Here is a 229,795-nt window from a genome sequence, read left to right as displayed (position 1 = left end):
TGGTGTGCGGAACCGCTGGTCGAATCCCATTAACCCCCCTCCCCGCGTGGGGGTCGGGGAGGGGGTGTTCCCGCAGCGTGTTACCGATCTCCCCCCCTCTCCTCGAGGGGGTTGGATCGCAGGTCGCATCGCAAGTGCTCGACCCCTCTGCGGGCGGTGTTCGCGCAGCGTGCGATCCAAGTGAAGGGCCTCCGCGGCGGGTGTTCCCGCAGCGTCTTCCACATCTCCCCCCGGCCGTTTCCCGGGCCCGCTCGAGGACTGCACAACCCTTTACGCCCAAGGGGTCCGGGCCAGTGCGTACCCCTCGAGGACCCGCTTCCTGTAAGGGCGGGACGCGCTTCCGAGCGGGCTCTCACGGCTGGGGTGCGTCGGTCACGTAGGAGCCCTTGCCGCGCACGGTGACGACCAGGCCCCGTTCGATGAGCAGCCGCACCGCGGCCCGCGCGGTCGGCCGGGACACGCCGAACTCCTCGACGATCCCCGCCTCGGACGGGATGCGCCGGCGGGGCGGGTAGGTGCCGTCGGCGATCCGGGCAGCGAGGACCGCGGCGATCTGCTCATACAGGGGTTCGGGCCCGTCGAGATCTACGGTCATGTATCGACCGTAGGAGTCATACGTCGATGCTTCTCGTTGGGTGACGTCACCTGACAACACCTGACAGGTGGGCCTACGCTGCGGAAACGGAAGGCCCCCGCAGCCTGGCCGGGCCCGGGGGTGTGGACGACTGGTGAGGAGTCGACATGGACGAGAGTACGCAGACCGAGACTGCCGCGGGCACCCCCACGGGCTACGGCTTCTGCAGCTGGCATGAGCGCTTCGCCGCCGACGTCCGGCTCATCGACGTCATCGAGCAGGGCTCCGGGCCGGGTGGCGTGCAGTACGCCTGCCCGCCCTGCATCGCCGCTCACCGGCTCGTGCCGTTCGCCGACCGGCCGTAAGGACCCTGCCCCGACCCTGCGTTTCCGCAGGACGGACCCTGCCAGAACCCTGCCGGGACCCTGCCCCGGCCGGGCAGGGTCGACGACGACCCTGCCGCTCTCTGGCAGGGTCGGGGGCAGGGTCGACCTGCGGCGCGGCAGGGTCGGGGCAAGGTTCTGGCAGGGTGGTTTGACCGGTATATCACCGTGATTCGTCCGTGAGGGACCGTGATTCTCGGGCCCGGCACCGTGACGTCGTACCGGTGCGTACCGGTGGAATCACGGTCGTCGTCACGGTGGGTTCGCCCCGGTATGCACCCTGGACAGGCCTCTGACAGTCCTGGACAACCGCAGGTCACGGCGTCGGGGAGGTTGGACAGAGGTTGGACAACCCTGGACAGATGATCATGGTTCTGTCCTCGACTGTCCAACCTCTGTCCAACCTGCGACCTGCGCATCCCTTGATCATGTCCAACGTCTGTCCGACTGAAATGCCCCGGTATGCGAGGTGCTACAGCGCTGCTACTCGACTACTAAGCCCCTGGTCGCAGCCGCTACGGGAAGTGCTACGCCGACTGCTACGCATGATCAGTTAGCAGGGGCGTAGCACCTTCCGTAGCACCCGGCTTGCCCCGGTATGGGCTACTGCTCAAGCACTGCTCAGCACTGCTCGACCGCAGGTCACAGCCGCTCAAGGAGGTGCTCAAGCACTGCTCAGAGATTCCGTTGAGCAGTCGTTGAGCAGTTGACTGAGCAGCCCTGACCTGCGGTCGAGCACCCGTGAGCAGTAGCTGAGCACCCCGTCGAGCACCCGGAATGCCCAGCTATCACCCACCTTCCTTGACGGCCCGTCAGGACGCGTTCAGCACCTGGATGAGCTGCTGCTGATGGTCCTGCACCCGCACGTCGATGAACTGGCCCAACTCGCCCTCACGGGCGTGGAGCTCGACAACCACCGGCTGCTGCTGGCTGCCGCGGGCGAGCGCGTTGAACTGTGCCCCGGTCAGGACAGGCTCCGGCCGGCCGGTGCCGTTGTAGGCGAGGTTGAACCCCGGCTGCAGCATGCCGCCCTGGTCGTACTTGCCGGGCTGGAAGCCGTACCAGTCGGTGTACAGGCTGCTCTTGTACGAGCGGGCCCGGGAGCCGACGACCACACCGTCTCCGCCCCGGCTCTCCACGTTGGTCTTGCCGAGGGTGCCCGACGTGTGGCCCACGCCGGCGTTGGTGATGCCGATGCGGTACGGGCTGTTGCCGTTCTTGACCCAGCCGGGTGGAGCGGTCCGGCCGGAGAAGGCGCCCGTCGCCCACCTACGGTGCGGCTTCTGGCCTCGGATCACCGACTCGATCGCCGAGACGAACCCGCTGCAGTCCCAGCTGGGGTTGCCGTTGCCGCCCCACTGGTACGGCTTGCCGTGCTGCGTCTTCGCCCACTTCAGACCAGCCTGGATCCGCGGCCCGCCGATACCTCCGGCGCCCCGCTTGTCTGCCTCCTTGCTGTAGCCGAACAGCCGGTCAATGACCTTGCCGGGGATACGGCGAATCAGCTTCCCGAAGCCGGTATCCATGCCCGGGAACCGCTTCAGCAGCGGGTCGACCACGTTCTTCATGCCCGCCCGCGCCGACGCCTCGAGACCGTCCGTCAGCCACGACGCCGCCTCCTTCACCTTGTTCCACGCCGCCGAGCCGGCGCCCAGCCCGGCCTTCGCCGCGGACTTGATCCAGCCGAAGATGCCGCCATCGGCGAACCGCTGCACCACACCGCCCGAGGAGTACTTGAGGCTGCGGTCCGTCGGCATCGACGGGTTCCCGCCCAGCATCGGAGCCAGAGCAGCCTTCACGCCCTGCGCGCCGCCCGTCCTGGCGATCGCGTTCATCGAGTGGACGAACCCGGAGCCGACAGCGCGCGTGAACTCCGGCCGCATGATGGCCTCACCGCCACTGAGCTCGAGGCCGCCGCCCGTCGGCGACACGAACCGGTGCACGTCCCGGCCCGGCGTGTAGCCGGGCAGTACGCCACCCGAGGCGAAGCCGGTGAACTCCGGCAGCGGGTCACCGCCGAACGCCTTGGTGACGTACCCCCACACCTTCCGGATGCCCTTGTTGTAGACCGTGTTCGCCACGAACTCGACGGGCTTCTTCGCGATCCCCGAGATCTTGTCCCACGCCTTCTTGATGGCCTTCCGGGCAGCCTCGAAGGCTTCGCCGACCAGCCGGACGCCGGACTTCACCGAGCCGAACGCGGGCTTGATGCCCTTCTCCCACACGGCGCTGATGACCGACGAGACCTTGTCCCACGCCGGCTTGATGGCCTTGCTGTACGCCGTCTGGAACGCCTCGCCCAGCGTCTTCACCGCACCCCGGACCATCCGGAAGTAGCGCTGAACGATGTTCTTCCACCACCAGGAGATGACCTCCCCGATGCCGCGGAACACCGGGGCGAGGACGTTCTTCCACAGCCACATGGCCACCTTGGCGACCATCTTCCAGTAGCTGATGACGAACCCGATGTACGGCTTGATGATCTTCTGCCAGAGCCAGACGACGATGTCACCGATCCACGTGAACACCGGCTTGAGGACCGTCTCCCACAGCCACAGCGACGCCGTCTTCAACCAGTCCCACACCACCTGGACGCCCTCGCGGAACCACGAGAAGCGCTTGTACAGGTAGGTGACGGCCAGCACGACGGCCGTGATGCCGAGGATGATCCAGCCCCACGGGCCGGCCTTCGAGACCAGGTTGAACGCCCTGAGCGCCAGCGTCGCCAGCTTCTGCACCGCGGTCCACGCCATCACCCCGAGCCGCCACGCGCTCATCGCGACGACGATCCCGTAGATCCCCTGGACCACCCATGGCGCGGTGTCGGCGACCCACTGGATGCCCTCACCCAGCCAGGTGATGACCTGGAGCACGATGCTGCTGATCGGAGCCATCGCCTGCCCGATCGCCAGGGCCGCACCCGAGACGCTGCGCAGCGCCTCCCAGATCTTCGGCGCCATCTCCGAGGAGTACGACAGGAACCGCTCGAACTCCGGGGAGCCCTTCAGGCTCGAGCCCCAGTCGGCGAACTTCTTGGTGATGTCCTGCATCCGGCCGGAGATGGAATCCATGTGCGGCAGGAAGGCGGAGATCACCCCGGCCATGCCCTTGAACACGTTGCCGAACGCGACGCCGAACCCCTCGATGGCGGGCTTCACCGCCCCGGCCAGGTCGTCGCGGAAGTCCTTCCAGAACGGCTTCTTCAGCTCTGCCGACGCCCGGTCCATCAGGCCCTGGATCGCGTCCGCGGCCTCGGTCACGAACGGCGTCAGACCAGGCAGCGCCCGCTTCATGGCGTTCAGGGCGCGCGTGAAGATGGGCATCACCGCGGGCTGCAGGCTCTTGGACCAGGCGCCGAACGCATCCCGCAGGCCGGTGTACGCGGCCATCGTCTCCCGCGCGGCCGGCGTCAGCTTCGCCAACTCAGCCTGATACCTCTGCTGCGCCAGAGCCGCCTGGTCGACCGAAGCGGCGCCCGACTGCTGCGCCTGCGCCATCTGCCGCTGTGCCGATGAGATCGAGTCCGCAGCCGACTGCTGCGCCTGCGCCAACTGCTCCTGCGCCCGCGCAACCGACCGGGCCCCGTCCTCCTGAGTCCTAGTGACGTTCCTCTGCGCCTCAGCCACGCGCTCCTGCGCTTCGGCAATGTCCCGCTGCGACCGCACCGCCTGCCGGGCCGCATCCTCACGCGCCTTCGACAGCGCCTTCTGCTGCCTGGCAACCCCTGCCTCGGCCTGCCGCAGACGCTCCTGCGCATCCAGCACCCGATCCGAACCGTCGACGCCGGCCCTGTCCGCAGCCTCCTTCTCCGCCGACAACCGCTTCGTCTCGGACTGCTGGTCCTTGAGCCGCTGCACCGCCTGGTCGTAGGAGAGCTGGATACGCTGCTGGTCCCGCAGCGAGACCGCGTCACCGGCCTCCCGCATGCGAGTCAGCTTCTCCTGCGCCTCCTGTACCGCCAGGACAGCGTCCCGCTCGGACAGGGACGCGTTCGCGAGCCGGGACTCGAGGTCTTCGAGTTGCCGCGCGGCGTCCTTGCGGGCGTCGGTGAGGTCTTCCTGCGCCTGCCGGGCCGTCCGCTGCGCGTCCGCGAGGGACTCCTCCGCACTGCGGATCTGCTCGGCCGACTGCCGCTGCCGGTCCGCGGCCTGCTGTACCGCATCCGCCAGACCCTGCTTAGCCTGCTTCACCTGGTCGGCGGCCCGCTCGGTGGACTCCGCCGAATCCCTCGCCGCGTCGGCGACACCCTGCTCCGCCTGCCGGATCTGACGGGCCGCGTTCCGGTGCGCGGTCGCCAACGACTGCTGCGCCGACGCCATCTGCATGGACCGCTGCGCCGCCTGCGCCGCCGCCTGGCCACCCTGCCCCGTCGACTGCGTCGCAGCGTCCTGAGCGGCCTTCTGCGCCTGCAGAACCGTCCCAATCTGCTTGAACGCAGGCACCGCGACCAGAGCGATACCGCCGACACCCGCCGCAGCAGCAGCACCCGCCGCAGCAATCGCACCCAACCCCGCGGCAACCACCGGCAAGACCGGAAGGATCGCCGGCCCGAACGCCATCGCCGACGCGGCCAGCAGATTCAGGCTCGCCGCACCGGAGCGCGTGTCGACGTCCACCCGCGCCGTGCGGCCGTCGACCCGGGACACCTGCGCATTGAACGCCGCCAGTTGCGTGCTCGCCGCCGCGGCGTCCACCCGGATCTGCACGTCCGCGTCCGACGCCGACAGGCGGTCGAGGCGGGCCTGCAGCTGCGTCATCGCCGCGGACGCCGTCGCCGCGTCGACGTCGATACCGATCCGCACATCCCGCAGCGCCATCATCTGGGCGCGGATGTCGTACAGCTCCCGCTGCGCATCCGAGGAGTCCGCGCGAAGGCGAACCTCCGGCAGGTTCGCCAGAGCCGCCTGCAGCTGGCCCTTGAACGAGCGGGCGAACGTCGACCCGGTCGACTGGCCCTGCCTCGCGGCCGGCGCCTGAGCCTGACGGCCGCCAGCCGTCACGCCCGCTCGCACCGCGTCCGCGATACCCGCCGTGATGTACCGGCCCATCACCCGGCTGAGCTCGTTACCCACCTCCTCAGCGGCGGGCAAGAGTTGCCGCTGCATCCGCTGCCGGATGCCTGTCGCATTAGGTAGAACGTCGACTTCAACCGAGCCGACCGAGATTGCTGGCACCGCGCCGCCCTCCTAAGGCGTCGTGGCGCGGGCCCTTGAGGACAAAAGTAGATCAATCAGACCAGGGGCAGGATCCTGCCCGCGGTCACTCACGTACCGGGATCGTGTTGACGCTCCCCCCCGTGTACGGGTCTGGGACTTTTGATCTTCGGCTCAGGGCTGCCGCCAGCCGCCCACTCCTGCTGAGCGTCCTTCCAGCGGAAGCGGCCGAAGTAGTACCGCTCGATGTCGTCGTCCGGATCGTCCGACCACAGCTCCGGCCGGTACACGGCGAGCCAGTCGGGCATCTCGGCATCCGGCCGCAGAGGCTTCCGCCGCCGCCGGCTCACGACGCATCACCCCGGAACGCATTCCGGTAGTCGTCCAGCACCGCCGGAGACGACGACCACGTCTGCCTGTCCGGCACCGCACGGCCGCCATTCCACCGCGACAGAGCCGCCCTACGGCCCCGCTCCGACGGCGTCGACCGCTCCCCGGACTCCTCGCCCGGCCTGGTCGCCCCCAACTGCCGCAGCAGCCGCGACAGGGCCAGACGATGCCCCCGGATCTCCCGGATCAGCGGATTGGCGACCGGCTGCCCACGCGAACCCCTCGAGATGAGCTCACCGGCATCGAGGGCGGCGGCGATCCTGTCGATCTCATCCGCCAGCCGGGCCGCCTCCTCGAGAAGCAGCAGCTCATCCGGGTCGAGTTCCAGCTCCTCGAGGGTGTCCGTCCACAGCTTCAGGCCCCGCTCCCCGAGCCCATCCGGGGCCGGCGGAGGGGTGTACTCGTCATCAGCCACGATCGGCCTCCCTGGTAAATCCAACGTTCCTGCGTCGCATCGACGGTCAGGTGCATTGCGACCCCGATGCGGGAGAGATCGCCTAGGGGCCCCCGTCCCCGGGTGATCTATCCCGTTTTGGGCGCGGTCCGGCCGGCCTGGAGCTCGACCGGACCGCGGGGTCGACGCTGGAGAGCAGTCATGGCTAAGACCCTGCTCACCATGGGTGCGTTGCGGGATTCGTCGGACCGCTTCGCTGCCGTTGACGTCGACGATCATTGGGCTCAGCCTCGCAGTGCCTGTGCGACCGCGTGCTCGGCCTGCTGCCGTGTCAGGCCTGACGTCATGATGACCTGAATGGCGTTGTGCCAGCGGTCCATGGTCGCCTGCCGCTGCTCGACCTCTCCTGGTGTGGCCAGCTCGAGGGTGAAGTGTGGTGAGCGGGCGAGGTGGAGCCACCGTGACACGGGCTGGTGTCGGAGGTCGCGCCACTCGCGGAGCGCTGGCCCGACGTGGTCGCGCATCTTGTGCGCGAACACGTCCTCGACTGTCGGCTCCTCGGTGAGCTTGGCGACGGCGAACAGTTGGGCGTCGCGTCCGAGATCCTGTCCGACCGCGCGCGCCATGTCCTGCCTGTCGGCGACGAGCTGATCGAGCTGGACGGATGCGCTCTCCGCCTTCTCCCACGCGGCCGCGATGCGGCTGTCCCGCCAGTCGAGCATGTGCCGGTCGAGGAGCGCGGGGAGCTTTCCCGACTGGGTGGCCAGTGCTTTGGTCAGGGCGAGGAATTGGGGCTGGAGTCCAAGAATCCAGCCGGGGGCCTGATCGCGCACGAGCTTGTTGAAGCGGCGGGCGACGGGCTCCATGTAGTCCATGGCCACGTACCGGTGCGCTTCGGCGACCCGGTGGGCGCGGGCCCGCTCCTCGATGGCCGTCCGGAGTTCGTCGGCGGTCGAGGGCACGTCGTCGACCGTGGGCCGCTCGGGCACCGTCTTGTGGGCGGCTTCCATGACGACGTCCCACAGGCTGGCCGCGTCGTAGATCTCCTGCGGTATGGGGAGGCTGCGGCGTTCGGCTGCCTGGACGGCGTTGTGCGCCTTGCCAGTGTCGTGGCCGAAGTCGATGGCGGTGGTCACGCTGCCTCCGGTCCGTCGTTGCCGTACACCGTCATGGGGGAGTCGGCGAGCATGGTGACCTGCTGGGGGCTCATCCTGCCGAGCTCGGACGGCACGGCCGGCGTCATGTAGCTGGTGTCGTCGTAGGTGCCGGGCTCGCGCAGGGAGCGGAGCTCCTCGAGGTTGGCGGTGTAGCCGGGGGTGTTCTCGGCGTGCTGCTCGACGAGGGGCCGCCAGGCGTCGCCGAGGATGGGCAGGGTGGCCTGGTCGGCGGCCCACGAGCCGAGGGCGCGCATCATGTCGCGGTCGCCGTCGCGCTGGGCCCGCCGGTACGCGGCGAGCGCTTCGTCGGGGTGCGTGTAGCCGGCGGCCCGCTCCCGGGCGTCCCGCGCGGACAGGGCGTCGGTGCCGGAGAGTTCCCGGTTGCCGAACAGCCGCTTCTCCAGGGTGCTGCGCCGCTCCTCGTACTGCTGCCGGTCAGCCGTCCGGATGGCGTCGAGCTTGGCCGCGGCGTCCTGGTGGGCGCGCGCCATGGCGACCTGCTTCGCCTGCGGGGTGATGTCCTCGCGGGCGCGGATCTTCTCCACCTTGGCGTTGAACGCCTGACGGACCTGGTCGGGGGTCATGAGGGGTTCCCTTCGGTTGCGGCCGTCTGTGCGAGCTGCTGGGCGTCGCGGACGGCGCGGGCTACGGCTTCGGGGGTGATGGCTTCGCGGACGAGTTCGGCCATGGCGAGGACGGCGCCCTGACACGCGGCGGCAGCCTGGTCGGGCGGCAGGGTGGCGAGGAGCAGCCGCACGGCCTGGTCGTCGTCCCGCAGGGCGGCGGCGGTCACCAGGGCGGCCGTGCGCAGGTACGTGTTCACGACGCCTCCGGCCGGTGCTGCGATGGCAGATCTGCCATAGTCGCCTTACGCTCCGTGACCTGCGCGGACGGCCGGTGCTCGCACTGCTTCAGGTGCGTGTTGCCGCAGCCGGCCCGCCTCCGGCAGAGCGCCGTACCGCAGCCGAGCGGGCAACGCAGGTAGCTGCCCTTCCGCTGCAAGCGGGCGCACGTCCCGCAGAACACCCGGCGCAGCTTCGAGCGCTTCCGCGCGACGAGACCCGCAGCGCGCCGCTCGGCGAAAGCGTCACGCTCCTCTCGCTGCTGCTGCGTCTTTGCGGCGACAGCCGCGATACGGCGCTGTATCTGCTCCTCGACGTGGGATGCCACGGTGACTCCTTGTCTGTGGTGACCGCCGGAAAAGACGGCAGCAACAGGGGATGAGTGGGGGGCTGGGGTCGGGGCTGTCCGACCTGTCCGCTCCCTAAAGGAGGGGAGCGGAGCGGACAGGTCGTCCGGCATGCCCTGTCCGCTACCTGTCCCCGACCTGTCCGGGACAGGTATGACCTGCGGTTTCGTTGGAAACTGTCCGCTGAGTCCGGACAGGTGAGATGTCCTATTCATCCTGTCCTGTCCCTTCGGGGTCAGCGGACAGGTTTGCGGACAGGTTTTCCGCCCGGTTCCGGCGGTGCTCGATGACGTCCGAGAGCAGCTTGTTTTCCGCCTGGATGCCCAGGGCGGTAGCCCTGCGCCGGACCCTGTCGCGTCCCCAAGTCAGGGGCACGTCCGCGGCGTCGAGGGCGGCGGCGATCTCCTCGACGCGCCCCTGGTGCCCGGTGCGGGCCTGCGGCTGCGCGACGGGGTCGAGCGGCACCAGGACGACGGACGTGAGCGGGCTGCCGTCCTCCTTCGCCTCGCCGTCGAGGGCGACCTGGTGCAGCCCGAAGACGACGTCGCCGAGTTCTTCGTCGTCCTTCTGCTTGCCTGTCTTGAGGGTGACGGTGGTGTCGAGCAGGCTGCTGCCTTTGCGCTCGACGCCCAGCTCGGTCTGCAGCGCGCCCTTCACGGCGGTCGCTCCTCGGCCGCGGTCCCCGTCGTGTCCGGTGTGGTGGACGAGGAGTACGCAGGCTTCGGAGGCGGCCCGCAGTTGCTCCATGCGGTCGACGACGCGTCCCATCTCCGTGTTGCTGTTCTCCTCGATGCCGACGGTGACGCGGGCCTGCGTGTCGATGACGACGAGGGCGGGCCGCCATCTGCGGCACAACTCGATGAGCACCAGCCATTCGGTGTCCATGGCCTGTACGGGGCGGGGCAGGAAGTGGACGCCGGTCATCTTCCGCTGGTGGTGCTGCTCCCAGGCGCGGACCCGCTTGCGGATGCCGCGGATGCCTTCGGCGACGAGGTAGATGACCGGGCCCTGCGTGACCTCTTGGCCGTGCCAGGGCATGCCAGTGCCGACGCAGCCGGCGAAGTCGAGCGTCATGAACGACTTGAAGGTGCCGGACGCCCCGTACACGCGGGCAAGGGTGTCCCGGTACAGGACGTCCGCGATGACGGGCTCAAGCGGTTGGATGCTGTCGAGGGCTGCCGAGTCCAACAGCTCGGATTCGAGGACGTCGACGCAGGCGTTGAGGTAGTCCTGCGAGCTGGTGCCGATGGGGCGCGGGCCGGTCGTCTCGGCCGGGAAGTCTGCCCATAGGTCCTCGTCGGGCGGCTCGTTCCCGGGGAGGTAGGCGACGGGCTCGCTCATGCGGCCTCCCTTCGCTGCTGTTGGGCGGCCATCTGCCGGGCGACGGTGGTGAATGCCTCGGGGGTGGCGCGCTGCCAGAGCGGTTCGGGGTGGGTGAGTTGCCGGTTGAGGTCGTCGGCGATCTCGGGGTTGTACTTCCGCCACATCTCGGCGAAGGCGACGAGGCCGGCCATCTTGCGGGGGTCCTCGAGGGGGAGCGCGCACCAGTCGTCGCTGCCGTAGTCGACGTAGTCGCCGCGCTTGTAGCGGGCCTTCGCCGCGGCCCAGTAGTCCCGGAGGATGGCGTCCGGTTCCGTCTCCGGCTTCGCCTGCGCTACGGTGGGAGCGGACTTACCGCCCGCTGCGGAGTCTTCCTGAGAAGGGCCTGTGTGGAGCAGGCCCTTCTTTGCGTTCCTGGTCATGCTGCTCGCTGCCCCCGGCCTGCCTGTTCGGCGTCGTGGGCGTCGATGTCGTCCCAGCGGGCCCGCAGGTACTTACCGACCGGGAACATCAGCCGTCCGGGTCCGGTCTGCGTCTGGTGCCAGTAGTAGATGGTCTTCCGGGGGACCCCGTAGTGCTCGGCGAGATCCTCGGCAGTGGCGAGCGGTCGCCTGTCGGCGCTGCGCGGGAGGGTTGCCCGTGCCATTCCTGCTCCTCCTGAGGTGAATGCGGAGCGCAATGTTCTTTGAAAGCACATTGCGTCACGTGAGTGCCCTATCAGTGCCGATGATGCCCCATGGTTGCTTGTACCGCAACAACCTCATACTGTTCCCTCATGGAACAAGCTGAGGCGATGACCCCTGTTGAGGCCATCACGCGCCGTGTCAGGGAGGCGCGCAATCGGAAGGGCATGACGGCTCAGGAGTTGGCCGACAGGTTGAAGGCCAGCGGAGTCCCTTGGGATCGGGGCACCGTGACCAAGCTGGAGACGGGCCGGCGGCAGAACGTCACGGTGGTCGAGCTGCTTGCGCTGTCACGGGCGCTCGACATTGCGCCGATCCACCTGCTTGTACCGCTCGAGGACGGGGTTCCGTACCTGGTCACCCCGAATGAGCCGGTGGCGACGGAGCGAGTGCGCTACTGGATTCGCGGAATCGTGCCCCTGGGCGGCACGGATCAGCGAATCTTCAGGACCGAAGTGCCCATTCCGGAGTTGCGTGCCTGGGACCGCGATGAAGCGGACGGGCGCGAACGTGAGCAGCGGAGAGCCGATGGCCAGCAAGAGCATCAAGAAGCGCCCGAACGGTAAGTGGCGGGCCCGGTACCGAGATCTCGCCGGCAAGGAGCATGCCCGGCACTTCGACCGGAAGGTCGACGGGGAGCGGTGGCTCGACGAGGTCACGGCCGCGCTGGTGACTAACACCTACGTCGACCCGCGGGACAAGAAGCTGACGGTCGACGAATGGTGCGACTTGTGGATCGAGTCCTATGCGAAGCGTGAGTCGACCGTGCGGCAGGCCAAGGTGCACCTGGCGCAGATCCGGCAGGAGTTCGGGGCGCTACCGCTGATGGCCGTGGACGAGATGGCGGTGAAGCGGTGGATGGCCCGGCTGCTGCGAGAGGGCGCCTCCGACTCGTACAGGTACGCCCTGCATAACCGGCTGTCTCAGGTGATGAGGGCCGCGGTCCGCGCGAAGAAGATCACGGCGAACCCGTGCTCACGGGAGACGTCGCCGGGTGAGGGGAAGCAGCGGCCCTACGTCTGTACGGATGCACAGCTGTGGAAGCTGTACGAGGCCGCGGAGGAGAAGTACCGGCCCGCGATCCTGCTCGGGGCGTTCGTCGGCCTGCGTACCGCGGAGGCGTGCGGGCTGCGCCTGGTCGACGTCGACCTCGACGCGCGCACGGTGACACCAGCGGTGCAGTACCCGGACAAGCCGCTGAAGACGGAGTCGAGCATGGCGGCCGTGCCGATCCCGGACGTGTTCGTCGGGGAGCTGAAGCGGCTACTGGACGGCCGCACGGACGGGTGGGTGCTGCTGGACGATGACGGCGCCCAGCTCGGGCCGTGGAAGGTGGAGCGGCACATGCGCCGGATCCGCAAACAGGTCCCGGGCCTGTCCCCGGTGTTCCGGTTCCACGACCTCCGGCACTACTACGCGAGCATGCTCATCGCGAGTGGCGCGGACGTGAAGGTCGTTCAGCAGCGGCTGCGGCACGCGTCGGCTGCGGTCACGCTGCGTACCTACATCCACCTGTGGCCCGACTCGGACCAGACGACGCGGGCCGCTGTCGAGCGCGCGATGGGTCCCTTGATCAATAACGTTGCGGACCCTGTGCGGACTGACGATGAGTCCGCACAGGGTCCGCACAGCGTATAGCCCTGTTGATCTCTACACGTCGAAGTACAGCTCGAACTCGTGCGGGTGCGGGCGGAGGGCCAGGGGGGCGATCTCGCTGGTGCGCTTCAGGTCGATCCAGGTCTCGATCAGGTCGGACGTGAAGACGTCGCCCTGGAGGAGGAACTCGTGGTCGGCCTCGAGGTGGTCGAGGACGGCGGTGAGGGAGGTCGGGACCTGGGCCACGTTGGCGTGCTCCTCGGGAGCCAGCTCGTAGAGGTCCTTGTCGATCGGCTCGGCCGGCTCGATCTTGTTCTTGATGCCGTCCAGGCCCGCGAGCAGCAGGGCCGAGAACGCCAGGTAGGGGTTGCCGGAGGCGTCCGGGGCGCGGAACTCGACGCGCTTGGCCTTCGGGTTCGAGCCGGTGATCGGGATGCGCATCGCGGCGGAACGGTTGCGCTGCGAGTACACCAGGTTCACCGGGGCCTCGAAGCCCGGCACCAGGCGGTGGTACGAGTTCACCGTCGGGTTGGTGAAGGCCAGCAGCGACGGGGCGTGCCTGAGGATGCCGCCGATGTAGTAGCGGGCCATGTCCGAGAGGCCGGCGTAGCCCTGCTCGTCGTAGAACAGCGGTTCGCCACCGGCCCACAGCGACTGGTGGACGTGCATGCCCGAGCCGTTGTCACCGAAGATCGGCTTCGGCATGAAGGTCGCGGTCTTGCCGTTGCGCCAGGCGACGTTCTTCACGATGTACTTGAAGAGCTGCAGGTCGTCGGCGGCGGCGAGCAGGGTGTTGAACTTGTAGTTGATCTCGGCCTGGCCGGCGGTGCCCACCTCGTGGTGCTGGCGCTCGACCTTCAGGCCGGACCGGGCCAGCTCCAGCGAGATCTCGGCGCGCAGGTCGGCGAAGTGGTCGACCGGAGGGACCGGGAAGTAGCCGCCCTTGTAGCGGACCTTGTAGCCGCGGTTGTCCTCCAGCGCGCCGGTGTTCCAGGCGCCCGCCTCGGAGTCGATGTGGTAGAAGGACTCGTTCTCGGACGTCTTGAAGCGCACGCTGTCGAAGACGTAGAACTCGGCCTCGGGGCCGAAGAACGCGGTGTCCGCGATGCCGGTGGAGGCCAGGTACGCCTCGGCCTTCCGGGCCACGTTGCGCGGGTCGCGGGAGTACTGCTCGCCCGTGATCGGGTCGTGGATGAAGAAGTTGATGTTCAGCGTCTTGTCGCGGCGGAACGCGTCGAGCCTCGCGGTCGAGAGGTCCGCGCGCAACGACATGTCGGACTCGTGGATGGCCTGGAAACCACGGATCGAGGATCCGTCGAAGGCCAGCTCCTCGTCCGGGTCGAACGCTTCGGCGGGCACCGTGACGTGCTGCATCACACCCGGGAGGTCGCAGAAACGGACGTCGATGAACTTGACGTCCTCGTCCGCGATGAACTTCTTGGCCTCGTCGGCGTTCTGGAACATCCAGCTCCTCCTACTCCCGACCGTCCCGCCGGGGTGGTAGATCGTCGTGCGGCCGGTGCAGGCGGCCCGCGCTGTACCCGACCCTAGGGACGGGGCATTTCTCCGGCGTGACCCATTTGTTTCGCACAAGTTAACCAGCACATCCCTCACGGGGGTCCGGACACGCGTCGCCGTCCTGCCTCGTCCCGCACCCCGCCGTCCCCCGGCCGTATTCGGGCGCAGTACCGTGTAGGGGTGGACAACAGGCAGGTAATCGGTTCGTGGCTCTCCGGGCCGCGCGCGGCCCTGGAAGAGGCCGGCGCCGACCTCGGATACCGGGGGCAGCAGCTCGGGCTGCCGGAGGACGGGCCGGGCTCCCTCGCTCGTCCGGGCCGGAGGCTGGGCGCCCTGGCCGTCGACTGGGGCCTGTGCGCGCTGGTCGCGTCCGGCCTGATCACCGACGGCTTCAACGGGCAGACGACCAGCAACTGGACGCTGCTGGTGTTCTTCGTGCTGAGCGTCCTCACCGTCGGCACGGTCGGGTTCACTCCCGGCAAGCGCCTGTTCGGCCTGCGCGTCGTCGCCGTGGACAGCGGGCGGGTGCAGCCGCTGCGCGGCCTGATCCGCTCCGCGCTGCTCTGCCTCGCGATCCCCGCCCTGATCTGGGACCGCGACGGCCGCGGTCTGCACGACCGACTGGCCCGCACGGTCGAGGTCCGGATCTGAACCGGTCCCGAAGGGCCCGCCCGAGGGACACCGGAGGATCTCCGAGGACCCCGAGGGATTCTGACCGTCGTACACGACGAGGGGCGCCCGGAGACATCTCCGGGCGCCCCTCGTCGTGAGCCGTGTACGGCGGGCCTCAGCGGGACTTCGGGCCGCCGCCCTTCGGGAGCTTCATGCCCTTGGGCATGGGGCCCTTCGGGAGCGGCATGTTGCTCATCAGGTCGCCCAGCGCGCGCAGCCGGTCGTTGGTCACGGTGACCTGCGGGCCGGTGAGGACGCGGGGCAGCTTGAGCATGGTCGTGCGCAGCTTCTTCAGTTCGACCTGGCCCTCGCCCGTGCCCACGATCATGTCGTGCACCGGGACGTCCGCGACGATGCGGTTCATCCGCTTCTTCTCGGCGGCGAGCAGGCTCTTCACCCGGTTCGGGTTACCCTCGGCGATCAGCACGATGCCGGCCTTGCCGACCGCGCGGTGCACCACGTCCTGGTTGCGGTTCATCGCGACCGCGGGGGTCGTCGACCAGCCCCGGCCGACGTTGTCCAGCACGGCCGCGGCGGCGCCCGGCTGCCCCTCCATCTGCCCGAAGGCCGCCCGCTCGGCCCTGCGCCCGAACACGATCGCCGTCGCGAGGAAGGCGAGCAGGAAGCCCAGGATGCCGAGATAAACGGGGTGACCGATCAAGAAGCCGATCGCGAGGAAGACACCGAAGGTGACGATTCCGACAGCCGCGAGTACAAGGCCGATCTTCTTGTCGACCCTGCGGGTCATCTTGTAAGTCAGAGCGATCTGTTTCAGTCGCCCGGGGTTCGCAGCGTCCGCTGCGGTTTCCTTCCTCGCCATGCCACGAAGTCTACGTGTCCCCGGCAGCGGGGACGACGGCAGTGTCTTCGGAGGCTCAGAGACCGGTGCCGGTCGGGAACTGGCCGAGTACGCGCTCCGCCTCCACCCGGTCCTTGGCGCGGCGGCGGTCCTCCAGGACGGAGGTCCAGGCGTTGCGACGGGCGGTGCGCTGGCCGCTGCTCATCAGCAGCGACTCGACGGCGCGCAGCGCGGTGCCGAAGGACGGGATGGCGGTGGCGCGGACCGGTGCGGCCTGCATCGTGGAGGTCCCTCCTCGAAGCGTCTTCGGGTACGGGTACGAATGCGAGTACGACGGTGGGTGCGGCTGTGAGCGCGGGTGCACGTGCCGTGAATCCAGGGTCACTGATTGGTGTTACCAGGGCGTGACCCCCCGGTCAAACGCACGTGAAGCCCCGGTTCGAGCCGCGTGGACGCCGACGCGGTCCCGGCGTACGCCCTCATCTGCGAGGACGACCGGGACCGCGTCGTATCGGCCATTACCGGCCAGTAGTTTCTTGTGCGCGAGTTCACACGTGTGCCGTACGGCACACGGCGGGAACGCCGTGTCAGACGGCCTGGGCGGCGATGTACGCACCGCGCTTCTCGACCGCCATCCGGTAGAGGCGGCCGGCCCGGTACGAGGAACGGACCAGCGGGCCGGACATCACACCGGAGAAGCCGATCTGCTCGGCCTCCTCCTTCAGCTCCACGAACTCGTGCGGCTTCACCCAGCGCTCGACGGGGTGGTGGCGCACCGAGGGGCGCAGGTACTGCGTGATGGTGACCAGCTCGCAGCCGGCGTCGTGCAGCTGCCGGAGCGCGTCGCTGATCTCCTCGCGGGTCTCGCCCATGCCGAGGATCAGGTTCGACTTGGTGACCAGGCCGTAGTCCCGGGCGGCGGTGATGACCTCCAGGGAGCGGTCGTAGCGGAAGCCGGGGCGGATCCGCTTGAAGATGCGGGGCACCGTCTCGACGTTGTGCGCGAACACCTCGGGGCGGGAGGAGAAGACCTCCTCCAGCTGCTCGGGGACCGCGTTGAAGTCGGGGGCCAGCAGCTCGACCTTGGTGCGGCCGTCCGCGCGCCCGGCGGTCTGCGCGTGGATCTGGCGCACGGTCTCGGCGTACAGCCAGGCGCCGCCGTCCTCCAGGTCGTCGCGGGCGACGCCGGTGATGGTGGCGTAGTTCAGGTCCATGGTGACCACGGACTCGCCCACGCGGCGCGGCTCGTCACGGTCGAGCGCCTCGGGCTTGCCGGTGTCGATCTGGCAGAAATCGCAGCGCCGGGTGCACTGGTCGCCGCCGATGAGGAAGGTCGCCTCGCGGTCCTCCCAGCACTCGTAGATGTTCGGGCAGCCGGCTTCCTGGCAGACCGTGTGCAGGCCCTCGCTCTTGACGAGGTTCTGCATCTTCGTGTACTCGGGCCCCATCTTCGCCCGGGTCTTGATCCACTCGGGCTTGCGCTCGATCGGGGTCTGGCTGTTGCGGACCTCCAGGCGCAGCATCTTGCGTCCGTCCGGTGCGACTGCGGACACGTCGGCTCCCTAGCTTCGATTCTTCGGCGTACACCAGGGTACGCCCGTGTTTGGCGGGCTTGACGGTCAGGCCAACCTCCGAGACCCGGGGCCCATTCCCGCCGCGCCGGACGGTCGTGGCCGCCGGCTCAGGCGGTGGCGCGGACGATCTCCCGCGGTTTGAGGTCGGCGTTCTGCAGGATGTCGCGCAGATGCCGCTCCACCACGGGCAGCACCTCCTCGATCGTGATGTCGCGGCCCAGTTCGCTCGCGAGGGAGGCGACGCCGGCGTCGCGGATGCCGCACGGGATGATCCGGTCGAACCACTTGTTGTCGGGCTGCACGTTGAGCGCGAAGCCGTGCATCGTGACGCCCTTGGCCACCCGGATGCCGATCGCGGCGATCTTGCGGTCCTCCCGGCGCTGGCCGGCGTTGGAGGGGGCGTACTGGGGGCCGTTCAGCCGCGGGTCGAACTCCTCGTCGTGCAGGCGGGGGTCGAAGTCCAGGGAGAGCCCGCCGAGCGCCGGGCGCTGCTCGAGCGGGTCGCCGAGCACCCACACACCGCTGCGTCCCTCGATCCGGGTGGTCTCCACGCCGAACTCCGCGCAGGTGCGGATCAGGGCCTCCTCCAGGCGCCGGACGTGCGCCACCACGTCCACCGGCCGGGGAAGCTTCTGGATCGGGTAGCCCACCAGCTGGCCGGGGCCGTGCCAGGTGATCTTGCCGCCGCGGTCCACGTCGACGACCGGGGTGCCGTCGAGGGGGCGCTCACTGTCCTGGGTGCGCCGGCCGGCCGTGTAGACCGGGGGGTGCTCCAGCAGGATGACGGTGTCGGGCACCTCGTCGGCGAACCGCGCCGCGTGCACCCGGCGCTGCTCGTCCCAGGCCACCTGGTAGTCGACGGCCTCGGCCCCGAAGCCCATTCGGACGAACCGCAACTCACTCACGGCGAGCGCCTCCCGGAAGGTAGTAAGGCAGGACGAACATGGAACACAGAACGCGGTAAGGCACGAAAGGTGCCCAAGCCACTGTACGACCGTACGACCGGCTCTCCTTTCGGCGGCGGGTTCAGGGGGAGGTTCCGGGGGCGGCTCCGGTGGTATTTCCGGCGCGCGTCCGGCGCCCGTGCCGGTCGCTGTCCGTCAGCCTCGGGGGAAATCCTCACACGATCGGATGAATGCGGATCGAAATATGCCACCAGGCGTTTACTCTCCGCTACATTCGCGCCGTCCAGAAGGCCATAAGGGCTGCTCACAGGTGATCCGGGCATCAACGTTCGCCGGAAGGCAGGAGACCGCACCACAGATGACGGAACGACCCGCGCAGCGCACCCCCAACCGCCAACTTGCCGCGCTCATCGCAGAAGCGGGGTTCTCCAACGCGGGACTCGCCCGTCGTGTGGACCAGCTGGGTCTCGAGCACGGGCTCGACCTGAGATACGACAAGACCTCCGTCACCCGCTGGCTGCGCGGGCAGCAGCCCAGGGGGACCACACCCGCGCTGATCGCCGAGGTCTTCACCCGGCGCCTCGGCCGCCGGCTCACCGCCCAGGACCTCGGCCTGGACGCCTGCGCGCCCGTCTACGCGGGCCTGGAGTTCGCCGCCTCCCCGGAGGAGGCCGTCGACATCGTCAGCGGGCTGTGGCGCAAGGACTCCGGCAGCCACGCCGAGCTGCGCAAGATCGCCTTCACCTCGGCCGGGCTCGTCGTGCCCAGCCGGGACTGGCTCATCGGCCGCGCCGACGAGAGGGTGGCCCGCCTCGAGCCGCCGGTCCGCGTCCCCGCACAGGCCCGCCCGGCCGGCCGCCCCACCGGACCGCCCGAGTTCGGCGCCCGCCGCCGGGCGGCCGAGCGCGGCCCCGGCCAGCGGGTCACCGGCGGCGACATCGCCGCGCTGCGCTCGGTCGGCGAGCTGTTCCGCACCCTCGACGACGCCTACGGCGGCGGCCACGCCCGCCAGGCCCTGGTGCGCTACCTGGAGCACGAGTGCGAGCCGATGCTGCGCGGCACCTACGGCGAGCAGACCGGCCGCCGGCTGTTCGCCGCCGTCGCCGACCTGACCCGGCTGGCCGGCTGGACGTCGTACGACATCGGCGCGCACGGACTCGCCCAGCGCTACTTCGTGCAGGCGCTCCGCCTCGCGCAGGCCGCCGGGGACCGGACCTACGGCGCGTACGTGCTGGTCACCATGAGCCGGCAGGCCGTCTACCTCGGCCACGGGCGGGAGGCGGTGCAGCTCGCGCGAGTGGCCCAGCAGGGCGCGGGAAACTCCGCCCCGCCCGCCGTGCAGGCCCTGCTGCACGCGGTCGAGGCGCGCGGGCACGGGGTGCTCGGCGAGGTCCGGGCCTGCACCGCGGCCCTGGTGCGCGCCGAACGCGCCCTGGAGAACGCCCGGCCCGGCGACGAGGTGCCGCACTGGGTGCGGTTCTTCGACGAGGCCCAGCTCGCCGACGAGTTCGGCCACTGCCACCGTGACCTCCAGCAGTTCCGCGCCGCGGCCCAGCACGCGGAGCGCTCGCTGCAGCTGCGCGCCCCCGGCTACGCCCGCAGCCGCCTGTTCTGCCGGGTCGTCCTCGCCACCGCGCGCCTCGGCCTCGGCGAACTCGACCAGGCCTGCCTGCTCGCCGCCGAGGCGGCCGGCCAGGCGTCCGAGATGCGCTCGGTACGGGCCGTGGAGTACGTCCGGGACTTCGAGCGCAGGCTGGAGCCCTACCGCGACACGGCACCGGTACGCGTCTACCGCGACAGGATCGCGGCGTACTGCTGAGCCGCCGCGGCCGCCCCGCCGGCGGCTGCACCGCCCCACCGCGGCCGCACCGTCGCGGTGGGGCGTGGTTGGGGCCACCGCGTCCCTCCGGGGCTGGTCACCGGAGGGACGCGGGGCGGCTGGGGGAGCGGCCGGTCAGGCCGCTCGGGCCGTGGGCAGGGGGTCCGCCCTGTGCATCGGACGGCCCACGCCGAGGTCCGTGAGGATCGCGGCCGAGGCGCGGTGGCCCGAGTGCAGGGCGCCCTGCACGGTGCTGCTGTCCCGGTGGTCGCCGCACACGTACAGGCCCGCCAGCAGCCGCACCGGCCGCCGCAGATCGTGCGGCGGCCGCATGGACGGGACGGCCTCGGCGGTGTGGTAGACCCCGAGCGTCTCCCAGCGCGCCGTCGACGTGCCGTACAGCCTGGCCAGATGCATGCGCACACCGGTGTCGATCTGGGCGCCGGGCGGTCCCAGGACCGTGGACGAGACCAGCGCGCGGTCGGCCGGGGCCCGGGACGGGTCGACCCGGCTGACCACCGCCGTGTGCGCCACCGGACCGCCCCGGTCGGCGTCCAGGAGCAGCGAGGCGCCGGTCTCCGGGGGGTCGTCGGTGGCGTGGTGCACCACCGTCACCGGGTGGAAGTCCGGCACCCGCAGTCCCGGCAGCAGCCGGGCGGCGGCCCGCGCGTCCGTCGCGACCAGCACCGCGCGGCAGCGGAACTCGCCGTGCTCGGCGGTGGTCACCGACGTCGTGGAGACGGAGGTGACCCGGACGCCCGTGTGCACCGTGCCCGGCGGCAGCCCCCGCGCCAGCAGTTCCGGCAGCGTCTCCGCGCCGCCCTCCGGCACACACAGCGGTCCGGCCGCGAAGGCGCGCAGCGCGAGGTCCGCGCACCGGCTCGACGTGGTGAGGTCCGGGTCGCACAGCAGGGCGGCGAGCAGCGGGCGGAGGAATCCGTCGACGGTGCGGGCCGGCAGGCCCCGGGCGGTGAGCGCCTCGGCGGCGGTCGACTCGGGGCGGGCCAGCAGCCGTTCCACCGGAGTGCCGGCCAGCCGGGTGAACGCGGCACTCAGGCGGGCCTGGTCGACGGCCGTCCCCAGGGGGGCGCCGGTCCGGCCCCGGGGCGTGGACACCTGCCGTCCGGGAACGGCCGCCGGCCTCCTGGGCGCGGCCCCCGCCCGGGGGGCGCCCGCAAGGGCGCGCACCGTGTGGAGTGCGCCCCTCGCGCCTCTCGCGCCGATCGGTACGCCGGCCCGGTGGTGGCGTCCGTCGCTGTGCAGCAGGACACCGGGGGCGAACGGGCGCAGGGCCAGCCCGTCCCGGTCGACGGCCGGCCGCAGTTCGGGATAGGCCGTGGACAGCAACTGCCCGATCCTGTCGAGCCGGAAGCCGTCGACCTTGTCGGTCGCCATCCGGCCGCCCACGGTATGGGCGGCCTCAAGGACCACGGTGGTGACTCCAGCGCTGGTCAGGCGTCGCGCCGCGGAGAGTCCGGCTACGCCGGCCCCCACGACGACGACGTCCGCCTGGTACGTGGGCTCAAGCACGTGCCCCTCCTCGAGGTTGCGCGGACGCTGGAGACGTGATGCCCCCAACAGGCCCCAGGAATACCCGAGTTCTGGTCGAGGTTAGGTCCGTGACGGACCGCCTGGCGTCGCGCACCGACAGGGGCACGGGCGCACGGCGGTCGCACACACCCGCCGGGCGGCCACCGCACGGCCCTCCGGGGCGCACCGGCTTCGACCACCGGCCCTCCACGCCCCCGGCCACCCGCCCCTCGCGGCGGGAGGACCGCGGTTCAGGGGGGCTGACGGGGGATCACAGCGCCGCGCGGATCGCGCCGTCGATCTCCGGGAAGGCGAAACGGAACCCCGACTCCAGCAGCCGGGCCGGCAGCACCCGGGCACTGCCCAGAACGTCCCCGGCCATCTCGCCGAGCACGGTCCGCAACACCGGCGCGGGCACCGGGAACACCGCCGGCCGGTGCAGCACGCGCGCCATCGCCTTGGTGATCTCACGGTTGGTCACCGGATGCGGCGCGGTCAGGTTGAACGGCCCCGACAGCCCGTCGGTGTCGAGGAGATGACGCAGGGCGGCCACCTCGTCGTGCAGCGCCACGAACGACCAGTACTGGCGCCCGTCACCCAGCCGCCCGCCCAGTCCGGCCCGGAAAAGCGGGAAGAGCCTGGCCCACGCCCCGCCCTCGCGGGCCACCACAAGACCGGTCCGGGCGAACGCCGTCCGCACGCCCGCCTCCCGCGCCGGCGCCGCCGCGGCCTCCCACTCGACGCACAGCTCCGGCAGGAAGCCCGAGCCCGGCGGCGCGCTCTCGTCGACGGCCCGCTCACCGGTCTCGCCGTAGTAGCCGATCGCGCTGCCGTTGACGAACACCCGGGGCCGTACGTCCGGCGCGAGCCCGGCGACGGCCTCGGCGAGCGCCGCCGTGCCCCGCACCCGGCCGGTGCGGATCCGCTCCTTGTACGCGGGCGTCCAGCGCCGGTCGCCCACCCCGGCCCCGGCGAGATTGACCACGGCGTCGCACCCGGCGAGACCGGCCGCGTCCACGGTGCCGCGCTCCGGGTCCCACCGGACCTCGTCCACCGCACGCGGCTCGGCCCGCACCAGGCGCACCACCGTGTGCCCGTCGGCGGTCAGGGACCGTACGAGCGCGCCGCCGATGAGACCGGACGCACCGGCCACCGCGACGCGGGAAGACCCGGAAGGCCGGGAGGAGCCGGAAGGCCGGGAGGAGCCGGAGGAATCGGAGGACGCGGAGGAGTCGGAACTCATGGCGCCCATCCTGCCCGCAGCCCGGGCGGCACCGCGGGCGCACCGCGCGGGCGGCCGTAAAGTGACCCGCATGTCCGAGCCGTCGATACGCGCCGCCCGCTCCGCCGACGAGGGGGAGCTGGCCCTGCTGGACCGGGAGACCTGGTCCGTCCTGCACGCCGTCACCCCGCCGCCGCAGCCGCCGTACGATTCCTTCTTCAGCGAGCGCTCCGGCCCCCGCGACCACCTCGTCGCCGAGCACGCGGGCCGCGTCGTCGGCTATGTGCGCCTCGGCTTCCCCACGGAACTGCCCTCGAACGCGCACGTCCAGCAGATCCGCGGCCTCGCCGTCGCCGAAGCGGCCCGCCGCTCCGGCGTGGGCCGGGCCCTGGTGCGGGCGGCCGTCCGGGAGGCCCGGGAGCGCGGCGCGCGCCGCATCACCCTGCGCGTCCTCGGCCACAACCTCGCCGCCCGCGCGCTCTACGCGTCCGAGGGCTTCGTCGTCGAGGGCGTCCAGCCGGAGGAGTTCTGCCTCGACGGCGCCTACGTCGACGACGTGCTGATGGGGCAGTCCCTGCTCTGACCCCCGGCCCCGCCCGGACGCGGTCCTACGCCGCCGTCGGCTCGCCCGTGTCCACCGGCGCCGTGGCGTCCGCCGCGCGCCGCGCGTCGTCGGCGACCTCGTCCGCCGTCAGCACGTAGCCGGTCTCCGTGTCCGAGGTGGAGCGGGCGAACACCACGCCGTACACCCGGCCGTCGGTGGTCAGCAGCGGGCCGCCGGAGTTGCCGGGGCGCACGAGGGAACGGATCGAGTAGATCTCGCGGACGACCGTCCGGTCGCCGTAGATGTTCTGCCCCTTCGCCTGCACCCGGCCGGCGACCGTCGCCGCCCGCAGGTCCAGATCCCCGTCCTGCGGGTAGCCCGCGACGACCGCCGAGTCGCCGCGGACGGCGTCGTCGTCGAACCGGAGGACGGGCGCCCGCAGTTCGGGGACGTACAGCACGGCCACGTCCTTCTGCGGGTCGAACAGCACCACCCGGGCCTCGTACGCCCGCCCGACACCGCCGATCCGCACGGTCGGCCGGTCGATCCCGGCCACCACATGGGCGTTGGTCATCACGCGCTCCGTCGCGTACACGAAGCCGCTGCCCTCGCGGCCCTGGAGGCCCACGACGCCCTCGACCTTCACCGTGCTCCGCTGGGCGGCCCGGACGGCGGCCGCGGTGACGCTGTCTCCGGAGGGCTCGGCGACCTCGGCGGTCGACTCGTTCTCGAACGGGTTGAAGACCTGCGGGAAGCCCGCCTCGGTCAGCTCCGAGGTGGCCCGCGAGAACCAGGCCGGCGTGGTGTCCGGCATCACCTCGTTGACCGCGCCGAGCAGCCGCGAGTCGCGGATCGCGGAGGTGACCAGCGGGGACGAGGAGGCGCCCAGCACGGACGCGATCACCCAGGCCACGATCAGCACGGCCACCGAGTTGGCCGCGGCCCCGCCGATCCCGTCCGCCACCCGCAGCGGCCCCCGGTCCAGCTCCCGCCGCAACCGCAGCGCCAGCCGGCCCGCCAGTTCATGGCCCACCGCGGCCGGCAGCAGCACCGTGAGCACGGCCGTCACCGTCGCCGCGGTCGTCCCCGGGTCCACCGGCTCCATCACCCAGGGCAGGAGCCACACGCCGACGACCGCACCGCCCACGAAACCGGCCAGCGAGACACAGCCGGCCAGCAGACCGCGCCGGTAGCCGGACGCCGCGTAGGCCAGGACGAGCAGCAGCAGCAGAATGTCGAGCAGGTCCACGCACACCGCCTTTCTCTCGGACCCCCTCATACGTGGGGGAGGGGCCCGGTGATCAGCCGCACGCGCGTGGGACCGGCGACTTCACGGAAGCGGTCCCACGCGCGTGCACTCGGAAGAACGCGGCGGACCAGGGAGATGGTTCCACCGGTCGGCACAGCACACGTCGCGGACGGGGTGGATCCCGCCGACAGTGGAACCATGCGTGTCCTCAGGAGGCCGCGGGAGGCGTGGCGGCGCCCTGCTTCCCGGACACCCCGTGCCCCGGGCCCCACGGGCCTGCCCAGAGGCGTCAAGGTGCTGCTCGGCTGTGTGCCGGGCCTTGCCGCGGCCGTCGCCCTGGTGCTGTGCGCCTACGGTGTCGAACAGGCCGCGGAGTCCTCGGGCGCCCCCATCGCCCCCCGCGAGACGGCCGCGTACACGGCGCCCAAGCCGCCCATCGTGTCCAGAGCGGCCTGGACGGCCGGCACCGCCCACGACCAGCCGCCCCCGCGCTACGACGACGAGGTCGTCGCCGTCTTCATCCACCACACCGACTCGCCCAACGACTACGACTGCGCCGAGGCCCCGGCCGGCATCCGCAACGTCTACGAGGGCCAGACCTCCGGCCGGGACTGGGACGACATCGGCTACAACTTCGTCGTCGACCGCTGCGGCACCATCTACGAGGGCCGCGCGGGCGGGACCGACCGGCCCGTCACCGGTGCCCACACCCAGGGCTTCAACCACCGCACCGCGGGGATCGCCGCCCTCGGCACCTTCACCGCCGGGGTGCCGGTGCCGCCCGCGATGGAACGCGCGATCGCCGAGCTGGCCGCCTGGAAGCTCGGCCTGTCCGGCACCGACCCGCGCTCCGACGTCCGGCTGGTCTCCAGCAACGGCGCCAGCCGGTACGCGGCGGGCACCATGGCCGTGCTGCCCGCCCTCGCGGGCCACAGCGACGGCTACATGACCAGCTGCCCGGGCGCCGCCCTGCAGGCCCGCCTCCCGGCGATCAGGCAACGGGCCGCGGAACTGCAGGGCCGCCGGCCGGGCGCCCGGCAGCAGGAGGACAGCCGGGTCGCGGGGTCCTCCGGGGGACGGGCCGAGGGACAGGACGGGGGACGGAGCGGGAAACAGCACGGGGAGCCGGGCGGGGAGCAGCACGGGAATCAGGACCGGAACCGTTCCCAGAGCCGGGGGTAGCTCTCGGCGAGCAGGGACTCGTTCTCGAAGTCGACCGGGGTGCCCTCGGGTTCCGCGGGGGCCGGCGGGAGGTCCAGATCGGGCGCCACCGCGCCGGTGAGCTGCTCGTACGCCTCGTCCGCCGCGTAGCCGAGGTCCTCGGCGTCGCCGTCGACCTCCTCGTCGAACTCCTCCAGCAGGCCGGCCAGGGCGTCCGGATCGTGCAGCGCGCCCTCGAAGACCTCACGGCCCTGGCCGATCAGCCAGCACCGGAAGAAGTCGAAGGCGTCGTCGCTCGCCCCGTCCAGCAGCACCCAGGCGGCGCCCCACAGGTCCCAGCGGTAGGCGCGGTGATAGCGGGACTCGAAGTGCCGGGCGAAGTCCAGGACCGACTCCGGGTCCAGCCGCGCGAGCCGCTCCACGAGCAGGTCGGCCTGCTCCTCCGGGTCGCCTCCGGCGTCCTCGCGGGCGGTGTCGACCAGCTCCCAGAACTCCGTCTCGTCCATCACGCGTCAAGCATCGGCCCTGGGACCGGGGGACGCACCCCGGAGTGTCACCCGGATCGCTCAGGGCCGGCGTCGGGGGTGTCCCTCCCGTACAGCCGGGCCAGCCGTACCGCCTGGGCGGCGAACCGCTCCCGCAACGACGCGGGCGCCAGCACCTCCACCTCGGGCCCCAGCGCCGTCAGCTGGGTGTGGGCGACCTCCTCGGACTCCACCGGCAGGGTCACCGTCACCCACCCGCCGCCGTCCCCTCCGCGCTCCCCGGCCGCCTCGGCTGCCTCGGTCAGTGCCTCCCGCGCGGCCGCCGCGGCCGACGCCTCGACGGAGTGCGGCAGCACGCGCACCCCCTCGGGCGACAGCCGCACCACCACCTCCGTGCGCAGGATCGAGCGGGCGAACTGCTCCGCCCGCTCCTCCCAGAACGCGGGCAGCTCGAACTCCCGGTCGCGTTCGAAGCGCGCGGGGCGCGCCGGGTCCGGGCCGGCCGGCTCCACCGCCGTGAACCGGTCGACCCGGTACACCCGGAACGCCTCCTGCCCCGCCACCCGCGCGCACAGGTACCAGACGCCCGCCTTGAGCACGAGCCCGTAGGGCTCCAGCTCCCGCACGACCTCCCGCCGGTGCTCCCCCGCCCCGCGCAGATAGCGGGCGGTGACCCGGCGGTCGTCCCACACCGCGTCCGCCACGGCCGGCAGCAGCTCGGGCGTCTTCGGCTCACGGAACCAGCCCGGGGCGTCCAGGTGGAAGCGCTGCGCCGCCGTTTGCGACGCGTCCCGCAGGGAGGGCAGCAGCGCCGCCGACACCTTCAGCCGGGCCGCGGAGGCCGCGTCCTCGAGCCCCATCTCCCGCAGCGCCCCCGGCACCCCGGACAGGAACAGCGCCTCCGCCTCGCCCCGGGCCAGCCCGGTCAGCCGCGTACGGTAGCCGCCGACCAGCCGGTAGCCGCCGATCCGCCCCCGGTCCGCGTACACCGGCACGCCGGCCTCGGACAGCGCCTGCGCGTCCCGGGTGACCGTCCGCTCCGACACCTCCAGCTCCCGCGCCAGCTCGGCGGCGGTCATGGAGGGCCGGGACTGGAGCAGCAGCACCATCTTGATCAGCCGGGCAGCACGCATACGGCCCATCATGCAGCAGGAGGCCCCCGCCGCAGCGGGGGCCTCCTGCCTCGGACCGATGACGTCCGGGTGCCTACAGACCGTACTTCTCGCGCGCTTCCTTCACGGCCGTCACCTGCACCTCGCCGCGCCGGGCGAGCTGCGCCAGGGCCGCGACGACGATGGACTCGGCGTCGACACCGAAGTAGCGGCGGGCCGCCTCACGGGTCTCCGACAGGCCGAAACCGTCGGTGCCCAGCGAGGTGTAGTCCTGCTTGACCCACTGCGCGATCTGGTCGGGAACCTGGCGCATGTAGTCCGAGACCGCCAGCACCGGACCCTCGGCGCCCTGGAGCGCCTGCCGGACGAACGGCACCCGCTCCTCGCCGCGCAGCAGCGCCTCGTCCGCCTCCAGGGCGTCCCGGCGCAGCTCGGTCCAGGACGTCGCCGACCACACGTCGGCCGCCACGCCCCACTCCTCGGCGAGCAGCTGCTGCGCCTTCAGCGCCCAGTGGATCGCCGTACCCGAGCCGAGCAGCTGGATCCGCGGGGCGTTGGCGGGCGCCGTCAGCCCCGCCGACTCCGCCGTGTTGAAGCGGTACAGGCCCTTGAGGATGCCCTCGTCGACCCCGGCACCGGCCGGCTTGGCGGGCTGCCGCAGCGGCTCGTTGTAGACCGTCAGGTAGTAGAAGACGTCCTGGTCCTCGTCCGGGGCGGCCGCGCCGTACATCCGGCGCAGACCCTCCTTGACGATGACGGCGATCTCGTACGCGAACGCCGGGTCGTACGTCAGCGCGGCCGGGTTGGTCGCGGCGATGACCGGGGAGTGGCCGTCGGCGTGCTGCAGGCCCTCACCGGTGAGCGTGGTGCGGCCGGCGGTGGCGCCGACGAGGAAGCCGCGGCCGAGCTGGTCGCCGAGCTGCCACATCTGGTCGGCCGTGCGCTGCCAGCCGAACATCGAGTAGTAGATGTAGAACGGGATGACCGGCTCGCCGTGCGTCGCGTACGACGTCGAGGCGGCGATGAACTCGGCCATGGAACCGGCCTCGGTGATCCCCTCGTTGAGGATCTGGCCGTTCTTGGCCTCCTTGTAGTACATCAGCTGGTCGCGGTCGACCGGCTCGTACGTCTGGCCCTTGGGCGAGTAGATGCCGAGCGACGGGAAGAGCGACTCCATGCCGAAGGTGCGCGCCTCGTCGGGGACGATCGGCACCCAGCGCCTGCCGGTCTCCTTGTCGCGGACCAGGTCCTTGACCAGGCGGACGAACGCCATGGTGGTCGCCACGTTCTGCGAACCCGAACCCTTGTCGAAGGCGCTGAACGCCTTGTCGGCCGGGGCCGGCAGCGGGGCGACGGGGTGGACGCGGCGGGCCGGGGCCGGACCGCCGAGAGCGGCGCGGCGCTCCTGGAGGTAGCGGACCTCGGGGGAGTCGGCGCCCGGGTGGCCGTAGGGGACCTCGCCGTCGACGAAGTCGCTGTCCCTGATCGGCAGGTCGAGGCGGTCGCGCATCGCCTTGAACTCGTCCACCGAGAGCTTCTTCATCTGGTGGTTGGCGTTCTTCGAGGCGAAGCCCTCGCCGAGGGTGTGGCCCTTGACCGTCTGGGCCAGGATCACGGTCGGCGCGCCCTTGTGGGCCAGGGCCGCCCTGTACGCGGCGTAGACCTTGCGGGACTCGTGGCCGCCGCGCGAGAGGTGGAAGCACTCGAGGATCTTGTCGTCGCTCAGCAGCTTCGCCATCTCGACGAGCGCCGGGTCCTTGCCGAAGAAGTCCTCGCGGATGTAGGCCGCGTCGCGGGTCTGGTACGTCTGGACCTGCGCGTCGGGCACCTCGCGCAGGCGGCGGACGAGCGCGCCGGTGGTGTCCAGCTGGAACAGCTCGTCCCAGGCGGTGCCCCACAGGCTCTTGACCACGTTCCAGCCGGAGCCGCGGAACAGGGCCTCCAGCTCCTGCACGATCTTGAAGTTGGCGCGGACCGGACCGTCGAGGCGCTGCAGGTTGCAGTTGACGACGAAGGTCAGGTTGTCCAGGCCCTCGCGGGAGGCGAGCGTCAGGGCGGCGGTGGACTCCGGCTCGTCCATCTCGCCGTCGCCGAGGAACGCCCACACGTGGGAGTTCGTCAGGTCCTTGATGCCGCGGCTGGTCAGATAGCGGTTGAACCGCGCCTGGTAGACCGCGGAGATCGGGCCGAGGCCCATCGACACCGTGGGGAACTCCCACAGCCAGGGCAGCCGCCGCGGGTGCGGGTACGAGGGGAGGCCGTCGCCGCCCGCCTCACGGCGGAAGTTGTCCAGGTGCCGCTCGCCGATCCGGCCGTCGAGGAAGGCGCGGGCGTAGATGCCGGGGGAGGCGTGGCCCTGGATGTAGAGCTGGTCGCCGGAGCCGTCGGCCTCCTTGCCGCGGAAGAAGTGGTTGAAGCCCGTCTCGTAGAGCCAGGCCGCGGAGGCGAAGGTGGCGATGTGGCCGCCGACGCCGTACTTGCTGCCGCGGGTCACCATCGCGGCCGCGTTCCAGCGGTTCCACGCGGTGATGCGGGACTCCATCGCCTCGTCGCCGTCCACCGCGGGCTCGGCGGAGGTGGGGATGGTGTTGATGTAGTCGGTCTCGAGGAGCTGCGGCAGTGCGACGCCGGCCTCCTCGGCGCGCTCCAGCGTGCGGCGCATCAGGTATGCGGCACGGTGCGGTCCTGCGGCCTCGGTGACGGCGTCGAGGGAGGCCTGCCACTCGGCGGTCTCCTCGGGGTCGCGGTCCGGGAGCTGATCCAGCTCGCTCGGCTGGATGGCCTTGGGGTCGGTCATGTCGCCGCCTTCCTCAGTCGAAGGGGGTTCCCTCATCGGTAAGGGTTCGGGGGTGCCCTTGGTCTATGGCAGGACAGGGCTGGGGCTCTGGTGGAGACCCCGCTGGCGACAATAACCCGCTGATCGATGATCGATCAAAGGTAGTGGGCCGAAAAAGTCTCGATATCAAGAAATTGGCATCCTGTGCCGGAGAACCCGGCACGCGGTGCCGCGTTTTCCCTGCTCATCCGAGGGGTGACCGGCCGATTCGGGCGGGGTGCGGGCCGGTTCGGGCGCGCTGCACGCGGGCGGGGCCGAGCGTCCCGGGGCATCCGGGCGTTCGGCCCCGTCGAGGTCCGGGCGGGACCGTCAGGCGGTCGCCTGCCGCGGTGGCGTCGCGGTCTCCGTCCGCTCGGCGTGTTCGTGTCCCTGGCGCTGCCGTGCCGCCTGCTCACGGGTGATCACCTCGGTGGCGGCGCCGACGGCGACCGCGACCGGCCAGCCGATGGCCCCGGCGGCGGTCATGCCGCCGAGGACGCCGTAGAGGACCAGCTTGCGGGGCGAGGGGAGCAGGGACGTGGCCTTGGACGCGGGTGCGGCCTTGCGGACGTTGGGGAACTTGTCCCCCGGGGTCACGTAGGGGATCGGAACCCGGGCGGTGCGCAGGTGCAGCAGCTTGCCGCCCGTCTGCTTCCCCTCCGGGTGTTCCGCCGAGGCCTGCTGTTGCGGTGGCTGGGTCTGTGCTTCTGGGGAAGTCATCTCCGTCCTCTCCTGCCATGAGGCGTGAGTGGCGAGGGGTCTTCCTGGCCGCATTCCATCAATGCACGCGAATAAACCCGTCCGAACGGACGATCCGGGCAAGCCGGTTCGGGTGATGCGGTTCGGGAGGGGAGCCGCTCAGGCGTGTGCGGCCGCCGGGTGTCCGCCCGTGCCGAAGGCCTTCCAGAGATGGACGGCCAGCCGGACCACTGCGGCCTCGAGCAGGGCGACCGCCACCTGGGTCAGGATCGTGGTGAAGATGTGCGGCATGGTCCGCCGCCTTTCGTGTGTGTCGTGCCGGGTACGACTCCTTTGTCGGCCCCGATGTCATCCGGCAGGCTGCACCCGGGTGTTCTGCAGGTGAACTTTTCTCGGCGTCCCGGCGGCGCCCCGCGCCGCGAGGGGCACCAGCACCGACCCCGCCGCCGACGCCAGTGCGATCGTCCAGGCCGCGGGGCCCAGGGGCCGGCTGCCGAAGAAGTGGCTGAGCCCCGGCACGCTCACCACCACGCCCAGCACCACCAGGGACCCCACCGCGGCCACGGCCACCACCGGATCACGGCCCGCGTCCTGGAGCGTCTGGAACAGCTGGGAGGTCACCAGGGCGACCAGGGCGACCGTGTCGGCGCGTCCCCGGGTGCCGGTGGCCCGGGCGACGATCCAGGCGGCCGCGGCCGCCGCCGTGGTGACGGCGGCACGCAGCCGGATGTGACGGATCAGGGCCTTGCCGAGCGAGGCCTCCGGGCCCTCCGCGAGCAGCCGGTCGGGGTGGTCGGCGGGCGGCCGGGCGGCGATGGCCATGGCAGGCAGCATGTCCGTGAGCAGGTTGACCAGGAGCAGCTGGCGGGCGTTGAGCGCGCTGCGCCCGGTGAACAGCGTGGTCGCCAGCGTGAAGGCGATCTCCCCCAGATTGCCGCCGAGCAGGATGCCCAGCGCCCTGCGCACCGAGCCCCACATGGCCCGGCCCTCGACGAAGGCGTCGACGATGGTCTCGATCCGGTCGTCGGTGACGACCACGTCGGCGGCGGCGCGGGCCGCCGACGTGGCCCGGGAGCCGAGGGCGATGCCGACGTCGGCGATCCGGATGGCGGGCGCGTCGTTGGCGCCGTCGCCCGTGACGGCGACGGTACGGCCGGCCGAACGCAGCGCGGTGACGATACGGACCTTGTGCGCCGGGGTGACCCGGGCGAACACCGTGATGTCCGGCAGCCTCCCGGCGAGCGCCGCGTCGTCGAGGGCGTCCAGCTCCGCCCCGGTCATCAGGCGCGGCTCCTCCCCGGGCCGCAGCTCCCGGGCGATCGCGGCGGCGGTGCTGGGGTGGTCGCCGGTGAGCATGACGATGCGCACCCCGGCCCGCGACAGCCGGTCCACGCTCTGCGCGGCGGTGGACCGCACCGGGTCCGCGAGGCCCAGCAGGCCCAGCAGGCACAGCCCGTCGACCGCCTCGTCGCCGAGGTCCCCCGGACCGGCGGGGGCGGCGCCGTCCCGCGGCGCACCCGCGGGCAGGACCCGCTCGGCGACCGCGAGCACCCTGAGGCCGCGCCGGGCCAGCCGGTCGATCTCCGCCTCCGTCTCCGCGCGCAGCCGCTCGCCGAACGGCTCGGTGGCGCCGTCCCGGCGGACCCGGTCGCAGCGGGCCAGGACGATCTCCGGCGCGCCCTTGACCACGATCCGCGCCTCGCTGTCGGACCGCCCCAGCACGGCGTGGTAGCCGCGCCCCGGCTCGAACGGCAGCTCGGCCAGCCGCTCCCAGACGTCCGTACCGAGCCCCGCGGCCCGGGCCGGGGCGGCGCCGAGCGACCCGGCCCCGTCGGCGATGGCCCGGTCGGTGGGATGGGCGAGCGTCGCGGCCTCGCCCGGCGGACCGGCCAGGACGGCCGTGGCGACGATCCGGCGCAGCGCCGGGGTGAGCCGGCCGGGACCCTCGCGCCGCAGGCCGTCGGAGACCTGCCGGAGGCTGATCCGGCCCTCGGTGAGCGTGCCGGTCTTGTCGAAGCACAGCACGTCGGTGCGGCCCAGCGCCTCGATGGTGGAGGCGCTGCGGACCAGGGTGTCGCGCGCGGACAGCCGGCGGGCCGCGGCCAGCTCCGCGACCGTGGCGACGAACGGCAGCCCTTCCGGTACGGCCGCCACGCACAGGCTGACCGCGGCCCCCAGGGCGGCCCCCGGGGGGCGCCTGCGCAGCAGATCGACGCCGAAGAGGACCGCTCCCGCGGCGACGGACAGCGGCAGGAACCACCGGCCCAGCGCCTTCAGCCGCCGTTCCACCCCGCTCTCCGGCGGCCCGCCCTCCGGGCCCGCCTCGGCCGCGCTGCCCGCCTCGGTGGCGGTCCCGGTGGCGACGACCACGCCCAGCGCGTGGCCGGCCGCCACCGTCGTGCCCTCGTAGAGCATCGAGGTGCGGTCCGCGACCGCCCGGGCCGCGGTCGGCGCGGCGCTCTTCACGACGGGCAGCGACTCGCCGGTGAGGCTGGACTCGTCCACCTCCAGGCCCTGTGCCCGCACCACCCGACAGTCCGCCGGGACCGAGTCACCGGCCCGCAGTTCGATCAGGTCCCCGCGCACCAGGTGCTCGCCGGCCGTCTCCACCGGTTCCGCCCGGCCGGGGCGGCGCACCCGCACCCGCACCGAGGTCGCCTCGACCAGCCGCTCGGCCGCGCTGTCGGCTTGCTGCCGCTGCACCCCGCCGACCAGCGCGTCCACCCCGAGCACCCCGCCGATCAGCACGGCGTCCAGCACGGAGCCGAGCGCCGCCGAGACACCGCCGCCGATCGCCAGGACGGGCGTGAGCGGATTGGCCAGTTCCTCCACGACCCGGCCGATCAGGGAGCCGGTCCCCTCGTGCCGGTCACGGCCCGCGAACTGCCTGCGCCGGGCGGCCTCGGCCTCGTCCAGTCCCTGGGACGAGGTGCCGACCCGGGACATCACCTGGCGTACCGCCATGGCGTGCCAGGGGGTGTGCCCGGCGGCCGCCGGGGCCGGACGTCCGTGCAGCCGCCACCCCGCCCAGAAGCCCGCGGCGACCGAGGCGATGCCCACCCCGTCGGTCACCAGACGGGCCCGCGCCCAGGCCCCCGGGCGGGCCACGAGCAGGGTGAGAGCCGAACCGGCCACCGCGCCGGCGCCCTCCAGCCGGACGCACAGACGGCCGATCCGCCGGGCTTCCGGCAGGGCGGTCAGCAGCAGGTGGACCACATCGGGCGGGGCGGTGACGTCGGCGTCCCACGGCACGTGCCGCGGGACGGCCACCGACCCGATGCCCAGGTCCGCGCGGGCCAGGGCACGCCGGGTCCGTGCCGAGACCACCGCGACCCCGTGCCCCTTTGCCTGGAGGGAGCGCACCAGGGCGACGGTACGCCGGTGTCCGGTGGACACGGCCTCCTCGAGCCCGAACCGGAGGTGCAGCCCGGGCGGTCCGCCCACCAGCAGCACCTCACCGCACGCCCGGGCGGCGCGCACCAAGTGGTGTGCGAGCGGGTGCAGTCGGGGGACCAGCGCGGCCACGGCCACCGGCGTGCCCGCCCGCAGGACGAGCACGAGCCGCGCCCCCTCCTCGGCCCACCGCCGGGCCCGCGCGGTCTTCTCCGCGGCGGCCGTCCCGGTGAGGAGGAGGCCGCCGAGGGCGTCCTCGGAACCGGTCTTCGGGCCGGGCAACGGCCGTAGCTCCCAGCCTCCGGACCGCGATCTGCACGCCTCTTGGGGTCCGCCGGAGGCCGGGCGCACCCGACCGCGGCGCCGTCCCGGCCGACGCGAGCGCCGCCGGGACGGCGGTCAGACCCCGCGCGAGGGAGCGCGCCGCCGAGACCGCCGCGGTCATGGCGCCGCGCGTCAAGGACAGCTGTGGCCGGATCACACGGCCTCCACCACCGGCCGACGGGGACGTTGCTCGCCGCCCTGGGGAACGACACGGTTCTCACCAGTATCGGCAGGTTCCGGCGGCTTCGCCCGGTGTGGCGGGCACGACGGACCGGGCGGACGGCGCCGGGACCGGAAGGGGCGGGTACGGAAGGGGCGGGTACGGGAGATCAGGCGGGGGCGTCGGCGGCGTGCGGGGCGCAGCCCAGCACATGCTCCTTCACCAGACGGCCGATGTCCGGATCCTTCCGCCGGAACGCCGCGACCAGCTCCTCGTGCTCCTCGGCGTAGGACTGCTGGACCGTGCCCAGCCAGCGGATGGACAGGGCCGTGAAGACCTCGATGCCCAGGCCCTCCCAGGTGTGCAGCAGCACCGAGTTGCCGGCCGCGCGGACCAGCTCACGGTGGAAGGCGACCGTGTGCCGCACCTGGGCCGTGCCGTCGGCCGTGCGGTCGGCCTCGTACAGCGCGGCGACATGCGGCTCCAGCGCCGAGCAGTCCTCCGCCAGCCGCTCCGCCGCCAGCTCCGCGGCGATCGCCTCGAGACCCGCCCGCACGGGGTAGCTCTCCTCCAGGTCGGCGGCCGAGAGGTTCCGCACCCGCACGCCTTTGTTGGGCGCCGACTCGATCAGCCGCAGCGACTCCAGCTCGCGCAGCGCCTCCCGCACCGGTGTCTGGCTGACCTCCAGCTCGGTCGCGATCCGCCGCTCCACGATCCGCTCGCCCGGCTGCCAGCGCCCGCTGATGATCCCTTCCAGGATGTGCTCGCGGATCTGTTCGCGCAGCGAGTGGACGACGGGCGCGGTCATGAGTGCTCCTTGGACAGGGCTCGTGAATCCGGGGCAGCCGCCCGAAAGGCCCCGTCGAGGGGCGGCGGACGGACGACGGACAGGACCCTTGAGGGCGATCGACCCTTAGACAATACGGCTGACACACCGTCCGGGAGGGGCGCAAGGGGCGCTTTCGCCCAGGTGAGACGAGGCTTACACGGCGCGTACGACGCGGCTCACGCCGTGCTCACGACGGTGCCCCCGCCCGGGAGCCTGGGAAGCTCCGGACGGGGGCACCGGTGACCGGGATCAGCGGCCGTGGATCACAGGCCGAGCTCGACCTCGAACTCGCCCGCCTCCAGGGTCGCCTTGACCGAGTTCAGGTAACGGGCCGCGTCGGCGCCGTCCACCAGGCGGTGGTCGTAGGAGAGGGTCAGGTAGGTCATGTCGCGGACGCCGATGACCGTGCCCTCCTCCGTCTCGATGACGGCCGGACGCTTGACCGTGGCACCGATGCCGAGGATCGCGACCTGGCCCGGAGGCACGATGATCGTGTCGAACAGCGCGCCGCGCGAACCGGTGTTGCTGATCGTGAAGGTCCCGCCGGACAGCTCGTCCGGGGTGATCTTGCCGGCCCGGACCTTGCCCGCCAGCTCGGCCGTGGCCTTGGAGATACCGGCGATGTTGAGGTCACCGGCGTTCTTGATGACCGGGGTCATCAGGCCCTTCTCGGAGTCCACCGCGATACCGATGTGCTCGGTGTCGAAGTAGGTGATGGTCCCCTCGGCCTCGTTGATCCGGGCGTTGACGGCCGGGTGGGCCTTCAGCGCCTGGGCGGCGGCCTTGACGAAGAACGGCATCGGGGAGAGCTTGACGCCCTCACGGGCCGCGAACGCGTCCTTGGCCCGCGCCCGCAGCTTCATCAGCCGGGTGACGTCGACCTCGACGACCGAGGACAGCTGCGCCTGCTCACGCAGCGCCTTGACCATGTTGTCGCCGATGACCTTGCGGATCCGCGGCATCTTCACGGTCTGACCGCGCAGCGGCGAGGCCTCGAGGACCGGGGCCCGCTTCGCCGCGGCCGGAGCGGCGGCCGGAGCCGCGGCGGGGGCTGCCTTCGCGGCCTCGGCGGCGGCGACGACGTCCTGCTTGCGGATACGGCCACCGACGCCGGTGCCCTTGACGGCGGCCAGGTCGACGCCGTGCTCGGCGGCGAGCTTGCGCACCAGCGGGGTCACGTAGGCGCCCTCGTCGGTCGGCCGGGCGGCGGCCGGAACGGCAGCCGGAGCCGGAGCGGCCTGCGGGGCGGGGGCCGGAGCGGCGGCCGGAGCCGGAGCGGCCTGCGGGGCGGGCGCCGGGGCCGGGGTCGGCGTGGGAGCCGGAGCCGGGGCGGCCGGAGCGGGAGCCGGGGCGGCCTGCTGCGGGGCCGGGGCGGGCTCGGGCTGCGCCGGGGCGGGGGCCGGGGCCGCCGGGGCCGGGGCGGCCGCCGGGGCGGCACCCGGAGCGCCGATGACGGCGAGCTTCGCGCCCACCTCGGCGGTCTCGTCCTCGCCGACCGTGATCTCCAGCAGCACACCGGCGGTGGGCGCCGGGATCTCGGTGTCGACCTTGTCGGTGGAGACCTCGAGCAGCGGCTCGTCGGCCTCGACGCTCTCGCCGACCGACTTCAGCCAGCGGGTGACGGTGCCCTCGGTGACGGACTCGCCGAGCGCGGGCAGGACCACGTCCGTGCCCTCGGCGGAGCCGCCGCCGGCGGCGGCCTCGGCGGTGGGAGCGGGCGCCGGGGCGGCCTGCTCGGTGGAGGGGGCCGCGGCGGCCGGCTCGGGAGCCGGGGCGGCGGGCTGCTCGGCGGCCGGGGCCGGAGCCTCGGCCGGGACACCGCTGCCGTCGTCGATCAGGGCCAGCTCGGCACCGACCTCGACGGTCTCGTCCTCGGCGACCTTGATGGAGGACAGCACGCCGGAGGCCGGAGCGGGGATCTCGGTGTCGACCTTGTCGGTGGAGACCTCGAGCAGCGGCTCGTCGGCCTCGACGCGCTCGCCCTCGGCCTTCAGCCAGCGGGTGACAGTGCCCTCGGTGACGCTCTCACCGAGCGCCGGAAGGGTTACGGAAACCGCCATGGTTTCGGTTGCTCCTTAGAAGTGCGGAAGTCTGTGTCGTCGTGCCCGTGACCGAAGGCGTCAGTCGTGGGAGTGGAGGGGCTTGCCCGCGAGGGCCAGGTGGGCCTCGCCGAGCGCCTCGTTCTGCGTCGGGTGGGCGTGGATCAGCTGCGCGACCTCGGCCGGCAGCGCCTCCCAGTTGTAGATCAGCTGGGCTTCGCCGACCTGCTCGCCCATACGGTCACCGACCATGTGGACGCCGACCACGGCGCCGTCCTTGACCTGGACGAGCTTGATCTCGCCGGCCGTCTTGAGGATCTTGCTCTTGCCGTTGCCCGCCAGGTTGTACTTCAGGGCGACGACCTTGTCCGCACCGTAGATCTCCTTGGCCTTGGCCTCGGTGATGCCGACGGAGGCGACCTCCGGGTGGCAGTACGTCACCCGCGGCACGCCGTCGTAGTCGACCGGGACGGCCTTCAGACCGGCCAGCCGCTCCGCCACCAGGATGCCCTCGGCGAAGCCGACGTGCGCCAGCTGGAGCGTCGGGACGAGGTCGCCGACGGCGGAGATCGTCGGGACGTTGGTGCGCATGTACTCGTCGACGAGGACGTAGCCGCGGTCCATGGCGACCCCGGCCTCCTCGTAGCCCAGGCCCTGCGAGACCGGGCCGCGGCCGATGGCGACGAGGAGGACCTCGGCCTCGAACTCCTTGCCGTCGGCGAGGGTGACCTTGACGCCGTCCTGGGTGTACTCGGCCTTCTGGAAGAAGGTGCCCAGGTTGAACTTGATGCCCCGCTTGCGGAAGGCGCGCTCCAGCAGCTTCGAGCTGTTCTCGTCCTCGACCGGGACGAGGTGCTTGAGGCCCTCGACGATCGTGACGTCGGTGCCGAAGGACTTCCACACGGAGGCGAACTCGACGCCGATGACGCCGCCGCCCAGCACGATCGCGGACTTCGGCACGCGGTCCAGGACGAGGGCGTGGTCCGAGGAGATGATCCGGTTGCCGTCGATCTCCAGGCCCGGCAGCGACTTCGGCACGGAACCGGTCGCCAGCAGGACGTGGCGGCCCTGGATCCGCTGACCGTTCACATCGACGGAGGTCGGCGACGACAGCCGGCCCTCACCCTCGATGTAGGTCACCTTGCGCGAGGCGATCAGACCCTGCAGGCCCTTGTACAGGCCCGAGATCACGTCGTCCTTGTACTTGTTGACGGCGGCCATGTCGATGCCCTCGAAGGTGGCCTTCACGCCGAACTGCTCGCTCTCGCGGGCCTGGTCGGCGATCTCGCCCGCGTGCAGCAGGGCCTTGGTGGGGATGCAGCCGTTGTGCAGGCAGGTACCGCCGACCTTGTCCTTCTCGATCAGGGCGACGTCCAGGCCCAGCTGCGCCCCGCGCAGCGCCGCGGCGTAACCACCGCTGCCACCGCCGAGGATCACTAGGTCGAAAACAGTGCTGGCGTCGTTCGCCACGTCACGTCCTCCATGCATGTGCGCCACGCCGGTCTCCAGTGACCGGTCGGCGGCTGGTGTGCGGCCGCTCTTGCCTTCGGCCCTTCGGTGGGGCCCTGTCCTGCCGAGCCCTATCCTCGCACTTGTCCGCACCGAACGAGACGTGGGGCAGGGGTGTGACGCGTCCCACGTCCGAACGTCCGCCCGTCACGCGCGCGAGGACTTCCGGGCCCGCGTGCCCCGGCACACGCGCCGGAACCCGCGGCGGATCCGCGGGACGGGCCGGCCGGCGGGGCCCCGTCCTACCCGCGTACGGGGCCCCGCCGGCGACCGGTCGGCTCAGCCCAGGTCGCCGGCCGCGGTCTGCTCCGCGAGGCGGACCAGCGTCCGTACCGCCGAACCGGTACCGCCCTTGGGCGTGTACCCGAAGGGGCTGCCCTCGTTGAAGGCCGGACCGGCGATGTCGAGGTGGGCCCAGGTGATGCCCTCGCCGACGAACTCGCGCAGGAAGAGCCCGGCGACGAGCCCACCGCCCATCCGCTCGCCCATGTTCGCGATGTCGGCGGTGGCCGAATCCATGCCCTTGCGCAGGTGCTCCGGCAGCGGCATCGGCCAGGCGGGCTCGCCGACCTCCTCGGCGGCCTCGTGCACCGCCGTGCGGAAGGCGTCGTCGTTGGCCATGATGCCGAAGGTGCGGTTGCCCAGCGCCAGCATCATCGCGCCGGTCAGGGTCGCGACGTCCACGATCGCGTCCGGCTTCTCCTCCGAGGCGGCCCACAGCGCGTCGGCGAGGACGAGGCGGCCCTCGGCGTCGGTGTTGAGCACCTCCACCGTCTTGCCGCTGTACATGCGCAGCACGTCACCCGGGCGGGTGGCGGAACCGGAGGGCATGTTCTCGGCCAGGGCCAGCCAGCCGGTGATGTTGACCTCGAGACCGAGGCGGGCGGCGGCGACGACCGCGGCGAACACGGCGGCGGCACCGCTCATGTCGCACTTCATCGTCTCGTTGTGCCCGGCCGGCTTCAGCGAGATGCCGCCCGAGTCGTAGGTGATGCCCTTGCCGACGAAGGCGAGGTGCTTCTTCGCCTTGGCGGAGGTGTACGACAGCTTCACCAGCCGCGGGCCCGACGCCGAGCCGGCGCCGACGCCGAGGATGCCGCCGTGACCGCCCTTGGCCAGCGCCTTCTCGTCGAGCACCTGCACCTTGATGCCGTGCTCCTTGGCCGCGGCCTGGGCGACGGCGGCGAACGCCTCGGGGTCGAGGTCGTTGGGCGGGGTGTTGATCAGGTCGCGGGCGCGGTTGAGCTCCTCGGACACCGTGACGGCACGCTCCACGGCCGCCTTGTACGCCTTGTCGCGGGACTTGTCGCAGAGCAGCACGGCCTCGGCGAGGGGCGCCTTCGCGTCCTTCTTGTCCTTGCCGCCCTCGCCCTTGTTCTTGTGGGCGTTCTTGTAGGCGTCGAAGGAGTAGGCACCGAGCAGCACGCCCTCGGCGACCGCGCCGGCGTCGGCCGCGTCGGTCAGGGGGAGGGCGAACGCGGCCTTCTTGGACCCGGTGAGGGCGCGGGCGGCCACACCGGCCGCCTTGCGCAGTGCCTCGGGGTCGGGCGCGGAGTCCTTCTCGGGCTGGGTGCCCAGACCCACCGCGACCAGGAGCGGCGTCTTGAAGCCGGCCGGCGCGGGGAGCTTCGTCACCTCACCCTCGGCGCCGGACGCGCCGAGGGTCTCCAGGATGCCGGTGAGCCTGCCGTCGTAAGCCTTGTCCACGGCTTCGGCGCCCGGTGCGACGACCGGACCCCCGGCCCCGGACGCGGTGCCCTTGGCGACACCGATCACGATCGCGTCGGCCTTCAGACCGGGGATCGCGGAGGTGCTGAGAGTGAGAGCAGTCACGGTGGTGAATTCTCGCTTCCGATGTGAAGTTGCTGTGGCCGAAAAGCGTGGGTCGACCGGGCCCGGCGCCGACCCTAACGACGACCTGGCGGTACGGTCTCGGCGGGGCCTGCCCCGGTACGGCGCACACTGCGGACGAGCCTACGCGCGTCTGCGCGTGCGCTCCCTCGCGCGGTCTTCACCGTCCGGCGACGTGACGGACACCTTCCGGGCCCCGCCGGCCTGGAGGACGACCTCGTCCGGGCCCCGCGCCTGCCGAGGTGACGGCACGGGTCAGCCCAGTACCGCGACGACGAGCGCGGTCGTCGCCGCGGTCTCCGCGAGCGAGCCGAACACGTCGCCGGTGACCCCGCCGAAGCGGCGGACGCAGTGCCGCAGGAGCAACTCCGCGGCCGCGACGGACAGCAGCACCGCAAGGACGGCATGGACGGCACGGACGGCACCGCCCGCCCCGAGCAGGGCGCCCCCGGCGGCCGCCGCCCCGGCCACCGCGAGGGCGGCGCCCACCGCACCCGCCGGCGGGACGGCCCCGGCGACGGCGGCCCCCAGCCCCCCGGGCCGGGCGGGCGGCACCCCGGCGCGGGCGGCGAGGGTGAGGACGAGCCGGGCCGTGACCGCCGCGACCACGGCGGCGAGCGCGCCCCGGGCCCAGGAGTCGCCGTACGCCTGGGCCAGCGCGGCCACCTGCGCCAACAGCACGAGAACGAGGGTGAGCACGCCGAACGGCCCGATGTCCGACTGCTTCATGATCCGCAGCGCGTCCTCGGCCGGCTTCCCGCTGCCGAGCCCGTCCGCGACGTCGGCGAGCCCGTCGAGATGCAGCCCGCGGGTGAGCGCGGCGGGCACGGCGACGGTGGCGACGGCGGCGAGCGGCGCGCCCGCCCCGAGGGACAGCAGCAGCAGTCCGCAGGCTGCGGCCACGGCGCCGACCGCCAGCCCGGCCAGCGGGGCGCACAGCATGCCGCCGCGTGCGGCAGGGCGATCCCAGCGGGTCACCTCGACGGGGAACACGGTGAGGGTGCCGAAGGCGAAGCGGAGGCCGTCGGCCAGGGAGATCGGGGAGGGCGCGGACACCGGCGCAGATTACCCGGCGGTCGGCAGGGCGCCCCCGACGGCCGTGGATAAAGTGCGCTTATGGGACATTGGTTGCAGCGGAACATCGTCGAACCGGGCAAGCTGCCGCTGCTCCTCGCCCTCACCGCCTTCGTCCTCACCTTCGTGATCACCCGGGGCGTCACCCGGCTGATCCGGGCCGGCAAGGGCCCCTTCGGCAACGTCGAGGCGGGCGGTGTGCACATCCACCACGTCGTGCCCGGAGTGATCCTCACCGTCGTCGGCGGCTTCGGCGCGGTGGCGAGCGGCCGGCACGGCCTCGGTGCGGCGATCGGCGCGGTCGTCTTCGGCATCGGCGCCGGCCTGGTCCTGGACGAGTTCGCGCTGATCCTGCACCTCCAGGACGTCTACTGGACCGAGGCCGGCCGCCAGAGCGTCGAGGTGGTCGTCATCACCGCCGCCCTGGTCGGACTGCTGCTGGCCGGGTTCTCGCCGTTCGGCGTCGACGACGTCACCCAGGACGAACTCCAGGACCGCGCGAGCGTCGTCCTGAACGTGGCGCTCAACTTCCTCTTCTCCCTGATCGCCCTGAGCAAGGGCAAGGCCAGGATCGCCGTCTTCGGTGTGATCGTGCCCGTCGTCGCCCTGGTCGGTTCGCTGCGCCTGGCCCGTCCCGGCTCCCCGTGGGCCAGGCGCTTCTACCGGCGCCGGCACCGCGCCCGGGCCAAGGCCCTCCTGCGGGCCTACCGCCACGACCGCCGCTGGTCCGGCCCCCGGCGGGCCTTCGAGGACTGGCTCGGCGGCAAACCGGACCCACCCCGTCCCTGAGAGGGGCGCGGGGAACTGCGCGAACGGGGGCCCGGGGGCTCCGCCCCCGGGGACGGGAAGGGAAGGGAAGGGGCGGCGGGGGCGAGAAAAAGGTCAGGCGCCCCCGGTCACTCCGACTCCTCCGACTTCTCCGGCCCCTCCGGCCTCTCCGGAAGCTCCGCCGCCAGCGCCGCAGCCGCCTGCACCAGAGGAAGGGCCAGCAGGCCACCCGTGCCCTCGCCCACGGTCACCCCGTGGGAGAGGAGCGGCTCCAGCGCCATCCGGTCCAGCGCCTTCGCCTGCCCCGGCTCTCCGCTGTCGTGCGCGGCCAGCCACCAGTCCGGCGCCCGGAACGCGATCCGCTGCCCCACCAGCGCGCACGCCGCCGTCACCACACCGTCGAGCACGACCGGCATCTTCCGCACGGCGGCCTGCAGCAGGAAGCCCGTCATCGCGGTGAGATCGGCCCCGCCCACCGTCGCCAGCAGCTGCAACTGGTCGCCGAGCACGGGCCGGGCCCGCCGCAGCGCGTCGCGGATCGCCGCGCACTTGCGCATCCAGGCCAGGTCGTCGATGGCCACCCCGCCGCGCCCGGTGACCACGGACGCGTCCGTTCCGCACAGCGCGCCCACCAGCACGCCCGCCGCCGTGGTGCCGCCCACGCTCACATCGCCGAGCACCACCAGGTCCGTACCGGAGTCGGCCTCCTCGTCGGCCACCGCGACCCCGGCCCGGAACGCCGCCTCGGCCTCCTCGAGGGTCAGCGCGTCCTCGACGTCCACGCGTCCGCTCCCGCGCCGCACCCTGTGCCGTACGACGTCCTCGGGCAGGGTCTTCGGATCGCAGTCCAGGGACATGTCGACCACCCGCACCGGCACCCCGAGCCGCCGGGCCAGCACGGAGACCGGACGGCCGCCCTCCAGCACCTCGCGCACCAGCTCCCCGGCGCTGCCCGCCGCCCGCGCCGAGACGCCCAGTTCGGCGATCCCGTGGTCACCGGCGAAGAGGACGACCCGCGGCCGTTCGACCGGCCGCACCGGCACCGCGGACTGCGCGGCGGCCAGCCACTCGCCCAGTTCGTCCAGGCGGCCCAGCGACCCGGGCGGTACGACCCGGCGCTCGCGGTGCGCTTCCGCGTCACGGCGCACCCCGCCGTCCGGGCGCTCGATCAGATCGGTGAAGTCGTCGAGATTAAGCGAGCTCATTCGCCGAACAGTACCGGCCCTGATCGAACGCCACGGAGCCCCACGTCCCGTCGTCGACCTCCCGCCCGCCGGACGACGCCACCCCGACGTCGTTACGCCTCGGACGGCCATCCGATCCGTAACGTTTTGCCGTGGAATGTCATCCGCACGTGCCGGCGTTCCGTCCGCCCGCCCCTGAGTCCCTCCGCCCGCCCGTCCGACCCACCGGGAGCCGCCCATGTCCGTGCCCGACGCGCCCCTCGCCTCCCCGTCGGCCGCCGTGCCCGGCGCCGGCGCCGTTGCCGTACCCGCCCAGCAGGCCTCCGCGCGGGTGCACGAGCCGCGCCGCGCCGACTGCCCCTGGTGCGGCTCGGCACGGCTGCGCAACCGGCTGCGCACCGGCGACCTGCGGCGCCACCGGCCGGGCCGGTTCACCGTCGACGCCTGCCGGGACTGCGGGCACACCTTCCAGAACCCCCGCCTCACCGCGGAGGGCCTCGCCTTCCACCGGCGGGTGCTGCGCGGAGCCCCCCGGGACGCCGTCACCGACGCCGTCCTCGCGCTGCGCGACGCCCCGCGCCGCCGCCGCGCCACGGCCCGCACGATGCTGCGCTTCGGCGAACCGGAGAGCTGGCTGGACGTCGGCACCGGCCACGCCCGCTTCCCGGAGACCGCGCGGGAGTTCTTCCCGTACACCGCGTTCGACGGCACCGACCTCACCCCGCGCGTCGAGCGCGCCCGCGCCCTCGGCCGGGTCGAGGAGGCCCACATCGGCCCGCTGACCTCCGCACGGCTGCGGGCCAGGGTGGCGGGCCGCTACGACGTGGTCAGCATGCTGCACCACCTGGAACACACCACCGACCCGAGGGCGGAACTCCACGCCGCCCTCGACGCCCTGCGCCCCGGCGGCCATCTGCTCGTCGAGACCCTGGACCCCCGCAGCGCGTTCGCCGCCCTGTTCGGCCGGTGGTGGCTCTCCTACGACCAGCCCCGCCGGCTGCACCTGCTCCCGCCGCGCAACCTCCGCGCCGAACTGGAGCGGCTCGGCTGCGAGATCGTCACCACCCGGCCCAGGATCCCGTTCGGATCAGGCCCCGGGCACCGCGCGGTGCACGTTCCGTACGACCTGGCCGGTGCCACCGCGCTGGCCCTCTCCCACGCCCTGCCCGCCCCGGACGCCCCCTGGCGCGCCATCCCGCCGACCCCGTTCCAGCGGCATGCGCGCACCGTCCTGCTGCGCGCGGGCACCCCGGTGGTGGTCGCCGCGGCGCTCACGGACCTCGCCCTGGCCCCGCTGCTGCGGCACACCCCGTTCGCCAACGCGTACCGGATCATCGCGCGAAAGCCGAGGGGCTGACCCGGCCCGCCCGCTCACCCCTTCAGCACCAGCGCCTGTCCCGCCACCACCAGCAGCACCTGCTCGCACTCCTGCGCGAACGCCGCGTTCAGCCGCCCGAGTTCGTCCCGGTAACGGCGGCCGGAGGCGGTGGCGGGCACGATGCCCGAGCCCACCTCGTTGGAGACCGCGACCACGGTCCGCCGGGTCGCGCGCACCGCGTCCGTCAGCTCACGCACCCGTTCCCGGAGCGCCCGTTCGCCGCCGTCGGCCCACTGGGCGTCGTCCCACGCCCCGACGGCGTCCATGGCATCCGTCAGCCACAACGACAGGCAGTCCACCAGCAGCGGCGGCCCGTCGTCCTCCAGCAGCGGCACCAGGTCGCAGGTCTCGACGGTCCGCCACGACCCGGGCCGCCGCTCCTGATGGGCCGACACCCGGGCCGCCCACTCGGTGTCCCCGTTGCGGGACCCGCCGGTCGCCACGTACAGCACCTCCGGGAGCGTCTCCAGCCGGCGCTCGGCCTCCACCGACTTGCCCGACCGGGCCCCTCCCAGCACCAGCGTCCGCCGCGGCAGATCGGGCACGTCCTCGTAGGCGCCCACCTCCAGCGTGGTCCCGTCCGGCACGGCGCGCGCCCCGGCCGCCGCGAGCCGACGGCGCACCTCCGCGCCGGGCGGCACGTCGTGGTCCAGGTGCACGGCGACGACATCCGTCGTCGGCCCGACCGCGCCCACCGCCCGCAACCGCGCCAGCGCGTCCGGGCGCCCCACGACGTCCAGCAGCACCATGGCGTACGGTTCGGCCGGCTCCTCCAGACCGGCCGGCGCCGCGCCCGGCGGCAGGTACAGCAGCCGCTGCCCGTCCGGGCCGGTCACCGCGTACCCGGTGCCCGGCGAGTCCAGCGCCACCGCCCGCACCCGGTGGCCCGTCAGCAGCGCCAGCTCCCGCCCGTCCGGCACCCGGCCGGGCTGCGGCAGACCGGCCGGCACCTCGACTGCGGGCCCGTCGTGCGGATGGGAGAGCAGCACCTGGCGCACGCCGCCGAGCGAGTGCCCCGCGCGGGCCGCCGCGAACGCCACGCCCGGCATGAGGTCGAGCAGCAGCGAGCCGTCCACCAGCAGCGCGGTCGCCGCGCGCGCGTGCGGGCCGGCGGCGGAGGCGCAGGCGGCGCAGGGGCAGTCGGGGCGGGGCAGTCCCGCCGGGGTACCGGTACCGAGCAGAGTGAGTTCCACGGACCCGATTTTCACCCGTCCCCACGGCTCCTGCGCGCCCGACCGGGCAGCCACCCCGCATGATCCACCGCACAGACCCCATGTCCTGGCCTAGTCTCTTGCAAGGAGCCGGACCAAGATCCGGCTCCTGTTGTGCAGTGTGCTGACACCCACGGAGGCGTACATGGCGGCATGGACGTGGCGGTTCGAGAAGGCCGACGGGACGCAGGTCGAGCCCGCGGTGCAGCCGGAGGAGTTCACCACGCAGGGGGACGCCGAGTCCTGGATCGGGGAGAACTGGAAGGCCCTGCTGGAGGGCGGCGCCGACCAGGTGCGGCTGCTGGAGGACACCACGGAGATCTACGGGCCGATGAGTCTCCACGCGGACCAGGCGAGCACCGAGGCCTGAGGTCCGAAACCTGAGGTCCGAAACCTGAGGTCCGAAACCTGAGGCCCGGGAGCTGAGTTCACGGGCGAGGGCTCCGGCCCTCGCCCCCTCCGGGTCCGGCTGTGTCTGTCGCGTCTGTCCGCGTCAGCCCCGTACGCCGCACAGGTGCAGCAGCGACGCCACCCCGCGGTAGGGGTCCGTCCGCCCGGCCCGCTCCTCGACCTCCAGGAGGGTCTCCAGGTCGTCCGGGACGCCGGGGGCGCGCGTGTCGTCCGTCGCCGTGTCCGTGAAGACCCGCACGCCGTACCAGGTGTGCAGCGGCGCCCCGAGCCCGGCGAGCGTCGCCGTCAGCTTCTGCAGCCGGTCGGCCCGTATCTCGAGCCCCGACTCCTCGTCCACGTGGCAGGTCGCGTCGAACGCGGCCAGCGCGCCGGCCCAGTCGCCGCGCAGGCCGGACCGCATCGCGGGCGCGTCACCGTTGCGCACCAGCAGCGACAGCAGTCCGCGCGGGGCGAGCATCCGGGCCAGCCCCGCCACCAGCGGGTCCGGCTCCGCCACGTGCATGAGCACGCCGTGGCAGAGCACCACGTCGAAGCTGCCCGGCAGGAAGTGCACACCGGTGTCCCGGCCGTCGCCCTCGACGATCTCCATCCGCTCCCGGATGCCCTCCGGCTCCCGGGCGAGCGCCGCACGCGCGGCGGCGAGCAGCTCGGCGTCCCGTTCGAGACCGGTCACCGAGTGACCGGCCCGCGCCAGCCGCAGCGCCTGCGAGCCCCGGCCCATGCCGACGTCGAGCACGCGCAGCCGCCGCCCGACCGGGAACCGCCCCACTATCTGCTCGTCCAGCTGGCGGGCCACCAGCTCCAGCCGTACGACCTCCCGCACACCGTCCGGCCCGTCCGGCCCGCCGGTCCCGACCGGCGAGGCCGGTGCGGGCACCACGGGTCGTTCCGGGCTCACCACCGGGCCCGCCGAGGGCGGTCGGCCCTCGGCGAACGGCAGGGTGCTCAGGGCTGCTCTCCGCGCTTGACCTGGGGCTTGGGCAGCCGCAGCCGGCGCATCTGGAGCGAACGCATCAGGGCGTAGGCGACGGCGCCGCGCCGGTTGTCGGTGGGGAAGCGCTCGGCCAGCCGCTTCTTCAGCCGGAAGCCGGTCACGATGGAGTCGAGCACGATCGTCACGATCACGAGCAGCCACAGCAGCAGCGCGATGTTCTGCAGCTGGGGGACCCGGACCATGCTCAGCACCAGGATGACCACGGCCATCGGGAGGAAGTACTCCGCGATGTGGAACCGCGAGTCGACGAAGTCGCGCGCGAAACGGCGCACCGGGCCCTTGTCACGGGCGGGCAGGTAACGCTCGTCGCCACTGGCCAGCGCCTGGCGCTGACGCTCCATCGCGGCTCGGCGCTCGTCTCGCTGCCGCTTGGCGGCCTCCTTGCGCGTCATCGACGTGTTGGCCACGCTGCGACGCTGGGTCTGGGCCACGCTGCGCTTGGGCGTGGGACGGCCCTTGGGGGCCTCCGGGTGGCGGGTCTGCTTGGAGTCGGTCACCGCCGCCTTGTCGGCGTGGGCCTTCTCTTCCTTGGCACGGCTACGGAACACAGAACCCAAGGGTACGGGGTCCGCGGGGTTGGACCCCGGTTCCGGGGGGAACGATCCGGCAACACCAGTCGTCTGTAGAAGGACAGACAGGGGACGTTGCGCACGACTTGGGGTGTGTTGTCCCGTCCGCCCCGGGGTTCACCTACTCCTTGGGCCGGATCGGGCGGCCGCTCAGTCGTCCTTGGGGATGAGCGCATCCGTCCCCGAACAGTGCGGTAATGGATGCAGGGCCCGTACTGTGGGTTCTGTCGCAGAGCTGTGAGCCGGAGTCCGTCAGAAGGGGGCGCGCGAAGCCCATGAGCGGTGTCATGAAGCGTATGGGGATGATCTTCCGCGCGAAGGCGAACAAGGCCCTTGACCGGGCCGAGGATCCGCGCGAGACCCTCGATTACTCGTACCAGAAGCAGTTGGAGCTGCTCCAGAAGGTCCGGCGCGGTGTCGCCGACGTGGCGACCAGCCGCAAGCGCCTGGAGCTCCAGCTCAACCAGCTCCAGTCCCAGTCGGGCAAGTTGGAGGACCAGGGGCGCAAGGCGCTCGCGCTGGGCCGGGAGGACCTGGCCCGTGAGGCGCTCTCCCGCCGCGCCGCCCTCCAGCAGCAGGTGACCGATCTGGAGACGCAGCACGCGACGCTCCAGGGCGAGGAGGAGAAGCTGACCCTCGCGGCCCAGCGGCTCCAGGCCAAGGTCGACGCCTTCCGCACCAAGAAGGAGACCATCAAGGCCACGTACACGGCGGCCCAGGCGCAGACCCGGATCGGCGAGGCCTTCACCGGCATCTCCGAGGAGATGGGCGACGTCGGGCTGGCGATCCAGCGCGCCGAGGACAAGACCGCCCAGCTCCAGGCGCGGGCCGGCGCCATCGACGAACTGCTCGCCTCCGGCGCCCTGGACGACCCGTCCGGCACGCACAAGGACGACATCCAGGCCGAGCTGGACCGGCTCTCGGGCGGTACGGACGTGGAACTGGAGCTGCAGCGTATGAAGGCCGAGCTGGCGGGAGGCCCCTCCGCCGGGCAGCAGGCCATCGAGGGCGGCGAGCAGTCCCAGGACCGGCAGCAGCCGCAGGACACCCCGCGGTTCGACAAGCAGTGACCGCCGCACGGGAAGCCGTGCCGACGACCGAGGTCCTCGCCGGACCCAGGAGGCCGACATGATCGTACGGATCATGGGGGAGGGGCAGGTGGCTCTGGCCGAGAGCCACCTCGCCGAGTTGAACAAACTGGACGAGGAACTCCTCACCGAGATGGAGAGCGGCGACGGCCCGGGTTTCCGCCGTACCCTCACCGCCCTGCTCTCCAGGGTCCACGAGCTCGGCGAACCGCTGCCGGACGACGCGCTGGAACCCTCCGACCTCATCCTGCCCTCCCCGGACGCCACCATCGAGGAGGTCCGGGAGCTGCTCAGCGAGGACGGACTGATCCCGGGCCCGTGAACCGCGGGCCCGTGGGGAGACCCGGCCCCGCCGGGTCCCTCACGGGCGGTCCACGACCGGTCCGCGCACCGGACGTCACGGCGGCACCGGGCGGCACGGCGGTGCCGCGGACGCCGTACGGTGAACGGTCGTGAGCACCCTCCAGCGCGCCCGGTGCCGGCTGCGCGCCCATCCCTTGGCCCTGGACGCCGCCCTGGCCGCGGGCGTCCTGGTGTGCATGGTGGCGGGGTCCTTCGTGGACCCGCACGGCCCGCACGGCGTCACCTGGGAACTGCGCACCCCCGACCCGCTCAGCCTGGCCCTCATGGCCCTCGGCGCCGCCGCGCTGGTCCTCCGGCGCCGGGCGCCCCGCGCGGTCCTCGCCCTCACCGGCGCCGTCTCCGTGGCCGAGTCCGTCACCGGCGACCCCCGCGCCCCGGTCGCCATGTGCGTGGTCGTCGCGCTCTACACCGTCGCCTCCACCACCGAGCGCCCCACCACCTGGCGGGTCGGCCTGCTCACCATGACCGTCCTCACCGGCGCCGCCATGATCGCCGGCCCGCTGCCGTGGTACGCCCAGGAGAACCTGGGGCTCCTCGCCTGGACCGGGATCGGCGCCACCGCCGGGGACGCCGTCCGCAGCCACCGCGCCTTCGTCCAGGCCATCCGGGAACGCGCCGAGCGGGCCGAACGCACCCGTGAGGAGGAGGCCCGCCGCCGGGTCGCCGAGGAACGCCTGCGCATCGCCCGCGACCTGCACGACGTGGTCGCCCACCACATCGCCCTGGTCAACGTCCAGGCCGGGGTCGCCGCCCACGTCATGGACAGGCGGCCGGACCAGGCCAAGGAGGCCCTCGGCCACGTACGGGAGGCCAGCCGCTCGGCGCTGGAGGAACTGCGCGCCACCGTCGGCCTGCTGCGTCAGTCCGACGACCCCGAGGCGCCCACCGAGCCCACCTCCGGCCTGGACCGCCTCGACGAACTCGCCGGTACCTTCCGCAGCGCCGGACTGAGAGTCCTGGTCGCCCGGGAGGACCAGGGCCCCGCGCTGCCCGCCGCAGTCGACCTGGCCGCCTACCGGGTCATCCAGGAGGCCCTCACCAACGTCCAGAAGCACGCGGGCAGCGAGGCGAAGGCTGAGGTCAGCGTCGTCAGGGTGGGTCCCCGCATCGAGATCACCGTCCTCGACGACGGCGCCGGCGACGGCGGGCAGGGCGCCGGCCACGGCGGCGGGCACGGCCTGCTCGGCATGCGGGAGCGCGTCACCGCCCTGCGCGGCACCCTCACCACCGGCCCCCGCTTCGGCGGCGGGTTCCGCGTCCATGCGATCCTGCCCCTCGAGCCCGGCACGTCCACAGCCCAGGGCGGCCCGTGACCAGCGCCCCCGGGGGAGAGCCCGTATGACGATCCGAGTCCTGCTCGCCGACGACCAGGCGCTGCTGCGCAGCGCCTTCCGCGTCCTCGTCGACTCCGAGCCGGACATGGAGGTGGTGGGCGAGGCGTCCGACGGCGCCGAGGCGGTCCGCCTCGCCCGTGAGCGGCGTGCCGACGTCGTCCTCATGGACATCCGGATGCCCGGCACCGACGGCCTCGCGGCCACCCGGCTGATCAGTGCCGACCCCGAGCTCGACGGGGTCCGCGTGGTCATACTGACGACCTTCGAGGTCGACGACTACGTGGTGCGGTCGCTGCGGGCCGGCGCCTCCGGCTTCCTCGGCAAGGGCTCCGAGCCCGAGGAGCTGCTGAACGCCATCCGGATCGCCGCCGAGGGGGAGGCACTGCTGTCCCCGGCCGCCACCAAGAGCCTGATCGCCCGCTTCCTCGCCCAGGGAGGCACCGCCGAGGACGCCGACCGCGACCCGGCCCGCGCGCAGCGGCTCGACTCGCTGACCGGACGGGAGCGCGAGGTGCTGGTCCTGGTCGCCGGCGGCCACTCGAACGACGAGATCGCCGAACGCCTGGAGGTCAGCCCGCTGACCGTGAAGACCCACGTCAACCGGGCCATGGCCAAGCTCGGCGCCCGCGACCGGGCCCAGCTGGTGGTGACCGCCTACGAGTCGGGGCTGGTCCGCCCGAGGGTGGAGTGAACGCCACCGCGCGTACTGCGGGGGGAGTAGCCGCCGCCCGAGGAACAGGACCTCGGGCCTACGGATCGGCCCTCCCCGATGCCCCAGTGTGGAGAACGGACGCCCCTCCGCGCCCGCCTCTCCCCCCAGGTACGTCCCGTACCCCTGACCGTCCACAGAAGAGAGACCTGTAACCCATGTCCTGGCTGGCCAGATTCAGCCTCGCGCAACGGGCGCTGATCGGACTGATGTCGATCATCGCGCTCGTGTTCGGGGCGATCGCGATACCTCAGCTCAAGCAGCAGCTGCTGCCCACCATCGAACTGCCCATGGTCTCCGTGATCGCCCCGTACCAGGGCGCGTCCCCCGACGTGGTGGAGAAGCAGGTCGTCGAGCCCATCGAGGCCAACCTGGAGGCCGTCGACGGCATCTCCGGCGTCACCTCGAAGGCCGGCGAGGGCAACGCCGTGATCATGGCGTCCTTCGACTTCGGCAACGACACCGATCAGCTCGTCGCCGACGTCCAGCAGGCCGTCAACCGGGCCCGCGCGATGCTGCCCGACTCCGTGGACCCGCAGGTCGTCGCCGGTTCCACCGACGACATCCCGGCCGTGGTCCTCGCCGTCACCTCCGACAAGGACCAGCAGGCCCTCGCCGACCAGCTCGACCGGACCGTGGTGCCCGCGCTGAAGGACATCGACGGCGTCGGCCAGGTCATGGTGGACGGCGTGCGGGAGCTCCAGGTCACCGTCACCCCCGACGACGCGAAGCTGGCCAAGGCCGGTCTCACGCCCCAGGCGCTGGCCCAGGCCCTGCAGGCGGGCGGCGTGACCGTCCCGGCCGGCTCCTTCGACGAGGACGGCGCCAACCGCACCGTCCAGGTGGGCGGCGGCTACACCTCGATCCAGCAGATCGAGGACCTGAGGGTCGCCGGCGGGCCCGGCGAGGGCAAGCCGGTCCGCCTCGGTTCGGTGGCCGCCGTGGAGCAGCGGGAGGCCACGGCCACCTCCCTCACCCGCACCAACGGCAGCCCCAGCCTCGCCGTGGTGGTCACCATGGACCACGACGGCAGCGCGGTCACCATCTCGAACGCCGTCGCCGACCTGCTGCCCGACCTGCGAGAGGACCTCGGCTCGGGCGCCGAGCTCACCGTCGTCAGCGACCAGGGCCCGGCGGTCTCCCAGGCCATCGCGGGCCTGACCACCGAGGGCGCGCTCGGTCTGGTCTTCGCGGTCCTGGTGATCCTGGTCTTCCTCGCGTCGATCCGCTCGACGCTGGTCACGGCGGTCTCCATCCCGCTGTCCGTGGTCCTCGCCCTGATCGTGCTGTGGACGCGCGACCTGTCGCTGAACATGCTGACCCTGGGCGCGCTGACCATCGCGATCGGCCGGGTCGTGGACGACTCCATCGTCGTCCTGGAGAACATCAAGCGGCACCTCGGCTACGGCGAGGAACGCCACGAGGCGATCATGAAGGCGGTGCGCGAGGTGGCCGGCGCGGTGACCTCCGCGACCCTCACCACCGTCGCCGTCTTCCTGCCGATCGGCCTGGTCGGCGGCATGGTGGGCGAGCTGTTCGGCTCCTTCAGCCTCACCGTCACCGCCGCGCTGCTGGCGTCCCTGCTGGTGTCGCTGACGGTCGTCCCCGTCCTGTCGTACTGGTTCCTGCGGCCCCCCAAGGGCACCCCCGAGGACGCCGAGGAGGCCCGTCGGCTGGCCGAGGAGAAGGAGGCGAAGAGCCGCCTCCAGCGCGGCTACATCTCCGTGCTGCGCTTCGCCACCCGGCGCAGGCTGGCCAGCCTGGCCATCGCGGTCGTCGTCCTGATCGCCACGTTCGCCATGACGCCGCTGCTCAAGACCAACTTCTTCGACCAGGGCGAGCAGAAGGTCCTCACCCTCCGTCAGGAGCTGGAGCCGGGCACCAGCCTCGCGGCGACCGACGCCCAGGCCGAGAAGGTCGAGAAGCTGCTCGGCGAGACCGAGGGCGTCAAGGACCACCAGGTCACCATCGGCTCGTCCGGCTTCATGGCGGCCTTCGGCGGCGGTACGGACGCCAACCAGGCGACGTACCAGGTGATGCTGGAGGACTCCGCCTCCCATGAGGAGGTGCGGGCCGACCTCGAGAAGGGTCTCGCCGACCTCGACGGCATCGGCACCACCACCGTCGCGGCCGGCGACGGCTTCGGCAACCAGAACCTGAGCGTCGTCGTCAAGGCGGCCGACCCGAAGGTGCTGCGCGAGGCGGCCGACCAGGTGCAGAAGGCCGTGGCCTCCCTGGACGACGTCACCGACGTCACCAGCGACCTGTCGCAGAGCGTGCCGCGCATCTCGGTCAAGGCCAACTCCCGTGCCGCCGCAGCCGGGTTCGACGACCAGACGCTCGGCGCGGCCGTCGCCCAGGCGGTACGGGGCACCCCGGCCGCCAAGGTGGTGCTGGACGACACCGAGCGGGACGTCGTCATCCGCTCGGAGCGGTCGGCCACCACCCTGGCCGAGCTGAAGAAGCTGCCGCTCGGCCCGGTGAAGCTGGGTGACATCGCCACCGTCGAGCTGGTGGACGGCCCGGTCTCCATGACCCGGATCGACGGCCAGCGCTCGGCCACCGTCACCGCCCGGCCGACCGGCGACAACACCGGCGCGGTCAGCGCGGAACTCCAGACCGAGATCAACGCGCTGAAGCTCCCGGCGGGCGCGACGGCCGAGATCGGCGGCGTGACCGCCGACCAGGACGAGGCCTTCGGCAACCTGCTCCTGGCGATGCTGGCCGCGATCGCGATCGTCTTCATGCTGCTGGTCGGCACCTTCCGGTCGCTCGCCCAGCCGCTGATCCTGCTGGTCTCCATCCCGTTCGCGGCGACCGGCGCGCTCGGCCTGCTGCTCGTCACCGGCACCCCGATGGGCGTCCCGGCGATGATCGGCATGCTGATGCTGATCGGCATCGTGGTGACCAACGCGATCGTGCTGATCGACCTGATCAACCAGTACCGCGACCGCGGCCACGGCATCGTCGAGGCCGTGATCGAGGGCGGCCGTCACCGGCTCCGCCCGATCCTGATGACGGCCCTGGCGACGATCTTCGCCCTGCTCCCGATGGCGCTCGGCGTCACCGGCGAGGGCGGCTTCATCGCCCAGCCGCTCGCCGTGGTGGTCATCGGCGGCCTGGTCACGTCGACCCTGCTCACCCTGCTCCTGGTCCCGACCCTCTACGCCATGCTGGAACTCCGCAAGGAGCGCCGTGCGAAGAAGCGGGCGGCGAAGAAGGGCGTGCCCGCGCAGCCGGAGACCTCGGAGGAGCCGGAACCGGCCCAGGTCTGACACCCCGTCCGCACACCGAGGGGGCGCCCCGTGAAGCCGTCACGGGGCGCCCCTCCCGTTGTCCGGGCACGGACGACCCGCACGGCCGACTCTCCTGCCAGGCCGACGCGTTGGAGGCCGACCCGCTCGACCCGCTCGACCCGCTCGACCCGCTCGACCCGGCCGGGACGGTCCTGGCCCGTGCCAGGGCCGCTGCTCGTCGACGGGCGCGCGGGGGAACGGGAGTCGCGCTGCGCGGGGACACGCCTCGCCGGAGCCCGCACGGACGCACTCCGGATCGCGGCAGCCGTCAGGCGTTGAGCTCCTCGAGCGTCCTGCCCTTGGTTTCCACCGCGAAGCAGGCGACGACCGCGCCCACCGCGGCGACGCCCGCCAGTTGGACGAAGACGACGTCGAGGCCGGCTCCGGAGGCGATGATCGCGCCGACCGTGATCGGGCCGAGGATCACACCGAGGCGGTTCCACACACCACCGAACGCGGCGCCCTTGGCGCGGTTGCGCGTCGGGTACAGCTCCGGCGCGTAGAGGTAGAGCGAGGCGTTGATGACGAAGACGAAGAAGGTGGTGCAGGAGGCGAAGAGCGCGACCCGGCCGCCGGAGGTGGCGCCGGCCACGGCGAGCGCGGCCAGCGTGGCCGTGGTGCCGAGCAGTGCGGTGAGCAGCAGCGGCTTGCGGCCGATGCGGTCGACCACCAGCGCGGCGATCACCGTGCCCAGCAGGCCGGTGGCGTTGCTGACCAGGGAGTAGGTCAGCGCGGTGGTGAGGTCCAGCCCGAACTGCCCGGTGTAGAGCGACGGCAGCCAGGTGATGATGCCGTGGTTCACGTAGTAGGCCGCGAACCACAGGGTCGACAGGATGACGGTACGACGCAGATAGCGGCCCTGGAAGATCTCGCGCAGGCGGCCGCGGGACTCCTCGGCCGGGATGTCCGGGGAGGGCTGGGGCAGCGGCCCCTCGACCGAGGCCTGGACCTCGGCCTCGATCTTGGCGATGACCTCCTCGGCCTCCTCCAGGCGTCCCTGGGAGGCCAGCCAGCGGGGCGACTCGGGCACCTTGCGGACCAGGAGCAGCGCCAGCAGCACCGGAAGGCCGCCGATCAGGAACATCGCCTGCCAGCCGAGGTGGGGGACGACCCAGACGGCGGTCAGGGAGGCCGCCGAGAGCCCGGCGGGGAAGATCAACTCGTAGAGCAGCACCAGCTTGCCGCGGTTGTCGGAGCGGGCGATCTCGTTGATGTAGGTGGCGGCGATGGGCACCACGCCGCCGATGCCGATGCCCTGGACGAAGCGGAAGCCGGCGAACATCTCGATACCGGACGAGCAGGCCACCAGGATGCTGGCGAGGCCGGTGATCAGCACGCCGAGGGCGACGGTGCGCACCCGGCCGATCCGGTCGCCGAGCCAGCCCGCGCCGAACGCGCCGAACAGCATGCCGACCGAGGCGGCGGTGACGGCGAAGGTCGCCTGACCGGTGGAGAGGTTCCACTGCCCGGTCAGGACGGGCAGCGCGGAGGCGGCGAGCAGGAGGTCGAACCCCTCGAAGAAGGTGACGGCGCCGATCAGGAAGCGGACCTTGACGTGCCACCGCGAGTGCGGCAGCCGTTCGAGCCTCGCGGCGACGGAGCCCAGGCCCAGGCCTTCTTCTGTGGCCACGGTCGACATGGGGATCCTTCCGCGCGCGGTGCGGGAGCCGGCGGAGTCGCCGCGCCCCCCGGGGCGTTGCCAAGCGGTCGACAATCTAGCGCTCGGCCGCGATGCGTCAGCAGGTTTCGGCCGCATCGGCGGAAAGGCCCCGAAGGTACCGGGCAGGGGTCCGAGACGGGTGTCCTGCGGGGGATCTTCGGGGCCTTCGCGTGGGGGAGTTCCTCGTGCCGGGGAACGGTCCGGTTACGGCAGGGCCAGCATGCGTTCCAGGGCCAGCTTGGCGTACTCCTCGGTCTCCTTGTCGACCTCGATGCGGTTGACCAGGTTGCCCTCGGCGAGGGACTCCAGGGCCCAGACCAGGTGGGGGAGGTCGATGCGGTTCATGGTGGAGCAGAAGCAGACCGTCTTGTCGAGGAAGACGACCTCCTTGCCCTCGGGGGCGAAACGGTTCGCCAGGCGGCGGACCAGGTTCAGCTCCGTGCCGATGGCCCACTTGGAGCCGGCCGGGGCCGCCTCCAGCGCCTTGATGATGTACTCGGTCGACCCGACGTAATCCGCCGCGGCCACGACCTCGTGCCGGCACTCGGGGTGGACCAGGACGTTGACGCCCGGGATGCGCTCGCGCACGTCGTTGACCGAGTCCAGGCTGAAGCGGCCGTGCACCGAGCAGTGGCCCCGCCACAGGATCATCTTCGCGGCCCGCAGCTCGTCCGCCGTCAGCCCGCCGTTCGGCTTGTGCGGGTTGTAGACGACGCAGTCCTCCAGGGACATCCCCATGTCCCGCACCGCGGTGTTGCGGCCGAGGTGCTGGTCCGGGAGGAAGAGGACCTGCTCCCCCTGCTCGAAGGCCCAGTCGAGGGCGCGCTTGGCGTTGGAGGAGGTGCAGATGGTGCCGCCGTGCCTGCCGGTGAAGGCCTTGATGTCGGCGGAGGAGTTCATGTACGAGACGGGTACGACCCGGTCGGCTATGCCGGCCTCGGTCAGCACGTCCCAGCACTCCGCGACCTGCTCGGCGGTGGCCATGTCCGCCATGGAGCAGCCGGCCGCGAGGTCCGGCAGGACGACCTTCTGGTCGTCACCGGTGAGGATGTCGGCGGACTCGGCCATGAAGTGCACGCCGCAGAACACGATGTACTCGGCCTGCGGGCGCGCGGCGGCCTCCCGCGCCAGCTTGAACGAGTCGCCCGTGACGTCGGCGAACTGGATGACCTCGTCGCGCTGGTAGTGGTGGCCGAGCACGAAGACCTTGTCGCCGAGCTTCTCCTTGGCGGCACGGGCGCGTTCCACCAGGTCCGGGTCGGACGGAGAGGGCAGGTCGCCGGGACACTCCACGCCGCGCTCGCTCCTCGGGTCGGCCTCTCGGCCGAGGAGCAGCAGGGCGAGGGGCGTCGGCTGTACGTCGAGCTCCTGGGTCTGGGCGGTGGTCACGACACGCACCCTTTCTGTTCTGCGGCTCGCCGGGCCGTGAGGAACGGCCCGGCGGGACAAGCGGGACACCGGTTCGACGGCTTCTCGTCGAATTGACGCTATCTATCATATCCGGTTCACGTCACTTTGACGACGGCCATCGCGTCCATGTGACGTGAATCCCGGTGCCCCGCTGTTCATTCCCGAAGCCCCGCCGGGAACGATCCGGAACGATTCCGAAGGGCGCCGCACGGACCGTTTTCCGCCCGCCGGGGCGTGTGCGAGCATGAAGGCGGAGCCGAGAGGAAAGAGCTCCCGGCCCGGAATGAATCCGCGGCCCCGCCGGTTGCAACCGTCGGCAAGCAGTCTCCGTACAACCCGGGAGAGATGTAGATGTCCGTATCGGACGAGACCACCACCGCCACCGACGGCATCATCGTGACCGACGCCGCCGCGGCGAAGGTCAAGGCGCTGCTCGACCAGGAAGGCCGTGACGACCTCGCCCTGCGCGTCGCCGTCCAGCCCGGCGGCTGCTCCGGCCTGCGCTACCAGCTCTTCTTCGACGAGCGTTCCCTCGACGGCGACGTGGAGAAGGACTTCGACGGGGTGAAGGTCGTCACCGACCGGATGAGCGCCCCGTACCTGGGCGGCGCCACCATCGACTTCGTCGACACCATCGAGAAGCAGGGCTTCACCATCGACAACCCGAACGCCACCGGCTCCTGCGCCTGCGGCGACTCCTTCAGCTGAGCCGGCCCCTTCCCGTCCGGGCCTCCTCCCGGACGGCACGGCGCGGCGCATGACGAAGGCGGCGGCCCCCCTTTCGGCGGGGCCGCCGCCTTCGTGCCGTACGGACGTCCTCAGCGCTTCAGCGCGTCCTGCCGGAGGAGGGCGCCGTGGGCAGCCGCGCGCCGTCCTTGTGCAGCGGCACCGGCTCGCCGTCGGCGTCCACCACCTCACGGGTGCCCAGCGGTGCGTCGAGCCGTACCGTCTGCTGGTACTGCTTGGCGATCAGGATGCACACCTTGCCCGGCCAGGGCGTCTCGGTCACGGTGACGGTGACCCGGTCCCCGTGCTCGCTCGCCGCCGCCTCGTAGTCGGCGCACACCCCGCCCGTGAAGGTGACCGTCAGCTCGCTGCCCTCGGCGGTGTAGCCCTCGACCTCGACCTCGCGCGGGGACGGAGCCGAGGTCGGCTCGTCGCCGTCGCCCGGCTCGGTGGGCCGCCCGGTGCCGGACTCCCCGGGCCACGCCCCGGAGGCGAGGTACTCGGGGGCGACCGCCGGATAGGTGACCGTGCCGCCGTCCTGCGAGGCCGTCGGACCCGTCTCGAACAGCCAGGACGGTACGAGCGCCTGCCGCCCGTCCACCGCGTGCGCGGCCAGCCCGAACACCGCCTTGTCGACGGTGACCGTGTCCGTGGCCGGCAGGGGCGTCGCCGCGACACACGGCTCCGACTGCTCCTGCTGCTCGCCCTCCAGCGGCACGGGAGTGGCGCAGCCGCCGATCTCGGCACTGCCGCCGGCGCCCGGAGCCGTGTTCAGCAGCTCCAGCGCCTTCTCGGCGCTCACCACGGGGTACGTGTCGCCCTTCACCGGGGTCGACAGCCGGCCGCTGCCGCCGACCACCTCGCCCCCGGCGCCGACGACCACACCGGTCGTCCAGCCGTGCGTGGGCAGCCCGCCGACCTCGGGTTCCGCGTTCACCACCCGCTTGACGCCCATGACCTGGCCCGCGTCGAGCTTCGCGGCGTCCTGGCCGAGCGCCTTCAGCACGGGCGCGGCGGCCTTCCGCGCGGCCTCCTCGGTCACTGCCGGGGCGTCGTCGGCCGAGGGCGTCCGGCAGGTCTCGCCCTTGCAGTCGTCGGTGCCCGGCGCGTACCGGCTGAACGTCCAGGTGCCGGGGGCCTCCCGGTCCACCCGCAGGGTGGGCCCGCTGCCGTCCTTGCCGCCGATCCGCCAGGAGTCGCCCTCCATCACCGGCTTGCCGTCGACGTCGAGCGCCTTCGCCAGGCCGGTCACCTGCGCCTCGGTGATCTGTCCCCGGGCGCGGTAGACCGGCGCCGAGTCGGGGCCGTCGGGGAGAGCGCCGGCGGCGCGGTAGGCGGTGCCGTACGGGTTGGGCTCGCCGGGCGCGATGCCGTGCGGTCCGCCCTCGGCGTAGGCGTCGAGGGTGAGCGGCGGGGGAGTGGCCTCCCCGTTCACCCCCGGAGTCGTACCGTCGCCCGGCCCGCCGACGGCACCGGCAGCGAGGTAGGCTCCGCCGCCCCCGACCAGCAGCACGGCGGCGGCCACCGACGCGATCAGCACCGGCGACCGCCGCCGTCCGGCTCCGCCGCGCTCCCCGTCCCGCTCGGCACCCCTCCCGGACTCCGGGCCGACGGCCACCTGCGGGGCGCCGGGCTCGGACGCCCCCGTGTCCCCCTCCGGCACCTCGGCCCCGCCGCCCACGGCCTCCGGCCGCCCGTCCCGGTCCGGACGGGCCTCACCGGGTTCGCTCCCGGATGCCTCGGGTTCGCCTTCCGGGGCTTTCGCGTCCACGGGTTCCGCCGCCGACGGCTCGGCGGCCTCGGTCCGACCGCTGTCCGCCTCCGCGGCCGTGGTTTCCGGTGCCGGGCCGTCCGTTTCGTCCGCCGAGGGTGCCTCGGGCTCGTCCTCCGGGGTTTTCGCGTCCACGGGTTCCGGCGGCGAGGGCTCGGCGGCCTCGGCCTTCGCGCCACCTGTTTCCGCAGCCCCGGGCTGCGGGTTCTCGTCCCGATCCGGGTCGGCCGTCGAGGGCTCGCTCTTCGGGGCCTGGTCCTCGCCGCTGTCCGCCTCCGCGGCCGTGGTTTCCGGTGCCGGGCCGTCCGTTTCGTCCGCCGAGGGTGCCTCGGGCTCGCCTCGCTCGGGCTTCGTGTCCTCGGGCTCGGGGCTCCGCGGCTCGGCGGCGTCGGCCTTCGCGTCGTCGGAGTCCGGGCTTTCGGACTCCGACTGTCCGGCCCGGGGCCGGTGGGCCTTCGCGGGGCCGGACTCCGGGCCCTCGCCGGCGTCGGTCTGCGGGGTGTCCGCCGAGGGCTCCGGCGCCTTTCCGGGGTCGGCCTCGACGTCTGCCTCGGGCGTGGCGGAGCCGGATGCGGGGGTTCGGTCCGGGGCCTGCGGCTCCGGGGCGTCCTGCGTCGGACCGTCGGCCGAAGCGCCCCCGGTGTCGCGCGCGCTGCCGGAGGCCCTCGCCTCGGCGTCGTCGTTGTCGGGCCGCTCGGTGTTCACCGCATCGCTCCTTCGGCTGCACAGCTGTCCCGGAAGACCCTTCCCGGTCGCACCGGGACTGCTGGTGGGTCGTATCCCGTATCCCCTTTACGGGGGACGGCGATGGGACGCAGCGGGGGAGCGCACGGTTCCCCTCCGGTTTCCCCGGGAGCCGTGAGCCCGGCCGGCGAAGGCCCGGCTCAGTCGCCGTAATCCGACATGGCGTCCAGCAGCCGCGCCGAGGAGGACGGCACGGACACGCCGTGGATCAGGGACGGAGGCACCGGCCGGGTGTGGACGTGATCCGGCGCCGCCCAGCGGGAGGCCATCCGGGCACAGTCGCCGCGCAGCGACTCCAGATCGCCTTCGAGGTCGGCCTGCGTGGGGGCGTGGACCTTGAGGTTCGTCATAGCGGCACCGTACGCATGTCGAAGGTCACGAAGAAAGATCTACTATCGGGTAGTTTCATCGGCTTCAAGTAGACGGCCCGTACCCGGTAGCGTGGGGTGTCAATCCCCCCTCCCCCAGGAGAGTCCACGCCGTGCGCATCGCAGTCACCGGCTCCATCGCCACCGACCACCTCATGACGTTCCCCGGGCGCTTCTCCGACCAACTCGTCGCGGACCAGCTGCACACGGTCTCGCTGTCCTTCCTGGTCGACCAGCTCGACGTGCGCCGGGGCGGTGTGGGCGCGAACATCGCCTTCGGCATGGGCCAGCTCGGCACCCGGCCGATCCTGGTCGGCGCCGCGGGCCCCGACTTCGACGAGTACCGGGCCTGGCTGGACCGGCACGGCGTCGACACCGAGTCCGTCCGCATCTCGGAGACGCTGCACACCGCCCGCTTCGTGTGCACCACGGACGCCGAGCACAACCAGATCGGCTCCTTCTACACGGGCGCGATGAGCGAGGCCCGGCTGATCGAGCTGAAGACCGTCGCCGACCGGGTGGGCGGGCTCGACCTGGTCTCCATCGGCGCCGACGACCCGGAGGCCATGCTCCGGCACACCGAGGAGTGCCGCTCGCGGGGCATCCCGTTCGCCGCCGACTTCTCCCAGCAGATCGCCCGGATGAACGGGGAGGAGATCCGCATACTGCTGGACGGGGCGACCTACCTCTTCTCCAACGAGTACGAGAAGGGGCTCATCGAGACCAAGACGGGCTGGACCGACGCCGAGATCCTCGCCAGGGTCGGCCACCGCGTCACCACCCTCGGCGCCCGGGGCGTACGCATCGAACGCGCCGGTGAGGACCCCGTCGAGGTCGGCTGCGCCCAGGAGGAGCGCAAGACGGACCCGACCGGCGTGGGCGACGCCTTCCGCGCCGGGTTCCTGTCCGGACTGGCCTGGGGCGTCTCACTGGAGCGCGCCGCGCAGGTCGGCTGCATGCTCGCCACCCTGGTCATCGAGACCGTCGGCACCCAGGAGTACCAGCTGCGCCGCGCCCACTTCATGGAGCGCTTCGCGCAGGCCTACGGCGACGAGCCCGCGGCCGAGGTGCAGAAGCACCTGGCCTGACACCCCGACGGGCCCCCGCCACGACGGGCTCCCCGCCCCGAAGCAGGCGCCCGCTCAGGAGAGCCGGCGGACCACATAGGCCGAGCCGTGGTCCGCCGGCTCCTCGCCCACGTACTCCTGCCCGCGCATCTCGCACCACGCCGGGATGTCCAGCCGGGCCGCCTCGTCGTCCGCGAGGACCCGGACCGTGCCGCCCACCGGCACGTCGCCGATCACCTTGGCCAGCTCGATCACCGGGATCGGGCAGCGCCGGCCCAGCGCGTCCACCACCAGGACCCCGCTCCCCCCGGCGGTGCCCCCCGCGGCCCCCGCCGCCACCGGGGCCCCCAGCTTCTCCCGCACCTCCGCCACCACCCGGGGCAGGACGGTCAGGAACCGCTCGACCTCCTCGGCCTCCGTCCCCGGCGGCAGCGAGACCCGGACGTTGCCCTCGCTGAGCACCCCCATCGCCCTCAGCACATGGCTCGGGGTGAGCGTGCTGCTCGTGCACGAGGAACCGGACGACACGGAGAAGCCCGCGCGGTCCAGCTCGTGCAGCACCGTCTCCCCGTCGACGAAGAGACACGAGAAGGTGACGATCCCCGGCAGCCGCCGCCGCGGATCGCCGACCACCTCCACGTCCGGCACCGAGGCCGGCACCCGCGTCCGGATCCGCTCCGTCAGTTCCCGCAGCCGGGCCGCCTCCTCGGCCGCCTCGGCGCGCACCGCCCGCAGCGACGCCGCCGCGGCCACCACCGCCGGGATGTTCTCGAACCCGGCCGCCCGCCCCGACTCCCGCTCGTCCGACGGCCCCTGGGGAGCGAACCGCACCCCCTTGCGCACCACGAGCAGCCCGACCCCCGAGGGGCCGCCCCACTTGTGGGCGCTCGCCGTGAGCAGCGACCAGTCACCCGCCACCGGCCCCCAGCCCAGCGACTGGGCCGCGTCCACCAGCAGCGGCACGCCGGCCGCCCGGCACGCCTCGGCCACCTCGGCCACCGGCTGTACGGTCCCCACCTCGTGGTTGGCCGACTGGAGGCAGGCCAGCGCGGTGTCCGGCCGCAGGGCCCGGGCGTACGCCGCGGGATCCACGGCGCCGGTCCGGTCCACCGCGACCTCGGTGACCGAACCGCCCCCGGACGTGTGAACTTCCCCCGCATGGAGGACCGACGAGTGTTCGACCGCAGACACGATCAGGTGCGATCCGACGCGTCGCCGCCCGGCCAGCGCCCCCTCGACGCCGACGTGCACCGCCCGGGTGCCGGACGGGGTGAACACCAGCTCGTCCGGGCGGCATCCCACCGCCTCGGCGGCCGCCTCACGCGCCGCGTCCAGCAGCAGCCGGGCCCGCCTGCCCTCCCGGTACAGTCGTGCGGGATCCGCCCACCCCTCGTCCAGTGCGGCCAGCAGGGCCTGACGGCCGACGGGATGGAGCGGGGCGGCGGACGCGGCGTCAAAGTAGGCCATACGGCAACGTTAAGGCGTGGCCCGGACGCCGGGCGGCGAGGGGGCCGTACCCTTCGGAGGTCCCGCCGCGGGAAAGGGTGGACGACCGGGCGCTTCCTACCCACCGAGCCCTCACCGCACACCCGCCGGACCACCGGGTCCCCCGTGCGAGCGGTACTTTCGGGCGAGAGGATGCCCCCTTTCCCGCCCTTCGGGGTGACGGGCGGCGCGTATGCCCCCCTCCCCGCGACCCTCCGGAAGGCGTCGGCTAGGGTTTGGTCCGCATAAACATCCAAACCCCTGCCCGACGCAGGGCGGCGACCGACCGGTGAGAAGGACAGGCCGCAGCCGTACAGCGCGGGCGAGACTCTCGGGAAGGCGCTACGTGAGTCCCAACGGCTCCGACCTCCCCCACGGCCTGAAGGGCGTGGGTGGTACCCCCAAGCCGCGGCGCCCGAGGCAGCGGAAGCTGCTGCAGGCACTGACCGCGGGCCTGGTCCTGGCGACCGCCACCGGTTGCACGTGGGAGGACTTCCCTCGCCTTGGTATGCCCACCCCCACCTCAGAACAGGCGGAGCGAATCCTCTCCCTGTGGCAGGGGTCGTGGGCGGCCGCGCTCGCCATCGGCGGGCTCGTGTGGGGCCTGATCCTGTGGAGTGCTTTCTTCCACCGGCGCAGCCGCACCAAGGTCGAGGTACCTCCGCAGACCCGGTACAACATGCCCATCGAGGCGCTGTACACCGTGGTTCCGCTCATCATCGTGTCGGTCTTCTTCTACTTCACGGCCCGGGACGAGTCCGAGCTGATGAAGCTCGACAAGCCCGACGTCACCGTGAACGTCGTCGGCTTCCAGTGGAGCTGGTGCTTCAACTACATCGAGAACGTCCAGGGTTCCACCGGCGACGCCAAGACCGCCAAGGAACTCGAGAGCGTTCCCGAGCTCTACAAGAAGGACTTCCCGGCCAACGCCGGTGGCGTCAACGACTGCGGCACCCCCTCCACGCGGAACCCGCAGACGAACAACCCGGGCCCCACCCTGTGGCTGCCCGAGGGCAAGCGGGTCCGGTTCGTCCTGACCTCGCGCGACGTCATCCACTCCTTCTGGGTGGTGCCGTTCATGATGAAGCAGGACCTCATCCCGGGTCACCCCAACGCCTTCGAAGTGGTCCCCAACCGTGAGGGCACCTTCCTGGGCAAGTGCGCCGAGCTCTGCGGCGTCGACCACGCCCGGATGCTGTTCAACGTGAAGGTCGTCTCCCCCGAGCGCTACGAGCAGCACCTCCAGGAGCTCGCGGAGAAGGGTCAGACCGGTTACGTGCCCGCCGGCATCGACCAGACGGAACACGAGAGGAACAAGGAGGCGAACGTTCTGTGAGCATCCTCAACGAATCCAAGGGTGCCGCAACGGCTGTGGCCTCCTCCGGGAACGAACTGCCGGTACGGCGCAAGCAGCCCGGCAGCATCGTGGTCAAGTGGATGACGACCACGGACCACAAGACGATCGGCACCATGTACCTGGTGACGTCGTTCGTCTTCTTCTGCGTCGGTGGCGTCCTGGCGCTGGTGATGCGCGCGGAGCTCGCCCGACCCGGTCTGCAGATCATGTCGAACGAGCAGTTCAACCAGGCGTTCACGATGCACGGCACGATCATGCTGCTGATGTTCGCGACGCCGCTGTTCGTCGGCTTCGCGAACTGGATCATGCCGCTGCAGATCGGCGCGCCCGATGTGGCGTTCCCCCGGCTGAACATGTTCGCCTACTGGCTCTACCTGTTCGGCTCGCTGATCGCGATCGGCGGTTTCCTCACCCCGGACGGGGCCGCCAGCTTCGGCTGGACCGGCTACGCCCCGCTCTCGGACGCGGTCCGCTCGGTGGGCGCCGGCTCCGACATGTGGATCATGGGTCTGACCCTCCAGGGCTTCGGCACCATCCTGGGGTCGGTCAACTTCATCACCACGATCATCTGCATGCGCGCCCCGGGCATGACGATGTTCCGCCTGCCGATCTTCACCTGGAACGTGCTGCTGACCGGTGTCCTGGTCCTGCTCGCCTTCCCGGTGCTGGCCGCCGCGCTGTTCGCGCTGGAGTACGACCGGAAGTTCGGCGCGCACATCTTCGACGCCACCAACGGCGGAGCGCTGCTGTGGCAGCACCTGTTCTGGTTCTTCGGGCACCCCGAGGTGTACATCATCGCGCTGCCGTTCTTCGGCATCGTGAGTGAGATCGTCCCGGTCTTCTCCCGCAAGCCGATCTTCGGCTACATGGGTCTGGTCGGCGCGACCATCGCCATCGCGGGTCTGTCGGTGACGGTGTGGGCGCACCACATGTACGCCACCGGCGGTGTGCTGCTGCCGTTCTTCTCCTTCATGACCTTCCTGATCGCGGTTCCGACCGGCGTGAAGTTCTTCAACTGGGTCGGCACCATGTGGAAGGGATCGCTGAGCTTCGAGACCCCGATGCTCTGGTCCATCGGCTTCCTGGTGACCTTCCTGTTCGGTGGTCTGACCGGTGTCATCCTGGCCTCGCCGCCGCTGGACTTCCACGTGACCGACTCGTACTTCGTGGTGGCGCACTTCCACTACGTGGTGTTCGGCACCGTCGTCTTCGCGATGTTCGCCGGCTTCCACTTCTGGTGGCCGAAGTTCACCGGCAAGATGCTCGACGAGCGGCTCGGCAAGATCACCTTCTGGACGCTGTTCATCGGCTTCCACGGCACCTTCCTGGTCCAGCACTGGCTGGGCGCCGAGGGCATGCCCCGCCGCTACTCGGACTACCTGGCGGCCGACGGCTTCACCGCGCTGAACACGGTCTCCACGATCGCCTCGTTCCTGCTCGGCATGTCGCTGCTGCCGTTCTTCTACAACGTGTGGAAGACGGCCAAGTACGGCGAGAAGATCGAGGTCGACGACCCGTGGGGCTACGGCCGCTCCCTGGAGTGGGCCACCTCGTGCCCGCCCCCGCGGCACAACTTCCTCACCCTGCCGCGGATCCGCAGCGAATCCCCGGCCTTCGACCTGCACCACCCGGAGATCGCCGCTCTCGACCAGCTCGAGAACGCCGGTCACGGTGAGAAGGTCCTCTCCGGCGGAAAGGAGGCCGGCAAGTGAAGATCCAGGGCAAGATGTTCATGTGGCTGAGCCTCTTCCTGCTCGTCGTGGCGATCGTCTACGGCGTGTGGTCGAAGGAGCCGGCCGGTACCACGGCCCTCTTCCTGGCCTTCGGCCTGAGCATCATGGTCGGCTTCTACCTGGGCTTCACCGCCCGGCGGGTCGACGTGGGCGCGCAGGACAACAAGGAGGCGGACGTCGCCGACGACGCCGGCGAGGTCGGGTTCTTCAGCCCGCACAGCTGGCAGCCCCTCGGTCTGGGGCTCGGCGGTGCCGTCGCCTTCCTGGCCATCGCCGTCGGCTGGTGGCTGATGTACTTCGCGCTGCCGCTGATCCTGCTCAGCATCCTGGGCTGGGTCCTCGAGTACTACCACGGTGAGAACCGCACCCAGTAGCACACGCCGCGCGCCGCAGGGCCCGGACACTCCGTCAGGAGCGTCCGGGCCCTGCGTCTGCCACGTCATATGTCACTCGTTCGAGTCTTCCGGCGCGCCGGACTTGACGTGGCTTCCTAGCGTGAGGCCATGAGACCTGATCCGCACCACCGCACCGTCGTCGGCCGCACGCTGCTGGTGATCGCCCTGGGTGCGGGCGTCGCCGGTTGCTCAGCCGTCGGCGACCCGCTGTCCGCCGAGCCCTACGACGCGGCGGACCAGATATCCTTCAACGGCCCCACCGCCGAGGGCGGTGCCGCCGATCCGGACACGCCCCTGGAGATCCTCGCCGAGGACTCCGACGGGCGCATCACCGACGTCACGGCCGTGGACACCAAGGGCCGCCACGTGGCGGGCGAACTCGCCGCCGACGGGAGCCGCTGGCACAGCACCTCCCCGCTCGTCGCCGACGCGAGCTACACGATCCGGGTGAGCACCGAGGGCGTGAACGGAGCCCCCGGCCGCAAGGTCCTCGCCCTCACCACCGGCAAGCCCGCCGGCAAGAGCAAGAACCTGGGCGTCGTCTTCGGCCCCGAGGCGGGCACCTACGGGGTCGGCCAGCCGCTCACCGCCGAGCTGACCGAGCCGGTGGGGGACCCCGCGCAGCGCGCCGTCGTGGAGCGCGGCCTGAAGGTGTCCTCCACGCCCTCGGTGGGGGGCGCCTGGCACTGGGTGGACGACAAGAAGCTCCACTTCCGCCCGAAGGACTACTGGCCCGAGAACGCCACCGTCCGGGTGCGCAGCACCCTGGAGGGCGTCAGGATCAACGACCGGCTGCGGGGCGCCCGGACCGAACCCCTGACGATCAGGACCGGCGACCGGGTCGTGGCCGTCACCGACGTCGCGGCGCACCGGCTGACGGTCTACAAGGGCGACAAGCAGATCAGGACGATCCCCGTCACCGCCGGCAAACCCGGGTTCGAGACGCGCAACGGCATCAAGGTGGTCCTCGGCAAGGAGCGCACCGTGCAGATGCGCAGCAGCTCCATAGGCATAGCCGAGGGCTCCGCCGAGTCCTACGACATGCCCGTCCACTTCGCCGCGCGGGTGACCTGGAGCGGCGAGTACGTGCACGCCGCCCCCTGGTCCGTCGGCTCCCAGGGGTACGCCAACGTCAGCCACGGCTGCGTCGGCATGAGCACCGGTGAGGCCGAATGGTTCTACGGCACCGTCCGCAGGGGCGACCTGGTGACGGTCGTGAACTCGGGCGGCACCGACATGGAGCCGTTCGGCAACGGCTTCGGCGACTGGAACCTCAGCTGGACCGAGTGGCGCGCCGGCAGCGCCCTGCCGGGCGGCGCGGCGGGCCCCGTCCCGGAGGAGAGGGCACGCCTGCGCCCGCAGCCGGCCTGACCGCGCACGACGAGCCGGGGCCACCGCGGGCGCCGCGCCGGTACGGACCGTGCGGTCAGACGCCCAGGGCGCTCTTCTGCCGCAGCAGGGAGGCCAGGGCCGAGGCGAACTCCACCGGCTCCACCGGCAGCGTCACAGCCGCCTCCGCACGGCTCCAGGTGGCCAGCCAGGCGTCCTGGGGGCGGCCGATGAGCAGCAGCACCGGCGGGCACTCGAAGATCTCGTCCTTGATCTGCCGGCACAGGCCCATGCCGCCCATGGGCGTGGCCTCGCCGTCCAGGACGCAGACGTCGACGCCGCCCCGCTCCAGCTCCTCGAGGACGGCCGGGACGGTCGCGCACTCCAGGAACTCCACGACGGGCACGTCCGGGGCGGGCCGCCGGCCGGTGGCGAGCCGCACCTGCTCCCGGGTGTTGGCGTTGTCGCTGTAGACCAGCACCGTGGCGGTCGCCTGCATTGTTCCTCCACGCTTCTGAGGGGGCTCGGCATCGGCGGTACCGCGCGTGCCGATGGCGCGGATGCTACCCCTTCGGGCAGCTTGTCAACACTGGTTCGCCACCGGTTCGGGCGTCGCTTCGATGGGCCATCCGGGCACTACAGGAGGTGCGAACACACCGAACGGCACCCCCCGGGGTGAGGGCGGGATAAGCGACCGACATAATGTCGGCGTGGCGACAGCAACGACAGTAGACACCGGGCACGCGCTCCCGTCGGTCAACCGACCGAACCTCACCAGCGTCGGAACCATCATCTGGCTGAGTTCCGAGCTGATGTTCTTCGCGGCCCTCTTCGCGATGTACTTCACCCTGCGATCGGTGACCGGACCCGACTTCTGGTCGGAGAAGGCCGACACCCTGAACTTCCCGTTCTCGGCGACGAACACCACGATCCTGGTGCTCTCCTCCCTCACCTGCCAGCTCGGCGTGTTCGCGGCCGAGCGCGGTGACGTGAAGAAGCTCCGGACGTGGTTCATCGTCACGTTCATCATGGGATCGGTCTTCATCGGCGGTCAGGTCCTGGAATACACCGAGTTGGTCAAGCACTACGGTCTGACCATCTCCTCCGACCCGTACGGATCGGTCTTCTACCTGACCACCGGCTTCCACGGCCTGCACGTTCTGGGCGGCCTGTTCGCCTTCCTGCTGGTCCTCGGTCGGACCTACGCGGCTCGGAGGTTCACTCATGACCAGGCGACGGCGGCCATCGTCGTGTCCTACTACTGGCATTTCGTCGATGTCGTCTGGATCGGCCTCTTCGCCACGATCTACATGATCAAGTAGGCGGGCCGAATCCGCGCGCTCGAAGAGCGCATCCATCCAGAAGCATCGACGCAGAAGATCCTGACACCGGGGTAATCCGTGAAAAAGCTCTCCGCACGACGACGCCACCCGTTGGCGGCGCTCGTCGTTCTGCTCCTCGCGCTGGCATGCACCGGGGGGCTGTACGCCGTGTTCGCACCCGCGAGCAAGGCGCAGGCCGACGAAACCGCCCAGTCCCTCGCCATCGAGGAGGGCAAGAAGCTCTACGCCGTCGGCTGCGCCAGCTGCCACGGCACCGGCGGTCAGGGCACCACCGACGGCCCCAGCCTGGTGGGCGTGGGCGCTGCGGCCGTCGACTTCCAGGTGGCCACCGGCCGGATGCCGGCCGCCACCTCGCAGAGCGCGCAGCTCCCGCGGAAGAAGGCCGTCTACAACCAGGCCGAGATCGACCAGCTGGCGGCGTACATCGCCTCCCTGGGCGCCGGCCCGGCCATTCCCACCGAGGAGCAGTACGGCCCCGAGGGCGCCGACATCGCCAAGGGCGGTGAGCTGTTCCGCAACAACTGCGCGCAGTGCCACAACTTCACCGGCCAGGGCGGTGCGCTCACGCACGGCAAGTACGCCCCGAGCCTCGAGGACGTGGACCCCAAGCACATCTACGAGGCCATGCTGACCGGCCCGCAGAACATGCCCTCCTTCCCCGACGGCTCGCTGTCGGAGCAGAACAAGAAGGACGTCATCGCCTACGTGAACGCGGTCAACGGCAAGGAGACCTCGAGCCCCGGCGGCCTGACGCTCGGCGGACTCGGCCCGGTCTCCGAGGGTCTGTTCGCGTGGATCTTCGGACTCGGCGGGCTGATCGTGACCGCCGTCTGGGTCGCCGCTCGGACCGCAAAGGCCAGGAAGTCATGAGTAGCCAAGAGACCCCCGACGAGAAGCTGTCCGTGCAGCAGGGCGGCACGCACGGCGCGGTCCGCGTCGCGGACGAGAAGAACCCGTTCGCCGACCCCGGGCTGCCTCCGCACGAGCCCCGGATCCAGGACATCGACGAGCGGGCCGCCAAGCGGTCCGAGCGTACGGTCGCCCTCCTGTTCACGTTGTCGATGCTGGCCACCGTCGGCTTCATCGTCTCGTTCGTGGCGATCCCGATCGACAAGTCCGTCTACATCTTCCCGCTCGGTCAGATCGGCGCGATGAACTTCGCGCTCGGTATGACCCTCGGTGTCGCCCTGTTCGCCATCGGCGCCGGCGCGGTCCACTGGGCCCGCACGCTGATGTCGGACCACGAGCTCACCGACGAGCGGCACCCGATCGCGGCCCCGCCCGAGGTCCGCGAGAAGGTCATGGACGACTTCCGCCAGGGCGCCAAGGAGTCGGCGCTCGGACGGCGCAAGCTGATCCGCAACACGATGTTCGGCGCGCTCGCCCTGTTCCCGCTCTCCGGAGTGGTGCTGCTGCGTGACCTCGGGCCGCTGCCCGAGGACAAGCTGCGCCACACCCTGTGGGCCAAGGGCAAGCTGCTCATCAACATGAACACGAACGAGCCGATGCGGGCGTCCGACATCGCCGTGGGCTCGCTGACCTTCGCCAAGCCCGAGGGCCTGGAGGAGGACGAGCACGGGTTCATGAACGAGATCGCCAAGGCCGCCCTGATGCTCGTCCGCATCCAGCCGGACGACATCAAGGACAAGCAGTCGCTCGAGTGGTCGCACCAGGGTATTCTGGCGTACTCGAAAATCTGTACCCATGTCGGTTGCCCGATCTCCCTGTACGAGCAGCAGACGCACCACGCCCTGTGCCCCTGCCACCAGTCCACCTTCGACCTCGCCGACGGAGCCCGGGTCATCTTCGGTCCCGCCGGACACGCCCTGCCGCAGCTGCGCATCGGTGTGAACGACGAGGGCTACCTCGAAGCGCTCGGCGACTTCGACGAGCCCGTCGGTCCCTCATTCTGGGAGCGCGGATGAGTACCACGACCAGCAGCACGAACCCGTCGGGCGCGGGCCGCTCCCGCGGGAAGGCGCCGGCCGGCGAACGGGTCGCCGACTGGGCGGACAGCCGGCTGGGGATCTACTCCCTGGCCAAGGCCAACATGCGCAAGATCTTCCCCGACCACTGGTCGTTCATGCTCGGTGAGGTCTGCCTCTACAGCTTCATCATCATCATCCTCACGGGTGTGTACCTGACGCTGTTCTTCCACCCCTCGATGAACGAGGTGGTGTACCACGGCAGCTACGTCCCGATGCAGGGACAGCTGATGAGTGAGGCCTACAAGTCGACGCTGGACATCAGCTTCGACGTCCGCGGCGGTCTGCTGATCCGGCAGATCCACCACTGGGCCGCGCTGATCTTCGTGGCCGGCATGTTCGTGCACATGATGCGCGTGTTCTTCACCGGCGCGTTCCGCAAGCCGCGTGAGGTCAACTGGGTCTTCGGCTTCCTGCTGCTCGTCCTGGGCATGTTCACCGGTTTCACCGGCTACTCGCTCCCGGACGACCTGCTCTCCGGCACCGGCATCCGCTTCACGCAGGGCGCGATCCTGTCCGTGCCGATCGTCGGCACGTACATCTCGATGTTCCTCTTCGGCGGGGAGTTCCCGGGGGACGACTTCGTCGCCCGGTTCTACTCGATCCACATCCTGCTGCTGCCGGGCATCATGCTCGGCCTCGTGGTGGCGCACCTGATCCTGGTCTTCTACCACAAGCACACGCAGTTCGCGGGTCCCGGCAAGAGCAACAAGAACGTCGTGGGCATGCCGCTGCTGCCGGTGTACATCGCCAAGGCCGGAGGCTTCTTCTTCCTGGTCTTCGGTGTGCTGTGCGTCGTCTCGGCGGTCGCGACGATCAACCCGGTCTGGAACATCGGCCCCTACCGGCCGGACATGGTCTCCACCGGAGCCCAGCCCGACTGGTACATGGGCTTCTCCGAGGGCCTGGTCCGTGTGATGCCGGGCTGGGAGATCAACTTCTGGGGCCACACGCTCGCCCTGGGCGTGTTCATCCCGCTGATGGTCTTCGGACTGGTCCTGGTGTCCATCGCGGTCTACCCGTTCATCGAGTCCTGGGTCACCGGGGACAAGCGCGAGCACCACATCCTGGACCGCCCGCGCAACGCCCCGACGCGCACCGCCTTCGGCGTCGCGTGGATCACCCTGTACTTCATCTCCCTCGTGGGCGGCGGCAACGACCTGTGGGCCACCCACTTCAACCTGTCGATCAACGCGATCACCTGGTTCGTCCGGATCGGGTTCTTCGCCGGGCCCGTGGTGGCGTTCATCGTCACCAAGCGGATCTGCCTCGGCCTGCAGCGCCGGGACAAGGAGAAGGTGCTGCACGGCCGCGAGTCGGGCATCATCAAGCGCCTGCCGCACGGTGAGTTCATCGAGGTCCACGAGCCGCTCAGCCAGGAGCAGCTGCACACCCTCACGGCGCACGAGCAGTACAAGCCGGTCGAGATCGGCCCGCTGGTCGACGAGAACGGCGTCGAGCGCAAGGTGAAGCCGACCGAGAGGCTGCGCGCCAAGCTCAGCAAGGGCTACTACGGCGAGGGGTCCCAGATCACCAAGCCGACCGTCGAGGAGTACAAGGAGATCACGAGCGGCCACGGCCACCACTGATCACCTGAAACCCGTACGACACCCAAGTCGCCACACGACGGCGAAGGGCCCCCGTCCGCAGACCGGACGGGGGCCCTTCGCCGTGCTCCGGGCTGGATAAGGTGGGGATGAAACCCCCCTCACCCCCGTCTACGACCCAGGAGCGGCAGATGAGCGCTGTGACCCCCGCAGGAGGCGACACCGCGGCGGACCGCTCCTGGCCCGTCCTGCTGAACGGACTGCTCGACGGGCGCGACCTGTCCGCCGACGACACCGCCTGGGCGATGGACCTGATCATGCGGGGTGAGGCCACCGACGCGCAGATCGCCGGGTTCGCCGTGTCGCTGCGGGCCAAGGGCGAGACGGTCGACGAGATCGTCGGCTGCGTCCGGGCGATGTACGAGCACGCCGTCGCGATCGAGGTGCCGGGGGAGACCGTCGACATCGTCGGCACCGGCGGCGACGGCGCCAAGACGGTGAACATCTCCACGATGTCCTCGATCGTCATCGCGGGCACCGGGGCGAAGGTCGTCAAGCACGGGAGCCGGGCCGCCTCCTCCGCGTCCGGCGCCTCCGACGTCCTGGAGAAGCTCGGCGTCAACCTGGAGCTGACCCCGCAGCGGGTCGCCGAGGTCGCGGAGGAGGCCGGGATCACCTTCTGCTTCGCGGTGAAGTTCCACCCGGCACTGCGCCATGTGGCCGCCGCGCGAGGACAGCTGGGCATCCGCACGGTGTTCAACTTCCTGGGCCCGCTGGCCAACCCGGCCCGGGTCCGGGCCCAGGCCGTCGGGGTCGCCGACCCGCGGATGGCGCCGATCATGGCCGGCGTGTTCGCCGACCGGGGCCACTCCTCGCTGGTGTTCCGCGGCGACGACGGCCTCGACGAGCTGACGACCACCGGCACCTCGCGGGTGTGGGTGGTCCGGGACGGCAAGGTGACCGAGGAGCACTTCGACCCGCGGGACGTCGGCATCGAGCCCGTGCCGCTGGAGGCGCTGCGCGGCGCCGACGCCGCGTACAACGCCGAGGTCGCCCGGCGGCTGCTGGACGGCGAGCGGGGCCCGGTGCGGGACGCGGTGCTGCTGAACTCGGCGGCGGCACTGGTGGCGCTGAAGCCGGGCACCGGGAGCCTGGCGGAACAGCTCCGGGCGAAGATGGCCGAGGCCGCCGAATCCATCGACTCGGGGGCCGCCAAGCGGGTCCTGGAGCACTGGGTGGCGGTCAGCAACGCGTGAACCGTCGCGGCGGTCGGCCCCCGTCCGGCCGCCGCGACGGCGGTTCCGGCGTCCCCCTCCTCGATGCCCCGGACAGCCCGGAGCAGGCCGTGCGGCCTCTGGAAGCCCGCCCTCGTCGACCGTGAGCCCCGCAAGGCCCCGGCCCCGGGAGGACGCGGTTCGCCGGACGTCCGGCGGCACGACGGCGCGGCCCGCACGAGGGGCCTGGCCCGCCCGACGTCGTCGGAGCCCACGCCATCGCCTCGGCCCGCGCGGCGCCCGGCGAGGCCGGGGGCGACGCGCCGGCCCGCCCGCGAGGAGCGGCTGATCCCCACGGTCCGGGACGGGCTCGCGGACGCGCCCGAGGTGCGGTTCCTGCCCCTGTCCCCCGTTCGGGGACGACGCGCCGCGCGTCGGCGCGCACTCCTTCGTCGTCGGCCGGCACGGCTCCCGCCTCGCCGCGGCTCCGTCCGCCGAGTGCGGCATCGGCGTACGGGACGGGCTCCTCCGCGCCCACCCGCTGCCACGCGCCCTGCTCGGCGGTGACCCGCGGACCCCGGACGGGTGCGGTGCCCCGGGGCGGCGTCCGGCGCGAGGCCCTCCGGCGCGATCCGGGTCAGCCTCGGGGCGAGCCCCCGGACGAACAGGTGGAGCGCTTCGTCCGCGCCGTCGGGCAACCCGCGAGGGACGGTGCCCGGTGGAGCCACCGCGCGGTCGACGGCCGCGGCGGCCGTCTCAGCTGTCCAGGCCGATCGCGAACGCGGCCTCCAGGTCGTGCTGCGAGTACGCGCGGAACGCCACGTGCGTGTCGGTCCCCTCCACGCCCGGGATCTTGCTGATCCGGCCCGGGATGACCTCCGCCAGGTCCTCGTGCTGCTTGACCCGCACCATGGCGATCAGGTCGTAGGTGCCGGTGACGGAGAAGACCTCGCTGACGCTGTCCAGTGCGGCGATCTGCTCCGCGATCTCGGGGATCCGGTCCACGCTGGTCTTGATGAGGACGATCGCGGTGATCACGGCTGGTTCTCTCCCTCGGGGGCCGGAGCTGGGGCGGTCCTCACTGTAGTCGCCCCCCGGAAGCGCGCCCACGCGCAGCAGAAGCCCAGCCCGAAGCCCACCAGGTGCGCCAGGTACGCCACCCCGGGGCCGTCGGAGGCGGGCAGCGCCGCCAGCCACTGCAGCACCACCCAGAACGGCAGCACGACCCACGCCGGGAAGCGCACCGGCAGGAAGAACAGGAACGGCAGCAGACTGGTCACCCGCGCCCGGGGGAACAGGAAGAGGAACGCGCCGAGGACCGCCGAGATCGCTCCCGAGGCCCCCACCACGGACTGCTCGGAGTCCATGCGGACGGCGGCGTACCCGAGCAGGGCCAGGTATCCGCAGCCGACGTGGAACAGCAGGAACTGCAGGCGGCCCATCCGCGCCTCGGCCATCGTCCCGAAGACGTGGAGGAAGAGCATGTTGCCGAGCAGATGCACCCAGCCGCCGTGGACGAACAGGGCCGTGGCGGGGGTGAGAGCGGCACCGGGGGAGCCTTCGAACAGTTCTGCGGGGACCACGCCCCAGTGGCGGAAGTAGCTCCGCTGCGCGGCCAGCAGCTCCTCCCCGGACCCGTACGCCGGATCGAGCCCGGAGGCCGGGCTCATGAGGAAGACCGCGCAGCACAGGACGATGAGGGTGTGGGTCACCGGCGCCGACGGGCGCCGCAGCGCTCCGGCGGCCGATGCCCGCCAGTCACGGATCATGAACACAGAGCATGACGTAAGGGGACGCAACCGCACAGACCGCCTCGCCGCCGTGGACGGACGGGCGGCGAGGACCCGCCAGGCCGTAGGGTTACGTGCCACACGCGCCGGGGTGCCCGGTGCGTCACGGACACTGGAAGAAAGGCGAAGAGCCACGATGACGGTCCCCCAGCCGACTGCCTCGACGCGGTGGCGCTGCACCCTCTGCGGCAATCTCACCCGGTTCGACGTGACCCGCTCGTCCAAGGTCGTCGAGTACGTCCACCTCGATCTGGCGGGGGAGCCCAAGGTCGAGGAGCGCGAGGTCCTCGGTGAGACGATCGAGTCGGTGCGGTGCCGCTGGTGCAACGCCGTGGACCAGGTGGAACTCGTCGACAGGCCGGGTGCCGGCTCCTGAGTGGAGCGGGCCCCGCTCGGAAGACCCCGCACGCGGGGTCGCGCACAGGCATTGGGGTGTGACGGATGGTGGAGACCGCGGGCGGGGGGCCGGAGGACGGCGCCGCTGAGGTGCTCGACCGTCCGCTGCCCGACGGTGTGCGCCGCCGGGTCGTCCAGATCGTCTCCGACGGCTTCGGCGGACTGACGGTCGCCGAGCTGCCCGTCCAGCTCAGGCAGTACGCCCGGTTCACCCCGAGCCGCCGCGCCAAGTTCGCCGGCAACGCCATGGCCGCCGCGCTGGAGAGCGAACCGCTGTTCCGCCAGCGCATCGCGGAGCGGCTGAAGGAGGCCCAGCCGGAACTGTCCGGCGCCCTCGACGCAGGCGCTCCGCCCCCGGCCGCCGACCCGCTGGACGTGGCGGCCGCGGCCTACGTCATGCGGCCGCCCGGCTGGGTGAAGCTGGTGACCGCCGCGGGCGAGGAGGCCCAGCGGGCCGACGCCGAGCGCGCCGACGAGGAGAGCCGGGCCGAGGCGGAGCGGCTGCGCGCCGAACTCGCCCGCGCCCGTGAGCACGCCAGGTCCGAGACCGAGCGGCTGCGCGGCGACCTGGACTCGGCCAGGAAAGAAGTGGACTCCCTGCACCGCAAGCTGCGGTCCGCGCTCAGTGACGTCAAGCGCGGCGAGGCCGCGCTGCGCAAACTGCAGGGGGAGCTGGACTCCGTCCGCGCCGACGGGCAGGCGCAGGTGTCCGCCGCCGAGAGCGAGAGCCGGCGGCTCAAGGCGCGCCTCGGCGAGTCGGAGGCCGCCCTGGAGGCCGCCCGCCGGGCCGCCCGGGAGGGCCGCAGCGTCGAGGACATGCGGGTGCGGCTGCTCCTGGACACCGTGCTGGACGCCGCCCAGGGGCTCCGGCGCGAACTCGCGCTGCCCCCCGTGTCCGTCCGGCCCGCCGAGACCGTGGACGCCGTCGAGCCGGGGCGCATGTCGCCCAAAGACATCGCGGCCCGGGCGCTGTCCGAGGACGACCCGGCCGTCCTCGACCAGTTGCTGGCGCTGCCGCAGGCGCATCTCGTCGTCGACGGCTACAACGTCACCAAGACCGGCTATCCCCAGATGCCGCTGGAGAAGCAGCGCCTGCGGCTGCTCGGCCAGCTCGCCCAGCTCGGCGCACAGTCCGGCGCCGAGGTGACCTGTGTCTTCGACGGGGCCGAACTGGCCGCTCCCGTACTGCTGGCGCCGCCTCGCGGGGTGCGGGTGCTGTTCTCCAAGCCCGGCGTCACCGCCGACGAGCTGATCCGCCAGCTGGTCCGGGCCGAGCCGCCGGGACGGCCGGTCATCGTCGTCTCCACCGACCGCGAGGTCGCCGACGGAGTCGCCCGCGCGGGCGCCCGCCCGGTCGCCTCGGCGGTCCTGCTGAAGCGCTTCTCCCGGGCGTAGGGCACAGGGCGCGGGGCGCGGTGACGAGGGCTGTGCGGTACGTCCCATCCGGAACGTAAGACCCAACCGCAACGTACCTGCCGATTGACCGAATTGGCGCGATATTCACGCAACGTAGTGTCAGTCCGATATCACTGCACGTGAGTTGAAGGCAAAGAAACGCACTGTGACATAGATTTTGCGCCCAAGGATTTGAACTGATCACAAGAGAATCACTAGGGTCAGGCCTCGAACCTCCGCTCGGGTGATCGTTCACATGGGGTGGCGACGGCGGAGGTCCCGCCCGCCGGCGTGTCGGTAGGCGGCTGGAGGAAGAAGGAGCTCGCCTCCGTGGCGTCCCACCGTCGTCCCAAGCAGCCGAACCGGGCACGTGTCACTGTGCTCACCACCGCTGCCGCAGCTGCCGTCGTCCTGAGCTCGCAGGCCGCCAACGCGGCCCCCAGCGAGAAGCCGAGCAAGGACGAGGTGAAGGCCAAGGTCGACAAGCTCTACCAGCAGGCGGAGCAGGCCACCGAGAAGTACAACGGCGCCAAGGAGAAGCAGGAGAAGCTCCAGAAGGAGATCTCCACCATCCAGGACAACGTCGCCAAGGGCCAGCAGGAGCTCAACGAGCTGCGCGACGGCCTCGGTTCGATGGCCAGCGCCCAGTACCGCAGCGGCGGCCTGGACCCCTCGCTCCAGCTCTTCCTCTCCGCCGACCCGGACGACTACCTCGACAAGGCGGCCACCCTCGACCAGCTCAGCACCCAGCAGGTCGACGCGCTGAAGAAGATCCAGGAGAAGCAGCGCGAGCTCGCCCAGCAGCGCTCCGAGGCCTCCGGCAAGCTCGAGGACCTCGACTCCACCCGCACCGAACTGGGCAAGAAGAAGAAGGAAGTCCAGAGCAAGCTGGGCGCCGCGCAGAAGCTGCTCAACAGCCTGACTGCGGAGGAGAAGGCGCAGCTCGCCCAGGAGGAGGAGCGCGCCACCCGCGCCAGCGAGCGGGAGGTCCTCAAGGCCTCCGGCTCCGGTTCGGGTTCCGGTACCGACGCGGGCACCGCCGCCGGCACCGGCAGCTCCGCCCCGGTCTCCAGCGGCTCCGGCCGCGCCGGCGCCGCCTTCGCCGCCGCCCAGAGCAAGCTCGGCACCCCTTACGTCTACGGCGCCACCGGCCCGTCCTCCTTCGACTGCTCGGGCCTCACCTCCTGGGCGTACGCCCAGGCCGGCGTCGGCCTCCCGCGCACCTCCGAGGCGCAGACCGGCGCGGGCACCAAGATCTACTCGGCCAGCCAGCTCCAGGTCGGCGACCTGGTCTTCTTCTTCAACGACCTGCACCACGTGGGTCTTTACGCGGGCAACGGCCAGATCATCCACGCCCCGCGCAGCGGCACCGTCGTCCGCTACGAGTCGATGAACACCATCGGCGGCCCGTTCATGTTCGGCGTCCGCGTCTAGAAGCCGACGGACCCGCGTGCCTCCGTTCGGGGGAATCGTGGTCCGCCGCTCGACTCCACGCCCCGCCTGTGACCTGCGGTCAGAGGCGGGGCGTCACCATGTGTGACCACCCGGGTCATTGGTCGGTCGCCCGCCCCGGGGTTACTGTCTGCCGCGTTTCCCCGTCCGTCAGCGGAAGGAGCGCGGTCCCCGTGGGGTCCCATCGACGCCTTGCACCCTCTCCCGGTCTCGACCGGGGCGCCACCGTCGCCGTAGGCATCCTGTCCGCGGCGGCGGCCGCCCTGGGCGCCGTACCGGCGACGGCCGTCCCGCACGACGATCCGACGGCCGACGTGGACCGCCTCTACGAGGAGGCCGAGCGGGCGACCGAGGCGTACAACGAGGCCGACTCCCGCGCAGACGCCCTGCGGGGCCGGGTCAACACCGTCCAGGACGAGATCGCCCGGCAGCAGGAGCGTGTCAACACCCTGCGGGAGGAACTCGGTTCGCTGGCCGGAGCGCAGTACCGCTCCGGCGGGCTGGCCCCCTCCCTCACCCTGTTCCTCTCCGACGACCCGGAGGAGTACCTCGAGCGGGCCTCGGTGCTCGACCGGCTCACCGCCCGCCAGGCCGGCCGGCTGAAGGAACTCCAGGAGGCCGGGCGCTTCCTGGACCAGAACCGCGCGAAGGCGTCCCACAGGCTGAAAGAGCTGGAGCGGAGCCGCAGGGCGGCCGCCGCCCACAAGAAGACCGTGGAGCGCAAACTCGCCGAGGCCCGGCGGCTGCTCGGCGCGCTCCCCGAGGCCGAACGCGCCGCCTACGAGCAGGCCGCCCGGTCCGGCCGCTCCGGCCCGCCCGGCCCGTTCGGCGCCGCGGCCGCTTCCGGCCGTGCGGCCGCCGCCGTCGCCGCCGCCCGCTCCGCCCTCGGCTCGCCCTACGTCTGGGGCGCCAACGGGCCCTTCGGCTTCGACTGTTCCGGTCTGATGCAGTGGTCGTACGCGCAGGCCGGGGTGGCCCTGCCGCGCACCTCGCAGGCCCAGCGGCACGCCGGCCGGCAGGTCCCGCTCTCCCAGGCCAGGCCCGGCGACCTGGTGCTCTACCGGTCCGACGCCAGCCATGTGGGGATGTACGCGGGCAACGGCCAGGTGATCCACGCGCCCTACCCCGGCGCCCCCGTGCGCTACGACCCGGTCGGGATGATGCCGGTCTCGTCCGTCACCAGGGTCTGACCGGAGCGGCCCGGCGCCCGTACCCTCACAAGGGTGGCTGGTCGAAGGAGGATCCCGGGGGCGTCGGTGACGGCGCTGTGTCTGCTGCTGGTCTCCCTGGTCGGCTGCGGCGGCCGGCCGGTCACCGACGGCGCCCACGCCGAGGTGCAGGCCCTGCTCGACCGGCGGGCCGGGGCCGTCCTCGGCCACGACGCCGCCGCCTACGCCCGTACCGGCACCCGGGCCGGGTACGACACCCTGCGGGAGGTGCCGCTGGCCGACTGGACCTACCGCGTGACCGCGGTGCGCCGCACGGGCGACAGAGCCACCGTCGACGCCGACCTCGGCTACCGCGTCGCGGGTTACGACCGGGCCCCGGTCACCACCGCCCGCACCCTGCGCCTGACCCGGCACGACGACGGCCGGTGGTCCGTCGACTCCGACCGTCCCGCCGGGAAGACCGGCCGACAGCTCTGGGACCAGGGCGCGGTGCGTGCCGTGCACGGGGAACGGAGCCTGGTGCTCGGTGTCGGACAGCCCGACGGGAAACTGCGCGACTACGCCGAACTGGCCGACCGCGCGGTGCCGTCGGTGTCGGACGCGTGGGGCCCGCGCTGGGAACGGCGCGTCGTGGTCCTGGTCCCGGGCTCCCTGGAGGAGATGGCGGGGCTGCTGGGTGCGCCCGCCTCCTCCTACCGGGGGATCGCGGCCGTCACCACCGGCGAGACCGGCGCCGGTGCCGAGTCGCCCGCGGACCGGGTCATCGTCAACCCGGACGCCTTCGGAGTGCTCGGCGACTCGGGCCGGCAGGTGGTGGTCACCCACGAGACCACCCATGTCGCCACCCGCTCCCACACCACCGCCTCGACCCCGCTGTGGCTGTCCGAGGGCTTCGCCGACTGGGTCGGCTACCGGGGCAGGGACCGCCTCCCGGCCGACGCGGCACCGGAACTCGCCCGTGCGGTGAGGCACGGGGAGGTGCCCTCCGGGCTGCCGGACGACGGCGACTTCGGCTTCTCGGGCGACACCGACGGCCTCGCCCGCGCCTACGAGAGCGGCTGGATGGCCTGCCGTCTCATCGCAGAGCGCTGGGGAGAGGAACGCCTCGGCGCGTTCTACCGCGCCGTGGGCGCGCACGCGGGGCGGGAGGGCGCGGTCGAGGACGCGATGCGCCGGGTCCTCGGCACCACACCGGAGGCCTTCACCGTCGCCTGGCAGAACTACCTGCGCGAGCAACTCCACTGACCCGGCCGGGGTGTCCGCCGCACCGGGAGACCGGGAGACCGGGAGACCGGGAGACCGCGAGACCGGGCCGGAGTCAGGAGGAGACCGGTGCTCTCGCGGGGCTTCGGGGGCGGTCCGCGGGGTCCGCGGGCGGGAGCGTCCGGGGGACCGTCCCGCGCCACAGGGTGCGGGCGGCGAGGAAGGTGGCGGCCACCAGCAGGCCGTTGCGGAGGAAGAGCAGGGCGACGCCGAGCGGGTCACTGGCCACGACGTGCGCGAACCACAGCGGGAACTCCAGCACCGTCACGAACGAGGCGACCAGCACCAGGGCCACCGGCAGCCGCATCCGGCTCCCCCGGTGGCACAGGCAGACCGCGGCGAGCCCGACCAGCCACACCATGTACTGCGGGCTGATCACCCGGCTGGTGGTGGTGAACATCAGCACGGCCACGAACGCGGCGTCGGCGAGGGTGTGCGGCTCGAAGCGGGTGGCCAGCAGCCGCCACAGCACCAGCCAGGCCAGGGCCGCCCCGGTCAGCACCATGGCGCCCGTGCTCACCCAGGTCACGTACGGGCCGAGGAACTCCACCGAGCCGTAGTTGAGCAGCACCCGGCCGTCCCAGCCGTGGTGCCGGGCGACATGGAAGACCAGCGCCCCCAGCGACTCCACCTCCGTGCCCCGGTCGCGCTGGAAGCCCAGGAACGCGAACGCGCCCGGCACGAACACCGCGAACGCGCCCGCCACCGCGACACCGGTCACCGCCGCCGACACCCACGCGGAACGCCGGCGGACACCGAGCAGCAGCATCGCCGGCCACACCTTCAGCAACGCGCCGAAGGCCGCCAGTGCCCCCAGCAGCCGGGGACGCCGGGCGCCGGCCAGCAGCGCGGCCACCGCCACCGCGGTCACCATCACGTCGTAGCGGGCGTACACCGTCGGACCGAGCAGCGGCACCCCCGCCACCCACACCCAGGCGCCGCGACGGCTTCGGCCCGGCCGCCCGCCCGCGTACAGCAGCAGTGCCAGGGTGGCCAGATCGGCGAGGAGCACCAGGACGAAGAAGGCCGTGGCGTACTCCAGGAACGGCAGCAGACCGGGGGAGAGGATCGCCAGCGCCGCCGCGGGCGGGTACTGCCAGGTCACGTCGTCCAGCGGGAAGGTCCCGGTGCGCAGGACCTCGTACCAGCCCCGGTAGATCCCGGACACGTCGCTGGTGACGTCCGGGCCGGGGAAGACGACCACCTTCAGGACCCACAGCAGCAGGACGGTCCTCGTCAGACCCCAGAGTGCGAGCAGCCGAGCCGGGAACCCGCGCGAGCCCATCGTGTCCACGTGATTCCTGCCCGTCGGTGTGCGGTCCTGGGGGGCCATGATGTCGCGGATCCCGGTGCGCGTGCCACAGCGGCCCCCTCCGGGCCCGGGGCCGGCCGGTCCTCCCGGCGGCCGGTTCGATGCCGGGTGCCGGCGGTTCGGTAGGGTCGGCGACGATGCACAAGACCCTGATCGTGACCAACGACTTCCCGCCCCGGCCCGGCGGCATCCAGGCGTTCCTGCACAACATGGCGCTGCGGCTCGACCCCGATCGCCTCGTCGTCCACGCCTCCACCTGGAAGCACACCCGGGAGGGAGCCCTGGCGACCGCCGCCTTCGACGCCGAGCAGCCCTTCACCGTCGTACGCGCCCGTACGACGATGCTGCTGCCGACCCCGCAGGCTACCCGGCGGGCCGTCGCCCTGCTGCGCGAACACGGGTGCACCTCGGTGTGGTTCGGGGCGGCGGCGCCGCTCGGGCTGATGGCGCCGGCGCTGCGCCGGGCGGGCGCCGAACGGATCGTGGCCACCACCCACGGCCACGAGGCGGGCTGGGCCCAGCTGCCCGCCGCCCGGCAACTGCTGCGCCGGATCGGCGAGTCCACGGACACGATCACCTACCTCGGCGAGTACACGCGCTCGCGGATCGCCGGCGCGCTCACGCCCGGGGCGGCCACGCGGATGGTGCAACTGCCGCCCGGGGTCGACGAGAAGACCTTCCACCCCGGCTCCGGCGGCGACGAGGTCCGGGCCCGGCTCGGACTGACCGACCGCCCGGTGGTCGTCTGCGTCTCCCGGCTGGTGCCGCGCAAGGGGCAGGACACACTGATCCGCGCCATGCCCGCGATCCTGGCCGCCGAGCCGGACGCCGTGCTGCTGATCGTCGGCGGCGGACCCTACGAGAAGGACCTGCGCCGGCTCGCCCGGGACACCGGGGTGGCCGGCTCCGTCCGCTTCACCGGCGCCGTGCCCTGGTCCGAGCTGCCCGCCCACTACGGCGCCGGGGACGTCTTCGCGATGCCCTGCCGCACCCGGCGCGGCGGACTGGACGTGGAAGGGCTCGGCATCGTCTACCTGGAGGCCTCCGCGACCGGCCTGCCCGTCGTCGCCGGCGACTCGGGCGGCGCCCCCGACGCGGTCCTCGACGGCGAGACCGGCTGGGTCGTCCGGGGCGACACCCCCGCCGAGTCCGCCGACCGCATCATCACCCTCCTCGCCGACCCCGGACTCCGCCGCCGCATGGGCGAGCGGGGCCGGGAATGGGTCGAGGAGAAGTGGCGCTGGGACCTGCTGGCCGAATCCCTGAAGAACCTGCTCTGACGTGCTCCGCCGTGGCGGGCACCCCGGGGACGGCGGCGCCCGCCACGCTCCCCGGAGGGAACGGGCGGGCGCCGCCGGACGGGCGGGAAGGTGTCACATGATCGGGTCGGGCTGGCGGGCCAGGTCCGCCGCGCCCACCAGGCCGGCCTTGTTGCCGAGTTCGGCGGCGCGCACCTCGGCCACCGGGCGCCAGTTGCCGCCGACCAGCCAGCGCTTGTAGGACTTGCGGATCGGGTCGAGGACCAGCTCGCCCTCCTCGGAGAGACCGCCGCCGACGATGAACGCGGACGGGTCGAAGAGGGAGGCCAGGTCCGCGAGGCCCGCGCCGACCCAGCGGGCCAGCTCGCGGTAGGAGTCGACGGCCACCGGGTCGCCCTGGCGGGCGGCCATGGAGACGTGCTTGCCCTCGATGCCCTCGGGGGTGCCGTCGCCCAGGGAGAGCAGGACCTCCGCGTTCTCGGGGGTCGCGTTGGCGCGTTGGGTGGCGTACCGGACCAGGGCGCGGCCGGAGGCGTACTGCTCCCAGCAGCCCTGCGAGCCGCAGCCGCACAGCAGGCCGTCCGGCACCATCCGGATGTGCCCGAACTCGGCGGCCACGCCGAAGTGGCCCCGGCGCAGCTTGTTGCCGATGATGACGCCGCCTCCCAGACCGGTGCCGAGCGTGATGCAGATGACGTTGCGGTGGCCCTTGCCGGCGCCGAACTTGTACTCGCCCCAGGCCGCGGCGTTGGCGTCGTTCTCCACCACGACGGGAAGACCCGTGCGGGCCTCGACCTTCTCCTTGAGCGGCTCGTTGCGCCAGTAGATGTTGGGGGCGAAGTACACCGTCGAGCGCTGGCGGTTGACGTATCCGGCCGCACCGATGCCCACGCCGACGATCTCGTGGCCCGCGCGTGCCCCCTCCACCGCGGAGGCGATCGCGTCCACGATGCCGTCGGGCGTGTCCGGGGTCGGCACCTTGTGGGTCGAAAGGATGGTGCCTTCCTCGTCGACCACGCCGGCCGCGATCTTGGTGCCGCCGATGTCGACGCCGATGGTGAGTCCCATGAATCCCTCAGTTCCGGTCGAGCCCCGCTACCGCCCACGGTACCCGAGGCGCTGCCGCCGGGTTCCCGGCACCGGCGGGACCGCCCGTCGGCCCCGGGCCGTCAGTCCAGGTCGATGCGTTCCCCGCCGGGGCCCGGCTCGTCGCCCCGGTCCCGGCCCGGGCCGTCCTCGCCGCCCTCGTCCCGGACCTCGTCGGGGTTCCAGGCACGGGTCTCTCCGGTCGTCCAGCGGCGTTCCTGGCCCTGGACCGCGGAGCGGTAGGCGGCGAGCAGCTCGTTGCCCGCGGCGGCGAGGTGGTCGAAGACGTCCGGGTTGCGTTCGACGACCGGTTCCACGGCCGCCTTGGCCTGCTGGACGACCTGGCGCACCACCTGCTGCGCGGCCGGCCCGGCGACCGCGCCGAACAGGGGCGCCGGGAGGCCACCGGTGAGCTGGTCGAACTTCTCGGCGACCGCGTCGACGAGCTTGCGCAGTTCCTCGGCGGCCGAGCCGGGCGGCGGTCCGTACCGGGCGCGACGGCGGGCCTTCTCCGCCTCGAGGTCCTCGGCGCACGCCGTCGCCCAGGCGTCCGTGTCGAAGGCGGTGCGCGCCTCGTCCACGGTGCGCGCCTCGTCCACGGCGCGTACGTCGTCCGCCACGGCGCGTACGTCGTCCACGGGTTCGTCCCCGGCGGCGTCGGGCGGAGGGAGCTGATCGCTCATGGTGGACTCCTGACTGTGATGGGCCCCTCCGACGTTACCCGAACGGCCGTAGCGGCTTCACGGAGTGCGCGGCCACAGCCGCGGATCCGGCCGGAACCGGATGCGCAGCTCGCCCTCGCGCAGGGCCGCGCCGTCCACGGTGCAGCGGCGCAGCGCGGAGGGCAGTGGGACGGTCCGCCGGAACGGCCCGGCGGTCACGGCGAGTTCGTCGCCGCGCCGGATCAGGTCCAGTTCCTCGCGCCGGGCGCCGGGCAGGGGGATGTGCCAGACCAGTACGCCGTCGTCGGCGGTGGCGGGCTCCCCGTCCGGGGGGAGCCGGAAGCCGGGAGGGCCGGTGACGGGCCACTCGACCCCGGCGGGCGCCCCCTCGGCGGCCGGCACGCCGGGTACGGCGAGCGCGGCGAGGTCGTCCGGGCCCCGCGGGTCGCGCCCCAGGTGGGCGACCGGGTGGACCTCGTACGTCTCGCGCCACTCGTCCAGGGTCTTGCGCTGCTGGGCGACCAGGCCGGCGAGCCGGCCGTCCTCGACGTTCTCGGGCAGCAGGCGCCCGGCGACCAGCGCCTCGGTGCGCAGTCCGCGCAGGGCGAGGCCCAGCCCCGCGGTGCGCACCGCGTCGGCGCCGGCCGGCCCGGGGTCGGCGACCAGCCGTACGGTGGTGTTCCGGTCGGCGAGGACGGCCTCGACCGCGGCCAGTTCGGTGTCCCAGCGGGCGGCCGTCCCGTACAGCCACTCCGCGGGCATCGGGACCCCGGCGAGGCGGCCGAGTACGGGGCGCAGGGCGCGGGCGGCCTGGCGTTCCGGCGGGAGCAGGCGGCGCAGGCAGCGGCGGAGGTCCTCGGGGAGGGCGAGGAGGGCGAGGGCCTGCGGGGTGGGCGGAAGATCGACGACGAGCAGGTCGTAGGCCTGTGACAGCGCCGCGTCCCGCAGGGCGCGCAGCACGGAGAGCTCCTCGGCGCCGGGCAGCGGGCCGAGGTCCTCGGGGTCGAGCCGGGACGCGCCGAGCAGGTCGAGCACGGTGGCGGCCCGGTCCTGGAGGGCGGCCAGGTCGGCGTGGAAGTCCGCGCCGGCGTCGATGCGCCGGGCGGTGAGCCCCTGCTCGACCTCGACGGGCCCGCTGCCCAGGGGCGTCCCCAGTACGGCGCCCAGCGTGTCCACCCGGTCGGTGCCCAGCACCAGGACCCGGGCGCCTCCGCGGGCGGCGGCGAGCGCGGTGGCCGCCGCGACGGTGGTACGTCCGTTGCCGCCGGGGCCCGTGATCAGGAGGGTACGCATGAGGGTGAACGGTACCCGGGCCCGTGCCCGACCGGCGCCGTTGCCTCCCGGCCGGCGCTACTCCGCCGCAGGCTTCCCGTCGGAGCCGTCGGCGGGCTCCTCGCCCGAGCCGTCGGCGGGCTCCTCGCCCGACTCCACCCGCTTCTTCAGTCCCGCCAGGGCCCGGTCGATGATGACCTTCTCGGCCTTGCGCTTGATCATGCCGAGCATCGGGATCTTGACGTCGACGGTGAGCCGGTAGGTGACCTCGGTGGTGCCCGCGCCGGTCGGCTTCAGGAGGTAGGAGCCGTCCAGGGAGCGCAGCATCTGGGACTTCACCAGCGTCCAGGAGACCTCGTGCTCACCGGTCCAGGTGTACGCGAGGATCTGGTCGTCCTTGATCGCGCCGGCGTCCATGACGAGGCGCACCTGCTCGGCCCGGCCCCGGTCGTCGGAGGTGAGGACCTCGGCCTCCTTCACCTCGCCGGTCCAGTCCGGATAGCGGGCGAAGTCGGCGATCACCCCCATGACATCGGCCGGTGCCGCCTCGATCGTGATGCTCGAGCTGGTGTGTTCCGCCATCGCCGTGGCTCCTCCAGGTGCGGGCCGGTGGTTCGGATCGCCGTGCGCGGCCCCCGCGCACGCCCGTGCAGCGGAAGGCTATCGCGCACCCGGTGGGCGCCCCTCATCCGACCACGACTCGTCCGACAGCGACTCCTCCGACCGCGACTCGTCGGAGGTTCTCACCACTCGAGGACCCAGGGCCGGCCGCCGGCCGCGAAGTGCCCCACGTTCACGCATTCGGTGGCCCCGATCCGCATGCGCCGGACCAGCGGCTGGTGCACGTGTCCGAACAGCGCGTACCGCGGCCTGGTGCGGTGGATGGCGTCCAGCAGGGCCCGGCTGCCGCGCTCGAAGCGGCGCGCGACGGTGTCGTACACCAGCTCCGGGACCTCCGGCGGGATGTGCGTGCACAGCACGTCGACCTCGCCGACGGCCTCGATCTTCGCCGCGTACTCCTCGTCGCTGATCTCGTACGGCGTTCTCATGGGCGTGCGCAGCCCGCCGCCGACGAAGCCGAACACCCGGCCGCCGATCTCCACCCGTTCGCCGTCGAGGACGGTGGTGCCGGGGCCGGCGTACTCCTGCCACAGGGGCGGTATGTCGACATTGCCGTAGGTGGCGTACGTGGGGACCGGAAAGGCGGCGAACAGCTCGGCGTACTGCCTGCGCACCGCCTTCTCGATCGCCGCGGCGCGGTCGGCTCCGATGCCCGCCCACAGCCGGGACTGGAACGCGCGCGCCTCCTCGAAACGGCGGGCGGTGCGCAGTTCCACGATCCGGTCGGCGTTCTCCACGCCGAACAGGTCGGGGAAGATGCCGCGGGAGTGGTCGGCGTAGTCGAGGAAGAGCACCAGGTCGCCCAGGCAGATCAGGGCGTCCGCGTCGTCACCGGCGCGGGCCAGGTCACGGGCGTTGCCGTGCACGTCGCTGACCACGTGGACGCGCGTGCGCCGGTTCCCGTCTGGTGTGGAGGCCATGGCGATCAAGGGTAGGCGTGTCCGTCCCGGGTGAACAGTGGCGTACGGACCTGCGGTAACTGGCTCGAGGAGGAGGCGGTGGAATACTGTGCGCGATGGAGCAGCCAGCTGTGTGACGCAGCGAACATCTCACCGGGTCCCCCTGTCGTAGCATCCGTACCGACGGGTAACGTCCGGGCAGTCCACTGGTGCTCGGGTTTTCAACGGCTGAATCCTCGAGCACCCGACCGAGCCTTGGACCGCGCCGTCGCCGCAGCGCACAACGTCGTGGCGCCGACGCCCTAAGAGGAGCAGCAGTCTTGCGCGAGTTCAGCCTTCCGGCTTTGTACGAGGTCCCCGCGGACGGCAATCTGACCGACATCGTCCGCAGAAACGCCGCGCAGCATCCCGATGTCGCCGTCATGGCCCGCAAGGTCGGCGGCGTGTGGCAGGACGTGACGGCGACCGTCTTCCTCGCCGAGGTGCGCGCTGCCGCCAAGGGGCTCATCGCCTCCGGTGTCCGGCCCGGCGACCGGGTGGGGCTGATGTCCCGCACCCGCTACGAGTGGACCCTGCTGGACTTCGCGATCTGGAGCGCCGGCGCGGTCACCGTGCCGGTGTACGAGACCAGTTCGCCGGAGCAGGTGGCCTGGATCCTCAGCGACTCCGGCGCCACCGCCTGCGTGGTGGAGAGCGACGGCCACGCGGCCGTGGTGGAGTCGCTGCGCGACCGGCTGCCCGCGCTGAAGCACGTGTGGCAGATCGACGGCGCGCTCGACGGCGGTGCGATCGCCGAGCTGGGACGGCTCGGCCGGGACGTCACCGACGAGACGGTCGAGGAGCGCAGCTCCGTCGCCAGGGCCGACGACCCGGCGACCATCGTCTACACTTCCGGCACCACCGGCCGCCCCAAGGGCTGTGTGCTCACCCATCGCAGCTTCTTCGCCGAGTGCGGCAACATCGTGGAGCGACTGCGCCCGCTGTTCCGCACCGGCGAGTGCTCGGTCCTGCTCTTCCTCCCGCTCGCGCACGTCTTCGGCCGACTGGTGCAGATCGCGCCGATGATGGCGCCGATCAAGCTGGGCTGCGTCCCGGACATCAAGCAGCTCACCGACGAACTGGCCGCGTTCCGGCCGACGTTGATCCTGGGTGTGCCGCGGGTCTTCGAGAAGGTCTACAACTCGGCGCGGGCCAAGGCGCAGGCCGACGGCAAGGGCCGGATCTTCGACCAGGCGGCGGACACCGCCATCGCGTACAGCAAGGCACTGGACACGCCCTCGGGTCCGTCCCTCGCCCTGCGGGTCAAGCACAAGGTCTTCGACCGGCTGGTGTACGGCAAGCTGCGCGCGGTGCTCGGCGGGCGCGGCGAGGCCGCCATCTCCGGCGGCGCGCCGCTGGGCGAGCGCCTCGGCCACTTCTTCCGCGGCATCGGCTTCACGGTGCTGGAGGGGTACGGGCTCACCGAGTCCTGCGCGGCCACCACCTTCAACCCCTGGGACCGGCCGAAGATCGGCACGGTCGGACAGCCGCTGCCCGGCTCGGTGGTCCGCATAGCCGATGACGGCGAGGTGCTGCTGCACGGCGAGCACCTGTTCAAGGAGTACTGGAACAATCCGGGCGCGACGGAGGAGGCGCTGGCCGACGGCTGGTTCCACACCGGCGACATCGGCACCCTCGACGAGGACGGGTACCTGAGCATCACCGGGCGCAAGAAGGAGATCCTCGTGACCGCGGGCGGCAAGAACGTGGCGCCGGCCGTGATCGAGGACCGTATCCGCGCGCACGCGCTGGTCGCGGAGTGCATGGTGGTCGGCGACGGGCGGCCGTTCGTGGGCGCGCTGGTCACCGTCGACGAGGAGTTCCTGGTCCGCTGGGCGGCGGAGCACGGCAAGCCGGAGGGGGCCACGGCGGCGTCGCTGAGCGGGGACCCCGATCTGATCGCCGCGATCCAGACGGCGATCGACGACGGGAACGCGGCGGTCTCCAAGGCGGAGTCGGTGCGGAAGTTCCGGGTGCTGCCGGCTCAGTTCACGGAGGAGTCGGGGCACTTGACTCCCTCGTTGAAGCTGAAGCGGAACGTGGTGGCGAAGGACTACGCGCACGAGATCGAGGCGATCTACGCGAAGTAGGCGGTTTCGCCCTGCGGTCGCCCCGCGCCCGTCGGAGTCCAGGACAGGAACCGACCTGTTCCCGGCTGCTTTCGCCGTAGTCCGTCACCCTCGGCGGGGGAACCACCGCCATGTCCCGGCAGGTCGGCGCCGCCCCGGAGGGCCGCACCACCGTCTCCCCCTGGGTCGTCACCGACGACACGGGGCCCTTCCTCGACTTCCTCCCCCGGGTGTTCGGGGGCGAGGAACTCGCCAGGGTGCGGACCGAGGACGGCTCCGTCGGACACGGCGAGGTCCGGGTCGGGGACACCGTCGTGTCGGCCTTCGACCGGCGCCCGGGTCGTCACTCCGATCGCCGACGACGCCTTCGGGCAGCGGGGAGGGCGGATCAGGGACCCCTTCGGCGCCATCTGGCGGGTGCCCGGTCACATCGAGGACCTCTCCGAGGACGAGACGGGGAAGCGGCTGCAGCACCCCGGCCACGCCGAGGGGATGCGGGTGGCCCAGGAGAGGCTCGACGCCGAGCTCAGCGGCCGGCGCCAGGGGCGCGCCGGCGCCCCGGTCAGGAGGCCGACGCCCGGATGACCCGCGGCGGGCTCACGGCCGGCACACGGCGGCCCGTACGGGCCGTGGCCCGGGCTTCACGGGCAACCCCGCCCGGCCGCCGGGGTGTTGTACGACCGCGCGGTGTGCCGTCGGCGCGACGAGGGGGCCGTCGTCCAGGGCGAACGGCAGCATGCCTGAGCCGTCCGGCGGTCTCGAGGTCTTCGGGGCAGCCCTGAAGACGTTCCGGGAACGTGCCCTGTTCACCCAGGAGCAGCACGCCGGCCCGTGTGACCCTCCCGGCCGGGCGGGGCGGCGTATCTTGATCCGTATGGCGACGACTCCGCTGCTGCCCGACTCCCGTACCGAGCCGGACGGTTCGGCCGTGGTCAGGGTGCTGAGTTACAACGTCCGTTCGCTGCGGGACGACACCGGTGCGCTCGCCCGGGTGATCACCGCCTGCGCGCCCGACCTGGTGCTGATCCAGGAGGCGCCGCGGTTCTTCCGGTGGCGCAAGAAGCTGGCGCGGCTCGCCTCCGCCTCCGGACTGGTCACGCTGTCCGGGGGCGCCACGGCCGCCGGGCCCGCCGTCCTGTGCTCCCTGCGGGCGACCGTCGAGCGCACCGAGGACGTGCTGCTGCCGCTCACCCCGGGGCTGCACCGGCGCGGCTTCGCCACCGCCGTCGTACGGTTCGGCGGCGCCCGGCTCGGGGTGCTGAGCTGCCATCTGTCGCTGGCGAAGGACGAGCGGTACGAGCAGGGCGGCATGCTCCTGGACCGGCTCGCCGGGATGGGCGTGGAACACGCGGTCGCGGGCGGTGACGTCAACGAACGGCCGGACGGCCGCACCTTCCGGCGGCTGGGCGGCTCCCTCACGGACTGCTGGGCGGCCGCGCCCTGGGGCGGTGAGTACACCTCGACGCCCACCGAGCCGCATCAGCGCATCGACGCCCTGTTCGTCACGGAGGGCGTCGAGGTCCTGGGCTGCGGCGTCCCGCTCGACCAGCCCGGGGTGGACGGAGCCGACCTGAGGGCGGCCACCGACCACCTGCCGGTCCTGGCCGCCCTCAGGGTGCCGGCGGCCGCGTAGACCGCGTGGGCCGGGCGGGTGCGGGACCGCTCTCAGACCACCGCGCCGCGGCCGGGATCGTCGTCGTCCTCGTCGCCGGTGCGCATCCGCATCACCAGGGTGGCGAAGCCGCCCAGGAAACCGCCGATGCAGAGCGTGGTCAGCCCCCAGCTCATCTCCCAGCCGAGCAGGATCGCCAGCAGGAGCAGCACCGGGCCGCCCAGCACCCCCAGCCAGGCGAGCTTGGAGGTGAGGTCGGACTCGGGCAGCGGCGGCGGCTCCGGAGGCACGAAGTGGCCCTCGTCGCCGTCGTCGAAGTCGTCGTCGGAGGATGCGGACAGGCTGTAGTCGCGCGGGCCCACGCCCGGTGCGAAGGCGACGGAGCCGCCCAGCGGCTTGGCCGGCTTCTCCCCGGTCTTCGCCGGGGTCTCGGCCTGCGCCGGCCCCTCGTCATTGGTCTCGGCCTCCAGCAACGCCAGATCCTCGACCGACTTGAACGGCTTGGCGCCCGCCGGATCCGGCGGCTCCTCCCCGTACCCGGCGACGATCGCCGCCCACGCGGCGTCCTCGTCGAAGGGAACGTCCTGTTCCTCCGGCTCCCGGCCGTCACGGCCCCGGTCGACCTCGCGCGCCTCCCGGTCCTCACGCCCTTCGCGGTCCTCGCGCTCCGAGTCGTGCTCAGCCACCTGTGGTCGTCCCTTCCTTGCCGAGACCGGGCTCGCCGACGGCGCCGGGTGCGAGCCGGCCGATGAACGCGGTGCTCTCCCGGAAGATCCGCTCCGCGTCGTAGTCCAACGTCGCCACGTGGTAGCTCTGTTCCAGCAGGATCTCCGTCACGTCGAGCGACGAGACCCGGCCGAGGATCCGGGCCGAGTCCGCGGGCGGCACCACATGGTCCTGCGGGCTGCGCAGCAGCAGCAGCGGCTGGGTGACCTGGGGCAGTTCGCCGTCGAGCAGCCGCAGGAAGGTGCGCAGGGAGTGGGCCGCGTGCAGCGGCACCCGGTCGTACCCCAGCTCCGTGACCGACGGGTCCGCGATGTCGCTCGCGATCCCCCTCGTCGAGGGCACCAGATGCCGGACCACGGGGAGCGCGTGCGCGGTCAGTCCGTGCACCTTGTTCGCCGGGTTGACGACCACGACGCCGCTCACCGCGTCGCCGTGCCGCGCGGCCAGCCGCAGGGCGAGCGCGCCGCCCATGGACAGGCCGGCCACGAACACCCGCGCGCACCGGTCCCGCAGCAGCCGCAACTCGCGGTCCACCTCCGCGTACCAGTCCTGCCAGCCGGTCACCCGCAGGTCCTGCCAGCGGGTGCCGTGCCCGGGGAGCAGGGGCAGCGAGACGGTCAGGCCGTGCTCGGCGAAATGCTCCGCCCAGGGACGCAGCGACTGCGGCGAACCGGTGAAGCCGTGGCAGAGGAGGACCGCGGTCTCCCCGCCCTCATGGTGATACGGCTCGGCTCCGGTCAGGAGCGGCACCTTGGCCTCCCGGTCTGAAAGTCGTAAGAGTCGTAGGAGTCGTGCAGCAGTCGTACAGAGGGGCTGGACGCCATGACGGTCATGGCACGGGTGTCATGGGTCGCGCCCGCACGCGAGGTGCAGGACCTTCACCGTACGCGACCGCACTGACACCGACCAGGGCCGTCGGAGCCATTGACGGTCCCCCGGGATATGGTCTGACCCACACCCACAGGAAGGCACTCGGTTGTTGTACGGCACGATGAAGTTCACCATCGGAGGGTCACTGAAGCTCGCCTTCAGGCCCTGGGTGGACGGCCTGGAGAACGTACCCGCCGACGGCCCGGCCATTCTGGCCAGCAATCACCTGTCGTTCTCCGACTCCTTCTTCCTGCCGGCCGTGCTCGACCGCAAGGTCACCTTCATCGCCAAGGCCGAGTACTTCACCGGCCCGGGTGTCAAAGGCAAGCTCACGGCCGCCTTCTTCAAAGGCGTGGGCCAGCTCCCGGTCGACCGCTCCGGCGCGCGCGGCGCGGGCGAGGCGGCGATCAAGAGCGGGATAGAGGTCATCGAGCGCGGTGAGCTGTTCGGCATCTACCCCGAGGGCACCCGCTCGCCCGACGGGCGTCTCTACCGGGGCAAGCCCGGCGGTCTCGCGCGCGTGGCGCTGGCCACCGGCGCGCCCGTGATACCCGTCGCCATGATCGACACGGAGAAGGTCCAGCCGCCCGGGAAGGTCGTCCCGAAGCTGATCCGGCCGGGCATCCGCATAGGCAAGCCGTTGGACTTCAGCCGCTACCACGGCATGGAGCACGACCGTTTCGTGCTCCGCGCGGTGACCGACGAGGTCATGTACGAGATCATGAAGCTCTCCGGCCAGGAGTACGTCGACATCTACGCGACCGCCATGAAGCGGCAGCTCGCGGACGCGGCCAAGGCCGAGAGGGAAGCGGAGAAGGCCGAGAGGGAAGCCGAGAAGGCGGAGAAGAAGGCGCAGCGGGACGAGGCCGCCGAGCAGCAACGGTCCGATCCCTAGGTCCGTCAGCGGACCCGGGCGGGAGTGGGGGAGGACATGCCCAGGGGCGGGAAGGTCATGAGGATGTCGGTCGAGCAGCCGCTGTGGCGCGCGCTCACCGGCTACCGGGTCCTGGCCATGGTCTACGCGGTCGGCCTGTTCGCCACCGCCCACGACGAGTTCGAGCGCCCCTGGCTCGCCGTGGCCTACTTCGCCGTACTGGCCGTGTGGACCCTGGCCACCCTGCCCCGGGTCGCGAACGCCGACCGCTGCACCAAGCCCTTCCTCACCGCCGACCTGACCGTCGCACTCGTCGGCATCCTGCTCACCCCCGTCGCCGACGCCCACGAGCGGATCCAGGCGGGCGGCCCGACCATGCCGTCGATCTGGACCGCCGGCGCGGTGCTCGCCTTCGCCATCAAGGGCGGCTGGCGCTGGGCGGCCCTCGCCTCCACCCTGGTCGCCGTCGCCAACTTGGTCGAGCGCGGCGGCCCCGCCCGCGACACCGTGCACAACGTGATCCTCGTCTGGGTCGCCTCCATCGCCATCGGCTACGTCGTCGAGGTCGCCCGCGCCTCCGAGCGCACCCTCGCCCGCGCCCTGGAGATCGAGGCCGCGACGAGGGAGCGGGAGCGGCTCGCGCGGGACATCCACGACGGCGTGCTCCAGGTGCTCGCGATGGTGCAGCGGCGCGGCGCGGTGATCGGCGGCGAGGCGGCCGAACTGGGCCGGATGGCCGGCGAACAGGAGGTGGCGCTGCGCACCCTGGTCTCCGGCGGCCTGGTGCCCGTACCCAGGGCCCCGCGGGACACGACCGGGAAAGAGGCGGCACGCGCCGCGGGCGACACCGCCGGAGCGGCCGGGGGCGGCCCGGAGAGCGGTACCGGGGACGGCCCCGTCGACCTGCGTGCCCTGCTCGCCCCGTATGCCGGTGCCCTGGTCAACCTGGCCGAACCCGGGGCGCCGGTGCCGCTCCCGCCGGCCGCCGCACGGGAGGTCGCCGCCGCCGTCGGGGCCGCCCTGGACAACGTGCGCAAGCACGTCGGGCCGGACGCCCGCGCGTGGATCCTGGTCGAGGACGAACCGGACGAGGTGATCGTCACCGTCCGCGACGACGGGCCCGGCATCCCCGAGGGCCGGCTCGTCCAGGCCGAGGGCGAGGGCCGGCTCGGGGTGGCCCTGTCGATCCGCGGACGGCTGCGCGACCTCGGCGGCAGCGCGGAACTGATCTCGGTGCCGGGCCAGGGCACGGAGGTCGAGCTGAAGGTGCCCAAGGACCCGAAGGACACGAAGGACCCGAAGGAAGCGGACGACCCGCGGGGGAAGGCGGAACAGCGATGACGGACACGGCAGCCGAACGGGGGACCGGCCAGGACCCGGTCAAGGTGATGGTGGTCGACGACCACCCCATGTGGCGCGACGCCGTCGCCCGCGACCTGTCCGAGTCCGGCTTCGCGGTGGTCGCCACCGCCGGTGACGGCGACCAGGCCGTGCGCCGCGCCAGGGCCGCCGCCCCCGACGTCCTCGTCCTCGACCTGAACCTGCCCGGCAAGCCCGGTGTCCAGGTCTGCAAGGAGGTCGTCGCCGCGAACCCCGCCCTGCGCGTGCTGGTGCTCTCGGCGAGCGGTGAGCACGCCGACGTCCTGGAAGCGGTGAAGTCGGGTGCCACCGGCTATCTGCTGAAGTCGGCCTCGACCCAGGAGCTCCAGGACGCGGTGCGCCGTACGGCGGCCGGCGACCCGGTGTTCACCCCGGGCCTGGCCGGGCTGGTCCTCGGCGAGTACCGGCGGCTGGCCTCCGACCCGGCGCCCGCCCCGGAGAGCGGCGGAACCAAGGCGCCCCGGCTGACCGACCGGGAGACCGAGGTGCTGCGCCTGGTCGCCAAGGGCCTCAGCTACAAGCAGATCGCCGAACGGCTCGTCATCTCCCACCGCACGGTGCAGAACCACGTCCAGAACACCCTCGGCAAGCTTCAACTGCACAACCGCGTGGAACTCGTCCGCTACGCCATAGAACGCGGCCTCGACGACGAGTAGGGCCCGCCCGGCCCCGGCCGCGCACCCCACTTCAGCCCCGCATATTCACGTATTCACGCATGAGGCGACAAGCCCGGCACGACCCCCGGAGGGACCCCGTGGAAATCCTCGCGTTCGGTGTGCAGTCCGACGAGAAGCCCATGATCGAACGGGCCTTCCGGGGCCACCACGAGGTCCATGGCCTGGACGTCTTCCTCGACGAGGACACCGCCCTCATCGCGGCCAGCCACGAGGTGATCTCCACCAGCGTCAACTGCGACCTCGGCGCCGGGGTCCTGGAGAACCTGGCGGCCGGCGGCACCCGGATGATCGCCCAGCGGTCCACCGGCTTCAACAACATCGACCTGAAGACGGCCGAGCGGCTCGGCCTGACGGTCGCCCGGGTGTCGTACTACTCGCCCCACTCGGTCGCCGAGTTCGCCTGGACCCTCGCCATGGCGGTCAACCGCCGTATCGTCCGCGCCTCCACCCGCACCCGCGACTTCGACTTCCGCCTCGACGGCCTGATGGGCCGCGACATGCACGGCCGCACCGCCGGCGTCCTCGGCACCGGCAAGATCGGCGAGGCGTTCGCCCGGATCGCGCACGGCTTCGGCATGCGGCTGCTCGGCTGGGACGTCGCCGAGAACCCCGCCTGCCGGGGACTCGGCATGACCTACGTCCCCAAGGAGCAGCTGCTCGCCGAGTCCGACCTGGTCAGCCTGCACGTCCCGCTGCTGCCGGAGACCCTCCACCTGATCGACGGAGCCGCCCTGCGGACGATGCGGGACGACGCGATCCTGGTGAACTCCAGCCGCGGCGGACTCGTCGACACCGCCGCCCTCGTCACCGAGCTGCGCGCGGGCCGCTTCACCGGCGTCGGACTGGACGTGTACGAGGCGGAGGCGGGCCTGTTCTTCCTCGACAAGTCCCTGGAGGCCGTCGAGGACGACACCCTGGCCCGCCTCGTCACCTTCCCCAACGTCCTGGTGACGTCCCACCAGGCGTACTACACCGTGGACGCCGTCAACCAGATCATCGAGACCACGGTGCGCAACGTCCTCGACTACACCGCGGGCCGGCGCTCGGAGAACGTCCTGGTGCCGCGGAGCTGACCCATCAGCTCCGCGACGAGCGCCGCGCCGTTCAGGGTGAGCACCGACTCGGGGTGGAACTGCAGCGAGGCGAAGCCGGGGCCGCGCAGGGCGTGCACCTCGCCGTTCGCCGCGCGGCTCACCTCGATGCCGTGCGCGGCCAGTTCCGCCGCGGCCTCGTCGTCGCACCGGGCGACGAAGCTGTTGTAGAAGCCGACCGTCTCCGGCCGCCCGAACAGGTCGATCGTGGTCTGCGCCCCCTGGTACGGCACCTCCTTGCGGACCGTGTCGAGACCCAGCTCGGCCGCGATCAGCTCGTGGCCGAGGCAGACGCCGAGGAGGCCGTGCCGGTGGTCCCTGATCACCGCGGCGGTCAGGCCGCGCAGGAACCGCATCTTCGCGTCGGCCGGGTCGGACGGGTCACCGGGGCCGGGCCCCAGCACCACGGGCCCCTCGTGCGCGAGCACCGTCTCCCGCAGCCCCGGTTCGTCGTACCGCCGGACGGTGACCGCGAGCCCCGAGGAGCGCAGCACATGCGCGAGCATCGCCGTGAAGGTGTCCTCCCCGTCGACGACCAGGGCGTGTCCCGCCGGTCCTGCGAGTCCCGCCCCTCCCGCCGGCGCGGCCGACGGCTCCCGCATCCGCAGCCAGAACGGCGCCAGTGAGGCCCGCCGCCCGTCCAGCGCCGCCCGCACCCGCGGGTCGTCGGCCAGCCGCGGCCGCACGGACTCCTCGCGCGGCCGTCCCGGGAGCACCCCCAGCGCGGTCAGCACCCCGGCCGCCTTCGCATGGGTCTCGGCGACCTCGCCCGCCGGATCCGAGCCCCGCACCAGGGTGGCGCCGACCGGCACCCGCAGCCGCCCCGCCGCGTCGATGTCGGCGGTGCGGATGAGGATGGGGGAGTCGAGGGTCTGCGCTCCACCCGCGTCCCGGCCGAGCAGCGCCAGCGCGCCCGCGTAGTACCCGCGCCCGGCGCCGTCCCGCCCGAGGGGCTCGTACCGCCGGATCACCCGGCAGGCGTTCTGCACCGGCGACCCGGTGACGGTCGCGGCGAACATGGTCTCCTTCAGCACCTCCCGCACGTCCAGCGAGGACCGGCCGCGCAGCTCGTACTCGGTGTGGGCGAGGTGCGCCATCTCCTTCAGCCGGGGCCCGACCACGACCCCGCCCATGTCGCCGACGGTGCACATCATCTTGAGCTCCTCGTCGACGACCATCGACAGCTCCTCGATCTCCTTGCCGTCGGCGAGGAAGTCCAGCAGGTGCTCGGGGGTCGGCCCCCCGGCCGGGTAGCGGTAGGTGCCGCTGATCGGGTTCATCACGACGGTCCCGCCGGACGCCCGCACATGCACCTCGGGGCTCGCCCCGACCAGCGTCCTCCCTCCCGCCTCCCGCCCTGTGTGCACCACGAACGTCCAGTACGCGCCCCGCTCGCCCTCCAGCAGCCGCCGGAACAGCGCCAGCGCGTCGGCCCGCCCGAATCCGGGGATCTCCCCCTCGTAGGTCCGCCGGATCACGAAGTTGGCGCCCTCGCCCCGCCCGATCTCCTCCCGCAGCACCCGTCCGACGATCTCGGCGTACGCGTCGTCGTCGACGTCGAAGCCGCCGCCCTCGACCCGCACGCCGTGCGCGGGCAGCTGCTCGAGGGCGGTGGCGAGCGGGATCTCGTGGCGCTCCTCGGGGGTCAGCACCAGCAGCGGGGTGCCGTCGTCGTGCACGTCGAAACCGCGCTCCCGGATCTGCCGGAAGGGGACGAGCGCCAGCCCCTCGTCGGGCAGGTCGGCCAGCCGGTCACGGGGGCTGACGGGGCCGAGCAGCAGCTCCACCACGGTGTCGTCGTGGCCGGGGGTGCGGCGGCGCAGCAGGGCGAACGGTCGGGGATCGTCCAGCAGGTCGAGCAGGTTCATGGGTCGTGGTCCCTCGGTGACGGAGGGCCGACCGGGGCGCCGCGGGGGCCGCGAACGCCGAAGGCCGCCCCTCGGGCGGCCTTCGCGGAGTCTTGTGTACGCGCGATGAGTCAGTGGGCCGCCGGAGAAGCGGTCCACCACCAGTTGCGGGCGGAAGGGTTCTGAACCGAACCGTTCCGGGTCGAAAGCGCGAACATGCGAGCACCCTAGCGCACGTCTTCCGCCCGGCCCCCGGATGTCCACGGAGAGCATTTCCTGTCTCACTTGCTGGGCATGGCCCGGAAGGCGCCATCCCACCCCGTAATGTTGAGACGTGACCGTGAACGCTAAGACCAGCCCGAGCGCTGGCAACACCTGGCGAGATCTGCCCGCGGCGCAGCAGCCCGAGTACCCCGACACCGAGGCTCTGCGCGCCGTCATCGCGGACCTCGAGTCGTATCCACCGCTCGTCTTCGCGGGCGAGTGTGACCAGCTGCGCGCCCGAATGGCGGCCGTCGCCAAGGGAGAGGCGTTCCTCCTCCAGGGCGGCGACTGCGCCGAGTCCTTCGACGCGGTGTCCGCCGACCACATCAGGGCCAAGCTCAAGACACTGCTCCAGATGGGCGCCGTACTGACGTACGCCGCGTCCGTGCCCGTCGTGAAGGTGGGCCGGATCGCCGGCCAGTACTCCAAGCCGCGCTCCAAGTCGACCGAGACCCGCGACGGCGTGACCCTGCCCACCTACCGTGGCGACTCCGTCAACGGCTTCGACTTCACCGAAGAGGCCCGCGTCCCGGACCCCGAGCGGCTGAAGCGGATGTACAACGCCTCGGCCTCCACGCTGAACCTGGTGCGCGCCTTCACCACCGGCGGCTACGCCGACCTGCGCCAGGTGCACGCCTGGAACCAGGACTTCGTGAAGTCGTCCCCGTCCGGCCAGCGCTACGAGCAGCTCGCCCGCGAGATCGACCAGGCGCTGAACTTCATGCAGGCCTGCGGGGTCGAGCCGGAGGAGTTCAAGACCGTCGAGTTCTTCTCCTCGCACGAGGCGCTGCTGCTGGACTACGAGTCGGCGCTGACCCGCGTCGACTCGCGCACCGGACAGCTGTACGACGTCTCCGCGCACATGGTGTGGGTCGGCGAGCGCACCCGGCAGCTGGACCACGCGCACATCGAGTTCGCCTCGAAGATCCGCAACCCGATCGGCGTCAAGCTCGGCCCGACCACCACGGCCGAGGAGGCGCTGCAGTACATCGAGCGGCTCGACCCCGAGCGTGAGCCGGGCCGGCTCACCTTCATCGTCCGGATGGGCGCGGACAAGATCCGCGACAAGCTGCCCGAGCTGGTCGAGAAGGTCACCGCCTCCGGTGCCACCGTCGCCTGGGTGACCGACCCGATGCACGGCAACACCTTCGAGGCGGCCTCCGGGCACAAGACCCGCCGCTTCGACGACGTGCTCGACGAGGTGAAGGGCTTCTTCGAGGTCCACAAGGAGCTCGGCACCCACCCGGGCGGCATCCACGTGGAGCTCACCGGCGACGACGTCACCGAGTGCGTGGGCGGCGGAGACGAGATCTTCGTCGACGATCTGCACCAGCGCTACGAGACCGCCTGCGACCCCCGGCTGAACCGCAGCCAGTCGCTGGACCTGGCGTTCCTCGTCGCCGAGATGTACCGGGACCAGTAACACCGCTCATCTGCCGGAACGGCGAGGGGTGGGGTACGGATCACACAGGATCCGTACCCCACCCACTTTTCTGCCCCCCGAGCGGCAGGTAAGGTTAGGTTTGCCTCACCGATCAGGGGTCGGTGCGGCACGGCCCCGCACTACATCGGGAGGTGGACCGCGTGTTCGTCTGCAGTTGCTTCGGAGTGACCGAAGAGCAGGTGAGGAGCCACGCGGACGCCGGGGCCTGCACCCCCCGGCAGATCGCCTCCGCCTGCAAGGCGGGCACCGACTGCGGCGGCTGCGTGCGACGCATCCAGGCCCTGCTCGGGCGTGGCGCCTGCCCCCGCCGGCAGCCGGCCGGCCAGGACCGTCCGCCCCTCACCGCGGAACTCCCCGAAGCCGCATAGGCCCGGTCGTCCCGGTGGGCCGGGAACCCGCTCTAGTGGGTCGAGAACCCGCTCGTCCCCGGACCCGAGGAGTCGGGCTGCGACTGCTCGATCACCGTCGACAGGTACAGCGCCTCGCCCAGCTTCTCGATGAGCTCCAGCTGGGTGTCCAGGTAGTCGATGTGGTGCTCCTCGTCGGCGAGGATCGCCTCGAAGATGTTGGCGGACGTGATGTCGTTCTTGTTGCGCATGACCTCCACGCCGCGGCGCAGGCGGTCGATGGCCTCGACCTCGATCTGCCGGTCGGCCTGGAACATCTCCGTCACCGTCTGCCCGACCTGGACGTGGAAGAGCCGCTGGTAGTTGGGCAGGCCGTCGAGGAGCAGGATGCGGTCGGTGAGGACCTCCGCGTGCCGCATCTCGTCGAAGGACTCGGCGCGCGTGTACTCGGCGAGCTTGGTCCAGCCTTTGTGGTCCTGCAGCTTCGAGTGCAGGAAGTACTGGTTGATCGCGGTCAGCTCGGCGGTCAGCTGCTCGTTGAGGAATTCGATGACCTCGGGGTCGCCCTGCATCGCAGTGGCTCCTTCCACACGGATGAACGGGCCGGATGCGCCGCATGATTCCACCGACCGAGAAGATCGTCCAGTAAGTACGTACTTACTGAGTAGGTGTGGATTCACCCACGTTCGGAATGTATTGTCCGACTTCATGGGGCCCCGGTCTGATGCGTCACACCGGGTCTGTCAGGATGGAAGCATGGGGCAGTCGGCGGAACGCGAATCGGGGGAGCGCACAGCAGAGGAAGCGGCGAGGTTCGAGCTTCCGCCGGGGCAGCGACTGCAGAAGGGCTGGCCGGTCACGCACTACGGGCCCGTCCCCAGGTTCCGGCCCGAGCGCTGGGAGTTCAGGGTGTTCGGCGCCACCGCCGACGGCGGCAAGCACTGCTGGAACCACGAGGAGTTCACGGCCCTGCCGTACCACAGCGTGGTGGCCGACCTGCACTGCGTCACGAAGTTCAGCATGCTCGGCGCCGAATGGGGCGGCATCCCGGCCCGTACCCTCCTGGAACTCGCCCCGCCCGCGCCCGACGTCACCCATGTGATGGTGTGGGCCGAGTACGGGTACAGCTCCAACCTGCGGCTGGCGGACTTCTCGTCCGAGCGGACGCTCTTCGCCACGCACAAGGACGGCGAACTGCTGACCGCCGAGCACGGGTTTCCGCTCCGGTTGATCGTTCCCCACCTCTACGCCTGGAAGGGGCCGAAGTGGGTCCGCGGAGTGGAGTACATGACCGCCGACCGCCGAGGCTTCTGGGAGGAGCGCGGCTACCACAACATCGGCGACCCCTGGAAGGAACAGCGCTACTCCTACCAGGAGGAGCCCGGGGAGGGCCCCGAACTCTGACCGGGGCCGGGCCCGCGGGCCCCTGACCCGCGGCTCAGGAGTCCCGGCCCCGGAGTTTCTTCAGACGCTCCACGTCCGCCGCGTGCCCCTCCCTGCCGCCGGGGGTCTCGATGATCAGGGGCACGCCCTCGGTCGCCGGATGCGTCATCAGCGCGCGGAACGGGTCCTCGCCGATGTGGCCGGCGCCGATGTTCGCGTGACGGTCCTTGTGCGCGCCGACCACGTCCATGGAGTCGTTGGCGTGGATGAGCTTCAGCCGGCCCTCGCCGACCGTGTCCACCAGCAGATCCAGCGTCCGGTGCATCCCGTCCGGCCCGGTCAGGTCGTGGCCGGCCGCGAAGACATGGCAGGTGTCCAGGCAGACACCCAGCTTCGGATGGGCGTCCAGCACCTCGAAGTACGGACCGAAGTCCTGGACCAGCGAGCACAGGGAGGCGCCCTGGCCGGCCGTCGACTCCAGCAGCAGGAACGGGTCGTCCTCATGGGTGAGCTCATCGAGCAGCGGCAGCAGGTGCTCCCGCACCTGCCGCAGCGCCACCGGCCGCTCCCGTCCGCCGGTCGCGCTGCCGGTGTGCACCACCACGCCCAGCGCCCCGATCTCGCGCCCGCGCCGCAGCGAGTGGCGCAGCGACCCGACGGACCGTTCGGCGGTCGCCCGGGTGTGGGACCCGAAGTTGATCAGGTACGGGGCGTGCACGTACGCCGGGATCGACTCGGCCGCACACGCCTCGCGGAAGGCCGCGTCCTGCTTCGGGTCGCCGGTCGGCGTCGCCCAGCCGCGCGGGTTGGCGACGAAGACCTGGACGGCCTCCGCGCGCAGCTCACGGGCGTAGGACAGACCGACGGAGTGCAGACCGCCGGCCACGGGGACGTGGCCGCCGACCGGGTTGCGGGCAGGACCGGACAGGTGACTCTTCACCCTTCCAGGGTGTCATGCCCCGGGTCTCCGAAGCCCCTGAGCCCCCCCGTCAGCGGATCTTGAGGGTGATCGTCGAGCCCTTGGGCGCGGTCTCCCCGCCGGGCACCGACTGGGCCTTGACGGTGTCGCCGAACAGACCGAGCAGTCCGCGGTCCTCCTCGACCCGGAACCCGGCGCCCTCCAGCTTCCCGGTGGCCTCGTCCACACTGTCGCCGACCACGTCCGGGACCGGGACCATCTCGGGCCCCTTGGACAGCGTCAGCGTCACGCCGTCCCCCTCGGCGGCCTCACGGCCGGCCTCCGGGCTCTGCAGGGCCACCCGGCCCGCCTCGTGCTCGGAGGTGACCCGCTCGGCGGCGATGCTCACCTTCAGCCCGGCCTCCTCCAGCGCGGCGCGCGCTTCGTCCAGGGCCTGGCCGACCACCTCGGGGACGTCCACCGGGCTGCCCTTGCTCACGGTGAGCGCCACCGCCGAGCCCGCACGGACCTTCGTTCCCTTGCCCGGCCCGGTGGAGACCACGAAGCCCTTGGCCACGTCCGCGCTGAACTCCTGGGTGACCATGCCCGGCTCCAGGCCCGCGTCCTTCAGCACGGACCGCGCCTTGTCCAGCCGGTAGCCGTCGACATCGGGCACCCGCACGGTCTGCGGCCCCTTGGAGAGGGTGAGCGAGACCGAGTCGGTGCCGCGGATGCGGGCGCCCGTCCTCGGATCCGTGCTGATCACCGTGCCCCGCTCCACGGTGTCGCTGTACGCCTCCTCGACCCGGCCGACGCCCAGGCCGGCCTCCGCCAGCCGCTCCCGGGCCTCCTTCTCGGTCTTCGCCAGCAGCGGCGGAACCTCGGTGAACTGGCCGGAGTTGATGTACCACACGCCCACCCCGGCGCCCAGCACCAGCAGCACGGCGACGACGACCGCCAGCGGGCCGCGCCGCAGCAGCGGACCACGCGGCGACACACCGCGCCGGGGCGGCAGCGCCGGGGACTGGAGCCGACTGGTGTGACCGTCCTCGTCGCCGGGCAGCGGGCGGGACGGGGGTCCCCCCGCGCGTGGGGGTCCCCCCGCTCGAGCGAAGCCGAGAGTGGGGGAGAAGCCGAGAGTGGGGGACGTGAGCGCGCGCGGGATGACGCTCGTACGGTTCTCGGCGCCCCGGACGGGCCGGTCCTCCGAGGTCAGCGCCTGCGGCGGCATCGTGTCCAGCTGCTCGTCGTCGAGTCCGCCGCGCGCCTCGCGGACCTGGGCGAGGAGCGCCACCGCGTCGTACGGGCGGACCTCCGGGGTGCGCGCGGTCGCCGAGGCGACCAGCTCGTCCAGCGGGTACGCCATCCCGGGGACGACGGCCGAGGGGGGCGGCACGTCGTCGTGCAGGTGCTTGTAGAGCACGATCGCGGGGGAGTCGCCGTCGTGCGGCTTCTCGCCGGTCAGCATCTCGTACAGCAGGATGCCGCACGCGTACACGTCCACCCGGGGGTCGGCGCTGCCGCTCTCGATCTGCTCCGGCGCCAGGTAGGAGACCGTGCCCAGCACGGTGCCGGTGGTGTTCGTCACCGTGTCCACGGCCCGGACCAGCCCGAAGTCGGCGACCTTGACCCGGCCGTCGTCCCCGATCAGCACGTTCTCCGGCTTCATGTCCCGGTGCACGAACCCGGCCCGGTGCGCGGCGCCGAGCGCGGCCAGCATCGGCTCCAGGATGTCCAGCGCGGCCCGCGGCTGCAGCGCACCGCGCTCGCGCAGCACGTCCCGCAGGGTGCAGCCGGCGATGTACTCCATCGCCAGGTAGACGTAGGCCCCGTCGGTGCCCTGGTCGAAGACCTGGACCACGTTCGGATGGGCCAGCCGGGCCACCGACTTCGCCTCGCGGATGAACCGCTCGACGAAGGAGCCGTCGGCGGCGAGCGCCGGGTGCATCACCTTGAGCGCGAGCACGCGGTCCAGCCGGGTGTCCACGGCCCGGTAGACCGTGGCCATCCCGCCGACCGCGATACGCGCCTCGACGCGGTACCGGCCGTCGAGCAACTGCCCGACCAGAGGGTCCTGAAGGGTCGTGTCCACCCTGGGAGTCTACGAGGAGCCCCCGACGGCGCCGACCGGATCGGTCCGGATCGGTCCGGAACGGTCCCGGACCGGGGCACGACTGCAGCCGACCTGTGACGCACCCCACGAAGGGAGACCCCTGCGCCCACCGGCCCCGCCGGCCCCCGCGGCGGCCGGCGCGACCCGGCCGCACGGCCGCCGACGGCGCCCGGTCCTCACGGGGAGCCCCTCCGCCTCTCGACCGACCGGAAAGGGGCGGTGCGCGGGCGGGAGAACACCCTCAGAACGCCGGCCGCTCCGGATCCAGCGCGGCGAGCCCCTCCGCGGGAGAGGACGCCTCGGCGAAGTGCCGCCGCGGGATCCGCCCCGCCCGCCGGGCCAGCCGCCCCGCCTCGACCGCGCTCCGCATGGCGGCGGCCATCAGCACCGGCTCCTGCGCCCGCGTCACCGCCGAGGCGAGCATCACCCCCGCACACCCCAGCTCCATCGCCAGCGCCGCGTCCGACGCCGTACCGGCGCCCGCGTCCAGGATCACCGGCACGCGCGCGTGCTGCGTGATCAGCTCGAAGTTGTGCGGGTTGCGGATCCCGAGTCCCGACCCGATCGGCGAACCGAGCGGCATGACCGCCGCGCAGCCGACGTCCTCCAGCTTCCGTGCCAGGACCGGGTCGTCGTTGGTGTACGGCAGCACCGTGAACCCGTCGTCGACCAGGGTCTCGGCCGCCTCCAGCAGCTCGACGGGGTCCGGCAGCAGGGTGCGCTCGTCGGCGATGACCTCCAGCTTGACCAGGTCCGTGCCGAGCGCCTCCCGCGCGAGACGGGCGGTGAGCACCGCCTCCCCCGCGGTGAAACAACCCGCCGTGTTCGGCAGCACCCGGATGCCGAGCCTCTCCAGCACCGAGAGCACCGAGCCGTGCACCGAGGGGTTCACCCGCCGCATCGCGACGGTCGTCAGCTCGGTCCCGGACGCCACCAGCGCCCGCTCCAGCACCTCGAGGCTGGGCGCCCCGCCGGTGCCCATGATCAGCCGGGACGTGAAGGACGTACCGCCGAGGACGAACGGATCGTCGGCCATGGTCAGCCTCCCTGCACGGCGGTCAGGACTTCCACCCGGTCCCCCTCGGCGAGGGGCGTGAGCGGCCACTGCGCGCGCGGGACGACCGTTTCGTTGAGGGCGGCGGCCACCCCGGAGTGCGCCTCGGTGAGCGTGCCGACCAGCGCGTCCAGCGCCGTGCCGGGAGCCACCTCGCGCGGCTCCCCGTTGACCGAGACGGTGACCGGGGCGTGCGCGGGAGTGTGCGTCGACGTGTCCACGGGAGTGTTCATGCGGGCTGCTCCGTGAGTGCGGCGGCGGTCGCGGTGAACCGCCGGGGGGTGAAGGGGCGGGCCTGTGCCGGGAGTTCACCGGTGGCCAGGAACTCCGCCAGGACGTCGCCGGTGACCGGAGTGAGCAGTACGCCGTTGCGGTGGTGCCCGGTCGCCAGGACCAGCCCCTCGAGCCCGGACGGGCCGAGCAGGGGCGCGTTGTCGGGGGTGCCGGGGCGCAGCCCGGCCCGGCTCTCGGTGAGCGGCAGCTCGGTGATGCCGGGGACCAGTTCGTGGGCGTCGCGCAGCAGCTCGTACACCCCGCCCGCGGTGACGGTGGTGTCCCAGCCCTGCTCCTCGCTGGTCGCCCCGACCACCAGCTCCCCGCTCTCGCGCGGCACCAGGTACACCTGGCTGCCCCGCACCACCGCACGCACCGTCCGGCTCAGGAACGGACCGAACCGGTCGGGCATCGCCAGCCGGAGCACCTGCCCCTTCACGGGACGCACGGGAGGCAGCAGCTCCGCGGGGACGCCCGCGAGCCGCCCGCTGAGACTGCCTCCGGCCAGCACCACCTGCCCGGCGGCCAGCCCGGCGCCGTCGGCGGTGACCACGCCCGTGGCCCGGTCCCCGGAGACGGTGAGCCGCTCGGCCCACGCCCGGCGCAGGACCACGCCGGCCCGCTCGCAGGCGGTCACCAGCGCCGCCGCCAGCCGCCGGGGGTCGATCTGGTGGTCGCCGTCCACCCGCAGCCCGCCGCGCACACCGGGGGCGAGCATCGGCTCCAGGCGACGGCACTCCCGCCCCGACAGCCACTGCGCGTCGAGCCCCGACTGCTGCTGCAGGGCGTGCAGTTCGCGCAGGTGGGCGCGGTCGTCGGCGTCCAGCGCGACCGCGAGCGTGCCGCACCGGCGGTAGCCGAGGTCGTGGCCGGTGGCCTCGGTGAGCTCGGCCGCGAAGTCGGGGTAGCGGAGCGCGGAGGCGAGGTTCAGGCCGAGCAGGGTCTGCTCGCCGTAGTGCAGTTCCGTGACGGCGGCCAGCATCCCGGCGGCCACCTGGGCGGCGCCGCCGCCCGGCTCGGGGTCCAGCACGGTCGTGGCCAGCCCGCGCTGCGCGGCCCGCCAGGCCGTGACCAGGCCGATGACGCCGCCCCCGACGACGAGGACGTCGGGGGAGCGCTGCGAGGTGTGTGTGGGCGGCATGGGCGTCCAGCCCCTCCCTTCGCCGGCATGACCCGGATCAGGTTCATACGGTCGGAGGCCGCCAGCCTCCCTCTCAGCCCGGTGCGTCCGGGCTCCCGCGCGTGTCTTACGTTGGCCACCCTAGCCCTCGGAACAACGAACGTGTAGGGAGCCTTCGCATGGCCGGTTCGCTCGACGGTCTCGTCCTCGCCCCCGTCGCCGACCAGGCGCCGGGCCAGGTCGGCACCCGCACCCGGTTCACGTACCACGAGCAGGACGGCGGGATCTGGGCCGAGTACGCGGGCGGCGACGTCCTCCGCGGGTACCTGGTGGGCACCCGTGAGGGGGACCGGCTGGACTTCCGGTACGTGCAGCTCAAGCAGGACGGCACCACGTCCTCGGGGCACTGCGTGTCCACGGTCGTGGAGCTGCCCGACGGGCGGGTGCGGCTGGAGGAGGCCTGGGAGTGGGAGTCGCAGCCGGGCAGCGGGACCAGCGTCGTGGAGCAGCTCACGGGATCCTGAGCCCGACTGACCGACTGACCGACTGACCGACTGACCGGTGGTCAGGTGGTCAGGTGTCTATGGTGATCAGGTGAGTGAGCAGACGCAGCAACGGGGACCGTCCGAGCCGCGACGCGTGGTGGTGGCGGGGGCCGGAATGGCCGGCGTGCAGACCGCCGTCGCCCTCCGGGAGCAGGGATTCACCGGCACGGTGACGCTGATCGGCGCCGAACCCCACCAGCCGTACGACCGGCCTCCCCTGTCCAAGGCGGTGCTGCTCGGCAAGGCGGAGGGCTCCGCCTTCGACGTCGACTTCGAGGCGCTCGGCGTCGAACTGCGGCTCGGCTGCGAGGTGCTCGGGCTGCGCCCCGCCGACCACGAACTGGACACGGAGGCCGGGCCGGTCCCCTACGACGTCCTGGTCGTCGCGACCGGTGCCGAACCGGTCCGGCTGCCGGGCGCCGACGGGGTGCCGGGCGTCCATCTGCTGCGCACCCTGGACGACGTCGAACGGCTGCGGCCGGTGCTCGCGGGCCGCCGGGACATCGTGGTCGTCGGAGCCGGCTGGATCGGCGCGGAGTTCGCCACGGCGGCGCGCGAGGCGGGCTGCGCGGTCACCGTCGTGGAGGCGGCCGACCGGCCGCTGGCCGGGGCGCTGCCCGCCGAGGCGGCCGCCCCGATGGCCGCCTGGTACGACGACGCGGGGGTGGTGCTGCGCACCCGTGCGCGGGTGGCGCGCGTCGAGCCCGGCGCGGTGGTGCTGGACGACGGCTCGCGGCTGTCCGCGGGCGCCGTCGTCGTCGGAATCGGGGCCCGCCCCGCCACCTCCTGGCTGGCCGGCTCCGAGGTCGAGCTCGGCGAGCACGGTGACGTGGTCGCCGACCCGCACCTGACGACCTCCGCGCCGGACGTGTACGCGGTCGGCGACTGCGCGTCCTTCCCCTCGGGGCGGTACGGGGAACGCCTGCTGGTGCACCACTGGGACAACGCCCTGCAGGGCCCGCGCACGGTCGCGGCGAACATCCTCGGGGCGGCCACCGGCGAACCTCCGGCGGTGTACGACCCGGTGCCGTACTTCTGGTCCGAGCAGTTCGGCCGCTTCGTCCAGTACGCCGGGCACCACGCGGGCGCCGACCGGACGGTGTGGCGCGGGGACGCCGACGGACCGGCCTGGACGGTCTGCTGGCTCCGGGAGTCCCGGCTGGTGGCGCTGCTCGCGGTGGGCCGCCCCCGCGACCTGACCCAGGGGCGCCGGCTGATCGAGGCGGGCACGGTGCTGGACGCGGAGCTGCTGGCCGACCCGGCGCGGCCGCTGAAGTCGGCGAAGGGGTGAGCCGCGGCCCCCGGGCGGAGGGGCTCGGCTTCCGACTGTCGGTGCCAGATGGCACGCTTGTCCCGTGACCGAGATTGACGCAAAGATCGATGCTCTCGTCCCCGCCTGGCTCACCCTGCCCGACATCGCCGAGATGCTCGGCGTCGAGGTGACGCGCGTCCGGCAACTGGTCAAGGAGGGCCAGCTCATCGCCGTACGCCGAGGTGAGAACCGCGCACTGCAGGTCCCCGCCGCCTTCATCGACGAGGACAAGGTCGTCAAGGGCCTCTCCGGCACCCTGACGCTCCTGCGGGACGACGGTTTCACGGACGAAGAGATGCTGGAATGGCTCTTCACCCCCGACGAGAGCCTGCCGGGCACGCCCGCGCAGGCGCTGAGCGAGAACCGCGGCACGGAGGTGAAGCGCCGCGCCCAGGCGCTCGCCGTCTGAGCCCGCGACGAGACAGCCGGAGCCCGGCTCGTGCCCGCATCGGGGCGGGAGGCCGCGTCCGGCTGTGAACCGCCGCCCGGCGCCGCTCTCCCAGGGCGCCGGGCCCGGGCCCGCGACCGTCCGGCCCGGCCGCCACCGACACACGGGGGGACACCCGCATGCCAGCCACTGCCGCAGGCGCCACCGCAGGTACCGCAGGGACCGCCGCGCGCGCCCAGCTCTCCGACGCCCTGCTCTACCTCTGCACCGACGCCCGCACACGGCAGGGCGATCTCGCGGAGTTCCTGGACGCGGTGCTGGCCGGCGGTGTCGACATCGTGCAGCTGCGGGACAAGGGCATGGAGGCCGGCGAGGAGCTGGAGCACCTGGCGGTCCTCGCGGACGCCTGCGCCCGGCACGGCAAGCTGCTCGCGGTGAACGACCGCGCGGACGTCGCCCACGCCGCCGGCGCCGACGTACTGCACCTCGGCCAGGGCGACCTCCCCGTCCCCGCGGCCCGGGCCCTGCTGGGCGAGGACGTCCTGATCGGCCGCTCCACGCACGCCGAGTCCGAGGCGGCCGCGGCAGCCGTGCAGGAGGGCGTGGACTACTTCTGCACCGGCCCCTGCTGGCCCACCCCCACCAAGCCCGGCCGCCACGCCCCCGGCCTCGGCCTGGTCCGGTACGCCGCCGCCCTCGGCACCGACCGCCCCTGGTTCGCCATCGGCGGCATCGACCTCGGCAACCTCGACGAGGTGCTGGAGGCCGGCGCCCGCCGGGTCGTCGTCGTACGGGCCATCACCGAGGCGGACGACCCGGGCGCGGCGGCGGCCGAGTTCGCGAAGCGGCTGCGGGCGGCATCCGGCGCCCAGTGACCGCGTTCGTCTCAGGTTTGTCCAAGGGGTGGACGAGAAAGCGGCCAATCGGGCAAATAACCCTCATTCGGTTGGGGGAGCGTCGCCCCCTGGCTAACCTGCCGGTATGGCCCTCGGAACCGCATCGACCAGGACTGACCGCGCACGCACCGTGCGCGACATGCTCGCCACCGGAAAGACGACGTACTCGTTCGAGTTCTCGGCGCCGAAGACCCCCAAGGGTCAGCGGAACCTCTGGAGCGCGCTGCGCCGGGTCGAGGCGGTCGCCCCGGACTTCGTCTCCGTCACCTACGGCGCCGGGGGCTCCACCCGCGCGGGCACGGTCCACGAGACCGAGCAGATCGTCGCGGACACCACCCTCACCCCGGTCGCCCACCTCACCGCGGTCGACCACTCCGTCGCCGAACTGCGCAACATCATCGGCCAGTACGCCGACGCCGGGATCCGCAACATGCTCGCCGTGCGGGGCGACCCGCCCGGCGACCCGATGGCCGACTGGATCCCGCACCCGCAGGGGCTGACCTACGCCGCCGAACTCGTCCGGCTCATCAAGGAGTCGGGTGACTTCTGCGTCGGTGTCGCCGCCTTCCCGGAGATGCACCCGCGGTCGGCCGAGTGGGACACGGACGTCGCGCACTTCGTCGACAAGTGCCGGGCGGGCGCCGACTACGCGATCACCCAGATGTTCTTCCACCCCGAGTCGTACCTGCGCCTGCGTGACCGGGTCGACGCGGCGGGTTGCGACACGCCGGTGATTCCCGAGGTCATGCCGGTGACCAGTGTGAAGATGCTGGAGAGGTTGCCGCAGCTCAGTAACGCGTCGTTCCCGGATGCCCTGAAAGAGAGGATCCTCGCAGCGGCGGACGATCCGGCGGCGGTACGCTCCATTGGCATCGAGTTCGCCACGGAGTTCTGCGCGCGGCTGCTGGCCGAGGGAGTGCCCGGACTGCACTTCATCACGCTCAACAACTCCACGGCGACGTTGGAAATCTACGAGAACCTGGGCCTGCACCACCCGCTGCGGGCCTAGACCGGTCGCACCGGTGTACGACACACTGCGTAGCGGCCGCTGGGAGAGGGGCGTACATGGGCTGGACGGTCCTCTACATCGCGTTCGGCGTGGTCGCGTTGTGGCTGCTCGGCGAGGTGTTGCTGCAGTACAAGGCACGCCTGCGCTGGCGGCTGCTCGCCTTCGCCGGCTTCCTGGGCGTCGTGCTCGGTGTGCTGATCCAGGCCGTCCTCGTCATCGGACTGGGCGCCGTGGCCTTCGCGATCGGCCAGACCTACGTCACCCTGTCGTTCCGCCGCGGCTTCGCGGCGGGCTGGGCGGTCAACGCCCCGGCGCTGGCCGCCGTCAAGGGCGGCCGGGGCGACCGCGGGCGGCAGGAACCGACCCTGGAGGTCTCCGGACTGGAGGCCACCGGCGACGGCCACGGCAGCGAGGACGGCTACGGCGACGAGGCCGCCGCCGCCTACCGCACGGCCCGGAACACCTACACCGTGGACGACTACGACCACGACGACGTGTTCACCCCGGCGCGCACCGAGCAGCAGACGGCCGCCGAGACCACCGCCGTCTACGAGCCGCAGCCGCTGCCCGACGACACCGGCTCGTACGGCGTCTACGGAGACAGCGGCGGCAACGGCGGCAACGACGACCAGGGGTACGGCACCCCGGCCCAGGACCAGTACGCGGCGACCGCGCAGAGCCCCGACCAGGGCTACGCCACTGACCAGAACTACGCCTACGACTACTCCGGTTACGGCCAGCAGCAGGCCGCCTACGACAGCACGGGCCAACAGCAGCAGTACGCCGCCTACTCCGACCCGTACATCGGCAACTCGAGCTACGGCGACGCCTCGTACGGCACCGGTTACGCCGACCCGCAGCAGTACGGCCAGCAGGGGTACGGCCAGGACCAGTACGGCGACGGCGCCTACGGCGGCGAGACCCCGGCCGGCGGCCTGTGGGTTCCGCAGCAGCGCAACGCCGACGACCTGTACGGCGGTGAACTCCCGCAGGAGCAGCCGTATCCGTACCAGGGCGACGGCCAGACGGGCCAGACTCCCGGGAACGGCTACGACGAGCAGCAGCAGTACCGTTACTGATCCGCGGGCGTCCCCGTCGTTCACCGGGAGCCGCGGAACTCCGGTCCCTCCACGATCAGGCCGGCGACCAGCGCGCCCGACATCCCGGCGTGCGGCAGCCCCCCGCCGGGGTGCGACCAGCCGCCGACCGTGAACAGCCCCGGCACGCGGGTGCTGTTGGACGGGTGGAGCAGCCGTCCGCCCGCCGCGGCGAGCGCCGGTACGGGCACCGCTCCGCCCTCCGCGCCCGTCGCCTCCGCGATGTCGGCCGGGGTGCGCACCTCGTGCCGGATCAGCCGGTCGCGCAGGCCGGGCACCGCCCGCTCGGCGGCGGTGATCACGCGCTGCGCGTGCTCCTCCAGGCCCGGCCCGGCGCCCCGGGGCACCACCGCGGTGAGGGTGACCGCCTCATGGGCGAGGTCGGGGACCAGCGCCGGGTCGTCGGGCCGCAGGACCGTGACCGTGGGGTGCGCGGGCAGGCTCGCGGGGGAACCGGCCAGGGAGTCCAGCTCGGCCTCCCGGTCCTCCGTGTGCACGACCGTCCGGTGCGGTGTCCCCTCCGGACGCCCTCCGCGCAGCGCCAGCAGCACTGTCAGACGGCTCGCCGTCCCGGTCCTGCCCGGCACCTCGCCGTCCCCCCGCGCCCGGTTCCCCCGGGTCAGCCGGTCCAGCACGGCGGGCGTCACCCCGGCGACCACGTGGTCCGCCTCGGCCACCGTTTCGCCCCCGGAGGCCGGGGAGGGGCCCTCGGCGAACTCCACGCCCGCCGCTCGGCCGTCCTTCTCCAGCACGCCGGTGACCTCGGCGCCGAAGCGGAACTCCACCCCGCGGGCCACACACCGCTCGTACACCGCGCGGGCCAGCTCCCGCATGCCGCCGCGGACGTACCAGGTGCCGAAGGCGTGCTCCATGTAGGGCAGCACCGCCGCGCTCGCCGGGGTGGACCGGGGGTCGAGGCCGTGCTCGAGCGCGTAACTGCCCAGCAGGGAGACCAGCCGGGGGTCGCGCAGCTCCCAGGCGCCGATCTCGGCGAGCGTGCCCGCGGTGCGCGTGCGCAGCAGCTTCCTGTGGGGGACGGCAGGGTAGGGCTCGCGCTCGGCGAGCACCCGCCAGTTGGGCCACAGCGGCTCCTCCAGGAGCGGTCTGCGGCTCCTGTCCCAGGCCTCGCGGGCGCGCACCAGGAAATCGCCCCAGCGCTGTCCGGCGGTGGGGCCGAGGGCCTCCTGCAAGGCGGAGACGACACCCGCGCGGGACGCGTTCGGCAGCGAGACCCGCGTACCGTCCGCGAACACGTGGTGGGACGACGGGTCGACCTGGACCAGGTCGACGCAGGCGTCCAACGGCTCCTTGCCGGTCTTGAGGAACAGATCGCGGTAGACCGCGGGCAGCGGGAGCAGCCCGGGGCCGGTGTCGAACGCGAAGCCGTCCCGCTCCAGCCGGCGCAGCGCGCCGCCGTACGTGTCCGTCCGCTCGTACACCGCCACCCGGTGGCCCGCGACGGCCAGCCGGGCAGCGGCCGCCATCGCGCCCATCCCGGCGCCGATCACCGCAATCCGTGCCATGCCAGGGACTTTATCCGCCCCCGCCGACACCCCGGCCCCGAGTACCGGCGCCCCCGCTCCGGTGACCAGCCGGCGGGACGGCGTCGTGGGGGCGGGTGCGCAGGACTGAGTACCCGTACCTAGTTCCCGAGATGAGTACGCGCGCGGATGGGAGACGACCTGCGGAAACGAGAAAGTGGAGAGCACGGAGAGGGGAACGGCTCCGGAACCGGCGACACGGGGCGCCGGAAACGGACCGGCCCGCGATCCGCTCCTTCCGTCGGCGTCGTCGGCGTCGTCGGCGGGAGCGAGGCACGGGGGACCCGGGGGACGACCGCAACGGGGGTTTTACGGGGGGACGTACAGGGGGAACCGGGGGAACCACGGGGGAGCAGGAAGTGCCGGTCCGGCAGTGGCTCGCGGGGGACGCAGCCACCGTCGGACCGGCGCTTTCGTGCGCGCCGGGGCGCACGCCCGGAGGGCACCGCCCGCCCGGTCGGCTCAGCGGCGGCCGCCCACGCGTCCCTGCAGCATCAGGGAGAGCGCCGCGTGCACCTCGTCCAGGGAGCGCCCCGGCTGGAAGGACTGCCAGTCCAGCGCGGCCACCAGCACCATGCCGACCAGCGCCGCAGCCGTCAGCGGAACGTCGGTCTCCGCGCCGAACTCGCCGCTCTCCACGCCCTCGCGCAGCACGTCCTCGACGACCGCCACGGCCTGCTGCCGGACCACCAGCAGTGTGGACTGCCAGGCCCGGTTGGTGCGCCACAGTTCGGCCACGTACAACTGGGTGAAGGCCGGGTAACGGTCGATGAAGACGAGCCCCGCGCGGATCATCGCGTCCAGCGCGTCGCCCCTGCCGCCGCCCCGGAGGGCCGTCCGGTCGGCCGCCTCCCGCAGCGAGGCGGCGAGGAGCCCGACCCCGTGCCGCAGCAGCTCCTCGAAGAGGACCGACTTGCTCGCGAAGTTGTAGTAGACCGTGCCCTTCGCGACCCCCGCCCGCTCGGCGATCTCGTCCACCGTGGTGGCGGAGAAACCCTGTTCGGCGATGAGGGTGACGGCCGCCTCGTAGAGCTTCTGCCGGGTGGCCTCACGGCGGGCGCCGCCGCGCGACGTGGTGCTGCTGCGTTCCATGGCCCTGATTGTCACAGGGTCGCCGCCCCGCCCCTCCACAGGCTCGGCCCTGGATCGGACTGCCGATGGGAGCGGAGCCTCGTAGAACCCCAGGTCGGAACGGATTGTCAGTGCCATACCGCACGATGAGCGCATACGGCACCCGGTAGCAGGGGATGCCGTCACGAAGACGACAGGAGGTTCGTCATGGCCCACTCCTCCGCAGCCGCCCATCGGCGCCGCGCAACCGGCCCTGCCCCCTCACTGACCGGCCCGGCGGACGACGTCCACCCCGTGCTGCGCCGTGCCACCGCCCCGCCCGCCGCCCTCGACCTGCTCGCCCAGGCCCGTGCCGGACTCGACGAGGCCACCGTCCTCGACACACCCAACGAACGCTATGCGACGGCCCACCTCGCGGCCCTGCGCACCGCCGCCGCCGTGCTCGCCGCGCGGGGGCGGCCCGAGACCTCGCCCCGGGCCCGGAGCCGGATCCGCAGCGCCTGGGACGTGCTCCCCGAGATCGCGCCCGAACTCACCGAGTGGAGCGCCCTGTTCGCTTCGGGCGCCCGGCGCCGCGCGCGGGCCGAGGCGGGCATCCGGGACGCGGCGAGCGGCCGGGACGCCGACGACCTGATACGGGACGTGGCGATGTTCCTGCGTCTGGTGGAGCGGATGCTCGTCCTCCAGCCGGTCCTCCCGCAGCCCCGTACCGACGCGGACCGGGACATGCCCGACGCCGGCTGACCCGCGCGGACGCACCGGCGTCCGCCACCGCGGGGCGGCCCGGGGCGCCGCCCCGCGGTGGCGAGGGAGCATGCCACAGGCAATAGGGTGGAAGGCGCCTGAAGCCTCCACCGTCCTCACCTGTGTCCGGGCGGGGAGGCAGCCCGATCGCTCCGCCGTGGATGAGGCGGTGCCGCGCCGAGGAGTCAACTGCCGTGTCGGACACCCTGCGCCCCCGCGCCGCTCTCCGTACCGCCGTGGTCCAGGAGGTCCTCCAGGACGCCCTGCGACGCCGGGCCGAGGCGACCGGCAGGCCGGCGCTGGACGTCCTCGACACCGGCGGCGGCAGCGGCAACTTCGCGGTGCCCCTGGCCCGTCTCGGCCACCGGGTCACCGTCGTCGACCCCAGTCCCGACGCGCTGTTCGCCCTGGAGCGCCGTGCCGTCGAGGAGGAGGTCGCCGACCGGGTCAAGGGCGTCCAGGGCGATGTGCACGGCCTCTTCGACGTGGTCGAGCGCGGCGGCTACGACGCGGTGCTGTGTCACGGCGTCCTGGAGTACGTCGACGACCCGGCCGAGGGCGTGCGCAACACGGTGGCGGCCCTGCGCCCCGGAGGCGTCCTCAGCCTGCTCGCCGCCGGCCTCGGCGGCGCCGTGCTCGCCCGGGCCCTCGCCGGTCACTTCAAGGAGGCCCGGCAGGCGCTCGACGACCCGAACGGCCGATGGGGCACGGCCGACCCCGTACCGCGCCGCTTCACCGTCGACCAGCTCACCGGTCTGGTCGAGGACGCGGGGCTGCGGGTCGGCGCCGTGCACGGGGTGCGGGTCTTCGCCGATCTCGTCCCCGGCGTGCTCGTGGACACCGAGCCCGGGGCCCTGGACGCGCTGCTGAGGCTGGAGGCCGCGGCGGCGGAACTCGACGCCTTCCACTCCGTGGCCACCCAACTCCATGTGCTCGGTGAGGCGCGGGGGACCGCCGGGGCCTGAGTGATCGCCTGGGACGCGTCGCTGATCAGCGACGCGTCCCTCGGCCCGCCCGTCCATGGAGTGCGCCACAGGCCCCCCGAATGGCGGCGGGGCACCGTATGATCGAGGGAGACCGTCCGGCATGACGGCTCGGCCATCGGGGAATGAGAAGTCTCGAGCGGCCGGGGACGCGCATGGCGGGTTCCGGACGGCCGATTGGCGCAGAGGGGCGGGTTTCACGGGGTCGATTCCCCGCCTATCCTGAAGGGACCCCCCGGGTCGCCCCGGCGACTTGCACGATGAGGAGGACGCCGTGCCGCTCTCGGAGCACGAGCAGCGCATGCTCGAGCAAATGGAGCGAGCGCTGTACGCCGAAGATCCCAAGTTCGCGTCGGCGCTCGAGGGAAGTGGCCTGCGTACGTACACCCGTCGGCGGGTCTACCAGGCGGTCGCGGGCTTCCTCGTAGGTATTGCGCTCCTCATGGCCGGAATGGTCGCCCAGCAGGTCTGGCTCAGTGTGGTGGGCTTCCTCGTCATGCTGGGCTGCGCGGTTCTCGCCGTGACGGGCTGGCGCAAGGCCCCCAAGCCCGGTGAGCAGGCCGTCGGAGCCGAGGGCTCCACGGGTCTGCCGCACTCCGGCCGGCAGGGCAGGCAGCGACGCTCCGTGATGAACCGCATAGAGGAGCGCTGGCAGCGCCGCCGCGACGAACAGGGCGGACAGTAGCTCCCGCCCCGGCTTCCGCAGACAGCTCCAGGACGCCCGAGAACTGAGAACACGGATCAGGGGGTGGCCACCGACCCGGTGGCCACCCCCTGATCCGTGTCCGCGCCGGGGCCCGGAGGCGAAAGGGCCGCACAGCTCCACTGCACCCCTGCCGCCGCGGGACCCCGCAAGGGATCCCGCGGCGGTTTCCGCTAGGTGGACCGCCGCCAGGTGGGCCACGCGGGCCGCCATGTCGGCCGCAGCGCGAGGGCGCGTTCCCGGACGTCGGCCCACCGGGCCGACACCGACCACACCACCCGCACCGTGGAGCGCGGGGCGAACAGCGCGCGCAGCCGCGTGCCACGACCGGCCACGGACCGCAGTCCGGCCGTCACCCGGCGCACGTCGTCCGCCGACCCCACCGCGGGACGCGGCCGCGGTGCGTAGAGGACCTGCTCCATGGCGTCCGCCACCCGGTGCGCCGAGGCCGCGGCGTCCGGGTCGAGCCGGCCGAGCCGGACGATCCGGGCCGCCGCCCTGCGCGGGGTCAGCGACTCGTCCGGGGAGATGCCGAAGTCCCACGCGGTGTCGGTCAGCTCGTCCCAGACGGCCAGGACGTGCGCGGCCGCGTCCGCCTCCGAACGGCCGTGCGCGCCCAGGCGTGCCGCCCGGGTCCGCAGCCGCCACAGCACCGGTGCCAGCGGCAGCACCAGGACGGTGAGACCCGCCAGCGCCCACGCCGCCACCGTGTACCACGGGGGACCGCCGCCGTCCGTGGGCAGCGCCGCCGCCGGCACCTCGCTCTCGCAGCCACCGTCCAGCCTCCGCTGCTCCAGCGTGCAGCCCTCGCGTGAGGACGGGGCGGCCGAGGGCTCCGAGGACGCTGCCTCGGACGGCCGGGCCGGATCGGGCACCGTGCTGTCCGAGGTGTCCGGCGCGGTGTACGCGGGCGCCGAACCACGGGTGGGGGTCGGCTCGAAGCGGGTCCAGCCCACGCCCTCGAAGTACAGCTCCGGCCAGGCGTGGGCGTCCCGCAGCCCCACCGACACCGAGCCGTCCGGCTGCGGGGTGCCGGGCGCGAAGCCCACCGCGACGCGGGCGGGCATGTCCAGCGACCGGGCCATCGAGGCCATGGCGAAGGAGAAGTGGACGCAGAAGCCCTCCTTGTCCCTCAGGAAGCGGGCGATCGCCTGCGAGCCGCTGCCGACGGCGACCTCGGTGTCGTACCTGAAGCCGCCGGTCGAGGCGAAGTACTCCTGGAGCTCGACCGCCCGCTCGTAGTCGTTCGCCGCCCCCTCGGTGACCCGACGGGCGGTCCGGGACACCAGCGCGGGCAGCGAGTCCGGCAGCTCGGTGTAGTCCCGCTTCAGGGCGGCCGACGGCGCCGACGCGTCGGCCAGCTGCTCCGCCGTGGGCCGCACGTCGAGACTGCGCACGCTGTACGTCAGCCCCCGGGTGTTCTGGCCGTGGTCGCCGACCAGCGTCATCCCGACGGGCTCGTAGCGCCAGTCCCCCCTGATGTCCACCCCGCTCGGCGGATACGGCATCGGCAGCCAGTCCTGCCCGTACCAGTCGGCGGTCGACACCGTCGTGGCGATCTCCGTGCGCTCGACGTCCCGGCCGAGGCCGGCCGGGGTCGGGAAGCCACCGGCGGGCACGGTGGTGATGGACCGCTTGGACGGCTTCCAGGTGGTGCCGTCGAAGTCGTCCAGGGAGACGATCCGCAGATACAGGTCCGAGACGTCCTCCATCTCGGTCCGCACGGACAGGACCTGGCGGTCCTCGTCCACGTTCAACGAGTCGCGCAGCGACACCAGCGGGTTCACCGCGGAGATCGTGCCGCCCCCACCGGCGCCCGAGCCGGCGCCCGAGCCCGCCGGGTCCAGCAGACCGCCGTCCATCGTGGGCAGGGCGAGCGGCGCCACCAGGGCGACGCCCACCGCCAGCAGCCCGATCCGCCGACCGGTGCGCACCGGGGAGGAGACCCCGCCCGACTCGGCGGCCGGGCCCCGCGCCGCCCCGCCGAACACCCGCCCCCACTGGGAGAGCCGGTCCCGCCCCTCCGCGAGGAGCAGCGCCAGATAGCCGACCGCCGCCAGCAGGAACCACAGCCAGCCGTCGCCGCCGCCGTCGGACAGCCCCGCGGCCACCGAGTACAGCGCGAGCAGCGGAAGCCCGGCCGGGGCCGCGCTGCGGAAGGTCACCGCGAGGGTGTCCACCAGCAGCCCGATCAGCAGGACCCCGCTGATCAGCATCAGCCGGATGCCGTCGGACAACGGCGCCGGTATCGCGTAACGGCCGACGTCGGTGCCGCCCTGTTCGAACAGTTCGGCGAAGAAGCGGAAGGCGTCAGGCCCCGGAACCAGGCCGGCGAACGCGTGCTCACGCGCGAACACCAGCGTCAGCAGCACGAGCGCCACCAGCACCTGCACGGCCACGGTCAGCGGACGGGCCAGCGGCACCCGCCGGGCCAGCGCGCCCGCACCGGACTGCACGGCCAGCAGGAGGGCCGCCTGCACGATCCAGGAAGCCGGCCCGACCAGGGGCAGCAGTGCGCACGCGGCCAGCAGCGTGGCCGCCCACGAGGCCAGTGTCAGCCGTAGTCGTCCGCTCACCCTGCTCCCTCCCCACCGCGTGCCGCCGCCAGATCGGACCGCTCCCGGCCGACCAGCCGCCACTGCTCCTCCAGGGAGGCGCCCCGCGGCACGCTCACGGCCGTCCAGCCCGCTTCGCGCAGCATCCGCAGCCGCTCCCCGCCCCCGCCCAACGGACCGGACACGTCCGACGGTTCCCGCAGCCAGGTCCCGCTGTCCAGCACGAAGGCGACGGCGCCCCCGATGCGCTGCCGCATCCGGGCGAGCACCGCGGCCTGCTCCTCGTCGAGATCGCCGAGGAAGGCCACCAGCAGCCCCTCGTTCCCACCGCGGACCATGTCGTACGCCCGGGACAGGCCCGCCCCGTCGGAGGGGTCGACCAGGGCGAGGGCGTCCATCATCAGGCCGGCCGTGTCCGCCGACTCCTGGCTCGCGCCCGCGAACCCGTCGGGCCCCTCGCCCGGCACCGAGTCGCCGGTGTCGGTCAGCAGCCGCACCGAGAAACCCCGCTCCAGCATGTGCATCAGGACGGAGGCCGCACCCGACACCGCCCACTCGAACGCCGAGTCGGGACCCGCGCCGTCGTAGGCGACGGCGCGGGTGTCCAGCAGCACCGTGCAGCGGGCCCGCTGCGGCTGCTCCTCGCGGCGGACCATCAGCTCGCCGTAGCGCGCGGTGGAACGCCAGTGCACCCGGCGCAGATCGTCGCCGTGGCGGTAGCCGCGCGGGATCACGTCGTCCTCGCCGGCCAGCGCCAGCGAACGCTGCCGTCCGTCGCCGTGCCCCTTCGCCTCACCGCTCAGCCGTACCGGCGGCAGCGGCTCCACGCGCGGGATCACCGTCAGCGTGTCGTACGTCGAGAAGGACCGGGTCAGCTCGCACATCCCGAACGGGTCGGACAGCCGCAGCTGCAGCGGGCCGAGCGGATAGCGGCCGCGCAGGTCGGAGCGGACCCGGTAGGACACCTCGCGGCGGCCGCCCGCCTCCATCCGGTCCAGCACGAACCGGGGGCGCGGCCCGAGCACGTAGGGCACCCGGTCCTGGAGCATCAGCAGGCCCGTGGGCATGCGGGAGACGTTGTCCATCCGCAGGTGCACCCGCGCCTCGGAGCCGGCGGGCACCCGCGCGGGGGAGAGCCGGCGGCTGCCCGCGACCCGGTGGCGGGTGCGGTAGAGCACGCCCGCGCACATCAGCGGCAGCACCGCCAGCAGCAGCCCGACCCGCAGCAGATCGCTCTGCCCGAGCACATAGGCGCAGACCGTGGCGGCCACACCGGCGGCCAGGAAGGAGCGCCCACGGGTGGTCAGCCCGGCCAGAGCCGTGCGCAGACCCCCCCTGTCACCGCGGTCGCCCTCCGCGCGGGCGGATCCCGCGGTGCTCATCACAGCCTCCGCGGCTGGTGCCGGCCGTACCCCAGGCCGCCCCGGCCCAGACCGATCCCGGCCTGGGCCGGGGCCTCGGTGGGCACCGGGGTGCGCTGCAGGATCTCCTGGACCACCTGCTCCGCGGTGCGGCGGTTGAGCTGGGCCTGGGCGGTGGGCAGCAGCCGGTGCGCCAGCACGGCCACGGCGAGCGCCTGCACGTCGTCCGGCAGGGCGTAATCCCGGCCGTTCAGCGCCGCGGACGCCTTCGCCGCGCGCAGCAGGTGCAGGGTTGCGCGCGGCGAGGCGCCGAGTCTGAGGTCGGGGTGCGTGCGGGTGGCGGCGACCAGCTCCACCACGTACCGGCGTATCGGCTCGGCGACGTAGACGTCGCGCACCGTCTCGATCAGCTTCAGGATCTCGTGCGCGTGGGCCACCGGCTGGAGGTCCTCCAGCGGAGAGAGCCCGCCGTGCACGTCCAGCATCTGCAGCTCGGCCTCCGCGCTCGGGTAGCCGACCGAGACCCGGGCCATGAACCGGTCGCGCTGGGCCTCGGGCAGCGGATAGGTGCCCTCCATCTCGACCGGGTTCTGCGTCGCCACCACCATGAAGGGGCTGGGCAGCTCGTAGGTCCTGCCGTCGATGGTGACCTGGCGCTCCTCCATCGACTCCAGGAGCGCGGACTGCGTCTTCGGCGACGCGCGGTTGATCTCGTCGCCGATCACCACCTGCGCGAAGATGGCGCCCGGCTTGAACTCGAACTCCTGCTGCTGCTGGTCCCAGATGGAGACGCCGGTGATGTCCGACGGCAGCAGGTCCGGTGTGAACTGGATGCGCCGCACCGAACAGTCGATGGACCGCGCCAGCGCCTTGGCCAGCATCGTCTTGCCGACTCCCGGAACGTCCTCGATGAGCAGATGTCCCTCGGCGAGCAGCACGGTCAGCGAGAGCCGTACGACCTCGGGCTTGCCCTCGATCACGCTCTCCACCGAATCCCGCACCCGCTCGATCACGGCGGTCAGGTCATCCCCCACGCTGGGCTGCGCTCGCGTGGGGGAACCCCCAAGGCTCGCTCGATCGTCATAGGTCGGCACCCGGCCCTCCTCGGCCTTCCCCCTCGCTCCCAAGGAACAAGGGCCCCAAACGTCCGGGCCGGCACCTTGCTGTGCGGCCCGGCTCACCCCGAATCACGGACACCGCGCGGGAAAGGTTCCGCACGGCACCACTCCCGCATTCTTGCCGCCGTTACCGATTCGTGTCACTCGCCTGTGGACAACCGGCGGCGATATGTCGGGCCGTGCGGCCTTTGTGGAACCGAGGTCCGGTCGCTCTCGGGGCGGGGCAGCAGGTCAGGCGGGGTCGATCTCGCGCAGCAGGCCGGTCTTCACGTCGAAGACGAACCCCCGCACGTCGTCGGTGTGCAGCAGGAACGGCGAGGTGCGCACCCGCTGCATCGACTGCCGTACGTCCTGGTCGACGTCGCGGAAGGACTCCACGGCCCAGGCCGGACGCTGGCCGACCTCCATCTCCAGCTCGTGCCGGAACTCCTCGGTGATGGCCTCCAGGCCGCAGTTGGTGTGGTGGATGAGCACCACGCTGCGGGTGCCCAGTGCGCGCTGGCTGATGGTCAGCGACCGGATCACGTCGTCGGTGACCACACCGCCCGCGTTGCGGACGGTGTGGCAGTCGCCGAGCTCGAGGCCGAGCGCGGCGTGCAGGTCGAGCCGGGCGTCCATGCAGGCCACCACGGCCACGCGCAGAACGGGGCGGGCGTCCATCCCGGGATCGGTGAAGGCGCCGGCGTACTGCTGGTTGGCGTCGACCAGCCGGTCGGTGACCGTGCCGTGGCCGAGCGTCGCGCTTCCGGAACTCGCGGGAACCGATGCAGAAGTCGTCATAGCCATGACGTTACTGGCCACGTGCTCTCCGGTCCTGCTGTGAGACAGGACAAAGAACGTCATCATGCTTTGGAGTGAGATGACCCACAAGGGTGGCGTGATCCTCCTCGTACGGGTGGTTTCCCTCGGCGCGGGGTGTCGCCGGGCCGGGGGCCGCGCCGCACAGGCCGGTTGATTGACCGGGCGAAACCGTGGACTAAAGTGACGCGGAGCGGGAGGCGAGACCCTCCCCGCTGCACTGATTTCCCCCGGAGACCCGGGCAGCGTCCCGGAGATCCCCCGCGTGCGCTGCGCGTACGTACGGCTCGGCCTCCTCCCGTTCCCGGCCGGCCGACGCCTCCGGCGCCGGCAGGCTGCCCCGTCCACACCGGGGGAGGGGCGGGGACCCGGCGGTGCGTCACGGCCGCGCCGGACCTTGAGAGGGCCCAGATCCAATGGGGCGCGAAGCGTTTGCGAACACGGGCGGGCAGAGTCGGCACGTCCCGGTGATGCTCCGGCGGTGCCTGGACCTGCTGGCGCCCGCCCTGGAGCGGCCGGGCGCGGTGGTCGTCGACTGCACCCTCGGTCTGGGCGGCCACAGCGAGGCCCTGCTGACGCGGTTCCCCGAGGCGCGGCTGGTCGCCCTGGACCGGGACAAGGAGGCCCTGCGCCTGTCCGGCGAGCGGCTCGCCCCGTTCGGCGAGCGCGCCACCCTGGTGCACGCCGTCTACGACGAACTCCCCGAGGTGCTCGACCGGCTCGGCATCGCGCGCGTGCAGGGCGTCCTGTTCGACCTGGGGGTCTCCTCCATGCAGCTCGACGAGGCCGACCGTGGCTTCGCCTACGCCCAGGACGCCCCGCTCGACATGCGCATGGACCAGACGACCGGCGTCAGCGCCGCCGAGGTCCTCAACACCTACCCGCCCGGTGAACTCGTCCGCATCCTGCGTGCCTACGGCGAGGAGAAGCAGGCCAAGCGGATCGTGGCCGCGGTGGTGCGCGAGCGGGAGAAGGAGCCGTTCACCACCAGCGCACGCCTGGTCGAGCTGATCCGGGACGCGCTTCCCCAGGCCGCCAAACGCACCGGCGGCAATCCGGCGAAGCGCACCTTCCAGGCCCTGCGGATCGAGGTCAACGGTGAACTCTCCGTACTGGAGCGGGCCGTCCCGGCCGCGGTGAAGGCGCTCGACGTCGGTGGCCGGATCGCCGTGCTGTCGTACCACTCCCTGGAGGACCGGCTGGTCAAGCAGGTGTTCGCGGCGGGCGCCGCCACCACCGCGCCCGCCGGGCTGCCCGTCGTTCCCGAGCGCTACCAGCCCCGGCTCAAGCTGCTCACGCGCGGTGCCGAACTTCCCACCGAGGAGGAGATCGCCGAGAACCGGCGGGCCGCACCCGCACGGCTGCGGGGCGCCCAGCGGATCAGGGAGCACCTTGAACGAGACGTGTGAGGCCGAGGGGCGCGTGCGGCGGTCACGACGCGTGAACCCGGCGCCGTGCGGGCCATGCGGGTGCGGAAGGCAGGCGAACCCAGGGGAGCGTGAGTGAGCAGGAAACCCGAACTGCCCGAACTGAAGGGGAGGGCGGCCCGTCTCGCGGGTCTCCTCCCCACGGGACGGGCCCAGGCGGCCCGCACCCCCTTCGTGCTGCTCGTCGTCCTTCTCCTGGGCGGCGGCCTGATCGGGCTCCTGGTGCTGAACTCGGCCCTCAGCGAGGGAGCCTTCGAACTCGACGACCTCAAGCGGGAGACGAAGAGCCTCACCGACGAGGAACAGGCCCTGCAGCGGGACATCGACGCCTACTCCGCCCCTGACGCCCTGCAGCGCCGCGCACGCGAACTCGGCATGGTGCCCGGCGGCGACCCCGCCTTCCTGAACCCCGACGGCAAGGTCGAGGGCGCCCCGACCCCCGCCTCCGCCGCCCGCGCCCCCCTGGTGATCCCGCCCGAGGCACTGGCCACCGCGACGGTCCCGCCCCCCTACGCGGTGGCGAGCATCGCGGCCGTCGCCCCGACCCCCGCGGCCGCGCCCGCATCGACTCCCGGCAGGTGACGGAAGTGGCCGACAACGCCGGAAACACCGGAAAAGCCGGGAAATCAGCCAGGCAGCCGCCGCGCCGCCGCGTGCCCGGACCCGCCGGGCCCGCCCGCCCGGGCGCCCGGCAGCGCCCCGGGCCCGGCCACCGCCCGGCCCGCCGCCCCGCACCCCGCCCGGCGGCCCCGAAGGCCCTCCGGCTGGGCAGCCCGCGCCCCCGTCTGCGCCTCGCCGGCCTGGCCCTGACCCTCGTCCTGGGCGTCTTCGTCGTACGCCTGCTCCAGGTGCAGGCCGTCGAGGCCGACACCCATGCGGCGAAGGCCGGGCAGAACCTCCAGGTGGGCCAGGTGCTGGACGCCGAGCGCGGCGAGATCACCGACCGCAACGGCATCGCCCTGGCGACCAGCGAGGACGCCTACGACATCACCGCCGACCCCACGATGTTCGCCCCCGACCAGCTGGAGATCGCCGACGGCCCCGAACAGGCCGCCGCCCTCCTCGCCCCGATCCTCGGCCAGGACCAGGACAGGCTGGTCGAGAAGCTGCGGCCGGACAACAAGGCCCTGCGCTACGTCAAACTCGCGAGCCGCCAGACCCCGCAGGTCTGGAAGCAGATCAAGGACCTGAAGGCCGCGCTGGCGAAGAAGGCGGAGACCGACACGTCCTCGGTCAACGTCCTCGCGGGTGTCCTGTCCGTGCCCACCAGCAAGCGGGTCTACCCGAACAACGAACTCGCCGCCGGGATACTGGGCTGGGTCAACGCCGAGGGCAAGGGCGGCGGAGGCATCGAACTCCAGCTGGAGAAACGGCTCGCCGGTGAGGACGGCAGCATCCGCTTCGTCCAGTCCGGCGGCCGTCTGGTGCCGACCGCGGGGTCCAGCGAGACACCGGCCGTGCCCGGCAGCGACGTCGAGCTCACCATCGACCGCGACATCCAGTGGGCCGCGCAGAACGCCATCAGCGAGCAGGTCGAGGAGTCCGCGGCCGACCGCGGCTACGTCATCGTCCAGGACACCCGCACCGGCGAGGTCCTCGCCATGGCCAACGCGCCCGGGTTCGATCCGGGCGACCTCTCCGACGCCGACCCGGCGGCGCTCGGCAACGCGGCCCTCCAGGACGCCTTCGAGCCCGGATCCACCGCCAAGGTCATGTCGATGGCGGCCGTGCTGGAGGAGGGCGCGGCCACCCCGCGCACGCACGTCGTCGTGCCCAACCGGCTGCACCGCGGCGACCGGCTGTTCAAGGACGACGTGGACCACCCGACCTGGTACCTGACGCTCAACGGGGTGCTCGCCAAGTCCAGCAACATCGGCACCATCCTGGCCACCGGCCAGCTCGGCAAGACCCAGGCCCAGGCCAACAAGGTCCTCCACGACTACCTGCGCAAGTTCGGCCTCGGCGACCACACCGGACTCGGCTTCCCCGGCGAGACCAAGGGCATCCTCGCCCCACCCGGCGCCTGGTCGACCTCCCAGCAGTACACGATTCCTTTCGGCCAGGGCGTGTCCGTCAACGCCATGCAGGCCGCGTCCGTCTACTCGACCATCGCCAACGGCGGCGTACGCATCGAACCCACGCTCGTACGCGGCACCAAGGGGCCCGACGGACGCTTCACCCCCGCCCCGGAGCCCGAGAAGTCGCGGGTGGTCAGCGAGAAGACGGCGAAGACCCTCGCCCGGATGCTGGAGTCGGTCGTGGACGACGAGGAGGGCACCGGAACCAAGGCGCGCATCCCCGGCTACCGGGTCGCGGGGAAGACGGGCACGGCCAACCGCGTGGATCCGGCCACCGGCAAGTACCACGGCTACACCTCCTCCTTCGCCGGGTTCGCACCCGCCGACAAACCCCGGATCACCGTCTACTGCGCCATCCAGAACGCCACCGAGGGCAGTTACTTCGGCGGCCAGATCTGCGGACCCGTCTACAAGAAGGTCATGGAGTTCGCCCTCAAGACCCTCCAGGTACCGCCGACCGGTGCCGCACCGGCCAACCTCCCGGTCACCTTCACACGCTGACCGGCCGCGAACCCCTCGCGTCCGGCCGGCACGGAACCACCCAGGAACAGCCCGTGACAACGATCACCCCCGATCCCGGGAACCGGGACACCCCCCGCCGTGGACCGGACCCCTCGTCCACCCCGCCCACCCCGTCGTCCCCGCCGGACGGAGCCGCGGACGAACCCCGCTTTGGCTCCGCGGCGGGTGCGCCCGGTACGCTCACCGCCGTGCCACACGCTGATCAGTCGCAAACCACCCAGAAGGGTCAACCCGTGACATTTCCCGGGCCGCCCCGGCCGGCGCGGGTCTCCGCCACACCCCTCGCGGAACTCGCCGGTCAACTGGGTGTCGCCGCACCGCCCCGGACCGCCGACGTCACGGGCATCACCCATGACTCGCGCGCCGTACGCCCCGGCGACCTGTACGCCGCCCTCCCCGGCGCCCGCGCGCACGGCGCCGACTTCGTCACCCAGGCGGCGGGCCTCGGCGCGGTCGCCGTGCTCACCGACCCGAGCGGCGCCGAACGCGTCGCCGCGGCCGGGCTGCCCGCGCTGGTGGTCGACGACCCCCGCGGGGAGATGGGCGAGCTGGCGGCCACGATCTACGGCCACCCGGGACGCGATCTGCTCCAGATCGGCATCACCGGCACCTCCGGCAAGACCACCACCGCCTATCTCGTCGAGGGGGGCCTCAGGGCCGTCCACAGCACGGACGAGGGGGGCCGGCCCGGGGCGCCGTCGGGCGAGGGCGGTGGCGGGCGACGGGTGGGGCTGATCGGCACCGTCGAGATGCGCGTGGGGGACGAGCGCATCAAGTCCGAGCGCACTACGCCGGAAGCCACCGACCTGCAGGCCCTGTTCGCCGTCATGCGCGAACGCGGGGTCGAAGCGGTCGCCATGGAGGTCTCCAGCCACGCCCTGGTGCTGGGCCGGGTGGACGCCTGTGTCTTCGACATCGCCGTCTTCACCAACCTCAGCCCGGAACACATGGAGTTCCACTCCGACATGGAGGACTACTTCGCGGCCAAGGCGCGCCTGTTCACCCCGCAGCGCAGCCGGCTCGCGGTGGTCAACGCCGACGACGAGTACGGCCGCCGCCTCACCAAGGAGGCCGGCGTCCCCGTCATCACCTACTCCGCGGAGGGGCACCCCGACGCCGACTGGCGCGCCGAGGACGTCGAGGTCGGTCCGGCCGACTCGACGTTCACCGTGATCGGGCCCGAGAACGAGCGGATCACCGCCCGGTCGCCGCTGCCGGGCCCGTTCAACGTGGCCAACACCCTCGCCGCGATCGTCGCCCTGGCCGCCGCCGGACTCGACCCGCAGGCCGCCGCCGACGGGGTCGCCGCCGTCCCGGGCGTGCCCGGCCGGCTGGAGCGGGTGGACGAGGGCCAGCCGTACCTCGCGGTGGTCGACTACGCCCACAAGACCGACGCCGTCGAGTCGGTGCTGCGCGCCCTGCGCAGGGTCACCGAGGGCAAGGTGCACGTGGTGCTCGGTTGCGGCGGCGACCGGGACGTCACCAAGCGCGAGCCGATGGGCGCCGCGGCGGCCCGGCTCGCCGACACCGCCGTACTGACCTCAGACAACCCCCGCTCCGAGGACCCCCTCGCCATCCTCGCCGCCATGCTCCAGGGCGCGGCCTCCGTGCCCGCCCACGAGCGCGGCGAGGTGCAGGTCTTCGAGGACCGGGCCGCGGCGATCGCCGCGGCCGTCGCCCGCGCACAGCCCGGCGACGCCGTGCTGGTCGCGGGCAAGGGCCACGAGCAGGGACAGGACATCGCCGGGGTGGTGCGTCCCTTCGACGACCGCCAGGTGCTCCGCGAAGCTATCCAGCAGACCCAGGGATGAACTTGTGATCGCCCTCTCCCTCGCCGAGATCGCCGAAGTCGTCGGCGGGCAGACGCACGACATACCGGATCCGTCCGTGCAGGTCACCGGAGGTGTCGTCCGGGACTCGCGGGAGGCGGGTCCGGGCAGCCTCTTCGTCGCCTTCGTCGGCGAACGCGTGGACGGCCACGACTTCGCGGCCGCGGTCGTCGAGGCGGGCGCGGCCGCCGTGCTCGCCTCCCGCCCCGTGGGCGTGCCCGCGATCGTCGTCGACGACGTCCCGAGAGCGCTGGGCGCCCTCGCCCGGCACGTCGTGCAGCGCCTCGGCGCGACCCTCGTCGCGCTCACCGGCTCGTCCGGCAAGACCAGCACCAAGGACCTCATCGCGCAGGTGCTGCGGCGCAAGGCGCCGACCGTCTTCACCCCCGGATCGCTCAACAACGAGATCGGGCTGCCGCTGACCGCGCTCACCGCCACCGAGGAGACGAAGTTCCTCGTGCTGGAGATGGGCGCCCGCGGGATCGGCCACATCCGCTACCTCACCGACCTGACGCCCCCGAAGGTCGGCCTCGTCCTCAACGTCGGCACCTCCCACATCGGCGAGTTCGGCGGCCGGGCGCAGATCGCCCAGGCCAAGGGCGAGATGGTGGAGGCCCTGCCGCCGGCCGAGGAGGGCGGCACCGCGATCCTCAACGCGGACGACCCGCTCGTACGCGCCATGGCGTCCCGTACGAAGGCGAAGGTGCTCCTTTTCGGAGAGACCGACGAAGCGGACGTTCGGGCCGAGAACGTGCGACTCACGGACAGCGGACAGCCCTCCTTCAGGCTTCACACACCCTCCGGTGCAAGCGATGTGACCATGCGCCTGTACGGTGAGCATCACGTGTCGAACGCGCTCGCCGCGGCCGCCGTCGCCCACGAGTTGGGCATGTCCGCAGAAGAGATCGCACTCGCGCTCTCCGAGGCGGGCTCCCTCTCCCGCTGGCGGATGGAGGTCACCGAGCGCCCGGACGGCGTGACGGTCGTCAACGACGCCTACAACGCGAACCCCGAGTCCATGCGAGCCGCCCTGCGCGCGCTCGCGGCCATGGGCAAAGCCTCACAGGCGAAGGGGGGCCGTACGTGGGCGGTGCTCGGCAAGATGGCCGAGCTCGGGGACGAGGCGCTCGCCGAGCACGACGCGGTCGGACGGCTCGCCGTCCGGCTCAACGTCAGCAAGCTCGTCGCGGTCGGGGGCAGGGAAGCCGCCTGGCTGCAACTGGGCGCATATAACGAGGGTTCGTGGGGTGAGGAGTCGGTGCACGTGTCCGACGCACAGGCGGCTGTCGACCTGTTGCGCAGTGAATTGCGCCAGGGAGACGTCGTTCTCGTGAAGGCGTCCCGTTCGGTCGGTCTCGAGAGCGTGGCGCAGGCGCTGCTCGCGACCGGTACCGAGGGTGAGGTCGTCACCCGATGATGAAGCAGATCCTGTTCGCAGGAGTCATTGGCCTCTTCCTGACGCTGGTCGGCACCCCGCTGCTGATCAAGCTGCTCGCGCGCAAGGGGTACGGGCAGTACATCCGTGACGACGGCCCGCGCGAGCACGCCAGCAAGCGCGGTACGCCGACCATGGGCGGCATCGCCTTCATCCTGGCGACGGTCGCCGCGTACTTCCTGGCGAAGCTGGTCACGGTCTACGTCGATCCGGACCCGAACGTCAACGCGTCGCCGACCTTCTCGGGTCTGCTGGTGCTCGGCCTGATGGTGGGCATGGGCCTGGTCGGCTTCCTGGACGACTACATCAAGATCGTCAAACGGCGTTCGCTGGGCCTGCGGGCCAAAGCGAAGATGGCCGGCCAGCTGATCGTCGGTATCGCGTTCGCGGTGCTCTCGCTGCAGTTCGCGGACAACCGCGGCAACACCCCGGCGTCCACGAAGCTGTCGTTCATCACCGACTTCGGCTGGACGATCGGCCCGGTGCTGTTCGTCGTCTGGGCGCTGTTCATGATCCTCGCGATGTCGAACGGCGTGAACCTGACGGACGGCCTGGACGGTCTGGCCACCGGCGCCTCCGTCCTGGTCTTCGGCGCCTACACGTTCATCGGCGTCTGGCAGTTCCAGGAGTCCTGCGCCAACGCGACGACCCTGACCAACCCGGGTGCCTGCTACGAGGTGAGGGACCCCCTGGACCTCGCGGTGGTCGCCTCCGCGCTGATGGGCTCCTGCCTGGGCTTCCTGTGGTGGAACACCTCGCCGGCCAAGATCTTCATGGGTGACACCGGTTCGCTCGCGCTCGGCGGTGTCCTCGCGGGCCTCGCCATCTGCTCCCGCACCGAGCTGCTGCTCGCCATCCTGGGCGGCCTGTTCGTCCTCATCACCATGTCGGTGGTCATCCAGGTCGGCTCCTTCAAGCTCACCGGGAAACGCGTCTTCCGGATGGCGCCACTCCAGCACCACTTCGAACTCAAGGGGTGGTCCGAAGTCCTTGTGGTGGTCCGCTTCTGGATCATCCAGGGCATCTGTGTGATCGTCGGACTCGGCATCTTCTACGCGGGATGGGCAGCGGACAAGTGACCGACTGGCAGGGCAAGCACGTCACCGTCGCCGGGCTCGGCGTCTCCGGGGTCCCGGCGGCGAAGGTGCTGCACGGGCTCGGCGCGCGGGTCACCGTCGTCAACGACGGCGACGACGCGGGCGCCCGCGAGCAGGCCGCCGGACTGGAGGCGCTCGGCATCACCGTGCGCCTCGGTGACGGCGCCACCCTGCCCGACGGCACCGAGCTGATCGTCACCGCCCCCGGCTGGAAGCCGGACAAGCCGCTGTTCGCGGCGGCGGAGAAGGCCGGGGTGCCGGTGTGGGGCGACGTCGAACTCGCCTGGCGGCTCAGGAAGCCCGACGCGGCGCCCTGGCTCGCGGTCACCGGCACCAACGGCAAGACCACCACCGTCCAGATGCTCGCGTCGATCCTGCGCGCAGCGGGCCTGCGGACGGCCGCAGTCGGCAACATCGGGGTCTCCCTGCTCGACGTCGTCACCGGCGAGGAGCAGTACGACGTGCTCGCCGTGGAGCTGTCCAGCTACCAGCTCCACTGGGCGCCGTCCCTGCGCGCCCACTCGGCGGCAGTGCTGAACCTCGCCCCCGACCACCTCGACTGGCACGGCTCCATGGAGGCGTACGCCGCCGACAAGGGCCGTGTCTACGAGGGCAATAGGGTCGCCTGCGTCTACAACGCCGACGCCACCGACAAGCCGTCCACCGAGGACCTGGTCCGCGCGGCCGACGTCGAGGAGGGCTGCCGCGCCGTCGGCTTCACCCTCGGCACCCCCGGCCCCTCCCAACTCGGCGTCGTCGAGGGCATCCTGGTCGACCGCGCTTTCGTCGAGGACCGGTACCGCAGCGCCCAGGAGCTCGCCGAGGTCGCCGACGTCGACCCGCCCGCCCCGCACAACGTCGCCAACGCCCTCGCCGCGGCCGCCCTCGCGCGCGCCTTCGGGGTGCCGGCGGCGGCCGTACGGGACGGACTGCGGGCCTTCACCCCGGACGCCCACCGCATCGCGCACGTCGCCGACGTGGACGGGGTCGCCTATGTCGACGACTCCAAGGCGACCAACACCCATGCGGCACAGGCCTCGTTGGCGGCCTACGAGTCGATCGTGTGGATCGCCGGCGGACTCGCCAAGGGCGCCACCTTCGACGAACTGGTCGCGGCGTCGGCGAAGCGGCTCCGCGGCGCCGTCCTGATCGGCCGGGACCGCGAGCTGATCCGCGAAGCCCTGGCGCGACACGCCCCGGAGGTACCCGTGGTCGACCTCGACCGGACCGACACTGGGGCGATGCTTCAGGCTGTCCAGGAGGCGAAGCGGCTCGCACGGCCCGGTGACACGGTGCTGCTGGCCCCGGCCTGCGCCTCGATGGACATGTTCGCCAACTACAACAGGCGCGGTGAGGCGTTCGCCCAGGCGGTGCGTGAACTCGGTGCCTGACCCGGCCGCCTGCGCCGGGCGACCTTGGGAGGGACCTGTGGGACCGTCGAGGCGCCGTGGGGCGTGCAGCGGAGGCCGCCATGTCCAGTAGCCGCACCGGGCGCCCGCCCGCGCGGCGGGCGCCCCGCCCGCCCGCCGCGCCCCGGCCCGCCCGCCGGAACAGCGTCCGCACCCTCGGCACACGGGCGCGCAGGGCCTGGGACCGGCCGCTGACCGCCTACTACGTGATCCTCGGCGGCAGCGCGCTGATCATCGTGCTCGGCCTGGTGATGGTCTACTCGGCCTCCCAGATCACCGCGCTGCAGAAGTCGCTGCCGGGCTCGTACTTCTTCCGCAAGCAGCTCCTGGCCGCCGGCATCGGGACCGTGCTGCTGCTCGCGGCCGCCCGGATGCCGGTGAAACTGCACCGGGCGCTGGCCTACCCCCTCCTCGCGGGCGCCGTCTTCCTGATGGCCCTGGTGCAGGTGCCGGGGATAGGGATGGCGGTCAACGGCAACCAGAACTGGATCGGCCTCGGCGGTTCCTTCCAGCTCCAGCCCAGTGAGTTCGGCAAGCTCGCCCTGGTGCTGTGGGGCGCCGACCTGCTCGCCCGCAAACAGGACAAACGGCTGCTGGCCCAGTGGAAGCACATGCTGGTGCCGCTCGTACCGGTCGCCTTCATGCTGCTCGGACTGATCATGCTGGGCGGCGACATGGGCACGGCGATCATCCTGACGGCGATCCTGTTCGGCCTGCTCTGGCTGGCGGGGGCACCCGTCCGGCTGTTCGCCGGGGTGCTGGCCGTCGCCGGGCTGATCGGCGCGTTCCTCGTCTGGAGCAGCCCGAACCGCATGGCCCGGCTCGCCTGCCTCGGCGCCACCGAACCCCAGGCGGGCCCCGTCGACTGCTGGCAGGCCGTGCACGGTATCTACGCCCTCGCCTCCGGCGGGATCTTCGGTTCCGGACTGGGGGCGAGTGTGGAGAAATGGGGCCAACTGCCTGAAGCCCACACCGACTTCATCTTCGCCGTCACCGGTGAGGAACTGGGCCTGGCGGGGACGCTGTCGGTACTCGCGTTGTTCGCGGCTCTAGGCTATGCGGGTATCCGCGTGGCCGGACGCACGGAGGACCCCTTCGTGAGGTATGCCGCGGGAGGCGTGACCACCTGGATCACGGTGCAGGCCGTGATCAACATCGGTGCGGTCCTCGGACTGCTGCCGATCGTCGGTGTCCCGCTCCCGCTGTTCTCCTACGGGGGGTCCGCCCTGCTGCCGACCATGTTCGCCATCGGGCTGCTGATCGCCTTCGCGCGTGACGAGCCCGCTGCGCGGGCGGCGCTTGCGATGCGGCAACCTCGCTTTGGTAGAAAGCGGGCCGGGGAGTCTCAACGGCCCCGGAGATGGAACACGATGCGACGGCGCGCCACGGCGGCACGCTCGTCCGGAGAGCGGTGAATTTCGGTGCATGTCGTACTCGCCGGCGGAGGAACCGCGGGCCACATCGAGCCCGCGCTCGCCCTCGCGGATGCCCTGCGCAGGCAGGATCCGACCGTGGGCATCACGGCCCTGGGCACGGAACGCGGTCTCGAGACGCGTCTGGTACCCGAGCGCGGGTACGAGCTGGCGCTGATCCCCGCCGTACCGCTGCCGCGCAAGCCCACCCCGGAGCTGATCACCGTCCCGGGCCGGCTGCGCGGCACCATCAAGGCGACGGAGCAGATCCTGGAACGCACCAAGGCGGACGCCGTGGTCGGCTTCGGCGGCTACGTCGCGCTGCCGGGCTACCTCGCCGCCAAGCGGCTCGGTGTGCCGATCGTCGTCCACGAGGCCAACGCCCGCCCCGGCCTGGCCAACAAGATCGGCTCCCGGTACGCGGCCCAGGTCGCCGTCTCCACCCCGGACAGCAAGCTGCGCGACGCCCGCTACATCGGGATCCCGCTGCGCCGCTCCGTGGCCACCTTGGACCGGGCCGCCGTGCGCCCCGAGGCCCGTGCCGCGTTCGGGCTCGACCCCAACCTGCCCACGCTGCTGGTCTCCGGCGGCTCGCAGGGCGCCCGGCGGCTGAACGAGGTCGTCCAGCAGGTCGCGCCGTGGCTGCAGCAGGCCGGGATCCAGATCCTGCACGCGGTCGGCCCGAAGAACGAACTGCCCCAGGTGCAGCAGATGCCTGGAATGCCGCCCTACCTCCCGGTGAGTTACCTGGACCGGATGGACCTGGCGTACGCCGCGGCCGACATGATGCTCTGCCGCGCGGGCGCGATGACCGTCGCCGAACTCTCCGCCGTCGGACTCCCGGCCGCCTACGTTCCACTGCCGATCGGCAACGGCGAGCAGCGGCTGAACGCCCAGCCGGTGGTCAAGGCCGGCGGTGGCCTGCTGGTCGACGACGCGGAGCTGACGCCGGAGTGGGTGCGGCAGAACGTGCTGCCGGTCCTGTCCGACCCGCACCGGCTGTACGAGATGTCCCGCGCCGCCGCCGAGTTCGGCCGACGGGACGCCGACGAGCTGCTCGTCGGCATGGTGTACGAGGCGATCGCCGCCCGTGCGCGACAGTAGGGCCTGTCCGGCGGGCCGGATCGCAGGAGATCGACGATAACGCGGCTGGGCCTCCCCCCTGTTCGAAGAGCTCGGGGGAGTGCGTGCCGGACGCCGCCTCTGCGGCGTGATCCGCCGACAGGCACCGGACAGACCCTGGACGCGTGGATGAACGCGGGTGACGGGAGGCAGGATTCGTGGCCGGAACGACGACCGCCGAGCGCGGTGGACGCCAGCGGGAGTCGTCCGGCCCGCCGCCCGTCAGGCGGTTGAGGCGACGGCACCTTCGTCTGATCATCATCCTGGCGGTCGCCCTGGTGTTCCTCGGGAGCGGGACGTTCTGGCTGTTGTACGGCTCCGATCTGGCCAGGGTGGAGCGGGTCTCCGTGTCCGGGACCCGCGTTCTGACTCCCGGGCAGGTGCGCGAGGTCGCCGAGGTTCCCCTCGGGGAGCCGCTGGCCATGGTGGACACCGAGGCGATCGCATCGCGGCTCCGCCAGGAAATGCCGCGCATCGCGACAGTTGACGTGATGCGTTCCTGGCCGCACGAGATCGGGTTGGAGATCACCGAGCGCACCCCGGTTCTTCTGCTGGAAAAGGGCGGGGAGTTCGTCGAGATCGACGCCGAGGGCGTCCGGTACGCCACGGTTCCGGAGGCCCCCCGGGACGTTCCCCGGCTGGAATTGACCGTCCGCCGAAGCGGCGGCACGGCCGCGAGCCTGCGTCGCTTCGGCGAGGCGCGACTGGTGCGGGAGGCGGTCCGGATCGTCCGTGATGTCCCGGGGCCCGTCGCCCGGTCCGTCCGGAGCGTCAACGTCCGTACGCGCGACGACATCTCGCTGAAGTTGACGGACGGCAGGGAGGTCGTCTGGGGGAGCGCCGAGCGGGGCGCCGCGAAGAGCCGCGCCCTCACCGCCCTGCTGAAAGCGGCCCCGGACGCGCGGCACTTCGACGTGAGCGTTCCCACCGCCCCCGCGTCATCGGCGGGTTGACGTCCGTCTGTGCAGGTCAACCCCCTGGTTGGGCGGTGCCACGGCTGATCACATAGGGTGAAAAGAAAAACGGGAGGTTCGGCGTGTTCATTGAACGCGCGCCGCTTGTCGACTTAGTGTCCTGTTCGGAAGACTCCAGGGAGCAGGCACACTGGTAACCCTAAACTTCAACGTTAGGGTTCGGGTCGGTGATACGGACCGTCCCCATCGGCATCAGTCGTCGGACCGCGGCAAGGCCGTGAGACGGCGACACGTAACTCGAGGCGAGAGGCCTTCGACGTGGCAGCACCGCAGAACTACCTCGCAGTCATCAAAGTCATCGGTGTCGGCGGCGGTGGTGTCAATGCCATCAACCGGATGATCGAGGTCGGTCTCAAGGGCGTCGAGTTCATCGCCATCAACACCGACGCGCAAGCCCTGTTGATGAGCGACGCCGACGTCAAGCTCGACGTCGGCCGGGAACTCACCCGCGGACTCGGCGCCGGAGCCAACCCGGCTGTCGGCCGCAAGGCGGCCGAGGACCACCGCGAGGAGATCGAGGAGGTCCTCAAGGGGGCCGACATGGTCTTCGTGACGGCCGGGGAGGGCGGCGGCACCGGCACCGGCGGCGCCCCCGTCGTGGCCAACATCGCCCGCTCGCTCGGCGCTCTCACCATCGGCGTGGTCACCCGCCCGTTCACCTTCGAGGGCCGGCGCCGCGCCAACCAGGCGGAGGACGGCATCGCCGAGCTCCGCGAAGAGGTCGACACCCTCATCGTCATCCCCAACGACCGGCTGCTGTCCATCTCGGACCGCCAGGTCTCGGTCCTGGACGCCTTCAAGTCGGCGGACCAGGTCCTGCTCTCCGGCGTCCAGGGCATCACCGACCTCATCACCACGCCCGGCCTGATCAACCTCGACTTCGCCGACGTCAAGTCGGTCATGTCCGAGGCCGGCTCGGCCCTCATGGGCATCGGCTCGGCCCGCGGCGACGACCGCGCGGTGGCGGCGGCCGAGATGGCGATCTCCTCGCCGCTGCTGGAGGCCTCCATCGACGGCGCCCGCGGCGTGCTGCTCTCCATCTCCGGCGGCTCCGACCTCGGCCTGTTCGAGATCAACGAGGCCGCCCAGCTGGTCAGCGAGGCCGCCCACCCGGAGGCCAACATCATCTTCGGCGCGGTCATCGACGACGCCCTGGGCGACGAGGTCCGGGTCACCGTGATCGCGGCCGGCTTCGACGGCGGACAGCCGCCGGCGAAGCGGGACAACGTCCTCGGCTCCTCCTCGGCCAAGCGCGAGGAGCCCGCCCCCGCGCGGCAGCCCGAGGGGCGGCCGTCCTTCGGCTCGCTCGGCAGCGTCACGCCCCGGGAGGACCCGGAGCCGGTCCCGGCCCCCGAGCCGGTCGGTGACATCCCGGTGGCCCAGCCGCCGGTCCAGCCGACGAGGGCCTACTCGGACAGCGCGGCCGAGGAGCTGGACGTCCCGGACTTCCTCAAGTGACAGGACGGCGCGAGAGCGTGCGCGGCGCGCACTTCGCCTTCACCGACCGGTGGGGCGGGGTGAGCGCCGCTCCGTATGCGGAGCTCAACCTCGGCGGAGCGGTCGGCGACGATCCCGGCGCCGTGCGCGCCAACCGCGAACTGGCCGCGAAGTCCCTCGGCCTCGACCCGGCCCGGGTGGTGTGGATGAACCAGGTGCACGGCGCCGACGTGGAGGTGGTCGACGCGCCGTGGGGCGACCGTCCGGTCCCCGAGGCCGACGCGGTCGTCACCGCGCGACGGGGCCTCGCCCTCGCCGTGCTCACCGCCGACTGCGTGCCGGTGCTGCTCGCCGACCCCGTCGCCGGCGTGGCCGCGGCGGCCCACGCGGGACGGCCCGGACTGGTCGCGGGCGTGGTCCCCGCCGCCGTGCGGGCCATGACCGCACTCGGCGCCGACCCGGCCCGGATCGTCGCCCGCACCGGACCCGCCGTCTGCGGCCGGTGCTACGAGGTGCCGGAGGAGATGCGCGCCGACGTGGCCGCGGTCGAACCGGCGGCGCACGCCGAGACGAGCTGGGGCACGCCGGCGGTCGATGTGGACAGGGGCGTGCACGCCCAGCTCGAACGGTTCGGGGTGCGCGACCGGGAGCGGTCGCAGGTGTGCACCCTGGAGTCGGACGATCACTTCTCGTACCGGCGCGACCGCTCCACCGGGCGGCTCGCGGGCTATGTGTGGCTGGACTGATGGGGCATGACGGAACGCAGGGATGAAATCGCCGCGAACCTCGCGGATGTGGAGCGACGGATCGCCGCCGCGTGCGCGGCCGCCGGACGCGGGCGCGACGAGGTGACCCTGATCGTGGTCACCAAGACCTTTCCCGCCGGTGATGTGCGGATCCTGTCGGAACTCGGTGTACGTCACGTGGCCGAGAACCGTGACCAGGACGCCGCCCCCAAGGCGGCCGAATGCTCGGATCTGCCCCTTTCTTGGCACTTTGTCGGACAGCTCCAGACCAACAAGGTGCGATCCGTGGTCGGTTACGCGGATTTCGTGCAGTCCGTCGACCGTGCCCGTCTTGTCACGGCCCTCGCCAAGGAAGCCGTGCGGGCCGGACGCGAACTCGGCTGCCTCGTCCAGGTCGCGCTCGACGCCGACGAATCCGCGGCGGGCGGGGGCCGGGGGGAGCGCGGTGGTGTCGCGCCGGGCGGCGTCGCGGAGTTGGCCGATCTGATCGCCGGTGCCGAAGGGCTGCGGCTGGACGGGCTGATGACCGTCGCCCCGCTCGCCGGGGAGTACGCCGGGCGACAACAGGCGGCGTTCGAGCGCTTGATGGAATTGTCGACCGACCTGCGCAGGGCCCATCCTGCTGCGAACATGGTCTCCGCGGGGATGAGTACGGACCTCGAACAGGCCGTTGCGGCCGGAGCGACACATGTGCGCGTCGGCAGCGCGGTACTCGGAGTCCGCCCCGGGCTCGGGTAACGTCGCCAGGAAGTCGGACCACAGTAGAAAATATGGTCATTGCCGCTGATGGGCGGACTTGAGGATCTTGTGGATCGCGGGCACTCGGCGGTCGTCAGCAGATCCACCACAGAGGAGGACTCGAAGCATGGCCGGCGCGATGCGCAAGATGGCGGTCTACCTCGGCCTCGTGGAGGACGATGGGTACGACGGCCGCGGATTTGACCCAGACGACGACTTCGAGCCCGAACTCGACCCGGAGCCCGAACGGGACCACCGGCGGCACGAACCGTCGCACCAGTTGCATGGATCACATCAACTCCACAGGGACGAAGAGGTGCGAGTGGTGCAGCCGCCCCCGCCCCGTGAGCCGGTCGCCCGGTCCGCTTCGCTTCCCGCTGAATCGGCACGCCCGGCGCGCATCGCGCCCGTGGCGTCCATCACACAAGAACGCGCGAACCTGGAGAAGAACGCACCGGTGATCATGCCCAAGGTCGTGTCGGAACGAGAGCCCTACCGGATCACCACGCTCCACCCGCGGACCTACAACGAGGCCCGTACCATCGGGGAACACTTCCGTGAGGGCACCCCGGTGATCATGAACCTTACCGAGATGGACGACACGGACGCGAAGCGACTTGTCGACTTCGCGGCCGGTCTGGTGTTCGGCCTTCACGGCAGCATCGAGCGGGTGACGCAGAAGGTGTTCCTGCTGTCTCCTGCTAACGTCGATGTCACGGCGGAGGACAAGGCCCGTATCGCAGAGGGCGGGTTCTTCAACCAGAGCTGAGACGCAGGACCGGGCAGAAGCAGGACACAGGGGAGAGGGACCGACAGACCATGAGCGTGTTCGCGCAGGTGATCTACATCGCGCTGATGGTGTTCCTCATCGTGCTCATCTTCCGTCTGGTCATGGACTACGTCTTCCAGTTCGCCCGCTCGTGGCAACCCGGCAGGGCGATGGTGGTGGTCCTGGAGGCCACCTACACTGTCACCGATCCACCGCTCAAGCTTCTGCGGCGGTTCATCCCGCCGCTGCGTCTCGGGGGCGTGGCGCTCGACCTGTCATTCTTCGTACTGATGATCATTGTTTACATTCTGATCTCCCTCGTGGGCGGTGCGCTGAGGTGACTGTGGACGACATGGGCCTGCCGACTGCCGATGACTACGTTGAGGTGAAGAGATGCCGTTGACCCCCGAGGACGTGCGGAACAAGCAGTTCACGACCGTCCGCCTCCGAGAAGGCTATGACGAGGACGAGGTCGATGCCTTCCTCGACGAGGTCGAAGCCGAACTGACGCGCCTGCTCCGAGAGAACGAGGACCTGCGCGCCAAACTGGCCGCGGCCACGCGCGCTGCTGCCCAGAACCAGCAGAACATGCGCAAGCCCCCCGAACAGCAGGACCAGCAGGGGCAGCAGGGGCAGCAGGGACCGCCTCCCCAGGGCATGCCCCAGCAGGGCATGCGAGGTCCCGGCGGACCGGTGCCCGCCGGCATATCGGGCCCGCCGCAGCAGCAGATGGGTGGCCCCATGGGTGGTCCGCCCCAGCTGCCGAGCGGTGCGCCGCAGCTGCCCGCCGGCCCCGGCGGACAGGGCGGCCCGCAGGGTCCCGGCCCCATGGGCCAGGGTCCCGGCCCCATGGGCCAGGGTCCCGGACCGATGGGCCAGGGCGGCCCGATGCAGGGGCAGATGGGCCCCGGGGGTCCGATGCAGGGCCAGATGCCGGGCCAGATGCAGGGGCAGATGGGCCCCGGCGGCCAGATGGGCCCCGGCGGCCCGATGGGCGGCCCCGGCGGCCACATGGGCGGTCCTCCCGGCCTCCCCGGCCAGCAGGGCGGCCCCGGTGGCGACAGCGCGGCCCGCGTGCTCTCGCTGGCCCAGCAGACCGCCGACCAGGCGATCGCCGAGGCCCGTTCCGAGGCCAACAAGATCGTCGGCGAGGCGCGTTCGCGTGCCGAGGGTCTCGAGCGGGACGCCCGCGCCAAGGCGGACGCCCTGGAGCGGGACGCGCAGGAGAAGCACCGCGTCGCGATGGGCTCCCTGGAGTCCGCCCGCGCCACGCTGGAGCGCAAGGTCGAGGACCTGCGCGGCTTCGAGCGTGAGTACCGCACGCGGCTGAAGTCCTACCTGGAGTCGCAGCTGCGTCAGCTGGAGACCCAGGCGGACGACTCGCTCGCCCCGCCGCGTCAGCCGGCCGCCCCGTCGCTGCCGCCGTCCCCGGCGCCCTCGATGGCTCCGGCCGGTGCCGGTGCGCCGTCCTACGGCGGCAACCAGCCGATGGGCGGAGGTCCGGGCGCCCAGCCCGGTCCGTCCTACGGCAGCCAGCAGCAGATGCAGCCGGCGATGACCCAGCCCATGGCGCCGGTGCGCCCGCAGGGGCCGTCGCCGATGGGTCAGGCGCCCTCGCCGATGCGCGGGTTCCTGATCGACGAGGACGACAACTGACGGCCTCACAGCCATGAGTACGGCCTGACGGCCGACGGCGTTCAGGGCGGGGCCCCGGGTTCGACGAACCCGGGGCCCCGCCCTTTCGCCCTGCGCGTTCGGGCTCTTCGCGGTGGTTGTCCGAGGCCCGGAGCAGTGGTCCGGCGGACACTGTGCCGAGGGCCCGGGCCCGCCGAGGAGATTCGGCGGGCCCGGGCCCTCACGGGTGCCGGGCGACGTGGGGCGGGCGCCCGGGGCGCCTACGCCTTGCGCAGCCGGAACGTCAGGGACAGGCCCTCGTCGGTGAACGCCTGCCCGTAGGAGTCGTCCGCCTCTCCCCGGGCGAAGTCGGTGGCCAGGACCTCTTCGGCGATCAGGGCGGAGTGCTCGGTCAGGGCCGCGACGGTGGCGGCCTCCGCGGCCGTCCAGCGCAGGGCGATCCGGTCGGCCACGTCGAGACCGCTGTTCTTGCGGGCCTCCTGGATCAGCCGGATCGCGTCCCGGGCCAGACCCGCGCGGCGCAGCTCCTCGGTGATCTCCAGGTCCAGCGCGACCGTGGCACCCGAGTCGGACGCCACCGACCAGCCCTCACGCGGGGTTTCCGTGATGATCACCTCGTCCGGGGAGAGGGTGATCGTCTCACCGTCGACCTGCACCGAGGCGGTGCCCTCGCGCAGCGCCAGGGACAGCGCGGCGGCGTCCGTGTCCGCGACGGCCCGGGCCACGTCCTGGACCCGCTTGCCGAACCGCTTGCCCAGCGCGCGGAAGTTGGCCTTCGCCGTCGTGTCCACCAGCGAGCCGCCCACCTCGGACAGGGAGGCCAGCGACTCGACGTTCAGCTCCTCGGTGATCTGCGCGTGCAGCTCGGGGTGGAGGGTGCCGAAGCCGCTCGCGGCGATCAGGGCGCGCCTGAGCGGCTGGCGGGTCTTGACCCCCGACTCTGCGCGGGTGGCCCGTCCCAGCTCCACCAGGCGGCGCACCAGCACCATCTGGGTGGACAGCTCCGGGTCGATCGCGCTCAGGTCCGCCTCGGGCCAGGAGGACAGGTGGACCGACTCCGGGGCGTCCGGGGTGACCGGCACGACCAGGTCCTGCCAGACCCGCTCGGTGATGAACGGGGTCAGCGGGGCCATCAGCCTGGTGACCGTCTCCACGACCTCGTGCAGGGTGCGCAGCGCGGCCTGGTCGCCCTGCCAGAAGCGGCGCCGGGAGCGGCGGACGTACCAGTTGGACAGGTCGTCGACGAACGCGGACAGCAGCTTGCCGGCCCGCTGGGTGTCGAAGCCCTCCAGCGCCCGGGTCACCTGGTCGGTGAGCGCGTGCAGTTCGGAGAGCAGCCAGCGGTCCAGCAGCGGACGGTCGGCGGGCGCCGGGTCGGCCTCGGAGGGGGCCCAGCCGGAGGTGCGTGCGTACAGCGCCTGGAAGGCGACCGTGTTCCAGTACGTCAGGAGCGTCTTGCGGACGACCTCCTGGATGGTGCCGTGCCCCACCCTGCGGGCCGCCCACGGGGAGCCGCCGGCCGCCATGAACCAGCGGACCGCGTCCGCGCCGTGCCGGTCCATCAGCGGGATCGGCTGCAGGATGTTGCCCAGGTGCTTGGACATCTTGCGGCCGTCCTCGGCGAGGATGTGGCCGAGGCAGACGACGTTCTCGTAACTCGACTTGTCGAAGACCAGCGTGCCGACGGCCATCAGCGTGTAGAACCAGCCGCGGGTCTGGTCGATGGCCTCGCAGATGAACTGCGCCGGGTAGCGGGCCTCGAACAGTTCCTTGTTCTTGTAGGGGTAGCCCCACTGCGCGAACGGCATCGAACCCGAGTCGTACCAGGCGTCGATGACCTCCGGCACGCGCGTGGCGGTCTTCGCGCAGCCGTCCTGCGGGCAGGCGAAGGTGACCTCGTCGATGTACGGGCGGTGCGGGTCGAGCCCCGACTGGTCGGTGCCGGTCAGCTCGGTCAGCTCGGTGAGCGAGCCGACACAGGTGAGGTGGTCGTCCTCGCAGCGCCAGATCGGCAGCGGGGTGCCCCAGTAGCGGTTGCGGGACAGCGCCCAGTCGATGTTGTTGTCCAGCCAGTCGCCGTACCGGCCGTGCTTGACCGAGTCCGGGAACCAGTTGGTGTTCTCGTTCTCCTCGAGCAGCCGGTCCTTGATCGCGGTGGTGCGGATGTACCAGGAGGGCTGCGCGTAGTACAGCAGCGCGGTGTGGCAGCGCCAGCAGTGCGGGTAGCTGTGCTCGTACGGGGTGTGCCGGAAGAGCAGGCCGCGGCTGTCCAGGTCCTCGGTCAGCTTCTCGTCGGCCTTCTTGAAGAAGACGCCGCCGACCAGCGGGACGTCCTCCTCGAAGGTGCCGTCGGGGCGGACCGGGTTCACCACGGGCAGGCCGTAGGAGCGGCAGACCTTGAGGTCGTCCTCACCGAAGGCGGGGGACTGGTGGACCAGACCCGTGCCGTCCTCGGTGGTGACGTAGTCGGCGCTGACGACGTAGTGGGCCGGCTCGGGGAACGGAACGAGCTCGAAGGGGCGCCGGTACGTCCAGCGCTCCATCTCGGCGCCGGTGAAGGTCTGCCCGGTGGTCTCCCAGCCCTCGCCGAGGGCTTTCGCCACCAGCGGCTCGGCGACGACCAGCTTCTCCTCGCCGTCGGTGGCGACCACGTAGGTCACCTCGGGGTGAGCGGCGACCGCGGTGTTGGAGACCAGGGTCCAGGGGGTGGTCGTCCACACCAGGAGCGCGGCCTCCCCGGCCAGCGGGCCGGAGGTGAGCGGGAAGCGTACGTAGACGGACGGGTCGACGACCGTCTCGTAGCCCTGCGCCAGCTCGTGGTCGGACAGGCCGGTGCCGCAGCGCGGGCACCAGGGGGCGACACGGTGGTCCTGGACCAGCAGGCCCTTGTTGAAGATCTCCTTCAGCGACCACCAGACGGACTCGATGTACTCCGGGTCCATGGTGCGGTAGGGGTCGTTGAGGTCGGCCCAGTAGCCCATCCGGGTGGTGAGCTCCTCGAAGGCGTCGGTGTGGCGGGTCACCGACTCGCGGCACCTGGCGTTGAACTCGGCGATGCCGTACGCCTCGATGTCCTGCTTGCCGGAGAAGCCGAGCTCCTTCTCCACCGCCAGCTCCACCGGGAGGCCGTGGCAGTCCCAGCCGGCCTTGCGGCCCACGTGGTAGCCCTGCATGGTCCGGAAGCGGGGGAAGACGTCCTTGAAGACGCGCGCCTCGATGTGATGGGCGCCCGGCATGCCGTTGGCGGTGGGCGGGCCCTCGTAGAACACCCACTCGGGGCGGCCCTCGGACTGCTCGAGGCTCTTGGCGAAGATCTTCTGTTCCCGCCAGAAGTCGAGCACGGCGTGCTCGAGGGCGGGCAGGTCGACCTGGGCTGGCACCTGTCGGTACGTCGGCGTTGTCATCAGCGGGCTTCCTCCGGCGGACTTGCTGCCTTCCGTCCGGAGGGACGAGAGCTGTGTCGATCCCTGCGCCGCCGTCGGCGCGCTCCCGCGGTACCACCCTCCTTGGCCCCCCGGTGCGTCGTGTGCTCCGGTGAGCCCCCTCATTGGGGTCGCGATGCCGGTTCTACTCGCCCGGGCGGGCCCGTGGGCCGGGCCCACGGTCCAGGACTTTCCTCCGGCGGCTCCGGGGTGATCTTCACGTCGGGCTCGCCCCCGGGCTCACACCGTCCCCGGGTCGCTCTGGGCTGCGTACGCCGCTACTCGTCCCCATCCACGCTTCTCGCTGCGCCCAGTGTACGGCGCGGCGGAGGCAGTGGCCGACCGGTTTCTCGCACGGGTGCTCGACGGGGCGGCACGCGCGCCGCGGGGGTGGCCGCGGAGGTCCCTCACGGAGTGGCATACGCCCGAATGGAGCGGTACGGGCGTTCGGGCTCGCTGGCGTCCGGCTTGATGGCATACCCGGCGGGGAGCTGGGCACAACGCATGCAGGTCCGCCGCGCGGCGTCGGCGGGGCGGGCGAATCGGGCGGTGCGCCCCGTTGCCGCGGGGTCCGAGTCGATTTATCGTCCCAGCACGATTCACGCGCAAGATCACGGTATGTGAAGGGGCCGCGGCCATGGTGGCGAAGAAGACCGCCGACGAGAAGTCGGCGCCCAGCAGGGCCGCGCCCGTTTCCGGCGGCGGAGCCGAGAGGGAGGGCGGGAGGAGGAGCACCCAGGGGGGCGGGAAGGCGGCGGCGAAGAAGCCGGCGGGGAAGGCCGCGAAGGGAACGGCGGCGAAGGGGACGGCGGCGAAGAAGGCGGCCGGGAAGAAGGCGGCCTCCGCGACGGCGGCCGGCGGCCCGGACGGGAAAGCGGCCGGAGCGGGGGCCGGCGTCGGCCGGGGCGCCGCACACGAGGGCACCACCAGGATCAGCGGGGGCACACAGGACATGGCCGGGCGCGGCACGGCCACTGACGCGGGCGCGGCCGAGGCCGCGACGCAGACGGGAGCGACCACGGTGGGTGCTAAGAAGACTCCTGGTACGGCGACGGCGGCGAAGACCGCCGTGCCCAAGGCGCGGATCTCGGGGGTGGAGCCCGGCGATCTCGCGGTGCGCCCGGGTGAGGACCCCTGGACGCCGGAGGAGGTCGAGGACGCGCGGGTCGAACTGATGACCGAGGTGTTGCGGCTGCGCGAGGAGATCAGCTCGTCCGAGCGGTCGCTGGCCGGCCTGATGCGGGACTCCGGTGACGGCGCGGGCGACGACCAGGCCGACACCGGTACGAAGAACATCACGCGGGAGCACGAACTGGCGCTCGCCGCCAACGCGCGCGAGATGCTCACCCAGTACGAGCGCGCCGCACAGCGCCTGGAAGCCGGCACCTACGGCCTCTGCGAGAACTGCGGAAACCCCATCGGGAAGGCCCGCATGCAGGCGTTTCCCCGGGCCACGCTGTGCGTCGAGTGCAAGCAGAAGCAGGAGCGCCGCTACTGATCACCCCCACATGCCTCCTGAGCGCGAGGGCCGTGCGGGGTGTGACGTACCCTCGTCCTCAGTCAGGTACCTAGGTTGAGGGACTCACGTGGCAGAGGCGGAGCGCATCATCGGTACGCCGAAGACCCCGGACGCGGACCGGGACGGGCAGGACCGTGCCGAGCACGACCGGGCCGGGGAGGTCCGGGCCGACGATCGGGCCGACGCCCAGGACACGGCGGCCGGGGCATCCCGCGGCAAGCGGCGGGTGGCCGTGCTGTTCGCCGTGGCCGCCGTCGCCTACGCCCTCGATCTGATCAGCAAGCTGATCGTGGTGGCCGAGCTGGAGCACCACGAGCCCATCGAGATCATCGGGGACTGGCTGAGGTTCGAGGCCATCCGCAACGCGGGCGCGGCCTTCGGTTTCGGCGAGGCCTTCACCGTGATCTTCACGGTGATCGCGGCGACGGTGATCGTGGTGATCGTCCGGCTCGCCCGCAAGCTGTACAGCCTGCCCTGGGCGATCGCGCTGGGGCTGCTGCTCGGCGGCGCCCTCGGCAACCTCACGGACAGGATCTTCCGCTCCCCGGGCGTCTTCCGGGGTGCGGTCGTGGACTTCATCGCGCCCAAGCACTTCGCCGTCTTCAACCTGGCGGACTCGGCGATCGTCTGCGGCGGCATCCTGATCGTCCTGCTGTCCTTCCGCGGCCTCGACCCGGACGGAACCGTCCACAAGGACTGACCGGACCGCTGAACGCGCGTACGGGGTCGTCCGACCGGTCCGGCATACTCGACGGGTGAGCACCATTCCCGAGATCCGTACCCTGCCCGTGCCCGACGGCCTGGAGGGCGAGCGCGTCGACGCCGCCATCTCCCGCATGCTCGGCTTCTCCCGGACCAAGGCGGCCGAACTCGCCGCCGCGGGAAAGGTCACGGTCGACGGGTCGGTGGTCGGCAAGTCGGAGCGGGTCAGCGGCGGCGCCTGGCTCGAGGTGGAGATGCCGCAGGCGCCCGCGCCGGTCCAGGTGGTCGCCGAACCCGTCGAGGGCATGGAGATCGTGCACGACGACGACGACGTGGTCGTCATCGTCAAGCCGGTCGGGGTCGCCGCCCACCCCTCGCCCGGCTGGACCGGACCGACCGTGATCGGTGGTCTCGCCGCCGCCGGGTACCGCATCTCGACCTCCGGCGCCGCCGAGCGCCAGGGCATCGTGCACCGCCTGGACGTCGGCACCTCCGGTCTCATGGTGGTCGCCAAGTCCGAGTACGCGTACACCTCGCTGAAGCGCCAGTTCAAGGAGCGCACGGTCGACAAGCGCTACCACACGCTGGTCCAGGGCCACCCCGACCCGACCAGCGGCACCATCGACGCGCCCATCGGCCGCCATCCGAACCACGACTACAAGTGGGCGGTCACCGCCGAGGGCAAGCCCTCCGTCACGCACTACGACCTCGTCGAGGCCTTCCGCGCCGCCTCCCTCCTCGACGTCAAGCTGGAGACCGGCCGCACCCACCAGATCCGCGTCCACATGGCCGCCCACCGGCACCCCTGCGTGGGCGACCTGACCTACGGCGCCGATCCCACGCTCGCCAAGCGGCTCCGCCTGACCCGCCAGTGGCTGCACGCCGTGGGGCTCGGCTTCGAACACCCGGGGGACGGCCGGTGGGCGGAGTTCACCAGCGACTACCCCGAGGACCTGCAGCAGGCGCTGGACCAGGTCCGGGAGGAGACGTACGCGTGAGCACCCCGTACGTGGTCCGCGAGGCGATGGGACCCGGCGACCGGGAGGCCTGCTTCGCGGTGCGCAAGGAGGTCTTCGTCGCCGAGCAGGGCGTGCCGGAGAACCTCGAATACGACGAGTACGACGCGTACGACTCCGGCGCCGTGCACGTGCTGGCGCTCGACGAGGACGGCACGGCGCTCGGCACCGGGCGTCTGCTGCACGGAGAGGCCGCCGCCGCGAAGAACGGCGGCGGCCGCGCCGAGCAGCAGACGCCCGGCGCCCTGGGGCGGCTGGCGGTGACCCGCCGGGCGCGCGGGCGCGGCGTCGGGGCGGCGCTGGTGCGGGGCATCGAGGAGGCGGCCCGCGCACGCGGACTCACCGCCGTCGACCTGCACGCGCAGACCCACGCCCTGGGGTTCTACGAGCGGCTGGGGTACGAGGCGTACGGGCCGGAGTTCCCGGACGCGGGCATGCCGCACCGGGCCATGCGGCGCGTTCTGTAACCGGGGCATCGAACGGCCTGGTGAGGGCAGGAGCGTGGCAGGCTGGAAGCCTGCCGTGCGACCGTCGACCCGACCGGAGCGCTGACCGTGGATCAGTTGGCCCTGTTGTTCACCGTGGTGCTCGGGGCCGTGGTGAGCGTCCCGGTCGGGGACCGGCTGGGGCTGCCGGCGCCGGTGCTGATGACGGTCTTCGGGATCGCCCTGGCGCTGCTGCCGTTCGTCCCGAACGTCGACGTTCCGCCGGACCTGATCCTGCCGCTGCTGCTGCCGCCCCTGCTCTACGCCGCCGTCCGCCGGACGTCCTGGCGCCAGTTCGCCGCGAACGTCAGACCGATCCTCCTGCTCGCCGTGGCACTGGTGTTCGTCACCACGCTGTGTGTGGCCGTCGTGGCGCACGCGATCGTGCCGGGTCTGCCGCTGGCCGCCGCCGTGGCCCTCGGCGCGCTGGTCGCGCCGCCCGACCCGGTCGCGGCGACCGCCGTCGCCGGGAAGCTGGGACTGCCGCGCCGACTGGTGTCGATCCTGGAGGGCGAGGGCCTGTTCAACGACGTGACGGCGATCGTGCTGTACCACGTGGCGATCGCCGCCGCCGTGAGCGGAACCTTCTCGCCCTGGCGGGCGGGGCTGGACCTGGTGCTCTCGGCGGTGGTGGCGGTCGCGGTCGGCCTCGCGCTGGGCTGGGGGACCAACAGGCTGATGGGCCTGCTGGGGGACGCGACCCTGCAGATCGCGATGAGCCTGCTGGTGCCGTTCGCCGCCTACGCCCTGGCCGAGGAACTGCACGGCTCGGGGGTGCTCGCCGTACTCACCACCGCGCTGTTCCTGGTGGAGTACGCCACCGACGCCGACGAGGTCATGACCCGGCTCGCCGGGCACGCCTTCTGGGACATCGTCGACACGCTCGTCACCGGCGTCGCGTTCGGACTGGTCGGCCTGGAGCTGCACAACGCGATCGGCACCGCGGCCGGCCACTGGGGCGAGCTGCTCCGCTGGGCGGCGGTGATCGTGGGCGTGGTCGTCCTCGTCCGGCTGCTGTGGCTGCTGCCGGCGGCCTGGCTGACGAAGCGGCTGCACTCCGCGAGGGACCTCGACGAGGAGATCCCGGTCGGCTGGCGCGAGACCGTGGTGATGTGGTGGTCCGGAATGCGCGGGGTGGCCTCCGTGGCCCTGGCGCTGGCGATTCCGCTGCAGACCGATGCCGGGGACGCCTTTCCCGTCCGCAGTGAGATCGTCTTCATCGCGTTCGGGGTGATCATGGCGACGCTGCTGGTCCAGGGGATGACCCTGCCGTGGCTGGTGAAGCGGCTGGGAGTGGAGGCCGACACCGGGCGGGAGAAGGAGTACGAGCGGGATCTGGCGGTACGGGCGGCGCGGGCGGCCAAGCGGCGGCTGCGGGAGATCGAGGCGGTCGAGGAGCTGCCGGAGGAGCTGTCCGAGCAGATGCTGCGGAGCGCCTTCGAGATCGGGATGCAGATCAACCCGGACATGGCGGACGACGAGCGGAGGGAGGCCCACCGGCAGCGGACCCGGCGGGCGAAGCGGGTGCGGCGGATCCGGAGCGAGATGCTGAGCGCCGCCCGGCACGAGGTGCTGGCGGCGCGCAGTGAGGCGGGGGCCGATCCCGGGGTGGTCGACCGGGTGCTGCGGCATCTGGATGTGCGGAGCATGCGGTGAGTTCGTCCCCCGGCGCGGCCTTCTGTTCGTAGGGTCTGGGTATGACGCGAAACGTGGTGATCAGCGGGGGCGGTACGGGGATCGGGCTGGCTGCGGCACGGATGTTCGCCGCGGACGGGGACCGGGTGCTGCTGCTCGGGCGGCGCGGGGACGTGCTGGAACGGGCCGGGGCCGGGGTGCCGGGGGCGTCGGTGTACGCCGCCGACCTCGCCGACCCGGTGGCCGTGCGCGGTGTCAGCGGCTTCGTGGGCCGGGAGTTCGGGGCCGTCGACGTGCTGATCCACAGCGCCGGGGGCAACGGTCTCCTGGAGCCCCCCGCCGGGGGCGACGACCCGCTCGACGCCGTCGCCCGTCACTGGACGGTCAACTTCCGGCTCAACCTGCTGACCGCCGTCCTGCTCACGGAGGCCCTGAAGGACCGGCTCGCCGAGCCCGGCGGGCGGGTGCTCTTCCTGAGCTCCATCGCCGCCTACCGGGGGTCCGGGCAGCTCGCGTACGCGGCGGCCAAGGCCGGACTGCACCCGTACGCCCACGACCTCGCCCGGAAGCTGGGACCGCACGGCATCACGGTCAACGTGGTCGCGCCCGGCTACGTCGAGGACACCGCCTTCTTCGGCGACGGCCTCGACGACGAGCGGCGGGCGCGGCTGATCGCCGAGACGTCCGACGGCCGGGCCGGGAGGCCCGGGGACGTGGCCGCGACCCTGCACTGGCTGGCCTCCCCGGGCGCCGCACACATCACCTCCCAGATCATCCAGGTCAACGGGGGTGCGGAACGGGGCCACTGAGACACCGTCAGGGCTTGTTGGTGTGTGCCGCGCTTGGTGTGTTCACCGGGCTCGTCGGGCTCCTCGGACTCGCGGGCGTTTCCCGCTTCCCGGCGGTCTCGTGCGGGCCGCGGGCCGCCGGTACGGCGCCGGGGGAGCGGCGGTGGCCGCCGAACTCCGGCGCCGGGCCCGGCGGCAGCTCCGCGGCGGCCGTGCTGACCCGGGGCAGGGCGTAGGGGTGCTCCTCGGCCAGCCAGCGGATCATCTGCTCGCGGACCGTGACCCGTACCGTCCAGATGTCGTCCGCGTCCCGGGCCGTCACCAGGGCCCGCACCTCCATGGTGGTGGGCGTGCTGTCCGTCACGGTCAGGTTGTAGGCGCGGCCGTCCCAGGCCGGGCACTCCCGCAGGATGTCGCGGAGCCGGTCACGCATCGCCTCCAGCGGGGCCGAGTGGTCCAGGTGCCAGAAGACGGTGCCGGTCATCTGCGGGGTGCCGCGCGACCAGTTCTCGAACGGCTTGGACGTGAAGTACGACACCGGCATGGTGATCCGGCGCTCGTCCCAGGTGCGCACGGTCAGGAAGGTCAGGGTGATCTCCTCGACCGAGCCCCACTCGCCGTCCACCACGACCGTGTCGCCGATGCGCACCATGTCGCCGAAGGCGATCTGCAGTCCGGCGAACAGGTTGCCGAGCGTGGACTGGGCGGCGACACCGGCGACGATGCCGAGGACACCGGCCGAGGCCAGCAGCGAGGCGCCGGCCGTGCGCATCGCGGGGAAGGTCAGCAGCATCGCGGCCGCCGCCACCACCCCGACGATCGCCGAGACCACCCGCCTGATCAGCGTCACCTGGGTGCGCACCCGGCGGACCCTGGCCGGGGCGCGTTCGCGGTGCACGTTGGCGTACCGGGTGTACGAGGTCTCGACGACGGCCGCCGCGATCCGGATCGCCATCCAGGCGACCGATCCGATCATCACCAGCGTCAGGATCCGTCCGATGCCCTCCCAGTGGCTCTCGAACAGCCGGGCCTGGTCGTACGTCCCTCTCAGCAGGGCCGCGCAGATCAGCAGTTGGTAGGGGATGCGGGCACGGCGGAGCAGTCCCCACATCGGGGTCTCGGGGCGCCGTTCGTCGGCCTTGCGCAGCAGTCGGTCGGTGGCCCAGCCGAGCATCAGGGTGAGCACGACCGAACCGCCGACCACGATCAACGGGCGGAGCACGTCTTCCATGCCCTGGAACGTAACCGTCCTCGCGCGGAGTGAACATGTGAGGTTCGCACCGTCGTGGGTAGGGCCTCGGCCCGGCTGGCACCATGGGCGTCATGAACATCATGCTGTTTCACTCGACCTACGGCCTCCGGCCCGCGGTGTCCCGGGCCGCGGAGCGGCTGCGCGCCGCCGGACACGAGGTGTGGACGCCCGACCTCTTCGAGGGCCGTACGTTCGACACGGTCGAGGAGGGCATGGCCCACCAGGAGTCGATCGGCAGGGACGAGTTGCTGAGACGGGCCGTCCTCGCCGCCGCGCCCTACTCGGAGCGGGGGCTGGTGTACGCCGGTTTCTCCTTCGGCGCCTCGGTCGCCCAGACGCTGGCCCTCGGCGACGGCAGGGCGCGCGGGCTGCTGCTTCTGCACGGCACCTCGGACATCGCGGCCAACGCCCAGGTGGACGACCTGCCGGTACAGCTGCACGTCGCCGAGCCGGACCCGTTCGAGACCGACGACTGGCTGAGCGCCTGGTACCTGCAGATGGGCCGCGCCGGAGCCGACGTGGAGGTGTACCGGTACGCCGGGGCCGGCCACATCTACACCGACCCCGACCTGCCGGACCACGACGAGGAGGCCGCCGAGGCCACCTGGCGGGTGGCGCTCGGCTTCCTCGACTCGCTGCAGGACTGACTGGAGGACTGATCCGGGAACGTCAGACCGGGGTGTGGACGCGCTCGACCCGCTGCGTGCCGCTGCGGGTCCGGTACGAACGGGCCCACGCGGAGGTGGCGGCCGGGTCGGTGCGGCCGGACAGCACGTAGTAGTCCATCTGCGCCCGCTCGGCGGTGATGTCCAGCACGCCGTAGCCGTGGCGGTCGGTGTCGACCCAGTGGACGTGCCGGTTGGCGGCCCTGATCAGCGGTGAGGCGACCGAGGAGACGGTGCCCTCGGAAACCTTGACGATGTCGTCGAGGTTGTCGGAGGTGACCGAGGTGACGACGAACTCGGTGGCCGCCGACGGGGACAGCGGGTAGGTGCCCGCGTTCACCGGTACGTCGTTGGCCCACGCCATGTGGATGTCGCCGGTGAGGAAGACCGTGTTGCCGATCGCGTTCGTCCGCAGATGGGTGAGGAGTTCGCGGCGGTCGTCGGTGTAGCCGTCCCACTGGTCGGTGTTGAGGGCGAGGCCTTCCCGCGGCAGGTCCAGCAGCTCGGCGAGCGGCTTCAGCAGACTGGCCGGGAGCGCGCCGAGGGCGAGCGGCGAGATCATCACCGAGGTGCCGACCAGCCGCCAGGTGGTGTCGGAGGCCGACAGTCCCGCCTTGAGCCAGTCGAGCTGGGCGCGGCCGGTGAGCGTGCGGTCCGGGTCGTCGACCCGGCCGTCGCCGAGTGGGACCTGCTGGGAGCGGAAGGAACGCAGGTCCAGCAGCGAGAGGTCGGCGAGCCTGCCGAAGCGCAGTCGGCGGTAGGTGGTGCCGGCCAGCGCGGGACGCACCGGCATCCACTCGAAGTAGGCCTGCTTGGCCGCGGCCTGACGTGCGGCCCAGGCGCCCTCCGCGCCCTCGGTGTGGTTCTCGGCGCCGCCCGACCAGGCGTCGTTGGCGAACTCGTGGTCGTCCCAGATCGCGACGACCGGTGCCTTGGCGTGCAGCGCCTGGAGGTCGGGGTCGGTCTTGTACGTCGCGTGCCGGACGCGGTAGTCGGCGAGGGTGACGATCTCGTGGGCGGGCGCGTGCGGGCGGACCGTCCTGCCGCGGGTGCCGTACTCACCGGTGCCGTACTCGTAGATGTAGTCGCCGAGGTGCAGCCATGCGTCCAGGTCGCCGCGGGCCGCGAGATGGCGGTACGCCGAGAAGTGCCCGCCCTCCCAGTTGGAGCAGGAGACCACGCCGAAGCGCAGACCGGTCACCACGGCGTCGGCGGCCGGAGCGGTGCGGGTACGGGCGACCGGGGAGTCGGTGCCGCCGGCGGAGAAGCGGAACCAGTAGTCGGTGGCCGGCGCCAGGCCGCGGACGTCGGCCTTGACGGTGTGGTCGGAGGCGGCGGTGGCACGGATCGAGCCCTCGGCGACGACGGTGCTGAACGCCTTGTCCAGGGCGACGGTCCAGCTGACCTCGGTGTCCGGGCCGAGCCCGGAGCCGGGTATCGCCTCCGGCGTCGGCGTCACCCGCGTCCACAGCAGGACGCCGTCCGGCAGCGGGTCGCCGGAGGCCACCCCGTGCAGGAAGGCGGGGGTCTGGGAAGTGGTCGCGCGGGCGGAGGGCGCGGCGGCGAGCGGTCCGGCCAGGACCACGGTCGCGGCGGCCACCTTGACGACCGTACGGCGGCGCGGGGCAAGGGAGTTGACGTCCGCGGGGGCGGAGAAGGCGCTCTCGGATGATCTGTGTCGACTGGTCACAGCCGATCAGGTTACTGACAGGTACGCACGAGAGCGGGCGAACTCACAAAAGTTCGCCCGCTCGTCGACTACTCGGTCACTTGGTGACGCCCGCGTCCTTGAGTGTCTTCTGCCAATCGGCGTCCGTGCCCGGGGTCTCGACCACCTTGTCGTTGATCTTGAGGGTCGGGGTCGACTGGACGTCCTCGGCCTTCTGGAAGGATTCGCCCATCTTCAACGCCCAGGCGTCATAGGTGCCCTTCTTCACGGCGTCCTGGAACTTCTTGTTGTTCTTCAGGGCGTCGACCGTGTCCGCCACCTTGATCAGGTAGTCGTCCTTGGCGAACTCGTCGGTCGACTCCTGCGGGTGGTACTCGGCGGAGTACAGCGCGGTCTTGTAGTCGATGAACGCCTCGGGGCTGACGTTCAGCGCGGCACCGAGAGCGCTGAGCGCGTTCTTCGAGCCCTCACCGCCCAGGTTTCCGTCGAGGAAGGTGCCGATCGTGAAGGAGAGCTTGTAGTCGCCGTCCTCCATGCCCTTGTTGACGGCCTCACCGATGCCCTGCTCGAACGAGGCGCAGCCGGGGCAGCGCGGGTCCTCGTAGAGGTGGACCACGTGGTCGGACTTGGAGTCGCCGATGAGCACCGTGGTGCCGTCCTTGCCCGAGGTGTTGGCCGGGGTGACCACCTTGGCCTCGGCGGCCTTGTCCCATCCGGTGGGCTTGTTGGCCTGGACGATCGCGTAGCCGATGCCGCCGGCTATCGCCAGGACGCCGACGATCGAGCCGGCGACGACGAGCTGGCGCTTGATCTTGGCCTTCTTGGCCTCGCGCTCGCGCTCGATGCGCAGGCGCTCACGGGCCGCCGTCTTCGCCGCCTGGCTGTTCCGCTTGCTCATGGTGATGCTCTCCACAGGGGGACGCGCACAGTGTTGTGCGGGATGTGTACGGGGGGACTGCAGATGCTCGGACTCGGGCCGCCGACGCCGGGGCGGAGGGCCGCCTCGGCCTCGGCCGCCTCAGACGAGGGCGGCGGAGCGCGGCGGTCCGCGTCGTCCCAGGGAGTGCACGAGGAACCGGTCCACGGCCGTGGTGGTCCGGAGGGCCGGGCGATGCGGCCGGTGCGTCTTCGGGGCCCGGCGCACGGTCACCGCGGCGACCGCCAGCAGCAGCGGCCGGAACGTGCTCGCCGCCATCGCGCCCAGCAGCTGGGCCAGCGCACGCTCGCCGCGGTGCAGCCAGGCGGCGGCCAGCAGGCCGACGCCGATGTGCGCGCCGAGCAGCAGCCAGGCGGTGGCGGGGCCGGCCTGGGCGAGCAGGCCGGCGAACCGGTCACCGCCCTCGGCCGCGGTGCCGGCCACCCGGGCCAGCGGGGTGCCCACACTGCCGCCGTCGCTGCACAGCAGGTCGAAGCCGACCGAGCGCAGCGGACCCGCGACCGGGCCGCCCATCTGCCCGTAACAGAGGTGCTGCCCGGTGGTGAACACGGTGTCGGCGGCCAGCTCCAGCGGGATCAGCAGCGCGGCGATCCGCCCGAAGGAGCTCTCCCGGCCCGCGAGCGCGTAGGCCAGGACGAACACGGCGGCGGCGATCACCGCCACCGTGTTCAGCGGCAGCGGAGCCCCGGACAGCAGCACGTGCGACGCGGCGCTGAGGGTCACGACCATGGTCGTGAACAGCGCCGCGCGCACGGCTCTGAGCGGGGCTCCGGGTATGTCCATGATGGGGACGAGTGTGTCACGTGCTCCGGTAAGGGATCCCTAAAGGGGTCCTGTGGACTGCGTCTCCCCGGCGGGCCCTGCCTCCCCGGGCGGGAGGAAGGTCACAGGCCCGGGATCCTGCCGTTGCGGAACAGGTCCAGGAAGATCTGGTGGTCGCGGCGCGCGCGTGCGCCGTAGGTGTGCGCGAAGTCGACCAGCAGGGGCTCCAGCCCCTCCTCGTCGGCCGCGATCGCCGCGTCGATGGCGCGCTCGGTGGAGAACGGCACCAGGGACTCGCCGGAGGTGTCGTCCGCGGCCGCGTGCATCGTGGCCGTGGCCCGGCCCAGGTCGGCGACGACCTGGGCCATCTCCTCCGGCTCGTCGATGTCGCCCCAGTCCAGGTCCACGGCGTACGGCGAGACCTCGGCGACCAGCTGCCCCGTGCCGTCCAGCTCGGTCCAGCCCAGCCACGGGTCGGCGTGCGCCTGCAGGGCGCGCTGGGAGATCACCGTGCGGTGGCCCTCGTGCCGGAAGTAGTCCCGGATCGCCTGATCGGTGATGTGCCGGGAGACGGCCGGGGTCTGGGCCTGCTTGATGTAGATCACGACGTCGTTCTCCAGGGCGTCGCTGTGCCCCTCCAGCAGGATGTTGTACGAGGGCAGCCCGGCCGAACCGATGCCGATGCCGCGGCGGCCCACCACGTCCTTCACGCGGTAGGAGTCCGGGCGGGCCAGCGAGGAGTCCGGCAGCGTCTCCAGATAGCCGTCGAAGGCGGCGAGGACCTTGTAGCGGGTGGCGGCGTCGAGCTCGATCGCGCCGCCGCCGGAGGCGAAGCGGCGCTCGAAGTCACGGATGACGGTCATCGAGTCCAGCAGCCCGAAACGGGTCAGCGAACGGGCGTCGCGCAGTGCGTCGAGCAGCGGGCCCTGCGCCGTGTCCAGCGTGAACGGCGGCACCTCGTCGCTCTTCGCCCCGGTCGCCAGCGCGTGGACGCGCTCCCGGTAGGCGGCCGTGTAGATCCGCACCAGCTCGGTGATCTGCTCGTCGCTGAGCGCCTTCGCGTACCCGATCAGCGCCATGGAGGCGGCGAAGCGCTTGAGGTCCCAGGTGAAGGGGCCGACGTAGGCCTCGTCGAAGTCGTTGACGTTGAAGACCAGGCGGCCGTTGGAGTCCATGTACGTGCCGAAGTTCTCCGCGTGCAGATCGCCGTGGATCCACACCCGTGACGTCCGGTCGTCCAGGTAGGGACCACCCCGCTTCTCTGCGTTCTGATCGTGGTAGAAGAGGCACGCCGTACCCCGGTAGAACGCGAACGCCGAAGCCGCCATCTTCCGGAACTTCACGCGGAACGCGGCCGGGTCGGCGGCCAGGAGCTCGCCGAAGGCGGTGTCGAGGACGGCGAGGATCTCCTCGCCGCGGTGCTCGTCGTTGAGCTGCGGGACCGACATCGCTGAGTGCCTCCTGGTGCGGGACGTCCGGGGACGGCTGATCCGTCCCCGTGCCTAACGCGCGGCGCGTCACGGGAGTGCCCGCGCCACTCGCCAGAAGGTACGACGGCGGAGCCCCCGGGTGTCAGTGCCGGAGCATAGACTTCGACGTTGACCACCGGACCGCCCACCTGCCCGTCACCCATCGCCCACCCGTCACCCGACCGCCGCCCCTCAACGAGGCGCTCCGCGCCGCAGCAATCATCCTTGGAGGCCGTACCGTGCCGAAGTCGCCCTTCACGCACCTGCACGTCCACACCCAGTACTCGCTGCTGGACGGTGCCGCGCGGCTGAAGGACATGTTCAACGCCTGCAACGAGATGGGCATGAGCCACATCGCCATGTCCGACCACGGCAACCTGCACGGCGCGTACGACTTCTTCCACAGTGCACAGAAGGCCGGAGTCACCCCGATCATCGGGATCGAGGCCTATGTCGCGCCCGAGTCGCGGCGCAACAAGCGCAAGGTCCAGTGGGGCCAGCCGCACCAGAAGCGGGACGACGTCTCCGGCTCCGGCGGTTACACCCACAAGACCATCTGGGCGGTCGACAGCACGGGTCTGCACAACCTCTTCAAGCTCTCCTCCGACGCGTACGCCGAGGGCTGGCTGCAGAAGTGGCCCCGGATGGACAAGGAGAGCATCGCCCAGTGGTCCACCGGGCTGGTCGCCTCCACCGGCTGCCCCTCCGGCGAGGTCCAGACCCGGCTGCGCCTCGGCCACTTCGACGAGGCGCTCAAGGCGGCCGCCGACTACCAGGACATCTTCGGCAAGGACCGGTACTTCCTGGAGCTGATGGACCACGGCATCGACATCGAGCACCGGGTCCGCGACGGCCTCCTGGAGATCGGCAGGAAGCTCGGCATCCCGCCCCTGGTCACCAACGACTCGCACTACACCTACGCGCACGAGGCGACCGCCCACGACGCGCTGCTGTGCATCCAGACCGGCAAGAACCTCTCCGACCCCGACCGCTTCAGGTTCGACGGCACCGGCTACTACCTCAAGTCCACCGAGGAGATGTACGCCATCGACTCCTCCGACGCCTGGCAGCAGGGCTGCGACAACACCAGGCTGATCGCGGAGATGGTCGACACCACGGGCATGTTCGAGAAGCGCGACCTGATGCCCAAGTTCGACATCCCGGAGGGGTACACCGAGGTCAGCTGGTTCCGCGAGGAGACCATGCGCGGCATGCACCGCCGCTTCCCGGGCGGCATCCCGGACGACCGCATGAAGCAGGTCGAGTACGAGATGGACACCATCATCTCGATGGGCTTCCCCGGGTACTTCCTCGTCGTCGCCGACTTCATCATGTGGGCCAAGGAGCAGGGCATCGCGGTCGGCCCCGGCCGTGGCTCCGCGGCCGGCTCGATCGTCGCCTACGCCCTCGGCATCACCGACCTCGACCCGATCCCGCACGGCCTGATCTTCGAGCGGTTCCTCAACCCCGAGCGCGTCTCCATGCCCGACGTCGACATCGACTTCGACGAGCGCAGGCGCGTCGAGGTGATCCGGTACGTGACGGAGAAGTACGGCGCCGACAAGGTCGCCATGATCGGCACCTACGGCAAGATCAAGGCGAAGAACGCCATCAAGGACTCCGCGCGCGTGCTGGGCTACCCGTACGCCATGGGCGACCGGCTCACCAAGGCCATGCCCGCGGACGTCCTCGGCAAGGGCATCGACCTCGACGGCATCACCAACCCCGCGCACCCGCGGTACAACGAGGCCGGCGAGATCCGCGCGATGTACGAGAACGAGCCGGACGTGAAGAAGGTCATCGACACCGCCAAGGGCGTCGAGGGCCTGGTCCGGCAGATGGGCGTGCACGCGGCCGGCGTGATCATGTCCAGCGAACCCATCGTCGACCACGCCCCGATCTGGGTGCGGCACACCGACGGCGTGACCATCACGCAGTGGGACTACCCCCAGTGCGAGTCGCTCGGCCTCCTGAAGATGGACTTCCTGGGCCTGCGCAACCTCACCATCATGGACGACGCCATCAAGATGGTGAAGGCCAACAAGGGCATCGACCTGGAGATGCTCTCCCTGCCGCTGGACGACCCCAAGACCTTCGAACTGCTCTGCCGCGGTGACACCCTCGGTGTCTTCCAGTTCGACGGCGGCCCGATGCGCTCGCTGCTCCGCCAGATGCAGCCCGACAACTTCGAGGACATCTCCGCCGTCTCGGCCCTCTACCGGCCGGGCCCGATGGGCATGAACTCGCACATCAACTACGCGGAGCGCAAGAACGGCCGCCAGGAGATCACGCCGATCCACAAGGAACTGGAGGAGCCGCTCCAGGAGGTGCTGTCGGTCACCTACGGCCTGATCGTCTATCAGGAGCAGGTGCAGAAGGCCGCCCAGATCATCGCGGGCTACTCGCTCGGCGAGGCCGACATCCTCCGCCGCGTGATGGGCAAGAAGAAGCCGGAGGAACTGGAGAAGAACTTCGTCATCTTCCAGGCCGGCGCCCGCAAGAACGGCTACAGCGACGAAGCCATCCAGGCCCTCTGGGACGTGCTGGTGCCCTTCGCCGGCTACGCCTTCAACAAGGCGCACTCCGCCGCGTACGGACTGGTCTCGTACTGGACCGCCTACCTCAAGGCCAACCACCCCGCCGAGTACATGGCCGCGCTGCTCACCTCGGTCAAGGACGACAAGGACAAGTCAGCCGTCTACCTCAACGAGTGCCGCCGCATGGGCATCAGGGTGCTCCCGCCGAACGTCAACGAGTCCGAGTCGAACTTCGCCGCGCAGGGCGACGACGTGATCCTCTTCGGCCTGTCGGCGGTCCGCAACGTCGGCACCAACGTCGTCGAGTCGATCATCAAGAGCCGCAAGGCCAAGGGGAAGTACACCTCGTTCCCGGACTACCTCGACAAGGTCGAGGCGGTCGTCTGCAACAAGCGGACCACGGAGTCACTGATCAAGGCGGGAGCCTTCGACTCCATGGGGCACACCCGCAAGGGCCTCACCGCCCAGTACGAACCGATGATCGACAACGTGGTTGCGGTCAAGCGCAAGGAGGCCGAGGGGCAGTTCGACCTCTTCGGCGGCATGGGCGAGCAGGAGACCAGCGAGCCCGGCTTCGGCCTGGACGTCACCTTCACCGAGGACGAGTGGGACAAGACCTACCTGCTCGCGCAGGAGCGGGAGATGCTCGGCCTGTACGTCTCCGACCACCCGCTGTTCGGACTGGAGCACGTCCTGTCCGACAAGGCCGACGCGGGCATCTCCCAGCTCACCGGCGGTGACTTCGGCGACGGCGCGGTGGTCACCATCGGCGGCATCATCTCGGGCCTCCAGCGCAAGATGACCAAGCAGGGCAACGCCTGGGCGATCGCCACCGTGGAGGACCTCGCCGGTTCCCTCGAGTGCATGTTCTTCCCCGCGACCTACCAGCTCGTCTCGACCCAACTCGTCGAGGACGCCGTGGTGTTCGTCAAGGGCCGCCTCGACAAGCGCGAGGACGTGCCGCGCCTGGTCGCCATGGAGCTCCAGGTGCCCGACCTGTCCAACGCGGGCACCAACGCGCCCGTCGTGCTCACCATCCCGGCCACCAGGGTCACCCCGCCGATGGTCAGCCGCCTCGGCGAGATCCTCGGCCACCACAAGGGCGACAGCGAGGTCCGCATCAGGCTCCAGGGGCCGACGAAGACGACGGTGCTGCGCCTGGACCGGCACCGGGTCAAGCCGGACCCCGCCCTGTTCGGCGACCTCAAGGTCCTCCTCGGCCCGTCCTGCCTGGCGGGCTAGGGCTCCGAGGGGCCCCGGGGGCCGGGGCGCGCCGGGCCGGTCGGGCCGGTCGGCCGAGGCGCGCGAGGAGAGGCCCGAGACATGAGAGGGGGTGCGCCCGGTGACGGGCGCACCCCTCTGCAGGTACCGTGCGCGGGGCGCTCAACGGCCCCTCACGCAGGTGTCAGTTGTGGCCGAAGCGCTTCTGCCGACCCTTGCGGGCGACATCGCCGGGAGTGATCTGCGGGCCGTGCTGCTCGGTCTGCGGCTCCGCGGCGGCCGGCTGTGTCGCCTGCTGGGAGCGTCCGGCCGGCTGCTGCTTGCGTTCACGGTTCTTGTTCTTGGCCATGGTGATGCCTCCTGCGGGGGATCTAGGGGCCAGGGCCGGGACCAGACTCACATAGCCGAACGATGGTCGCATGTCGGACAATTACCGTGTGTGACAGGGTGGGTAGGCGAAGGAAGTGTGGAAACGCCACGCCGAAGATCGAGTTCGGGCCGTTAACCCCGGCGTGGTCGGGCAGACTCGAAGCAAGCCCGAAGCAAACCTCCCGGAAAGAGGGTGGATCGCGTGGACCGCTGCATCGTCCTGGTGGACGCCGGGTATCTGCTGGGGGCCGCCGCCAGTCTCCTCGCCGGAGATCCCTCGCGGTCCCGCATCACCGTCGATCACGCCGCCCTCATCCAGGGACTGCGTGACCGTGCCGAGTCCGACACGAGTCAGCCCCTGCTGCGGATCTACTGGTTCGACGGCGCCCCCGACCGCGTGCCGCAGCCCGAGCACCGCCGGCTGCGGGTGATGCCCAGGGTGACCGTTCGGCTCGGAGCCCTCACGCGCAGTGACGGCCGTTGGGCGCAGAAGGGCGTGGACGCCGCCATGCACGCCGAGTTGACCGAGCTGGCCCGCAACCGCGCCTGTTCCGACATCGTCCTGGTCACCGGCGACGGTGACCTGCTGCCCGGCATGATGGCGGCCAAGGAGCACGGCGTCGCCGTCCACCTGTGGGCCGTACAGGCCGCCGACGGCGACTACAACCAGTCCGAGGACCTGGTCGCCGAGGCCGACGAACGCCGGGTGCTGGACCGTGCGTGGATCACCAAGGCGGTGCGGACCAAGGACTTCTCCGGGGTGTGCGCCCCGCCGCCCCCCGCCCGTCCCGACATCGCCGCGATCCTCTCCGCCCCGCTGCCGGAGTCCGCGCCGGCCGCCGAGCAGGCCGAGCAGGAACCCCCGCATCCGGTCGGCGCCGGGCACAACGGCGCCGGGGAGCGGCCGCCCGCCGCCAAGGGCGTGCCCACCCCCAAGGATCTGGCAGCCCTCCGCGGCCCCAGCGCCCCGCACCCCCAGCAGCCGCAGTCCGCCACCCTGCGCTGGTCCTCCGACAAGGGCTGGGTCGACCGGTCCGTCACCGAACCTGCCGACGCCGCCTCGCTGCCGACGCTCGCCCAGCTGACCTCCGCGGAGCAGCGGTGGGCCGACCGCGAGGAGGACATCACCACGGTCGGCGGGGATCCCTTCGAGGTGGGGCAGGTCTTCGCCCGCCGCTGGGTGGACCGGCTCGGGGACCAGAGCGGCATCCAGCGGCTGTCCGTCATGTACCCCCGCATCCCGCACCGCATCGACGGCGAGCTGCTGCGCTACGCCGCCCGCTTCGGCCTGCTCGCCCACAAGGACGACCAGATCGACGAACGCGACCGGTACGCCATCCGTGCGGGCTTCTGGCGCGAGCTGGACCTGCGCACGGGGACGGAGCGCGCCGCGACCGCGGAGTGACCGGGTTTTTCGGGGCGGTCGGCCGACCCGGCAGTGGGTCCGGGCCGCGGACCCCGTAGTCTCGTCCCTTGTGAGCACGCGCGCGGTACACGCATTCCGGGACGATGGCGACATCGTGTGCGCGGTGCGCGGGCTGGCCAAGACGTATCCGGCTGCCCGCGGACGCCGCGGTCTCCCGGCGACCCCCGAGGTCCGGGCCACCGACGACGTGACGCTCGACGTCCGGCGCGGTGAGATCTTCGGACTGCTCGGGCCGAACGGGGCCGGCAAGTCCACCCTGGTGCGACAGCTCACCGGTCTGATGCGGCCCGACCGCGGCAGCGTGCGGATCCTGGGCCACGACATCGTGCGCCACCCCGAGCGCGCCGCGCGGATCCTCGCCTACCTCGGGCAGGAGTCCACCGCGCTCGACGAGCTGACGGTCTCCCTCGCCGTGGAGACCACCGCGCGGCTGCGCGGCCTCGACGCCAAGCGGGCCCGTGCGGACCGGGACGCCGTCCTCGACGAACTGGAACTCACCCCGATCGCCGGGCGCCCCCTGAAGAAGCTGTCCGGCGGCCAGCGCCGGCTGGCCTGCTTCGCCACCGCGCTGGTGGGGGAGCGGCCGCTGTTCGTGCTCGACGAACCCACCTCCGGCATGGACCCGGTGGCGCGGCGCGCCGTGTGGTCCGCCGTCGACCGGCGCCGGGCCGAGCACGGCGCCACCGTGCTGCTGGTCACCCACAACGTCATCGAGGCCGAGACCGTCCTCGACCGGGTTGCCGTCCTCGACCGGGGCCGGGTGATCGCCTGTGACAGCCCGGCCGGACTGAAGGAGCGGGTCGCGGGCGAGGTACGGGTCGAGCTGGTGTGGCGCGAGGCGGCCCCGCTGCACGTGCCCGAGGTGGCCGCGCTCGTGGACCGCGCCGTCGGCTCGGGCCGCCGCTGGACGCTGCGACTCGCTCCCGAGGAGGCCCGGACGGTCGTCGCCACCGTCACCGGCGGCGCCGCCTTCGCCGCGCTGGACGACTTCACGCTCGCCACGCCCAGTCTGGAGGACGTGTACCTGGCGCTGGGCGGTGCCGCGCGGCAGGGACTGGTGAGGGCGTGAGCGGCGGCGGGGCGCTGAGCACACCGGGCACCGTGTCCGTACGGAACGGGACGACTGCCGGAGTGGATGCGAGTGGATCTCCGACCGAACCTCCGCGGGAACCTCCGTCGGGACCTCTGTCGGAATCTCCGTCGGAACGGGAAGGGGAGCAGCGCGACGTGAGTGTCGTACCCGCCGATGCCCTGCCGGGCGGTGCCCTGGCCGCGGAGGAGGCCGCGCCGGAGCCGGCCGTGCTCGGGCCGAGGGCGCGGCTGTGGCCCGCGCTGGCGGCCGTGTACCGGGCGCAGCTGTCCCGGGCGCGGGTGGCGCGGATCCCGCTGCTGTTCGTGGCGACCTTCCAGTCCGTCGGGATCATGATCCTGATGCGCGGGGTCGTGGACGGCGGCGGCGAGGCGCGGGCGGTGGTCGCCGGATCGTCCGTCCTGGTCGTCGCCTTCGTCGCGCTCAACCTGCTCGCGCAGTACTTCGGACAGCTGCGGGCCGGCGGCGGCCTCGACCACTACGCGACCCTGCCCGTCCCGCCGGCGGCGGTGGTGCTGGGGGCCGCCGGCGCCTATGCCTCGTTCACCGTGCCGGGGACCGTGGTGACCGCGGCCTTCGGGTGTGTGCTCTTCGGGCTGCCGCTGACGCATCTATGGGTGCTGGCCGCGGTGATCCCCCTCTCGGGAGCCGCGCTCGCCGGGCTGGGGGCCGCGCTGGGGCTGCTCGCGCCGCGGGCCGAGTTCGCCACGCTCCTCGGCCAGCTGGGCATGTCGGCGGCCCTGCTGCTGGGCGTGCTGCCGGCGGAGCGGATGCCGGAGGCGGTGCGCCTGGTCCGGGACCTGCTGCCGTCGACGTACGGTGTCGAGGCCCTCGCGCGGACCTTCGCGCCGCGTCCCGACTGGGCCCTGGTCCTGGGCGACCTCGCCGTGTGCGGGGTGGTCGGTGTGCTCTCGCTGGCCGTGGCGACCTGGGCGTACCGCAGGGCCGCTGTCCGGTGACGCGCCGCACGACGGGGCCTGGCACGATGTCAGGGTGAGCGCACCTCTGACACCACCACCGCCTCCGCATGAACGCTCCTCGCACGGCGGGTGGCAGCCCCCGTCCGCCGGTCAGGCGGCCGCCACGTCCGCGGACGGGTCCGACGGCCACGACCGTACCGGGACCGCCGGATCCTCCGGGACCGCCGAATCCTCCGGGCCCGCCGAGTCCGCCGGACACGGTGGCCACCCCGGCCCCGGCTGGTACGGGCAGGACGGCCCCGGGATGAGGACGGAGCTGCGCGAGGCCGCCGTGACCGCGGTGGCGGTGGCGCTCGGCGGGGTGCTGCTCGGCGTGCTGTGGTGGTGGCTGGCGCCGCGCGTGCCGCTGACGGGCGACGTCGTGGGCGACAACTGGGTCGTCTACCTCAAGGACACCGAGGGCGAGCAGGCCATCGGGGTGGACGGGACGTTCACGCTGCTGGCCCTGGGGTTCGGCGCGGTGAGCGCGCTCGCCGTGTTCCTCGTGCGGCGGCGTGGGGGCGTGCCGCTGGTGGTGGCGCTCGGGGTCGGCGGGCTGCTCGGGTCGTTGCTGGCGTGGCGGCTCGGGGTGTGGCTCGGGCCCGCGCAGGACGTCGTCGCCCAGGCGAAGGACGTGGGCAAAGGAGTGACCTTCGACGCGCCGCTGAAGCTGAGCGCCAAGGGGGCGCTGCTGGCCTGGCCGTTCGCCGGACTGGTCGTCCACCTGGGTCTGACCGGGCTCTTCGGCCCCCGCGACCCCGACCCCTTCCCGCCGGCGGACCTCTCCGTACCGCAGCGGCCGGACGGCGGGGCACCGGGAGCGTAGTCCCCCGGTGGGGCGGGGCGGGGTGCGCGGGGGCCCGGTTCAGGCGGGGCGCCTGCCGTGGTTCGCGCGGCCTTTCCTGGTGCGCCACTTGCGTTTGCGGGTTCTCTTCGACATGCCTCCTCTGATTAGTCGAGGAAGCGGGGCCCGTCGAGGGCTCAGGCACGCCCGATCGGGGCGAGTACCGCCGCGGTCAGCCCGGCCAGGTCGCCCGGGGCGAGCTCGACCTCCAGGCCGCGGCGGCCGGCCGAGACACAGATCGTCTCGTGCAGCCCGGCCGAGTCGTCCAGGACCGTCCGGAGCCTCTTGCGCTGGCCCAGGGGCGAGATGCCGCCGCGGACGTAGCCCGTGGTGCGTTCCGCGAGGGCGGGGTCGGCCATCGCGGCCCGCTTGCCGCCCACCGCCGCCGCCAGGCCCTTCAGGTCCAGCTGCCCCGCCACCGGGACCACCGCCACCGTCAGCACGCCGTCGACGTCCGCCACCAGCGTCTTGAAGACGCGGTCCGGGGAGACGCCCATCGCCTCGGCCGCCTCCTCGCCGTAGGACGGGTGCGCCGGGTCGTGGTCGTAGGAGTGGACCGTGAACGGCACCCCGGCCGCGGTGAGCGCCACCGTCGCGGGCGTTCCGCCCGGCTGCTGCTTCTTGGACTTCCTGGCCATTCCCGCCCCTGCCCCTGCCGTTGTCGCTGCCACTGTCCCTGCCGCTGTCTCCGCTGTCCCGCCGCCTCAGTTGAGGTTCGTCGGTCCACGGGTCAGATCGGCCGCGGGCAACGACGGCAGGTGGCGGATGACGGCCGTCTCCGTGCGAAGGAGCCTCAGCTCGTCGCGGAGCCGGGACGCCGTGTCCGGTGCCTGGAGCAGACGCTGCTTGGTCGGCGTGTCGAGCATCATCGCGGCGGCGACCAGGTACGACACCACCCCCGGCTCGTCCGGCAGGTCCGCGCCGGTGGTCAGCGACCGCTCCCGCGCCCCGGCCAGCCGCTTCTGGTACTGGCGGAACGCCCGCAGCACCCCCTCCGCGAGCGCCCCCGCCTCCTCACCGGGCTCCTCGGCCAGCGGTTCCAGCTCGGCCGTCAGGAACGGTCCGGAGGCGTCGACCGACAGGAGGCGCATCCGGGTCGTCCCCGTGGCCAGCACCTCGAAGGTGCCGTCGGGCCGCTCCCGGATCGTGGCCGCGTCGGCCGCACAGCCCACCTTGTGCAAGGCCCGCAGCGGGTCCGGTCCGAAGCCCGCCGCCGGGCCCCGCTCGGGTACGGACGTCGGATCGGGCATGCCGGGAGCGCTCGGGGCGACCTCGTGGCCGTCGCGGATCGCCACGACGGCGAACCGGCGCGGCTCGTCCTCGGAGATCTTCAGAAGCTCGCGCATCATGGCGCGATAGCGCTCCTCGAAGACGTTGAGCGGAAGCACGAGCCCCGGGAACAGCACCGAGTTCAGGGGGAAGAGCGGGAGCCGGACGGTGGTCACGACGCAAAAGCCTAATGGTCGCCGAAGCGGACCCGGCCGCCACGTTCACTCCGTGGACGGCCGAAGCCCGGGGCGAAGGCTCCGGAGGGGTCGGCGGCGGGACCGGCGGCCACCGCCGCGTACACGCTCCGGCGCACCTCCAGGAACCGGCCGAGGGGATCGCCCGTGTCACGGTCCCAGGGCGAGGAGGTGGCGTACGGGCCGGTGAGGCGCAGCTGCTCCAGGGCGTCCGGCCACCGCTCCAGGCGCTGCAGGACGTAGACCAGCAGGTTGCGCAGCTCGGCCGAGCGGGGGTGGGCCGCCGGAAGCCGGGCGGACAGGGACGCGGCGCGGTCGGCCGCCGCTTCGAGCCGGGCGCGCGGCACCTCGGGACCGCAGCCGTCGGTGAGGTAACCGAAGGCCGCCCACAGCGGCAGCGCCTGCGTGAGCGAGCCCTCCGGCGCGTCCTGCGCGGCCTGGTCGGCGAAGTCGAAGCACTCGCGGTGCGCGCCGTGCCAGGAGGACGCCAGGTAGCGCAGGGCCGCCACATGGCAGCCGTAGTGGTGCGGGGCGCGGCGGACCGCGGCCTCCCACAGTTCCTGGAAGTACCGGTGTCCGGCGCGTGCGCCGCGGGCGTGGTCCAGGGCGAGCCGCCACGGCACGGGGTCGCGGTGGTCGGCCCGGGCCGCGGCCGTGATCAGCGGGCTCACCTCGCGCAGCGCTTCGGCGCGGGCCGGCGAGTCCCAGGCGCGGTGCACCGCCCGCTGGGCGTCCACGAGCAGCCCGTCGGGGTTGTGCGGGTCGAGGGCGCGCCAGGTGTCCAGCCACCCGGGGCGCGAGCGTGCGAAGGCCGCGAGTTTCCGCACCTTCCGGTCGCGGTGCTCCCAGGCCCCGCTGTGCCGGGTGGCGGCGAGCAGTTCGGCGGCGGGCACGGGATCGCCGGCGGCGGCCCCGACCAGTGCCGGACCCAGTTCCTCGTCGGGCGCGTCGAGGAGCACCTCGTCGTCGGCGGGCAGCACAGGGGCGATGGGCGAGGTGGTGCCCGTCTTTCCTCGCACCCGGGACGCACGGGTGAACGTATGCAGCAGAGCCATGGTGTCGACCATTGAAAGACCGCAGGTCACAGCAGCGCCAGACCCTTCGCGGAAGTCGCGGAAAGTTGTACGCCAACTGGTCAAGGCCGGGTAAAAAGCCCCGGGATCTCCGGGGCTGCCGGGGCCGTGGAGAGGGCTCTCGGAACCGGTCCGGACGGGACCGGACAGAAGTGGCCGAAATCAGCCCGAGGTGATCGGAGGCGGTCAGAAGCGGCGCAGGGCCCGGGTGACCCCCGCCGCCACCGTCGTGGCGAGGATCCAGCCCAGCAGGACGAACGCCGCCGCGAGCCACTGCCAGCCGCCGTGCAGCTGCCAGAACCCCACCTGGCCCAGGTCGATCACCGGCAGCAGCAGGTCCAGGACGAACAGGGCGGGATTCCACACCGGGTGCTCGCCGTCCTGGACGGGCGGATGGTGAGCGGAGGCGAACGCCAGTGAGCCACCCGCCCACAGCACCGCCATCCACACCGCGGCCCGCCCCGGCCGGTAGCCGTAGGCGACCGTCCAGTCCTGCGCGTAACCCCACAGCTTGGCCGCCACCGGCAGGCTCTCGCGGCGCCTGCGCTGCTTGGCGAGCAGCACCTCGCGGGCGTCCTCGTCCTCACCGCCCGCCCGCAGCACCGCGGCCAGCCGCTCGTACGGCTCCGGGGTGTACTCGGCGCTCGCCGCGGCCACCCACTCCAGCCGCTCCGCCAGCGAGAACGGCCCGCGCGGCACGAGGGTCTCGTAGACGAAGCCGCCCATGTGCAGCCGACCGGGCCCCGGCCAGCTGTCCGCCCGGTCCACCAGGTTGACCACCCGCGCTCCCGACAGCGTCACCCGCCCGCGGGCCGGACGCTCCCCGAGGAACCGCAGCTCCGGCGTCTGCACCCGACGCAGCGACAGCTCCTGGTCGTCGGTCAGGGTGAACCGGGCCCGCTCGAAGTCGACCGCGTCCCCGAACCGCCCGTCGTCCAGCCGTACCCCGCCCCGGCACTCGAACCGCTGTATCCGCGTCCCGCGGGCCGGTGTCATCCCGCTCCTCGCCTGGGAACCGACCCCGGCGGGCGTCAGATACAGCGACCGCTCGACGGTCAGCTGGGGCGCGTTCAGCGCGAGCCGGGCGGACGGGTTGTCCAGCAGGGCCCCGCGCAGACTCAGCGAGACGCCTATCTGCGCGGTCCGCAGGCTCAGCTCGCCGTGTGACTCCAGCAACTCGGCCTGGAGGTCCTGGCCCACGGTCATGCCGTCCGCGGAGATCGAGCGGCCGTTGCGGTCGCGGTGCACGACCGCCTGGTTGAGCAGCAGATCCGTACCGATCTGGGCGTCGGTCAGCCGTATGCCGCCCGGGAACCGGCAGCGCGGCAGATGCAGATCGCCCTCCGTCTGCAGCCGGGCCGCCTCCAGGCGCGGCACCGAGCAGTCCACCAGCCGCATCGTCGTGAACCGGGCCTCCGGCAGCAGCACGTCCCGCTCGAAGCGGCAGGCGCGCATCTCGACGTACGGCGCCACCGTGCCGCCCGCCAGGTCCAGCACACCGCTGATCCGCACTCCGACCAGCTTCAGCGAGGGGACCCGGCCGGCCAGCGCGGGCGGCCCGTCCAGCAGGAGCCAGCACACGACGCGGGCCCGCACGGTCCGCTCGGGCCCCCACGGGTGCCCTCCGTGCGGATCGTCGACGACCGTGTCCCCGCTGCTCAGGTCGTACACGCTGCCGTTGCGGAAGGCCTGCCACATGCCCGCCTCCACGGCGGTCAGGTCGTCCGGCGGCTCCCCGGCGCGCGGCCCGGCGCCCTCGGTCACGCCTTTCCTCCCTTCCCGGTCCTTCTCCGGACCTTTCCTCGGAACGTCCTCGGAACGTCCTCGGAACGTCCTCGGAACGTCCTCGGAACATCCTCGGAACGTCCTCGGATACTTGCGAGTTCGTCTCTTCGTACGACGGTTCATGCCCACTGGGTGACCCGTCGAACACAGAAAGTGAGAAGGTTCTTCTTCGTGTGCACAGTGCGTCACGATGGGCGGCCTGTATCAGCCACTGGAACGCTCGCACGGCGTTCAGCACGGGTCTGAGAGAATTGACCCCGTGATCTCTCGAATCGATCTGCGCGGCGACGCCCTCCCCGAGGGCCCCGCCCTGCGCGACCTGCTGCCCCGAGCCGACTTCGACGTCGCGGCCGCCCTGGAGAAGGTGCGGCCCATCTGCGAGGACGTGCACCATCGGGGCGACGCGGCGCTGATCGACTTCGCCGAGCGCTTCGACGGCGTGAAGCTGGACCGGGTACGGGTCCCGGCCGCCGCCCTCGAGCGCGCGCTGGAGGAACTCGACCCGGCCGTGCGCGCGGCCCTGGAGGAGTCCATCCGCCGCGCCCGCCTCGTCCACCGGGCGCAGCGCCGCACCACCCGCACCACCCAGGTCGTCCCCGGCGGCACGGTCACCGAGAAGTGGGTGCCCGTCGACCGCGTGGGCCTGTACGCGCCCGGCGGCCGGTCCGTCTACCCGTCCTCCGTGATCATGAACGTCGTCCCGGCGCAGGAGGCCGGCGTCGAGTCGATCGCGCTGGCCTCGCCGGCTCAGAAGGAGTTCGGCGGCCTGCCGCACCCGACGATCCTCGCCGCGTGCGCGCTGCTCGGCGTCGACGAGGTGTACGCGGCCGGCGGCGCCACCGCCGTCGCGATGTTCGCCCATGGCACCGAGTCCTGCCCGCCCGCGCCCATGGTCACCGGCCCCGGCAACATCTGGGTCGCCGCCGCCAAGCGCTACTTCACCGGCAAGATCGGCATCGACGCCGAGGCCGGCCCGACCGAGATCGCGATCCTCGCCGACGCGACGGCCGACCCGGTGCACATCGCCTCCGACCTGATCAGCCAGGCCGAGCACGACCCGCTGGCCGCCGCCGTCCTGGTCACCGACTCCGCGGACCTCGCGGACGCGGTGGAGGAGGAACTGGAGCCGCAGGTCAAGGCCACCAAGCACATCGAGGACCGGATCGTCCCGGCGCTCGCCGGCCGGCAGTCCGCGATCGTGCTGGTCGACGGCCTCGACGAGGGCCTGCGCGTGGTCGACGCCTACGGCGCCGAGCACCTGGAGATCCAGACCGCCGACGCCGCCGCGCTCGCCGACCGGGTGCGCAACGCCGGCGCGATCTTCGTCGGCCCCTGGTCCCCGGTCTCGCTCGGCGACTACGCGGCCGGCTCCAACCACGTCCTGCCCACCGGCGGCTGCGCCTGCCACTCCTCGGGCCTGTCCGTCCAGTCCTTCCTGCGCGGCATCCACATCGTCGACTACACCGAGGACGCGCTGGCCGAGGTCGCGCACCACGTGGTGACGCTGGCCGAGGCGGAGGACCTGCCCGCGCACGGCGCGGCGATCAAGGCGAGGTTCGGCTGGAAGGTGCCCGAGAGCAAGTGAACGACACACACGTCACCATCGACGACCTCCCCGTACGGGACGAGCTGCGCGGCAAGTCCCCCTACGGCGCGCCCCAGCTGGACGTCCCCGTACGGCTGAACACCAACGAGAACCCCTATCCGCTGCCCGAACCGCTCGTCGAGCGGATCGCCGAGCGGGTCCGCGAGGCCGCCCGGAACCTCAACCGCTACCCCGACCGGGACGCGGTCGAGCTGCGCACCAGGCTGGCCGAGTACCTGACGAAGACCGGCTCGCACCCCGTCGACGTCCGCAACGTCTGGGCGGCCAACGGCTCCAACGAGGTCATCCAGCAGCTGCTGCAGACCTTCGGCGGGCCCGGCCGCAGGGCGATCGGCTTCGAGCCGTCGTACTCGATGCACGGACTCATCGCGCGCGGTACCGGCACCGAGTGGATCTCCGGCCCCCGGGGCGACGACTTCACCGTCGACGTGCCCGCCGCCGAGAAGGCGATCGCCGAGCACCGCCCGGACGTCGTCTTCGTCACCACCCCCAACAACCCCACCGGCAACGCGGTCCCGGCCGAGACGGTCCTCGCGCTGTACGAGGCCGCCCAGGCGGCCAAGCCGTCGATACTGGTCGTGGACGAGGCGTACGTCGAGTTCAGCCACGGCGACTCGCTGCTGCCGCTGCTCGAGGGACGCCCGAACCTCGTCGTCTCCCGCACCATGTCGAAGGCGTTCGGCGCGGCCGGCCTGCGCCTCGGCTACCTCGCCGCGCACCCGGCGGTCGTGGACGCCGTGCAGCTCGTCCGGCTGCCCTACCACCTCTCGGCGATCACCCAGGCGACCGCGCTGGCCGCCCTGGAGCACACCGACACGCTGCTGAAGTACGTCGAGCAGCTGAAGCGGGAGCGGGACCGGCTGGTCACCGAACTGCGCGGCCTCGGCTACGACGTGACCGCGTCCGACGCGAACTTCGTCCAGTTCGGCACGTTCGCGGACGCCCACGTGGTCTGGCAGAAGATCCTCGACCGGGGCGTCCTGGTCCGGGACAACGGCGTACCGGGACGGCTGCGGGTCACCGCGGGCACCCCGGCCGAGAACGACGCGTTCCTCGACGCGGTCCGTGAACTGGTCAGTTACGTGGGGGCCACCCCCACACCCCCTAAGGAGCAGAGCGAATGAGCCGCGTAGGACGCGTGCAGCGGACGACGAAGGAGACGTCGGTCCTCGTCGAGATCGACCTCGACGGCACCGGAAAGACGGAGATCTCCACCGGGGTCGGCTTCTACGACCACATGCTCGACCAGATCGGCCGGCACGGTCTGTTCGACCTGACCGTGAAGACCGAGGGCGACCTGCACATCGACTCCCACCACACCATCGAGGACACCGCCCTCGCCCTCGGCGCCGCCTTCAAGCAGGCGCTCGGCGACAAGACGGGCATCTACCGCTTCGGCAACTGCACGGTCCCCCTGGACGAGTCCCTCGCCCAGGTCACCGTCGACCTGTCCGGCCGCCCCTACCTCGTGCACACCGAGCCCGAGAAGATGGCGCCGATGATCGGCGAGTACGACACCACGATGACCCGGCACATCCTGGAGTCCTTCGTCGCCCAGGCCCAGGTCGCCCTGCACGTGCACGTGCCGTACGGGCGCAACGCGCACCACATCGTGGAGTGCCAGTTCAAGGCACTGGCCCGGGCCCTGCGGTACGCCTCCGAGCGCGACCCCCGCGCGGCGGGCATCCTGCCCTCCACGAAGGGCGCCCTGTAGGCATGAACGGCGTGTCCACCGCCCTGATCGTCGTCGGCCTGTTCTTCGTCGGCGGGGTCGTCTCGTTCATCAAACAGAAGATGCCCAGGAGTCTCGTCGTGGTGCTCGCGATCGGCGCCGCGATGTGTCTGGCCGCCGGTGTCCTCAGGCTGGAGGTGTGACCGTGAGCGCCACCAAGCGGGTCGTGGTCTTCGACTACGGCTTCGGCAACATCCGCTCCGCCGAACGCGCCCTCGCACGCGCGGGCGCCGAGGTGGAGATCACCCGCGACTTCGACACGGCGATGAACGCCGACGGCCTGCTCGTCCCCGGCGTCGGCGCCTTCGCCGCCTGCATGAAGGGCCTGCGGGAGGCCAGAGGCGACTGGATCATCGACCGCCGGCTGTCCGGCGGCCGGCCCGTCATGGGCATCTGCGTCGGCATGCAGATCCTGTTCGCCCGGGGCATCGAGCACGGCGTCGAGACCGAGGGCATGGACGAGTGGCCCGGCTCGGTCGAGCCGCTGAGGGCCGACGTCGTGCCCCACATGGGCTGGAACACCGTGGACGTGCCGGCCGGCTCCGAGCTGTTCGCCGGCCTGGACACGGACGCCCGCTTCTACTTCGTGCACTCCTACGCCGTCCACGACTGGACCCTTCCGGCGGAGAACCCGGTGATGCGGGCGCCGACGGTCACCTGGTCCACGCACGGCGAGCCGTTCGTCGCCGCGGTGGAGAACGGCGCCCTGTGGGCGACGCAGTTCCACCCCGAGAAATCCGGCGACGCCGGCGCCCAGCTCCTCACCAACTGGATCGGAACCCTGTAGCGACATGGCCAAGCTCGAACTCCTCCCCGCCGTCGACGTCCGTGACGGCCAGGCCGTCCGCCTCGTGCACGGCGAGTCCGGCACCGAGACCTCCTACGGATCCCCCCTGGAAGCCGCGCTCGCCTGGCAGCGCTCGGGTGCCGAGTGGCTGCACCTGGTCGACCTGGACGCCGCGTTCGGCACCGGCGACAACCGCGAGCTGGTCGCCGAGGTCGCCCGCGCCATGGACATCAAGGTGGAACTGTCCGGCGGCATCCGCGACGACGCCTCCCTGGCCGCCGCCCTGGCCACCGGCTGCACCCGCGTGAACCTCGGCACCGCCGCCCTGGAGACCCCCGAATGGGTCGCCAAGGTCATCGCCGAACACGGCGACAAGATCGCCGTCGGCCTCGACGTGCGCGGCACCACCCTCCGCGGCCGCGGCTGGACCCGGGACGGCGGCGACCTCTACGAGACGCTGGAGCGCCTCGACAACGAGGGCTGCGCGCGGTACGTCGTCACCGACATCGCCAAGGACGGCACCCTCCAGGGCCCGAACCTGGAGCTGCTGAAGAACGTCTGCGCCGCCACCGACCGCCCCGTGGTGGCCTCCGGCGGCGTGTCGTCGCTGGACGACCTGCGGGCCATCGCCGAGCTCGTCCCGCTCGGCGTCGAGGGCGCCATCGTGGGCAAGGCCCTGTACGCGAAGGCGTTCACCCTGGAAGAGGCCCTGGAGGTCACCTCGTGAAGAAGGACGCGGTGCGATGACGGCCGAAGCCGTCCGGCGCGTGCGGGGCGGGAGCCCCTGGGAGGACTCCTTCGGCTGCGCACGCGCCGTCGCGGCGGGCGACCGCGTCCTGGTGGGCGGCACCACCGCGTTCAAGGGCGACGTGCTGTACGGGGAGGGCGACCCGTACGAACAGGCCAGGGTCGCCTTCGGCACCGCCCTGGAGGCGATCGCCGAGTTCGGGCTCGGCGCCGACTCCGTGATCCGCACGCGCGTGCACATCGCGCACTCGCGGGACATCGACGCGGTGGGCCGCGCCCACAAAGAGCTGTTCGACCCGGTGCGCCCGGTGACCAGCCTCCTGGTGGTGGAGGGCTTCATGGACTCGCGCGTACTGGTGTCGGTCGAAGTGGAAGCGTTCCGAGGACATCAGAGGCACTCGGCGGACATAGAGGAGCACGGTTCATGACCCTGGCGGTCCGAGTCATCCCCTGCCTGGACGTGGACGGCGGCCGGGTCGTCAAGGGCGTCAACTTCCAGAACCTGCGCGACGCGGGCGACCCCGTCGAGATGGCCAAGGTGTACGACGCCGAGGGCGCCGACGAACTGACGTTCCTGGACATCACCGCCTCGTCGGGCAACCGCGAGACGACCTACGACGTGGTGCGCCGCACCGCCGAGCAGGTGTTCATCCCGCTGACCGTGGGCGGCGGCGTCCGCACCGTCGAGGACGTGGACAGGCTGCTGCGGGCGGGCGCCGACAAGGTCGGCGTCAACACCGCGGCGATCGCCCGCCCGGACCTCATCCGGGAGATCGCCGAACGCTTCGGCCGTCAGGTCCTCGTCCTGTCGGTCGACGCCCGCCGCACCGGGTCCACCGAGTCCGGTGAGCCGGGTGGGTCCGGCGTCTCCTTCGAGGTCACCACGCACGGCGGCCGCCGGGGCACCGGCATCGACGCCGTGGAGTGGGCACACCGGGCCGCGGAGCTGGGCGCGGGCGAGATCCTGCTCAATTCCATGGACGCGGACGGCACCAAGGACGGCTACGACCTGGAGATGATCGCCGCCGTCCGCAAGCACGTCACCGTCCCGGTGATCGCCTCGGGCGGCGCCGGCCGGCTCGCCGACTTCCCGCCCGCGGTCGCCGCGGGCGCCGACGCGGTGCTCGCCGCCTCGGTGTTCCACTTCGGCGACCTGCGCATCGGCCAGGTGAAGCAGACCCTGCGGGAAGCGGGCCACCCGGTCCGGTGACGCCCCGCACAGCGGTGGCCCCGGCCGTCGTGTGACGGCCGGGGCCACCGCCCGGCCGGCGGCGCGTACGCCGCCCGCGCTCAGTCCTTGGGCTGGGAGAGCTGGATCAGGTTGCCCACCGTGTCGTCCAGGAGGGCGGTGATCACCGGGCCCTGCTCCTGCGGCTCCCGCACGAAGATCACGCCCTCGCCGCGCAGCCGCTCGTACTCCGCGCGGAGGTCCGTCACGGAGAACACCATGGCGGGCAGCCCCGCCTCACGCACCGCCCTGCGGTACGGCTCCGCGATGGGCCCCTGACCGGGCTCCAGCAGCAGCTCCAGGTCCCGCTGGGCGCCCTCGGGAGCCCCGACCGTGATGAACAGCGTGCCGTCGCCCAGGTCCGTCCGGGTACGGGTCTCGAAGCCGAGCACATCGGTGTAGAACGTGTGCGCCTTCGCGACGTCGTCGACATACACGCTGGTCATGGCGACCTTGATCATGGGACTTCTTCTTCCGATCTCTCAGGTGCCTCGGATCTGTCGGATCCCCGGGAGGGAACGAGGCTTCAGATCCCGAGCTGCTTGGACTCGGTCAGCTTCGCGATCGCGTCCGCGTCGCCCTCCAGCTCGACCTCGGCGGCGCTCTGCCGCCCGTAGGCGAACAACACCAGCTCCGAGGGCTCGCCGGTCACCGTGACCACGGGCGTGCCGCGGTGGGCCACCGCGGTCTGTCCGTCCGGACGGCGCAGCACCAGGCCCGTGGGGGCGCCGCGACCCAGCATCCGGGCGCTGCGCTCCAGCCGGGACCACAGGGCGTCCTGGAACACCGGGTCCAGCTCACGCGGCGTCCAGTCGGGCTGGGCGCGGCGCAGGTCCTCCGTGTGGACGTAGAACTCCACGATGTTCGACAACTCGTCGATCTGCTTGAGGCTGAAGGGCGAGAAGCGCGGCGGGCCGGTACGGATCAGCTGGATCAGCTCCTCGTACGGCTTGGCGGTGAACTCCGCCATCACCCGCTCCAGACGCGGTGCCAGCTGCTTGACCAGGACGCCGCCGGCGGCGTCGGGGCGGCGCTCGCGCACCACCACGTGCGCGGCGAGATCGCGGGCGCGCCAGCCCTCACAGAGGGTGGGGGCCTCCGGGCCCGCCGTCTCCAGCAGATCGGCCAGGAGAAGTCGTTCACGCTTGGCATGGGTCGACATGTGGTCAGCCTACGGTCACCCGCCCGGTCCGCCCACCCGCCCCGCCCCTTTCCAGTCGGTGGACGGAACCCGGGCGCACCCGTCCCGCGCGGCACAATGGTCCCCATGACCAGCACGTCCCGGCCCGGCCGCCTAGACCCGCAGATCGCCGCACGGCTCAAGCGCAGCCCCGACGGCCTCCTGCCCGCCATCGCCCAGCAGTACGACACCCGGGAGGTGCTGATGCTGGGCTGGATGGACGACGAGGCGCTGCACCGCACGCTGACCACCGGCCGCTGCACCTACTGGTCGCGCAGCCGCCAGGAGTACTGGGTCAAGGGCGACACCTCCGGACACGTCCAGCACGTGAAGTCCGTCGCCCTGGACTGCGACGCCGACACCCTCCTGATCAGGGTCGACCAGGTGGGCGCCGCCTGCCACACCGGCGCCCGCACCTGCTTCGACGCCGACGTGCTGCTCCCCGACACCCGCCCGGACGACGCCGGTGCCGGCGTGCCCGTCCCGGATCAGTAAGGTCGGCCGGCATGGACCTCGAGACGTTCCGCAAGCTCGCCGCCGACCGCCGGGTCATCCCGGTCACCCGCAAGCTCCTCGCCGACGGCGACACCCCCGTCGGCCTCTACCGCAAGCTCGCCGCCGAGCGCCCCGGCACCTTCCTGCTCGAGTCCGCGGAGAACGGCAGGTCCTGGTCCCGGTACTCCTTCATCGGCGTCCGCAGCGCCGCCACCCTCACCGAACGCGCCGGACAGGCGCACTGGGAGGGCACCCCGCCCGTCGGAGTGCCGGCCGAGGGCGACCCGCTCGGCGCGCTGCGCGCCACGCTCGAAACCCTGCACACCCCGCGCGACCTCGCCCACGACCTCGGCCTGCCGCCCTTCACCGGCGGCATGGTCGGCTACCTCGGCTACGACATCGTGCGCAGGCTGGAGAAGATCGGCCCCGGCGAACGGGACGACCTGCGGCTGCCCGAACTGACCATGCTGCTCACCAGCGACCTCGCCGTCATGGACCACTGGGAGGGCTCCGTCTGGCTGATCGCCAACGCGATCAACCACAACGACCTGGACACCGGGGTCGACGAGGCCCACGCCGACGCCGTGGCCCGCCTGGACGCCATGGAGGCCGACCTCACCCGCGCGGTGGCCCAGCCCCCGGCCGTCCTCCCGCCCTCCGAACTCCCCGACCACACCGCGCTGTGGGGCGGCCCCGACTTCCGCGCGGCCGTCGAGGACATCAAGGAACGCATCCGCGCGGGGGAGGCCTTCCAGGTCGTCCCCTCCCAGCGGTTCGAGACCCCGTGCACGGCCAGTGCCCTGGACGTCTACCGGGTGCTGCGGGCCACCAACCCCTCGCCCTACATGTACCTGTTCCGTTTCCCCCACGGGGACGGCGAGGCCTTCGACGTGGTCGGCTCGTCCCCCGAGGCACTCGTGAAGGTCGACGACGGGCAGGCGATGGTCCACCCCATCGCCGGCACCCGGCCCCGCGGCGCCACCCCGCAGGAGGACCAGGCCCTCGCGGAGGAACTGCTCGCCGACCCCAAGGAGCGCGCCGAGCACCTCATGCTCGTCGACCTGGGCCGCAACGACCTCGGACGGGTCTGCGAGCCCGGCTCCGTCGAGGTCGTCGACTTCATGTCCGTCGAGCGGTACTCGCACGTCATGCACATCGTCTCGACGGTCACCGGCCGGGTCGCGGACGGCCGTTCCGCCTTCGACGTGCTCACCGCCTGCTTCCCGGCCGGCACCCTCTCCGGTGCGCCCAAGCCCCGGGCCATGCAGATCATCGACGAACTCGAGCCGTCCCGGCGCGGGCTGTACGGCGGCTGCGTCGGCTACCTGGACTTCGCGGGCGACTCCGACACCGCCATCGCGATCCGCACCGCGCTGCTGCGCGGGGGCACCGCGTACGTCCAGGCGGGTGCCGGAATCGTCGCCGACTCCGACCCGGTGGCGGAGGACGTCGAGTGCCGCAACAAGGCGGCCGCGGTGCTGCGCGCCGTGCACACGGCCAACCGGCTGGGCACCGTGTGAGACGGTGCGCGGCGGACCCGGGGCGAGCCCCCGGGTGACGGCTCGCGCGCGGGTCACGCGATAGTGGAGTACGTGACTGCTGTACCTCCCCCCCGTTCCCCTCGTTCCCCTCGGTCCGAGGCCGCCGGTCCCGCCCGCGCCGGCCGCCTCAGTCTCGCCGTCGCCCTGCTGGGCGGGGCCCTGGGCGCGGCCGTGACCCTGCTCGCCACCCGGCAGCAGTGGTCCCGGGGCACCGCCACGGTGGCCGGCGGGGACTTTCCCCTGACCGCCAACGGCAGTGACGTCACCGGCGTCCCCGCCGCCCTCGCCGTGGTGGGGCTGGCCGCACTGGTCGCCGTCTTCGCCGTCCGGCGGACCGGCCGCCTCGCCGTCGCCGCGCTGCTCGCCCTCTCCGGCGCGGGCATCGTCACGGCCGCCCTGCTCGGCGCCTCCGACAGCTCCGCGCTCGACGACAAGGCCGCCGAGGTCTCCGGCGACACCTCCGCCACGGTGGCGGCCCTCAGCCACACGGCCTGGCCCTACGTCGCGGCCGCGGGCGGCCTGCTGCTCCTGCTGGCCGGCGTGCTCGCCCTGCGCTACGGCAGGCTGTGGCCCGGCATGTCCGGCCGCTACGAGCGCGGCGGCGCCCCCCGGCCGCGCCGCGCTGCCGCCGCCGATCCCGACCGGCCCGAGGACCTGTGGAAGGCCCTCGACCGCGGGGAGGACCCGACCGGGACCTGAACCGGGCCGCGGCCCGGTTCAGGTCCCGGAGGGTACGTTCGCCGTGCGGAGGAGCACCCCCGCTGACGGCGCGCGCGCGGGTGCGGGACAATGAGTCCGAGCGTCTGCTCAGACAAGTACACAGCAACGAGGAGCAAGCAATGGCGGGCAGCAGCCACGGTCACACCCCGGCCGCCTGGACCGGTGTCATCATCGCCTTCATCGGTTTCTGCGTCGCGAGCCTGTTCATGGTGGTGAGCTCGCCGGTCGGCTTCTGGGCGGGCATCGGCATCGCGCTGCTCGGCGGAGCCGTCGGCGGAATCATGAGCAAGATGGGCATGGGCAAGCCGCAGCACGTCCACCCCCTGAACCAGACCGGCGGTGACCGCGAGCCGGTCCGCGCCGAGAGCTGAACGCCAGGAGCACTCCGGAACAGGGGCGGTCGGCACACGGGCGCCGCGACCGTCCCTGACCCGTGCGCGCGGGGCACAATGCACCCTGTGAACGCCGTCAGCCCCCGCACGCCCGGCACACCCGGTACGCCCCGCGCGCCCCGCGGCAGGGCCGCACGCCTGGCCCTCCCCGCCGGAGCGCTCGCCGCCGTCGCCGGAGCCTTCGCCTACGTCGGAGCGGTGGACCCCAACCAGCCCGGCCACTACCCGGTCTGTCCGCTGCTGCGCTTCACCGGCCTGTACTGCCCCGGCTGCGGCGGGCTGCGCAGCGCCCACGCCGTCGTCCACGGCGACCTCCTGACGGCCCTCCAGGCCAACGCGCCCGCCGTCCTCGGCTACGCGGCCCTGGCCGTGCTCTGGACCGTGTGGGTGGCCCGCGCGGTGCGCGGCAAGCCCCTGCGCATCGACCCCCCATCCGCACTCCTGTGGTCCCTGGGAGCGCTGGTGCTGGTCTTCACGGTGGTCCGGAACCTGCCGTTCGGCAGCTGGCTGCACCCCTGATCAGCTGCTGGACGTCCAGCATGGGGGCACCTCCCGCCCGAGCTGTGCGAAGCTGGTTCGAGGGCGGGGGAGGGACCGGCATCCACCGGATGCGAGGGGTACGCCCCATTACGGATACCATCGCAATGACCACCGGTTTCGTCCGGCGACCCGACCATGAGGGCGGGGACGCCCCGGGACGGAAACGAACGCACTGAAGACGGACCGTCTGGAAGGGGGCCTCTCGCGTGAGTGTGCTCGACGAGATCATCGACGGAGTCCGTGCCGACCTCGCGGAGCGGCAGGCGCGGGTGAGCCTCGACGAGCTCAAGGAGCGCGTGGCCAAGGCCCCCGCGGCCAAGGACGGCGCGGCCGCCCTGCGGGGCGAGGGCGTCAAGGTGATCTGCGAGGTCAAGCGCTCCAGCCCGTCCAAGGGCGCGCTCGCCGCGATCGCCGACCCGGCAGGACTCGCCGCCGACTACGAGGCGGGCGGCGCGGCCGTGATCTCCGTCCTCACCGAACAGCGCCGCTTCGGCGGATCGCTGGCCGACCTGGAGGCGGTCCGCGCCCGCGTGGACGTCCCCGTCCTGCGCAAGGACTTCATCGTCACCTCGTACCAGCTCTGGGAGGCGCGGGCGCACGGCGCCGACCTCGCGCTGCTCATCGTCGCCGCCCTCGACCAGCCGGCCCTGGAGTCGCTGATCGAGCGCGCCGAGTCCATCGGGCTCACCCCGCTCGTCGAGGCGCACGACGAGGAGGAGGCCGAGCGCGCGATCGACGCGGGCGCCAAGGTCATCGGCATCAACGCGCGCAACCTCAAGACCCTCGAGGTCGACCGCGGCACCTTCGAGCGGATCGCCCCCGAGCTCCCGGACCACCTCGTCAAGGTCGCCGAGTCCGGCGTCCGAGGCCCGCACGACCTGATCGCCTACGCCAACGCCGGCGCCGACGCCGTCCTGGTCGGCGAGTCCCTGGTCACCGGCCGCGACCCGAAGACGGCGGTCGCCGACCTGGTGGCGGCGGGCGAGCACCCGGCACTGCGGCACGGCCGCGGCTGACACCCCGGTAGGCTTGGCCCGATGCCCCTCCCGATCACCCTGAGCGCCAGGGACCCGTACGCGCGCCTCGCCCGTGGCTGCCGCCCGCGCGGCTGCCGCGCGCCCGCGCGCCGGGTCCACGGGCGCCGGGTCCGGTACGTGATCGGTGACGAGCCGGGTCAGGTCAACGGCATGCGATGGCAGCGCCCCTTCCAGGGGCGCGGGACTGTGCCCGAACACGGGCGGCTCCGGCGCGCGGACGCGCCGAGCCGCCCGCGGCCCGCAGTGGCCTGACACCCCCGCCCCCCACGGCGATCAGTGACCGAGAACAACGCTCACCGTGAGGTTTCCGCATGTCCAGCCAGTTCTTCATCCCCGATCCCGAGGGTCGGACCCCGAGCCCCGAAGGCTACTTCGGGGCGTTCGGCGGCAAGTTCATCCCGGAGGCGCTCGTCGCCGCCGTGGACGAGGTCGCCGTCGAGTACGACAAGGCCAAGGCCGACCCCGAGTTCGCCCGCGAACTCGACGACCTGCTGATGAACTACACCGGCCGCCCGAGCGCCCTCACCGAGGTGCCGCGCTTCGCCGAACACGCCGGTGGCGCCCGGGTCTTCCTCAAGCGCGAGGACCTCAACCACACAGGCTCCCACAAGATCAACAACGTGCTGGGCCAGGCGCTGCTCACCCGGCGCATGGGCAAGACCCGGGTCATCGCCGAGACCGGCGCCGGCCAGCACGGCGTCGCCACCGCCACCGCCTGCGCCCTGTTCGGCCTCGACTGCACCGTCTACATGGGCGAGATCGACACCCGGCGCCAGGCCCTCAACGTGGCCCGGATGCGCATGCTCGGCGCCGAGGTCATCGCCGTGAAGTCCGGCAGCCGCACCCTCAAGGACGCCATCAACGAGGCGTTCCGCGACTGGGTCGCCAACGTCGACACCACGCACTACCTCTTCGGCACCGTCGCCGGACCCCACCCCTTCCCCGGCCTGGTGCGCGACTTCCACCGCGTCATCGGCGTCGAGGCCCGCCGTCAGCTCATGGAGCGCGCCGGACGGCTGCCCGACGCCGCCGTCGCCTGCGTCGGCGGCGGCTCCAACGCCATCGGGCTCTTCCACGCCTTCATCCCGGACGCCTCGGTGCGGCTGATCGGCTGCGAACCCGCGGGCCACGGCATCGAGAGCGGCGAGCACGCGGCCACCCTCACCGCGGGCGAACCCGGCATCCTGCACGGCTCGCGTTCCTACGTCCTCCAGGACGACGAGGGCCAGATCACCGAGCCGTACTCCATCTCGGCCGGGCTCGACTACCCGGGCATCGGACCCGAGCACGCCTACCTCAAGGACTCCGGCCGCGGCGAGTACCGCGCGGTCACCGACGACGCCGCCATGCAGGCGCTGCTGCTGCTGTCGCGCACCGAGGGCATCATCCCGGCCATCGAGAGCGCCCACGCGCTGGCCGGCGCCCTGGAGGTCGGCAGGGAGCTCGGCCGGGACGGGCTGATCGTGGTCAACCTGTCCGGCCGGGGCGACAAGGACATGGACACCGCCGCCCGCTACTTCGGGCTGTACGACACCGACCCCGCCGGCCCCGCGGCCGCCGCCACCGGCACCGCCACCACGGACAGGACCGTCGCCGCCGACGCGGACACCGACGCCGCCGAGATCGAGAGGGACGCCAAGTGAGCGGGAACGTACAGCTGCTGAGCGACACCCTCGCCGCGGCCAGGTCCGAGGGCCGGGCCGCCCTCATCGCCTACCTCCCGGCCGGGTTCCCGACCGTCGACGGCGGAATCGACGCCGTCAAGGCCGTCATCGACGGCGGCGCCGACGTCGTGGAGGTGGGCCTGCCGCACAGCGACCCCGTCCTCGACGGGCCCGTCATCCAGACCGCCGACGACATCGCCCTGCGCGGCGGCGTCCGGATCGCCGACGCGCTGCGCACGGTCCGGGAGGCGCACCGCGCCACCGGGAAGCCGATCCTCGTCATGACGTACTGGAACCCCGTCGACCGCTACGGCGTCGAGCGGTTCGCCGCCGAACTCGCCGAGGCGGGCGGCGCCGGGTGCATCCTGCCCGACCTGCCCGTCCAGGAGTCGGCGCTGTGGCGGGAACACGCCGACAAGCACGGGCTCGCCACCGTCTTCGTCGTCGCGCCCAGCAGCAAGGACGAGCGGCTCGCCGAGATCACCGCGGCGGGCAGCGGCTTCGTCTACGCGGCGTCCCTCATGGGGGTCACCGGCACCCGCGAGTCGGTCGGCACGCAGGCCGAGGAACTCGTGGCACGCACCCGGGCGAGCCGTGCCGACCTGCCGGTGTGCGTCGGGATCGGCGTCTCCGACGCCGCCCAGGCCGCCGAGGTCGCCCGCTTCGCCGACGGTGTGATCGTCGGCTCCGCCTTCGTCAAGCGGATGCTGGACGCCCCCGACCCGGCCGCCGGGATCCAGGCGGTGCGGGCGCTGGCCGGCGAACTCGCCAAGGGCGTACGCGGACAGGCATGACCGCGCCCTCCCCGGGCCGGACACCACGGGTGGCCGACCGTCCGGGAGGCGTCAGCAGATAGTCATACGGGTCCCTCGTACGGGTGGACCTGGGACCGGGGAGGCGCGGTGCGCCTCCCCGGTTCGTTCTGCGGGGTGTGAGCGAGAAGAATCGTGAGGGAAAGCGCACCGCCCGGGAGCGGCTGGCGGTCGAGCGCGAGAAGCAGAAGACGGCGGACAGGCGCCGCCGCACCCTGATCGTGGGTGCGGGCGTGGTCTGTGTCCTGGCGCTCGCGGCAGTGATCGGAGTGGTCGCGGCCAACGCCGGAAAGGACGAGGGAAGCAAGGAGGCCGGCCCGGTGGTGGCGCCCTCGGGTGCCCTCGGCAAGGACGGCCTCGCCATCCCGGTCGGCAAGGAGAACGCCAAGTCCACGCTCACCGTGTGGGAGGACTTCCGCTGCCCCGCCTGCAAGTCCTTCGAGCTGGCGTACCGCCCGACCCTGCACGAGCTGACCGAGTCCGGCCAGCTCAAGATCGAGTACCACCTGGTCACGCTCATCGACGGCAACATGGGCGGCACCGGCTCCCGCAACTCCGCCAACGCGGCCGCCTGCGCCCAGGACGCCGGCAAGTTCACCGAGTACCACGACGTGCTGTTCGACAACCAGCCCCAGGAGACGGACGACGCCTTCGCCGACAAGGGCAAGCTCATCGAGCTGGCGGGCAAGGTGGACGGTCTCGACACGCCCGCCTTCCGCAGCTGCGTGGAGGACGGCACGCACAACAGCTGGGTCGGAAAGTCCCAGGAGGCCTTCCAGAAGGGCCGTTTCCCGGGCACCCCGACCGTCCTGCTCGGTGACAAGAACATCTACCAGGACCGGACGATGACGCCGGCGAAGCTGAAGGAGATGGTCCAGAAGGCCAATCGGGAACAGTAGGCGCGCCCTCCCGTTATGGAGCCGTAGCCGGGCCACCCGACGTGGGACCGGTCCGGCACGGTAGCGTCGACCCTGCCATGGAACTTGCCTACATTCCCAGCCCGTCGAGCGGGGTGCTGTACCTGGGCCCCATCCCGCTGCGCGGCTATGCCTTCAGCATCCTCGTCGGCCTCTTCGTCGCCCTCTGGATCGTCGACCGCCGGTGGGTGGCCCGCGGCGGTCAGAAGGGCACCGCCTGGGACATCGCGTTCTGGGCCATCCCGTTCGGTCTGGTCGGTGGTCGCCTCTACCACGTCATCACCGATTACCAGCTCTACTTCGGCGAGGGCCGCGACTGGGTCGACGCCTTCAAGATCTGGGAAGGCGGCCTGGGCATCTGGGGAGCCGTCGCCCTGGGTGCCCTGGGCGCCTGGATCGGCTGCCGACGCCGGGGCATCGCCCTGCCGCCGTACGCCGACGCCGTGGCTCCCGGGCTGGCGCTGGCGCAGGCGATCGGACGCTGGGGCAACTGGTTCAACCAGGAGCTCTACGGGCGGGAGACGGATCTTCCCTGGGCCCTGCACATCACGTCCACGGAGGGCGGCCGGGTACCGGGGTACTACCACCCGACGTTCCTGTACGAGTCGCTGTGGTGCGTCGGTGTCGCCCTGCTGGTCATCTGGGCGGACCGTCGCTTCAAGCTCGGACACGGGCGGGCGTTCGCGCTGTACGTCGCGGCGTACTGCGCGGGCCGGTTCTGGATCGAGTACATGCGCGTCGACGAGGCCCACGACATCCTGGGCCTGCGGCTGAACAACTGGACCGCGATGATCGTCTTCGTGCTCGCGGTGGTCTACATCGTGGTGTCGGCGAAGAAGCGGCCGGGACGCGAGGACGTGGTGGAACCGGGCGCGGCCGACGCCTCCGGCGGGACGGGCGAGCAGGACAAGACGGACTTCCCGGAGGCGACGGACGACGCCGAGCCGACGGAGGCCACCGAGGCGGGCGAAGAGACCAAGGCCGAGGAATCAGCCAAGACCGCCAAGACCATAAAGACCGCCAAGACCGCCAAGGGCAAGGAAGACGCCGAGGCCGAGGAGGGCGCCGAGGCGGATTCCGGGGACGCCCGCTCCAAGGACGGGGCCGGGTCGGCGAAGAAGAGCTGACGGTCCGAGGGCTTGACGGCCTTCTGCGACGACGACGCCGTGGGGCGTCCGGGACCTCCCGGACGCCCCACGGCGTCTGCGGCCCTCAGACCCGGCGGGCCAGGGACAGGACGCACCGGGCGGCCGCCACCACCGCCGCGTCGATGAAGCAGCCGTCGGGAAGTGCCTGGGCGCCCCGTTCGCCGGCCGCCGCCTTGACGATCCGCTCCGCCTGCTCGACCTCCTGCTCCGTCGGCAGATAGGCGCGCTCGATGACCGGCAGCTGCCGGGGATGGATGGCGGCGCGCCCCAGGAAGCCCAGGTCGCGGCCGCGGACGCAGGAGGCGAGGAGGCCCTCCAGGTCACGGGTGTCCGGGTGGACGGACTGGGTCGGCGGGGCCAGACCCGCCGCCCGCGCGGCGACCACCACCCGGGAGCGGGACCAGTCGAGGCCCGCATCGTCCCGTACGCCCAGGTCGGCCCGCAGGTCCGCCTCGCCGATCGAGATGCCGCGCAGGGACGGGTGGGCGGTGGCCACGGCGTGCGCCCGTTCGATGCCGAGCGCCGTCTCCAGCAGCGCGTACAGGGGGAGTGCGCCGCCGCGGGCGGAGACGGCCCGCTGCGCGGCCCCCACGACGTCGGCGGGGGAGGACACCTTGGGCAGCCGAAGCCCGGTCAGGCCCGGGGCCGGGGCGACGGCGGCGAGGTCGGCCTCGCCCCAGGGACCGGTCAGGGCGTTGACGCGGACGTGGACCGGGAGCGGCTGAGGGTCGCGCAGCAGCTCGGCGGTGGCGGCCCGGGCGTACTCCTTGCGGTCGGGGGCGACCGCGTCCTCCAGGTCGATCACCACCACGTCGGCTCCGCAGCCGAGGGCCTTCGCCACCACCCGTGGCCGGTCGCCGGGGGCGTAGAGCCAGGTCAGCGGGGCCTTTTCCGTCGTCCCGGGCACGGCCTCCGCCGCCCTCGTCACAGGGCGCCCTCCGCGCGCAGCGCCGTCAGCTCGGCCGGGGTGAGCCCCAGTTCGGTCAGGACCTCGTCGGTGTCCGCGCCGTGCGGCCGGCCCGCCCAGCGGATCGCGCCGGGGGTGCGGGAGAGCCGGAAGAGGACGTTCTGCATGCGCAGCGGGCCCAGCTCCGGATCGTCGACCGTGGTGATGGTGTCCAGGGCCTGGTACTGCGGGTCGGTCATCACGTCCCGTACGTCCTGGACGGGGGCCACCGCGGCTTCGGCCTTCTCGAAGGCCGCGAGCACGTCGGTGCGGGTGCGGCGGGCGATCCATCCGCCCACGGCCTCGTCCAGGGTGTCCGCGTGCCGGGCCCGGCCGGCGCCGGTGGCGAACCACGGTTCGTCGATCAGTTCGGGCCGTCCCACCAGCCGCATCACCCGCTCGGCGACCGACTGGGCCGAGGTGGAGACGGCGACCCAGGTGTCGTCGGCGGTGCGGTAGGTGCCGCGCGGGGCGTTGTTCTGGGAGCGGTTCCCGGTGCGGGGCTGGACGTGGCCCAGCTGGTCGTACCAGGTCGGCTGCGGGCCGAGCGCGGTGAGGATCGGTTCGATGAGGGCCATGTCGACGACCTGGCCCTCGCCGGTGTGTTCGCGCCCGGCGAGCGCGGTCAGCACCGCGTACGCCGTGGTCAGCCCCGCGATGGAGTCGGCCAGCCCGAACGGCGGCAGCGTCGGGGGTGCGTCCGGTTCACCGGTGATGGCGGCGAAGCCGCTCATCGCCTCGGCGAGGGTGCCGAAGCCGGGACGGTGGGCGTACGGGCCGAACTGGCCGAAGCCGGTGACGCGGGCCAGGACCAGCCGGGGGTTGGCGGCCGACAGTTCGGGCCAGCCCAGGTCCCACTTCTCCAGGGTGCCCGGCCGGAAGTTCTCGATGATCACGTCGGCTGTCCCGGCGAGGCGCAGCAGGGTCGTCCGGCCGCCGGGCGTGGACAGGTCGAGGGTGATGGTCCGTTTGTTGCGGCCGAGCATCTTCCACCACAGCCCCACGCCGTCCTTCGACGGTCCGTGGCCGCGGGAGGGGTCCGGTTTCCGCGGGTGCTCGACCTTGACGACCTCGGCGCCGAAGTCGCCGAGCAGGGTCGCGGCGAGGGGCCCGGCGAAGAGGGTGGCGAGGTCCAGGACGCGCAGGCCGGTCAGCGGAGGGGCGGCGGGGGCGGTGGGCCGGGTCATGGGCGGGAGGCCTCCAGACGGGTCAGCCGGGCCAGGGTGTCGAAGCCGATGCCGTCGAAGGCGCCGACGGAGGTGGCCAGCCGGTTCTTCAGCGGGGCCGTCCAGCGTTCGGGGAGCGCGGTGGGGGAGCCGGCGAGGAGGGCGGCGATGCCGCCGACGGTCGCACCGGTCGAGTCGGTGTCGAGGCCACCGGAGACGGCGCGGCAGATCGCGCCGGTGAAGTCGCCGTCCGCGTGGGTGAGGGCGGCGGCGATCAGCGCGGTGTTGGGCACGGCGTGCACCCAGTGGGCGTCCGCGTGCCGGGCGTGGATCGCGTCGACGACGTCTGCGAAGTCGTCGTGCTCGTGCGCCAGTCGCACGGCGTGGCGCACGGCGCGGGCGAGCCGGGAGCGGGGCGGTACGACGGCGAGACCGGCCCGCAGACAGGCGTGGACGTCCTGACCGCTGTTGCCGCCGCCGGTGGCGTCGCCGCTGCCGCTGCCGCTGTCGGCGCCCGGGTCCGCGGCGGCGGTGGCGATGGCGGCCGCGGCGAACATCGCGGCGTAGACGCCGTTGGCGGTGTGGCTGAGGATCGCGTCGCGATGGGCCTGTTCCGCCGCGCCCGCCGGGTTTCCCGGGTTGGTCCAGCCGTGCAGGTCGGCGCGGATCAGGGCGCCGATCCACTCGCGGAAGGGATTGCGGTGCCGGGCGGTGCGCGGGGGCTCCAGACCGCTCAGGAGGTTGCGGTAGGCGACGCGTTCGGCGGTGAAGGCGCGGCCCGCCGGGAGTTCGTCCAGCCACAGCCGGGCCACGTCCGCGGTGGTGAAGCCCCTGCCGTACCGCTGGAGCAGCAGCAGGTTGAGGAGGGGGTAGTCGAGGTCGTCGTCCTCGGGCATGCCGTCGATGTTCTCGGCGAGGGACGTGGCCGCGGAGCGACGGTTCCAGGGGTACCGGGCGGCCAGTTCCGCGGGGACCCCGCGGGCGGTGAAGTAGCCGTTCAGGGGCCAGTTCCCGGTGGCGCGGGCGAGCCGGCGGATGCCGTCGAGGGGGAGCTTCTCCACGGGCTTGCCGAGCAGGCAGCCGACGGCCCGGCCGAGCCAGGCGGCTTCGAGGCGGTCGGTACGGCGGTGGTCCGCGTCGGTGCGGTTTGCGTCGGTGCGGTCCGCGTCGGCGTGGCCGGGGACCGGCGGACCGGAGGCGGCGGGGGAGGGCCAGTCGGGGCACAGGGACTTGATCGCGGCGAGGTCCGTCGGCTCGTCGTCCGCCAGGCCGCTGGGCAGGTCGGCCAGTTCGTCCAGGAGGTCCCCGGCCAGCAGCCTGAGGTAGCGGGACGCCGGGCGCGGGGAGGCGCCGGCGCGGAGCGGGGCCTCGGGGCCGCCCGCCGCGCGCCAGCGGGCCGCGACGGCCGAGGGCGCCCTGCCGTCCTGGGCCGCCTGGCGCAGCTCGTGGCCGATCAGGTCCTCCGGCTGGACCCAGGTCAGTCGGAGCACGCCGGGCCTCCCAACTCGGCGAACGCCTGTTCGTGGGCCCGCCGCCGGGAGACGTCGCGTGCGAAGACCTCGCAGGTCACCGCGGTCAGCGCGGCCGCGGGCGCCCAGAGGTCGAGACGGCTGGCGTCCGCCACGGTCTTCGCCCAGTCCTCGGGGACCGGTGAGCCGAGGGCGCCGGTCACCGCCCCGGCCATCGTGGCGATGGAGTCGCAGTCCCGGCCGTAGTTCACCGCGCCCAGCACCGCCTGCCGGAAGTCGCCGCGGGCCACCACCACCATGCCCAGCGCGACGGGGAGTTCCTCGACGGAGTGCAGCCGGGACGGCCGGCGGGCGCCCAGCGAGGGGGAGCGGTAGTCGGGGCCCACGGTGTCGTAGGGGGCCACCGCCTCCCGCAGCGGGCGCAGCGCGGACTCGAAGTCCGGGTGCCGGGACGCCTCCTCGCAGACCCGTTCGATCGCCTCGCGGGTGCCGTCCTTCGCCAGTGACAGGCACGCGTCGACGACCGAGTCCGCACTCGCCCCCGGCGCGCACGCCGCCGCCACGGCCGCGGCGAGCACCCCCGCCGCCTCCCGGCCGTACGACCACTGGTGGGCCCCCGCGACGTCCAGCGCCTCGGCGTACGCGCCCGCCGGATTGGCCGCGTTGACCAGGCCGACGGGGGCCATGTACATCGCGGCACCGCAGTTGACGATGTTGCCGGAGCCCGCCTCGCGCGGGTCGACGTGGCCGTAGTGGATCCGGGCCACCAGCCACTTCTCCGCGAGGAAGATCCGCTGCAGCGGGAGCGCCTCCGCCTCCAGTTCCGGGATCCAGCGCGGGGTGCCCATCAGGTCCGGCACCAGGTGGTCGGCGACGGCATGGGCGTCCAGATGGTCCCGGACCCGCGTGTACACCCGGACCAGGGCGTGCGTCATGAGGGTGTCGTCGGTGACGTGTCCGTCGCCCTTGTGGTACGGGGCGATGGGCCGGGCGGTGCGCCAGGCGTCGCCGTTCCAGGGACCGACGACACCGTGGACCCGGCCACCGTGGCGTTCGGCGATCTGCTCGGGGGAGTACCCCTCGACGGGGCCGCCGAGCGCGTCGCCGACGGCGGCTCCCACCAGCGCGCCGGTGATCCGCTCGTCCAGGGGCACACCGCGGCCCCGCTTGTCGTCCTCTGTGAGCGTCATGTCCGAATCATCCCCCTGGCGGGGGTGGTTGCGCGGCTTCCAGGAGTCCGGCGAGTTCCACCAGGTCGGTGCCGGTGAACCGGGGGAGCGCGCAGCCGGAGAGGGTGCGGCAGCTCTCCCGCCACGACCCGGGGATCGCCGAGCTGCCGCCCAGCGTGCCGGTCAGGGCGCCCACGAGGGCGGGGGCGGAGTCCGCGACCCGGGACAGGCAGGCCGCGGCGGGTACCGCCTCCGCGATCCGGCCGCGGGCGGCGGTGGCCAGGGCCAGGGCTACGGGGACGGTCTCGGCGGCGGCGACACCGTAGCTGTAGACGTGGTCGACGATCTGGTGCTCCAGGAGCGGTACGAGGGCGAAGGCGCCGTCGTTGTCCTCGGCGAGCCGCAGGGCGTGCCGGGCGTTGCGGCCGATCTCCGTCTCCTCGGGCAGCTCGGCGAGCGCGGCGGCCACACAGGCCGCCACATCCGCTCCGGCCAGCGCGAGGGCGACGGCGGCGGCCATCGCGCGGGCGCCGTGCACCCCGTCGCCGTCCTGGGTGTAGCGGGCGTCGAACTCGGCGAGCGCCGCGGCGCGTGCGGGGTCCCCCGCCTGGGCGACGGCCAGGACGCAGGCCCGTACGCAGGCCGCGTCGTCGAAGTAGTGCGGGTTGTCGTGGCCGGTGGCGGGCGGTCGCAGACCGGTGGCGAGGTTGCCGAGCCCGGCCCGTACGGAGATACGGGCGCGCAGGGGGAGCACGGCCGACTCGATCTCGGGGGCGCGGGCGGCCGCCGCGGCGACCTCACCGGCCGCGACGCTCCAGGTCAGGTCGATGGCGGCCCGGGTGCGGCGTTCCCGGCTCAGGTCCCCCAGGACGCTGTCGCGGCCGGCCAGCAGGACCGCCTCGGCCGCGAACGCCGCCCACTCGGCGTCGTCGGAGGGGCCGAGCCGCAGGGGCTCCGGGGGCTGGTTGAGGGCGATCGGTACGGGGAGGGTGGTGGTCGCGTTCTGTTCGGCGAAGACGTCCAGCTCCCGGGTGAGCCGCCGGGTCCACTCGGGCATCCGGGCGGCCCGGTGCCGTGCGGCGGGCCAGCCGGCGGCGTCACCGGCGGCGAGGCCGAGCAGCAGGCCCTCGATGCGGGCCCGCGGCGGCGGGGCGGGGGGTACGGCCTCGGTCCCGCCTTCGGTCCGGTGCTCCCCGCCCGCTTCGCGCGGGCGGGTCCCGCGGCCGGAGGCGGGCGGCTCCTGGGAGGCTCCCTTCCCCTCGACGGCCGAGGACGGCGCTGCGACTGTGGCTGCGGGTGGGGCCGGGGTGGTGACGGTGGACGGAGCCGGGGCGGGGGGCGGGGTCATGTCGGGGCCTCCGTTTCGGTGTCCGCTGCCAGGACGAAAGCGCCTGCCGTGAGCAGGTCCGCGATGTCCAGGACGTGGTGGCCCGCCATCGCGGGCAGACAGCTGCCGCGGGCCGGGCCGATGGCCGCGGCCCAGGCCTCCGGGATCGCGTGAACGCCCCGGGTCGCCCCCGCGAGGGCGCCCGCCACGGCCGCCGTGGTGTCGGCGTCGCGGCCCATGTTGACGGCCGTCAGCACCGCTTGTTCGAAGTCGCCGTCCGCCGCCGCGTACGCGCCGAAGGCGAGGGCGACGGCTTCGGGGGCCAGATCGGTCCAGGGGTAGCCGCCGACCACGACGGCGGAGCGGACCGCGCGTTCGCCCAGGTGGGCGGCGGTGACGGCGCGGCGCAGGGAACGGGCGGTCCAGGAGTCCTCCGGCACCAGGGCCAGGGCGGAGGCGACGACGGTGACCGCCGGTGCTCCCGCCATCGCCGCGGCCACGCCCGCCGCGACCGCCTGGCCGCCGTAGATGCCCTCGCCGTCGTGGCTGACCGAGCCGTCGACGGCCGCCAGCCGGGCCGCCTCGGCGGGACGGCCGGCCGCGAAGACGCCGTGCGGCGCCGCCCGCATCGCCAGCCCGTCGCTCCAGGGGTGGCGGTGCTGGGCGGAGAGGGGGGCGGCCAGTCCCCGGCGGAGGTTCTCCAGGGTGCCGCGTTCGCTGAAGCCCGCGCCGCGGAAGGACCCCTCGCAGCGGTCCGCGATCCACTCGTGCCAGGCCGTCTCCACCTGCTCCGGAGTGAGCGCGGAGCCGTGCCGGGCCAGCAGCAGGCCGGTGAGGATCGCGTATTCGGTGTCGTCGGTGCCCGCGGGGTGCTCCGCGACGTACCCGGTGATACGGCCCCACCGGGCGCGGATCTCGGAGGGCCGCATGTTCTCGGCCGGGGCGCCCAGCGCGTCGCCGACGGCCAGGCCGAGCAGCGCGCCGCGGGCCCGCTCGCGGAGTCCGGCGGAGTCCTCGTGCGCCGGGGCGGAGGGGATGCAGGCGATCGATGCCATACACGGCTCTCCTCTCAGGGGCGCCCCGAGAGGCGCGGAGCCCTTTGCGGAACTGTCCCCGGTGAGGTGTCCGGCGCAGCCTCACACGCCTCAGCGTCACCCGGTCGGCATCCGACCGGTCCTCCGCACAGACCTGCGTCATGCGCAAAACCGCAGGTTAGCCCAGCCTTTCCTTGCTGGCGGAGGGGAATCAAGGGGAGTATCTTGAGCGTTGTAAAAAAGTAGAACATGTCTAAAGTTGCGTCTGTTCGCAGACGCGTGTGAACTCCCTGGGGGACCGTATGGCGCTCATCGAGACCGAGGCGACGCTGCACGAGGCGCACCGCGACAACCACACCCACCGCGATGTGAACGGAGGCTGGCTGCGCCCCGCCGTGTTCGGCGCGATGGACGGACTGGTCTCCAACCTCGCGCTGATCACCGGCGTCGCCGGCGGCTCGGTCGGTCAGCAGACCATCGTCATCACCGGCCTCGCGGGTCTGGCGGCCGGCGCCTTCTCCATGGCCGCCGGCGAGTACACCTCCGTCGCCTCCCAGCGCGACCTCGTCGAGGCCGAACTGGACGTCGAACGGCGTGAACTGCGCAAGCACCCCGAGGACGAGGAGGCCGAACTCGCCGGCCTCTACGAGTCCCGCGGTGTCGATCCGGAACTCGCCCGCGAGGTGGCCCGGCAGCTGTCGAAGGACCCCGAGCAGGCGCTGGAGATCCACGCCCGCGAGGAGCTGGGCATCGACCCCGGCGAGCTGCCCTCGCCCACCGTGGCCGCCTTCTCCAGCTTCGGCGCCTTCGCGCTGGGCGCACTGCTGCCCGTACTGCCCTATCTGCTCGGCGCGAGCAGCCTGTGGCCGGCCGTGCTGGTGGCCCTGCTGGGACTCTTCCTGTGCGGCGCGCTGGTGGCCAAGGTGACCGCGCGGACCTGGTGGTTCAGCGGGCTGCGGCAGCTCGCCCTCGGCGGCGCGGCGGCCGGCGTGACCTACGCCCTGGGCGCGCTGTTCGGAACCGCCATCGGATGACCCGGCCCGGACGGTTCGGACGGACGATCCAGTGCGGATGACCCGGCCCGGACGGTCCGGACGGCCCGGTCGGACCACGCCGCTCGCGTGGTCCGACCGGGCCGTCCGGCGATCCGGCTCCGCTTTCGCGCGGCGGAGCGCGCAAGTAGCCGTTACTCGTTGGTTTCGACCGTGTGACGACGGGGCATGAGCGGAAAGCGCTGCGGGCAACGAAGCTCGTGCCACACGTGCGAGGAGAGGCGAAGCCGCCCTCTTCTCGCCTTCGGACCGGCAGGCACCGATCTGCCCGCCCCGGTCCCCCCAGCCTCCGCCACCAGGTACGGAACCCCGCCGTGACCTGCGAGGTGTCCGCACAACGGGCCGAAATATCCCCCTTTTCGGGACCCCGGTGATCGTGTAATCTGCACGAAATTTCGCAGTCACGCAGAGGGCCAGCGTCGTCCCTCGGCACACGCCGCACGCCACATGACGACGACGAGGAGAGCCGATGCGTATGCCGCGTCAGCCGTGCCAGCATCCCGCGCAAGGCCAGAACCGGTCCTCCATGGACGCCCGCCCCGCCCCCCAGGGCCTGTACGACCCCCGCGAGGAGCACGACGCCTGCGGCGTGGGCTTCGTCGCCACCCTCACCGGAGAGGCCTCCCACACCCTGGTGGAGCAGGCACTCACCGTCCTGCGCAACCTGGAGCACCGCGGCGCCACCGGCTCCGAGCCCGACTCCGGCGACGGCGCGGGCATCCTCTCCCAGGTCCCGGACGCCTTCTTCCGCGAGGTGGCCGGATTCGAACTGCCCGAGGCCGGCGCCTACGCCGTCGGCACCGCCTTCCTCCCCCTCGACGGGGCCGACGAGGCCGCCGCCCGCATCGAGGAGCTCGCCCGCGACGAGGGCCTGACCGTCCTCGGCTGGCGCGAGGTGCCCGTCGCACCCGAACTGCTCGGCGCCACCGCCCGCTCCACGATGCCCGCCTTCCGCCAGATCTTCGTCACGGACCACACCTCGACCGGCATCGACCTCGACCGCAGGGCCTTCGCACTGCGCAAGCGCGCCGAGCGCGAGGCCGACGTCTACTTCCCGTCGCTGTCCGCGCGGACCATCGTCTACAAGGGCATGCTCACCACCGGCCAGCTGGAGCCCTTCTTCCCGGACCTGTCGGACCGCCGCTTCGGCTCCGCGATCGCGCTCGTGCACTCCCGGTTCTCCACGAACACCTTCCCGTCGTGGCCGCTCGCGCACCCCTACCGCTTCGTCGCCCACAACGGCGAGATCAACACCGTCAAGGGCAACCGCAACTGGATGCGCGCCCGGGAGTCCCAGCTGGTCTCCGACCTGTTCGGTCCCGAGAAGGACCTCGAGCGCGTCTTCCCGGTGTGCACCCCCGACGCCTCCGACTCCGCCTCCTTCGACGAGGTCCTCGAACTGCTGCACCTCGGCGGGCGCTCACTGCCGCACTCCGTGCTGATGATGATCCCGGAAGCCTGGGAGAACCACACGTCGATGAACTCCAAGGACGCGGCCCGGCGCGCCTTCTACCAGTACCACTCCACGATGATGGAGCCCTGGGACGGCCCCGCCTGCGTCACCTTCACCGACGGCACCCAGGTCGGCGCCGTACTCGACCGCAACGGCCTGCGCCCCGGCCGCTACTGGGTCACCGACGACGGCCTGGTCGTCCTCGGCTCCGAGGTCGGCGTCCTCGACATCGACCCGGCGAAGGTCGTCCGCAAGGGCCGCCTGCAGCCCGGCCGCATGTTCCTGGTGGACACCGCCGAGCACCGCATCATCGAGGACGACGAGATCAAGACCGCCCTCGCCGGCGAACACCCCTACGCCCAGTGGCTGGAAGCCGGCGAGATCGAACTGTCCGACCTGCCCGAGCGCGAGCACATCGTGCACACCCACGCCTCGGTCACCCGGCGCCAGCAGACCTTCGGCTACACCGAGGAGGAACTGCGCGTCCTGCTCACCCCGATGGCCAGGACCGGAGCCGAACCGATCGGCTCCATGGGCACCGACTCCCCGATCGCCGCGCTCTCCGAGCGCCCCCGGCTGCTCTTCGACTACTTCACCCAGCTGTTCGCGCAGGTCACCAACCCGCCGCTGGACGCGATCCGCGAAGAACTGGTCACCTCCCTGCGCAGCTCCCTGGGCCCCCAGGGCAACCTGCTCGAGCCGACGGCCGCCTCCTGCCGCTCCGTGGTCCTGCCCTTCCCGGTCATCGACAACGACGAGCTGGCCAAGCTCATCCACGTCAACGCCGACGGCGACCTGCCCGGCTTCAAGGCCGCCACCCTCTCCGGCCTCTACCGGGTCTCCGGCGGCGGCGACACCCTCGCCGCCCGCATCGAGGAGATCTGCGCCGAGGCCGACGCCGCCATCGGCAACGGCGCCCGCCTGATCGTCCTGTCCGACCGGCACTCCGACGCCGAGCACGCGCCGATCCCGTCGCTGCTGCTCACCGCGGCCGTCCACCACCACCTCATCCGCACCAGGCAGCGCACCCGGGTGGGCCTCCTCGTCGAGGCCGGAGACGTCCGCGAGGTCCACCACGTGGCCCTCCTCATCGGCTTCGGCGCCGCCGCCGTCAACCCCTACCTGGCGATGGAGTCCGTCGAGGACCTCGTCCGCGCGGGCACCTTCCTGTCCGGCATCGAGCCCGAGAAGGCCATCCGCAACCTCATCCACGCCCTCGGCAAGGGCGTCCTGAAGGTCATGTCCAAGATGGGCATCTCCACCGTCGCCTCCTACCGCGGCGCCCAGGTCTTCGAAGCCGTCGGCCTCGACGAGCGGTTCGTCGAGAAGTACTTCCACGGCACCGCCACCAAGATCGGCGGCATCGGCATCGACGTCGTCGCCCGCGAGGTCGCCGCCCGCCACGCCAAGGCGTACCCCGCCTCCGGCATCGCCCCCGCCCACCGCGCCCTCGACATCGGCGGTGAGTACCAGTGGCGCCGCGAGGGCGAACCGCACCTGTTCGACCCGGAGACCGTCTTCCGCCTCCAGCACTCCACGCGCTCCGGCCGCTACGACGTCTTCAAGCAGTACACCGACCGCGTCGACGAGCAGTCCGAACGCCTGATGACACTGCGCGGCCTGTTCGGCTTCAAGCCCGACCGGGCGCCCGTCCCCCTCGACGAGGTCGAGCCGGTCTCCGAGATCGTCAAGCGGTTCTCCACCGGCGCCATGTCGTACGGCTCCATCTCCCAGGAGGCGCACGAGACCCTCGCCATCGCCATGAACCGGCTCGGCGGCAAGTCCAACACCGGCGAGGGCGGCGAGGACCCCGAGCGCCTGTACGACCCGGCCCGCCGCTCCTCCATCAAGCAGGTCGCCTCCGGCCGCTTCGGCGTGACCTCCGAGTACCTGGTCAACGCCGACGACATCCAGATCAAGATGGCCCAGGGCGCCAAGCCCGGCGAGGGCGGCCAGCTGCCCGGCCCCAAGGTCTACCCGTGGATCGCCAGGACGCGTCACTCGACACCCGGCGTGGGCCTCATCTCCCCGCCGCCGCACCACGACATCTACTCCATCGAGGACCTCGCCCAGCTCATCCACGACCTGAAGAACGCCAACCCCGAGGCACGCATCCACGTCAAGCTGGTCTCCGAGGTCGGCGTCGGCACCGTCGCCGCGGGCGTCTCCAAGGCCCACGCCGACGTCGTGCTCATCTCCGGTCACGACGGCGGCACCGGCGCCTCCCCGCTGACCTCGCTCAAGCACGCCGGCGGCCCCTGGGAGCTCGGCCTCGCCGAGACCCAGCAGACCCTCCTGCTCAACGGCCTGCGCGACCGGATCGTCGTCCAGACCGACGGTCAGCTCAAGACCGGCCGCGACGTCGTCGTCGCCGCCCTCCTCGGCGCCGAGGAGTTCGGCTTCGCCACCGCACCCCTGGTCGTCTCCGGCTGCGTCATGATGCGCGTCTGCCACCTGGACACCTGCCCCGTCGGCATCGCCACCCAGAACCCGGTCCTGCGCGAGCGGTTCGCCGGCCAGGCCGAGCACGTCGTGAACTTCTTCCGGTTCATCGCCGAAGAGGTCCGCGAACTCCTCGCCGGACTCGGCTTCCGCTCCCTGGAGGAAGCCGTCGGCCACGCCGAGGTCCTCGACGTGACCCGCGCCGTCGACCACTGGAAGGCGCAGGGCCTGGAACTGGCCCCGCTGCTCCACGTCCCGGACCTGCCCGACGGCGCCGTCCGCCACCAGGCCGTCCCCCAGGACCACGGACTGGCGAAGGCCCTCGACAACGAGCTGATCAAGCTCGCCGCCGACGCGCTCGCCGCCGACGGCGCCGTGGACGCCCAGCCGGTCCGCGCCCAGGTCGCCATCCGCAACATCAACCGCACCGTCGGCACCATGCTCGGCCACGAGGTGACGAAGAAGTTCGGCGGCGCCGGCCTGCCCGACGACACCATCGACATCACCTTCACCGGCTCCGCCGGCCAGTCCTTCGGCGCCTTCGTCCCCCGCGGCATCACCCTGCGCCTGGAGGGCGACGCCAACGACTACGTCGGCAAGGGCCTCTCCGGCGGCCGCATCGTCGTCCGCCCCGACCGCGGCGCCGACCACCTCGCCGAGTACAGCGTCATCGCCGGCAACACCCTCGCCTACGGCGCCACCGGCGGCGAGATGTTCCTGCGCGGCAAGGTCGGCGAACGGTTCTGCGTGCGCAACTCCGGAGCACTGGTCGTCTCCGAGGGCGTGGGCGACCACGGCTGCGAGTACATGACCGGAGGCCACGCGGTCGTCCTCGGCGGGACCGGCCGCAACTTCGCGGCCGGCATGTCCGGCGGCGTCGCCTACGTCATCGACCTCGACCGGGACAACGTCAACGCCGGCAACCTGGACGCCGTCCACGAACCCGACGACACCGACCGCGCCTGGCTGCACGACGTGGTGCGCCGGCACCAGGAGGAGACGGGCTCCACCGTCGCCGCCAGGCTGCTCGCCGAATGGGACACCGCGGCCGAGCGCTTCAGCAAGATCATCCCCCGTACGTACCAGGCAGTGCTCGCCGCCAAGGACGCCGCCGAGCGAGCCGGACTCTCCGAGTCCGACACCCACCGGAAGATGATGGAGGCGGCGACCCATGGCTGACCCGAAGGGCTTCCTGAAGCACGGGCGCGAGGTCGCCGCCTCCCGCCCGGTCACCGAACGCGTCAAGGACTGGAACGAGGTCCACGTCCCCGGCTCCCTGCTGCCGATCATCGGCAAGCAGGCCGGCCGCTGCATGGACTGCGGCATCCCGTTCTGCCACAACGGCTGCCCGCTGGGCAACCTCATCCCCGAGTGGAACGACTACGCCCACCGCGGAGACTGGCAGGCGGCCTCCGAACGCCTGCACGCCACCAACAACTTCCCGGAGTTCACCGGCCGACTGTGCCCCGCCCCGTGCGAATCGGCGTGCGTCCTGGGCATCAGCCAGCCGCCCGTCACCATCAAGAACGTAGAGGTCTCGATCATCGACAAGGCGTGGGAGACCGGTGACGTCGCCCCGCGCATCCCCGAACGCCACTCCGGCAGGACCGTCGCGGTCGTCGGTTCCGGCCCCGCCGGCCTGGCCGCCGCCCAGCAGCTGACCCGGGCCGGCCACACCGTCGCCGTGTACGAACGGGCCGACCGCATCGGCGGCCTCCTGCGCTACGGCATCCCCGAGTTCAAGATGGAGAAGCGGCACATCAACCGCCGTATCGAGCAGATGCGCGCGGAGGGCACCAAGTTCCGCACCGGCATCGAGATCGGCCGCGACATGCCGGCCACCGCACTGCGCAAGCGGTACGACGCCGTCGTCCTCGCCGTCGGCGCGACCACCCCGCGCGACCTGCCGGTACCGGGCCGTGAACTGGGTGGCATCCACCAGGCCATGGAATACCTGCCGCTGGCCAACAAGGTGCAGGAGGGCGACTACGTCGCCCCGCCGATCTCCGCCGAGGGCAAGCACGTCGTCGTCATCGGCGGCGGCGACACCGGCGCCGACTGCGTGGGCACCGCCCACCGCCAGGGGGCCGCCTCCGTCACCCAGCTGGAGATCATGCCCCGCCCGGGCGAGGAGCGGAACCCACTCTCCCAGCCGTGGCCGACCTTCCCCCTGCTCTACAAGGTCACCTCCGCGCACGAGGAGGGCGGCGAACGGGTCTACTCCGTCTCCACCACCCACTTCGAGGGCGACGCCGACGGCAACGTGCAGTGGCTGCACCTGACCGAGGTCGAACTCGCCGACGGCAGGCCCACCCCCAAGCCCGGCACCGAGCGGGCGATCCCGGCCCAGCTGGTCACCCTCGCCATGGGCTTCACCGGCACCGACCGGGACAACGGCCTCGTCGAACAGTTCGGCCTGGAGCTCGACGAACGCGGTAACATCGCCCGCGACGCCGATTTCCAGACCAGTGTGCCGGGTGTCTTCGTCGCCGGTGACGCCGGCCGCGGCCAGTCGCTCATCGTGTGGGCGATCGCCGAGGGCCGGTCCGCCGCACGCGGCTGCGACCGTCACCTCACCGGCGCGAGCGACCTGCCCGCACCGATCCGTCCCACCGACCGCTCACTGGCGGTGTGACGGCCCGCCCCGCCCGCCACCCGGCGGGCGGGCACACCGCACGAGGGACCTGACGGTCCCCCACAGAGGTCCCGTACAACGGCGTACGGAACACCAGGTGGCGCCTGCCTGCCGTCCCCGACCGGACGAAACCGGGCAGGCGCCGCCGCATCCCCTCAGGGAACCCGGAAGGTGATCCCGTTCACCCGCCAGGTCAGCGGCGTCGCCAGCTCCAGGTTCCCCTCCCGCAGGAACCGGCGCTGAACCGTGTCCAACCGGGACGTGTCGGCGCCCGGCTTCCGCGTGAGCACGGCCGCACGGCGCACCTCGAGGAACGCCTCCAGAAACGTTTCCTCGTCGCCGCCCCGCCCCGGCGTCTCCGCCTTGCGCATGGCCCGCTCCCGCAGGCCGTAGAAGCCCTCGGGGCCGGTGTCGGGACCACGCCGGACCATCGCGTCGTAATACACGAACTGGCCGAGCGTGCCGAGACCGTCCAGCTTGGCCATGCGCACCGCCGGATCGAAGTAGACCCGGTCGCGCTCGGCCTCCTGGGCCGCGCGGAAGGCGGGCTTCTCCGACTCCGCCCGCCAGGCCTCGGGGAAGCCCGGATCCAGGCCCTCGTGCGAGTCCGTGCCGTCCACCGCACGCAGCGCGGGCAGGAACTCCGCCAGCCCGTTGTCCGGGTGGTCCCTCGTGTAGCCCTCCACGAGGGCGAGCAGGTCGTGGGTGCCGGTGGTGAAACCGATGATGCCGGCCGTGTAGCCGACACCGTCCCCGCCGTCCTCGATGGCGCCGTAGGTCTCACGCCAGCGCAGCGTCGAGTTCTCGGCGCTCGCCACGAGCTGCTGGGCGAGCTCCTTCTTCGCCGGATCGGCCAGACCCGGCGGCCGGCTCGCCACCAGCGCGTCGTCCTCGGCCGACTGCGACCCGGCACGCTCCTCGGCCCGCTCGCGCGCGTTCGGCGAAGCGGACACGGCCGGACCGCGACCGGCGGCCGCACCGTCCGACCCTCCGGGAATCACCATGTACACGGCCGTCGCCACCACCGGCACGGCCGCGATCAGCAGCGCCGGACGCCTCACCGGAAAACACCCCCACCGGTCAGATCCGCCACCTTGACCGCCGCCAGGACGACCAACAGCGCGAACAGCCCCAGACACGCCCCCGCCTGCACCCACACCCGGTGCCTGCCCCTGGGCGCGTACGCGAAGGCCGCCGCCACCGCACCGCCCGCCAGCAGCCCGCCCAGGTGCCCCTCCCACGACGTGAACACCGCGGAGACCACCAGCCACAGCAGCAGCCCCGCCATGAACCGGTTGACCGCGCCCATGTCGGCACCGATCCGACGGGCCACCACGTAGTACGCGGCCCCCAGCCCGAAGATCGCCCCGGACGCCCCGACCACCACGTCCTGCGGCGCGAGCAGCAGGACCAGCACCGAACCGCCCAGCGCCGACAGCAGATACAGCACGAGATGGTGGACGCGGCCCAGCATCGGCTCGACGGCCCGGCCCAGGTTCCACAGCACCACCATGTTCATCACGATGTGCAGGATGCCGAACGTCCCCCCGGTCGGCGGCAGATGCAGGAACGCACCGGTCAGCAACCGGTACCACTCCCCGCCCACCACCCCCTCCGGACGGAAGGCCCCGAAGGACCCGCCCCCGACCCACACATAGTGCCCGCCGTCCGGCCCGACCAGCCCCGCACCCAGCATCGCGAACCGGTCCACCACCTCCGGCAGCGCCACCTCCGCCAGATAGGCCAGCACATTGACGACGATCAGCGCGTACGTCACCACCGGCACCGCCGAGACCCGGCCGCCCACCACCGTGCGGGCCTGCCGCATCGACCGCACGCCCTCCTTCACGCACTCGGGACACTGGTGGCCCACGGCCGCCTCCCGCATGCAGTCCGGACAGATGTACCGCTCACAGCGCACACAGCTGACGTGGCACTCCACCTTGGGATGGCGGTAACAGGTGGTGACGGTGGACTCGGAATCCACGAGCCGGCTCCTTGCGGGGGACGGGACGGAAGAGCCGGCGAGGACGGCGGCGCACAGAAAGTATCGAACACCGTTGCAGTCGGGCGGAAGAGGGGTCGAAGCACCCGGCCCGCACACCACGGCCCACCCCCTACGTGCCTACGTGTCGCACTCCAGCACCGTCCGGCACAACCCGCACCGCACCCGCACCCACCCCCGCACCGCGACCCTGATCCGCTGATGACAGGTCGGACACGGAAACGACACCCGCAACGCCCCCTCACCGCCACCACCGGACGTGAAGCTGTACGGCACACCCCCCGGAACCGACGCGACCCCCACAAGAGCCTGCCGCCGGTCCCGCGCGTACCGCCGGCGCCCCACCCAGCCGGCCGCCGCCAACGGCGGCTGCCGCCCGTCCCGCCGCGCCAACTCCATCCCCTTCACATACGCCGCATAAGCCTGCGCACTGGTGAACCACACCGACGGATCCTCACCGAACACCAGCGACCGCTTCGCCAGCACATACCCGAACTCCTCCGGCGTGAGATACCCCAGCTTCTGCGACGACATCCCGTCCTCCCGGAACGCGTCCAGCAGCAGCCACCCCGCCCCCAGATACGTCGCCGCCGTGTCCGTCAGGATCTCGTTGTCCCGCGTACCGGGGAACGACAACCCCAGGCGATGCAGATACACATGCATCACCTCATGCGCCAGCGCCGCCCCGACATCCCGCCGATGCGTCCGGAACCGGTCATTCAGCTCCACGAAATACTCCGGACCGGCCGCAAGCTCGACATTCGCCGCATGCCGCATCTCACGGAAACCGACGATCAACCGCGCATCCGGCAACCGATAGTGCCGCACCAGCTCCCGCGCCACCCGCTGCGCCCCCAGATGAAGATCATCCAGATCGCCGAACGCCACATCCACCGGAGCCACACTGGTCGAGAACGACCGCACCGTGTCGTACGACAGACGCCGGTACACCGCCGTGACAGCCGACCGCACCGTCTCCAGATGCGGAAAACCGTGCTCCACCGGACCGCCGTTCGCCACGCCTCACCCCCAAGACGCCAGAAACCGGTTCCACCCTACGACCCCGCCCCGACAACCGCCCCCGCCCCGACACCCGCCCCTGCCCGGCCGACCCCGACCGTCCACACCCCGAACACCCCACCCCCCACCCGCCACCGCCCCGTAGGCTCCCACCCCATGACCACCAGCAACACCGGTACCGGAGACATCGACCCCGCCGTCCGCGAGGAACTCACCCGGTTGCGCGAGAGCATCGACAACATCGACGCCGCCGTCGTCCACATGCTCGCCGAACGCTTCAAATGCACCCAGCAGGTCGGCCGCCTCAAAGCCCACCACCACCTGCCACCCGCCGACCCCGCCCGCGAAAGCCGGCAGATCACCCGACTGCGCACCCTCGCCGAGAACGCCAAGCTCGACCCGGCCTTCGCCGAGAAATTCCTCAACTTCATCATCGCCGAGGTCATCCGCCACCACGAACACATCGCCGACACCACCACCAGGAACACCCCCGGCGACTCCACCCCCACCACCGACTGACACCCCCGAAAACCCGCAGAGGCGCACACCGGAGAGCCCCGACAACCCCGGACATACACCACGTACCGAACCGCCCCTGTGCCGCACCCGCGGCATCGGGCAGCATGGCCTGCATGTCCGTACTGACGCGCGACGAAGCGCACAACCGAGCACAGCTCCTCGACGTCCACCGCTACACGATCGAACTCGATCTCACCACCGGTGACGACACCTTCGACTCCCACACCCTGATCCACTTCACCGTCCTCACCGACCAGGGCAAAACGGACACCTTCGTCGAAGTCAAGCCCGCCGAGCTGCGCTCCGTCACCCTCGACGGACACCCCCTCGACCCCGACACCCTCGACGGCAACCGACTGCCGCTCAAGGACCTCACCCCCGGCGAACACGAACTACGCGTCGACGCCACCATGCACTACTCCCGCACCGGCGAAGGCATGCACCGCTTCACCGACCCCGCCGACGGCGAAACCTACGCCTACACCCAGCTCTTCATGAACGACGTCCAACGCGTCTTCGCCGCCTTCGACCAACCCGACCTCAAAGCCGTCTTCGAGATGACCGTCACCGCCCCCCACAACTGGACCGTCCTCGCCAACGGCATCACCCGACACCTCGGCCAAGGCCACTGGAAAGCAGCCCCCACCCCCCTCATCTCCACCTACCTCGTCGCCGTCGCCGCAGGCCCCTGGCACACCGTCCGCACCGAACACCGCGGCCTGCCCTTCGCCCTCCACTGCCGCCGCTCCCTCGCCCCCCACCTCGACACCGACGCCGACGAACTCCTCGACATCACCCGCGCCTGCTTCGACCGCTACCACGAAAAATTCCAGGAACCCTACCCCTTCGACTCCTACGACCAGGCATTCGTCCCCGAATTCAACGCCGGCGCCATGGAAAACCCCGGACTCGTCACCTTCCGCGACGAATTCGTCTTCCGCTCCGCCGTCACCGACACCCAACGCCAGACCCGCGCCATGGTCATCGCCCACGAAATGGCCCACATGTGGTTCGGCGACCTCGTCACCCTCACCTGGTGGGACGACATCTGGCTCAACGAGTCCTTCGCCGAGTACATGGGCTACCAGACCACCGCCGAAGCCACCCGCTTCACCGACACCTGGACCGACTTCGGCATCACCCGCAAACCCTGGGGCTACGACGCCGACCAACGCCCCTCCACCCACCCCGTCGCCCCCGAGAACGTCCAGGACACCGCCTCCGCCCTCCTCAACTTCGACGGCATCTCCTACGCCAAGGGCGCCTCCGCACTACGCCAACTCGTCGCCTGGCTCGGCGAAAAAGACTTCCTCGCCGGCATCAACACCCACATCGACCGGCACAAATTCGCCAACGCCACCCTCGCCGACTTCATCGACTCCCTCGCCTCCGCCACCGACCGCGACGTGCACGCCTGGGCCGACGCCTGGCTCCGCACCACCGGCGTCGACACCCTCACCCCCCACATCCCCACCGACAACGGACACCGGCACCTCACCATCCGCCGCACGGACGGCGACAACCGCCCCCACCGCATCACCCTCGGCCTCTACGACCAGGACCTCGACGACACCCGCGGCCTCACCCTCCGCACCCGCCTGGAAGCCGACCTCCCCACCCACGGCGACACCACCATCAGCACCCCGGGCCCACGCCCCGCCCTCCTCGTCCTCAACGACGACGACCTCACCTACGCCAAGATCCGCTTCGACGACCACTCCTTCCGGACCATCCGCACCCACCTGTCCGGACTGCCCGACCCCCTCACCCGCGCCGTCGTCTGGAACGCCCTGCGCGACGCCGTCCGCGACGGCGACCTCCCCGCCACCACCTACCTGGACATCGCCCGCACCCACCTCCCGCACGAAACCGACCCCGCCCTCGTCCAAGGCGCCCTCGCCTTCGCCACCACCCACATCGCCGACCGCTACACCACCCCCGAACAACGACCCGCCGCCCTCACCGCCCTCACCGACCTGTGCCGCGACCTCATCCGCCGCACCGAGGACGGCGACCACCCCGACCTGCGCCTCATCGCCGTACGCCACCGCATCGACACCGCCGCCCACCCCCACACCATCGCCTCCTGGCTCGCCGACGGCACCGTCCCCGGCGGCCCCGAACTCGACCCCGAACTCCGCTGGCGCGTCCTCACCCGCCTCGCCGTCCTCGACGCCACCGACGAAGCCGCCATCGCCGCCGAACTCGCCCAGGACCCCAGCGCCACCGGCCAGGAAGGCGCCGCCCGCTGCCGCGCCGCCCTGCCCCACGAAGACGCCAAGGCCCGCGCCTGGGACACCATGTTCCACACCGACGACCTGTCCAACTACCTCTTCACCGCCACCGCCCAGGGCTTCTGGCAACCCGAACAGGCCGACCTCGTACGCCCCTACGTCGCCCGCTACTACAAGGACGCCGTCGCCCTCGCCGCCCGCCGCGGCCCCGCCATCGCCGAAGCCGCCGGCCACTGGGCCTTCCCCGTCCACGCCGTCGACCCCGAAACCCTCCGCCTCGGCGAGAAATGCCTCCGCAAGGCCGACCCGACCCCCGCCCTCCGCCGCAAACTCGTCGACCAGCTCGACGACCTGGCCCGAGCGCTGCGGGTGCGCCAGGCATAACCCACGAACGACACGGATGCCTCGCTGTCGGGGGTGCCGCACCGCACGGAACCCCCGACCACGCGAACTCATGACCGATACATGGCCGGCATATGGCCGACCCGTGAGTGGCAGTCATGAATACTCCTACGAACATTCGGTCGCACAATTCAACCCTTGTCCATAAGCATTCATGAGCAGTCCGCCGAACGGACACATACGACCTCATCACTACCCATCGGTAAGCCCTAGGCTCACACCATGCGCCGAGCAAAAATCGTCTGCACGCTGGGGCCCGCCACCGACACATACGACCAGATCAAACACCTGGTCGACGCCGGAATGGACGTGGCCCGATTCAACCTCAGCCACGGCACCCACGCCGAACACGAGGAGCGCTACCACCGCGTACGAAAAGCCGCCGACGAAACCGGCCGCAGCGTCGGCCTCCTCGCCGACCTCCAAGGCCCGAAAATCAGACTCGGCCACTTCACCGAAGGCCCCGTACTCCTCGAACGCGGCGACACCTTCACCATCACCGTCGAAGACGGCGCCCAAGGCGACCGCCACACCAGCGGCACCACCCACGCCGGCCTCGCGGACGACGTCACCCCCGGCGAACGCGTCCTCATCGACGACGGCAGAGTCACCCTCGAAGTCACCGGCATCGACGGCCCCCGCGTCCACACCACCGTCATCGAAGGCGGCATGGTCTCCGACCACAAAGGCCTCAACCTCCCCGGCGTCGCCGTCTCCGTCCCCGCCCTCTCCAAAAAAGACGAAGACGACCTCCGCTGGGCCCTGCGCACCGGCTTCGACACCATCGCCCTCTCCTTCGTACGCAGCGGACGCGACATCAAGGACGTCCACCGCATCATGGAAGAAGAAGGCCGCCGACTCCCCGTCATCGCCAAAATCGAAAAACCCCAGGCCGTCGAGAACATCGACGACATCGTCGCCGCATTCGACGCCGTGATGATCGCCCGCGGAGACCTCGGCGTGGAAATGCCACTCGAACAAGTCCCCATCGTTCAAAAACGCGCCATCAAACTCGCCAAACGCAATGCCAAACCGGTCATCGTCGCCACCCAAATGCTCGACTCGATGATCGACAACGCCCGCCCCACCCGCGCCGAAGCCTCCGACGTCGCCAACGCCGTCCTCGACGGCACCGACGCCGTCATGCTCTCCGGCGAAACCAGCGTCGGCAAACACGCCGTCCACACCGTCCGCACCATGGCCCGCATCATCGAAGCAGCAGAGGAAGACCTCCTCGCCAAAGGCCTCCCACCCCTCACCGAACGCAACAAACCCCGCACCCAAGGCGGCGCCGTGGCCCGCGCGGCAGCGGAAATCGGCGACTTCCTCGGCGCCAGATTCCTCGTCGCCTTCACCCAGTCCGGCGACACCGCCCGCCGCCTCTCCCGCTACCGCTCACCCATCCCCCTCCTCGCCTTCACCACCGACCCCGCCACCCGCTCCCAACTCAGCCTCACCTGGGGCGTCGAAACCTTCCTCGGCCCCCACGTCGGCACCACCGACGCCATGGTCGACCAGGTCGACGAACTCCTCCTGCGGTACGCCCGCTGCGAGAAGGGCGACACGGTCGTCATCACGGCCGGCTCCCCTCCGGGAGTCCCCGGCACGACCAACCTCGTCCGCGTCCACCACATCGGCGAGGACGACACCTCCAAGTAGCCTTCCCGGGGCCCCGGTTCAGTACTTGGGGCCCACGTGACGGTCCATGAGGGCGACGGAGGCCTTCTTGGCGACGGAGATGTTGCGAGGGTTCGGCTGCCGCCATTCGACGCCCACCCGGTCCAGGGACCGGGTGAAGAGGCCGATGATGTCGGCCGAGAGATTGGTGAAGAAGTACCGCGGGTACTCGTACCGCTTCTGCTCTCCACCGACCGTCCGAGTCGTCCAGTTGGTGATCCGGCACCCGTCGGAGTGGATGAGGCCGCGGACGAACTCCCACGGGTGAGTGTCGACGACGGCCAGCTGCCAGGGCTCGAGGACGATCGGCCGCTCATGCTTCTTGCCTGGACCGTGTTGAGGGAAGAGCCGTGGCCAGTAGGGGGAGTAGCTGGTGACCGCCACACACCCCTGCTTCGGCTGGACGTGGACGCCGATACCGGGGCGGACTCGGGAAATGGCTTCACGGCACTGTTCGATCAGCCCTGGCCACGCGTCCGCGCAGACGATCCGCAGGTAGTAGCCGGAGCGCGGGTGCGCGCTGATGCAGCCATCGCCGAGGTAGAGGCCCAGGAGATAGGCGTAGGCGTACTCATCGGCAGGTGGTCCGGGGTCGGGAGGCGCCATTCGAGGCAAGGGCTCCAGGCGGTGCTGCCAGGATCTGATCGCGGCGCGCGAGATACCTGTCGCGTGGCTCACCGAGTTGAGACTGCGGCCCTGGGTCACCAGGGCGAGTGCTCGCTTGCGAGTGCTGAGGTCGTACATGTGCACACCGTGTGCCAATGATCGCAGTGACACGCAATAAAAGGCGGATGTTCACACGAACGTGGGCATCCGCTCGGGAGTGCATTCTTGGAATCGAAGGAAAAGTGCCCCGGGTGGGATTCGAACCCACACTGTCGGTGGTTTGAGCACCGCTTCTCTAACCAGTTGGAATACCGGGGCCTATGAAACGAAGGTCAGCGGTCACCCGCCGTGCCCCCACCTTACCGCAGCTGGGTACGCTCTTGTCAGCAGTACCGGTCTGCCCCGCACCAAGGAGCCCCCACGTGAGCGTCCCCGAGTCGCCCCAGCCAGTAGACGCGTCCGACGACGACAAGTCGCACGTGCCTCCGATGACGACGCGCGTCGTCATCGCCGAGGACGAGGCGCTGATCCGGCTCGATCTCAAGGAGATGCTGGAGGAGGAGGGGTACACCGTCGTCGGTGAGGCCGGTGACGGTGAGCGGGCGGTGGAGCTGGCGCGTGAGCACCGGCCGGATCTGGTGATCCTCGATGTGAAGATGCCGAAGCTGGACGGTATCTCGGCGGCGGAGAAGATCGCCGAGGAGAGTATCGCGCCGGTGTTGATGCTCACGGCGTTCTCGCAGCGTGATCTGGTGGAGCGGGCGCGGGACGCCGGGGCGATGGCGTATCTGGTGAAGCCGTTCTCGAAGAGTGATGTGGTGCCGGCGATCGAGATGGCGGTGTCGCGGTTCACGGAGTTGCGGGAGCTGGAGCGTGAGGTCGCGGATCTGAGTCTGCGGTTGGAGACGCGGAAGCTGGTGGACCGGGCGAAGTCGGTGTTGCAGACGGTGTACGGGTTGTCGGAGCCGGCGGCGTTCCGGTGGATCCAGAAGACGTCGATGGATCGGCGGATGTCGATGCAGCAGGTGGCGCAGGCGGTCATCGACGATGCGGCGGAGAAGAAGGCGGCGAAGGGTTAGAGAGTGGTACGGGTGAGGCCCGCGTCCCTTGGTGGGGGCGCGGGCCTCTGGGTTTTCCGGGGTGGGTGGGGGTCAGTCGACGCCGAGGTAGGCCTTGCGGACGGATTCGTCGTGGAGGAGGTTCTGTCCGGTTCCGGAGAGGACGATGTTGCCGACTTCCATGACGTGGCCGTGGTCGGCGAGGGAGAGGGCGGCCTGGGCGTTCTGTTCGACGAGCAGGATAGTGGTGCCCTGGGCCTTGAGTTCGGCGATGGTGGCCATGATTTTCTGCATCATGATCGGTGAGAGGCCCATGGAGGGTTCGTCGAGCATGAGGAGTTTGGGCTGGGACATGAGGGCTCTGCCCATGGCGAGCATTTGCTGTTCTCCGCCGGAGAGGGTGCCTGCGGCCTGTTTGCGGCGTTCTCCGAGGATGGGGAAGAGGTCGTAGGCGCGCTGGATGTCCTTCTCGATGCCTGCCTTGTCGCTGCGGAGGAAGGCGCCGAGGCGGAGGTTGTCCTCGATGGTCATGCGGGGGAAGATGTGGCGGCCTTCGGGGGAGTGGGCGAGGCCGAGGGCGACGATGTCGTGCGCCGGGGTCTTCTTGAGTGATTTGCCGTTGAATTTGATCTGGCCGCCGACCGGCTTGAGGAGGCCGGAGAGGGTGCGCAGGGTGGTGGTTTTGCCGGCGCCGTTGGTGCCGATGAGGGTGACGACTTCGCCGGCTTCGACCTTGAAGGAGATTCCCTTGACGGCTTGGATCTTGCCGTAGGCGACTTTGAGGTCTTCGACTTCGAGGAGTGCGGTCATCGGTCGTTCTCCTTGCCGGGCGCGGCGTCCGTGGTGGCCTCGGCGGCATCGGTGTCTGTCGTGGTGTCGGCCTGTGCCTCTGCCTCGGCCCCTGCCTCTGTCTCGGCTTGGGGCTCGGCCTCTGCCTCTGCCTCGGTCTGTGTCTCGGCCTGTGCTTCGGCTCTCTCGACCTCGGCGATCTCTTCCTCGCCGGGTGCACCTTCGAAGGGTTCGCCGAGGTAGGCGGCGATGACGCGTTCGTCCTGCTGGACGGTGGCGCTGTCGCCCTCGATGAGTTTTTCGCCCTGGACGAGGACGGCGACGCGGTCGCAGAGGTTCATGATGAACCGCATGTCGTGCTCGATGACGAGGATGGCGATGCCCATGTCCCGGATGGCGAAGATCAGTTCTTCGGTGGCGCGGGTTTCCTGCGGGTTCATGCCGGCGGTGGGCTCGTCGAGGAGCAGCAGGCCGGGTTCGCTGGCCAGGGCGCGGGCGATCTCGAGTTTGCGCTGTTCGCCGTAGGGCAGATTGCGTGAGAGGTGGTCGGCCTTGTGGGCGAGGCCGACGAACTCGAGGAGTTCCATGGCGCGTTCGCGGGAGGCGGCTTCGGCCTTGTGGAAGCGGGGGCCGCGCAGCAGGGCGGACCAGAGTCCTTCCTTGGTGCGGGTGTGCCGGCCGACGAGCACGTTCTCCAGGACCGTCATGTTGGCGAACAGGCGGATGTTCTGGAAGGTGCGGGCGATGCCGGCCGCGGTGACCTTGAAGGACTTGGGCGGCAGGACCTTGTCCTTGTAGCGGACTTCGCCTTCGGTGGGGATGTAGAGGCCGGTCAGGCAGTTGAAGAAGGTGGTCTTGCCGGCGCCGTTGGGGCCGATGAGTCCGACGATCTCGCCGCTGTTGACGGTGAGGTCGACTCCGCGTACGGCGGTGAGGCCGCCGAAGCGCATGGTGACGCCCCGTGCGTCGAGGACGGTCTCGCGGGGGGCGGTCGCGTCGGGCGTGGTGCCCTGGGTGGTGGTGTCGGTTGTCATGGGTCAGACCCCTGCCTTGCTGAGGGCTGCGGGCGTTTCCGTGTTCTCGTGGAACTCGAGCTGGCGGCGCCGGTTGGGGATGAGGCCTTCCGGGCGGAAGCGCATGAGCAGGACGAGTGCGAGACCGAAGGCCAGGAGCTGGTAGTCGCCGAGGAACTGGAGCTTGGCCGGGATGAGGTAGAGCAGGGCTGCGCCGACGAGGGGGCCGCTGATGGTGCCCATGCCGCCGAGGACGACCGCGGCGAGCAGGAAGGCGGAGTTGGGCGGGACGACGTGGGCGAACATGTACTGCTCGGGGGTCACGGTGTAGGTGACGTGGGCCTGGACGGCGCCGGCGAGGCCGGCCAGGGTGGCGCCGAGGGCGAAGGCGACGAGTTTGACGCGGAAGCCGTTGATGCCCATGGCGCGTGCGGCGGTTTCGTCCTCGCGGACGGCGATCCAGGCGCGGCCGATGCGGGAGTCGCTGCTGCGTCGGAAGACGATCACGACGACCAGGGTGATGAGCAGCATCAGCAGGAAGTAGTTGGCGAAGCGGCCGATGGTGAACCCGAGGAGGGTGTGTTCCTGGCCGAAGTCGAAGCCGAGGATGTTCAGGTTCGGGATGGAGGAGATGCCGGCGGAGCCGTTGGTGACGTCGGGTCCGGAGGTGCCGTCGGTGTTGAGGACGGCGATGCGGAAGATCTCGCCGAAGCCGAGGGTGACGATGGCGAGGTAGTCGCCGCGCAGTCGGAGGGTGGGGGCGCCGATGAGGACGCCGAAGATCATGGAGACCAGGGCGCCGAGCAGGGCCGAGGCCCAGAACGGCATCTGGATGTGCAGGGGTGAGGAGGGTGAGCCGGAGACCAGGGCGGCGGTGTAGGCGCCGACGCCGAGGAAGGCGACGTAGCCGAGGTCGAGGAGGCCGGCGAGGCCGACGACGATGTTCAGGCCGAGTGCGACGGTGGCGAAGATGAGGATGTAGACGCCGATGGTGGCGTACTGGTCGTCGGACTGGGTGAAGGGGAAGGCGGCGGCTGCGACGAAGGCGCCGATCATGGTGATGTTGCGGTGCTTGGAGGTGATCGTCGAGATGCGGGCGACCAGTCCGGCTTTGAGGAGCGCGGTGAAGCAGAAGCCGACGGTGATGAGGAAGCCGATGAAGAGTTCGTCGTAGGCGGTGCCGATGCCGTAGGTGAAGACGGTGAGGCCGATGGCCATGGCCGCGATGATGATGAGGATCTCGGCGTAGGAGGGGAGTTTGCCGAGGGGGCGGGGGGTACCGGTGGTGAAGGCTGCCTGCACCTGCCTCCTGTGGTGGGCTGTGGTGTGTTTGAACTGGTTCCAGCCGCTGTCCTCGGGGTCGATGGGGTCGGGGTCGGGGCGTTCGAAGGGGAGGGCGAGGGCGCCGAGGAGGGCGGTGAGGCTGGTAGCGGCGGCGAGGTAGCCGCCGGGTTCCAGGTTGACGACGCCGCCGAGTTTCACGCTGATGGCGAGCACCGTGTACCAGGTGGTGCCGAAGGTGGCGAGGGCCGCGAGTTTGATGGCCGCGTCGGCGCCGGCGGGGGTGGCCCAGCCGAGGCCCTTGATGCGGTAGGAGGAGAGGGCGAAGAGGGCGGTCAGGGCTGCGCTGATGAGGACGAGTACCTGGAGGCCGCCGGGGTAGCCATAGACGGTGAGGTCGCCGGGGAAGGCGGAGGTCCAGGTCCAGGCGAGGAAGGCGGAGGCGACGGTCAGGAGGGCGCCGCCGGTGGCCAGGGCGCGGCCGATGTGTTCCGGGAGGGGGATGAGCCCGGTGGGTGCGCTGCCGGTGGTGGGGGCGTTGGGGGTTTCGGGTGCGGTGATCTGTGTGGTCATCGGTGTCACGCCCTGTCCGCGACGCGCTCGCCGAGCAGGCCCTGGGGCCGGAACAGCAGCACGAGGATGAGGAGTACGAACGCCCAGACGTCGGCCCAGGACTGGCTGCCGAACTGGTGCATGCCGGGGATGTCGGAGATGTAGGCGGTGGCGAGGGTTTCGGCGACGCCGAGGACGAGGCCGCCGATCATGGCGCCGTAGATGTTGCCGATGCCGCCGAGGACGGCTGCGGTGAAGGCCTTGAGGCCGAGGATGAAGCCCATGCGGAATTCGATCTGGCCGTACTTGAGGCCGTAGGCGACGCCGCCGACGGCGGCGAAGGTGGCGCCGAGGGCGAAGGCGACCACGATGATGCGGTCGGTGTTGATGCCCATGAGCTTGGCGGTGTCGGGGTCCTGGGCGGTGGCCTGCATGCCGCGTCCGGTGCGGGTCTTCATGACGAAGTAGCCGAGGATGGCCATGCTGATGGGGGCGGCGCAGAAGACGAAGATGTCACCGGTCTGGATGGTGACGCTGCCGATCTCGAAGGGGCCTCCGTCGATCTGCGGGAAGGGGCGGGCGGACTTGGCTTCCGGGTACCAGGCCCACACCGCTTGTTGCAGGGCGAGGGAGAGGCCGATGGCGGTGATCAGGGGCGCCAGGCGTGGGCCGCCGCGCAGGGGGCGGTAGGCGAACCGTTCCGCCCCCATGGCGACGAGGACGGCGACGATGATGGCGCCGAGGAGCATGAGCGGCAGCGCGATCCACATGGACGTGCCGTTCGGAAGTACCCACAGGTAGACCGAGAGTGCGCCGAAGGCGCCGGTCATGAAGATCTCGCCGTGGGCGAAGTTGATGAGCTGGACGATGCCGTAGACCATTGTGTAGCCGATGGCGACCAGCCCGTACATGGATCCCAGTAGCAGGCCGTTGACCAGCTGCTGCGGCAGTTCGTTCACCGCATGTCCTCCGAGACTTTCGGATGTTCGACGGATTGTGGCCGGATGCGAGCACGCGCGGGGCGCCAGTGGAACAGCGCCCCGCGCGGCTGGTGAGTGGTAGGGCTCGGTCAGCCCGTGAAGGTGCCGGACTTGACGGGCACGAAGGCGCCGTCCTCGACCTTGTAGACGGTGAGCTGCTTGTTGGTGGCGTCACCGAACTCGTCGAAGGAGACCTTGCCGGTCACTCCGTCGAAGGAGACGTTCTGCATGGCCTCGGTGACCTTGGCGCGGGCGTCGGTGGGCAGCTTGCCGCCGTTGTCCTCGACGACCTTCTTGACGGCTTCGATGATGGCCCAGGCGGAGTCGTAGGAGTAGCCGCCGTAGGCCGAGTACTCGTCCTTGTAGCCGGCGGCCTTGTAGTCGGTCACGAACTTCTTGGCGGAGTCGAGTTCCTCGACGGGGGCGCCGACGGAGGTGGCGAGGTCGCCGGTGCTGTCGGGGCCGGCCAGTTTGACGAAGTCGTCGTCGTTGATGCCGTCACCGCCGACGAGCGGGATCTTGGCGCCGGCTGCCTTGATCTGCTTGCTGAGCGGGCCGGCCTGCGGGTACTCGCCGCCGTAGTAGACGACGTCCGCGCCGGACTTCTTCACCTTGGTGGCGACCGCGGAGAAGTCCTTGGTGTCGGGGTTGATGTGCTCGGTGCCGACGACCTTGCCGCCGAGCTTCTTGAACTCCTCGGTGAAGGTGCCGGCGAGGCCCGCGCCGTAGGTCTTCTTGTCGTCGATGACGAAGACCTTCTTCTTCTTGGCGTCGTTGTAGATGTACTGCGCGGCGAACGGGCCCTGGACGGCGTCCGTGGTCGAGGTGCGGAAGTAGGCCTTGTACTGGCGGGCCTTCTTGGTCTGCCAGTCGGGGCCCTGGGTGAGGGAGGGGCCGGTGTTGGCGGGGGAGACCTGGACCAGCTTGGCGTCGTCGAAGACCTTCTGCATGGACTCGGCGACGGAGGTGTTGAGGGGGCCGACGGCGCCGAGGACGGTCTTGTCGGCGACGAGCTGGACGGCGTTCTGCTGGCCCGAGGAGGGCTGTGCCTGGTCGTCGAGGGCCAGGATCTTGAAGGTGACGCCCTTGACGTAGTCCTGCTTGTTGGCGGTCTTGGCGGCCAGGTCGGCGGAGTTCTTGATGCCGAGACCCAGTGCGGACAGGTCGCCGGTCAGTGGGGCGTCGACGCCGATGGTGACGGTGGTGGTGCCGCCTTTGCCGGAGTCCGATCCCTCGTCTCCGCCTCGTGAGCCGCAGGCGGTGAGGGTGAGCGCTCCCGCTGACAGCGCGGCGGTGATGGCGATGAGCGAACGTTGACGCACGATCCAGTCCTTTCCCCTGACGGGCGTTTCCCGGTGGAAACGGCCGAGTCGAGCGCTGGGCCGAAGTGACGATCAGGCGGCGCGGTGACTGGCCGTGACTCTAAGCGGGTGTGGGGAATGCGGAGGAGGGTCTGGCCAAGGCTGTGACTCTCTTGTTATGACACGACGTATTGCAGAGCGGTATTCCGTGGGGGGTACGGCGGAATTACATCCGTTTTGCGCTGTCCGGATCATGAGAAACCGCAGGACCGGACGGGAGGAGTTCAGGTGTGTCAGGGGTTTTGGTGATTACCTGAAATCGTTGCTGCAGGCGACTTGTCGGGCTCGGTGGGAGGCCTTGTGCGGAGCGGGGTCCGCAGGTGGGGCCGCAGGTCCGTATCGCTTGCGGATTACGTAGAGTTACGCCGGGAGGGGGTGGTCGGCGCCCCCGTCCATTCTTCGCATTCCGCGCTGCGCAGGGTGATGGTGATCTTGCGTGCGGGGCCTGTTTTTGTCCGGAAAGGGGCGCCCGGATCGGGAGTCGGTGAGAGCCCCGCGTGTGGCTGGAAATGTGCGGATGGCGGCGGCAGAATAGCTGTATTCTGCACGGAGTTTGATGGTGAGCCCGGAATTCCGTTTACCTTCTCCCAGGCTTGTGACCTGCGGTTTCAGGGGGGTGATAGCGATCACTTCGGGCGGGAACGGCGGGGCGCCCCAGGGCGTGCGGCGGGGAGCCGCGGAGGGGGTGGGACGGCCGGGGCGCTGGTTCCGTCGCAGGGGCCCGCGGGGGCGGGTCGGTCGCCGCCGAGGCACTTCGGCCGGTTTGTTCGCACGGTGCCGCTCGGTGCGGGCCTCGTGCGGCTGACGGCCGTTCAGATCTTGGTCGGTCGGGCGGCTTTGGCGTCCACCGGCGGGCGCGCGGCGGCCACGGCGTCGCCGGACGCCGTCACGGGCCGCAGTGGGCGGCCGGGACGGTGGGTCGGGAAACGGGTGCGGGGGCGGCCGCACGGCCGCCCCCGCACCCTCACGCGCCGGTCAGCCCGTGGCGCCGGCCGCCCGCTCGGCGTCGCCCGGGTTCACGTCCCGCAGCAGACAGGTCAGGCGCGCGGTGCACACCCGCTTGTCGGCCTCGTCGCTGATGACGATCTCGTACGTCGCCGTGGACCGCCCCCGGTGCACCGGGGTGGCGACGCCGGTGACCAGGCCGGAGCGGACGCCCCGGTGGTGGGTGCAGTTGAGGTCGACACCCACGGCGATCTTGGAACTGCCGCCGTGCAGCATCGACCCCACCGAGCCCAGGGTCTCGGCCAGTACGGCGGAGGCGCCGCCGTGCAGCAGCCCGTAGGGCTGGGTGTTGCCCTCCACCGGCATCGTCCCGACGACCCGCTCGGCCGAGGCCTCCAGGATCTGCACGCCCATGCGCGTACCGAGATGGCCCGCGGAGAAGAGCGCCTGCAGATCCACGCCGAGCGCGGCGTACTCGTCGATGACCTCGTGCGGGAACTTCACGTGCTGCTGCTCTCCCATGGGGCCCGGCTCCGTTCGTCGTGATCACTGCGGCATACGGCACTGCGCCACCACCGCGACCGCGGAGGTGGCGCTGAGCAAACGCTCAGTCGGTCGCCGATTGTTCCAGACGGACCACGACGGACTTGCTGGCCGGGGTGTTGCTGGTGTCCGCGGTGGCGTCCAGCGGCACCAGGACGTTGGTCTCCGGGTAGTACGCGGCGGCGCAGCCGCGGGCCGTCGGGTAGTGCACCACGCGGAAACCGGGCGCCCGGCGCTCCTCGAGACCGTCGCCGCTGCCGCGGTCCTTCCACTCGCTGACCAGGTCGACGTACGAGCCGTCCGCCAGCCCCAGGTCCCGCGCGTCCTGCGGGTTGACGAGCACCACGCGGCGGCCGTTCCTGATGCCCCGGTAGCGGTCGTCCAGGCCGTAGATCGTGGTGTTGTACTGGTCGTGCGAGCGCAGCGTCTGCAGCAGCAGCCGCCCCTCGGGCAGTTCGGGGTACTCCACCGGCGCGGCGGTGAAGTTGGCCTTGCCGGTGGCCGTGGGGAAGCGCCGTTCGTCGCGCGGGGCGTGGGGGAGGGCGAACCCTCCGGGGTGCGCCACGCGCGCGTTGAAGTCCTCGAAGCCGGGGATCACGCGCGCGATGCGGTCGCGGATCGTCGCGTAGTCCTTCTCGAACTCCTCCCACGGGACCTTGCTGTCCGCGCCGAGGACCCGGCGGGCCAGCCGGCACACGATGGCCGGTTCGGACAGCAGCTGTCCGCTCGCCGGTTCGAGGCGGCCGCGGGAGGCGTGCACCATGCCCATGGAGTCCTCGACCGTCACGAACTGCTCGCCACCGTCCTGCAGATCGCGTTCGGTGCGGCCCAGGGTCGGCAGGATCAGGGCGCGCGCGCCGGTGACGGCGTGCGCGCGATTCAGCTTGGTCGACACGTGCACGGTCAGCCGGGCCCGGCGCATCGCGGCCTCGGTGACCTCCGTGTCGGGGGAGGCGGAGACGAAGTTGCCGCCCATGGCGAAGAACACCTTCGCCTTCCCGTCGCGCAGCGCGCGGATGGCCCGTACGACGTCGTAGCCGTGCTCGCGCGGAGGTGCGAAGCCGAACTCCTTCTCCAGGGCGTCCAGGAACTCCGGTGCGGGCCGCTCGAAGATGCCCATGGTGCGGTCGCCCTGCACGTTGGAGTGGCCGCGCACCGGGCAGACGCCCGCGCCGGGGCGGCCGATGTTGCCGCGCAGCAGCAGGAAGTTGACGATCTCGCGGATCATGGGCACGGAGTGCTTGTGCTGGGTGAGGCCCATCGCCCAGCACACGATGACGCGCTTCGACGCGAGGACCATGCGCAGGCACTCCTCGATGTCGCCGCGGGTGAGGCCGGTCGCGGCGAGTGTCGCGTCCCAGTCGGCGGCGCGGGCGGCCTCGGCGAACTCCTCGTAGCCGTGCGTGTGTTCGCGCACGAAGTCCTCGTCGACGGCGCCGGGCGTGTCGATGATCAGCTTGTTGAGGATGCGGAAGAGGGCCTGGTCGCCGCCGAGGCGGATCTGCAGGAACAGGTCGGTCAGGGCGGCGCCGGTGGTGAGCCCCTTGGGGGTCTGCGGGTTCTTGAAGCGCTCCAGGCCCGCCTCGGGCAGCGGGTTGACGGTGATGATCCGCGCGCCGTTCGCCTTGGCCTTCTCCAGGGCGGACAGCATGCGGGGGTGGTTGGTGCCGGGGTTCTGCCCGGCGACGATGATCAGGTCGGACTTGTAGAGGTCCTCCAGCAGGACGCTGCCCTTGCCGACGCCGATGGTCTCGGACAGGGCGGAGCCGGAGGACTCGTGGCACATGTTCGAGCAGTCGGGCAGGTTGTTGGTGCCGAGTTCGCGTGCGAAGAGCTGGTAGAGGAAGGCGGCCTCGTTGCTGGTGCGTCCGGAGGTGTAGAAGAGGGCCTCGTCGGGGGAGTCGAGGGTGGCGATCTCCTCGGCGACGATGTCGAAGGCGCGCTCCCAGGTGACCGGCTCGTAGCGGTCGCCGCCCTCGGGGAGGTACACGGGGTGGGTCAGGCGGCCCTGCTGGCCCAGCCAGTAGCCGCTGCGGCCGGCCAGGTCGGCGAGGGGGTGCGCGGCGAAGAACTCGGGGGTGACCCGGCGCAGGGTGGCCTCCTCGGCCACGGCCTTCGCGCCGTTCTCGCAGAACTCCGCGGTGTGCCGGTGCTCGGGCTCCGGCCAGGCGCAGCCCGGACAGTCGAAGCCGTCCTTCTGGTTGACGTTGAGCAGGGTCAGCGCCGTGCGTCTCACGCCCATCTGCCGGTGCGCCATACGCAGGCTGTGGCCGATCGCCGTGAGGCCCGCGGCCGCGTGTTTCGGCTCGGTGACCTGCGGCGCGTCCTGGACCGGATCACCCTTGGGCGGCTTGGTGGCCATCGCGCACTCCTCTTCGCGTACACGTGTGACATACGCCTCCGATCCTCGCACGCGGCGGTGACGGCGAGGGAGGCCGAAGGGTGCCGAAGGACACCGAAGGACGCCGAGGGGTTCGGAGCGCGGGCAGCCGCGGGGGCCGCGGGGTACGGGGGCGGGGCCGAGTGTCAGTGGCGCGTGGCAGGATCGGGGGCGTGGCAGAGACAGCAGCGAAGAAGACCGACCAGACCTCCGGCGAGAGCCGTCCGCGACTGATGCTCATGGACGGGCATTCGCTGGCCTACCGCGCGTTCTTCGCGCTGCCCGTGGAGAACTTCACGACCGCGGCGGGCCAGCCGACGAACGCGATCTACGGTTTCGCGTCGATGCTGGCGAACACGCTGCGCGACGAGGCGCCCACCCACTTCGCGGTGGCCTTCGACGTCTCCCGCAAGACCTGGCGGTCGGCGGAGTTCCCCGAGTACAAGGCGAACCGCTCCAAGACACCGGACGAGTTCAAGGGACAGGTCGAGCTGATCGGTGAGCTGCTCGACGCGATGAGCGCCCCGCGCTTCGCCGTCGAGGGCTTCGAGGCGGACGACGTCATCGCCACGCTCGCCACCCGTGCCGAGGCCGAGGGCTTCGACGTGCTGATCGTCACCGGCGACCGGGACTCCTTCCAGCTGGTCTCCGAGCACACCACGGTGCTGTACCCGACCAAGGGCGTCTCCGAACTGACCCGGTTCACCCCGGAGAAGGTGGTCGAGAAGTACGGGCTGACCCCCGCGCAGTACCCGGACTTCGCGGCGCTGCGCGGCGATCCCTCCGACAACCTGCCCGGCATCCCCGGCGTCGGCGAGAAGACGGCCGCGAAGTGGATCAACCAGTTCGGTTCCTTCGCGCAGCTCGTCGAGCGGGCCGACGAGGTCAAGGGCAAGGCCGGGCAGAACCTGCGCGACCACCTGGAGTCGGTCAAGCTCAACCGCCGCCTCACCGAGCTGGAGCGAGAGGTCGAGCTGGGCAGGGACGTCGCCGACCTGGAGCGGACCGCCTACGACCGCAAGGCCGTCGCGATGATCCTGGACACCCTGGAGATCAGGAACCCGTCGCTGCGTGAGCGGCTCTTCGCCGTCGATCCGGGCGCGCAGGAGTCCGAGACCGCCCCGGTCGTCGCGGACGGGGTGGAACTGGAGGGCACCGTCCTGGGCGCGGGCGAGCTGGCCGGCTGGCTCGCCGAGCACGGCACCGCGCCCCTCGGCGTCGCCACGGTCGACGCCTGGGCGCTGGGGACCGGCTCGGTCGCCGAGATCGCCCTGGCCGCGGCCGCGGGACCGGCCGCCTGGTTCGACCCGGCCGAGCTCGACGAGGGCGACGAGCGGGCGTTCGCCGCATGGCTCGCCGACCAGGAGCGGCCCAAGGTGTTCCACAACGCCAAGGGCGCGATGCGGGTCTTCGCCGAGCACGGCTGGAGCATCCGGGGTGTCTCCATGGACACCGCGCTCGCCGCCTACCTGGTCAAGCCGGGCCGCCGCTCCTTCGACCTGGACGCGCTGTCCCTGGAGTACCTCCACCGCGAGCTGGCGCCCGCCGCCGCGGCCGACGGCCAACTGGCCTTCGGCGCGGACGACACCGCCGAGGCCGAGGCGCTGATGGTGCAGGCCCGCGCGGTCCTCGACCTGGGCGAGGCCTTCGAGGACCGTCTGAAGGAGGTGGGCGCCGCGGATCTGCTGCGGGACGTGGAGCTGCCGACGTCCGTCCTGCTGGCCCGCATGGAGCGGCACGGCATCGCGGCGGACCGGGCCCACCTGGAGTCCATGGAGCAGATGTTCGCGGGCGCCGTCCAGCAGGCCGTGCAGGAAGCGCACGCGGCGGCGGGACACGAGTTCAACCTGGGCTCGCCCAAGCAGCTCCAGGAGGTCCTCTTCGGTGAACTCGGCCTGCCGAAGACGAAGAAGACCAAGACCGGCTACACCACCGACGCCGACGCCCTGGCCTGGCTGGCGGGCCGGACCGACAACGAACTGCCGGTGATCATGCTCCGGTACCGCGAGCAGGCGAAGCTGCGCGTCACCGTCGAGGGGCTGATCAAGACCATCGCCGCGGACGGCCGCATCCACACCACGTTCAACCAGACGGTCGCCGCCACCGGCCGCCTGTCGTCGACCGACCCGAACCTGCAGAACATCCCGGTCCGCACCGACGAGGGCCGCGCGATCCGCCGAGGGTTCGTCGTCGGAGAGGGCTTCGAGTCGCTGATGACGGCGGACTACAGCCAGATCGAACTGCGGGTGATGGCCCACCTCTCCGAGGACGCCGGACTCATCGAGGCGTTCACCTCCGGCGAGGACCTGCACACCACCGCCGCCGCGCAGGTGTTCGGGGTCGAGCAGTCCGCGGTCGACGCGGAGATGCGCCGCAAGATCAAGGCGATGTCGTACGGCCTCGCGTACGGACTGTCCGCCTTCGGCCTCTCCCAGCAGCTGAACATCGAGGCGGCCGAGGCCCGCGCCCTGATGGACGCGTACTTCGAGCGGTTCGGCGGGGTGCGGGACTACCTGCGCCGCGTGGTCGACGAGGCTCGGGCCACGGGTTACACGGCGACCCTCTTCGGCCGCCGGCGCTACCTGCCCGACCTCAACAGCGACAACCGCCAGCGCCGCGAGGCGGCCGAGCGGATGGCGCTGAACGCGCCGATCCAGGGCACGGCGGCGGACATCGTCAAGATCGCCATGCTGAACGTGGACCGAGCGCTGCGCGAGGCGGACCTCACGTCCCGGATGCTCCTCCAGGTCCACGACGAAATCGTCCTGGAGATCGCCCCCGGCGAGCGCCCGGCCGCGGAAGAGCTGATCCGCCGGGAGATGGCCGCCGCGGTCCGGCTCCGCGTCCCCCTGGGCGTCTCGATCGGCGCGGGCCCGGACTGGGAGTCGGCAGCGCACTAGCCCTGCCGGGCGGAGGCGGCGGGTCGTCACGGAGGGTGCCCTCCGTGACGACCCCGTCCTTGCCCTTGTTCCTTGAGGGGTCTCACTCGCGTGGACCTCGCGGGCGGGCCGTGGCGGGGGCCGGGCGCCAGGATGCGGGGCATGGGTATACGCATGCTTCACCGCAGAGCGGGGCCCCCGCCGACCGACGCCGACGGACCCACCCTCGAGGCGTTCTCGCCGGTTCCGGTCTTCGCGGCCACCGCGAGTACCGCCCGTACTCCCGTCCCCCTCACGACCGCGCTGCGCCGCGTCGGCCGATGGTGCACCGGCCGCGGGAGCGCCGCACCGTCCGTCCCGTCGCCCGGTGCCGGCGAACCGCCCCCGTGGCGGCTGTGGGCCGAGCTGACCCGCAGCTATCTGGCGCTCGCCCTCACCCTGCTGCCCCGTCCCCGCCCCGTCCGTACCGTCACCGTGTTCGTGGCGGCCGGAGAGCCCCTCAGCGCGCGGCCGTACGGCTCGGCCGCCCCATACCGGCGTCATCAAGGTCCCCGGTGGCCGGGACCGGACGCAGCGCCCTGACCGCCACGGCGTACAGCGGCAGCGCGACCACGAGCCCGGCGCCCGCCCCGAAACACACCGTGGGGATCAGCTCCCAGGGCTTCGCGGTCGCACCCCAGTAGTCCCACCACCGCGAGGCCCGGTGCACGGCACCCACCAGCGCACAGCCGCCGAGCAGCGCGGCGGCCCCCCACCGGTCGGCCGCGGACAGCGACACCACCCCCGCCGGCACGGGCCGGGGCGCCGCCCGCTTCAGCGCCCGCGCCAGGAACACGACGATCACCACCGCGGCCACCGCCGAACCGCCGTACTGCAGGTACCAGTACAGCGGTGAGCCGGCGACCTCCCGTCCCAGGACGGGAAAGACCCGCATCCCCCACCGGTCGAGGTGGGTGAACGCGTCCCACACCACATGCGTCAGCGCACCGAGCACGGCCGAGACGTACCAGCGCGCCACCAGGGAGGCCCGCACGCGCGCGGGTGGCGTGCCGCAGCGCAGCAGGGCGGCCGTCCGCCCCTGCCGGCGCCGCGGCAGCAACGCCACGAGCGGTTCGCGGATCAGGAGCCACAGACCCACCAGCGCCCAGGCGATGCACACATCCACGGTCAGGACGCCCGGGAACGAGTGGGTGAAGTCCCCGAACTCCATCGCTCCGGACAGGACGCTGGCCGCGTAGTAGGTCAGGTCCGGGGCGAGACTGCCCGCCACGAGAACGGCCGGCACCAGCGGCCCCCGGCCGGTCCCGTCGGTCCGTACGGCGGGCAGGACCGCCGCCGCATGGCTCAATGTGAAGGGCAACTCGGCTCCTCGGAGGGCTCGTTGACCGGGCCGGTCGGTCCCGGTGCTCGGCGGACCACAGTACGCGCGGCACCGCCGTCCGTGTCCGCGCGGGGAGGACTGTGGCCAACCGGTGAATACCGGGCATGAACGGGTGTGCGGGCAAAGGAAGTTGCCGTAGGGTCGCGAGAGCCGCCGTGTCAGGTGCAACCGGCGGGCGGACCGGATCGTCACAACCGGGCGAGTGTGACAGACGTTGACGGATGCTCCGGTGTCCGTGGGGAGGGGTTCACTCTATGGCGGCGCATTTCGGCAGGAGGCTGCGCAAGGGAGCGGCAACCACCGCCGTGGCGGCGGCCGCGGTGGCGGCCCTGTCCGCGTCCCAGGCTCCGGGTGCGACGATCGACGACCCTGGCGGACGGGCCGCCTCGGACGCCGCCACGGCGCCCGAGGAGAGCGCCGACGGCCCCGGCGCGACCGGCAACTCGCCCTACTACACGGACCTGCCGCCGCTCAACAGCCCCAAACCCTCCCCGTCCGCGAGCACCGACCCGCTCACGCCGGGCGCTTCCGAGGCGGGCATACCCGCGACCGTCCTCGACGCCTACAAGAAGGCCGAGGCGGCGCTGCGCGCGTCCAAGCCCGGCTGCAACCTGCCCTGGCAACTGCTCGCCGCCATCGGCAAGGTGGAATCGGGTCAGGCCCGCGGCGGGCGCGTCGACGCCGAGGGCACCACCCTCTCCCCGATCATCGGCCCGCAGCTCGACGGCAACGGCTTCGCGCTCATCCGGGACACCGACAACGGCGTGTACGACGGCAACAGCGCCTACGACAACGCCGTCGGCCCCATGCAGTTCATCCCGTCCACCTGGGCGTGGGCGGGCCGCGACGGCAACGGCGACGGCCGCAAGGACCC

201 protein-coding genes, 1 tRNA gene, 1 pseudogene and 1 riboswitch (1 of these 204 cut by a window edge) are annotated in these 229,795 nt (G+C 72.0%); of the genes and pseudogenes, 107 read left to right on the top strand and 96 right to left on the bottom strand.

The annotated features are described in order from the left end of the window. Positions 1-352: 352 nt before the first annotated feature. Positions 353-595: a GntR family transcriptional regulator gene (locus tag ACWEQO_RS02100; RefSeq protein ID WP_452977868.1), complete on the bottom strand. Its 243-nt coding sequence runs from the start codon at positions 593-595 to the stop codon at positions 353-355. Between the two features lie 146 nt (positions 596-741). On the opposite strand from ACWEQO_RS02100, the gene ACWEQO_RS02095 reads away from it, so the two are divergent. Continuing rightward, on the top strand, positions 742-939 hold the full coding sequence (locus ACWEQO_RS02095) for a hypothetical protein (protein ID WP_452977865.1): 198 nt from the start codon (positions 742-744) through the stop codon (positions 937-939). An 830-nt stretch (positions 940-1,769) separates the two neighbouring features. Here ACWEQO_RS02095 and ACWEQO_RS02090 read toward each other — a convergent pair. From ACWEQO_RS02090 to ACWEQO_RS02045, 10 genes are all read right to left on the bottom strand, one after another. Next, entirely contained in the window at positions 1,770-6,029 is a 4,260-nt protein-coding gene (locus ACWEQO_RS02090; RefSeq protein ID WP_452977862.1) for a hypothetical protein, read from the bottom strand. Between the two features lie 191 nt (positions 6,030-6,220). Beyond that, entirely contained in the window at positions 6,221-6,418 is a 198-nt protein-coding gene (locus ACWEQO_RS02085) for a hypothetical protein (protein ID WP_452977860.1), read from the bottom strand. Between the two features lie 38 nt (positions 6,419-6,456). Continuing rightward, complete coding sequence (locus ACWEQO_RS02080; RefSeq protein ID WP_452977857.1) at positions 6,457-6,915, bottom strand: hypothetical protein; 459 nt, start codon at positions 6,913-6,915, stop codon at positions 6,457-6,459. Between the two features lie 263 nt (positions 6,916-7,178). After that, a complete protein-coding gene (locus ACWEQO_RS02075) occupies positions 7,179-8,030 on the bottom strand; it encodes a hypothetical protein (RefSeq protein WP_452977854.1) in 852 nt (283 codons plus the stop codon). After that, complete coding sequence (locus ACWEQO_RS02070; RefSeq protein WP_452977851.1) at positions 8,027-8,635, bottom strand: hypothetical protein; 609 nt, start codon at positions 8,633-8,635, stop codon at positions 8,027-8,029. Before ACWEQO_RS02070 ends, ACWEQO_RS02075 begins: the two co-directional genes overlap by 4 nt. Next, the gene (locus tag ACWEQO_RS02065; protein WP_452977848.1) at positions 8,632-8,874 is read right to left on the bottom strand and encodes a hypothetical protein; all 243 of its coding nucleotides are present in this window, start codon (positions 8,872-8,874) and stop codon (positions 8,632-8,634) included. The genes ACWEQO_RS02070 and ACWEQO_RS02065 overlap by 4 nt, the downstream gene beginning before the upstream one ends. Continuing rightward, entirely contained in the window at positions 8,871-9,221 is a 351-nt protein-coding gene (locus ACWEQO_RS02060) for a hypothetical protein (RefSeq protein WP_452977845.1), read from the bottom strand. The genes ACWEQO_RS02065 and ACWEQO_RS02060 overlap by 4 nt, the downstream gene beginning before the upstream one ends. 226 nt (positions 9,222-9,447) lie before the next feature. Next, positions 9,448-10,581, bottom strand: a complete 1,134-nt coding sequence (locus ACWEQO_RS02055) for an AAA family ATPase (RefSeq protein ID WP_452977842.1) — start codon at positions 10,579-10,581, stop codon at positions 9,448-9,450. Beyond that, entirely contained in the window at positions 10,578-10,982 is a 405-nt protein-coding gene (locus ACWEQO_RS02050) for a hypothetical protein (RefSeq protein WP_452977839.1), read from the bottom strand. The genes ACWEQO_RS02055 and ACWEQO_RS02050 overlap by 4 nt, the downstream gene beginning before the upstream one ends. Continuing rightward, the gene (locus ACWEQO_RS02045; protein WP_452977836.1) at positions 10,979-11,206 is read right to left on the bottom strand and encodes a helix-turn-helix transcriptional regulator; all 228 of its coding nucleotides are present in this window, start codon (positions 11,204-11,206) and stop codon (positions 10,979-10,981) included. The genes ACWEQO_RS02050 and ACWEQO_RS02045 overlap by 4 nt, the downstream gene beginning before the upstream one ends. Positions 11,207-11,335: 129 nt before the next feature. Between ACWEQO_RS02045 and ACWEQO_RS02040 the strand changes: the two genes are divergently transcribed. Then, entirely contained in the window at positions 11,336-11,809 is a 474-nt protein-coding gene (locus ACWEQO_RS02040; protein WP_452977833.1) for a helix-turn-helix domain-containing protein, read from the top strand. Beyond that, positions 11,772-12,881, top strand: a complete 1,110-nt coding sequence (locus ACWEQO_RS02035; protein WP_452977830.1) for a site-specific integrase — start codon at positions 11,772-11,774, stop codon at positions 12,879-12,881. The genes ACWEQO_RS02040 and ACWEQO_RS02035 overlap by 38 nt, the downstream gene beginning before the upstream one ends. 12 nt (positions 12,882-12,893) lie before the next feature. Here ACWEQO_RS02035 and glnA read toward each other — a convergent pair whose 3' ends face one another. Further along, on the bottom strand, positions 12,894-14,303 hold the full coding sequence (glnA, locus tag ACWEQO_RS02030; RefSeq protein ID WP_361448633.1) for a type I glutamate--ammonia ligase: 1,410 nt from the start codon (positions 14,301-14,303) through the stop codon (positions 12,894-12,896). A gap of 234 nt (positions 14,304-14,537) precedes the next feature. On the opposite strand from glnA, the gene ACWEQO_RS02025 reads away from it, so the two are divergent. Then, positions 14,538-15,008 carry an RDD family protein gene (locus ACWEQO_RS02025; protein ID WP_452977826.1) on the top strand — a complete coding sequence of 157 codons (471 nt, stop codon included), beginning with the start codon at positions 14,538-14,540 and terminating at the stop codon, positions 15,006-15,008. Positions 15,009-15,144: 136 nt separating this feature from the next. Here the strand turns inward: ACWEQO_RS02025 and ACWEQO_RS02020 are convergent, their stop codons facing one another. The 4 genes from ACWEQO_RS02020 to lipB all read right to left on the bottom strand — a co-directional run bounded on the left by ACWEQO_RS02020 (position 15,145) and on the right by lipB (position 18,307). Continuing rightward, complete coding sequence (locus ACWEQO_RS02020) at positions 15,145-15,849, bottom strand: DUF4191 domain-containing protein (RefSeq protein WP_361448639.1); 705 nt, start codon at positions 15,847-15,849, stop codon at positions 15,145-15,147. A 55-nt stretch (positions 15,850-15,904) separates the two neighbouring features. Next, on the bottom strand, positions 15,905-16,108 hold the full coding sequence (locus ACWEQO_RS02015) for an SCO2195 family GlnR-regulated protein (protein WP_361448642.1): 204 nt from the start codon (positions 16,106-16,108) through the stop codon (positions 15,905-15,907). A gap of 307 nt (positions 16,109-16,415) precedes the next feature. Then, on the bottom strand, positions 16,416-17,381 hold the full coding sequence (gene lipA / locus ACWEQO_RS02010) for a lipoyl synthase (RefSeq protein ID WP_452977821.1): 966 nt from the start codon (positions 17,379-17,381) through the stop codon (positions 16,416-16,418). A 128-nt stretch (positions 17,382-17,509) separates the two neighbouring features. Next, a complete protein-coding gene (gene lipB / locus ACWEQO_RS02005; protein WP_452977818.1) occupies positions 17,510-18,307 on the bottom strand; it encodes a lipoyl(octanoyl) transferase LipB in 798 nt (265 codons plus the stop codon). A gap of 358 nt (positions 18,308-18,665) precedes the next feature. On the opposite strand from lipB, the gene ACWEQO_RS02000 reads away from it, so the two are divergent. Then, positions 18,666-20,126, top strand: coding sequence for a regulator (locus ACWEQO_RS02000; protein ID WP_361448651.1), 1,461 nt, complete (start codon positions 18,666-18,668; stop codon positions 20,124-20,126). A gap of 135 nt (positions 20,127-20,261) precedes the next feature. Here ACWEQO_RS02000 and ACWEQO_RS01995 read toward each other — a convergent pair whose 3' ends face one another. Together ACWEQO_RS01995 and ACWEQO_RS01990 are read right to left on the bottom strand one after the other, a co-directional pair. Next, positions 20,262-21,656 (bottom strand): NAD(P)/FAD-dependent oxidoreductase, encoded by a 1,395-nt coding sequence (locus ACWEQO_RS01995; protein ID WP_452977815.1) that lies wholly within the window; start codon positions 21,654-21,656, stop codon positions 20,262-20,264. A 271-nt stretch (positions 21,657-21,927) separates the two neighbouring features. After that, the gene (locus ACWEQO_RS01990) at positions 21,928-22,899 is read right to left on the bottom strand and encodes a TIGR01777 family oxidoreductase (protein WP_452977812.1); all 972 of its coding nucleotides are present in this window, start codon (positions 22,897-22,899) and stop codon (positions 21,928-21,930) included. 70 nt (positions 22,900-22,969) lie between these two features. Here ACWEQO_RS01990 and ACWEQO_RS01985 point away from each other — a divergent pair, with 70 nt between their 5' ends. Continuing rightward, complete coding sequence (locus tag ACWEQO_RS01985; RefSeq protein ID WP_361448660.1) at positions 22,970-23,461, top strand: GNAT family N-acetyltransferase; 492 nt, start codon at positions 22,970-22,972, stop codon at positions 23,459-23,461. 25 nt (positions 23,462-23,486) lie between these two features. On the opposite strand, the gene ACWEQO_RS01980 is transcribed toward ACWEQO_RS01985, so the two are convergent. Beyond that, complete coding sequence (locus ACWEQO_RS01980) at positions 23,487-24,671, bottom strand: MarP family serine protease (protein WP_452977809.1); 1,185 nt, start codon at positions 24,669-24,671, stop codon at positions 23,487-23,489. A 198-nt stretch (positions 24,672-24,869) separates the two neighbouring features. On the opposite strand from ACWEQO_RS01980, the gene ACWEQO_RS01975 reads away from it, so the two are divergent. Then, entirely contained in the window at positions 24,870-25,853 is a 984-nt protein-coding gene (locus tag ACWEQO_RS01975) for a peptidoglycan recognition protein family protein (RefSeq protein ID WP_452977806.1), read from the top strand. Here the strand turns inward: ACWEQO_RS01975 and ACWEQO_RS01970 are convergent. The 11 genes from ACWEQO_RS01970 to ACWEQO_RS01920 form a co-directional block, all read right to left on the bottom strand. Next, on the bottom strand, positions 25,820-26,338 hold the full coding sequence (locus ACWEQO_RS01970) for a DUF4240 domain-containing protein (RefSeq protein ID WP_361448767.1): 519 nt from the start codon (positions 26,336-26,338) through the stop codon (positions 25,820-25,822). The two genes, ACWEQO_RS01975 and ACWEQO_RS01970, sit on opposite strands and share 34 nt — an antisense overlap. A gap of 47 nt (positions 26,339-26,385) precedes the next feature. Beyond that, entirely contained in the window at positions 26,386-27,450 is a 1,065-nt protein-coding gene (locus ACWEQO_RS01965) for a helix-turn-helix transcriptional regulator (protein WP_452977803.1), read from the bottom strand. Positions 27,451-27,523: 73 nt separating this feature from the next. Further along, positions 27,524-30,226 (bottom strand): pyruvate dehydrogenase (acetyl-transferring), homodimeric type, encoded by a 2,703-nt coding sequence (gene aceE, locus ACWEQO_RS01960; protein ID WP_452977800.1) that lies wholly within the window; start codon positions 30,224-30,226, stop codon positions 27,524-27,526. A gap of 348 nt (positions 30,227-30,574) precedes the next feature. After that, complete coding sequence (locus ACWEQO_RS01955) at positions 30,575-30,964, bottom strand: hypothetical protein (protein ID WP_452977797.1); 390 nt, start codon at positions 30,962-30,964, stop codon at positions 30,575-30,577. 138 nt (positions 30,965-31,102) lie between these two features. Further along, positions 31,103-31,234 carry a hypothetical protein gene (locus ACWEQO_RS01950; protein WP_361448678.1) on the bottom strand — a complete coding sequence of 44 codons (132 nt, stop codon included), beginning with the start codon at positions 31,232-31,234 and terminating at the stop codon, positions 31,103-31,105. A gap of 57 nt (positions 31,235-31,291) precedes the next feature. Beyond that, positions 31,292-34,618 (bottom strand): cation-translocating P-type ATPase, encoded by a 3,327-nt coding sequence (locus tag ACWEQO_RS01945; protein WP_452977794.1) that lies wholly within the window; start codon positions 34,616-34,618, stop codon positions 31,292-31,294. A gap of 371 nt (positions 34,619-34,989) precedes the next feature. After that, positions 34,990-35,628: a GntR family transcriptional regulator gene (locus tag ACWEQO_RS01940; protein WP_361448684.1), complete on the bottom strand. Its 639-nt coding sequence runs from the start codon at positions 35,626-35,628 to the stop codon at positions 34,990-34,992. A 284-nt stretch (positions 35,629-35,912) separates the two neighbouring features. After that, entirely contained in the window at positions 35,913-37,709 is a 1,797-nt protein-coding gene (gene sucB / locus ACWEQO_RS01935; protein WP_452977791.1) for a 2-oxoglutarate dehydrogenase, E2 component, dihydrolipoamide succinyltransferase, read from the bottom strand. 60 nt (positions 37,710-37,769) lie between these two features. Then, on the bottom strand, positions 37,770-39,158 hold the full coding sequence (gene lpdA, locus ACWEQO_RS01930) for a dihydrolipoyl dehydrogenase (RefSeq protein ID WP_181383414.1): 1,389 nt from the start codon (positions 39,156-39,158) through the stop codon (positions 37,770-37,772). A 318-nt stretch (positions 39,159-39,476) separates the two neighbouring features. Then, positions 39,477-41,030 (bottom strand): leucyl aminopeptidase, encoded by a 1,554-nt coding sequence (locus ACWEQO_RS01925; protein ID WP_361448690.1) that lies wholly within the window; start codon positions 41,028-41,030, stop codon positions 39,477-39,479. A 273-nt stretch (positions 41,031-41,303) separates the two neighbouring features. After that, positions 41,304-42,104 (bottom strand): adenosylcobinamide-GDP ribazoletransferase, encoded by an 801-nt coding sequence (locus tag ACWEQO_RS01920; protein WP_452977787.1) that lies wholly within the window; start codon positions 42,102-42,104, stop codon positions 41,304-41,306. A 60-nt stretch (positions 42,105-42,164) separates the two neighbouring features. Between ACWEQO_RS01920 and ACWEQO_RS01915 the strand changes: the two genes are divergently transcribed. Then, positions 42,165-42,911, top strand: coding sequence for a hypothetical protein (locus tag ACWEQO_RS01915; RefSeq protein ID WP_452977784.1), 747 nt, complete (start codon positions 42,165-42,167; stop codon positions 42,909-42,911). 107 nt (positions 42,912-43,018) lie between these two features. On the opposite strand, the gene cobT is transcribed toward ACWEQO_RS01915, so the two are convergent. Next, entirely contained in the window at positions 43,019-44,095 is a 1,077-nt protein-coding gene (gene cobT, locus ACWEQO_RS01910) for a nicotinate-nucleotide--dimethylbenzimidazole phosphoribosyltransferase (RefSeq protein ID WP_361448699.1), read from the bottom strand. A gap of 217 nt (positions 44,096-44,312) precedes the next feature. Here cobT and ACWEQO_RS01905 point away from each other — a divergent pair, with 217 nt between their 5' ends. Continuing rightward, positions 44,313-45,431 carry a methyltransferase domain-containing protein gene (locus ACWEQO_RS01905; protein WP_361448702.1) on the top strand — a complete coding sequence of 373 codons (1,119 nt, stop codon included), beginning with the start codon at positions 44,313-44,315 and terminating at the stop codon, positions 45,429-45,431. A gap of 14 nt (positions 45,432-45,445) precedes the next feature. Here the strand turns inward: ACWEQO_RS01905 and ACWEQO_RS01900 are convergent, their stop codons facing one another. After that, on the bottom strand, positions 45,446-46,645 hold the full coding sequence (locus tag ACWEQO_RS01900; RefSeq protein WP_452977781.1) for a bifunctional adenosylcobinamide kinase/adenosylcobinamide-phosphate guanylyltransferase: 1,200 nt from the start codon (positions 46,643-46,645) through the stop codon (positions 45,446-45,448). A 163-nt stretch (positions 46,646-46,808) separates the two neighbouring features. Here ACWEQO_RS01900 and ACWEQO_RS01895 point away from each other — a divergent pair, with 163 nt between their 5' ends. After that, positions 46,809-47,033, top strand: a complete 225-nt coding sequence (locus tag ACWEQO_RS01895) for a hypothetical protein (protein ID WP_109377633.1) — start codon at positions 46,809-46,811, stop codon at positions 47,031-47,033. 123 nt (positions 47,034-47,156) lie between these two features. Here the strand turns inward: ACWEQO_RS01895 and ACWEQO_RS01890 are convergent, their stop codons facing one another. Both ACWEQO_RS01890 and ACWEQO_RS01885 read right to left on the bottom strand, forming a co-directional pair. Continuing rightward, a complete protein-coding gene (locus ACWEQO_RS01890; RefSeq protein WP_361448770.1) occupies positions 47,157-47,870 on the bottom strand; it encodes a class I SAM-dependent methyltransferase in 714 nt (237 codons plus the stop codon). A gap of 149 nt (positions 47,871-48,019) precedes the next feature. Further along, on the bottom strand, positions 48,020-48,706 hold the full coding sequence (locus ACWEQO_RS01885; protein ID WP_361462148.1) for a DUF3043 domain-containing protein: 687 nt from the start codon (positions 48,704-48,706) through the stop codon (positions 48,020-48,022). A gap of 206 nt (positions 48,707-48,912) precedes the next feature. Between ACWEQO_RS01885 and ACWEQO_RS01880 the strand changes: the two genes are divergently transcribed. From ACWEQO_RS01880 to ACWEQO_RS01860, 5 genes are all read left to right on the top strand, one after another. Next, positions 48,913-49,707 carry a PspA/IM30 family protein gene (locus ACWEQO_RS01880; protein WP_361462142.1) on the top strand — a complete coding sequence of 265 codons (795 nt, stop codon included), beginning with the start codon at positions 48,913-48,915 and terminating at the stop codon, positions 49,705-49,707. Positions 49,708-49,765: 58 nt separating this feature from the next. Then, positions 49,766-50,047: a PspA-associated protein PspAA gene (gene pspAA, locus ACWEQO_RS01875; protein ID WP_361462140.1), complete on the top strand. Its 282-nt coding sequence runs from the start codon at positions 49,766-49,768 to the stop codon at positions 50,045-50,047. Between the two features lie 130 nt (positions 50,048-50,177). Further along, entirely contained in the window at positions 50,178-51,401 is a 1,224-nt protein-coding gene (locus tag ACWEQO_RS01870; protein ID WP_452977776.1) for a sensor histidine kinase, read from the top strand. Between the two features lie 25 nt (positions 51,402-51,426). Beyond that, positions 51,427-52,113: a response regulator gene (locus ACWEQO_RS01865; RefSeq protein ID WP_452977773.1), complete on the top strand. Its 687-nt coding sequence runs from the start codon at positions 51,427-51,429 to the stop codon at positions 52,111-52,113. 176 nt (positions 52,114-52,289) lie between these two features. Next, positions 52,290-55,406 carry an efflux RND transporter permease subunit gene (locus tag ACWEQO_RS01860; RefSeq protein ID WP_452977770.1) on the top strand — a complete coding sequence of 1,039 codons (3,117 nt, stop codon included), beginning with the start codon at positions 52,290-52,292 and terminating at the stop codon, positions 55,404-55,406. A gap of 289 nt (positions 55,407-55,695) precedes the next feature. Here the strand turns inward: ACWEQO_RS01860 and ACWEQO_RS01855 are convergent, their stop codons facing one another. Both ACWEQO_RS01855 and nadA read right to left on the bottom strand, forming a co-directional pair. Beyond that, positions 55,696-57,066, bottom strand: a complete 1,371-nt coding sequence (locus ACWEQO_RS01855) for an MFS transporter (protein WP_452977767.1) — start codon at positions 57,064-57,066, stop codon at positions 55,696-55,698. Between the two features lie 225 nt (positions 57,067-57,291). After that, complete coding sequence (gene nadA / locus ACWEQO_RS01850) at positions 57,292-58,476, bottom strand: quinolinate synthase NadA (protein ID WP_452977764.1); 1,185 nt, start codon at positions 58,474-58,476, stop codon at positions 57,292-57,294. A gap of 372 nt (positions 58,477-58,848) precedes the next feature. On the opposite strand from nadA, the gene ACWEQO_RS01845 reads away from it, so the two are divergent. Then, a complete protein-coding gene (locus tag ACWEQO_RS01845; RefSeq protein ID WP_109377461.1) occupies positions 58,849-59,205 on the top strand; it encodes a HesB/IscA family protein in 357 nt (118 codons plus the stop codon). Positions 59,206-59,323: 118 nt separating this feature from the next. Here ACWEQO_RS01845 and ACWEQO_RS01840 read toward each other — a convergent pair whose 3' ends face one another. Both ACWEQO_RS01840 and ACWEQO_RS01835 read right to left on the bottom strand, forming a co-directional pair. Next, on the bottom strand, positions 59,324-61,699 hold the full coding sequence (locus ACWEQO_RS01840; protein ID WP_452977759.1) for a hypothetical protein: 2,376 nt from the start codon (positions 61,697-61,699) through the stop codon (positions 59,324-59,326). Between the two features lie 179 nt (positions 61,700-61,878). After that, positions 61,879-62,088 carry a hypothetical protein gene (locus tag ACWEQO_RS01835; protein WP_452977756.1) on the bottom strand — a complete coding sequence of 70 codons (210 nt, stop codon included), beginning with the start codon at positions 62,086-62,088 and terminating at the stop codon, positions 61,879-61,881. Between the two features lie 131 nt (positions 62,089-62,219). On the opposite strand from ACWEQO_RS01835, the gene ACWEQO_RS01830 reads away from it, so the two are divergent. Continuing rightward, positions 62,220-63,194 (top strand): carbohydrate kinase family protein, encoded by a 975-nt coding sequence (locus ACWEQO_RS01830; RefSeq protein ID WP_361462121.1) that lies wholly within the window; start codon positions 62,220-62,222, stop codon positions 63,192-63,194. Positions 63,195-63,248: 54 nt separating this feature from the next. Here the strand turns inward: ACWEQO_RS01830 and ACWEQO_RS01825 are convergent, their stop codons facing one another. After that, a complete protein-coding gene (locus ACWEQO_RS01825; protein ID WP_452977753.1) occupies positions 63,249-64,640 on the bottom strand; it encodes an aminotransferase class V-fold PLP-dependent enzyme in 1,392 nt (463 codons plus the stop codon). 364 nt (positions 64,641-65,004) lie between these two features. Between ACWEQO_RS01825 and ctaC the strand changes: the two genes are divergently transcribed. The 4 genes from ctaC to ACWEQO_RS01805 all read left to right on the top strand — a co-directional run bounded on the left by ctaC (position 65,005) and on the right by ACWEQO_RS01805 (position 69,514). Next, positions 65,005-65,994, top strand: a complete 990-nt coding sequence (ctaC, locus tag ACWEQO_RS01820; protein WP_361462115.1) for an aa3-type cytochrome oxidase subunit II — start codon at positions 65,005-65,007, stop codon at positions 65,992-65,994. Next, on the top strand, positions 65,991-67,727 hold the full coding sequence (gene ctaD / locus ACWEQO_RS01815; RefSeq protein ID WP_452977750.1) for an aa3-type cytochrome oxidase subunit I: 1,737 nt from the start codon (positions 65,991-65,993) through the stop codon (positions 67,725-67,727). The genes ctaC and ctaD overlap by 4 nt, the downstream gene beginning before the upstream one ends. Next, positions 67,724-68,122, top strand: a complete 399-nt coding sequence (locus ACWEQO_RS01810; protein ID WP_361462110.1) for a cytochrome c oxidase subunit 4 — start codon at positions 67,724-67,726, stop codon at positions 68,120-68,122. Before ctaD ends, ACWEQO_RS01810 begins: the two co-directional genes overlap by 4 nt. A 129-nt stretch (positions 68,123-68,251) precedes the next feature. Beyond that, on the top strand, positions 68,252-69,514 hold the full coding sequence (locus ACWEQO_RS01805) for a L,D-transpeptidase (protein ID WP_361462107.1): 1,263 nt from the start codon (positions 68,252-68,254) through the stop codon (positions 69,512-69,514). A gap of 55 nt (positions 69,515-69,569) precedes the next feature. On the opposite strand, the gene ACWEQO_RS01800 is transcribed toward ACWEQO_RS01805, so the two are convergent. Next, positions 69,570-69,971 carry a response regulator gene (locus ACWEQO_RS01800; RefSeq protein ID WP_361462105.1) on the bottom strand — a complete coding sequence of 134 codons (402 nt, stop codon included), beginning with the start codon at positions 69,969-69,971 and terminating at the stop codon, positions 69,570-69,572. 211 nt (positions 69,972-70,182) lie between these two features. Here ACWEQO_RS01800 and ctaE point away from each other — a divergent pair, with 211 nt between their 5' ends. The 5 genes from ctaE to trpD all read left to right on the top strand — a co-directional run bounded on the left by ctaE (position 70,183) and on the right by trpD (position 75,603). Beyond that, positions 70,183-70,794: an aa3-type cytochrome oxidase subunit III gene (ctaE, locus tag ACWEQO_RS01795; RefSeq protein WP_361462102.1), complete on the top strand. Its 612-nt coding sequence runs from the start codon at positions 70,183-70,185 to the stop codon at positions 70,792-70,794. 78 nt (positions 70,795-70,872) lie between these two features. Beyond that, positions 70,873-71,685, top strand: a complete 813-nt coding sequence (gene qcrC / locus ACWEQO_RS01790) for a cytochrome bc1 complex diheme cytochrome c subunit (RefSeq protein WP_361462099.1) — start codon at positions 70,873-70,875, stop codon at positions 71,683-71,685. Continuing rightward, positions 71,682-72,740, top strand: a complete 1,059-nt coding sequence (gene qcrA, locus ACWEQO_RS01785; protein WP_361462096.1) for a cytochrome bc1 complex Rieske iron-sulfur subunit — start codon at positions 71,682-71,684, stop codon at positions 72,738-72,740. The genes qcrC and qcrA overlap by 4 nt, the downstream gene beginning before the upstream one ends. Further along, complete coding sequence (gene qcrB / locus ACWEQO_RS01780) at positions 72,737-74,389, top strand: cytochrome bc1 complex cytochrome b subunit (RefSeq protein WP_361462094.1); 1,653 nt, start codon at positions 72,737-72,739, stop codon at positions 74,387-74,389. The genes qcrA and qcrB overlap by 4 nt, the downstream gene beginning before the upstream one ends. A 149-nt stretch (positions 74,390-74,538) precedes the next feature. Further along, a complete protein-coding gene (gene trpD, locus ACWEQO_RS01775) occupies positions 74,539-75,603 on the top strand; it encodes an anthranilate phosphoribosyltransferase (protein WP_452977743.1) in 1,065 nt (354 codons plus the stop codon). Positions 75,604-76,317: 714 nt separating this feature from the next. Here the strand turns inward: trpD and ACWEQO_RS01770 are convergent. Both ACWEQO_RS01770 and ACWEQO_RS01765 read right to left on the bottom strand, forming a co-directional pair. After that, positions 76,318-76,599: an Lrp/AsnC family transcriptional regulator gene (locus tag ACWEQO_RS01770; protein WP_279336483.1), complete on the bottom strand. Its 282-nt coding sequence runs from the start codon at positions 76,597-76,599 to the stop codon at positions 76,318-76,320. Then, positions 76,596-77,330 (bottom strand): rhomboid family intramembrane serine protease, encoded by a 735-nt coding sequence (locus ACWEQO_RS01765; RefSeq protein WP_452977740.1) that lies wholly within the window; start codon positions 77,328-77,330, stop codon positions 76,596-76,598. The genes ACWEQO_RS01770 and ACWEQO_RS01765 overlap by 4 nt, the downstream gene beginning before the upstream one ends. A gap of 157 nt (positions 77,331-77,487) precedes the next feature. On the opposite strand from ACWEQO_RS01765, the gene ACWEQO_RS01760 reads away from it, so the two are divergent. The 5 genes from ACWEQO_RS01760 to ACWEQO_RS01740 all read left to right on the top strand — a co-directional run bounded on the left by ACWEQO_RS01760 (position 77,488) and on the right by ACWEQO_RS01740 (position 83,008). After that, the gene (locus ACWEQO_RS01760) at positions 77,488-77,727 is read left to right on the top strand and encodes a hypothetical protein (RefSeq protein ID WP_109377913.1); all 240 of its coding nucleotides are present in this window, start codon (positions 77,488-77,490) and stop codon (positions 77,725-77,727) included. Positions 77,728-77,792: 65 nt separating this feature from the next. Continuing rightward, a complete protein-coding gene (locus ACWEQO_RS01755; RefSeq protein ID WP_452977737.1) occupies positions 77,793-79,142 on the top strand; it encodes an NYN domain-containing protein in 1,350 nt (449 codons plus the stop codon). A gap of 330 nt (positions 79,143-79,472) precedes the next feature. Further along, on the top strand, positions 79,473-80,576 hold the full coding sequence (locus ACWEQO_RS01750) for an NlpC/P60 family protein (RefSeq protein WP_452977734.1): 1,104 nt from the start codon (positions 79,473-79,475) through the stop codon (positions 80,574-80,576). A gap of 191 nt (positions 80,577-80,767) precedes the next feature. Beyond that, a complete protein-coding gene (locus ACWEQO_RS01745; RefSeq protein ID WP_452977731.1) occupies positions 80,768-81,784 on the top strand; it encodes an NlpC/P60 family protein in 1,017 nt (338 codons plus the stop codon). 33 nt (positions 81,785-81,817) lie between these two features. Further along, positions 81,818-83,008 (top strand): hypothetical protein, encoded by a 1,191-nt coding sequence (locus ACWEQO_RS01740; RefSeq protein WP_452977729.1) that lies wholly within the window; start codon positions 81,818-81,820, stop codon positions 83,006-83,008. Between the two features lie 73 nt (positions 83,009-83,081). On the opposite strand, the gene ACWEQO_RS01735 is transcribed toward ACWEQO_RS01740, so the two are convergent. Next, positions 83,082-84,320: a glycosyltransferase 87 family protein gene (locus ACWEQO_RS01735; RefSeq protein ID WP_452978446.1), complete on the bottom strand. Its 1,239-nt coding sequence runs from the start codon at positions 84,318-84,320 to the stop codon at positions 83,082-83,084. A 155-nt stretch (positions 84,321-84,475) separates the two neighbouring features. Here ACWEQO_RS01735 and ACWEQO_RS01730 point away from each other — a divergent pair, with 155 nt between their 5' ends. Continuing rightward, entirely contained in the window at positions 84,476-85,618 is a 1,143-nt protein-coding gene (locus ACWEQO_RS01730; RefSeq protein WP_452977726.1) for a glycosyltransferase family 4 protein, read from the top strand. 93 nt (positions 85,619-85,711) lie between these two features. On the opposite strand, the gene ACWEQO_RS01725 is transcribed toward ACWEQO_RS01730, so the two are convergent. The 5 genes from ACWEQO_RS01725 to ACWEQO_RS01705 all read right to left on the bottom strand — a co-directional run bounded on the left by ACWEQO_RS01725 (position 85,712) and on the right by ACWEQO_RS01705 (position 90,158). Further along, positions 85,712-86,665, bottom strand: coding sequence for an ROK family glucokinase (locus ACWEQO_RS01725; protein WP_361450404.1), 954 nt, complete (start codon positions 86,663-86,665; stop codon positions 85,712-85,714). 101 nt (positions 86,666-86,766) lie between these two features. Next, positions 86,767-87,366, bottom strand: a complete 600-nt coding sequence (locus ACWEQO_RS01720) for a DUF5304 domain-containing protein (RefSeq protein WP_452977723.1) — start codon at positions 87,364-87,366, stop codon at positions 86,767-86,769. Between the two features lie 57 nt (positions 87,367-87,423). Continuing rightward, positions 87,424-88,638, bottom strand: coding sequence for an ArsA family ATPase (locus ACWEQO_RS01715; RefSeq protein ID WP_452977720.1), 1,215 nt, complete (start codon positions 88,636-88,638; stop codon positions 87,424-87,426). 57 nt (positions 88,639-88,695) lie between these two features. Then, positions 88,696-89,199: an SRPBCC family protein gene (locus tag ACWEQO_RS01710; protein ID WP_361450413.1), complete on the bottom strand. Its 504-nt coding sequence runs from the start codon at positions 89,197-89,199 to the stop codon at positions 88,696-88,698. 161 nt (positions 89,200-89,360) lie between these two features. After that, positions 89,361-90,158 carry a metallophosphoesterase family protein gene (locus tag ACWEQO_RS01705; protein WP_452977717.1) on the bottom strand — a complete coding sequence of 266 codons (798 nt, stop codon included), beginning with the start codon at positions 90,156-90,158 and terminating at the stop codon, positions 89,361-89,363. A 299-nt stretch (positions 90,159-90,457) separates the two neighbouring features. Between ACWEQO_RS01705 and ACWEQO_RS01700 the strand changes: the two genes are divergently transcribed. The 3 genes and pseudogenes from ACWEQO_RS01700 (at position 90,458) to ACWEQO_RS01690 (ending at position 93,878) form a co-directional block, all read left to right on the top strand. Beyond that, on the top strand, positions 90,458-92,266 hold the full coding sequence (locus tag ACWEQO_RS01700; protein ID WP_452977714.1) for an AMP-dependent synthetase/ligase: 1,809 nt from the start codon (positions 90,458-90,460) through the stop codon (positions 92,264-92,266). 110 nt (positions 92,267-92,376) lie between these two features. Next, a pseudogene (locus tag ACWEQO_RS01695) lies at positions 92,377-92,830 on the top strand (VOC family protein). A gap of 289 nt (positions 92,831-93,119) precedes the next feature. Next, positions 93,120-93,878 (top strand): endonuclease/exonuclease/phosphatase family protein, encoded by a 759-nt coding sequence (locus ACWEQO_RS01690; RefSeq protein ID WP_361450422.1) that lies wholly within the window; start codon positions 93,120-93,122, stop codon positions 93,876-93,878. 32 nt (positions 93,879-93,910) lie between these two features. Here the strand turns inward: ACWEQO_RS01690 and ACWEQO_RS01685 are convergent, their stop codons facing one another. After that, entirely contained in the window at positions 93,911-94,543 is a 633-nt protein-coding gene (locus ACWEQO_RS01685; protein ID WP_361450425.1) for a hypothetical protein, read from the bottom strand. After that, entirely contained in the window at positions 94,536-95,333 is a 798-nt protein-coding gene (locus tag ACWEQO_RS01680) for an alpha/beta hydrolase (RefSeq protein ID WP_361450428.1), read from the bottom strand. Before ACWEQO_RS01680 ends, ACWEQO_RS01685 begins: the two co-directional genes overlap by 8 nt. 241 nt (positions 95,334-95,574) lie before the next feature. Here ACWEQO_RS01680 and ACWEQO_RS01675 point away from each other — a divergent pair, with 241 nt between their 5' ends. The 4 genes from ACWEQO_RS01675 to ACWEQO_RS01660 all read left to right on the top strand — a co-directional run bounded on the left by ACWEQO_RS01675 (position 95,575) and on the right by ACWEQO_RS01660 (position 99,457). Further along, entirely contained in the window at positions 95,575-96,348 is a 774-nt protein-coding gene (locus tag ACWEQO_RS01675; protein ID WP_361450431.1) for a lysophospholipid acyltransferase family protein, read from the top strand. 36 nt (positions 96,349-96,384) lie between these two features. Beyond that, positions 96,385-97,668, top strand: coding sequence for a MacS family sensor histidine kinase (macS, locus tag ACWEQO_RS01670; protein WP_452977708.1), 1,284 nt, complete (start codon positions 96,385-96,387; stop codon positions 97,666-97,668). Continuing rightward, positions 97,665-98,363: a response regulator transcription factor gene (locus ACWEQO_RS01665; protein WP_361450437.1), complete on the top strand. Its 699-nt coding sequence runs from the start codon at positions 97,665-97,667 to the stop codon at positions 98,361-98,363. Before macS ends, ACWEQO_RS01665 begins: the two co-directional genes overlap by 4 nt. Before the next feature lie 98 nt (positions 98,364-98,461). Then, complete coding sequence (locus ACWEQO_RS01660) at positions 98,462-99,457, top strand: 2-hydroxyacid dehydrogenase (RefSeq protein WP_452977704.1); 996 nt, start codon at positions 98,462-98,464, stop codon at positions 99,455-99,457. On the opposite strand, the gene ACWEQO_RS01655 is transcribed toward ACWEQO_RS01660, so the two are convergent. Further along, positions 99,409-101,343 carry an anthranilate synthase family protein gene (locus ACWEQO_RS01655; RefSeq protein WP_452977701.1) on the bottom strand — a complete coding sequence of 645 codons (1,935 nt, stop codon included), beginning with the start codon at positions 101,341-101,343 and terminating at the stop codon, positions 99,409-99,411. The two genes, ACWEQO_RS01660 and ACWEQO_RS01655, sit on opposite strands and share 49 nt — an antisense overlap. Positions 101,344-101,453: 110 nt before the next feature. Next, entirely contained in the window at positions 101,454-101,540 is an 87-nt protein-coding gene (locus ACWEQO_RS01650) for a trp operon leader peptide (RefSeq protein ID WP_361450881.1), read from the bottom strand. 116 nt (positions 101,541-101,656) lie between these two features. On the opposite strand from ACWEQO_RS01650, the gene ACWEQO_RS01645 reads away from it, so the two are divergent. Continuing rightward, on the top strand, positions 101,657-103,009 hold the full coding sequence (locus ACWEQO_RS01645) for a class II 3-deoxy-7-phosphoheptulonate synthase (protein ID WP_361450446.1): 1,353 nt from the start codon (positions 101,657-101,659) through the stop codon (positions 103,007-103,009). Between the two features lie 161 nt (positions 103,010-103,170). After that, on the top strand, positions 103,171-103,398 hold the full coding sequence (locus ACWEQO_RS01640) for a (2Fe-2S)-binding protein (protein ID WP_361450449.1): 228 nt from the start codon (positions 103,171-103,173) through the stop codon (positions 103,396-103,398). 32 nt (positions 103,399-103,430) lie between these two features. Here ACWEQO_RS01640 and bfr read toward each other — a convergent pair whose 3' ends face one another. After that, positions 103,431-103,949, bottom strand: a complete 519-nt coding sequence (bfr, locus tag ACWEQO_RS01635) for a bacterioferritin (protein ID WP_109377894.1) — start codon at positions 103,947-103,949, stop codon at positions 103,431-103,433. Between the two features lie 184 nt (positions 103,950-104,133). On the opposite strand from bfr, the gene ACWEQO_RS01630 reads away from it, so the two are divergent. Next, on the top strand, positions 104,134-104,781 hold the full coding sequence (locus tag ACWEQO_RS01630; RefSeq protein WP_361450453.1) for a sulfite oxidase-like oxidoreductase: 648 nt from the start codon (positions 104,134-104,136) through the stop codon (positions 104,779-104,781). Between the two features lie 34 nt (positions 104,782-104,815). Here the strand turns inward: ACWEQO_RS01630 and ACWEQO_RS01625 are convergent, their stop codons facing one another. The 5 genes from ACWEQO_RS01625 to thiO form a co-directional block, all read right to left on the bottom strand. After that, the gene (locus ACWEQO_RS01625; protein WP_452977696.1) at positions 104,816-105,700 is read right to left on the bottom strand and encodes a deoxyribonuclease IV; all 885 of its coding nucleotides are present in this window, start codon (positions 105,698-105,700) and stop codon (positions 104,816-104,818) included. Between the two features lie 49 nt (positions 105,701-105,749). Beyond that, the gene (gene pknB / locus ACWEQO_RS01620) at positions 105,750-107,750 is read right to left on the bottom strand and encodes a Stk1 family PASTA domain-containing Ser/Thr kinase (protein ID WP_452977693.1); all 2,001 of its coding nucleotides are present in this window, start codon (positions 107,748-107,750) and stop codon (positions 105,750-105,752) included. A 262-nt stretch (positions 107,751-108,012) separates the two neighbouring features. Continuing rightward, the gene (locus tag ACWEQO_RS01615; protein ID WP_452977690.1) at positions 108,013-108,807 is read right to left on the bottom strand and encodes a thiazole synthase; all 795 of its coding nucleotides are present in this window, start codon (positions 108,805-108,807) and stop codon (positions 108,013-108,015) included. Between the two features lie 2 nt (positions 108,808-108,809). Further along, the gene (thiS, locus tag ACWEQO_RS01610; RefSeq protein ID WP_452977687.1) at positions 108,810-109,058 is read right to left on the bottom strand and encodes a sulfur carrier protein ThiS; all 249 of its coding nucleotides are present in this window, start codon (positions 109,056-109,058) and stop codon (positions 108,810-108,812) included. Beyond that, a complete protein-coding gene (gene thiO, locus ACWEQO_RS01605; RefSeq protein ID WP_361450468.1) occupies positions 109,055-110,239 on the bottom strand; it encodes a glycine oxidase ThiO in 1,185 nt (394 codons plus the stop codon). Before thiO ends, thiS begins: the two co-directional genes overlap by 4 nt. After that, positions 110,237-110,348, bottom strand: a riboswitch (TPP riboswitch). It overlaps the preceding gene by 3 nt. 49 nt (positions 110,349-110,397) lie before the next feature. Here thiO and ACWEQO_RS01600 point away from each other — a divergent pair. The 6 genes from ACWEQO_RS01600 to ACWEQO_RS01575 all read left to right on the top strand — a co-directional run bounded on the left by ACWEQO_RS01600 (position 110,398) and on the right by ACWEQO_RS01575 (position 115,447). Continuing rightward, entirely contained in the window at positions 110,398-110,742 is a 345-nt protein-coding gene (locus ACWEQO_RS01600) for a hypothetical protein (protein WP_452977684.1), read from the top strand. Between the two features lie 70 nt (positions 110,743-110,812). Further along, complete coding sequence (locus ACWEQO_RS01595) at positions 110,813-112,054, top strand: NAD(P)/FAD-dependent oxidoreductase (RefSeq protein WP_452977681.1); 1,242 nt, start codon at positions 110,813-110,815, stop codon at positions 112,052-112,054. Positions 112,055-112,118: 64 nt separating this feature from the next. Beyond that, positions 112,119-112,484 (top strand): Rv2175c family DNA-binding protein, encoded by a 366-nt coding sequence (locus ACWEQO_RS01590; protein WP_202279643.1) that lies wholly within the window; start codon positions 112,119-112,121, stop codon positions 112,482-112,484. A 158-nt stretch (positions 112,485-112,642) separates the two neighbouring features. After that, the gene (gene thiE, locus ACWEQO_RS01585) at positions 112,643-113,338 is read left to right on the top strand and encodes a thiamine phosphate synthase (protein ID WP_452977677.1); all 696 of its coding nucleotides are present in this window, start codon (positions 112,643-112,645) and stop codon (positions 113,336-113,338) included. A gap of 106 nt (positions 113,339-113,444) precedes the next feature. Further along, complete coding sequence (metF, locus tag ACWEQO_RS01580; protein WP_361450479.1) at positions 113,445-114,368, top strand: methylenetetrahydrofolate reductase [NAD(P)H]; 924 nt, start codon at positions 113,445-113,447, stop codon at positions 114,366-114,368. Between the two features lie 56 nt (positions 114,369-114,424). Then, positions 114,425-115,447, top strand: coding sequence for an SCO2102 family sporulation regulator (locus tag ACWEQO_RS01575; RefSeq protein ID WP_452977673.1), 1,023 nt, complete (start codon positions 114,425-114,427; stop codon positions 115,445-115,447). 20 nt (positions 115,448-115,467) lie between these two features. On the opposite strand, the gene ACWEQO_RS01570 is transcribed toward ACWEQO_RS01575, so the two are convergent. Together ACWEQO_RS01570 and ACWEQO_RS01565 are read right to left on the bottom strand one after the other, a co-directional pair. Beyond that, a complete protein-coding gene (locus ACWEQO_RS01570; protein WP_452977670.1) occupies positions 115,468-116,988 on the bottom strand; it encodes a phytoene desaturase family protein in 1,521 nt (506 codons plus the stop codon). 480 nt (positions 116,989-117,468) lie between these two features. Further along, entirely contained in the window at positions 117,469-118,098 is a 630-nt protein-coding gene (locus ACWEQO_RS01565; protein ID WP_361450488.1) for a TetR/AcrR family transcriptional regulator, read from the bottom strand. A 186-nt stretch (positions 118,099-118,284) separates the two neighbouring features. On the opposite strand from ACWEQO_RS01565, the gene ACWEQO_RS01560 reads away from it, so the two are divergent. The 3 genes from ACWEQO_RS01560 to ACWEQO_RS01550 all read left to right on the top strand — a co-directional run bounded on the left by ACWEQO_RS01560 (position 118,285) and on the right by ACWEQO_RS01550 (position 120,489). Beyond that, complete coding sequence (locus ACWEQO_RS01560) at positions 118,285-118,821, top strand: SAV_6107 family HEPN domain-containing protein (protein ID WP_361450491.1); 537 nt, start codon at positions 118,285-118,287, stop codon at positions 118,819-118,821. A gap of 194 nt (positions 118,822-119,015) precedes the next feature. Then, positions 119,016-119,786 carry a methyltransferase gene (locus ACWEQO_RS01555; protein ID WP_452977666.1) on the top strand — a complete coding sequence of 257 codons (771 nt, stop codon included), beginning with the start codon at positions 119,016-119,018 and terminating at the stop codon, positions 119,784-119,786. A gap of 292 nt (positions 119,787-120,078) precedes the next feature. Then, positions 120,079-120,489 carry a DUF3040 domain-containing protein gene (locus ACWEQO_RS01550; protein ID WP_361450497.1) on the top strand — a complete coding sequence of 137 codons (411 nt, stop codon included), beginning with the start codon at positions 120,079-120,081 and terminating at the stop codon, positions 120,487-120,489. 191 nt (positions 120,490-120,680) lie between these two features. Here the strand turns inward: ACWEQO_RS01550 and ACWEQO_RS01545 are convergent, their stop codons facing one another. The 4 genes from ACWEQO_RS01545 to ACWEQO_RS01530 form a co-directional block, all read right to left on the bottom strand. Then, the gene (locus ACWEQO_RS01545; protein WP_452977663.1) at positions 120,681-123,083 is read right to left on the bottom strand and encodes a transglutaminase TgpA family protein; all 2,403 of its coding nucleotides are present in this window, start codon (positions 123,081-123,083) and stop codon (positions 120,681-120,683) included. Next, positions 123,080-124,444 carry a DUF58 domain-containing protein gene (locus ACWEQO_RS01540; RefSeq protein WP_361450503.1) on the bottom strand — a complete coding sequence of 455 codons (1,365 nt, stop codon included), beginning with the start codon at positions 124,442-124,444 and terminating at the stop codon, positions 123,080-123,082. The genes ACWEQO_RS01545 and ACWEQO_RS01540 overlap by 4 nt, the downstream gene beginning before the upstream one ends. Further along, positions 124,444-125,517 (bottom strand): AAA family ATPase, encoded by a 1,074-nt coding sequence (locus ACWEQO_RS01535; protein ID WP_452977660.1) that lies wholly within the window; start codon positions 125,515-125,517, stop codon positions 124,444-124,446. Before ACWEQO_RS01535 ends, ACWEQO_RS01540 begins: the two co-directional genes overlap by 1 nt. Before the next feature lie 255 nt (positions 125,518-125,772). Beyond that, entirely contained in the window at positions 125,773-126,321 is a 549-nt protein-coding gene (locus ACWEQO_RS01530) for a beta-class carbonic anhydrase (protein WP_361450509.1), read from the bottom strand. Positions 126,322-126,755: 434 nt separating this feature from the next. On the opposite strand from ACWEQO_RS01530, the gene rsmH reads away from it, so the two are divergent. From rsmH to ACWEQO_RS01450, 16 genes are all read left to right on the top strand, one after another. Then, the gene (gene rsmH / locus ACWEQO_RS01525) at positions 126,756-127,748 is read left to right on the top strand and encodes a 16S rRNA (cytosine(1402)-N(4))-methyltransferase RsmH (protein WP_361450512.1); all 993 of its coding nucleotides are present in this window, start codon (positions 126,756-126,758) and stop codon (positions 127,746-127,748) included. A gap of 93 nt (positions 127,749-127,841) precedes the next feature. Beyond that, positions 127,842-128,348, top strand: coding sequence for a septum formation initiator family protein (locus tag ACWEQO_RS01520; protein ID WP_361450515.1), 507 nt, complete (start codon positions 127,842-127,844; stop codon positions 128,346-128,348). Further along, entirely contained in the window at positions 128,345-130,345 is a 2,001-nt protein-coding gene (locus tag ACWEQO_RS01515; protein WP_452977655.1) for a peptidoglycan D,D-transpeptidase FtsI family protein, read from the top strand. The genes ACWEQO_RS01520 and ACWEQO_RS01515 overlap by 4 nt, the downstream gene beginning before the upstream one ends. Positions 130,346-130,599: 254 nt before the next feature. Next, positions 130,600-132,177: a UDP-N-acetylmuramoyl-L-alanyl-D-glutamate--2,6-diaminopimelate ligase gene (locus ACWEQO_RS01510; RefSeq protein ID WP_361450518.1), complete on the top strand. Its 1,578-nt coding sequence runs from the start codon at positions 130,600-130,602 to the stop codon at positions 132,175-132,177. Between the two features lie 4 nt (positions 132,178-132,181). Further along, positions 132,182-133,612, top strand: a complete 1,431-nt coding sequence (locus ACWEQO_RS01505) for a UDP-N-acetylmuramoyl-tripeptide--D-alanyl-D-alanine ligase (RefSeq protein ID WP_202280745.1) — start codon at positions 132,182-132,184, stop codon at positions 133,610-133,612. After that, the gene (mraY, locus tag ACWEQO_RS01500) at positions 133,612-134,709 is read left to right on the top strand and encodes a phospho-N-acetylmuramoyl-pentapeptide-transferase (protein ID WP_361450887.1); all 1,098 of its coding nucleotides are present in this window, start codon (positions 133,612-133,614) and stop codon (positions 134,707-134,709) included. Before ACWEQO_RS01505 ends, mraY begins: the two co-directional genes overlap by 1 nt. Beyond that, on the top strand, positions 134,691-136,118 hold the full coding sequence (murD, locus tag ACWEQO_RS01495; RefSeq protein ID WP_452977651.1) for a UDP-N-acetylmuramoyl-L-alanine--D-glutamate ligase: 1,428 nt from the start codon (positions 134,691-134,693) through the stop codon (positions 136,116-136,118). Before mraY ends, murD begins: the two co-directional genes overlap by 19 nt. An 80-nt stretch (positions 136,119-136,198) precedes the next feature. After that, complete coding sequence (ftsW, locus tag ACWEQO_RS01490) at positions 136,199-137,551, top strand: putative lipid II flippase FtsW (protein WP_452977648.1); 1,353 nt, start codon at positions 136,199-136,201, stop codon at positions 137,549-137,551. A 6-nt stretch (positions 137,552-137,557) separates the two neighbouring features. After that, the gene (gene murG / locus ACWEQO_RS01485; RefSeq protein ID WP_361450530.1) at positions 137,558-138,652 is read left to right on the top strand and encodes an undecaprenyldiphospho-muramoylpentapeptide beta-N-acetylglucosaminyltransferase; all 1,095 of its coding nucleotides are present in this window, start codon (positions 137,558-137,560) and stop codon (positions 138,650-138,652) included. Positions 138,653-138,828: 176 nt separating this feature from the next. Then, positions 138,829-139,623 carry a cell division protein FtsQ/DivIB gene (locus tag ACWEQO_RS01480; RefSeq protein ID WP_452977645.1) on the top strand — a complete coding sequence of 265 codons (795 nt, stop codon included), beginning with the start codon at positions 138,829-138,831 and terminating at the stop codon, positions 139,621-139,623. Between the two features lie 279 nt (positions 139,624-139,902). Further along, a complete protein-coding gene (ftsZ, locus tag ACWEQO_RS01475; RefSeq protein WP_361450536.1) occupies positions 139,903-141,102 on the top strand; it encodes a cell division protein FtsZ in 1,200 nt (399 codons plus the stop codon). Continuing rightward, positions 141,099-141,827 carry a peptidoglycan editing factor PgeF gene (pgeF, locus tag ACWEQO_RS01470; protein ID WP_452977642.1) on the top strand — a complete coding sequence of 243 codons (729 nt, stop codon included), beginning with the start codon at positions 141,099-141,101 and terminating at the stop codon, positions 141,825-141,827. The genes ftsZ and pgeF overlap by 4 nt, the downstream gene beginning before the upstream one ends. A 6-nt stretch (positions 141,828-141,833) precedes the next feature. After that, entirely contained in the window at positions 141,834-142,565 is a 732-nt protein-coding gene (locus tag ACWEQO_RS01465; RefSeq protein ID WP_452977639.1) for a YggS family pyridoxal phosphate-dependent enzyme, read from the top strand. A gap of 127 nt (positions 142,566-142,692) precedes the next feature. Beyond that, on the top strand, positions 142,693-143,334 hold the full coding sequence (locus ACWEQO_RS01460; protein WP_361450545.1) for a cell division protein SepF: 642 nt from the start codon (positions 142,693-142,695) through the stop codon (positions 143,332-143,334). 50 nt (positions 143,335-143,384) lie between these two features. Continuing rightward, positions 143,385-143,675, top strand: coding sequence for a YggT family protein (locus tag ACWEQO_RS01455; RefSeq protein WP_361450548.1), 291 nt, complete (start codon positions 143,385-143,387; stop codon positions 143,673-143,675). A gap of 52 nt (positions 143,676-143,727) precedes the next feature. Continuing rightward, positions 143,728-144,990: a DivIVA domain-containing protein gene (locus ACWEQO_RS01450; protein ID WP_452977635.1), complete on the top strand. Its 1,263-nt coding sequence runs from the start codon at positions 143,728-143,730 to the stop codon at positions 144,988-144,990. A 239-nt stretch (positions 144,991-145,229) separates the two neighbouring features. Here the strand turns inward: ACWEQO_RS01450 and ileS are convergent, their stop codons facing one another. Continuing rightward, entirely contained in the window at positions 145,230-148,373 is a 3,144-nt protein-coding gene (ileS, locus tag ACWEQO_RS01445) for an isoleucine--tRNA ligase (protein WP_361450554.1), read from the bottom strand. A gap of 655 nt (positions 148,374-149,028) precedes the next feature. Between ileS and ACWEQO_RS01440 the strand changes: the two genes are divergently transcribed. From ACWEQO_RS01440 to ACWEQO_RS01415, 6 genes are all read left to right on the top strand, one after another. After that, positions 149,029-149,889, top strand: a complete 861-nt coding sequence (locus ACWEQO_RS01440; RefSeq protein ID WP_452977632.1) for a TraR/DksA family transcriptional regulator — start codon at positions 149,029-149,031, stop codon at positions 149,887-149,889. 88 nt (positions 149,890-149,977) lie between these two features. Then, entirely contained in the window at positions 149,978-150,610 is a 633-nt protein-coding gene (gene lspA, locus ACWEQO_RS01435) for a signal peptidase II (RefSeq protein WP_361450560.1), read from the top strand. Between the two features lie 55 nt (positions 150,611-150,665). Then, positions 150,666-151,610: an RluA family pseudouridine synthase gene (locus ACWEQO_RS01430; protein ID WP_361450563.1), complete on the top strand. Its 945-nt coding sequence runs from the start codon at positions 150,666-150,668 to the stop codon at positions 151,608-151,610. Then, a complete protein-coding gene (locus ACWEQO_RS01425; protein ID WP_452977627.1) occupies positions 151,607-152,095 on the top strand; it encodes a GNAT family N-acetyltransferase in 489 nt (162 codons plus the stop codon). Before ACWEQO_RS01430 ends, ACWEQO_RS01425 begins: the two co-directional genes overlap by 4 nt. A gap of 87 nt (positions 152,096-152,182) precedes the next feature. Further along, positions 152,183-153,769, top strand: coding sequence for a Na+/H+ antiporter (locus ACWEQO_RS01420; RefSeq protein WP_452977624.1), 1,587 nt, complete (start codon positions 152,183-152,185; stop codon positions 153,767-153,769). A 41-nt stretch (positions 153,770-153,810) separates the two neighbouring features. Next, positions 153,811-154,557 carry an SDR family NAD(P)-dependent oxidoreductase gene (locus tag ACWEQO_RS01415; RefSeq protein WP_361450572.1) on the top strand — a complete coding sequence of 249 codons (747 nt, stop codon included), beginning with the start codon at positions 153,811-153,813 and terminating at the stop codon, positions 154,555-154,557. 7 nt (positions 154,558-154,564) lie between these two features. On the opposite strand, the gene ACWEQO_RS01410 is transcribed toward ACWEQO_RS01415, so the two are convergent. Then, positions 154,565-155,767, bottom strand: coding sequence for a mechanosensitive ion channel family protein (locus ACWEQO_RS01410; RefSeq protein ID WP_452977621.1), 1,203 nt, complete (start codon positions 155,765-155,767; stop codon positions 154,565-154,567). A 92-nt stretch (positions 155,768-155,859) separates the two neighbouring features. On the opposite strand from ACWEQO_RS01410, the gene ACWEQO_RS01405 reads away from it, so the two are divergent. Continuing rightward, complete coding sequence (locus ACWEQO_RS01405) at positions 155,860-156,435, top strand: dienelactone hydrolase family protein (protein ID WP_452977618.1); 576 nt, start codon at positions 155,860-155,862, stop codon at positions 156,433-156,435. 22 nt (positions 156,436-156,457) lie between these two features. On the opposite strand, the gene ACWEQO_RS01400 is transcribed toward ACWEQO_RS01405, so the two are convergent. The 4 genes from ACWEQO_RS01400 to ACWEQO_RS01385 all read right to left on the bottom strand — a co-directional run bounded on the left by ACWEQO_RS01400 (position 156,458) and on the right by ACWEQO_RS01385 (position 161,269). After that, positions 156,458-158,143 carry an alkaline phosphatase D family protein gene (locus ACWEQO_RS01400; RefSeq protein ID WP_452977615.1) on the bottom strand — a complete coding sequence of 562 codons (1,686 nt, stop codon included), beginning with the start codon at positions 158,141-158,143 and terminating at the stop codon, positions 156,458-156,460. 76 nt (positions 158,144-158,219) lie between these two features. Further along, positions 158,220-159,020: a DsbA family protein gene (locus ACWEQO_RS01395; protein WP_452977612.1), complete on the bottom strand. Its 801-nt coding sequence runs from the start codon at positions 159,018-159,020 to the stop codon at positions 158,220-158,222. A gap of 120 nt (positions 159,021-159,140) precedes the next feature. Continuing rightward, a complete protein-coding gene (locus ACWEQO_RS01390; protein WP_452977609.1) occupies positions 159,141-159,842 on the bottom strand; it encodes a hypothetical protein in 702 nt (233 codons plus the stop codon). A 101-nt stretch (positions 159,843-159,943) separates the two neighbouring features. Further along, positions 159,944-161,269, bottom strand: a complete 1,326-nt coding sequence (locus ACWEQO_RS01385; RefSeq protein ID WP_361450589.1) for a DUF2252 domain-containing protein — start codon at positions 161,267-161,269, stop codon at positions 159,944-159,946. 260 nt (positions 161,270-161,529) lie between these two features. Between ACWEQO_RS01385 and dnaE the strand changes: the two genes are divergently transcribed. After that, positions 161,530-165,069, top strand: coding sequence for a DNA polymerase III subunit alpha (gene dnaE / locus ACWEQO_RS01380; RefSeq protein ID WP_361450592.1), 3,540 nt, complete (start codon positions 161,530-161,532; stop codon positions 165,067-165,069). A 163-nt stretch (positions 165,070-165,232) separates the two neighbouring features. Here dnaE and ACWEQO_RS01375 read toward each other — a convergent pair whose 3' ends face one another. Then, the gene (locus tag ACWEQO_RS01375) at positions 165,233-165,469 is read right to left on the bottom strand and encodes a hypothetical protein (RefSeq protein ID WP_452978488.1); all 237 of its coding nucleotides are present in this window, start codon (positions 165,467-165,469) and stop codon (positions 165,233-165,235) included. A gap of 150 nt (positions 165,470-165,619) precedes the next feature. Between ACWEQO_RS01375 and ACWEQO_RS01370 the strand changes: the two genes are divergently transcribed. The 4 genes from ACWEQO_RS01370 (at position 165,620) to ACWEQO_RS01355 (ending at position 169,718) form a co-directional block, all read left to right on the top strand. Continuing rightward, positions 165,620-166,822 carry an NYN domain-containing protein gene (locus tag ACWEQO_RS01370; RefSeq protein WP_452977605.1) on the top strand — a complete coding sequence of 401 codons (1,203 nt, stop codon included), beginning with the start codon at positions 165,620-165,622 and terminating at the stop codon, positions 166,820-166,822. 115 nt (positions 166,823-166,937) lie between these two features. Continuing rightward, on the top strand, positions 166,938-167,912 hold the full coding sequence (locus ACWEQO_RS01365) for an ABC transporter ATP-binding protein (protein WP_361450890.1): 975 nt from the start codon (positions 166,938-166,940) through the stop codon (positions 167,910-167,912). 158 nt (positions 167,913-168,070) lie between these two features. Further along, positions 168,071-168,892 (top strand): ABC transporter permease, encoded by an 822-nt coding sequence (locus ACWEQO_RS01360; protein ID WP_361450598.1) that lies wholly within the window; start codon positions 168,071-168,073, stop codon positions 168,890-168,892. A gap of 34 nt (positions 168,893-168,926) precedes the next feature. After that, entirely contained in the window at positions 168,927-169,718 is a 792-nt protein-coding gene (locus tag ACWEQO_RS01355; RefSeq protein WP_361450601.1) for an AAA family ATPase, read from the top strand. A gap of 155 nt (positions 169,719-169,873) precedes the next feature. Here ACWEQO_RS01355 and ybaK read toward each other — a convergent pair whose 3' ends face one another. The 4 genes from ybaK to ACWEQO_RS01335 all read right to left on the bottom strand — a co-directional run bounded on the left by ybaK (position 169,874) and on the right by ACWEQO_RS01335 (position 174,036). Continuing rightward, complete coding sequence (gene ybaK, locus ACWEQO_RS01350) at positions 169,874-170,374, bottom strand: Cys-tRNA(Pro) deacylase (RefSeq protein WP_361450604.1); 501 nt, start codon at positions 170,372-170,374, stop codon at positions 169,874-169,876. A gap of 66 nt (positions 170,375-170,440) precedes the next feature. Then, positions 170,441-171,181 carry an LON peptidase substrate-binding domain-containing protein gene (locus ACWEQO_RS01345; protein ID WP_361450607.1) on the bottom strand — a complete coding sequence of 247 codons (741 nt, stop codon included), beginning with the start codon at positions 171,179-171,181 and terminating at the stop codon, positions 170,441-170,443. A gap of 11 nt (positions 171,182-171,192) precedes the next feature. Beyond that, positions 171,193-172,266, bottom strand: a complete 1,074-nt coding sequence (locus ACWEQO_RS01340; RefSeq protein ID WP_452977600.1) for a hypothetical protein — start codon at positions 172,264-172,266, stop codon at positions 171,193-171,195. 192 nt (positions 172,267-172,458) lie between these two features. Continuing rightward, positions 172,459-174,036, bottom strand: coding sequence for an oxidoreductase (locus tag ACWEQO_RS01335; RefSeq protein WP_361450613.1), 1,578 nt, complete (start codon positions 174,034-174,036; stop codon positions 172,459-172,461). Between the two features lie 280 nt (positions 174,037-174,316). Here ACWEQO_RS01335 and hisD point away from each other — a divergent pair, with 280 nt between their 5' ends. Genes hisD through hisF form a run of 8 tightly spaced genes read left to right on the top strand, consistent with a single transcriptional unit; the run spans position 174,317 to position 180,139 of the window. Next, positions 174,317-175,642 (top strand): histidinol dehydrogenase, encoded by a 1,326-nt coding sequence (gene hisD / locus ACWEQO_RS01330; RefSeq protein WP_452977597.1) that lies wholly within the window; start codon positions 174,317-174,319, stop codon positions 175,640-175,642. Further along, positions 175,639-176,787 carry a histidinol-phosphate transaminase gene (locus ACWEQO_RS01325; RefSeq protein WP_361450619.1) on the top strand — a complete coding sequence of 383 codons (1,149 nt, stop codon included), beginning with the start codon at positions 175,639-175,641 and terminating at the stop codon, positions 176,785-176,787. The genes hisD and ACWEQO_RS01325 overlap by 4 nt, the downstream gene beginning before the upstream one ends. After that, on the top strand, positions 176,784-177,377 hold the full coding sequence (hisB, locus tag ACWEQO_RS01320; protein ID WP_109380568.1) for an imidazoleglycerol-phosphate dehydratase HisB: 594 nt from the start codon (positions 176,784-176,786) through the stop codon (positions 177,375-177,377). Before ACWEQO_RS01325 ends, hisB begins: the two co-directional genes overlap by 4 nt. A 2-nt stretch (positions 177,378-177,379) precedes the next feature. Beyond that, the gene (locus ACWEQO_RS01315; protein ID WP_361450622.1) at positions 177,380-177,538 is read left to right on the top strand and encodes a hypothetical protein; all 159 of its coding nucleotides are present in this window, start codon (positions 177,380-177,382) and stop codon (positions 177,536-177,538) included. Between the two features lie 2 nt (positions 177,539-177,540). Further along, positions 177,541-178,182, top strand: a complete 642-nt coding sequence (hisH, locus tag ACWEQO_RS01310; RefSeq protein ID WP_452977592.1) for an imidazole glycerol phosphate synthase subunit HisH — start codon at positions 177,541-177,543, stop codon at positions 178,180-178,182. A 4-nt stretch (positions 178,183-178,186) separates the two neighbouring features. Further along, positions 178,187-178,909 carry a bifunctional 1-(5-phosphoribosyl)-5-((5-phosphoribosylamino)methylideneamino)imidazole-4-carboxamide isomerase/phosphoribosylanthranilate isomerase PriA gene (priA, locus tag ACWEQO_RS01305; protein WP_361450628.1) on the top strand — a complete coding sequence of 241 codons (723 nt, stop codon included), beginning with the start codon at positions 178,187-178,189 and terminating at the stop codon, positions 178,907-178,909. A gap of 16 nt (positions 178,910-178,925) precedes the next feature. Next, positions 178,926-179,357 carry a Rid family hydrolase gene (locus tag ACWEQO_RS01300; protein WP_361450631.1) on the top strand — a complete coding sequence of 144 codons (432 nt, stop codon included), beginning with the start codon at positions 178,926-178,928 and terminating at the stop codon, positions 179,355-179,357. After that, positions 179,354-180,139, top strand: a complete 786-nt coding sequence (hisF, locus tag ACWEQO_RS01295; RefSeq protein WP_361450634.1) for an imidazole glycerol phosphate synthase subunit HisF — start codon at positions 179,354-179,356, stop codon at positions 180,137-180,139. Before ACWEQO_RS01300 ends, hisF begins: the two co-directional genes overlap by 4 nt. Before the next feature lie 80 nt (positions 180,140-180,219). Here the strand turns inward: hisF and ACWEQO_RS01290 are convergent, their stop codons facing one another. Further along, the gene (locus ACWEQO_RS01290) at positions 180,220-180,618 is read right to left on the bottom strand and encodes a VOC family protein (protein ID WP_361450637.1); all 399 of its coding nucleotides are present in this window, start codon (positions 180,616-180,618) and stop codon (positions 180,220-180,222) included. 65 nt (positions 180,619-180,683) lie between these two features. Continuing rightward, positions 180,684-181,319, bottom strand: coding sequence for a TIGR03085 family metal-binding protein (locus tag ACWEQO_RS01285; RefSeq protein ID WP_452977587.1), 636 nt, complete (start codon positions 181,317-181,319; stop codon positions 180,684-180,686). Positions 181,320-181,424: 105 nt separating this feature from the next. On the opposite strand from ACWEQO_RS01285, the gene hisI reads away from it, so the two are divergent. The 11 genes from hisI (at position 181,425) to lgt (ending at position 190,582) form a co-directional block, all read left to right on the top strand. Beyond that, positions 181,425-181,832 carry a phosphoribosyl-AMP cyclohydrolase gene (gene hisI / locus ACWEQO_RS01280; protein WP_452977584.1) on the top strand — a complete coding sequence of 136 codons (408 nt, stop codon included), beginning with the start codon at positions 181,425-181,427 and terminating at the stop codon, positions 181,830-181,832. Positions 181,833-181,843: 11 nt separating this feature from the next. Beyond that, complete coding sequence (locus ACWEQO_RS01275) at positions 181,844-183,352, top strand: anthranilate synthase component I (RefSeq protein WP_452977581.1); 1,509 nt, start codon at positions 181,844-181,846, stop codon at positions 183,350-183,352. 63 nt (positions 183,353-183,415) lie between these two features. Then, positions 183,416-184,072, top strand: a complete 657-nt coding sequence (locus ACWEQO_RS01270) for a TIGR02234 family membrane protein (RefSeq protein WP_452977578.1) — start codon at positions 183,416-183,418, stop codon at positions 184,070-184,072. Positions 184,073-184,212: 140 nt separating this feature from the next. After that, on the top strand, positions 184,213-184,464 hold the full coding sequence (locus ACWEQO_RS01265; RefSeq protein WP_361450652.1) for an HGxxPAAW family protein: 252 nt from the start codon (positions 184,213-184,215) through the stop codon (positions 184,462-184,464). Between the two features lie 78 nt (positions 184,465-184,542). Beyond that, positions 184,543-185,004: a DUF2752 domain-containing protein gene (locus ACWEQO_RS01260; protein ID WP_361450655.1), complete on the top strand. Its 462-nt coding sequence runs from the start codon at positions 184,543-184,545 to the stop codon at positions 185,002-185,004. A gap of 227 nt (positions 185,005-185,231) precedes the next feature. Further along, positions 185,232-186,041 carry an indole-3-glycerol phosphate synthase TrpC gene (gene trpC, locus ACWEQO_RS01255; protein WP_361450658.1) on the top strand — a complete coding sequence of 270 codons (810 nt, stop codon included), beginning with the start codon at positions 185,232-185,234 and terminating at the stop codon, positions 186,039-186,041. A 21-nt stretch (positions 186,042-186,062) separates the two neighbouring features. Further along, positions 186,063-186,314, top strand: coding sequence for a tryptophan biosynthesis modulator TrpM (gene trpM, locus ACWEQO_RS01250; protein ID WP_361450661.1), 252 nt, complete (start codon positions 186,063-186,065; stop codon positions 186,312-186,314). A gap of 59 nt (positions 186,315-186,373) precedes the next feature. Further along, entirely contained in the window at positions 186,374-187,705 is a 1,332-nt protein-coding gene (gene trpB, locus ACWEQO_RS01245; protein WP_452977573.1) for a tryptophan synthase subunit beta, read from the top strand. Beyond that, complete coding sequence (trpA, locus tag ACWEQO_RS01240) at positions 187,702-188,520, top strand: tryptophan synthase subunit alpha (RefSeq protein WP_452977570.1); 819 nt, start codon at positions 187,702-187,704, stop codon at positions 188,518-188,520. Before trpB ends, trpA begins: the two co-directional genes overlap by 4 nt. Before the next feature lie 137 nt (positions 188,521-188,657). Next, a complete protein-coding gene (locus ACWEQO_RS01235) occupies positions 188,658-189,437 on the top strand; it encodes a DsbA family protein (RefSeq protein ID WP_361450670.1) in 780 nt (259 codons plus the stop codon). A gap of 77 nt (positions 189,438-189,514) precedes the next feature. After that, positions 189,515-190,582 carry a prolipoprotein diacylglyceryl transferase gene (gene lgt, locus ACWEQO_RS01230; protein ID WP_452977567.1) on the top strand — a complete coding sequence of 356 codons (1,068 nt, stop codon included), beginning with the start codon at positions 189,515-189,517 and terminating at the stop codon, positions 190,580-190,582. An 85-nt stretch (positions 190,583-190,667) separates the two neighbouring features. Here lgt and ACWEQO_RS01225 read toward each other — a convergent pair whose 3' ends face one another. Genes ACWEQO_RS01225 through ACWEQO_RS01200 form a run of 6 tightly spaced genes read right to left on the bottom strand, consistent with a single transcriptional unit; the run spans position 190,668 to position 197,735 of the window. Next, complete coding sequence (locus ACWEQO_RS01225) at positions 190,668-191,531, bottom strand: HpcH/HpaI aldolase/citrate lyase family protein (RefSeq protein ID WP_361450676.1); 864 nt, start codon at positions 191,529-191,531, stop codon at positions 190,668-190,670. Then, positions 191,528-192,736 (bottom strand): CaiB/BaiF CoA transferase family protein, encoded by a 1,209-nt coding sequence (locus tag ACWEQO_RS01220; protein WP_361450679.1) that lies wholly within the window; start codon positions 192,734-192,736, stop codon positions 191,528-191,530. The genes ACWEQO_RS01225 and ACWEQO_RS01220 overlap by 4 nt, the downstream gene beginning before the upstream one ends. After that, positions 192,733-194,205 (bottom strand): ADP-ribosylglycohydrolase family protein, encoded by a 1,473-nt coding sequence (locus tag ACWEQO_RS01215; RefSeq protein ID WP_361450682.1) that lies wholly within the window; start codon positions 194,203-194,205, stop codon positions 192,733-192,735. The genes ACWEQO_RS01220 and ACWEQO_RS01215 overlap by 4 nt, the downstream gene beginning before the upstream one ends. After that, positions 194,193-195,374: an ADP-ribosylglycohydrolase family protein gene (locus ACWEQO_RS01210; protein ID WP_361450685.1), complete on the bottom strand. Its 1,182-nt coding sequence runs from the start codon at positions 195,372-195,374 to the stop codon at positions 194,193-194,195. Before ACWEQO_RS01210 ends, ACWEQO_RS01215 begins: the two co-directional genes overlap by 13 nt. A 7-nt stretch (positions 195,375-195,381) precedes the next feature. Next, complete coding sequence (locus ACWEQO_RS01205; RefSeq protein WP_452977561.1) at positions 195,382-196,701, bottom strand: ADP-ribosylglycohydrolase family protein; 1,320 nt, start codon at positions 196,699-196,701, stop codon at positions 195,382-195,384. Next, positions 196,698-197,735 carry an ADP-ribosylglycohydrolase family protein gene (locus ACWEQO_RS01200; RefSeq protein ID WP_452977558.1) on the bottom strand — a complete coding sequence of 346 codons (1,038 nt, stop codon included), beginning with the start codon at positions 197,733-197,735 and terminating at the stop codon, positions 196,698-196,700. Before ACWEQO_RS01200 ends, ACWEQO_RS01205 begins: the two co-directional genes overlap by 4 nt. Before the next feature lie 281 nt (positions 197,736-198,016). On the opposite strand from ACWEQO_RS01200, the gene ACWEQO_RS01195 reads away from it, so the two are divergent. The 3 genes from ACWEQO_RS01195 (at position 198,017) to ACWEQO_RS01185 (ending at position 205,296) form a co-directional block, all read left to right on the top strand. Next, positions 198,017-198,748, top strand: coding sequence for a VIT1/CCC1 transporter family protein (locus tag ACWEQO_RS01195; protein ID WP_361450694.1), 732 nt, complete (start codon positions 198,017-198,019; stop codon positions 198,746-198,748). Positions 198,749-199,235: 487 nt separating this feature from the next. Further along, positions 199,236-203,840 carry a glutamate synthase large subunit gene (gene gltB / locus ACWEQO_RS01190; protein WP_452977555.1) on the top strand — a complete coding sequence of 1,535 codons (4,605 nt, stop codon included), beginning with the start codon at positions 199,236-199,238 and terminating at the stop codon, positions 203,838-203,840. Next, a complete protein-coding gene (locus tag ACWEQO_RS01185; RefSeq protein ID WP_361450700.1) occupies positions 203,833-205,296 on the top strand; it encodes a glutamate synthase subunit beta in 1,464 nt (487 codons plus the stop codon). The genes gltB and ACWEQO_RS01185 overlap by 8 nt, the downstream gene beginning before the upstream one ends. Before the next feature lie 155 nt (positions 205,297-205,451). Here ACWEQO_RS01185 and ACWEQO_RS01180 read toward each other — a convergent pair whose 3' ends face one another. The 3 genes from ACWEQO_RS01180 to ACWEQO_RS01170 form a co-directional block, all read right to left on the bottom strand. Further along, positions 205,452-206,300 carry a chitosanase gene (locus tag ACWEQO_RS01180; protein WP_452978441.1) on the bottom strand — a complete coding sequence of 283 codons (849 nt, stop codon included), beginning with the start codon at positions 206,298-206,300 and terminating at the stop codon, positions 205,452-205,454. 53 nt (positions 206,301-206,353) lie between these two features. After that, on the bottom strand, positions 206,354-207,283 hold the full coding sequence (locus ACWEQO_RS01175) for a rhomboid family intramembrane serine protease (protein ID WP_361450703.1): 930 nt from the start codon (positions 207,281-207,283) through the stop codon (positions 206,354-206,356). Positions 207,284-207,421: 138 nt separating this feature from the next. Beyond that, positions 207,422-208,321 (bottom strand): hypothetical protein, encoded by a 900-nt coding sequence (locus tag ACWEQO_RS01170; RefSeq protein WP_452977551.1) that lies wholly within the window; start codon positions 208,319-208,321, stop codon positions 207,422-207,424. 156 nt (positions 208,322-208,477) lie between these two features. Between ACWEQO_RS01170 and ACWEQO_RS01165 the strand changes: the two genes are divergently transcribed. From ACWEQO_RS01165 to pyk, 3 genes are all read left to right on the top strand, one after another. Further along, on the top strand, positions 208,478-208,840 hold the full coding sequence (locus tag ACWEQO_RS01165) for a chorismate mutase (RefSeq protein WP_361450709.1): 363 nt from the start codon (positions 208,478-208,480) through the stop codon (positions 208,838-208,840). Positions 208,841-208,944: 104 nt separating this feature from the next. Then, the gene (pepN, locus tag ACWEQO_RS01160; protein ID WP_452977547.1) at positions 208,945-211,458 is read left to right on the top strand and encodes an aminopeptidase N; all 2,514 of its coding nucleotides are present in this window, start codon (positions 208,945-208,947) and stop codon (positions 211,456-211,458) included. A 240-nt stretch (positions 211,459-211,698) separates the two neighbouring features. Then, positions 211,699-213,135, top strand: a complete 1,437-nt coding sequence (gene pyk / locus ACWEQO_RS01155) for a pyruvate kinase (protein WP_452977544.1) — start codon at positions 211,699-211,701, stop codon at positions 213,133-213,135. Between the two features lie 18 nt (positions 213,136-213,153). Here the strand turns inward: pyk and ACWEQO_RS01150 are convergent, their stop codons facing one another. After that, positions 213,154-213,897, bottom strand: coding sequence for a helix-turn-helix domain-containing protein (locus ACWEQO_RS01150; protein WP_361450718.1), 744 nt, complete (start codon positions 213,895-213,897; stop codon positions 213,154-213,156). A 105-nt stretch (positions 213,898-214,002) separates the two neighbouring features. Then, positions 214,003-214,077: transfer RNA gene (locus ACWEQO_RS01145), tRNA-Leu, on the bottom strand. A 104-nt stretch (positions 214,078-214,181) separates the two neighbouring features. On the opposite strand from ACWEQO_RS01145, the gene ACWEQO_RS01140 reads away from it, so the two are divergent. Then, a complete protein-coding gene (locus tag ACWEQO_RS01140; protein ID WP_361450721.1) occupies positions 214,182-214,838 on the top strand; it encodes an ANTAR domain-containing response regulator in 657 nt (218 codons plus the stop codon). A 72-nt stretch (positions 214,839-214,910) separates the two neighbouring features. Here ACWEQO_RS01140 and ACWEQO_RS01135 read toward each other — a convergent pair whose 3' ends face one another. From ACWEQO_RS01135 to ACWEQO_RS01105, 7 genes are all read right to left on the bottom strand, one after another. Continuing rightward, positions 214,911-215,627, bottom strand: a complete 717-nt coding sequence (locus ACWEQO_RS01135; RefSeq protein WP_361450724.1) for an ABC transporter ATP-binding protein — start codon at positions 215,625-215,627, stop codon at positions 214,911-214,913. Continuing rightward, on the bottom strand, positions 215,624-216,640 hold the full coding sequence (locus ACWEQO_RS01130) for an ABC transporter ATP-binding protein (RefSeq protein ID WP_452977539.1): 1,017 nt from the start codon (positions 216,638-216,640) through the stop codon (positions 215,624-215,626). The genes ACWEQO_RS01135 and ACWEQO_RS01130 overlap by 4 nt, the downstream gene beginning before the upstream one ends. Positions 216,641-216,643: 3 nt before the next feature. Beyond that, positions 216,644-218,473 carry a branched-chain amino acid ABC transporter permease gene (locus tag ACWEQO_RS01125; protein ID WP_452977536.1) on the bottom strand — a complete coding sequence of 610 codons (1,830 nt, stop codon included), beginning with the start codon at positions 218,471-218,473 and terminating at the stop codon, positions 216,644-216,646. Between the two features lie 5 nt (positions 218,474-218,478). Beyond that, positions 218,479-219,411 carry a branched-chain amino acid ABC transporter permease gene (locus tag ACWEQO_RS01120; protein ID WP_361450732.1) on the bottom strand — a complete coding sequence of 311 codons (933 nt, stop codon included), beginning with the start codon at positions 219,409-219,411 and terminating at the stop codon, positions 218,479-218,481. A gap of 110 nt (positions 219,412-219,521) precedes the next feature. Then, entirely contained in the window at positions 219,522-220,754 is a 1,233-nt protein-coding gene (locus ACWEQO_RS01115; protein ID WP_452977533.1) for an ABC transporter substrate-binding protein, read from the bottom strand. Between the two features lie 1,014 nt (positions 220,755-221,768). Continuing rightward, positions 221,769-222,260: a PaaI family thioesterase gene (locus ACWEQO_RS01110; RefSeq protein ID WP_361450738.1), complete on the bottom strand. Its 492-nt coding sequence runs from the start codon at positions 222,258-222,260 to the stop codon at positions 221,769-221,771. 85 nt (positions 222,261-222,345) lie between these two features. Continuing rightward, complete coding sequence (locus tag ACWEQO_RS01105) at positions 222,346-224,643, bottom strand: FdhF/YdeP family oxidoreductase (RefSeq protein ID WP_452977529.1); 2,298 nt, start codon at positions 224,641-224,643, stop codon at positions 222,346-222,348. A 191-nt stretch (positions 224,644-224,834) separates the two neighbouring features. On the opposite strand from ACWEQO_RS01105, the gene polA reads away from it, so the two are divergent. Then, the gene (gene polA / locus ACWEQO_RS01100) at positions 224,835-227,561 is read left to right on the top strand and encodes a DNA polymerase I (protein WP_452977526.1); all 2,727 of its coding nucleotides are present in this window, start codon (positions 224,835-224,837) and stop codon (positions 227,559-227,561) included. Between the two features lie 478 nt (positions 227,562-228,039). On the opposite strand, the gene ACWEQO_RS01095 is transcribed toward polA, so the two are convergent. After that, a complete protein-coding gene (locus ACWEQO_RS01095) occupies positions 228,040-228,900 on the bottom strand; it encodes a DUF4184 family protein (RefSeq protein ID WP_452977523.1) in 861 nt (286 codons plus the stop codon). 275 nt (positions 228,901-229,175) lie between these two features. On the opposite strand from ACWEQO_RS01095, the gene ACWEQO_RS01090 reads away from it, so the two are divergent. Continuing rightward, positions 229,176-229,795 carry the 5' end (the start) of a lytic transglycosylase domain-containing protein gene (locus ACWEQO_RS01090; RefSeq protein ID WP_452977520.1) on the top strand. It continues 1,189 nt past the right edge of the window, so only the first 620 of its 1,809 coding nucleotides appear in the window; it begins with the start codon at positions 229,176-229,178; its stop codon lies off the right edge, out of view.

The sequence above is a fragment of the Streptomyces sp. NPDC004051 genome, assembly GCF_053604275.1.
The sequence above is the reverse complement of the archived record's forward strand: the minus strand, read 5'-3'. Positions and strand labels throughout refer to the sequence as shown.

Coding starts and splice junctions, on each gene's coding strand:
- qcrA (WP_361462096.1), top strand. CDS start 71,682: ATGAGTAGCCAAGAGACCCCCGACGAGAAGCTGTCCGTGCAGCAGGGC.
- ACWEQO_RS02070 (WP_452977851.1), bottom strand. CDS start 8,635: ATGACCCCCGACCAGGTCCGTCAGGCGTTCAACGCCAAGGTGGAGAAG.
- ACWEQO_RS02035 (WP_452977830.1), top strand. CDS start 11,772: ATGGCCAGCAAGAGCATCAAGAAGCGCCCGAACGGTAAGTGGCGGGCC.
- trpD (WP_452977743.1), top strand. CDS start 74,539: ATGAGCGCTGTGACCCCCGCAGGAGGCGACACCGCGGCGGACCGCTCC.
- ACWEQO_RS01865 (WP_452977773.1), top strand. CDS start 51,427: ATGACGATCCGAGTCCTGCTCGCCGACGACCAGGCGCTGCTGCGCAGC.
- ACWEQO_RS01135 (WP_361450724.1), bottom strand. CDS start 215,627: ATGACCGCACTCCTCGAAGTCGAAGACCTCAAAGTCGCCTACGGCAAG.
- ACWEQO_RS01405 (WP_452977618.1), top strand. CDS start 155,860: ATGAACATCATGCTGTTTCACTCGACCTACGGCCTCCGGCCCGCGGTG.
- ACWEQO_RS01460 (WP_361450545.1), top strand. CDS start 142,693: ATGGCCGGCGCGATGCGCAAGATGGCGGTCTACCTCGGCCTCGTGGAG.
- ACWEQO_RS02020 (WP_361448639.1), bottom strand. CDS start 15,849: ATGGCGAGGAAGGAAACCGCAGCGGACGCTGCGAACCCCGGGCGACTG.
- ACWEQO_RS01755 (WP_452977737.1), top strand. CDS start 77,793: ATGGTGGAGACCGCGGGCGGGGGGCCGGAGGACGGCGCCGCTGAGGTG.
- ACWEQO_RS01375 (WP_452978488.1), bottom strand. CDS start 165,469: ATGCGACCATCGTTCGGCTATGTGAGTCTGGTCCCGGCCCTGGCCCCT.
- priA (WP_361450628.1), top strand. CDS start 178,187: ATGGCCAAGCTCGAACTCCTCCCCGCCGTCGACGTCCGTGACGGCCAG.
- ACWEQO_RS02050 (WP_452977839.1), bottom strand. CDS start 10,982: ATGACCAGGAACGCAAAGAAGGGCCTGCTCCACACAGGCCCTTCTCAG.
- ACWEQO_RS01205 (WP_452977561.1), bottom strand. CDS start 196,701: ATGACCCCGCCCCCCGCCCCGGCTCCGTCCACCGTCACCACCCCGGCC.
- ACWEQO_RS01315 (WP_361450622.1), top strand. CDS start 177,380: ATGAACGGCGTGTCCACCGCCCTGATCGTCGTCGGCCTGTTCTTCGTC.
- ACWEQO_RS01965 (WP_452977803.1), bottom strand. CDS start 27,450: ATGCGTGCTGCCCGGCTGATCAAGATGGTGCTGCTGCTCCAGTCCCGG.
- ACWEQO_RS01150 (WP_361450718.1), bottom strand. CDS start 213,897: ATGTACGACCTCAGCACTCGCAAGCGAGCACTCGCCCTGGTGACCCAG.
- ACWEQO_RS02095 (WP_452977865.1), top strand. CDS start 742: ATGGACGAGAGTACGCAGACCGAGACTGCCGCGGGCACCCCCACGGGC.
- ACWEQO_RS01705 (WP_452977717.1), bottom strand. CDS start 90,158: ATGGCCTCCACACCAGACGGGAACCGGCGCACGCGCGTCCACGTGGTC.
- lgt (WP_452977567.1), top strand. CDS start 189,515: ATGGAACTTGCCTACATTCCCAGCCCGTCGAGCGGGGTGCTGTACCTG.
- ACWEQO_RS01985 (WP_361448660.1), top strand. CDS start 22,970: ATGTCCGAGCCGTCGATACGCGCCGCCCGCTCCGCCGACGAGGGGGAG.
- ACWEQO_RS01410 (WP_452977621.1), bottom strand. CDS start 155,767: ATGGAAGACGTGCTCCGCCCGTTGATCGTGGTCGGCGGTTCGGTCGTG.
- ACWEQO_RS01195 (WP_361450694.1), top strand. CDS start 198,017: ATGGCGCTCATCGAGACCGAGGCGACGCTGCACGAGGCGCACCGCGAC.
- macS (WP_452977708.1), top strand. CDS start 96,385: ATGCCCAGGGGCGGGAAGGTCATGAGGATGTCGGTCGAGCAGCCGCTG.
- murD (WP_452977651.1), top strand. CDS start 134,691: ATGGGCAGCGGACAAGTGACCGACTGGCAGGGCAAGCACGTCACCGTC.
- trpM (WP_361450661.1), top strand. CDS start 186,063: ATGCCCCTCCCGATCACCCTGAGCGCCAGGGACCCGTACGCGCGCCTC.
- glnA (WP_361448633.1), bottom strand. CDS start 14,303: ATGTTCCAGAACGCCGACGAGGCCAAGAAGTTCATCGCGGACGAGGAC.
- ACWEQO_RS01260 (WP_361450655.1), top strand. CDS start 184,543: ATGCACCCTGTGAACGCCGTCAGCCCCCGCACGCCCGGCACACCCGGT.
- pepN (WP_452977547.1), top strand. CDS start 208,945: ATGGCCTGCATGTCCGTACTGACGCGCGACGAAGCGCACAACCGAGCA.
- ACWEQO_RS01895 (WP_109377633.1), top strand. CDS start 46,809: ATGGCGGCATGGACGTGGCGGTTCGAGAAGGCCGACGGGACGCAGGTC.
- ACWEQO_RS01990 (WP_452977812.1), bottom strand. CDS start 22,899: ATGAGTTCCGACTCCTCCGCGTCCTCCGATTCCTCCGGCTCCTCCCGG.
- ACWEQO_RS01665 (WP_361450437.1), top strand. CDS start 97,665: ATGACGGACACGGCAGCCGAACGGGGGACCGGCCAGGACCCGGTCAAG.
- ACWEQO_RS01560 (WP_361450491.1), top strand. CDS start 118,285: ATGGCCCACTCCTCCGCAGCCGCCCATCGGCGCCGCGCAACCGGCCCT.
- thiE (WP_452977677.1), top strand. CDS start 112,643: ATGCCAGCCACTGCCGCAGGCGCCACCGCAGGTACCGCAGGGACCGCC.
- ACWEQO_RS02045 (WP_452977836.1), bottom strand. CDS start 11,206: ATGGCACGGGCAACCCTCCCGCGCAGCGCCGACAGGCGACCGCTCGCC.
- pyk (WP_452977544.1), top strand. CDS start 211,699: ATGCGCCGAGCAAAAATCGTCTGCACGCTGGGGCCCGCCACCGACACA.
- ACWEQO_RS01765 (WP_452977740.1), bottom strand. CDS start 77,330: ATGATCCGTGACTGGCGGGCATCGGCCGCCGGAGCGCTGCGGCGCCCG.
- ACWEQO_RS01730 (WP_452977726.1), top strand. CDS start 84,476: ATGCACAAGACCCTGATCGTGACCAACGACTTCCCGCCCCGGCCCGGC.
- ACWEQO_RS01165 (WP_361450709.1), top strand. CDS start 208,478: ATGACCACCAGCAACACCGGTACCGGAGACATCGACCCCGCCGTCCGC.
- pspAA (WP_361462140.1), top strand. CDS start 49,766: ATGATCGTACGGATCATGGGGGAGGGGCAGGTGGCTCTGGCCGAGAGC.
- ACWEQO_RS01540 (WP_361450503.1), bottom strand. CDS start 124,444: ATGAGCACCGCGGGATCCGCCCGCGCGGAGGGCGACCGCGGTGACAGG.
- ACWEQO_RS01395 (WP_452977612.1), bottom strand. CDS start 159,020: ATGAGCAAGCGGAACAGCCAGGCGGCGAAGACGGCGGCCCGTGAGCGC.
- ACWEQO_RS02015 (WP_361448642.1), bottom strand. CDS start 16,108: ATGCAGGCCGCACCGGTCCGCGCCACCGCCATCCCGTCCTTCGGCACC.
- ACWEQO_RS01210 (WP_361450685.1), bottom strand. CDS start 195,374: ATGACGCTCACAGAGGACGACAAGCGGGGCCGCGGTGTGCCCCTGGAC.
- ACWEQO_RS02000 (WP_361448651.1), top strand. CDS start 18,666: ATGACGGAACGACCCGCGCAGCGCACCCCCAACCGCCAACTTGCCGCG.
- thiS (WP_452977687.1), bottom strand. CDS start 109,058: ATGAACACTCCCGTGGACACGTCGACGCACACTCCCGCGCACGCCCCG.
- ACWEQO_RS01575 (WP_452977673.1), top strand. CDS start 114,425: ATGGGCTGGACGGTCCTCTACATCGCGTTCGGCGTGGTCGCGTTGTGG.
- ACWEQO_RS01275 (WP_452977581.1), top strand. CDS start 181,844: ATGGACCTCGAGACGTTCCGCAAGCTCGCCGCCGACCGCCGGGTCATC.
- ACWEQO_RS02085 (WP_452977860.1), bottom strand. CDS start 6,418: ATGCCCGACTGGCTCGCCGTGTACCGGCCGGAGCTGTGGTCGGACGAT.
- ACWEQO_RS01915 (WP_452977784.1), top strand. CDS start 42,165: ATGGGACATTGGTTGCAGCGGAACATCGTCGAACCGGGCAAGCTGCCG.
- ACWEQO_RS01860 (WP_452977770.1), top strand. CDS start 52,290: ATGTCCTGGCTGGCCAGATTCAGCCTCGCGCAACGGGCGCTGATCGGA.
- ACWEQO_RS01385 (WP_361450589.1), bottom strand. CDS start 161,269: ATGTCGGTCCCGCAGCTCAACGACGAGCACCGCGGCGAGGAGATCCTC.
- ACWEQO_RS01710 (WP_361450413.1), bottom strand. CDS start 89,199: ATGGCGGAACACACCAGCTCGAGCATCACGATCGAGGCGGCACCGGCC.
- ACWEQO_RS01835 (WP_452977756.1), bottom strand. CDS start 62,088: ATGACGAACCTCAAGGTCCACGCCCCCACGCAGGCCGACCTCGAAGGC.
- ACWEQO_RS01180 (WP_452978441.1), bottom strand. CDS start 206,300: ATGGTGATTCCCGGAGGGTCGGACGGTGCGGCCGCCGGTCGCGGTCCG.
- gltB (WP_452977555.1), top strand. CDS start 199,236: ATGCGTATGCCGCGTCAGCCGTGCCAGCATCCCGCGCAAGGCCAGAAC.
- ACWEQO_RS01455 (WP_361450548.1), top strand. CDS start 143,385: ATGAGCGTGTTCGCGCAGGTGATCTACATCGCGCTGATGGTGTTCCTC.
- ftsW (WP_452977648.1), top strand. CDS start 136,199: ATGTCCAGTAGCCGCACCGGGCGCCCGCCCGCGCGGCGGGCGCCCCGC.
- bfr (WP_109377894.1), bottom strand. CDS start 103,949: ATGCAGGGCGACCCCGAGGTCATCGAATTCCTCAACGAGCAGCTGACC.
- ACWEQO_RS01465 (WP_452977639.1), top strand. CDS start 141,834: ATGACGGAACGCAGGGATGAAATCGCCGCGAACCTCGCGGATGTGGAG.
- ACWEQO_RS01600 (WP_452977684.1), top strand. CDS start 110,398: ATGGCCGGTTCGCTCGACGGTCTCGTCCTCGCCCCCGTCGCCGACCAG.
- ACWEQO_RS01650 (WP_361450881.1), bottom strand. CDS start 101,540: ATGTTCGCGCTTTCGACCCGGAACGGTTCGGTTCAGAACCCTTCCGCC.
- hisI (WP_452977584.1), top strand. CDS start 181,425: ATGACCAGCACGTCCCGGCCCGGCCGCCTAGACCCGCAGATCGCCGCA.
- ACWEQO_RS01220 (WP_361450679.1), bottom strand. CDS start 192,736: ATGACCCGGCCCACCGCCCCCGCCGCCCCTCCGCTGACCGGCCTGCGC.
- aceE (WP_452977800.1), bottom strand. CDS start 30,226: ATGACCGACCCCAAGGCCATCCAGCCGAGCGAGCTGGATCAGCTCCCG.
- ACWEQO_RS01565 (WP_361450488.1), bottom strand. CDS start 118,098: ATGGAACGCAGCAGCACCACGTCGCGCGGCGGCGCCCGCCGTGAGGCC.
- ACWEQO_RS01290 (WP_361450637.1), bottom strand. CDS start 180,618: ATGATCAAGGTCGCCATGACCAGCGTGTATGTCGACGACGTCGCGAAG.
- ACWEQO_RS01615 (WP_452977690.1), bottom strand. CDS start 108,807: ATGGCCGACGATCCGTTCGTCCTCGGCGGTACGTCCTTCACGTCCCGG.
- sucB (WP_452977791.1), bottom strand. CDS start 37,709: ATGGCGGTTTCCGTAACCCTTCCGGCGCTCGGTGAGAGCGTCACCGAG.
- rsmH (WP_361450512.1), top strand. CDS start 126,756: ATGGGGCGCGAAGCGTTTGCGAACACGGGCGGGCAGAGTCGGCACGTC.
- ACWEQO_RS01845 (WP_109377461.1), top strand. CDS start 58,849: ATGTCCGTATCGGACGAGACCACCACCGCCACCGACGGCATCATCGTG.
- ACWEQO_RS01760 (WP_109377913.1), top strand. CDS start 77,488: ATGACGGTCCCCCAGCCGACTGCCTCGACGCGGTGGCGCTGCACCCTC.
- ACWEQO_RS01285 (WP_452977587.1), bottom strand. CDS start 181,319: ATGTCGACCCATGCCAAGCGTGAACGACTTCTCCTGGCCGATCTGCTG.
- trpB (WP_452977573.1), top strand. CDS start 186,374: ATGTCCAGCCAGTTCTTCATCCCCGATCCCGAGGGTCGGACCCCGAGC.
- ACWEQO_RS01200 (WP_452977558.1), bottom strand. CDS start 197,735: ATGGCATCGATCGCCTGCATCCCCTCCGCCCCGGCGCACGAGGACTCC.
- ACWEQO_RS01415 (WP_361450572.1), top strand. CDS start 153,811: ATGACGCGAAACGTGGTGATCAGCGGGGGCGGTACGGGGATCGGGCTG.
- ACWEQO_RS01630 (WP_361450453.1), top strand. CDS start 104,134: ATGGGGCAGTCGGCGGAACGCGAATCGGGGGAGCGCACAGCAGAGGAA.
- ACWEQO_RS01390 (WP_452977609.1), bottom strand. CDS start 159,842: ATGGACATACCCGGAGCCCCGCTCAGAGCCGTGCGCGCGGCGCTGTTC.
- ybaK (WP_361450604.1), bottom strand. CDS start 170,374: ATGGCCAGGAAGTCCAAGAAGCAGCAGCCGGGCGGAACGCCCGCGACG.
- ACWEQO_RS01655 (WP_452977701.1), bottom strand. CDS start 101,343: ATGAACCTGCTCGACCTGCTGGACGATCCCCGACCGTTCGCCCTGCTG.
- ACWEQO_RS01715 (WP_452977720.1), bottom strand. CDS start 88,638: ATGCGTACCCTCCTGATCACGGGCCCCGGCGGCAACGGACGTACCACC.
- ACWEQO_RS02040 (WP_452977833.1), top strand. CDS start 11,336: ATGGAACAAGCTGAGGCGATGACCCCTGTTGAGGCCATCACGCGCCGT.
- ACWEQO_RS01130 (WP_452977539.1), bottom strand. CDS start 216,640: ATGACAACCGACACCACCACCCAGGGCACCACGCCCGACGCGACCGCC.
- ACWEQO_RS01800 (WP_361462105.1), bottom strand. CDS start 69,971: ATGCAGGCGACCGCCACGGTGCTGGTCTACAGCGACAACGCCAACACC.
- ACWEQO_RS02100 (WP_452977868.1), bottom strand. CDS start 595: ATGACCGTAGATCTCGACGGGCCCGAACCCCTGTATGAGCAGATCGCC.
- ACWEQO_RS01905 (WP_361448702.1), top strand. CDS start 44,313: ATGTCCGTGCCCGACGCGCCCCTCGCCTCCCCGTCGGCCGCCGTGCCC.
- ACWEQO_RS01530 (WP_361450509.1), bottom strand. CDS start 126,321: ATGACGACTTCTGCATCGGTTCCCGCGAGTTCCGGAAGCGCGACGCTC.
- thiO (WP_361450468.1), bottom strand. CDS start 110,239: ATGCCGCCCACACACACCTCGCAGCGCTCCCCCGACGTCCTCGTCGTC.
- ACWEQO_RS01125 (WP_452977536.1), bottom strand. CDS start 218,473: ATGACCACACAGATCACCGCACCCGAAACCCCCAACGCCCCCACCACC.
- ACWEQO_RS01675 (WP_361450431.1), top strand. CDS start 95,575: ATGAAGTTCACCATCGGAGGGTCACTGAAGCTCGCCTTCAGGCCCTGG.
- ACWEQO_RS01185 (WP_361450700.1), top strand. CDS start 203,833: ATGGCTGACCCGAAGGGCTTCCTGAAGCACGGGCGCGAGGTCGCCGCC.
- ACWEQO_RS01450 (WP_452977635.1), top strand. CDS start 143,728: ATGCCGTTGACCCCCGAGGACGTGCGGAACAAGCAGTTCACGACCGTC.
- ACWEQO_RS01855 (WP_452977767.1), bottom strand. CDS start 57,066: ATGTCGACCGTGGCCACAGAAGAAGGCCTGGGCCTGGGCTCCGTCGCC.
- ACWEQO_RS01725 (WP_361450404.1), bottom strand. CDS start 86,665: ATGGGACTCACCATCGGCGTCGACATCGGCGGCACCAAGATCGCGGCC.
- ACWEQO_RS01955 (WP_452977797.1), bottom strand. CDS start 30,964: ATGACTTCCCCAGAAGCACAGACCCAGCCACCGCAACAGCAGGCCTCG.
- ACWEQO_RS01105 (WP_452977529.1), bottom strand. CDS start 224,643: ATGGCCACCAAGCCGCCCAAGGGTGATCCGGTCCAGGACGCGCCGCAG.
- ACWEQO_RS01265 (WP_361450652.1), top strand. CDS start 184,213: ATGGCGGGCAGCAGCCACGGTCACACCCCGGCCGCCTGGACCGGTGTC.
- ACWEQO_RS01805 (WP_361462107.1), top strand. CDS start 68,252: ATGAGACCTGATCCGCACCACCGCACCGTCGTCGGCCGCACGCTGCTG.
- ACWEQO_RS01970 (WP_361448767.1), bottom strand. CDS start 26,338: ATGGACGAGACGGAGTTCTGGGAGCTGGTCGACACCGCCCGCGAGGAC.
- ACWEQO_RS01975 (WP_452977806.1), top strand. CDS start 24,870: ATGCGTGTCCTCAGGAGGCCGCGGGAGGCGTGGCGGCGCCCTGCTTCC.
- ACWEQO_RS02055 (WP_452977842.1), bottom strand. CDS start 10,581: ATGAGCGAGCCCGTCGCCTACCTCCCCGGGAACGAGCCGCCCGACGAG.
- ACWEQO_RS01880 (WP_361462142.1), top strand. CDS start 48,913: ATGAGCGGTGTCATGAAGCGTATGGGGATGATCTTCCGCGCGAAGGCG.
- hisF (WP_361450634.1), top strand. CDS start 179,354: ATGACCCTGGCGGTCCGAGTCATCCCCTGCCTGGACGTGGACGGCGGC.
- ACWEQO_RS01440 (WP_452977632.1), top strand. CDS start 149,029: ATGGTGGCGAAGAAGACCGCCGACGAGAAGTCGGCGCCCAGCAGGGCC.
- ACWEQO_RS01570 (WP_452977670.1), bottom strand. CDS start 116,988: ATGGCACGGATTGCGGTGATCGGCGCCGGGATGGGCGCGATGGCGGCC.
- metF (WP_361450479.1), top strand. CDS start 113,445: ATGGCCCTCGGAACCGCATCGACCAGGACTGACCGCGCACGCACCGTG.
- ACWEQO_RS01940 (WP_361448684.1), bottom strand. CDS start 35,628: ATGACCGCGCCCGTCGTCCACTCGCTGCGCGAACAGATCCGCGAGCAC.
- ACWEQO_RS01340 (WP_452977600.1), bottom strand. CDS start 172,266: ATGGTCGACACCATGGCTCTGCTGCATACGTTCACCCGTGCGTCCCGG.
- mraY (WP_361450887.1), top strand. CDS start 133,612: ATGAAGCAGATCCTGTTCGCAGGAGTCATTGGCCTCTTCCTGACGCTG.
- ACWEQO_RS01110 (WP_361450738.1), bottom strand. CDS start 222,260: ATGGGAGAGCAGCAGCACGTGAAGTTCCCGCACGAGGTCATCGACGAG.
- qcrB (WP_361462094.1), top strand. CDS start 72,737: ATGAGTACCACGACCAGCAGCACGAACCCGTCGGGCGCGGGCCGCTCC.
- cobT (WP_361448699.1), bottom strand. CDS start 44,095: ATGAGCTCGCTTAATCTCGACGACTTCACCGATCTGATCGAGCGCCCG.
- ACWEQO_RS01300 (WP_361450631.1), top strand. CDS start 178,926: ATGACGGCCGAAGCCGTCCGGCGCGTGCGGGGCGGGAGCCCCTGGGAG.
- ACWEQO_RS01720 (WP_452977723.1), bottom strand. CDS start 87,366: ATGAGCGATCAGCTCCCTCCGCCCGACGCCGCCGGGGACGAACCCGTG.
- hisB (WP_109380568.1), top strand. CDS start 176,784: ATGAGCCGCGTAGGACGCGTGCAGCGGACGACGAAGGAGACGTCGGTC.
- ACWEQO_RS01825 (WP_452977753.1), bottom strand. CDS start 64,640: ATGGCCTACTTTGACGCCGCGTCCGCCGCCCCGCTCCATCCCGTCGGC.
- ileS (WP_361450554.1), bottom strand. CDS start 148,373: ATGACAACGCCGACGTACCGACAGGTGCCAGCCCAGGTCGACCTGCCC.
- ACWEQO_RS01690 (WP_361450422.1), top strand. CDS start 93,120: ATGGCGACGACTCCGCTGCTGCCCGACTCCCGTACCGAGCCGGACGGT.
- ACWEQO_RS01950 (WP_361448678.1), bottom strand. CDS start 31,234: ATGCCGCACATCTTCACCACGATCCTGACCCAGGTGGCGGTCGCCCTG.